This window comes from Paenibacillus polysaccharolyticus, from assembly GCF_023714295.1.
Lineage (GTDB): Bacteria > Bacillota > Bacilli > Paenibacillales > Paenibacillaceae > Paenibacillus > Paenibacillus polysaccharolyticus_A.
On record NZ_JAMAUN010000011.1, the window covers coordinates 57,672 to 243,541 of the forward strand.

Here is a 185,870-nt window from a genome sequence, read left to right on the forward strand (position 1 = left end):
TCCTCCATTCATGGCGGCATTGAAACGATCAACGAGCGCCTGCATGAAGTGTCCGCAGCTTCTGAACAGCTGTCGGCAAGCTCAGAGGAAGTGTCGGCATCCATTGAAAACATGGAACACATCTCGCGAGAATCCTCATCCAGCATCCAGAAGGTATCTCAGGCTGCTGAAACGCAGCTACAATCCATGGGTGAGATCAGTGCCTCCGCCGAGTCGCTGCGTGTTTTATCCAGCGAGCTGAATGGCCTGATCAACCGCTTTAAAATCTAGAACAAAAAGCCGCATGGCAGTAATCCACATCATCGGGGTTCTCCCCGATCATCGGAACACAGCCTGCGGCTTTCTTTAGCTCGTACCTTTCTACCGATTCGTATCGTTGATGTGTATCGTAGAAAGGTCTTTTTATCTTACATGAAGGTCAGCCCTACGGCTGCCGATCATTAGTAACGCTGCGGAGCAGCTTTTTTACCCAAATCAGTCATGTATGTGAAAAATGCTTCCGGATCTGTATCATACACCAGTTGTACCGGACGTCCGTCCGCCTGCTCCACCGTGCGGCCTTGGCTCGGGCCATCTGGGATGACGATGCAATTCACGGTTTTTTTCTTCACGATGTCCTCGCGACCTACGGAAGCCGTAGTCAGCACATCCCACAGATAATACGTGGAGTTGGTCTCACTGTACACCAGTGGCGGACATCCTGCATAACAGTTCCCCAGGAAATCCACACCTTCGAAGCGGCGTTCTGCTGCCCAGCGGTTACGGACTGCCGGTGTAAGAGGTACTTTGTTTGTGCTTTCGAGTGCGACCAGATCAATCTGGATGCCGCTCTGCCATACGCGATAAGCCGCTTCCGGGTCCCAGAATACGTTCCATTCCGCCGTACCGTCATGCTCCGGCTCTTCTACGTTTCCGCGTTCGAATGTACCGCCCATCCATACCAGCTTGTCGATTTTCTCTTCGATGTCCGGTGCTTCGTCCAGCGCACGCGCGAGGTCCGTCAGCGGGCCTGTGAACAACAACAGCGTTTTGCCTTCGGTATTGCGTACTTTCTCAATCAGATGCTGATGCGCAGGAATAGCGGAGAGCGGCGCTTCCATTTTGCCGGATTCATTCAGCACAGGCAGTGCATCTACATAGAATGAGTGCAGTCTCCATGCAGCTGGAAACGGGTTTTTGCCTCTGGAATTGGATTTAGCCACTTCAATAGAATACGTCCCGAAACGATCGATAATTTTACGGCTCGCATCGGTTGCCGGCTCCAAATATCCGTCTGCCGGAATAACCGATACACCGGTTACGTTTACATTGTCCATTTGCAGAAGCATAAACAGCGATACGAGATCATCCACGCCGCCGTCATGATTGAAATACACATTCAGTTTGTTCGTCATGCTTGCTTTCATCCTTCCTCTGGTTACCCCATTGATGTGAACTTGTCCGTCTGCTCAAGGCCGACGCTTCTTCTATTATGTCCCATAACCCTAAGCCGAGTAAACCTTCCACACCCAAAGAATCCCGTATCTATAGCATCCCCTGCGCATTTTTACCAGCTTATCCATTCCATCTCAGACATACATACCCAAGGCTCTCGCCTCTGGTAAAAAGAAAGATGGACCACGGGCATCAAGCCCCGCCGTCCATCTGCCCCTCCTCCTGAATTACAGGGATCGGGTTGGTTTCTTCTCTTGCTTCTCGGCAATCTCCGTATACTTGCCTGGCCAGAAAGCCCATTTGCCCAGCAACGCTGTAATCGCTGGCACCATGAACGGACGAACCAGGAACGTATCGAGCATAACACCTACCGCGGTAATAATCCCGAACTGCACCAGCACCTGAATCGGCAAGGTTGCCAGAACGGCGAACGTACCCGCCAGAATCAGACCTGCAGAGGTAATGACCGAACCCGTCTCGCCTACACCTTCTCTAATCGCCTGGCGAAGCGGCATCGTTTTGCGTTTCTGCCAGATGCTTGAGATCATGAAGATGTTATAATCCTCGCCGAGTGCTACGAGGAAGACAAAGGAATACAGCGGAATCGCTCCCTGGATCGCTTCTGCTCCCAGTCCATAATGGATGATGATCCAACCCAGACCGAGCGCAGAGAAGTACGACAGGACTACCGTTACAATCAAGTATGCTGTCGCAACGATCGAGCGCAGATAGAGCAGCAGTAGCAGTGTTATCATACCGATGACGACCGGAATAATAACCTTCGCATCGCGCTCTCCAGCAACTTCGATATCATATTGTTCGGCCGTCTGTCCATCAATCCAGACTTGTTGATCGACGTTAGTAACTCCGACATCTTTTAATGCCGCTTCGGCCGTAGCCCGCAAGTCAGGAATATGCTGCATCGCTTCGATTGAGTATGGATTAAGGTTGAACTCTACGTTATACGCCGTAATGTTGGCATTCTCCGCGCCTTGCTGCGGGTCGCCCACCTTGCTGATATAATCCAGTGATTCGAGACGTGTTTTCAGATCTGTCTCTTTGCCCCCGGCATCCACGATCACTTTAACTGGAGCGAGCTCTCCTTGGGAAAATTGCTCCCCAATGACTTTGAAGCCTTCACGGGAAGGTACATTTTCCGGGAAGGAGGATAACAAGTCGTACGTAAATTTCACTTGTGTTGAAAATGCAGCCAGTCCACCGAGCAACACTACCGTAATCGCCAAAACCGTCCAAGGTTTAGTCGTTACGATGCGTCCAATCCAGCTTTCGCGGACTTTACGCGGAGCCGGAGCCGGTTTGCCTTTTTTCTTCGCCCGCTCCACTTCCATCTCGTGAGTACGTGGAACAAATGGATAGAATGATCCCCGTCCGAAGATGGCAAGCAGCGCCGGAACCAGTGTCAGGCTTGCAATAAACATGATGAAGATGGACAGACTGAAAGGTACGGCAAAACGATGATATGCACCGTATTCAGCTAACAGCAATACAAGTAGAGCTGCGACAACCGTAAATCCACTCATCGCAATCGCGCCGGATGATCCGGTAATCGCTTGGAATATAGCTTTCTTTTTGTCCGGCTCATGATAGAGAATTTGGCGGTATCTGGAGATCATGAACAGACAGTAGTCTGTACCTGCTCCGAAGAGTAATACAGTCATGATGGAGATCGACTGGGCATCAACCGTAATCCACCCTTGATCCGCCATAAATCCGAGAATCGGACTGGTGACCATATAGGCGAAGCCTACGGCAATAATCGGAATGATCGCTAGCACCGGTGAACGGTAGATCAGCAAGAGCAACACGAGTACAAGCACGACAGTTGCGATGAGCAGAGACACATCGGCGGATGAGAACAATCCGGTTGCATCAATCGATATGCCCACAGGTCCGGTTACGCGTGCAATCAGCTTACCTTGGTCATCCATGGCCGTATCAAACGGATTCATACCGAAGATGGCTTTTGTTTTTACCTCTAACCCTTCAATGCCTGCCTTCAGTTGCTCTGCATCGGCATCTTTATTGAAAAAGAGCGGCATGACGATGGTGCTTCCGTCTTCTGAAAGCTGACCTTTGATCGCCTGTGGTGGCAGCTGATAGAGCGGTACAACCGACTGTTGCTGCTCCACCGGGTCTTGATCCAATCGCTCGGTTAACGCCTGAATCTGCTGGATCTGATCCTCTGTGAGTCCGGCAGAGTTACGCCAGACAATCAGCGCGGGTAAACCCTCGCCGCCAGGGAATTCCTTTTTCGCCAAAGCAGCGGCCTGTACAGATGGTTTCGAATCACTTAAATCTTGTGCGTTGTTGGTCTCACGCTGATTTACTGCGGGCCACACCAGACCAAGTACAACCGCAATGATAATCCATACGAGCAGTGTCACCCATTTACTTCGTTTGCCCGCTACGAAGCGGCCATAACCTGAACCTTCCTGCATGGTCTATTCATCTCCCTAGTTTTGTTGAAATCCATATAAGTTGAACAGAAAGATGGTTTGCACAGACACTTCGATGACAGAATAACCTGGAAAGTAGCTGTGCAAAGTAAATAGTTCAACTCATACGAGAAATCTTTTTATCAAAAACAGCTTTTAAATTAATGTCATGGTATGGAAATGAACCATGGGTCATAATATAATCGAGTTAATTATATATACCGGAAGGTTAATTATGCAATCCCTAATTTTTTGAAAAGTCACAATACGTTATTTTATCCGTAAATGAGGTCGAGTATGATGAACAAAAAACCAAGAAAAGAAGCAAGTGCCACGCGTGCACCAGGCAGACCCAAAGCAGGTACAGATCAAGCTTCCGCCTACAATAACATCCTATTGACGGCCTCACGGCTGTTTATGGAATACGGATACGAAGCCGTTTCCCTTCAGCAGATCGCTTCATTATGTCAGGTGACCAAAGCATCGATCTATTATCATTTTTCGAGCAAACCGGAACTGTTCACCATAGCCATTACCCGTATGATGGCGATGGGCATGCAGCAGACCACACTGCGGCTTGAAGAACCTGGCACGTTGTACGAACGGCTGGTCAACGTGGCGGCTGCCAAGATGCAACAGTCTCATGTGGATACGGAAACGATGATGCGTGAAGCCGAAACGTATCTGAATGCCGACCAGTTTGCTCAGATTCGGGATGCAGAACATCGTATCTTCGAAGTTCTCTCTACACATTTCCAGCGTGAGATGGACAACGGGTATTTGAGAGAAGCCAACCCCTTGTTGCTTGCTCAGGCCTTCACGTCCCTGTTGATGTTAGCCAACCGTGAAGATGTACGCCATATGCACGATACGATTGCCGAACTGGCCGAGGAACTCGTCGGACTCTTTTTGGACGGAGCAGTTAAACATCCATAGGATGATTAGACGTGTAAACACAACTTACCCATGTGCGCATCTGGAGAACATTTAGTAAGGTTTCAATGATCGTTAAATCGGCCGAATTTGGCTATAGTAACCTTGACTTAAATCAACAGATAGTCTCCCATACACGCGCCAGCGCGGCGATGCCTGGCTCGATGTTCTCTGCTTCAATGCCGGCAAATCCGATGATAAACTCTCTTTTGCCGTCAGCAGGAGCACTTCCGTCTGCCCACAGATACTCCGCCGAGGCCACACGTGTACCCATCTCTAACGCCTTAGCCACCATATTGTCGGCTGGATTCGGGTTAATCAGCCTTAAGACCAGATGGAATCCGGCGTTTTCGCCCTTAATCTCCATTCCCGGTTGATCGCCAAAAGGCCGATGAATAGCTTCAGATTATAATTCAGGCGGGTCATCACGTCTTTCCTTATGCATGTGCTCACTACAAAGGGAAGCAGGAAAGTAAAGTTGAACTCGCTGCGCAGCTTCTTGCCAACGTTCCTGTGTCGGATACGCCAGTCTACGTGCTCATGGATTTTTGGTAAACTTCGGCTTATTTGATGGAAACCCGTTTGGGCCAAGACTTACATGTAATGAGTGCTTTGAACACCAACCGAACTCTATTTAATCAGCCACTGCCATTCCTTCAGAATCCGTAATACAGCCAATTGTCTATCTTCATTTTGATGTTGGTAGAAACTTTATCGTATCCGTATTCTTCGTATTTGTTCTCGTGATTTGGAACGTAATAACCTATTAAAAAAAGTAAGTCGAAGAATATGTAATCTAGTTTTTTATGTAAATAAAAGGTTAATCAAATTGATATAAGGAATTTATTGTGATATTATGTAAATTATATATCATCAAAGATACATACATATAGACTTCCTACTTATCTGCAATACATTCCCATCACTTACAAGAGTGTGGCGCCACACATTAAAATTTGTAAGAAAATAAAAGATTGGAGAGTGGTTATTCTGAAAAAGAGGTTTTCTTCTTTATTGTTGGCTTTCATGATGTTTGCAGTGTTCTGTGTACCTGCTTTTGCAAGTGAGGAGACAGGTACTACAAACGAAATGGCTTCTTTTGATCTAAGCAAGAAAGTTGCTCAAGAAACCATTGTAACAACTGCCGATGGAGATACTGTTGTGTACAGAGTGGAACCTGTCATTGATCCTAATGCTGTTTTACCTTTGTCAAACGATTATCCTGACGCCACTGGTCAATGGAAAATCTACTTTTACTCTGGAGTATTAAACGGGTCATATTATATTGATATCAATAGCAAGAGTAAGATCACAAGAGCCTATGATCAATGGCATTCATTCACAGGATATACTGTTGCCAATTCTGGACTTGAGTACACTAGCACAACGGCTAGAGGATGGTGGGATTTAGAGCTCCTAGGATCATCTTGGTTGTCAACAAGATGGGAACTAAGAGCCCAAATGAATGGTACAACTCTCACAACTTGGGTGAACTAGACTAATTATCATGTATGGTGTAGGGGCGCTTCAGACGCCCTTATACTGTACTTTTTTTATATATAAAATTTCACATTACTTTAAATCCTCAATTTTCATTTTATTCAGTTCTTCTTGCTGCAAATTTTTCTTTTTTACCGCTTTAGCACCATATCTAATAAAATACTTTATTATCCATATCAATCCCCAAACCGCTAAAGGAACAGCAACAATTAACATTAAAGTGACCATATTACTTCTCTCCTTTATTTCCAGACTTTTTAAATTCGCTCACAAGCAACTTGGCTGTTTCAAAGTCAATTTGATCGTTCAAAGCTAAGCGTTTAATAAGAGAAATAAAGTTATCCTGATCAGCATGATCATTAATATTTATTTTCTGAATTAGTCTATCTAACCGAAGACGGACTGTAGGATAAGACACTTCATAAATAGTTGCAATTTGTTTCAGTGATCCGGATTGCAGAATAAAGTTTTTTATAAAAGATACATCTTCATCATCAAGATTGAGCATCCATTCTGGAACACTCTTCATTACCATAAAACAACCACCTCACGGAGTTACTTTTCATAATATTAAAGTAACATTTAATTTCATTGAGGTCAATGTTTATTTTTCATTTATTTTTATGCATAATAACTTCTATGATAAAATGATCGCACTAATCTTCTCTCTCAATAATTTCATACAATTCTTTAAGATGCTTCAACTCCATAACAGAAGTACAACCTTTCCTGAACCGGAAACCCTGATCGATTCAATACCTGTTCAAATGCTTCTACACTGAAATTATTCGTTCATCAATATATTCTTCCTTAATTTTCAACAACGCCCACTGCTTCGGAAATACGATAACTCCATCAATAACTTTCACCAGCAATGCGATTATCCATATCTGTAGTAACTCGTATCTCCACACAAATGCTCTTTATGTTCTTTTACATACTCATATACGTCATGCGGGCGTTTCTAATGGATCAGCAGGGAAATAGCCTCCTCCACGATCTAAAAATCGGTATGCCTTAAACATGCCCCTAAAATCGCACCGCCAAACTCATGCAGACTGAACGCATTTACCTGCGCCCATTCGATATCACCGATGTCGATGCTTATTATCCAAGCCTGTTTGAGCCCGAAATGCGTAAACAAACAGGAACTCAAGCGAGCTTTACCCGTTCTCAGGTTGAAAAGTATGTAGAGAGTTTAGCTCAAGACGACTCACGCCTGAACCTGCTTATTGCATTACAAAACACAGACGAAATCATCGGCGATGTCGCCCTGATGGACATGCATGCCAAAAATCGCAGTGCACATATTCGCATCGCCATTGATCAGCCAGCTCACCAAGGCAAGGGATATGGTAGTGAAGCCTTGCTACTTATGCTGGACTACGGCTTCGGCATTGCCAATCTGCATCGGATCGAACTGGATGTCTTTGCGTTTAACGAACGCGCCATTCATACGTATGAGAAGCTCGGCTTCCAGCGTGAAGGCGTGAAGCGGGACATGTTGTACTACAATCACCAGTATCATGATGCCATTCTGATGAGCATTCTTGAGCATGAATTCCGGGAGAAACATCTGAAAATAGACAAATGATAGAGTTCACGCAAAAAATACAAAAACCGGGGAGGTTACTCCTCCGCCCCGGTCAGGAAAAGCAGATGACCCGCCAGCACCGACAGCTCGGCGGGTGTCTCCATGTACAATTCGCCATCCGTATCGGCTGGCATCGGTACATCTGTTTTTATTTTCAACGTCGACGCCTTGAAGTAGGAAATATTCTCATTCCGGGGTTGCCATTCTCCCTCTGGCTTATGTGAAAGCACCTCACGCAGAAGTGGAATGCCTGTCTCATGAATAATAAGCACATCCAGCTTGCCATCCTGCAACGCATCCGGAGCAAAAGGTAACGCATTGGTGCCCAGAAAACGCCCATTCGCCGCATAGATCATTACTGCTTCGCCTGTCGTCCGCTCTCCATCGATCTCTAGCTCATACTGAAATGGCTCGGAACGGGTTATCGTCTGGAGTGTGCTGATGAAATAACTGACTTTGCCGAGCGCCCCTTTTAAATTCTCGTTAATGTTCTGTGAAGCCTCACTGATGAGCCCTATTCCGAAAAAGTTCGTAAACACCCGATCATTTGCTCGTCCCACATCCACCGAGACAACTCGACCTGACAGCATCTCTTGTGCTGCTGTCTCCGCATCTGGGGAAATCCCAAGTGATCTTGCAAAATCATTACATGTACCGCCTGGAAGTACGCCGATCTGTGGAGGATTTTGCAAGGATGCCAGCCCGTTTACACACTCATGCACCGTACCATCGCCGCCTAGAATAAACACCACATCGAACTCTTCCCCGCGCTTCCGGCACAGCTTCTCTCCTTCACCCGGTTCATCCGTACGAACCACGACCAATTCATGAATAGCTGGAGCAAGTACGCCTGTGACCAGACCTAATGTATTCTCCCGATTGGCTTTCCCTGCATGAAGATGATGTATTAACAAGGCTTTATTCCATTCCATGCTGCTTTCCTCCATTCCAATGCTTGTTTCCCTTTACCCAAAAAGGTTGAAGTGATAAACAAAACCATGGCTCAGCGCATGATCGTGACATGCGAACCGTGGTTGTGAAGGTTAAACTTCATATGAAGAAGCGACAGACGGAATATGCATCGTTTTTGTTGTTCGTGCGTAATACCAGATAGCTGTACAGGACAAGCTACTTTCATTCATTTTTGGCAACGTGAGATGTATGTTATTATTCTATAAAAATAAAGCTTCTGTTCTGTCTGAAGCCACATGATTACCATCATTTATTATCATGGTCTCGCATCTCCGGTCTTATAGCCATTACCTGCTTTAACCGGATGTATGCATGAGAAAAAAGGTTCCTCCGCAACCTATGAGATATAAGCAACAACTTCGCGGGAGCAACCCATTCACTTCGCTTCAAAACGGTTATATGTACACTATACACGAATGGAGGAATTCCCTATGATTCCAGCTACAATGGAGCAATTAGATCAAGTGCGCAAGGAATGCCGTACGATGGTTCGCAAAAGAGCAACCGCTTCTGCTGGCTCCACACTCGTACCTCTTCCCGGTACAGATGTCATCGCTGATGTGGGCATGCTGATGCAGCTATTACCTGCCATTAACAATAAATTCGGATTATCTCAAAAACAGCTCGACGGCATGGACCCTGAGACGAAGTCCATGATTTACGGATTTGTGATGTCGATCGGGAGTAAAATCATCGGCCATATGGTCACGAAGGAATTGGTCGTTCAGGTGCTCAAACGGGTGGGTGTACGAGTAGCGACGAAATCGGTCGCCAAGTTTGTTCCGTTTGCGGGGCAAGGTCTCGCCGCAGCTCTCAGCTTCACTGCCATGCGGTATGTGGGCAACAAACATATCGACGACTGTTATGAAGTGGTAAAACGTATGATTGAACAGCGTGAAAACACTGATGATCATTCGAATTGCTCTAGTGAACAGTTCCTCTGAAAAGAGTTCGTGAGCTGTTCTTCCACTTAGGCATTCTCTGCAGAATCCATGAAAAGAGTTCACTGGTTAAACTAACCTAGAAGAAATTCCTGAGATGCAGTTGTATTTACTGATTCATATTGCTATTAGCAGCAACTCGAATGAACTACACTAATCCGGCAATAAGCCTTCTATTTATCTAGTTCCGGCATGTGCATACTTCATATTACATTCCGTCTGGAAAGCTAGTCTTTGCTTAATGTATCTAATATATCATTTAGCTCTTTATTCTGAACTTTATATCGATAAGTATCTTTTCCAATCTCGGTGAGAAACGTGTCGTTTGAAGTGAATTGAACTCTGATTTCCGATTGATTCTGAAGTTTAAAAACAATTCCAAGTTTCACGCTTCCCTCAGTATTGTTTACATTAGTTACATCACCATTGGTAAGAGAATTCAGATGTTTTATAATTTCTGTTTTAGTACTTTCATCCAGATTTATTTGCTCCGATCCAATGTTAACTTGCTTATCTGTTCTCGTGTAAGTCGATTTAGTAGCTTGAGTACTAATGATATCTTTTTGTACAATGTTTAATGGCAAGCCTTTGTTTTTTGAATCAGACTGCTGTGTGAATGTTGCAATGTATATTATAAAGCATAAAATAATCAAGGCAAAAATAGGGACCATTTTTCTAATTTTCAAAATGTAGACCTCCTTTAGAATACGAATTATTCAATCCACATTTTAACATCCATTCACTACATTTTCTATTATTTTCTTTTTTATCAGACTATATATTGAGAAAATAAAGGAGATAGCTGCCTTTTTAAGCAGCTATCTCTAGCGTAAAATGAGAAGTGTATTGGGTATTTTACAGTGGATTAGTTTCCTCTACAGACCATTTGTAAATCTTACGGAATTAGTTGGACGATAAATTGTACTTCCTACTTTTACATCGGCTGAGTCACTGTAAAGTAATGATGTTATTTTACCACGTTGCACATCATCCCGGTTGATCTGAGTTGTTTGATGTTCTGCACCTAATACTGTGACACCTGATGTTGAATCTGAACTCCAAGATGCCGTTGAAGAAGTTCTTGTTGGAGTTACGGAATAACTCGGTGGCCATCCAATTGTCAATGTACTTGAAGCATTGCTGACATTAACAGTCACACTTTGAAGCAACTTTATATACGAGGGATTGTTTGAACCAGTCCAGCTTGCACTTTGCCCACCCCAAGTTTTGTCATAAACGTTGCTATTGTTTGCAAAACCCTTACCTGCATTATATTTTGCCCAAGTGTAGCCCATAGCGCTTCGATTTGCACTACTATAACCATATTCATTACCATAAAAATCATAACCTGTTTTGTTAACAGTAACCGTAGCTTGTTGCACCGTACCTTTTTCCATATAATTATTTAAAATTTCGAATGCTCGTCTTTTTTCATCAGGAGTTTTAGCACCCTTGACTTCATAAATTTTCTTACCATTCTCTTCAAATACAGACAATTCAGCTTGTTGAGAATCAGATAATGTAGCAGTTCTTTGATGATCATTTAAAGAAATCTGAATTGTGGTAATGAGCCTCTTCTCCTTGTTAACATTACTCCCTTCAGCAGCGGACGCACTCCCTGTGAAAATGGATAATAGTAATCCTACGGATAAAAAAACAGATGCTGTTTTCTTCAAATAGATCATTCCTTTCAGATTTTTTCACTTCCCACTTTAGCTATTAAAAACTGAAAATGTTATTCTACTTTCTAATAACATTTTCAAATACCCACACCCCATAAAAGGTAGATCTCAGATCAATGTTTCCTTTATCAGACGCATAGCTAAATAATCCATTTCCAACAAAACATGATATATAAGTATTTGAAATGAGACTGTAAAGTTTTTCGTCTTCTATAATTTCATTAAATTGATCAGGATTTATTTCACGAATAGCCCTAAGGGTAAAATATAAAAACTCTAATTCATCCTGTTCAAGATTTCCAAGGTTATTGAGACTACTGGTCAAAGATTGAACTGCTTTATTAAGATCTTTACTTCCTTCTTCTCCTAACTTACTCAGTATTAGAGATCCATAGCTTTCAATTTGGACACTTGAATAATTTGCATCTTCTTTTAACGCCTTCTTCACGCTGTTTTCTACATTCTTTTTTATTTTTTGTTTTAAATCCATGTTGATTTCTACCTTAGAATCAATAAGTATCTCAAGATACGAGTATATTTCTATTAAAGTATTGATATCACTCTCATCAGTGTATGAACTAACAACTGCATTCAACAAATACTTAATATGTTTAAAATCTTGAGGACTTAAACTAGTTCTATCATTCTTAAATTTTAAAACCCAATAGTAGGGGTGGTCTCTTTCATTTGAATCTTTAAGATATTTATCAATATTTTTCAAAGTGTCAAAATTCAACATGTCAGATATCTCGGATATATAATAAGTGGACACTATGTCACTATTTATCGTATCAATTGGTATGAAATATCCACTCTCCAATTCAAAACGTTTAAGAAATGACTCTATTTCTAATAGTTCATCCTTCAAAGTGTCTTTTAACTCGTGTTTAAGTATCGAAGCAGCAAGATAAGTAGAGAGAGCATTAGACTTCTCCCCAATATAAAGACTGTAGCCACCATCTTCATTTTTATATCTATTTAATATCTGTTTGACTTTTTCTGAGGATAATCCCGTTTTTTCATCTATCTCTTTAGATAAAAACACCAAAGTTGATAAATTCAATAATGGTAAGGTATCTGAATTAGAAGTTATATCTTGTTTCATTAGCTTTAACATTCCTTTTATCTTTCCTTTTAAAGCATCTTCTATTTCAAAATTAAATAGCTTCGATATCTCAGCTAAATTTTTTATATTCTCCATTTTATCAATTGTATATGATCCTGAATCCACTTCTTTGCGAAATGAATTCTTATACCAAGACTCAACATAATTCAAATCGTATGATGATTTTATTTTCTGTAAAGAATATAGAGCCATATAGGTTGCAAGATAATCGACATTATTTTTATTGTTTTCGAGATCCCCTTTATCCTGCGAGAAAGTGCCATCTGACTTTCTCAATTCCAAAATCTGATTCTCAATCTTTTTGGAAAACTCCTCATTTTTGTTTAGATCTCCAACTAGCGAACAATAATAAAACATATCTGATAAGGAAGCATTGTCTACATTGAAGAGATTCAGATCTAAACTTTTTTCATCTAAAATCCCCTTATTTTGATACATAAGCACTTCAAATGTTTTATCGGCGTAATATGTACTATACAAATCAACTAAATTTTTAGCTTCTTCTGTTAAATAACCATAACCTCCATCTTCAGTTTCCATTAATTTAATCTTTTCCTCTAATCCTCCAAACTCTAGTTCTTCCTTATCCATTTTAATGTGTTCTAACTTAACTGTATTTTTCTGCTTATCTTGATTATTATCAAGTTTCGTATTCATCCAAACTATATAGAAGATACTGATAACAACAACTATGCCAGTTACAAATAAATATTTTCCTTTTTTTAGTTTCAAAAGAGTTCACCCTCACTTTCAATCTCTAGAAACAAATACTTTCCTTCCACTTGCTTTTGTGCTTCCCATAACAAGTTCTACGATCTCTTTATTATCTAATTCAGGATATTTTTCAATTAAAAGTGTTATTTGACCTGTCAGAATCGCAGCTGCGAAAGACGTACCACTAACAACAACATAATCATCATTGCTCTTAGAACTTGTCGTGATAACTCGTTCACCAGGGACATAAAAATCTGGTTTTCTAGATCCTATTCCATTAATTTTGGTACTTGAAAACAACGAAATATTTGATTCTGTAATTCCATAGGGACTATTTGGAGTATAATTCAGACTGCCTGCAGTCAATACTTCATCATACCTTCCTGGAATAGTGATTTCGCTGTCAGTTTCACCTCTATTTCCAGCGGAACCTACCAAAATAATCTCTTCTAAAAATAACCGATTTATCAATTCCTCTAATACGAAATTATGAAAAGAATAATCTTCAAAACCAAATGACATGTTAACCACTCTTATTTGATATTTCTCTTTATTTTCAACAATCCAATTCACAGCTTTCGTTAACGCTACCAAATCTAGTTCACCATAGTGGTTAAACACTTTTAACATACAGATTTGTGTAGATGGATTCACACCCAAATAATTGCCATTAGACTTATAACCGTTCCCAGCTATTATCCCGCTCACTTCAGTTCCATGACCATAATCATCATATTTCTCGTCCAAGTCATTTACAAAATCTTTAAAAATGGTTATTGAGTCTGAAAGGTCTTTATGATCTGTAACACCAGTATCTAGAACAACTACCGTAAAATCTCTATTATAGCCACTAATATCCTTCAAACCGCTGTATTTTGATAACTCGTTTGCAGAATAACCCACCAATTCAGTTTTGAAGAGTTCACCTTGAGAGAAAACAATAGATACCATAAGTAGAATAGCAATTGTAGTTTTTTTTATAAAACCCATTTAATCACCATAATTTCATTATATACCCAATAAATATAACAGCATATAGTACTTTTTTTATCAATTAAACATACATTATTGTCGTTTTTTGTAATTTTAAAAGGTTATATTATATCCTTTTCCTTTCTCCTATTAAGCTCATGGGCTCAAGACACAAAAAAGAGGAGCATAATATGCCCCTCCAAAACTAAACTGCTCTAGATCGCCTGTGCTTGTTGCTCCGTAAACTGACTGTTGTACAAGTCAGCATAGAAGCCCTGTTTCGCCATCAGTTCCTCATGATTGCCCTGCTCAATCACATTACCGTGATCCATGACCAGAATGAGATCGGCACCACGAATGGTAGACAAACGGTGAGCGATAACAAAACTTGTACGGTCTTGCATCAGCTCATTCATCGCTTTCTGGATAAAGACCTCGGTACGGGTATCGACGCTACTAGTTGCTTCATCCAAAATCAGGATAGATGGGTTCGCCAGAATCGCTCTCGCAATCGTCAACAGTTGTTTCTGACCTTGAGAGATATTGGACGCCTCTTCATTCAAAATCGTATCGTAACCGTCCGGGAGTGTGCGAATGAAATGATCAGCATGGGCAGCTACAGCGGCTTTAACCACTTCCTCTTCCGTTGCGCCTTCCCGTCCATACGCAATATTATCCCGGATTGTACCATTAAACAGCCACGTATCCTGAAGCACCATACCGAACAGACCGCGCAGATTACCACGAGACATGTCTTTAATGTTAATGCCATCAATGGTAATCCGGCCACTCTGGAGTTCATAGAACCGCATAAGCAAGTTAATCAGTGTTGTTTTCCCGGCACCTGTTGGTCCAACAATAGCTACAGTCTGACCTGGTGCAACATTAATATTCATATTGCGAATGAGCAGTTCATCTTCTTTATAGCCAAAATCCACTGCCTCAAAAGCTACAGCCCCTGTCGGGTAACGCAACGTTGCAGGTTGTTTCGACTCAGGAACTTCCTCTTCCTCATCCAGCAGTTCAAACACACGCTCTGCCGAAGCGATCGTCGATTGAATAATGTTGGAGATGTTGGCAATTTGGTTAATCGGCTGTGTGAATTGCCGCGAGTATTGCGTAAAGGCCAGAATATCCCCGATGGAGATCGAACCCCGTGTAACAAAAATCCCGCCGACCACACAGATCAGTACATATCCCAGGTTCCCGACAAAGTTCATCAAGGGCATAATAATCCCTGAAATAAACTGAGCTTTCCAACCCGATGCATACAGTTCTTCATTCACTTTCTCAAATTGCTGTACAGATTGTTCCTCACGTCCAAAGGCTTTGACTACCTTGTGTCCGGTATACATTTCTTCTACATGACCATTCAGTTCACCGAGCGATTTCTGCTGTCCCGCAAAATGTTTCTGCGAACGGGAGGCCACCAGCATAACGACCACGACACTAAGCGGTAAAGTCAAAATCGTAATCAGCGTCATCCATGGACTGATCGTCAGCATCATAATGATGACACCCACAATCGTCACCACGGACGTAATAAACTGGGCCAAACTTTGTTGCAGCGTGTTACTGATATTGTCCACGTCGTTGGTTGCACGGCTAAGCGTCTCACCATGTGTACGGGAATCGAAATATTTCAGTGGCAAACGTCCAACCTTGGCACTGATCTGCTCGCGCATATCATAGACGACTCGCTGAGCTACACCCGCCATCAGATATTGCTGTACATACGCAAAAGCAGCACTGAGCAAATACAGTCCAAGTAGCAGGTACAATACTCGCATCAGGGCTGGGAAATCAATCCCGGCTCCCTGCACACCCTGCATAATCGCAATGGCTCCTTGGGCAAGAATATCTGTACCCTCAGCCATGATCTTCGGACTAATAATGCCAAACACGGTACTTAGAATGGCAGCGATCAGAACACCGATCAGACGAGAGCTGTGTGGCCGGAGATACTGAACCAATCGGCGCAGTGTGCCTTTGAAATCCTTCGCTTTCTCGGCTGGAGGCCGCATCCCCATTCCGCCGCCAGGATGACCCGGTCCGGGTCCGCGTGGAGCACTGGATGCTTTGTGCTGTGCTGTACGTTCACTCATGCGATCTCCTCCTCAGTCAGCTGGGAGGATACAATCTCACGATAGACTTCATTGTTCTCCAGCAGCTCTTTATGTGTTCCCGAACCGACAATTTTGCCCTCATCCATGACGAGAATACGGTCTGCATCCATTACCGTGCTTACCCGCTGAGCTACGATCAGCACAGCCGCTTCCGTCGTTTCCGATTTGAGCGCAGCACGAAGTTTGGCATCCGTTTTAAAATCCAGGGCCGAGAAACTGTCATCGAAAATATAAATTTCAGGACGGCGAACGAGTGCGCGTGCAATGGACAAACGTTGTTTCTGTCCACCTGACACATTATTCCCGCCTTGTGCAATCAGGCTGTCATACCCTTCCTTCATCTCGGAGATGAAGTTTTCGGCTTGGGCCGTACGTGCCGCATGAATCACTTCATCCATACTCGCATCATCCTTACCTTGCCGAATGTTATCTGCAACCGTACCGGTAAAAAGGACAGCTTTTTGCGGGACAAATCCGATTTTGGATCGAAGTTCTTCTTGTTTAAGCTCCCGCACATCGGTTCCATTCACACGCACAGTACCTTCGGTCACATCATAGAAACGCGGAATGAGGCTGAGCAATGTGGTTTTACCCGAACCCGTTCCACCGATAATCGCTGTCGTTTCACCGGAACGAGCCGTAAACGAGATATCGGACAATGCTGCATTTTCTGCACCCGGATAACGGAAAGTGACACGGTCGAACTCAATCGTTCCTTGCATCGATTTCATGGTGCGAGGCTGTGCAGGATCAGACAGATCAGGCTGCATATCCAGCACTTCGTTAATCCGTTCTGCGGAAGCTGATGCTCTTGGAATCATGACAAAAATCATGGATACCATAATCAGTGAGAACATAATCTGCATCGCATATTGTACAAAGGCAATCAGGGAACCAATGTTCATATGACCGCCATCAATACGCAGACCACCAAAGTACAGAATCGCAATCATCGAAAAGTTCATGACCAGCATCATCACCGGCATAACTGTCGCCATCAGGACATTGACCTTAATCGACGCATCTCTTAATTCCGTATTTGCCCCATTGAAACGAACACGCTCATGCTCGCCACGGTTAAAAGAACGAACAACCCGGATACCTGTCAGCTGTTCACGCAGAACCAGATTAAGCCGGTCCAGCTTTTTCTGGATTTGCTTGAATAACGGAAATCCTTTGGAACCGATTAAGGCGATCGCTCCTGCAAGTACAGGCAGAACAACCAGGAAGATGGTGGATAGCTTCGCGTCCTGAGAAACGGCCATGAAAATCCCCCCGATACACATCATCGGAGCCATAATCATCATGCGCAGCATCATCGTTAATACGTTCTGTACCTGTGTAATATCATTGGTTGTACGCGTAATCAGTGAAGCTGTGCCAAGCTTGTCGAATTCCTGCAGCGAGAAATTCTCAACATGCCGGAACACTCGGCTGCGTAGCTGTTTGGCAAATCCGCCTGCTGTGCGCGAAGACAGATAACTCGCGATAATGGAACATGTGGTTCCGCCAATGGCAATCAGCAGCATGAAACCGCCAATTTTCCAGATATAAGGTACATCACCTTTGACGATACCCAGGTTGACGATATCAGCCATTAACGTAGGCAGGTACAGCTCCGCCATCGTTTGCAGAAAGATGAGCGCCAAAATAAAAATAATCGGAATACGATAGGGCTTTAACATGCGAAATAACTTCATCATGGCGTATCATCTCCTTGTTCGGATACTCTGGATTGAGATGCTCTTGATTTGGATACTTCATTAACTTCTTCAGTTGCTTCATCTCGATGTTCTGTTGATTCATTCTGCCCGGAAACCTGTGCATCAAAATAGGTGTACACCTTGCTAAGCAATTCAGTCAGCTGCAGGCTGTCCTCCTCGCCCAAGTGTTCAACCAGCCTATTAAATGTTCGCATACGCTCTTCATGAGCTGCACGAATAATCGCACGACCCGCGTCCGTAATCGTAATCCGCACCGCCCGCCGATCCTCGGGGTCCATCGTCCGCTCAACCAGCCCTTCGTCTTCCAGACCGCGAATAACCGGTGTAATGGTTGGTGATTTTACACGCATTAATGCACTGATCTCGGATACCTTTAGTCCCGGATGATCCTGTTTAAAATGACCATCAAAGTCTGGCGGATTATCCCGCCAATCCATACGCTCCCCCGGATGATATCCATGAAGTAGACAAGCCAGCACCATAATTTCATTGTGATTACGCCCATGTGGTTTATGTTGTCTCCATTTGCCTTTATTAAACTGCATAATGGAATATAAAAGCTTCTCGGCCACCGGATCCATGCCAGTCATCACATCATCCTCCTTCTTCGGAACATCATGTTCCATAAAATAATCATCGCCTGTTTATTAGATAGGACTTGTATTTAATAGCCTACCGATATAATAGATGACCAATTTAATAGTTAATCAATTAATTAGGTTACCTAATTATATTCTCAGCTTATGTATATGTCAATCATTTCATTCATATCAAAATCATCCAACATCAGAGAGCATTCCAATGCTATCTGAACACCCATATAATCACTTGTGCTTCTACATGACAGCATGTTTACTCCTAGCCATCCACATGACAAAAAGCCCCCACCCCCTCAGTTTGATTAAGACCAAACGAAGGGAGTAGAGAGCTTTTTTAAAATAGAATTTTCTAAATAGATTTTTTTTAAATTAGACCTGTTGAATCGATATTTATTTTGAAGCAGATACACTCTTCGGCACAGCAGCAAACGGGAAATAGTCTTTAGCATTATTATAGGATATGCCTTGCACGATCTGACCGAGCAGCTCCATATCGTTTGGTGCTTCACCTTGTTCTGCCCATTCACCAATCAGATTACAGAGCAGGCGGCGGAAATATTCATGTCTCGTATACGAGAGGAAGCTTCGGGAATCGGTCAACATGCCGACAAAACGGCTGAGCAATCCCACATTCGCGAGTGCCTTCATCTGAGCGAGCATGCCATCCTTCGTATCATTGAACCACCATGCCGCGCCAAGCTGAATTTTACCTGGTACGCCTCCACCTTGGAAGCTACCAATAATGGCTGCCAGCACTTCATTATCCCTTGGATTAAGGGAGTAGAGGATTGTCTTTGGCAAAGCATCCTGCTGCTCCAACGTATCCAGCAATCCAATAACAGCCGCCGATAATGGCGTATCATTCACAGCATCGTACCCTGTGTCAGGCCCGAGCTTCTTGAACATTTTCGTATTGTTGTTACGAGCTGCATTGATGTGGAACTGCATAACCCAGCCGCGCTCTGCATACAGCTTGCCAAGGAATGTCAGTGTAACCGTCTTGTATCCGTCCTCTTCCGCGCGCGAAACTTTCTCCCCCGCAAGTGCTCTGGCAAAAGCAGCCGCCGCTTCCTCGCGAGTTGCATCAGCATACGGCACGTAATCCAGTGCGTGATCAGAGACACGACCACCTACGGAATGGAAGAATTCCACACGGGATTCAAGCGCAGCCAGGAATGAGTCATAATCCGTAATGGCTGTGCCCGCAACCTGTGAAAGCTTGCCTACCCACTCGATGAAAGTATCCCGGTTCAATTCCAGTCCTTTGTCCGGACGGAAAGACGGCAGAACTGCTGTATCGAAACCTTCAATCTCCTGAATTTTGAGGTGATATTCCAGAGAATCCGTTGGATCATCGGTGGTGCACACCACGGTGACATTGGATTTGGTAATCAGATCACGCGCACCGAAGCCTTCGCCGGTTAGTCGGGCATTTACTTTTTCCCAGATCGCTGGAGCGCTTGTCTCATTAAGCACTTCATGTACATCGAAATAACGTTGTAATTCCAAGTGAGACCATGCATACAGCGGGTTGCCGATCATCATCGGAACTGTTCTGGCATACGCAAGGAAACGGTCATAATCCGTCACCCCTTCACCGCCCGTCACATACTTCTCTTCAACACCGTTAGCCCGCATCAGACGCCATTTGTAATGGTCGCCATACAACCAGGCCTCTGTCAGATTGCCAAATGTTTTGTTTTCGTAAATTTCCTGAGGACTGAGGTGACAGTGATAATCCATAATCGGCATGTCTTTTGCATACTGCTCGTACAGCTTGACCGCCGTTTCATTGTGAAGTAAAAATTGTTCATCCAGAAAAGATTTCATTCGCCTTGCACGCTCCCTTTAGGTGAGTTTACGTTCATTTAGGTTCACTTTCCATCTTTAAGCTACACCGTTTGGCGCCAAAGTTCAATATAAAATGATAGCGTTCTCAAAAAAGGTTGGTTTAGGCACACTCTTGGAAACACAGTATACTGGATTTAACGTCAATGATACCGATTTAAAGATCGATGCTGATGTTACTAATATCAATATTGATATACTAAGATAGAATCAGTACAGGTTATTGCAATGGAAGCTTGACCCTACAGCGATCTTACATTTGCCAAACAAGGAGATGAAATGCGATGAAAATCACTTTTCTAGGCACAGGAGATATGTTTAGTGTGGAACAGCATCACAACAGTATGCTTGCTGAATTTGGCGATACACATCTGGTCATTGATTTTCCAGAGTCCAATGCCAAAGCGCTCAAGGAATACGGATTCGCGATGACAGGCATTCATAATGTGTTTATTACCCATCTGCATGAGGATCATATTAATGGGGTTCAGATGCTCGGCTATTATGCACAGATTGTCGGTGATCGCAAACCACGCCTGTTCATTCACGAAGAGTTGGTTGATCCACTGTGGAACATCCTCTCTCCAGGGATGCGGTATACAACGGACGGCGAGCGTACGATGAGTGACTATTATGATGTGATTCCGCTGCCGGATGGCGGAAGCTTTGAGCTTGGCGGGGTATTGTTTGAGACATTTCGCACACAACATGTTCCCGGCATGGTCAGCAACGGGCTGATGGCGAAGCCCTATTTTTATTATAGTGCAGACAGCACACTGGATCGTGAGCGGGTGGAAGAGGTCGCCCCCGATGTGCAGTTAATTTTCCATGAATGCCATATGCATGATCTGGTGATCAAATCCCATACGTCACTGAAGGATCTGGAGCAACTGCCCGCTGAAGTGAGACGGAAAACGGTACTGATGCATTATCATGATGAATATGCCGATGCGGACAAACGTGCAGCATTCAACCGTGCGTACGCGGACGATCTGCGCATGGCTGGCACGCTGGAGTCCTTTGAGTTGGGGGCATATTAGTAAACGGGCTATGGCCTACAAAATAGAACAGATCATCGGCATGGGAATGAGAGATTAGGGGGCAGGACGATCCCTGGCCCTCCGTTCCCCCGTTATTCTCATCACTCCCAAAACTTCATATATTCAATCATTCTTGAAGATGGCTTGGCTTGAAGGTGAATATAATCCTCTTCCCGCTGATCTTCTGGTCCATATGAGATTTTGACATACACATCAGTATAGTTCTGAAGATATTCTGCGCTAATTTCGGATTTGGGTCTCAGAACATAACTTCTGGATAAGCCTAATCCCAGCGGCTCTTTATCCGGCCGCAACGTAATTTCATATGTATTGCCCACATTCGAATGGAATAGTTCAGCTGCATCAATAACTTGAAACATATCGGGATCGAGAGTGAAGGTTTGAATGACATTCATCATCGGCATGCGAACTTCATCAATCATAACCTCATAGGTGATCCCATCCACTCCAGATTCTCGGTCAGGGTTTACATCCACCGTTGCAGCCAGATGATACTCTCCTGGCAAGGCTCCTTTGAAACTCTCCTGATCCTTTGTTACCCGCTGGGTTATATCCCTGCGTTCTGTGTTAAATGTATAGTTGTCCGCGCGCTTAACTTGTCCATTTGGCCCTTCTTCCACGCCAAAATTGCACGCCGTTAAACTTATTGCTATCACAAGCAGATAGAGGACAAGCCATAAGGGAGACGTTCTTGCTCTAACTTTTGTAGTTCTGGTTCTTGTAGTTCTGGTTCTTGTAGTTCTTGTTATTGCACGTGTTGTCCTTGTTTTTGTATTGGTTTTAGTTCTACGATGCATACCAGTGCTAACTCCCTTCTCTCTTTCATATATTCCATTCTCGAAACTTATCGCCCATCCATATGAACAACATATCCGGTATGATACTTAATACGTTAATAAAAGTGTCCAACATCATTGATATTATCTTGTAAACTCGAGAGACTACCTAACTAGTCTAGATTCCAAATGAACTTTTCCCTATATTTGGAATATTGTAGCATATATTCTAATATTAATCTCACATAATCTCTGTCATGTGTGTGACGTAAGTAGTGAATATGTTGGTTGGTTGGTTGTTGTAGTTAAGTATAAGTGGGATGTGCGTAGAGTAGATCGAGAGTAGATAAGTCGTTAGGAAGTAGCTAGAGTAGAGGCCTGACTATATAAATGCGGGGAAATTCCATCAGTGTACACTCTGTTTTAAGTTTCCATTGTACGTTAACGATCACCAGAAACCTTATTTTACGTATATTGAAGGGTTTTACATTCTAACGATCACCAGAAGCGTTATTTGGATGAATTCGCTGTAAATGATAGCATTTTGACCGAATTTCAGCAAAATAAGCTCCACTCGGATCATTAGAATTCCAAGGACCCTGTTTGGGGGCAAATAAGGCTTCCTGAGATCGTTAGAGTTCCAGAGCTGCTTCCAAACTATAAGTTACTAAAATGGGAAAACCACCTGAACTATCAGCACGCAGCAACGCGTCTGTTTGAACGTCCTCCACTCGTTGGATACTATTGGACGAGTGAAGATACCGTTCAGTTTCAGGTGGTTTATTTATTAGTTGCAGTGCTGTATCATATCGACCTTTTTTACTTGTTACGTATCACTTATGCAGAGACATTGTCCTACAAATATTCACAAACAATTACTTTGGCTATTCTCAACATCTAGTTTGAGCCATCTACAGTGTCTTCACCGCAGTCCTCATTCTGCTCAGGTAGTGCCCAGACGGACACCCCTCCGCCACAGACGTGGAACGTAGCCCAGCCATCTTCCTCAACGGTGATTGCATCTTCACAACTACCGGTCAGGTCTTCCCAGACTTCCCCTGCGCGATGCTCTCCGACAAACATTCTCTTCTCACCGTCATCCCCGTTCGAGATGACCACCGCGCAACCCGAGCCTTCCATCTCTTCCACGCCGAGGCGAACCCAACCAATGGTGTTGGGATGATCGAAATAGTCTTCCTGCTCTCCATAGGCTTTGTTGCAGCGAGCTGACAACAGAATGTCCAAAATCTCTTTTTTGCCCTCCACCGGTTCAGGTCCACCAATCCCGTAATAATCGCCATAAAAGATGACGGGATATCCGTCACGACGCAGTAGCGTCAGCGCATACGCGCTCGGCTTGAACCAATCGCCAACCCAGGATTCCAACGCCTCGTGGGGCTGCGAATCGTGGTTATCCACAAAAGTCACCGCATGGGTTGGATGGGTCTGAACCAAGGTGTCATCAAAAATTTTGGAAAGATCGAAATCGCGTCCAGCCAATGAGGCCTCGTGAAATTTATAGTGAAGCGATACGTCAAACAAGTCAATTTGATAATCCACTGTATCTAAAAAGGTACGACAAGCATCCAGGTTGGAATTCCAGAACTCACCGACGATGTAAAAATCTTGCCCCCGTTTGCGGATTATCTCCGCAGCAAATTCCTTGATAAACTCATGGTTAATATGTTTGATCGCGTCCAGTCGGAACCCGCCACATTGTAGCGTATCGATCAACCATTTGCCCCACTCGATCATTTCATGCCGTACATCCGGGTGGTTATAATCTATATTCGCAAACATCAGATAATCATAGTTGCCAAACTCATCATCGACATTTTCATTCCAGGTTTTGTTCTCGCCGGCAATGCGGAACACACCCGTACGTTCTTCTTTTGCATCAAAATCGGTGCCGTTGAAGTGTTCGGATGTCCATTTGAAGGAAGAATATTCGTTGCCCCGGCCTGGGAATGTGAACTTCGTCCAGCCTTCGATCTCGAATGGCTCGGAAATCTCCTTCGTTCGATCATTGGGATCAACCTCGATCACTTTAAAGACTTCCTTCTCATCTGCTCCGGCCTTATGATTCATTACAAGATCCACATAAACGGCAATGCCGCTCTTCTGACATTCTGCGATGGCTTCCACCAGTTCCTGCTTGGTGCCATATTTCGTGCGTACCGTACCCTTTTGATCAAATTCACCCAGATCGTACAGATCATATACGCCATAACCTGTATCCTCTGCTGACACTGCTTTTGTTACAGGAGGCACCCATACGGAGTCTATGCCTTTTGCTTTCAGTTCCGGGGCCATGTCAGCAAGTCGCTTCCAATGATTTCCGTCTGCAGCCAAATGCCATTCAAAAAACTGCATCATGGTATGATTTTTCTTCATCACAAACCGACCTCCTTGATTTGCATGCGAAGCGGACCTCGGAACGGATAGGGTATCGCCGTTGTTCGTTCGTGCTAACCAAGTTATAACCCGATTGCCCTATGTTTCAATCATGAAAATGAAAGAATGTTAAGAAATTCAAAGAAAATTTTTCGTAAAACACTGAAAATAGAACGATAAGTACGTAAAAAACGTAAACCTCATCAAATCCGTTTATAACCCATCCACTCGTCAGGTAACAAAGAACGATACGGTTCCTGCATGAAACGGTCATCAACTAGCACGAGTACACCCTTATCTTCTTCGGTTCGAATGAGCCTGCCTCCAGCCTGAAGCACTTTGTTCATACCCGGAAATACATAGGCGTAGTTAAAGCCGTTGCGGCCTGACTTGTCAAAGTAATCCTTGAGCACGTTGTTCTCCAGACCAATTTGCGGCAACCCTGCTCCTACAACGACAACGCCATTCAGACGGTCTCCCGGCAGGTCGACCCCCTCCGAAAACACGCCGCCCATCACAGCAAAAACAAGACGTGTACGCTCGGGATGCGGCTGGAAAGCCGCCAGGAACTGCTCTCTCTCCTGTTCGTTCATGCCTTGCTCCTGCATCACCGTATCCGCATCGCTGGCCCCCGGAAGCTGTGTATATGCTTGATAGATTTCACGCATGTACGGATAGGAAGGGAAAAAGACCAGCAGGTTGCTGCGCGGCCACTCGGATACGAGCTGCTGTAACATCTCGGCAATCGGGCGTTTGGATCGCTCCCGGTCTTTATAACGCACAGACAGAGGCATGAGCCGAACATCCAGCTGTTCCCGGTTGAACGGCGAAGGAATCTGCAACGTGTAGTCCTCTTCCTCTGCCCCCAGCATATCGCGGTAATAACGAAGAGGCGACAAGGTTGCCGAGAAATGAATGATCGAACGGAAGCCCTTCGCTGTCTGCCGCAGTAGCAAAGATGGGTCGAGACAGAACAATTTCACCCGTACCTCGCTTCGGACACACTCTGCATAGGTGATAAAACGCTCGTCGTATAGCCTGGCAATTCTTACGAAGTTCTGTGCTGTAAAATAGGCATCAAGCAGTAGCTGATCCATCTCAGCATTGCCAGATCCACCCTCGGCCAGACATTGCTCCGCCACCATGACAAAAGGCTCAAGCCGTTCAATCAGCTCCTCTGGCGCTTCTTGCTGTATAATCTTGCCCTCTTCTCCGCCGTTCTTACGAAGGGTGATCAGATACTTGTCGATGGCTCCGGTATAGTCCACAATCGCTTTGGCGGCAGGCACACTGCTGCCCAGCGTCTGGAACTCTCTTTTGACATCGAGAAATACGGCTTTTTCCAGCTCTGCCGAGAACATCATACGCCCACGATCCACCAGATTATGTGCCTCATCCACTAGCAGCACCGTCTTGCGCTTCTGCTCCTCCAGCATACGTTTGAGTGAGATACGCGGATCAAAAATATAGTTATAATCGCAGATCACCGCATCGGCCGCATATGCCGCATCCAGCGAGAACTCGAACGGACACACCCGATGTTTGCGTGCATACCGCTCAATGACGGGCCGTGTCATCAATGTTTCGTGTTCAAGCATGTCCAGCACAGCACCATTAATTCGGTCATAATACCCTTCACACATACCGCATTGCCCTGTATCGCAGGCTTCCTCGTCCTTGAAGCAAATTTTGTCCTTCGCCGTCAGGCTAATGACATGCATGTTCAGCCCTTCCGCCTGCATCCGGGCAAAAGCTTCCTCCGCCGCCACTCTCGTTGTCGTTCTCGCGGTCAGGTAGAACAAACGACTGGCCTCACCTTCTCCGATGGCTTTCACCGTAGGAAAGAGCACGGACATGGTTTTGCCGATGCCTGTAGGTGCTTTGGCCATAAGCCCCTGTCCTTCACGTATCGTTTTGTACACTGCACCTGCCAGCTTACGCTGTCCTTCCCGATATTTGCGAAAAGGAAACGGCAACCCGCGCACACTAACGTCCCGCTCCGCTTCGTAAGTAGCAATCATCTCCGCATACGGTGCATATCCGGCGATAACTTCTCCTGCAAACTGCTCGAGCTCCTGCCGCTCCGCCATGCGCCGAAACCGCCGCTCTTCACCCGTCACCGAATGCACATACGTCAACTGCACCTGCATCCGCGGCTCATTATGCTGCACGGCATACATATAGGCATACATCTTCGCCTGGGCCCAATGCACGTCGAGGCCGCCTTCCAGCTCGTCCAGGTTACCCGCCGTGGATTTGATCTCATCCACCGTTAATTGCCCCTCCAGACGAATCAAGCCGTCGCAACGGCCTTCAATAACGTAGGTCAAATCCCCATGTTGAAGCTCGGCTTCGAGTACAACTTCTTTTAAATCCTCTTCGGTATATGCTTTCTGTACACGTTGATGGATTCTCGTTCCCTCCTGCATCGATGCATTGCTACGGAATCCCGGACGGATGCTGCCGCTCCGATAAACATACTCGACCAACGGCCTGACTGATATCCGAATTGTTGTTTTCATACGATCACCCGTTCTACTTGTAGTGGTTCTACTTTATCACGAAACGATCTACTCTAACCAGATTTTTGGCAAATTGGACTCATCCGTTCCCATATGCTATGTTGAGTTGTATAAGTTAAACTAGATCGCGTTCGCGTGTAAAAGTATATTCAAACTTATTTCGAATTTACGTATAAAGAGGAGGCAAACTTCCTATGTATATTTATTTGATCCCATCCCCGCTACCGGATGCACTTGCATCATACCCACATCTGACACTACGCGCTGAAGATCGGGCACTTATTGCCATTGAAACCACTGATCGTCTGCTGAATATTGAATCAGATGAGCAAGTGGCTGCTTTTGAAGCATTTGACGATGCCGGGTCTTGGACCGGCGGTGGATTTGCTGTGCTGAATAACATTCCTGTTACCGAAGATGGCCGGAATGATTTTGAGGAACGTTTTAAAAACCGTGCCCGCAAAGTTGAAGATGAGCCTGGATTTGTCGGTATTCGTGTGCTCCGCCCACTGAAGGGTGATACGTATGTCGTACTGACACTGTGGCAAACCGAAGAACATTTCAAAGGCTGGCAACAGTCGCAAGCGTACAACCATGCTCACCGCAATCGCAGCACAAGTGAAGGGCTGACCGCGCAGAAACCAACCATGTTCCCGCGGCCATCATTTGTGACCACGTATACGATTGAGTAGACAGAGTAGAGCGGAGTTTGCCGAGTTAAGCTTCATTGAAGCTGCTGGAGCTAGGATTTCTGCCCCCTAGTTGCGTACTCGTACAGCCGAGGATTCGGCATGAATGAAGGGGTGCTCCAACGCCTAAATAAGGCTTTCTGAGATTGTTAGCACATCTCTTCACCCTATACTCAGCTTTATCCAGGAAAGCCTCAGTTGCCCTCCATGGAAAAATAAGTACCCGTAATTCAGAACGGAAACAGACTGAATTACGGGTACTTATTTTTAAACTTTAGTTATGCTTATGCCACGCTACTGTGCAACAACTTACAACGGACGCAATGCCACGGATTGACGCGTGTTCAACTGTTCCACCATAGCCAGCCATTCCTGCGGTTTGTTTGGAAGAACAGCATAGTACCGATTCAGGAAATCAGACACCAGACTGGCTGGCAGTTCCGCAAGAGACTCATCGCCCGGCATAAAGCACAGGTCCAATCCTCCCACAGCTTCCCCGTCACCTTGCCAGGATGGATGAACATAAGGGAAATCCAGACGCTGATACCCTAGATGGGACAGCACTTCGCGGCGTACATAAGGGTCCATCGGTTTGATGCCACCAAATGCGTGATCCTGAGTTAAATATGGATTGTAGATTTCGGCAAACATGCCGAACAACGATTTGCCATTGGCAGCGGCGAGTTGCTGCAGGTCAAGCTTGCGATGATTGGCCAAGAATGCGCCGATTCCCAAGCCTTCGCATCCGATAATCGTAAAATCAGTCATGGCCACGTTCCAGTCCTCATAGTAACGGTACTCCGTTGCACCAACCACTTGGCCTTCATGTACAGCGACAAACACCCGAATGCCCGGGTCTTCCAGCGGTTCAGCCCATAACGGGAAGTCCAGCACTTCCTCTGGCGGGAAAATTTCCTGCATCAACTTATGCATTTGGGCGAACAACGGGTCCTGAATGGATGTAATACGTGTAAATTCCATAGATAAAAACCTCCCTGTTTAGATATGTATTGATTTAAACGGATTACGCCACTCCATCAGAGCCGCGTAATGACAAGATTCCTCGTCATCCAAATAATTGGCAGCCACACCCACAGGCATACGCCCGCATCGTAGCAGAAAAGAAATAACCGGGTCATGCCTTTCTCCAGCGGCAACCTGATCCAGATATTGTTGCGCTGACATCTGCTCAGCCACCCGATGATATCCCGGCATCCGTCCTGCCCCAAGCAAACGATCCATCCCCTGTGCAATCACAAGATGATACATCGCCTGCATCATGAGCTGAGCCAGCCCCCACTTCCGATATTTCGGGCGGACGCAGAGGTCGACGATGTATAACGTGTTACCATCCGGCTGGTGATGACGGATATATCCGTCATCAGTGACCTCTGCCCACGTATGGCTGGATGGGTGCGCAGCATCCCACTGCATTCGCAGTGAAGTCATTGAGCCAGCCAGTTCCCCATCCACCTCGATGCAGATGGCTCCCTCCGGATAATGCTGAATGTGGCTACTGAGCTGTTCACGGTTCCAGAGCAGTTCCTCCGGGTATGGTGGTGGAAAACTCTCCGCCTGGATACGAATAAGCTCTTCAAAGTCATGGGCTGCATAATTACGGATGACCGCTGTAGCTCTACCATGTTTACCACTTCCACCGGGTGCCGTTATCAGCATTTCTTTGACATACATCCCGCTTAACCCCTCCTTCTTCTAGCTCTACTCAGCTTCCAAAAACAGATCTATTCCCAGTCCGTGTACAGATCTGTACGGCGGTCCCGCCAAGTTGTTACCGAGCCACGCTCTCGTACCTCGTACAGCAAATCCAGGTCCAGATCAGCGGTTACAATCATATCGTTGTTAATCTCACCTTCAGCCAGAATACCACGCGGAGGGAATGGCACATCATTCGGGGTAATAATCGCAGCTTGTCCATAATTGGCACGCATGAAATCCACTGTCGGCAGATGGCCTACCGTTCCGGTTAAAACAACGTAAATCTGATTCTCCACCGCACGAGCATGACTCGTATACCGTACCCGGTAAAATCCGTGGCGGTCGTCCGTACAAGAAGGACAGAAGATCACATCTGCTCCTTTGGCTTTCGCCATACGTACAATTTCGGGAAATTCGATATCGTAACAGGTCAGCATCGCGATGCGGCCTTTGTCCGTATCAAACACTTCCAGTCCGTCACCCGCAGCCATGTTCCATTCGGTCACCTCGGTAGGCGTAATATGAATTTTGGCCTGGCGTGCAATTCTTCCATCTGGATAGAACATATGCGCCGTATTGTACAGCTTGCCTTCCTTCCGAATAACGTGAGTGCCTCCGATTAGATGCATATTATATTTGGCAGCAAGAGAGACGAACAACTGCTCATATTGTCCTGTAAAATCAGGCAAATCTTCAATCGTTAATGCATTTCCTTGTGCGTCTCCAATGGACATTAATTGGGTTGTGAAAAATTCAGGAAACAGCACAAATTCCGTTCCGAATTCATCAGCTGTCCGTATGTAATGCTCAGCCTGAGCGGCAAATTCCTCAAATGAGCGGATTGTCTGCAATTGATATTGCACAGCGGATACCCGCAGTTTCATAAGTCCACACCCCCACTAGTATTTGTGTTTTATTGTATCAATGTTCCGGCATCATTTCATCTGTTTCCCCATCATCGACTGAGTAAATCCGATCCATTCCCGGGTGGCAAAAGAAAGATATCGATCCTTCCGCCAGATCATACCAAGCTGCCAAGGAATGACCGGATCAATAACCGGAATGATCCTTACACGCATGTGGTCAACTTCACGGCAGATCGTCTCCGGCAGGAGGGCCACACCCAGATTCGCCGCAACCATCGCACTCAACAGATCCCACTGGGAACTTTCATACACGACTCGGGGCTGGAAACCGGCCTGCTGGCAAGCTGCAATAATGCGGTCATGCAGCGCAAAATCCTCCCGGAACAATACAAAGGCATCCTGCTCCAATTCACGGAGCGCAACCGACTCTTTTCCAGCAAGCGGATGCGAAGGATGTACAAGCAGATTCAGCTTTTCCTGAACAAACACAAAATGATCGAGCAGTTCATCTACCGTGGGCAGCACGGCCACACCGATATCCAATGCACCGCTAATGACATCAGCCTCCACTTTTTTGGCTCCATCTTCGAACAGTTGGATGCTCACTTGAGGATACGCTTTGTGGAATTCACCAATGATCATCGGAAAGAAACTCGAGCCCACCATCGGTGGCAGACCGATGCGCAGATGGCCCTTCTTCAGATTCATCAGATCGTCCAGTTCAGACGAAAGACTGCGAAACGATTTTTCAATCTCCAGTGCCTGCCGAAAAAAGACATGTCCCGCATCCGTTAACTGCACCTGTTTACCGTATCGATCCAGTAGGGTTATACCCAGCTCATCCTCCAGGCTTTTCACGGTCTTACTAATTGTAGGCTGGGTGATATACAACACCTCGGCGGCCTTTGTAAAGCTCTGCTGCCGGGCAACTTCGAGAAAATATTGCAAATGACGAATATCCATCGTTTCCTCCCCCTCCTGTCCTTCAGGCCACAACGATTGCAAGTATAGCTAAATGGAATAGAAAACATTCTTAATATGCATTTTACTCATGAAAGAATGCGATGTAAAATTTGTGATACGAAGCAAAATTTCCACTCATTTTCATGAATATTCGAAGCCAAACTCATTAAACACAAGTTGATATATAAGGAGGGATTCGCGTGAAAAAATGGGGCATCGGGATTGCGCAAATTGCGTTACTAATGGTTTTTTCACTGCTGATGGACCTGCTGGCCCGTACTCTCCACCTGCCTGTACCCGGCTCCATTCTCGGAATGGTCGCGCTATTCATCTTGCTACAAACTGGCGTGGTGAAACTGCGCTGGATCGAAATCGGTGCGGCATGGCTGCTCGGTGAACTGCTGTTATTCTTCATCCCGTCGGCGGTTGGCATCATGAACTACATGCCTATGCTGGAGCATGACGGATTGCAGATTGTATTTATCGTGCTGCTAAGCACGTTTTTGGTTATGGCCTGTACGGGCCTCGTTGCTACACGTATAGCCAAACGAAAGGAGCGTCACACCGGATGATTGGATTTTTATGTTTGCTATTAACGGTAGGAATCTATATGGTTGCTAAGAAAATGTATCGCAGTCTGCCCAAAGTATATCTCTCACCGCTACTTATTACGCCGCTACTGGTTGTGGGCATACTTCTAGTGACTGGAACGGATTATGCCACATATAGTAGCGGAGGCAAATGGCTTAGCCTTCTGCTGCAACCTGCTACGGTCGCTTTTGCGGTACCGCTCTACACCTTTTTCCATGTACTCAAAAAACATATTTCCGAGATTGTGGTCAGTGTCATGACCGGCTCGGTTGTGGCTGTACTCTCTTCTGCTATGCTTGCAAAATGGCTGCATCTCGACTCCGGCTTGATTCATAGTTTGATTCCGCGCTCGATCACAACGCCCATTGCGATGAATGTATCGGCTTCCATCGGAGGCATCCCGGCAGTGACGGCCGTATTCGTCATTATGACGGGGCTACTTGGGGCTATTATGGGGCCTTCTATCGTTAAAATGCTACGTATCGATGGCGAGATTGCTCGCGGTACACTTCTCGGAACAGGTGCTCATGGCACGGGAACATCCAAAGCCTTTGAGCTGAGTTCATTGACGGGAACGATCTCCAGTATCTCCATGGTTTTGGCTGCGCTCTTCACTTTAGCCGTCGCTCCCGCGCTCTCCAAACTTATTTTCCCATAATAGTTGGAATAATCCCTTTTTTTTGAAATATTATTGTTGTATTAAAGCCCTTTCTTCCTTACAATAAGGACAGGTTTTAATGTTAATATTGCGGGGGAGATGCGATGAAAAGAACCGGAATGAAGAGATCTCTGGACCGTCTCGGACGAATTGTCCTTCCCAAAGAGATGCGGGATACAATGGAAATCCATATCGGCGATCCGCTTGAATTTTTCATTGAAGGGAAAGAGTTGATTTTAAGAAAGTACAAATCAACATTGTGTATTTTTTGCGGTGACGTGGATACGGAAATGTATTTCAAAGAGCAATTCATCTGCCGGACTTGTGCGATTCAATTAAAACACCCAGATGACACTCCCGACTGGTTCGTACCTGAAAACAAACAGGTTTCTGCACCCAAAGAACGTCCTGTTGCTAAACCCGCTGCAGCCTCAGCTTCCTCTTGGGAAGAAGGAGATGCTGCTGCGAGCAACGACTACCCCGACCTGCGGCCAAAGACGGCGCGCATGCTGCAACAGATGAAAGAGATTATCGAACAGCATCCTGGACTCGCTCAACAGCAAATTGCGGAGAAACTTGGCATTAGCCAGGGACGCGTCTCTCAACTAAAAAAGTTATTATAGCTGGAATTTTGATACTCATGAATATACGGTATACTTCCAAGCAGGAAGTTACACTGAAAAAGAACCCTTTGTTCCATCGGGTTCTTCTTTTTTGTCACTATTACTTTACGCCTGTACGATATCCATATCCATATTGCTTTCCTCTTCTTCCAATCTGTGCAGACTAACCAGTAACACGGCGATATTGGCTACAAGTAATCCTGCCGGGAGCGGTATAGCCGCGTATTGTGCATAGATTAGGTGGCTTCCTACAGCTCCGATCAGAATGAATGTTAGTATCCCTGAAGCCAGAATACGGGTACGCGGAATGAGCAACCCAACCGCACTAAGCAGTTCCAACGCACCGATCAAGTACATTGTCCAAGTAGGGTAAGAGAAACTCTCGAAGGTGTCAATCATCATCTCCGCTCCCGTAACTTTCGTATATCCCGTCATGACGAAAACACCCGCCAGCACCACCAAAAAAACATATCCCAACACTCTTTTCATATCTTCCATCTCCCATTCATCCAAGTATTGTTTTGAGAATCTTTAACTTATCGCTAATCTTTTCTGCACAAAATCAGCAAAATACAGTATGTATTGAAGCACTCATCTATGTAAAAGTTCCCTAGAAGAAACTGTGGTTTACTCAGGTTCCTCTGGAACTTGGATAAGGTTCTAATTTCCGAGGGTTTATCCACTGTTATGGTCTCATGTGTAACAACTCACCCGCGGAAATGGTATGTACATTTATAATACGCATTATTACTCACAAACTTACTTTTATGAAGTTAGTATATAATAATAAGATAATTTCTTCAAGTAATTTTTCGTGAAATGATGTATAATACATACAAAAGGTATGTTACAGTATATTTTGTAGTGACCACCTTTCACTTGAAGGTGCTTTTATTTTTCAGAGCGGCAGAAACTTTTGTCCTTTTATATAGGTTATATTGCACATTTGCCATGAATCGAGGTGAAACACGTTGAAGCTGAGAAAAGTAAAATCCCCAAGCCCTTGTCTGATTACACAAGCAATGGACATCATCGGGAAAAAGTGGGTACTGCTGATTATGTATCAGCTGCTGTCCGGACCAAAACGGTTCACGGAACTGGAAGCCGAGATGGCAATTAGCGGACGGCTGTTATCGGAGCGTCTGAAAGAGATGGAGACGGAAGGCATCGTAACCCGGCATATGTATCCCGAGATTCCGCCCCGTGTGGAGTATGAACTTACCCCTAAAGGTAGAGCGATTGAACCTGTCATTAACCAAATCTACAGCTGGTCTTCGGACTGGTTAAAAGAACAGCAACAATTGAAGTAAGATACAAACTACAACAAGAGGTCTTATTTTACCCTAAGTTTTACACGAAAAACGCCTGCACCCGGAACCACAGAAAACATGGTTCGGGGTCGCAGGCGTTTTTGTGCGCTAACGATCTGTTTAAGCTTTGATCTTTACAGGCAGACCGGAGTCCACGGATTCCTGTGCAGCGACAGTAATTGCCTGTGTACGACAGGCATCTGCATAATCGGACAAAATGCGGGAACGATCTCCCGTACGAAGTGCATGAATAAATGCTTCATTCTCTCGTTCATAGGGATTCTGTCCAGCTGAAACCTCAAGTCCTGCCATCGGATGCGAAGCCGCACTCGGTAACAGAAGACGGTCGGGCGTCCAGTCCCATACACCGGCATCCGTGTAGAATTGCAACCCTGCTCCACCCTCGCCGTCAGGCAGTAAACACGTATTCGCAATGCTTGCAATCGCACCACTTTCCAGCTTCAGCGTCACGTTAGCGACATCATCAACCGTCACATGCTCATGTTTCTCATGCATGCTACGTTGGGCTGCTACGGCATAAACTTCCGTCACTTCGCCTGCACAGAAACGCAGTAGATCTACAATATGGGTCGTCTGCTCCACAAACTGACCTCCCGATCCGTCTTGACGGCGCCACCAACTAACGCCAGGCATACCGCCCATCCAGCGCCCCAGAGCCATGCCCACCTTCTGCTCCTGCATGGCTTGTCTCATGACCTGCGCAGCACCCTGATAACGGAAATGATATCCTACAGAGGTTAATAAAGAAGACTGTTGCACTTGCTCCAATATGCGGAGTGGTACGTCCATTCCTGTGCTCAATGGTTTTTCCACCAGGAACGGAATGCCCCGTTTGATCAACTCTGACTCGATGAATCCGTGGGACATGGGAGGTACGCAGATGTATACGGCATCCAGTTTCTCACCGTCCAACATATGCTCAAGATTATCGTAACCCGCTGCATCATATACAGAGGCCATCGCTTCTGCCTTTTCGAGTGTTGTTCCACATACACTTGCGACACGGACACCTTCCATGCGTGTGAGAATATCTGCGTGCACTTTACTAAACCAGCCTGTTCCTATGATTCCGATCTGCAATGTCATGGATGTAATCCCCTCTCTGTTACGCGCTTACATGTTCCATTCGACCTAGCTCCGCAAATTCCTGCTCCTTTAGCTCTTGCCGGATGCTTCCAGCAACAGTTGATCCAATTCCTTAGCGTAGTTTGCTACCTGCTGTTCTGACCAGCCAAGCTGTTCTGCCATATACGTGCTGACTGCTGACTTATACCGGCGTACCTCATCGATGCGGAAAAATAAATTCCCCGTTCGGCGTACCCAGAAATCGGCTGGCGTTGCCGCCATCTCTTCCTCTATCGCGTAACGAAGCATCAACAAAAGCTCCTGTGGCATGCCGTGAAGCTCTGCCTTGGCTCGCGGGTCAGGCATGCGCTCATACAGCGCATCCACGTTGGAGCCATACGTACGGGCAAGCCGCTCCGCCGCTTGCCGGTCCAGACCTAGCGCAACGCCATCCTTGATCTTGCGTTCGGTGTACGTGACGTATCCGGCCGAACCGCCAACATCTCCCCCGGAGATCGGCATCTTTTTGGTTACACAAGGTCCCGGGGTGTAACCAAACTCTTGCTGCATCTGGCGTGCAACCAGATCCACGACCATCTCGGCCATTTTGCGATACCCCGTCAATTTACCTCCGGCAATGGTAATCAGGCCGGAATCCGATACCCAGACTTCATCCTTACGCGAAATCTCTGAAGGGCCTTTGCCCTCCTCATGGATCAGTGGACGCACGCCTGCCCAGCCTGACTCCACATCCTCTGCGCGAATCTGGACATCCGGGAACATGCCGTTCACTGCATCAATGACATAATCACGGTCTGATTCCGAAATTAACGGATGAGCCGGGTCATCACGGAATACGGTATCGGTCGTACCTACATAGGTTTTGCCATCCCGCGGCACCGCAAAGACCATACGTCCGTCTGGCGTATCAAAATAAACCGCTTGCCGTAGCGGGAATCGCACGCCGTCAAATACCAGATGAATGCCTTTCGTCATCTGTAGCGTTTTGCCCTGGCGTGAGCCATCCACTTCACGGAGGGTATCCACCCATGGTCCTGAAGCATTGATTACTTTTTTCGCCATAAGCTTATAACTATTCCCGTTTAGTTGATCCATCACATGGATGCCTGTAATCGTTCCATTCTCCTTCTGAAAAGAAGTCGCTTTCATATAATTAACAGCCAGCGCCCCGTGCCGCACTGCTTCCTTCATGACTTCAATCGTAAGTCTTGCATCATCCGTCCGGTACTCCACATAACGTCCGCCTCCCAGCAGTCCCTGCTTCCGTAGCAGAGGCTCACTTGCAGATGTATCACTGGCATTCAGCATCTGGCGACGTTCACTGCGCTTCACTCCAGCAAGTCGGTCGTACACCATCAGACCCATAGATGTACTGAAACGGCCAAACGTGCCTCCCGTGTATATGGGCAATAACATTGGTTCCGGTGTCGTCACATGTGGCCCATTCTCGTAAACCACCGCCCGTTCTCTTCCAACCTCGGCTACCATCTTCACTTCAAACTGCTTCAGGTAGCGTAAGCCGCCATGGACCAGTTTTGTGGAACGACTCGATGTGCCTGCCGCGAAATCCTGCATCTCCACCAGTGCCGTCTTCAATCCACGAGATGCCGCATCCAGTGCAATGCCGGCACCTGTAATGCCCCCACCAATCACCAATACGTCAAAATGTGCATTCGACATTTGTTCCATGTATTCGGTTCGTTTTGCCGCCGAGAACGTTGCTGTCATGTACGACCCCTCCATAATTTCCCTTATTTTTCTCTAAAAAACAACAAAAAAAGGACCACGTCATTCGTTCAGCAATTGCTGAACGCACGTGGTCCCTCCCGATCTCCAGACATCATTTTTAACTTGTGACTTAATCCTATCACAGATTTCCGGTGGCGTGAAGGCCTGATTTGACACATTATTCAAAAAAAATTCAAAAACTTTTTCTGTGCAAGGATGGATTTTCAAAGCAATCCACTAACTCTACAATTTTCCTAATTATGGACAATACTTTCCCTCCATCCAGGAAGATAATCCCTGTAAATTAAGCATCATTTACCACCAGTAAATATCATTTATAACATATGTTTATCCAAAAAGTACAAATGACCATTTTTATAATTTAGTAAGGCATATGTTCGTTTTCTGTTTTATTTAAAAGCCATGGCCGCCTTGATCGCTCGTTGCCAACCGGAATACAACTGCTCCCGCTCGTCCTTGACCATCACCGACTCAAAGATTCGCTCCGTATGATCATGTTGATTCAGTTCTTCTGTATCTGACCAGAACCCCACGGCTAGGCCCGCAAGATAGGCTGCACCGAGAGCTGTCGTTTCATTTACGGATGGACGCTCCACAGGAATGCCCAGAATATCACTCTGGAATTGCATCAGGAAATCATTCGCTGCCGCGCCCCCATCAACACGTAGCGTATGTACAGGGTAGCCAGAATCGGTTACCATGGCCTCCAGTACATCCTTGGTCTGATAAGCCAGTGCCTCAAGTGTCGCGCGTATAAAATGTTCCTTCGTGGTGCCGCGTGTTAGGCCAAATACGGCTCCTTTCACATCGCTGTCCCAATAGGGGCTCCCGAGTCCCACAAAGGCAGGTACCAAATATACCCCATCCGTCGAAGGTACTCGCTTCGCGTAGTCCTCACTGTCTTTGGACGAACGAAGCATGCGGAGCCCATCTCTCAGCCATTGCACAGCTGAACCTGCTACGAAAATGCTACCTTCCAGTGCATATTGAACTTGACCATCCACACCCCAGGCGATCGTTGTAATCAACCCGTGATCCGATTGCACAGGATTCTCACCTGTATTCATGAGCATGAAACATCCGGTACCGTATGTATTTTTCATGCTGCCCTGGGCATAACATCTCTGACCAAACAAGGCGGCCTGCTGATCCCCTGCCGCACCCGCAATCGGAACCCGGTGACCGAAGAAATGGTAATCTGTCGTGTGCGCATATATCTCGGAAGAGCCCCGAACTTCAGGCAGCATCGCCTTAGGGATATCCAGAATATCCAACAATTCGTCATCCCACTGCAACTCATAGATGTTATACATCAGGGTGCGCGAAGCATTCGAAACGTCCGTAACATGGGTACCACCGCTCAGTTTCCAGATCAACCAACTGTCGATGGTACCAAACAGTAATTCCCCTTTCTCTGCCCGTTCACGTGCACCAGGGACATGATCCAGAATCCATTTTACTTTCGTGCCTGAGAAGTAAGGGTTAATGAGCAAGCCTGTTTTATGATGAAACAGGTCGTCCAGCCCTTGCGTTTTCAACTCATCACAGATGGATGCGGTCTGTATCGACTGCCACACCACTGCGTTGTAGATCGGTCTGCCGGTTTGCTTATCCCACACCACCGCGGTTTCCCGTTGATTCGTGATGCCGATACCTGCAATCTGCGCAGGTTTGATGCCACTCTCCGCCAGACAGGATGCCATTACGGCGAGGATGGAACTCCAGACTTCGTTGGCATTTTGCTCTACCCAGCCCGGTTTGGGAAAATACTGCGGGAACTCCTGCTGTGCCATGTGTACAATCTCGCCGCTATGATTAAACAGAATTGCCCGGGAGCTCGTTGTGCCCTGGTCCAGAGCCAGAATAAATTTTTCCATACCCTATGCCTCCAGTGAGTAATTATATTGTAAGCGATTTCTTAAAAACCTTGATCAAATCATCATTGGATGTCGTTACAGCCGCCGCTCCCACACCGAGCGCAAGTTCCACTTCTTCAGATGTGCGAATCAGCCCCCCTGCGATGATGGGGATCCCTGTCCGTTCAGACACCTCCGCAATAATATGCGGAATGACACCCGGCAATACCTCGATATAGTCGGGCTGTGTTTTGGCAACCAGTTGGTAACTTTTCTCCAGCGCATGGGTATCCAGCAGGAACACCCGCTGAATCGCCGTAATGCCTTTTTGTTTCGCTTTGTGGATGATGCTGGCCCTTGTGGAGATCAGTCCAGCCGGACGAATATGCTGGCACAGATACTCTGCGGCGTACTCGTCGTTTTTCAGTCCTTGCACCAGATCGGCATGCAGCAAAATTTTCTTCTCATACCGCCGGGCCTGGTCCATCATGCTTTGCAGTTGTGCAATATGCGTCTCCAACATGACCCCGTAAGTATATGGGCCTTCGATGATTGCTTCAAACTGCTTCATACTCTTCGCCGCTGGCAAAATACGTTGTCCCTCAAATGCCACCATTGTTCCTCCTGCATTCATCAGATGCCTATATTGTATAATTCGTCACACACCAACGGCAAGTAATTCGGGGGAAGTCACCAAATTCAAGAACTTAGGCGACATACCGCATATTCCTCCCGGCCAAGTATCTTACGCCGCAAAAAAGACTGCTACTGCACTTTTCAATGAAAAGCACCGTAACAGCCCATCTGCACTACAACCTACGTATGATGACTATAAATTACCATCTTATTCCAAATTGTTATATCCAAATTATTATTCTTACTCAATCAAGCCTGTGCATGCGGAACACGTGCCTCTGTTCCCGCACCTGTCCAGCTATCGCTTTCCGCCAGGTGACCTGAACGGTTTACTTTCGTTTGCAGATACTTCTCATTAAATGCCGACCGATCTCCCCATAGCGGAACGCGTCCGCCCACATTGAGTCCTGCTTCCTGCAAAGCAGCCAGTTTACGTGGATTATTCGTGATCAACGTAACCGGGGCCAAGCGAAGTGCACGCAATACAGCAATCGCATCGTCATAATTACGTGCATCATCCGTGAAGCCGAGTTGTAGGTTCGCATCTACCGTATCCAGACCTTCTTCCTGCAAAATGTAAGCCATTGCTTTGCTGAACAGGCCAATGCCCCGTCCTTCATGATTCGCAAGATAAAAGAGCGCACCTGCGCCGTGTGCCGCAATCATCTTCATGGACTGCTCCAGCTGGAAACCGCAGTCACAGCGTTTGCTGCCAAAAATATCGCCCGTGTGACAGATACTATGCATACGAATCAACGCATCCTGCGCCTCGGCAAAATCGCCATACACCAGCACGCTGGATTGCTGACGCTCTGCCAGTTCGGCACCCGCAAGAGAGGCAATCAGTTCGCCGCTTTCCATCGCTTTATCCGTTTTCAACCAACTGTACCATTGAAATGTTCTCGTTTCCCCATCCAGATTGACAGGCAGTTTAATAGGTCCCACCAAATGTATGAATTCTTTTCCACTCGGAAAAGTCTGGATTTTAGGGGCAAGCAGTTGAATAATATGTGAATTAATCATCGTTCGTTCCTCCTGTTAAGCATCTTCATCTCGAAATGGTTCATAATATTATGCATTCGCAGCTACTTTGATTTTGGATCACTTACTGACGTAATAAATTCATAAGCATCTTTATTATCAAGCTCTGCTCACAGCGAAATATTACGTATCTATATAATCCTCACTATAATTAGTTACTTAATGTAAGTTAGTTTAGAATAAAAATTATATTGTGTCAAGTAACTTTTATTTTTAAAGTAACTACTAAATTTATGTTACGCAATGGACACAACCCACGTGTTTCACTTAAGGAAAATTGGGTATGAGTTTAGAAACTACTCATACACTATTGGTGTAGTCCATGAAGCCCAGCCTTAGTCCTTAATACTTCTTGCGTCGAACCTAATGATGAGGGGGTTAGCTTATGAACCGCCGTAGAAGAACCTGTTGGATAGCCATCGTCATGGCCTGTGTCCTGCTAATCAGCGGATGCTCCATCTGGCCGGGACAGGATGATTCAGCATCCAGTAAAAAGGTAGCGCTTACATTATGGTATTGGAATCGATCCATTGACGACAAACTCATTGCCAAGGCCAAAGAGAAATTCCCGAATATCGAACTGACTGCCCAGAAGATCGGTGGGGATTTCAAAGCCAAGCTCAAAACCACCCTCGCTGCACGCTCAGGTGAGCCAGATATCGTCGCACTTAACGACTGGATCATGGAGTTATTTCCGAGCGAGGATCGCTTTTATAACCTGTATGATCTAGGTGCAGGAGAGGTTGAAGACCAGTATTTGCCGTGGAAATGGAAGCAAGGTGTGACACCAAATGGACAGATGATCGGCTTTCCGATGGATACGGGGCCAACAGCACTTTTCTATCGTGCAGACTTGTTCAAGGAAGCAGGGCTACCTTCCGAACCGGAGCAGGTTGCAAGCCAGATCGATAATTGGGATGCCTATGCTGCTGCCGGAGAGCAGATTTTTGAGAAGTTTGGCGGAAAGGTTTTTCTGACCGATAATATCGGAAGCGTTTACAATCAGGTGCTTTCTCAAGCTGCAGAACGGTATTTCCGTCCAGACGGGTCGTTTATCGGCATGGATTCTCCTGCTGTACGCAAAAGCTGGGACACAGCCGTTGCTTTTAAGGAAAAAGGACTGCTTGCTAACGCTGACGGCTGGACACCTACCTGGAATGCAGCAATGAATAACGGCGAGATTGCCTCGTTCGTTGGTGCAGTCTGGATGAAGCAGGTGCTTCAGGAGGCCGCACCAGATACTTCGGGTAAATGGCGTGTTGCCCGAGCTCCTGGGGGAGATGGCAATAACGGTGGCTCCTTTCTCTCCATTTTAAAATCAAGCAAACATCCGAAAGAAGCCTTTGAATTGATTCGCTGGCTGCAAAGTCCAGAGAACCAACTGGAGCAGTATCAGACGCTCAACCTGTTCCCGTCAACTCCAGGTGTGTTTGATAAACCAGCCATGAAAGAAAAGGAACCTTTCTTCGGCGGGCAAGCAACAGGCCCGGTATTCGCTGAATCCGCACAGCATGTGCCTGATGCTTTTTTTGGTGAACGATACCCTTCGGTACACAATATCATCACCCGTCGGCTGAACGATATTGCCAAACAGAACGCTGATCCACAGCAAGTCTGGTCGGATACGGTGCACCGCGTTGAGCGGGAGTTACAGCGTTAAGATGGACCTCTCATTCCAAGCTGATATCACTTGATTTTTTGGCCTCACAGGATCGCGTTTGATGTGGTTTCGTTATCCCGCAAAGGAGGAGTTGTTATGGCTGTCACCGAACCTCGCACATCCCCTGATTCCGGTCCGTTCCAGCCCGATCTGGACCGGCAAAAATCACTTTGGGCCCGTATATGGGAGCATCGTGCGCTCTATGTTGCCATCTCGCCTTTTTACATTCTGTTCGCCGTGTTTGGACTGTTCCCAATAGCATTCTCGCTGTATCTTGCCTTTCATAAATGGGATGGAATCGGTGTGATGACGTATAACGGCTTGAACAATTTTAAATATATGCTCACCGATGCCGAGTTCTGGCAAGCGGTTGGCAACACGTTGATGATCTGGATCTATTCGACCATTCCGATGCTTTTCTTCGCTCTTATTATTGCGTTTCTACTACATGCGCCTTTCATCAAGTTCCGTACCTTGTTCCGGGTCGGTTACTTTCTGCCCAACGTCACATCCATTGTGGCGGTAGCCATCATCTTCGGGGCATTGTTCGCAAACAATTATGGCTTCCTTAACTATCTTCTGCAGTCGGTCGGCCTCCCGGTCGTCGAGTGGCTGAATGCTCCCTGGGGCATCAAAATCGCTATCTCCTCCATGGTGGTCTGGCGCTGGACCGGTTATAACGCCATTATCTATCTGGCCGGACTTCAGAGCATCCCGCAGACGCTGTATGAAGCGGCCAGAATCGACGGGGCATCCGCTGTGCAATCCTTCTTCCGTATTACCATTCCGATGCTGCGTCCGGTCATTCTGTTCACGGTCATTACATCTACGATTGGCGGCATGCAACTGTTCACCGAACCGCAGGTGCTGGTGGGCAATGACGGAGGTGCCGGAGCAGCTGGTATGACCATCGTACTTTACTTGTATCGTGAATCCTTTATCAACAATTATTTTGGATACGGTGCTGCTGTTGGCTGGGGCATGTTCCTGATTATCGCCCTGTTCTCCATCGTGAACTGGAAGCTTGTTCAAGGCAAATCATCCTGATGTGACAAGGGGGGAGCGCTCATGGCGTCCAAACATCTCAAGTCGCTGGTGCTGTATACCGGCCTGATCGGTGGCATGCTTATATCCATGTTCCCGTTCTATTGGCTCATTGTTATGTCCACCCGAACAACGTCCGACATTTACAAGTTTCCGCCCCAGCTCTGGTTCGGCGGTGAACTGTGGAACAATATTACACGGGTTTTGCAGCAGATTGATTTTTGGGGAGCCTTTCTGAATACCTTGTTTGTATCAGGTGTAGTAACCATTCTGGTGTTATTTTTTGATTCACTGGCGGGATTTGCGTTTGCGAAGTTTGAGTTTCCGGGCAAAAAATGGCTTTTCGTCCTGCTACTCGCCACCATGATGGTGCCTTCCCAGCTGTCGCTGGTGCCTTCCTTCGTGCTGATGGCCACGTTCGGGTGGGTAGGTTCCTTCAAAGCCCTCATTATTCCGGGCATGGTCAATGCCTTCGGCATCTTCTGGATCCGTCAGTATGCGACGGAATCCATCCCGAACGATCTGCTGGATGCAGGACGGATCGACGGATGTAATTTCTTTCGCTTGTATTGGAACGTTGCATTGCCGATTCTACGGCCAGCATTTGCCTTTCTCGGTGCATTCACCTTTATCGGCGTGTGGAATGACTATCTGTGGCCGCTAATTGTACTGACAGATGCACGCAAGTACACACTTCAGATTGCATTATCTCAATTAAACGGACTCTATAACACAGACTATGCGATGGTCATTGCAGGTACACTGCTTGCCGTTCTTCCGCTCATCATCATGTTCCTGTTCATCAGCCGCCAGTTTATCTCGGATATTGCTGCTGGAGCGGTGAAGGATTAACTGAGGTAAGGTAGGGATGAAAGATATCCAGAGCACTGGGAGCAAAGTACCGATATGAAGCCATTTTGATCCTTCCTTCAAGTCTGATATTCTTATTCTATAGATGAGATACCAGACGTTATATAAGCTTGGATATTGAAATGGAAGAGGGATGATCACCATGGCGGCTTCACCTTATATGATCGGCGTAGATATCGGCACAACCTCAACCAAGGCTGTGTTGTTCAAGCAAGACGGTAGCATAGTTGCACAAGGTGGTGCAGATTATCCGCTCCACACACCAACACCCGCGATTGCAGAGCAGGACGCAGAGGATATTTTCCAAGCCGTTATTTCCTCCGTGCAGCAAGCTACCTCTAAAGCCGGGGTTAAGCCGGACGATATTCTGTTTGTTTCGTTCAGCTCGGCCATGCACAGCGTTCTGCCTGTAGATGCACAAGGCAAACCGTTGATGCGAGCAATGACATGGGCAGATAATCGCAGTGCCGAGTGGACAGAAGCACTCAAATCGGAGATGAACGGGCATGAAATCTATCTGCGAACGGGCACACCCATTCACCCGATGTCTCCACTAACTAAAATGATGTGGCTCACCCGAGAAGAACCGGACTTGTTCAGACAGACACATAAATTGATCTCCATGAAGGAATATGTTTTCTACAAGCTATTCTCTGAATTTGTTATTGATCATTCGATGGCCTCTGCCACCGGACTTATGAATCTGGAAAAACTCGAATGGGATGCAGAAGCATTACATGTTGCTGGCATTACGCCGGAGCATCTGTCCAGCCTTGTACCCACAACTTATGTATTAAAAGAGGGGCTTAACCCCGAATATGCCAAAGCGATGGGTATCGCGGAAACGACTCCGTTTGTGATTGGTGCAAGCGACGGCGTGCTCTCGAATCTGGGCGTGAATGCCATTGATCCAGGGGTTGTTGCTGTGACGATCGGCACCAGCGGGGCAATTCGTACGGTCGTAGACAAACCAGTGACCGATCCAAAAGGACGTTTCTTCTGTTATGCGCTTACGGAGGATCAATGGGTGATTGGCGGGCCTGTGAACAATGGCGGCGTAATTTTCCGCTGGATTCGGGATGAGTTTGCGGCCTCCGAGGTGGAAACGGCAAAACGGCTCGGGATCGATCCGTATGAAGTCCTGACACGTGTCGCTGAAAATGTACCGCCAGGTTCAGACGGACTGTTGTTTCACCCCTATATGACCGGGGAGCGCGCACCTCTCTGGAACCCGAACGCACGCGGATCGTTTTTCGGCCTGACGTTGCATCACAAGAAGGAGCATATGATCCGTGCCGCGCTGGAAGGTGTGCTGTTTAACCTGTACACGGTTATGCTCGCGATTGAGGAGAAGATTGGTCGTCCGAAAAAGATTCAGGCCACCGGCGGCTTCGCCCGCTCCGAGCTGTGGCGGCAGATGATGGCCGATATTTTCGATCAGGATGTTATCATTCCCGAAAGCATCGAGAGTTCCTGCCTTGGTGCCGCTGTGCTTGGGCTGTATGCCACAGGCCGCATCAATTCCCTAAGCGCCGTTTCGGGCATGATCGGTTCAACTCACCGCCATCAGCCACACCCGGAACGTGTGCGTGTGTATCGCGAACTATTGCCGATCTTCATCCGCATCTCACGCAAATTTGAAGAGGAATATGCCGATATCGCGGCGTTCCAGAATCGAATGATGCAGTAAATAGAGGCTCTTCCCTATTCTAGAGAGGGGAAGGGCCTGTTTCATTCCATTTTTTTTTTAAAAAAATATGTCCATGATACGGTGTACACACTCTCCAAGATACAAATAAACCCCACAGCTTAAAGCCGTGAGGTTTATAACACACCTACGAATTATATTTGCTGAACGCATTCTCGTCCGCCTGTACATTTTCCAAGTATACAATCTGGCCTGCATCATTCACGCGCGCAATATCCACGCCCGTCTTCGCATACACCGATCCATCCGCTGCTTGTCCGCACACAGCCCAATTGGTTTGATAACTACCGTCCGGCTGGGGCACCCAGGCATCCCACATATGTTTAATGTCTTGGTTATAGTCATAAAAAGCTTTCATAAACCCCTCAAACCCGGCATGACTGGTGCCATTCAACACAATCTCGGCATCTGGCGTAAACAGGGATAACAAGTCCTGCATAGCCTGTTTATCCGTTCGTGAAGCATCAAATAATCGGAAATAGTTATTCAACATCGTAATGCTCGCTGCTGTATTCATCAATGGTTAGCCTCCTGTTGTCTCTTGCTGTCTCGAATGAAATATTTCATACCGTATGCTCAGCACATGCTATCAATTCGAATAATTTCGAACTAATTATTACGATAAGAACTGTATCACACTAGCTTACCGAATCGCAATACATATTTCGAAATTTTTCGAACATTGAAAGAAATAGCCAACTATGCTAACGTCTATCTTATGAGAACTATAACGATACCTACCGCTTCGGAGATGAGCCTGACCACAGTCTGCAATGCACTCGGTGACCCTATCCGCATGAAGATTGCATACTGTCTAGCCAGCTCGGGCGAGAAAAATTGTTCCGCTTTTGAAGTTGACCATATCTCCAAATCCACGTTGTCCCACCATATCAAAATCTTGCGAGAAGCTGGCATTATTCAGCCACGCATTGACGGTAAACACCACTTTTATTCCCTTAGAAAGGACGAACTCATTGCACGTTTTCCAGGACTCGTCGCTATGATTCTACAAACAGGAGGCTCAGATTAATGGATAAAAAGGCAACCAAGATTCTAATGAATACATTCTGGGGCGGTGGCGGTTGGAAATCACCCCATGCCCCTTTTTCGGGTGATGATTTCGAATATGCCAAAAGCAAGGGCGTCATGTTCGACCCGCTCACGATCAGCCATGACGAGATCGTAGAGCGCCTGCATCACATGCATCAGAACCCTGCGCTTAAGGAGCGCGTCATTACAGCCTTTCTTCACAGTCTATCCACCAAAAAAGTGTACCTGCGCAGCACATTATCCAGCTGGGCTTTGACAAGAAACATGCCTCTGCATACCTACGGTGAACGCCCGGCTTTACATGCCAATACAAGCGCCTGCGGGGACTGTAACTTCCTTCGTTTACAATCGGATAAACAATATGTGGATGCAGATTTAAACGTGCTCAATTTTGAACGAATCAAATGGAGTGGGGTACGGCACGGTTGGTTGCTCTACTGCCTGATGGATCTGGAGTTACTGCTTCAGGACTACAACGATAATAGTAGTAACAGCACGGAGAGCAATCACATTCCCCCTTACGAAGTGACTGAGGAAGACCGAACGATTCTTGCCAAACTGCTGGAAACCGCACAGACCGGAGATCCAACGGACAGCGCACGCTCTCTGGAGAAAAAGTGGAAGGAATGTGTACCGTCCAGTAAACAAGAACGGGATTCTCTGTTAGAAATCTGGGCGGCGGCAGGCATTCTGGTTCCCGGAGATACGCCAAGGAAACGTAAAGGTGGCTCAGGCGACTTTATCTTTGTCGCTACTTGGCAGGGCGATGATGGGTATCATGCCGAAAACGTACTTGATTACTTCGGCCCTTATCTGCCTCAAAGTAACCTCTAGATTGGTTTCATCTATTACATCTGATTCGCATGACCATCCATACTCCAGGTTACAATACTGATATCGACAGATTTCGGGTTGAACTCGTATAATAAGAGGAAATGAGGATGATGGGAGTGAACCAAGCGAGTTTATGATGTACATACTGGCTTTCATATTGTCTTTTGCTGTCGTGGTTCTGCTGATTCCGCCGCTGGGCCGACTGGCGCACAAGCTGGATTTTGTGGACAAGCCCCGGGAAGATGTGGAGCGTAAGCTACACAGACAACCGATACCACTGACCGCTAGCTACGCGATATTTACTGGATTTTTCCTGACATACATTGCTCTTACTAAAGAATTGACCTGGGAGACAGCCGCATTGGTTGCGGGCGGCATGCTTCTCCTGACGATCGGTACGATTGATGACTGGTACAAAACCAAAGGAAAAGACTTTCCTGCGCTACCTAAAATGATTATTCAAGTCTCCGCTGCAGTGCTCGTTTTTGCTTCTGGTATTGCGTTTACCGGATTCGTGAATCCGTTCAATGCAGAGTATGTGCTCCTGCCGATCTGGTTGCAATTCATTCTGACGATCCTGTGGATTTTCGGAGTTACGACGGTGATTAACTTCTCGGATGGTATGGATGGACTGGCTGGTGGTTTGTCCGCGATCTCAGCAATCACGCTGTTTATTGTAGCGATCACGAAGGGCCAGAGCGATTCAGCACTGATGTCCATTACTTTAGTTGGGGTAACGCTTGGTTATCTCAAATATAACAAGGCTCCAGCCAAAGTGTTTATGGGCGATGCCGGCGCTACGTTCCTAGGCTTCATTCTAGCGGTCATCGCACTTGACGGTGCATTCAAACAAGCAACGATGCTGTCCATTTTCATTCCGATTCTGGCGCTGGGCGTACCGATTTTCGATAATATTTTTGTCGTGATCAAACGTTTCCTGCAAGGCAAAGCGATCTATCAAGCCGATGCAAGTCAGGCTCACTATCGCCTGCTCCGTGCCGGTTTGAACCACAAACAGGTGGTTGCCGTGCTCTATCTGGTCAGCACTTGTCTGTGTCTGTCCTCCATTATTTTATTGTTAGTGGATATGTAAAAAAATCGTTGGATCACCCAATGCAAGCTATGCCAATGAATGATTCAATAGAAATACAAGAAGCCACCCCCATGTCGAATGAGGGTGGCTTTTTTTGTTATTGAATAACTTGTTACATGAGTATCAACTCAACAAGAACACATCAAGATTAGCCGTTTTTTTCTTATTCGTAAAAAAACCTATGATTTAACCGCACCCGCCATTGCACCGCCAACGATAAAACGCTGCAACGCAACGTACAGCACAACCAGTGGCAACGTCACGATCAGAATACCACACGCTAGTAGCGGCCAGTTATTCATATACTGCCCATAGAAGGTAAACAAACCTTTGGTAACCGGCTGATAATTCGGATCAGACAGATAAATGGTCGGCCCAATAATATCATTCCATACCCCGATGGCTGTGAGAATAATGCCTGTTGCCAGAATCGGCTTCATTAGCGGAACAAGGATGGTAAACAGATAACGGGTGTATCCGCATCCGTCCATGGCAGCCGCCTCATCCAGCTCGCGGGATACCGATTTGATATAACCGACAAACATCAGAAACGCAATGCCTGTGCCCGTCGTTTTCAGCAAAATGTAACCCGTTTGCGTATTATACAGCCCCAGTTGATTGATCAAAGAGAACTGAGGAATCAACGGGTTCGGCAAATACATGGAGATCAAAAAGAAAATATAAATCAACGTACTGAATTTCACGTATCTGCGAGCAAGCGGGAAAGCTGCAAATATGGACAAAATTAAGGTCAGCAATGTGGACATGCCCGTGTAAAGCACACTGTTCCACATGTACTGCGAGAAACTGCCCTTCGTCCATGCTTCGGCAAAGTTCTCCAGCCGAATGCCTTCCGTAAGTGCTACGGGATTCAGTAAATACTCCGTCTGTGTTTTCATGGACACATTAAACAGATAGAACAGAGGGAAGACGTATAGCGCAAGCATCAGCAGCACAATAATGTAGCTGATTGTTCTTGATGTTCTGCTCTGCTTCATTATACTTCCACCTCTCTTTTGCGAAGATAGAACAACGCGATCATTGAGATCGTAAACACAAACAGGAACTGAATCATCGCTACCGCAGAAGCCAGACCATAATCGGCTGAGCCGCTGCCAAACGCTGTTGCATACACGTCAAATGCCAGTGTCGTTGTATTGAATTTACCGCCTGTGAGGACGTAGATAATGTCAAAGGTTTGCAGTGCGCCGATGATGGACAACAGCATATTCACGGTAAAAGAAGGAGCAATCATCGGGAACGTGATGTTAGTGAATGCTTTCCATCCCGATGCACCATCCATATAAGCTGCCTCGTACAGATCACTCGGAATGGTCTGCAGCCCCGCAAGGAAGATGGTCATGGAATACCCCATGTACATCCAGATTTGCACGAAAATAATCAGCTCGAAGGCAATATTATAATCCCCGAAAAAGTTCGAACTGGTGCCAAAGAAATTCAGAATCGACTGTGCCGGCCCGCCAAGCGGATTCGCCACGAGCTGCCAGATCAATCCGGACACCGTTACACCTAGCACCACGGGCAAAAAGAATACCGCACGATACAGCTTGTCGCCTCGAAGCTTTTTGTTAATCAGAATGGCCATGAACAGACCCACTGCGTTTTGGATGATGACTACAGCAAACGCAAAATATAAGGATCGCCCGATCGCGTCCAGCCGGTCACCTGCATTAGATGCGCCAAAGAAGGTTTTATAATTTTCGAAACCGACAAAGCTCCACTCTTGTCCTCTCACTCCAGTCGCATCGGTAAACGAAAACAGCACCGTCACCAGCGATGGACCAAAACCAAACACGACATAAAGCAGTAGTGGAATGCTTAAATACAGATAAGGAATCAGCCGTGCCTTCCCTTTTCCAAACGGATACATCGTCCTCACACCTTTCATCGGGTAAAACCAAAAAACCGGAATAACAGCTTGACTTGGTACGGGCTGGCCTGAAGGCTCTTACCCCAAGCGCTATTCCGGTGGTTACTCTGTATTGAATCTTAGATCGATACTCGAACTATCTTTAGTACACGAGTCCAATCATTTGTTTATTTCGGTGCTGCCGCATCCCAGTCTGCTTGCGATTTGCTCGCAAGTTCCTCTGGTGTAGCAATTGGCCCAGCCGGTTTAAGCATCTCTGCATGAACACTAGACTCAGCAATGTACTGTCCTACGTTCTGACGATTAATGAACAGCTGATCCCAGGAAAGCTTGAAGTTCTCCAGGTATGGTTGAATGTCTTTGATAAACTCGCTCTTGATTTCTACATCAGGCTGTGTCGGAAGGAATCCGGCTGCATTAACAAAATCCGTATAGTTCCCTTTCTCCGACAGCATTTCAAGCCACTTCAGCGCATAATCCTTGTTTGGTGACTTATCTACTACCATCCAGGTCATATCGTATTTACCAGCCAAGTCTTTGTTCTTCGCTGCATCGTTACTGCCCGGAATCGGGAAATATCCAAACTTCAGATCAGGGTTAGCTGCTTGAATCGTCGTTGCATCCCACGTACCGTCCGCAATCATAGCCACCTTACCTGTAGCAAACAGACTTGGCAGTGTGCCGTAGTCAATCCCCATGAAACCAGGCATTGCACTGTTCATCAGCGTTTGAGCCTTTTGCAATACTTCAATCTGTACCGGATCAGTCAGCTTGGTTTGACCTGTCCACAGACCTTTGATGTAGCTCAGTTGATCATCATGAATGGAGGCTTGAAGACCTTGCACCGCAAGGCCAATCGGCCAAACATCTTTACCTGCGAAGCCGAGTGCTTCTACGCCGTTATCTTTGAATACTTTGATGACGTTTTGCAGTTCATCCCATGTTGTCGGCACTTGCAGATTGTATTTGGCAAAAAGGTCTTTGTTGTAGAACAGGCCTGTGAATGCCACTTTACCCATATTGACACCGTACACCTTGTCGTTGTACGTCATCGCGTTCTGCACGTCAACTTCGTTATAATTTTTGATAAAAGCCTGACCAGACAAGTCACTGATCAGCCCTGCGTCGATCCACTGCTTCCACATCGGATCAGCCGCACCCTTGGACCAGTCTTGCGGAGCACCAACGAAGCTGGACTTGAGCGGAATGATATCTACATCGCCCGTGTTACCTGCGTTCATCCGTGTTTGCATCAATTGATCGTATGTTGCATCTGCCGGAACCGTTGTGTACTCCACTTTCACGTCCGGGTACTTCTCTTCAAATTTTTTATTAAATTCTTTGATGTAATTGTTGATATTCTCTTGCTGCCAGTGAATGATCTTTAACGTCACTTTTTTGTTTCCATCCGTAGACGCCTTCCCATCCGAATCGGTCGAACCGTTACCACATGCTGCAAGCACAAACATTAAAGCGGTTACAAGTGTAATAGATAAAATCTTTCTCTTCATATCACTTTCCCCCAACCATTCAAGATTAATTTACAATTCAACAAATTTACGAAATCAGTTTCGTTAATTACACCCTCATTATGACTTCACCTGATAAATTTGTAAATAGTTTATTTGAATTTTTACAAATTATGTGATGTAAACTGCGTCAAATCTGGGGTTTTTCCGTATTTTTCAAGGTGAGTCTATATTTCATTTTACGAAAATCATCTTCGTTCACTATCTTTCTCCGAATCTATTTTTCCTGTTAATCTAGTTAAATCAGGTCTGCATTTAACTGAAGAATGGGTTATTTCTTACTAAAATAGCTTAATGTTTTCGTTAGATTTGAGAGCATATATTAAAAAATATCCATACATATCATAATCACCGCGAGTATAGCCCTTTATTTTATTGACTCTATAGATGTTGTAGCATAGAATGTTGGCAAGAAAGCGTAAAAAAAGACACAGCCACAATCTACGAAACTAGTTTAGAATTTGAGGGATGTATATGAATATCAAAACGATAGCTCGTTTGGCCGGCGTGTCTGTTGCAACGGTGTCCAAAATTATTAACAACTATCCTGACATTGGTGAAGAGACACGCCAACGCGTACTTAAAATTATGGAGGAAACGGGTTATCGCCCCTCATCTTCCGCCAAAACACTGGCAACTAAAAAGTCCAACCTGGTCGGTGTTGTATTCGCAGGGAAACTGAACGTCGATTTTAGTCATCCTTTCTTTGTGGAGGTCATTAATGCCTTTAAGAAACAGATCGGCCTATTAGGGTATGATCTGCTTTTCTTTTCGAATGAAAAGTTTCTGGATCAGGGCGAGGACTACCTGGCACGTTCCAAATATTTTCAAGTGGATGGTTGTATTATTATCGCGGGGGATGAGGTGGAGAGCAGCGTATCCGACCTTGATGCCAGCCCCATTCCATGTATCGGGATAGATATCGAACTGACGGGACAGAACTCTTGTTACATCATGTCGGATAACGAAAAAATCTCGACCAAAGTGGTGGAGCAATTTTATATGAATGGGTATCGGGATCTCGGATTTATCGGACTCCAGCGTGCCTCCCTCGTGATGCAGCAGAGAGAAAAAGCCTTTAAACATTCCCTAAAGCAGTTTAGCCTCGAAGAGAACCCTGAATGGGTGGTATATAGCAAAGATTATGCTGCAACCGATGGATATGAGGCAGCCAAACAGCTGTTAAAAGCAGATATCTTGCCGCGAGCTGTATTCGCCGCCACGGACTTGCTTGCATTCGGAGCAGTACGAGCCTTTAAAGAGGCGGGATTACGCGTTCCCGAGGACATTGCTGTTGCAGGATGTGATGACATCGAAGCCTGTCGTTACAGTGATCCGCCACTCACAACCGTTAAGCAGGATACAGACAAAATCGGACGTCTCGCGGCGATGATCCTGTTCGATCTGATGAACAAACAAATGGATAACCGTTGCATTAAAGTAGAGCCGGAACTGGTACTGCGCCAATCCTGCGGCACGTTGCAGACATATCAGTAAATAACGATCACTGGCGACTTCGGGCGATGAATCACAAAAAAGACGAAGCAGGACTGTGCCTGCTTCGTCTTTTCTCATATCCTCATTATACCATTTTCCCGCATTGCACCTGTGCTGAGGCGACATCCACTCACAGATGAGCAGAATCTCCTAATGCGGTCAGTTACTTGAAAGCAGCGGTGGGAGGCAACGGGGATTTGCGCTGCCGATCCAACCATCCGGGCCGATCCAGTTCAAGGAGTCGGCGATATCGTTCTTCCCGAGCCAGCAGTTGTTCGTGAGAACCCTGCATGACGATGTTTCCATTTTCCATAAACACAATCTCGTCCATCTTCTCCGCACCAATTAGGTGGTGGGTGACCCAAATTAATGTTTTGCCTTGTAGGCTATCCAGCATGGTGCGCATCAGTTCGCGTTCTGTCACAGGGTCTAACCCTACAGTCGGCTCATCAAAAATAACAACGGGCGTCTTCCTCAGCAAAACCCTGGCTAATGCAATCCGCTGACGCTCTCCGCCAGAGAAGCGCAGTCCTGTCTCCAGCATCGGCGTCTGATACCCCTGTGGCAGAGATTCGATCAGTTCAGACAGACCAACCTGTGCGGCAACCTGACGAATCTCTTCGTCCGTTGCATCCAGACGGCCAATCCGCAGATTGCCCGCAACCGTCGTATTAAAGAGATGCGGGCTCTGATTAAGCACTGCTATTACTTCGGTTACACTCTCGCCAAGCATCTCTACGGGCAGATCATTGATTAAGACCTTACCGGATGAGGCAGACAAAGCACCTTGGATCAGCTTCAACAACGTTGATTTACCGCCACCGCTACGTCCAAGAATAGCCATACGTTTGCCCTGAGGCAGATGCAGAGAGATATCCCGGACGACGTACTCCATCTCCGCCTCGTATCGATAGCTCACATGCTCAATAGCAATATCCGCGCGCAACTTCGGTGGAATTCGCAGACGGATACGTCCATCTGTAGTCGTTCCCTTATTCGCTACGAATACTTCATCGGTTGATTGCCCGGCAACTGAAGTAGATTGATGTCTGTTATGCGCCCCTAACGCTGAAGACTTCCTTTCCTGATCTTCGCAATTCTGACGTCCCTGCTCCTCTGAGCCTTCCAACTTGCTTAATCGATCTAGCGATTCACGGTAATCCGGAATATGCCCGAGTGCATCGTCAACAGGTAGCATTGATTCCGTTAACGGGAACAGGACGAGCACAAACGCTGCGATCATCACCGCGGGCAACTGAGCAGTAGATGCTGCTTGTCCCGCCCACAGGGTCACCGATACTACCATCAGCCCAATAACACACTGGGCTAAGAAGTCCCGCCAGCGATTCCAGCTCCGCAACCTGCGCCGAATATGATCAGCATGCTCTTCGTCTTCTTCCTGCCACTGTACAAAAGCTGCAGCTCTGCCACTGGCAATCCAGTCACCAAGTCCAAGCACACCGTCGGTCAGACGTGTGTACAGCTTACTGTTTTCTCTTTTGAGCTGCACACGCCATCTCAAGGTTATTTTCAAAGAAATTGCAGGAAGCACCGCAACAATAAACAACATATACAGTGCCATACACAGTGCAAACATCGGATCTACACTGCCAAATGCCAGTACGGCAGCTCCGTAGATCACAAGTGCTGTAACGGCGGGGAACACGGTGCGCAGATATATATCCTGCAGACGTTCTACATCATCGGCCAGTGCGCCGAGCACGTCGCCGGTTTGCATTCGCGAACGCAGAAACAGAGCCTGCGGCTCCAAAATGCGATACAGCTTCACCCGCTGATCTGCGAGCACACGCAAAACAGCATCATGTCCTGCGAGTCGTTCGACATAACGGAACACCGCCCGGAAGATCCCAAAGGCACGTACACCTACAATCGGAACATACACCATCAAAATATTCTCAGGACGCAGCGCAGACTTGGAGATCAGATATCCGGAGGTGAAAAGCAACATCACCGCACAGAGAGCCGCGCATGTGCCCAGTGCAATCGCACCGATGAATCGCCAGCGGTACTGTGCCGCGTATGGAGTAATCCAGCTATTTTTTCCACTTTGTCTGCCCCGTTCGGTCTCTGTCCCTGGGTGTCCGGATCTCATCTCATATCGCCTCCATCTGCGCTTCAATCATGTGATAATATACCCCTTTTCGTGCAAGCAGTTCCTGATGTGTGCCTGTCTCCGCTACCGTACCGCCATCCATGACAATAATGCGATCCATATGCGGCATCCAGTGCAGACGATGCGTTGCCAGAAAGACAAGTTTACCTTCGAACAAGGGCAGCATCGTCTGCTTCAATTCATATTCGGTCTCCACATCCAGATGTGCCGTAGGTTCGTCAAGCAACAGAACACTGCGTTCACTCAGCAGCGCTCTGGCCAGCGCCACACGTTGCTCTTGACCTCCACTGAGCTGTCTGCCCCCTGCACCAATCGGTTCATGTAGCCCACTTGCCAGAGATGACAATAGCTTTGTCAGCCCCGCTACCTGTGCTGCTTGAGCTACTTCCGCATCGGATGCCTCCGGCATGTAAAAACGAATATTATCCGCAATGGAACCACTGAAAATATACGGATGCTGCGGAATCGCCGCCGTCTGGCTACGCCAGGCTTTGAGCAGTTCCGGGGTCAGTTGCTGCCCGTTGACCAGCATTTGTCCTGCTGTGGGCATCTGGAAACCTGCAAGAACATCGATGAGCGTCGATTTTCCCGCTCCACTGGCACCGATAATTCCGATCTTACCAAGACCCTTCAGCTGAAAGGTCACATCTTGAAGAGAAAATACTCCGTCCGCTTCATGCTGAACCTGAATATCCTTCAGCGCTAACCGGCTATGCTCTCCCCAAGATGATGAGATTGCCGCATTATGCATCCCATGTTTATCCCGGTTAAATACTATGCGTAGTTGTGAAGATGAGACCGAACCGTTTTCATTTTCATCCAGCACCTTCACTTGATCCACTGCACTTGCATAAACCTCTGTCTGACGTTGCTCTGCGACCTTGCCTCGTTCAATCACTTGATTAATTGCTTCTCCAGCTTCCTTGCCATCCAGAGTTGCGTGGTAATCTGCACCCAACATACGTACGGGCAGGAAATACTCAGGTGCTAGAATTAATACCGTTAGAGCAGGAAACAGTGACATATGTCCTTCCGTAAGCCGGAGTCCGAGACCTACTGCAACGGACGCAACCGACAACATGGTGAAGAAATCCAAGGCAAAAGAGGACAAAAAGGCCATGCGTAGTGTGGACATCGTTGCTTTTCGGTATCGCTGGCTTACTCTCATGATGGAGCCTTCGTGTGTTTTGCTTTGCCCCAGCGTTTTCAACGTTTCCAGTCCACGCAGTGTATCCACAAAATGATTCGCCAGCGCTTTGTAGGACTTGAATTGTCCATCGATCTTACGCTGAGTCGCCAGACCAATGAGGATCATAAATACGATCAGAATCGGTAGCGTCAGCATTAATATCACACCGGACATCGTATCCAGTTTGAATACATAAAGCAGAAGGACAACAGGTATAAACCCCATGCCCAACATACGCGGGATAAACAGCTCCAGATACGTTTTATATTGGGAAACCCCTTCACGTGCCAGTGTCACCAGATGTCCCGTACCTTCTGTCTTGGCATAACGTGGCCCGAGTCTAAACCATTGTTCCGTCATCTGTTTACGCAGATCGGTTCCGGTTCTCTCCGCATACCGCGTAGTGACAAGCTGTAACCAGAATGACAAGGCATAGCGGGCGGCAAAAGCAGCCAGAAACAGCAGTAGCACCGGATACTGTGACGAAACCGTGGCACCTTCGAACAACGCCGTAATCGCCTGTGCCAGCCATTTGGCCTGCATAATAATCGTCATCGCCTGCAAGAGCACCAGCGCAGATGCCAGTGCGAGTACCGGCCGGATGCCAGGCAGCTTCATTAGCCCGCGTCCCATGTCAGTACTCCAGGTGATGCTGTTCGTTCAGACGTTTGCGGAAAATATAATAACTCCAGATCTGATATCCAAGTACAAACGGCAACAAGGTGCACGCAACAATAGTCATCACTTTTAATGAATAAGCACCCGATGCTGCGTTATATACAGTCAGATCAAATGCCGAATTGATGGAACTCACCATAACTCGTGGGAACAATCCGATAAATACGGAGGCAAAAGCAATGGCAATAACCGCACCTGTCATCCCGAAAGCCCAACCTTCACGCTGCTGACGAATGAAGTAAGCCGCAAGAGCCAGTGCCGTGGCACCAAGCAGAACCATAATCCAGAGCGCCCAGCCACGAACAGCAAACACATCGGTCATCAGATAGGTCAATAATGCATATATCGCAAGCACTGCAACCAGCGGTATCATCAACTTTTTCGCCAGGTGAAGTGCACGTTCTCTCAATTCACCTACGGTACGCAGGGAGGCAAATAACAGCCCGTGAACCAGACATAATAGCGTTACACTCAAACCACCTACAACGGTGTACGGATTCACAATATCCAGGAAACCGGCATGCATCTGCATGTTCTCATCAATGGGCAGACCTTTCATCAACGTTGCAAAAACAACCCCAAACAGGAATGGCAGTAAGGTACTTGCCACTACGATAATAATGTCCCATGTTTTACGCCAGCGCTGCTGTTTCATTTTACTGCGGAACTCAAAGGCGACGCCGCGTCCAATCAACAACAGCAACACAACCACCAGTGGCAGATAGAATCCGCTGAACAGTGTTGCATACCAGTGCGGGAAAGCAGCAAACATGGCACCGCCTGCGGTCAGCAACCAGACCTCGTTTCCATCCCAGAATGGCCCAATCGAATTGATTAATGTACGACGTTCACGATCTGTTTTGGCAATCAGACCTGTAGACATCCCTACCCCGAAGTCGAATCCTTCGAGAAAGAAAAAACCGATAAACAATACGGCAATCAGCACGAACCACAGCTCACTTAGTAACAACGGAATACCCCCCATCTACGCCAAACGGATCAGCCGGCTCATCATGCTCTTCGGACTTATCGACGGCATACGGCCCTGCTTTGATTTTGCGGACAAACAGGAACACCATCACGATGCCAAGAACCGTATACGCCGCAGTAAAGGCAATCGTGGAGAACAAAATCATTCCTGCGGAAACATTAGGTGACACACCTGCTTCGGTCGTCATATACCCGAACACCGTCCATGGCTGTCTTCCGACTTCAGTCATAATCCATCCTGCTGAATTCGCAATAAACGGCAGGGAGATCGCAAAGACCATCAGACGCATAAACCAGGGTTTCGCCACTTCCAGCTTCTTGCGCCAAGCCAGATATGTACCATACATCGCAAGCAGAATCATCAAGCCACCTGCAGCAATCATGACACGGAAGCTCCAGAATGTGGTTCGCACTGGTGGAATGTAATCTCCGGGTCCATACGTTTGCTGGTACTCGGCATTCAGTTCTTTCATGCCTTTGACACTACCTGAGAATTTACTATAGGAGAGATAACTGAGTAATCCAGGGATTTTGATCTCACCCGAGTTCTCCTGTTTATCCGGGTCAATGGAGGCAATAACCGTCCACGGGGCCGGGTCTTCTGTTGTTGTCCATGTACCTTCACTTGCAGCCATCTTCATCGGCTGTGTTTCCACCAGATATTGAGCCTGGAAGTGCCCCGAGAAAGCTACACCTAGCGAGGATACGAGACCGATAATAACCGCGATGTTAAAGGATCTGCGGAATACTTCGACATCCTTCTTTTCCATTAACTTATAAGCACTAATGCCCGTCACGACAAAGGCTCCCGTCATTAACGCACCAAAAATCGTATGCGGGAACTCAACGAGAAACTGCCCATTGGTAATGAGTGCAAAGAAGTCATTCATCTCCGCCCGGCCATTATTGATGGCGAATCCAACGGGATGTTGCATAAACGAGTTCGCTGCCAGAATCCACACCGCTGACAGGAATGTGCCGACAAATACAAGCCAGATACAGGCCAGATGTACTTTTTTGGACAAACGACCCCAGCCGAATATCCATAAACCGATAAATGTGGACTCCATAAAAAATGCCAGCAAAGCCTCGATCGCCAGCGGCGCACCGAAGACATCACCAACAAAGCGGGAATACTCCGACCAGTTCATACCGAACTGGAACTCTTGCAAAATACCGGTGACCACACCGACGGCAAAGTTAATCAGGAACAACTTGCCCCAGAACTTGGCCATCGTTTTGTAAATCTCTTTTCCCTTCGCAACATACAACGTCTCCATAATGGCTACCAGCAGCACGAGGCCAATGGATAGCGGTACGAAGAAAAAGTGGAAAATCGTTGTAAGTGCATACTGGATACGCGATAGCATAATCGGATCCATACCTTTACCCCTTCTTTCTGTTCGCTTTTGCAAGATACGTAAATGGCTTTGAAGCGGGCTTCTTCGCTGTCTGTCCTCCAAATACGTTGATGAACGTATTGTGCCAGATTACCTAATTTTCACATGTGATAATTATCACTAACTCGTCCCTCTTACGTAAAAAAAGTGACCTCGGTCACACAATAGATAAAATTAAGCCTATTTATCAGGCTTGTTCGTTGCCTGATTGGTCTTGACTGATGCACGTATTCATGGAAGTTGTTCATGTTTGGAGACAAATGCCCATATGTTAGTGTCAGACGGAGATATGTGAAGTGCTACAGCGGCTTTTTACATACCAAAAATCCCTTATCAAGGTGTGGTGAGTTACAAATGGAACATGCTGAACCGTTAACAGATGCGGATCCAAAGCCAAAACAGAGGCAGGAAGAGGATATAAAACAGGCAACAATGGACCTGTCTGTGTCCACAGATCTTGCCGTTCAATATGTGATTTTCCCGCGAAAAGGAGGTTGGTTATCCTTCCCCTACCCGGACATCGTTGCTTTATTTGCAGCTCAAGAAGGCACGATCTTATATGTCAGTAGCCGTACGGCTGAGGAAGAAGAATTACCAAAATCCATTCAGGTGATCTCTCTTTCGGAAGCGGAGAAACGATTACAGGAACCACATACAGTTGCAATCGTCGCACACCCATACTGGCTTATAGCGGTAGCTTCACTACAACCTGAATTATGTATTGCACTATTGCCTGAACCCGTAGGAGATGAAGCTGCATCTCCACTCTGGGAGAGCAATATCTCCAGACTTGTCGGCATTGCCGATCTAGTGGCCACATCCTCGGAAACCCGGTATATGAAGCTGCTCTTTCAAGGTACCCGTGCCATCTGGCTAGGGGGAGAAGACACTTCACCAGCCGGTTACATTCATTATGATGGTACACGTATTCCACTGCGCGATTATGAGATATTTTTTATGCATGCACTTCAGCAGGTACTGACTGGTAAACCAGACCGCGTTACCACGCTTCAATGTCGTGTGCGAGCTGACTACTACAGACAGCTCCGAGCCAAAACAGGTGCTCATGAAACCATCTCGTTTCTTCTGTCCGCATATGAGTATTTACTGGAAGATTCACGTGCCGCCGCCTCACTCAAGGAAGCATTCACTCATGCTGTCATCAACGGAAGGCAAGATTGTGTGGTGTCTCATTACCGGTTCCTCTCCGCCATCTATGCGAGATCAGGTCAGATTGAAGAAGCTTTACAGGTGTTTGGCATCAGTGCAAATAACGAGCAGGAACGTCATCATTATGAGCAATTGTGCCGCTGGCTTGAAGCCGGAGAGGAACAGTTGGTTCGAGCAGAACTGCTGCGCATCAATGATGATTATGGCAGTGCTCTGCGCGTCCTGGATGAGCTTGGCGGGGAAACGGCAAGGCACTGGAAGTTTCGTATCTATCAGGAAACAGAGTGTGTGGAGGATGCGCTCGCGCTCGTTCATGCCAGTGATATTCAGGATGCGACCAGCCTTCTGCAATATCGACAACTATCCGGGACGGCACTGGCTCTTCGAGGGGAACGTCACGGTGCGGTAAGGCTGTTTCTGGAGACAGCTGTGGAGGATGAAGAGGCCTTAGCTCGGATTATGGAACTGGAGCTGCTCGATCAAGCTGTACAGCAGTTGCTTGGGGAGGTGCCTTAATGATAGACCCGAAGAAGCGCAGAACCCCTGGAAGTAGGCCCGTTATGCATGATTCGCTTCAATCGTCTTCGAGTTCCGAAGCCCAAAGCCAAAACTTCTCAAGTCAAGTTCATCGCATCATTAACTCACGGATCGAAGAGGAAACGAATTCTTCCGCGAGCCGTGATGTAGAGGTAGACGCATACGAACAAAACTCTCCCGTACGTCGGGTGCGCAAAAATAAAAACAACAAGCTGACTGCCATGCTTCAGGTACGTAATGAGCAAGGACGGTATCTGGAAGAAGTGTTGCAAAATCTGAGTGAATTCGTGGATGAAATCGTCATTGTGGATGATGCCAGTACAGATGGAACACCGGAAATATGCAGAGCTTTCCCAAAAGTAGTTCGTCTTGATGTGTTAGAGAAGCCACTGTTTGCCGAAGAATGGCGCCTTCGCAACACGTTATGGCAAGCTGCAGTCAGTACAGATCCAGACTGGCTTCTCTCGGTAGATGCCGATGAACTATACAGCGCTGAAGCCAAAAAGGCAATGCGCAAACTCATTGATCAGGACTACGCAGACTGGTTTGCCTTCCGATTCTACGATATGTGGGGTTGCCGAACACATTATCGGGAGGATGAGCTGTGGTCCATGCACAAACGTCACACTGCCTCCCTTGTCCGTTATATGCCGGGCTATCCTTATTTTTACCCGCAACAGAATCACCATGTTCCTCGACTCCCCGCGTCCTGTACCGTGTTACCAGGGGTATGCACTGAACTGAAAGTTCAGCATCTCGGCTGGGCTGGAAGTTTGGAGGATCGGGTACGCAAATATTTACGTTACAAACGTATTGATCCGCATGGGGAATGGGGCAACCCAGCGCAGTATGAGTCCATTCTGGACCCTGAACCGCGCCTGCTCCCTTGGAAGGAGGAGTCGTAATATGGGTGTGGTCAGCATACTGACCCATAGTTTTACCGATGGTTACAACCGGGAGTTTGGCCGGGTATTTGGCGGCGGGCTGGAACGTTATATTCTCGATCTATGCAGTGTCATCCGCGGGCTCGGACATATTCCCGAGGTACACCAGCTGTCCTATTTCGAAGCATTCCAGACCCGAACCGAACAGATCGACGTCTATGGTTACGATTACGACATGGAAAATGTACCGGAAGCCTTTGACCGGATGGCCGCAGCAGCCCGCGGTCCAATCATCTATGCCAGCTGCCTGTGGCAGCCCATCACCTATAAACCTGGAAGTCTCGGAATATGCCATGGAATTAATTGGGATCGCCCCCGTCTGCCGCTTGAGACGAAACGCCAGGTTGCCGATCACATTCAGCTCGCGCTGGACGGACTGGTTCGCATCGTTTCGGTAGACTCCCATTTCCAGACTTTCTGCCGGGCAGCTTGTATGTATACCGATTCAGAACAAATTGTGCTGATTCCCAACGCAGTGGACACCTCTTATTTCATCCCGGCTCCGCCAAGCAGGATGCTCACACCGCAGCATGAAGAGGAATGGATGACGGCATGGAAAAGAGACACCGCACTTCAGGCTGAACACGAAGACACCCTTGTTCATGAATACAAAGAGGATGCAGCAGATCATCATACAGCAGGCCTTAATGATTCAGAGTTATATCGCAGTTCAGGGGAAAAAGCCAGAACGAAGAGTTTTAAACGAGAGGAAAGTGAACACCCCGGCGCCGGTGCTGTTCCCTTCGAAAACGGGTTTTCCGAAACCACTTCTCATCAAGGTCAGTGTCATATGAACAACATCGTACCTGTACCAGCCCCACGTCCAATCCGTATTCTGTATCCACGCCGCATCAGTAGCGAGCGCGGTATTATTCCTATGATGCTGGCGGCAGATAAGCTGCTCGGGGCTTTTCCAGATGTGGAGGTTGAATTTGCCGGAGAACTGGTCGAAGGCAGTACGGTGGGCAGAGCCTTTCGCTATTGGCAGCGTACACATCCGCATACGGCCCGCATCTACCAGCATACGTACGATTTCAAAGATATTCGTGACGCTTACCATCAGGCAGATATCGTTGTCATTCCTACCCTATTCTCGGAGGGAACCTCCTACGCATGCCTGGAAGCGATGAGCTGCGGTCTTCCGGTGATCGCTTCCAATGTCGGCGGACTCAATGATCTCATTCAGGATGGGTTCAACGGATTGCTCGTACCTCCGGGTGAGCAGGCACTGACTGCCGCGCTCATCAGGCTCGTTCAAGATCGCTCTGAGCGGGAGCGGCTTGGCATCTATGCGCGCGAAACGGCGCTGTCTTATGATCTGTCCATATGGCGCAGCCGATGGAGCAGGGTACTGGAATCTTTTTTAGCTGAAACAGGATTGAAGGAGGCGATTCAAACATGATGGACACACCCGACACCACGGCAATGATGGAATCAAGGTACATCCGGCAAAGTGATCCGAAGACAGATACGCTCGTTTTTCCGCTTCATCCCGCATGGTGGAGCCGTCCTTATGAGTATGAGTGGGCGCGGCAGTTTGCACGTTCAAGCGACGTGGTACTGGATGCAGCGTGCGGCATTTCGCACCCGTTCAAATTTTGGCTCACGGAACATTGCCGCGAAGTTCACGCGTGTGATTGGGATGAACGCATTTTGTCGGAAGAGGCGATTCGTCTTGATATCGCGGCTGATTTTGGCGAACAGGCAGCTCTCCATCTGCCCGAACATTACCTCACCCGGCTTCACCGCGCTCAGGCCAATCTGGCCCAGCTTCCATATAGCACCGAGCAGTTTGACCGCGTATTCTGCATCTCTGTTCTGGAGCATCTGGACACGGGCACGATGCTACGGGCTTTTCGCGAATTCGCTCGGGTGTTGAAGCCACGCGGACAGTTAATTGCCACTTTTGATGTGCCCGAGATGCGACCGGATTTACTGGAAACGATCATGGCTGTCACAGGACTGACGATTGAAGATAAGTTAACCGTGGAAGAGCCGGCGGATGCCATCTCCTCGGAGATGTACGGCGCACCTATTCGCTGTTTCAGGGCTGTGATATGCAAGACGGGAAAGGGATAGTGACGTTAGTGAGGCACAACATTTTAATGCACCTATCTTTACACACGTTATACAGTACTTCATCTGATCTATATAATTTGAACTAAAGATTTTACATAGTCCACTCCGATGACAGAAGAACCTGGAGAGTAGCGGTTATCCCCAGATTTTTTGGATTCCCTTTTCCAAAGGGAAAAATCCGGTGATAAGCATATGCTTCCGATGTAGCTTTCTTACAGAAAGCTTTTAGGCGAGCGCTTCGCTTTTCCAGGTTTTTTCTGTCCTCTCGTTATTGTGTAAAAGAATAGTTCAACTTATATAGCATCTAAATAAGCACTCTCATAGAGGCTTTTGATAAGAAAACGATCGGGTATCCAAACGTAATATGAGGAAACGGTAGTGTTACGGATTGCATAACGAATTGCATAGTTATATGTTTATCCGTTTGAAACAGCAGGCCAAACTTGTGGTAAATGCAGTGTGTGCCGGGATACCCCGGCTTTTTTGCTGTGCTGTGAAGTCGGGACATCCCGGGAGCATCCGGCGCTATGGGTACGCCGGATTACAGGTATACCAGCAGCATGTTGCACTGCTGCTGGAAGGTTGGGGCATGGGCTGCGCCAGAGGCCGTCAGGCGCAGCAGGGTCTGTAGGCCCGGCGGCGGGGTCTTTGCCGGGCGGCCTTGGGCGGCAGCATGCCGTGCCGTGATCCGGGCCGCGCAATCGGCCCAATCACGCGCCAGGCTCTGCCGCCTGGCGAGCAGCGCGAGCGTGCCCGCCAGGATCGCATGCGCTGCGAGCGCCGGGGCGGGCACTTCGTCCGCGCAGGGCCGCGCCGCGCCGCTAGGCGTGCCGCATAGCGCAAGCAGCCCTGCGCGGACGTGAGCGGGCGCGCGCAGCAACCCGCAGCGGGCCGCAGGCGGGAGCGCTGCAAGCAGCGCCAGCGCGCCGCCTGGCGGCAGGGCCTGCAGCAGGCGCAGCCAGGCGGGCCAGGCGCCCACGGCGGCGAGCGCCTGTGCGGGTAGCGCCATGCTGCTCGCGTAAGCGCCGCACGTTGCTGCGCCCTCGCCTTGCAGCAGCGCCTCGGCTGCACGCGCCACCTCCGGCACGGCTACACGCTGGCGCGTTGCCGCCGCACGCCCGGGCACGCCGCGCTCACGCTGCTTGTGGCCCAGCGCCCACAGGGCCAGCGCAGCCTCGGGCCCATGCTGCGCATGCGCTGCCCACAGCCGCAGTGCCGCCCTCGCGGCTGCATCCTCGCCGATTTGGGCCAGCGCCAGCCCCTCGGCAAGTGGCTGCTCGCGCTGCACCGGGCCCAGCGTCCATGCATGGTGCAGCAGCCATTCCGGCCGATGCGCCGCCAGCGCAACAGAGACCAGTGCTTGCCACGACGCTAGCGGCAAGCTCCCCCACTCGGCTACGCCAGCAATGGCCTGCGGCCGTCCCGTAGCTGCCCCAAGCAGCAACATTCGCTGCCATGCCGTCCCGTTGCCGGGCTGTATGCCTAGCGCTGCCGTATAAGCTGCTTCCGCTTCCGGCCATCTTCCAGCCTGCTCATGTGCCATGCCTTCCAACGTTAGGCTGCGGTAGCTTCCGGCACCGGACACCGAGGTATATCTCCCTGCTGTCGATGCGGCGGATTTCGCCTGCTTTAACCATTCTAATGCACGATCTGCACGGTTCTGATCCAGTTCCAACACAGCGGCAAGTTCAAGCAGGTCCGGGAAATCATCATATACCGTTACCCAGTTCTCCACCACAGAGAGCGCCAGCTCAATCTGCCCCAACTCTCTCCACGTATATGCTGTTTTTAGTACCACATCCGAATGATATCCACACGTCGGATCAAGCTTTGCCAGCAGCGGCAGAAGTAATCGAATTGCTTCATCATACTTCGCTTGCTGAAACCACTCTGCAGCCAGCGCATAGAGCAGTTCCTGCTGATCTGGTGTCTGTTGCAGAGCCAGCCGAATCAATGTCATGTTACGCACATCTTTTCGTTTAGTAGCAATCACTTTATCCAAATAACCGTAATGGACAACCTCGAAGTCCGAATGACGAATCCCTTGCGGCATCACCGCAAAAATAGAAGAAGCGACTTCCTCATGGATTCTTCCATGAAAAGCAATTCGGGGGTCATTTCGAAATAAACGGCACACCTCGTCCGTTACACGTTCTTCGCCTGAATTACCCAGCAGACTCGTCACCTTAACCCAATACCCCCAGACCTCTTCACTCCCCGCTTCGAGCCATTCCAGCAATTCTGACTTTGTCCATAACGTATGCTTCCACATTTCATCGGCGTCCAGCACCAGAATCCATGCAAAACTTGCGGCAGCAAGTGAAAGATTACGCGCCTGGCTAAAGTCTCCGTTCCACTCTGTACTAATGATGGTTGCATCATATCGCTGAGCAATAGCTACGGAATCATCCGCCGAACCTGTATCCACGATAATGATCTCGTCTATGATTTCACGTACTGAAGCCAGACAACGTTCCAGAAACTCGCTTTCATCCCTCACGATCATACATAAGCTAATACCTTCCTTCACCCGTACCCTGCCCTCCTTCCGTCAAAACTCTCCCTGAATATCCTTCGCCTTCCATGTATTGTCCGCCGCTCTTCCGACTTAGCCCTCGAATCCGTCTGCTCCAGGCAACTCCAGCCGAATATGCTGAATGACAGGCCAGTGTGCAAGACGCTGCCTTTTCCCAGGCTCCACCTGTTCCTTATCAGATGTCAGTTGCGCCAGATGGTGATCTGCTGCACGAATTAGTCCTTTAACTAGCCAGCTCGTTCCGCTAAGCGTATCCGAAGCTCCTGTAAACGGTTCTCGAATCAACTTTTCGGCATCGATTATCTCCCGTTCAACTTGTTCTCCCTGACTTCTCTCCTTCGCCAGTCTTTTTTCAGTTGCATCATGCACCTCATCCAGCAGTTGCCTCCCCCGTTGAATCAATCCATGCAGCGCCTGCCATCTTCCAGACTGAACACAGCCTTCCAGCATCAGCCCGAGAGCTTGCCATCCGTCGTACAACTCTGCATGATCTGCCTCCGCCACACCCTTAAGTGTAGCTGCATTCTCCATGTTCGATCTGTTCCCCGTCTCTACTGCGGCCTTTCCCCATCCTGTAGACCCTGACCCTTCCTCAGATGCACTCTCCCTGCCCTCGCCTACCTCTGAGCCGTTCATCAGCCAACGGGTGAAGGCATCCTGGAATTTCATTTCCTGCCCCTCTTTCCCACTCAGCCATTGCAAACGTTCAAGCCAACGGGCAGCCATAGGTGCAAATGAGCCCTTTTTTCGCTTCACCGTTTCGAGTTTCAAACGCGCGCTACTCCAGTCCCCTCGCTGTACATGCAGAACAGCCTCAGCTATAGAACGTTTCTCCCGTTGCTCGCCGGAAGAAGCAGACGGTAACTCCCCGAGCAGTTCAAGCGCCGCATCGTAACAATGGCACTGTTCCAGAATACCTAGTACTTTAGATAAAGCTTCCTCTGAGCTCATGGCAAAACGCGACTCCATCACCGCTGGAATCTGCCCCTCCCGCCCGGATACCCGCATGATTCGAAATAGGCGATACAGTGGCGGTACCAAGCTGGATTTTGCCCGCACCGTTTCCACATAAGCATCGACCGCTCCCTCAAGATCGGCCTTACCTTCCAGCAAGCGGCCCAGCGTGTACCATGTCTGGTATGTGCCCATGCCTTCCTCTGTGTGAAAAATCGCTGGCGGTGGCCCCTGCTGAACGGCTTTACGAAGCCAAATCTCAGCAGCATCCGTATCCCCCACAGCATCCGCACATATCGCCCGATGATGCATCAGGTCTGTGTATTCTGGAAAAAGTTCCAGCGCCGCGTCCACACATTCCAATGCCTCCTGCCAGCGCTCTAAATGCTCCAGACAGCGGACTTCGTATTTCAGCAGCAGATGAGCATAACTGGTCACTGCAGGATCAATCATCTTTCGAGCTTTAACAAACGATTCGAGTGCCTTCTCCGCTTCACCCACACGCAAATACTCCACGCCCAAGTTATAGTGATGGAACGGTTGATCTGGCTCTTCTTCCACCGCCTGTTGTAGCAAACGCACGTTGCGATTCACCTTGTCCTTGCGTTCCACAACCACTGTCTGATACCCGTAATGGTGAATCACCATGTCTGTGATATGAAACGCGGCCTCCGGATTTCGCTCACAGATCGCCGCCGCAATCTGCTCATGGATGCGACCTTTGAACCGATGCTCAGGATGACTGCGAAACAAACGTAGCACCGGATTGACCGTTGCGCCCTGTTGGCCCGAACCCGTATAGTTATGAATGTTTAGAAACAATCCGTCGCATCCGCTGACTTCCGTCCAGCTCCTGATCTGCTCCCGAGCTGTCGCTTCCAGCGCCTCGTCCGCATCAAGAAAGAGAATCCAGTCGCCGGAAGCCTGCTCCAGGCCAGCATTTCGCGCGGCGGCAAAATCATCGCACCACGCAAACTCAACCACCGACGCGCCATACTCCCGCGCAATGGCCACACTGCGATCAGATGATCCAGTATCTACTACAATGATCTCATCCACCACATCCCGCACACTTTCAAGGCAACGTGGCAACATCTCTTCCTCATCCTTGACGATCATGCACAGAGAGATCCGCTCGGCCTGACTCCGCTGTCTCTGATGCTGATGTGCCTGCATGATGATTCCTCCTTTCTTTTGCATGATATACTGTCCGCCAAGGTATCCCCTCCGCTGTTCGCAACTGTTGTTCCAAAGCCAGTTGCTGATCCGCAAGCACTCTAACCTCGGAAGAACGATTCCGTTCCTGACGAATTAAACCAAGGGCCATCTGCAAGTAACAGATAGCCGCTCCAGCACGGGCTTTACTGAAATCCGGTTTTTGCTCCAGTGCCTGTTCCAAGAGCGACAGTGCTTGATCCAAATGTCCTTTGGAGTACAGCGTTTCGCCCAGACAGAACAGCCCTTCCGCATCCAGTTCTCCTTCCGTCATACACTGAATCAGCATCTCGGCGGCAATCATCGTGTATCCATGCCGGTGCAACAGACCCGCATAATTCCGCCGAATTTCTGTTTCTGTCCTCTCAGGATCTGACATGATACGAACCAGTCGCTCATGCAACTGCTGTGCGATGACCAAATGCCCGCTCTGAATCGCACGAGCCACTAACTGCCTTGCGATCATTTGCACAGGTTCACTCCATTGCAGAAGCTGCCCATCCGATACAGCAGGTACAGGAGCGGTAGAAGAACTGGCTGATAGAGCTGCAGGCTTATACTCAAACAGTAATCGGTCCGCTACCTTCCACATTCCCCTCTCCAGAGGAGATACTTTAGCGAAGAAAGATGCAGGCAAACGCCTGCCACTCGCCCAACACGCTAGCGCCCAATCACTTCGCTCATCCGATTGAAGGTTCATATCAGCAGCATCCTCCACTCCTGACGTAATGACAGACGAGAAAGAGGTCCGTTTATGATCCTCTCTATCCGCTTCTCCCCAGCTACTCTGAGCGAGATTCCATGCATCGGTAACTTGGTCTGCACACAACATCCAGTGAAGTTGATCACCTACTTGAATATGAATATGGGATGCCTCACCACCCAGAAGAAGTAGTGCTTGTTTATACGCTCCACAATTAGTGAGGGCATAGAGCATATGCATCAGCACAATCTCCGTTTCCTTTCCCAAATAGGGATGTGGCCGGTTCATTTGATCTGCATGATCTGTCGTTACATGGATCTGATGTAATCGATGAGCTAGATGAAGCAACCGATCTGCAATGGATTCGTCCGAAACTCCCTGTTGTTGCAGTGCATCCGCCAGCCCCATCCAAGCCGGTCTGTAGGTAGATAGATGCTCCAGGGCAAGCTCATATAGCCGAACCGCTTCATGCCCGAATCCCCGTTGCTGTGCCAGCCGAGCCATCGATGTATATGCCCGGTAACTGCAAGAGCCTGCTTCTGTCACGTAAAAAGCTTTGACCACGGCTTCACCGCCGCCAGACCTTCCGTGATCATTCGGACTGGAGCCACAGGTGCTCGCCCGTGCATAGGCACGATAAGCCCGTTCCTGCAAGCCTTGTCGCTCCAACACTTCACCGTATATCAAATGCAGATCAGCGTATGCAGGGTAACGTTGAGTTTCTTCGGAAAGCAACAGATGTGCTTCTTCGTAACGCTCCAGTTCTACCAGCACTTTGGCCAAATCTCTCACAAGGGTGGAGCGATAGGGAGCTTGCCATTTGGCCCGTTTCAGTGACTCACGAAATGCCTCCACCGCCTGTTCCAAATCACCCAACTGGCAGCGTGTTACGCCCAGATTATACAGGTGAAAAGGATCTGCAGGATGATCGGCAAGCTCCCGCTCGATCAGGCGCAAATTACGCTTGCTCTTATCCCCTTTGGCGATTACGGTAGCAAGATAACCATCATGCCCCAGACGCAAAGGAGCAAGCGGCTCTTCTTCGACTTCTACATCTATTTCTACTTCAACAGCTGCTGAATGATCTACTGTACTTATTTCCAGTGAATCTAAGTGTATATCGCTCTTACTTATGGACTTATTTGGTGTAACGGCATCGCTCTGATAATCCGTATTTTGGCGAAACAACTGCTCATGAATGCGCCCTGTGTACTGGTAACCTTGCTGAGCACGGAACAGCCGTACAGGATGGGACAGGATCTTGTCCTCTATCCCTTCGCCGTATTGATTTTCGATTGTGATGCGTAATCGGGTGATGCTCTTATGGACGTTTGGCAAAACATTCATCAATTGATCCAGACCTTCGATGACATACTCATCGGCATCCAGACAGAGAATCCATTCGGTCGTTGCCAGGGGCAGGCTAATATTTCGGGCTTTAGCAAAATCATCTTCCCAATTGGCGTGCAGTACTGTCGCACCATATGTTCTGGCCATATCAGGTGTCCGATCGGACGAACCTGTATCCGTAATGAACCATTCCGAACCCGCTTGCTTCAAGCTGTCCAGACAGCGGGGCAGGTGATGCTCTTCATTTTGCACAATCATATGAATGCCGAGTAACCGGTTCTGCATCCGCAGTGACCTCCAATACAAAAAAATACATGAAGCCCACTAAAGTGAACTCCATGTACCTATATGACAGCAGAGCAGGTTATGTGCCTTGTCCATTGAAGAACACATCAATCGTGCTTGGTGCACCGATCAAGCTTGAGCGATAAGAAAGACGTGTGTATTTCAGGAAACGTTGCGGTACCAGAACATCTACAGAACCGGATAGAATCCCTGTTACCGTAGTCACATCGGTGTACCAGTTGGTTCCGTTCGCACTGATCTCCACTTGGGCATCCACCCTGTTCACACCTGGTCCCCTGTTATACACGAAAAAGGAGTATGTGCCGAATACACTCGTGGTCACAGCAGGTAGTGGTGTAAATGTGTTAGCAGTCGGTGTGCCGACAAGTTGGTTCTCCTGAAAACTTTTTTGCGAGATGGAGGTTACGCTGCTCAGTGTACCGGCCGTAATCGTTGCGCCAAGCACGCTGGTAATGGTCCCGTTCAACAAGTTGGTTAACGTTCCGGCTGTGATCGTGGCACCGAGAACACTTGTGAGGGTACCATTCAGCAAGTTCGTCAATGTGCCAGCCGTCACAGTGGCACCGAGCACGCTGGTGATCGTTCCGTTTAACAGGTTCGTCAGCGTTCCGGCCGTGATTGTTGCTCCAAGCACACTCGTAATTGTACCTGCGGTAATCGTTGCGCCGAGGACATTCGTAATCGTTCCGTTCAACAAGTTCGTTAACGTACCTGCGGTAATGGTCGCGCCCAGTACACTGGTGAGCGTACCATTTAACAGGTTCGTTAAGGTACCTGCCGTCAACGTTGCTCCGAGCACACTGGTAATCGTTCCGGCGGTAATCGTAGCACCTAATACACTCGTGATGGTTCCCGCCGTGATCGTTGCTCCAAGCACATTGGTTATCGTACCGTTCAGCAAGTTCGTCAGGGTACCCGCAGTCACCGTTGCTCCAAGTACACTCGTGATTGTCCCAGCTGTAATCGTCGCGCCGAGCACGTTCGTGATCGTACCATTCAGCAAGTTGGTCAGCGTTCCAGCCGTGATGGTTGCACCGAGTACGCTGTTAATTGTTCCTGCGGTGATCGTTGCTCCGAGCACACTGGTAATTGTACCGTTCAACAGATTCGTTAATGTTCCGGCAGTGATTGTTGCACCGAGGACACTTGTGATGGTACCGTTTAGCAAGTTGGTCAGGGTCCCCGCTGTTACTGTGGCACCCAGCACACTTGTGATCGTTCCAGCTGTAATCGTCGCGCCGAGTACGTTCGTGATGGTACCGTTCAGAATGTTGGTGATTGTACCCGCGTTAATGGTAACCGTGGTCAGACCTGAAATGTTGCTGATCGTCCCGTCTAGAATGATACCTACCACATTCCCGCTTGTATCCGTTCTGACGGGCTGAGCCGTACCTGTACTATCCTGACCAAAAATCAATGTTCTCAAGTTATCCGGATTCGTATTAAACGTTGTAAAGTTAGGCATGAGCCTCGTCCTCCTCCCTGGACAATCTGGGTAATTAAACTACCTTACGAGCATACGCTGTGCCTGAAAATATACATCAAGCCGAGTAGGCTGAGCCGGATCTACAGGCAGGAGCACAAGCCGGGTATAGTGTAGAAATCGCAAGGGAACAAGCGCCTTTGTCTGTCCCCCCTCAATGACTTCCTGACTATCCACTGCATAATCTACGGCATTCGGACTGACCTGAACTTGAACGATAGCTGGATGTTTTCCGCGATTCACCACGCCATAACTGTACATGCTCAGAGATGAGGTATCCTGCGGCGGGAGGGCATGTTCACCTTGACCTGTCTCTGCTCCAGTGTAGGTATGCTCTGTAAAACAGTGAGTAGCACCAGGGAGTTTCGTGCGTGAGAAAGCACCCTGTTTGAACCTAGGACGGGTAATCCGGGAACAAGGGGGCTTCAGCAGTTTGGCGCGGCGAGAACAACGGGATGGGCGGCGGCTGACATATTTAGTTTTTGGTTTCATTGTCTGCTTGGCTGAAGGTTTCGTTCTCTTCCTGCTTCGCTTGGCTGTTCGACTCATCTCGATTTCCCCTTAAAAAATGTGCTTACGCATCGTATGCCCGGAAGGAAAATACGGGCACGGCATCCGCCGTTATTTGGGAATTCGGATGTAATCCCCAAACGCTTTCTCTTGCTTCTACATATCATGCTAGTAATGAGGACAGGCGAAAAAACGCAGGCTATAGGCTTTTTTCCATCTATTCCATGGTTCAGAGGAGGTCAAGCGGGATGACCAATACGAATGTGTTCAACCAGTCCAATGGCCCTTTATTTACACAGTTGACCAACACATTTGCGGCCCCGGGAATCGGAGCAGCTCCAGACACCGGTGCGGCTGCGGCAGGCAGCTTTTTCGCCCTGACCACGAACAATACATTGATCCCCTCCAACCAAAATCTACTTCTGCAAATTTTGAACGCAGCAGGTAGCGGCAGAACGATACGCATTGCGAGCCTCTCAGGGGGCACAACAGCAGCAGCTACACTTGTGGTCTATTCCGGTGGAACCGTGACTGTCGGCAGCACCCCCGTACCCGTCAATACATTGCTTGGCAATGCCAATACCAGCATCGTAACAACAAGGCAGAACACAGGCACACTTGGCGGAACCTTCACAAGCCTGCTCAGTATCCCGCTCACTGCAGGCATATATGCTTTGGATTTGAATGGTTCTATTGTTGTTCCCCCAGGACAATCGTTATCCATTAGTTTGGGCATTGGTAATCAGACCGGAGCGATAAACCTGTTTTGGTGGGAATTCTAACCGGATTTCAGATCAAAGGTGGTGCACAACGTGCCAAATAATAATGTGTTTAATCCATTAAATCGCCCCGTCTATACGTCGAATACAAACACATATATCTCGCCAGGTATTGTTGCCCCACCCGAGAATAGTGCGGGCAGCACAGGTAACCTGTACAATGCAGGTTCCACTAACTCCACCACACTGGGTTTGCTTGGAGGGAGCGTAACGGCCACTTTGCAACTCGCCAATCCCACCGGAAGCGGCAGAACATTGTATGTTTCCCGTTTGTCTGGTGGAATTACTGTTGCGCTCAATCTGCTGTCTTCGTTCAGCGGCACGTTGACCCTAACCGCAAACGGTACACTCTCATCGCCAAGTACACTTACAGCCGTAAACAGCAATCTGTCCAGCAGTAACACAAGTGTTGCTCTTGTTCGATTTTCTACAGCAGCCCCATCCGGTGCTACCGCTATCATGTCCATGCCTCTGCAAGTTGGTCCATTTCAATCCAACGAGTTCGGTAAATACGTGATCCCTCCGGGTCAGGCCATAAACCTGTCCGTAACCGGATCACTCACTGTTGCCGGCTTGTTAGCCTCCACAACGTATTTCACTTGGTGGGAAGTGTGATAATCTGTAGCCGTGCCTCTGTGCAGGCCAAAGAGCAGAAATAGCCACATTCGGATGAGTGCCGAATGCGGCTATTTCGTATGTTAGGATATGGAATGATCCAAACAAGCAATTTAGGAGACGCCTTGCTGTGCAGATCCCACCTTTTCACTCGAAGTGGATCTTCTGTTAAGCGACCACAACATACGCTGGAACAGGATGCCTGTCAGACCAATAGCTAGCGTAGCCAGACCGATCATTTGAAAAGTCGGACTTGGTCCCGCCGAGCGGATAATCGCACCGCCTGCCAGCGGGGCAGCGACCAGCACAACGCTGTATAACGAGTTTTGAATGCCGAATACACGTCCTACATAGTCAGGAGAGGTTTCTTTTTGCAGCAAATAATTCATCGTGACCATAAACAGTCCATTCCCCAGACCTGTACACAGGCCCAACATAATAATCCATGCCGTCGACGTATCCGGACCAACCCAGCCGAGTCCCGCAATTCCGGCCCCAATGAGAAAGTAGCCGCCGCCAAGCCCCCACCCGTACCCTAATCTCGGCAATCGGTTTAACAGCAAAATGATAAACACTGCTCCCGCACCTACGGATGAACCGAGCCAGCCGAGCATAGATTCATTACCTGGCTTGATTTCCCGAAACAGGGTCGTAAATTGATATTCGACCATTAGAATAGACATGAGGCCAAGACAGCCAAACACGATGGTGTTCCTGACTGTGTGGGTGTGGCGTAAATACTTCCAGCCCTGTTGCCACTGCTTGAAGAAAGTCTCGGGTTCCTTCTGATTCTCTTCGTTATACTCACCCGTTACTACAGCTTCTTTCTTCTCTACCAAACGTCGCAAAGGCCATAATACAGCGCCAGATAACAGCCGAGCACTCGCATTGATCAGAATGCAGATTTGTGGAGAGAAAAAGGCCAATACAACTGCACCCAGAAGGGGGCCTGCTATCTTGGCACACTGATTCACAAACCCGTTCAGGGACGAGGCTTGGAACAGCTGCTCCTCTGCCACGATCTGTCGTGTCAATGCCTGCTGGGCAGGAACGTGAAACACACTCATCATCGCACGCAGAGCCAGAAGTGGCAGTAGCCATGCCGGGCTTGGTGCGAATAAAATGCCCACCGTTAGCGCAATGGTAATGCCATCACAGAGAATCATAATTCTCACTTTATGCAGTCGATCAGCGAGAGCACCAGCTACCGACCCAAATAAGATACCTGGTACAGCCATACAGACAGGGATCAGCGCGATAATCAACGGATCGGCTCCCCATCGGTAAGCCACCATGATTTGAATTGCGAGCGCATCGAACCAATCGCCAAAGGTAGCGAGTGCGTAAGCAATAAACAGACGCACAAACTTAAGATTAGTCCAGAGGCTTTTTGAGCTTTTGGTAGCAGATTCACCAGATGAATTACCTGCTTTAGACGAATCGGATGTGTCGTTTCTTGATGAGTTAGCTGTCATACATGTACTTCCTCCCTTGATTACAGCGGTTTTGCGAACATGATGTCCTTGGCTGTAATCTTAGAGGCGTTATGTCAGAGGAAGATCAGAGGATAAGGAATCAGCGGATAAAAAGTGACGGATCGTCTTCACGATCTGCTGCCCATATACAGGAACACCATACGACTTACCGATCTCTGTATATATCTGCTGATATTTATTGCGAAGTCTTCCCTCGATTCGGTGATGATCCATAAACAGGAGAATTTGATACGCTGAATTAAGATAAAGCGGTGCATGGAGTGACATTTTCAATACTTCCAGTCCGTCATCCATTCGCAGTTCAGCTTCTCGCACGCGTCCCTGTCGCAGCAGCCATAAGCCCTCCATCACCTGGAAACGGCCGATTTCTCGCAGATAAGGAGCGTCTTTTAATTGCGTGCGCAGAACGGCCAACTGTTCCTCAACGGCCTCACCGCTCCCACCCCATAGTTCAACAGACAATGCGGCAATACTGACGGGTAACTTGAAATAGATCAACTGATTTGCTTCCATCACCCGATATGTTTCTTCCAACTGCTTCTTGGCTTCCTGATACTGACCCGTCTCGGCATAGATATCAATGATATTAAGAATCCTTAATTCCTGGCGGTGCTCGGCAGGCAAAACAGATAAATGAATCGCTTGTTTGTACAACGTCAGACTTTCCGTAGGTTCAACGAGAGCATGGACATAAATCAGTAGCCAATACAGACGCTCCTCCAAAGGAAACTCCGCTGCGTTCATTAGCCAATCCAGATCTCCCTGTATGAAATGCAGGTACAACTGATAGTACGGTTCTATTCGTACGCCGAGTGCCTCTTGTTGACGAACCAGCATCTGGATTGAATTTCCCTGACCGAACAGATGATATTTGCGAAGCAGTCCATGAATCACTTCCTGCATCTCTGGATCATGAACCGAAGGATTAGAGGGCAACATCGATTTGTTCTCCCGTAAAGCAAGCCGATATCCATAACCACGAACCGTATCCAGACTGACTTCATCCCAGCGCTTCAACTTCTTACGGAGACGATAGATGTGATCATCTACGGTGCGCTCCACCGGATATTCTAGCGGCCATACCCGATCCAGCAGTTGACTGCGTGTGAAGGCCTTATCTTTGTTTTCGTACAGAAAATGCAAAAGCGCAAACTCCTTCGCCAGCAAGCGAATCGAATCCATTTGCTGAGATACCGTATAGGTTCCCTCATCAAATTGAAGAGACATTCTCGTTCCTCCCTTGTATGCCCTCATATATGCCATACGCAGATCAGCAATCTGCTTTATCTTTTTTTCTAATGTATCTATGTATCTCTCAAGTATTTTCCAACTCACACCTCTTCAAGATACCATAAAAAAAGCCCCTTGCGATAACGCAAAGGGCCCTGTTTCTCAAGCGATAGTTGTGGATGTGACTTCACATGAATTCAACCTTATCCCAATACGACGCGGTCATCCGCCATTTTTTTGCCGCTGATCCGCTCAAATTCACCGAGCAGTTCCGGCACCGTGAGCGTACGCTTACGCTCTTCACTGACATCGAGAATGATTCGTCCTTTGTCCATCATGATCAGGCGGTTACCAAGGCGAATGGCCTGTTCCATATTGTGCGTTACCATCAGCGTGGTGAGTCTCATCTCGCGGACAAGGGTCTCTGTCAGTTCGGTAATCAGCTCTGCGCGAGATGGGTCAAGCGCAGCTGTGTGTTCATCCAACAGCAGAATCTGCGGCTGAGTGAAGGTTGCCATCAACAAGCTGAGCGCCTGGCGCTCACCGCCCGACAGAAGACCCACCTTCGCATTCGGGCGTTTCTCCAGCCCGATTCCCAGCTTCTCCAGCTGCGCGTTAAAGATTTCACGTCTCGCACGGGTCACACCAAAACCAAGTCCGCGTCCCTTGCCGCGTTTGTACGCCATTGCCATATTCTCTTCAATGGACATATGCGGGGCGGTTCCAGCCATCGGGTCCTGAAAGACACGACCGATCCAACTGCTACGTTTATGCTCCGGCAAGTTTCTGATTGAACGGTCGTTGATGAGCACGTCGCCCATATCGGGTTTCATCACACCTGAGATAATGTTCATCAAGGTTGATTTCCCGGCGCCGTTACTGCCAATAACCGTTACAAAATCACCCGGATTCATAATCAGATTCACACCAACCAGAGCTGTTTTCTCATCCGTTGTGCCCGGGTTGAACAGTTTGGTGACTTGTGTAATCTCTAACATGCTACATGCCCCCCTTTGCCTGTTGGCCGCCAGAACGCATCAGCTCTTCGGTCCGTTTGCGAGCGAGGCTACGCTGTTTCATGGAACGCTGCATTGTCGGGAAGACGAGTGCAATAATAACGATAACGGCAGTGATCAGCTTCAGATCAGATGTATCGAACCATTCCACCTGCAAGGCAAGTGCAACCACAATCCGATAGATAATGGAACCAACGACAGCTGCCAGCGTCGCCCAGAACACCGTTCTGGCACCCAGGATCGCTTCGCCAATAATGACGGAGGCCAGACCAATGACAATCATGCCAATGCCCATTGTAATATCAGCAAACCCGGATTGCTGGGCAATAAACGCACCAGATAAGGCTACCAACCCATTAGACAGACTGACACCAATAATGGTCGTTACATCCGTATTCGCACCAAAGCTGCGAATCATGCGTTTGTTATCCCCTGTAGCGCGAAGCGCGAGTCCGATATCTGTTTTCATGAACAGATCAAGCATGATTTTAAATACCAGCACAACAATAATGATAATGATCATGACATGTTCGCCTGAAAATGGCGTTTCCACGCCCATAATCGATTTATTCGGTGCGCCAAGAATACGCATGTTGATCGAATACAGGGCAATCATCATCAGAATCCCGGACAGTAGTCCGTTAATTTTGCCTTTCGTATGCAGCAGACCCGTTAGGGCTCCAGCGATCATGCCGCCAGCCATAGCTGCCAAGCAGGCCAGCCAAGGGGAGTAATCATTGGAGATCATGACCGCCGCAATAGCGCCTCCTGTAGTAAAACTTCCGTCTACGGTAAGATCGGGGAAATCCAAAATGCGAAACGTTATATACACACCAAGTGCCATCAGTGCATATAACAGTCCCAGTTCAATGGCCCCTTCAATGGAATTCCAACTTATACTCACACTGCTTCCTCCCTGTCTATCTCTACCGGAAAAGAATGAGGCGAACCCACCTGCTCGTTCGCCTCGCCTCCGTCTGCCGAAGTAATGTCAACCTTTCAGCTAATCAATAAATGAATCCGGCCATTGGTTCTTATTGGATAATATTGTTTGCCTGATCTTTCACTTCGGCCTTCATCTCATCCGTTACCGTGATGCCTTGAGCTTCAGCTGCCTTCAGGTTCAGGATCAGATCCAGCTTGTCCGGAACAGTCACCTTCATATCGCCCGGTTTGGTTCCATTTTTCAAGATGTCCGCAGCCATCTCACCGACTTGGTAACCGTGGTCATAATATTTAAATCCTACGGTTGCAAAAGCACCCTTCTCTACCGTATCCCGATCACTGGAGAAGAACGGAATTTTGTTGCTATTTGCCGTCTGAATGATGGTATCCACAGCACTTACTACAGAGTTGTCGAGTGTAATGTAGAATGCGTCGACTTTACCAACCAGCGAGTCTGTCGCTTGTTTAACTTCCGATGTATTGGTTACTGGCGCTTTAACCAGCTTGATGTTATGTGTTGCCAAAGCCTTCTCGGCATTATTCGCCATGACAACTGCATTCGGCTCACCTTCGTTAATGACCAGTCCTACTGTTTTTACATCTGGCAGGTTTTTAGCGATAAAATCAGCCAATTGCACAATCGCCTCTGGATTCGTATCCGATGCACCGGTTACATTGCCGCCCGGTTTGTCCATGTCACTCACGAGCTTCGCACCCAGTGGGTCCGTCACAGCGGCAAACAAGAGTGGCTTGTCCTTTACTTGTTGCGCGAGGGCTAATGCAGATGGAGTCGCAATCCCGAGCACGAGGTCGTTTTTGGAATCACCCGCGATTTTTTGTGCAATGGACAGGTTATTCGTGGAATCACCCTGTGCATTGTTATAATCAATCTTAAGGTTTTTGTTCTCTTCAATGCCTGCATCCTTCAGGGCAGCGATGAATCCTTCGCGTGTAGCATCCAGCGAGGGATGTTCCACAATCTGGGAGATGGCAATCTGGTAGGATTTCTCTGCGCTTCCGCCCCCTGTTGTGCTGTCTGAACCTTTGGACTCCGAGCCTGCACCACTGTTATTTCCGCAACCTGCCGCTACGATCATCGAAGCAGCCATCATCAATGACATCCAAAACTTCTTTTTCATCTGTAAGAACCCCTCTCCAAATGTTAAAATGTGGTCTTCCGGTTACACTCCATCTTGTATCCCCTCAGGTACGATAGAGCGGAACAAAACAAACGCTTCAACGCATTGTTGCTTTGATCGACAAAAGCAGACAAATCTAGACTTTTGGCATGCGACTGAAGTCCATGCCGTGTTGCTCTTTTATTGTTTTCCTAATATTAAAGGGCATCCCGGCTTCCGTCAATGGTTGAACCGCTTCCATTTTTGTTTCACTCAGATTCGTGATAGAAAACTTTACATTATCAAAAAAAGACAACCCTAAATAATGGATTGCCTCATTTTTTATATCTACTTTAATCCATAAGCATCGATCTAATACGTTATATCGATCTACAATTTAAATTTCTCAATCTGTGACCGCAGTTGCTCTGACATATTAGCAAGTTCCGCTGATGAGGAAGCGACTTCCTCCATAGAAGCCATTTGTTGCTGTGCCGCTGCGGAGACATTTTCAGTCTCTGCTGCTGTCTCGCTAGCCGAATCAGCAATGAGGCGAATAGAGCCCACCAGGCTTCCCGTTCCAGAGACAATCTCCTCTGCCGCCGCTGTCACACTACGGATACTGTCAGCGACCTGTTCCACGGACGAGCGAATATTCGTAAACAGCTCACTTGCCACTTCGCCCGCCTGTTTGCCTTGAGCAGCCTGCTCAACGGTCTGTTCTGAAGCACGAAGTGTACGCTCAATCTCCACCTGAATGCGCCCAATAAATCCAGCAATCTGCTCTGCGGATGCAATCGACTGTCCGGCAAGATTACGAACTTCATCGGCCACGACGGCAAATCCCCGGCCAGCCTCACCAGAACGTGATGCTTCAATTGCCGCATTCAGAGAGAGGATATTCGTTTGCCGGGCAATGTTGCTAATTACTCCTACAACCTCACCAATAGAGGTAGACAAACTGCTGAGGTTCTGGATCGTACCGGACAACTCACGAATGCCATACTCCATCTCATCCATCTTCCTACCCAGATCATGCATCGCTGTAGATCCATCCGTCGCGAGTACATTCGCTTCCGAAGCAACGGTAGATACATGAGAGCTATGTTCTGCGACACCATTAATCTGCATCGCAATATTTTCAGCTACATTGCTGCCATCTTGTACACTTGACGTTTGACGCTCCGAGCCCTCGGCAACCACCATAATAGCCTCCGTAATGCTCTGTGATGCATTGGAACCTTGCTCAGCACCTACGGCTAGCTGTTTGGCAGAATCGGTTAATTGTCCGGATAGATCCGAAACATTCGTCATCAACTGATGTAGTTGCTCACTAGATCTATTAAATGAATGCAGGGCTGCGCTAATATCCGTTTTCCCTTTTACAGGAATGCGATACGTCAGATCGCCTTGTGCCAGTAGATCAATCCCGTGTGTGAGTTGACGAATGGGCTTTACAATTTTTGTCGCGATTAAAATACTGAGTAACAATGCTGCCGCAACGATGATGATTCCTACAGTTAGTACAAGTACGAGCAGGTCATTAACCGGTTTTGAAAATTCACTCTCATCCATATATGTAACAACAACCCAGTTCAGTTCTGTTTGAGTCATGTATCCCAATCTTTTAACACCATCTATTTGAAAATCAAATGCAAGATAATTGCCTTTTACCGCTTCAGCAAATGCTTCATTCATATGGGTGTTACCCATATCCGTAATATTACTATTCATAATCTTCGTCTCATCCGGAGAATAGATAAAGATTCCACTCGCTGTCGTCAACACTGCTTGTCCCGTGTTGCCGTGCTTAAATGCAATTACATCTTCGACCAACTCATTAATCTGATATCCAGCTGTATAGAAACCAACCGGTTGACCATCTTTCATAATCGGCGACCCAATGGCAACGCCAAGTTTATTATCTACTACAGAAATCAACGGTTCAGAGACATACGGACGACCCGCCTGAATTTCTTTTACATAAGGCCGGCTCGATAAGTCATATTCTTTACCTGTCGCGTCCATCGCAAACTGTCCTGATACATCCGGTGAATAGAGAACCGTAGTAAACTCCGGATGTTGTTCTTTTAAACTGGAGAGAAATTGCATCTGTTGCTCTTTATTGTCCCCAATTGACGCACCTTGCTCGGCAATCATTCTAACGATGGTTTGTTGCTCTTTCATTTTGATATCCATTTCTTTGGCCAGCAATTTCGTATCTAATACGAGCTGTTTCGTTGAATAGCTTTTGACCTGATTCGATGTAGGAACATAGAAGGTAACCGAAAGGACCGCAACACAGACAATAACGATGATCAGTGAAGACAGCATGATTTGTCCTGCCGTTTGCCTTAAAGAACAAAATTTGAGTATTGAACGAAGAAAACCTGATTTTTTCCGAGCCATGACCTATCCCCTTTTTTTTAGAAGCTATAATTTTTATATGATATATATCGGTATAATCACGAGTGTTTTTAATCCGAAAAATACCGCTTCTTAAAAAAGTTTTGGATCAGAATTCATATAACAAGTAATTTAACTCTCATATGTTCATAATGAGATATGGGTGTGTTTATTCATATCAAAGCGAATAAACGTGTATAAAAATTACGTACAAATGTTTTTTAGATAAAAAAAGACTGCTTCGACATTTCGAAACAATCTTATAGATGACCCGCTATGATGACTTCCCCGATACCTCACGAATCTGGTACTTACACTTCTTGCCGCCATCAGCATAACATTCAGTGCGCTCGACGTCCGCTTGCAATAGGGATCGAAATAGCTCCAGCTCACAACGACAAGCCTGCTTGTACACACTCGCAACCTGCACGATTGGACAGTTCAGCTCGGTAATGACATAGGTACCATCTTCTTCTATGGACGCATCAGCCATATACCCGTTGGCATTCTGGATTCGTGCCAGTTCCTCGACACGTCCGGCAAGGTCATGACCCTCCATATGGGACAAGCCGCTGCGAAGCAACTTGTCACGGCGACCTTCAAAAAGGGCATCCACGACTCCACTGCCTGCCGTATCAGACAGTTCATCAAGCAGTTCCAGCGTTAGAGAAGAGTACGACTTCGGGAAATAATTATCTCCGCGATCCGTCAGATGATATACCGAGGAGGGACGCCCTGCTGTTGCACGAGCCTCACGCACCTCGATCCATCCTTCCTGCTCCAGTGCTGTCAGATGGCGACGAATCGCCATTCCGGTCAGCCCTAGCTCCGCCGTGATTTCACGAGCCGTCATCGTTCCTTGCTGCTTCAGCATGAACAGAATCCGTTCACGCGTTGTACGTTCTTCTTCACGCTTCATGTTCAGCACCTGCTCTCCTGCTTATGCCTGTACGGGCGCTGCCTCCCGGCAAGCATCCGAGCAAAAGCGGTTATGCGTCTCTTCGCAATCCTCACAGCAGACATGCTGCAGGTTGCAGGTCGGACAATTAATATATCGGTCATGTGTCGTACCACAGTGATAACAGCTGGCGATAACAATATCCTCATCGGTACGGTTGATCGGTACGGAAATCCTCTCGTCAAATACATAACATTTTCCATCAAACAGGCGCCCCTGCACCTCAGGGTCTTTCCCGTAAGTTACAATTCCGCCTTCCAGTTGGGCAACATCCTGGAAACCTTCTTTGATCATAAACCCGGTCAGCTTCTCACAGCGGATACCGCCTGTGCAGTACGTAATGATTGTTTTGTCCTTCATATCACCGAGATTCTCGCGAATCCACTCGGGGAATTCACGGAATGATTCGACATCCGGGCGGATAGCGCCGCGGAAATGGCCGATCTCATACTCATAATCATTGCGTCCATCAATGACGATAACGTCATCCCGTTGCAAATGCTCGTGAAATTCCTTCGGTGAGAGGCGTTTACCGCTAATCTCATTCGGATCAAGTTCATCGTCTACGCGGAAAGTCACCAGTTCTGCTTTGTGACGCACAAAGATTTTTTTGAACGCATGCTCTTCCACATCATCAATTTTAAACACCATATCCTTGAACAGCGGATTGGCATGCATGTCCTTCATATATTGCTCTGTCTGCTCTGGCGTTCCTGATACTGTGCCGTTGATGCCTTCGGAAGCAATCAGAATACGGCCTTTCACCCCTAGGTCCTTGCAGTATTGCAGATGCTCCTGCGTTAACGTCTCGGGGTCTTCGATCTTCACGAACTTATAATATAAAAGCACGCGATACGCGCTGTTACACATGTATATCACCTGTTCCTCTTCCATGTTGTTGGCCGGTTCCTCCGGCGAGCCACCTACATTGCACCCTGACTTGCAGAAAAAGAAAAGAAACAGCCGCCCGAAACATCGTCTCGAACTGCTGTCTAACCATTCGACTTTATATTCCTGCATACTAGTTTATCGGAAGCGCAAGGACTTAGTCAATATAAATGTATAGAAAGGCATGAAAGATATGGAACACGCCCTCCATACCGCCACTATCCTTTGATTGGGCAACTATTCCGAAATCGTAATTATCGAGGTCACAAAGTGATATTTTTCATTCTCCATCACGGATTGTGACAGCAAAATTTTGTTCCCCTGCGGGCTCCAGGCCAACGCATCAGCCACATTGTCCATCTCTGCGGAAATCTGGAATTGCTCTGCCGATTCGGTGTTGGAAACAAACAATCCTTTTTCGTTATCCTTATCGGAATTAATCGTGTACGCGATCTTGGAGTCGTCACCCGACCAGCTTGTGCCAAAAATCTGCGTGCCTCTGGCGAGTGTGGCCTTCTCATTGCCTTCCAGATCGGTGAGCACCAGCGCCCGTTTGGTATCCGCTGTTCTTTTTACAATCGCAAGCCTTGTTCCGTCGTTCGAAGGGATAACCCACTCCACGCTTTTGAGCACCTGTTTGGCTTCGCCCGTCTTCACATCATAGGTATTCAGTTGACCGTCTTCTCCGGTAATGTAATAGATCATGTTGCCCGACACCTTGATGCTGCGCACGTTAAAGTTACCTGTCTCTACCAATACTTTAGTGGTGCCGTCCAGTGCAGCCGAGATCAGATCTCCTTTCATATTGGAAAAAACAACATGTTCATTATCGAGCCAGGCACCTTCCTGAACAAATCCATCCTCTTTACCCGCAGCAACCGCTTCTCCGCTCTTCAGGTTCAGAATGAAAGGCCAGCCTGTCGCTTCCTCTGTCTGCCAGTAGAACAGATGCTGCCCATCCGGCGATACCTGCGGTGCTCCCAGGTTAACCTCGCTCTCTATAAGCGGTGTATCTGTGCCTTTCGTCAGATCATACATGTACAGGTTGTGCGGATAACGTTCCTCTCCCTCTACACTAACAGGTTTCATGGACGTGTTTTCTTTATCTGTCACAATCGAACTCTCGCTCAACCAAGCGATTCCGCGCATATTAGGCAGTTTATCTATTTTCTCAAGTTTGAAATTCTGGTAAACGGACGTGTTCGTGTTATCTTTTACAGTAATGTCTGTGCCTGTTTTTGCACCTTGTGTATTGCCAGACGGCTCTGTGGTGCTTCCACAGGCAACAGTGGTCAATAACGCAGCTGCCCCCAGTGCTCCAAACGTGACTTTCATCCATCTCATCATGTCGTGATCCCCCTCGGTTACTTATGCTATACACCCATCATAAAGCTGGCATACTTCCAAAGTTATTCAGACTTGTTTCCAACTTGTAAACTTGTATCTATGTCTTGATCTACAAGCGGGAATACAAGTTGAAATGTCACGCCTTCTTGATACGCTGGATCACTTGGTAGTAACGTAATCGTTCCGCCCTGTTTCTCAACAAACTGTTTTACGAGGGATAGACCGAGTCCGGTTCCGCCTGTTTTGCGAGCTCTGTCCTTATTGACGGTGTAAAAAGGTTCAAAGATCTTCTCGCGTGCCTCTTCAGGGATCGGCATACCTGAGTTATAGATGCGAATAACCGCCTGATGTTCCTCTGTACGCCGCTCATTCTCCACTCGAATGATGCCTCCAGGAACGTTATATTTGATCGCATTGTCCAGCAGATTGATGAAAATGTGCATCAGACTCTCCCGGTCACTGTGAATAATAGCGGGCTCCAGATCGAGTTCCATGTTCAGTGCAAACTTTTCAACCTTACCTCGCATTCGTCCGCAAGCGTCCTCCAGTAATGCACCGATCTCCACATCCTCCGCCTGATTCTCGAAATCATACTTTTCGAGCGCAGACAGATGCAACACCTTCTCCACCATTTCATATAATCGTTCGGTTTCTTTCCCGATATTATTCGTCGCATCGTCCAGCAGTTGTGGATCATCCTTGTACATATTTAAGAGCTCCACGTATGCCTTGATGGACGTCAGTGGTGTCTTGAACTCATGACTGATGTTGCCGATATATTGTTTCTGTTGTTGCTCCAATGCTTGCAGCTTCTCAATCGCCAGTTGCAGTTTCTGCTGCTCTGCATGCATGGCTGCAATATTTTGCTGAATAGACGTGCTCATATAATAAATCCCTTGTCCCAGCTCGCCTAGTTCATCCTTACGTTTGACCGGGGATTCGGTAATATAGTTCCCTTCTTGAATGGAGGCTGCTGATTTCTTCAATCGGGTAATCGCTACAGCAAAACGGTTGTAGAACAGATAACCTAGAATGAAACTAAGCGCAACCACCGTGATGCCTGCCCATAAGAACAATTGAAGAATCCGGGCATAGAAATCCTGATAACTCTGCACGGAATATTGAATCCAGATGGCACCAATCTGTCCCTCCGGGCCGTCCAGCGGAGCGGCATAAAGCAATGTCTCTCCCTGCTCGTGATAGGCAATTTTATTCTTCAATGCGTAATTCAGAGTCTCCTGAACGAGTTCATTCTCACTTGGCGCAAAAGAAGCTCCCACTTGTTTGCCACTCATGTCATATAGTGCAATTGGCAGGCCTGTTGAGTCAGAGAGAGCTTGCGCCAATCTACGTCCATTTTGCTGCAGGAACTGTTCCGGCTCCTGACGAATGGCCTCCGTATAATACGCCTGGCGCACATTCAGATTAATGAGACGCGTCTGTTGCGCGAGAGTACGCTCTACCTGTGATTGCTGATTAAGCTCAATGCCTCGGAGTACGAGGGAACTGAGCACAACCACCGTGAGGATGAGCAATGCGGCCAGAAACACGCTGAATTTTAGCTTGATGCTGACTCTCATACCGTTCCGCCTGTTTCAGGAGCAGTTGCCTTGTACCCAATACCGTATACCGTTTGCAGCATTTGCTGATCGGTATCCCCGATTTTTTTGCGCAAACGCTGGATGTGAATATCTACCGTCCGTGTCCCCCCTGCGTACTCCATGCCCCACACTCGATCCAGCAAATCATCCCGTGTGTACACCCGTTCCGGATTGGACATCAGAATGGTCAGCAGGTCGAACTCCTTGGGCGTTAAATCCAGCTTCTCTTCACCCACCGTCACAGTGCGATGAGCAACATGAATACGCAGGGTTCCATTGACAATTGCTTGGCTCTTGGAGTCGTCCTGCGGTGGGGTACTGCTTTTCTCTACCCGACGCATCAGTGCCTTCACGCGGGCGAGCAATTCGCGGATTTCGAACGGTTTGGTCATATAATCGTCTGCGCCCATTTCAAGACCGACAATTTTATCCACCAGTTCGTTCTTGACAGTGAGCAAAATAATGCCGATATCCTCCCGATCTTCCAGCCTGCGGCAGACGCCATATCCGTCCAGTTTGGGCATCATCACATCCAGAATCATGACTTGAGGATGGAACAAAGCCACCTTCTCCAAGGCCTCTTCGCCATCATTCGCTGTCTCTACTTCATATCCTTCACGCCGCAGTGCGTACGCAATGGCACTGACGATGCTGGATTCATCATCCACAACAAGCACTTTTCTATTCATCGGATTCATCCTCTTTATCTGTGTCATTGGTTTATGCGTTTATGTTATCAAGATCGCGTTCATTACGCCATGAAACTTTGGTCGTTTTCATTACCCTATGGATATCTCGCAGCAGGTACGTTGCTCTTCTTCTTTTATACCCCAAAGACGGCAAAAAGAGCCGTTCCACCGATGGATTGGCTCAAAATTTCTCTAATACATGTGGACTGTAACGATGTGAAATTGACTGATAATATTTAAACTCTAATCATCTTTGTTGGTACCTATTGCTAAGGTAGCAACTTTCGGATTTCCTCTTCGGAAAGACCCGAGGCCTTCACGATAGTGGACATGTCCACACCGAGCCCCAACAACTCACGAGCCATCTCTTGTTTGCCCTCCCGTAAGCCTTCTGCCCGCGCCCCCTCAATCATCGACTTTTCATCACTCAGGGCCTTCATACGGGCATCATACGCCATACGGGTAGCGGCATCATGACTCAGAAATTCCAGCGTATCCATCGCTTTCTTCAACATCGGTTCATTCATGGCCAGCACCTCCGTATGTTTCTTATGGGAGCAACTTACGGATTTTCTCTTCGGAAAGACCCGAGGCCTTCACAATAGCCGACATGTCCACACCGAGTGCTAACAGCTCGCGAGCCATCTCTTGTTTGCCTTCTCGTAAGCCTTCCCGTAAGCCTTCTGCCCGCGCCCCCTCAATCATCGACTTTTCATCACTCAGAGCCTTCATACGGGCATCATACGCCATACGGGTAGCGGCATCATGACTCAGAAATTCCAGCGTATCCATCGCTTTCTTCAACATCGGTTCATTCATCGCCAGCACCTCCCAATTTGATGTGTCGATCCCTCTCAGGAATAACAGCCAATTCACAAGTCCGCCCTTCTCCAGCGGAATAGGGTGTTGTCCAGCTTCGTTAACTCCATCACATGGATTTCAATGTCATCCGTCAGGCTAATCCCTGTGTGGTCTTCCCGCAAATGAAACACATTGTGGTAACGTTCATTATCCAAACAGGAGTAGTTCAAAATGTTAATAGTCACACACTTTTTAAGCAGATTATAGTTCTCACCCTTTTTAATCTGGTGGAAGTACATCTCACTCCAATAGAACAGCGTACGCTTCTCCATATGGTACGGGTTGAACAGCTGCATCTCAATATTAATGAGCTTGCCTTCGACCGTCTTCGCCTTAATATCCAGAATGGACTGCTTATCCTCTGGACTATCTTTATCCGTGTACGTGTTAATAACCGTAATCTCCGTTAAGGGAGCCTCGCCAGTTTCAATAAACGTGCTGTTCAGAAAAGCCAACAAAACATCTTTATTTTGCTCACTTCCAAAAATGCGTTTGAACACAAAATCTACCCGTGGATCAAGCAGTTCTGCCACACATCATCAGCTCCATTCTTCACCAGCATTATACCATAATTCCCATCCCTCCTTCTGTTTAAAAATAATGAACTAAAGTATTTACACAATCCACTCCGATGACAGAACAACCTTCCAATGTTATCCCCAGATTTTTTCGATTCCCTTCTCCAAAGGGGAAAATCCGGGGAACAGCGTATGCTTCCGATGTAGCTTTCTTGCAGAAAGCTTTCAGGCGACCGCTCCGCTTTTTCAGTTTTTTTCTGTCCTCTCCGTTAACGTGTAAATGAACAGCTCAACTTATATAGCATCATTTGATTATTCATTCCTCAAACGACAGATTTAACGGCTCGTCCGACATCTCATACTCCGTTTCCATATGCGTCACAGGTGTGTTTAGATCCACCTCTTCGAAGCGGAAGCTGTCCACCCAGACCTTTCCTTTTCCGTTCAGAATCACCCCAAATGAAATAACTGCACTCTCTGCTGGTACATCCAGTACAATGCTGTACTGATTCCATGGCTGTGTACCTGAGATCGGCCGGTCATGCATATTATCAAACTGCAGTACATCCTGCACCTGATTATCCACACGCATCCATAGTCCGCAGAATGCTTCTACACGATCCGTTTTAACAAATCCCGTCAACTTCATTCGTTTACCTACATACTTGTCTGCCTTGAACTGTTGCATCATCGTAGCAAATTCATTTGGTTCCATCGGTGTAACGGCCTTCAAATATCCTGAGGCCTTGCCTTGATGTACCTCGGCAGGATCAAGTCCCATCTCATAGTTTTGCGGGTGACTCCCTGTTAACATCCAACCTTTGATTGCCGTTGTAGTATTCATCTCTATTTCTCCTCCTCTGGTTTTCCCAGTGAATAGTTTAAGATCAAATAATTTGCGAAACCGCCCAGGTGGCATCCCATACATTTTGCGAAAAGCCCGAGTAAATGCTTCCTGACTTTCGAATCCGCAGGCCAGCGATATGTAGAGAATCCCTGCATCCGTAGAACGCAGCGCGGTGGATGCCAGACTCATCCGCCGATGGCGAATGTAATCAACCACCGTCATGCCCACCTCATCCCGGAATACCCGATGATAATGATATGGCGATAATGCCGCCTTGGAAGCCACGTCTTCCAGCCCAATCTCTTCATGCAGATGGTTCTCGATGTAGAACAAGCTGTCCTGAATCATCTCCTGATATCGACTCAATTGAAGATGTCCCCCTTCCATATCTTTACTATACGTGTTCACGAAGGAGCCGTTTTGATCATTTTTGCGGAAAATAAAAAAAGAAGAGCCTGATCAGGGACAACCATGTCCCTAACCGACTCTTCTTAACTCTCATTTAAATGTGCTTCTCGGCCAAGTACAGCCTGATCAGACTGCTGGAACCGGCTGTACACCAGTCTCTTCTTCTTCATGCTCTACCAGCTCGTGTTTCTCCCAAGCACGGCTCTTCCAGCGGAAGTACATAATAACCGCACGTGTCCATTCATCCGCAGCAATGGCAAGCCACACACCTGCCAGCCCCATGTTCAACTGGAATACCAGCAGATAGCCAAGAGGCAGACTCATGCATACCATAGAGATCAGGCCCATGTATACCGGGAACTTCGCATCCCCCGCAGCACGCAGGGAACCAATGATAACGATATTACACGTACGCCCGGTTTCAAGCACCAGACTGAGCAGCAATACCTGTGCTCCCAGCCTGATAATTTCTGGATTTTCCGTAAAGATGCTCATCAGTGGCACGCGGAAAATGATAATGATCACGTCAATCGCAACGGTAGCCAGAAGCGCCCATTTTACACTGTCGAATACACGTTTGTACGCATCATCCTTGCGCCGAGCACCGACAAGCCGGCCAACGATGATAGATGTCCCCATGCCGATTGCCATACTGAACAGATAAATGTAGCTCGAAATGTTACCTGCATATTGTTTGGTTGCCATCGCTTCCGCACCCAAATAAGTCACGTACAGCGTGAATACGAGCTGGCAGGAGTGATACACCATCGATTCCATCGCAGAAGGAATACCGATGCGCAGAATTTTGCCAATAAAATTTTTGGACAATTTAATGTAATATTCAAAATCGACACGAACCTCGCTTACACGATACAAGAGCCAGAAAAAGATCAGCAAGCAGACGAAACGGCTACCTACCGTCGAGATCGCTGCCCCTTCCACGCCCAGCTTCGGCAAGCCGAAATGTCCAAAGATCAGAGCATAGTTACCAATCACGTGGATGACGTTCATAAACACGGACACATACATCGTTTCCTTGGTATAACCATGTGTACGAATCGTTGCCGCCAGTGCATTAATGAGGGCCTGCAAGAAAATTCCGCCCCCGACAATACTTATATAGGAACGAGCATAATCGTAAATTTCACCTTGTATATTTAAAAGTGACAGCAGATGTCCACCAAACACCAGGAAGATCACACTCAGAATCAATCCAACCGCTAGATTAAGCGTGATGGCATTACCTGTAACCTGAGCTGCTTCAGTCAGCTTTTTCGAACCGATATATTGGGCTACAACAATCGCAGCGCCATGTCCAATAACTTCGAGTACAAGAATCGCAATGGAAATAATCTGGTTGGCTGCACCCACCCCGGAGACGGCATTATCCGATACCGAGCTAAGCATGAGCGTATCCACGCTCCCCATCAACATAAACAAAAAGAGTTCCAGGAATATAGGCCAAGTTAACCGAATCAGCTTCAGATCCTGGGCATCTGAACGGAGAGACTCTTTGGTCGAGGATATTGCTGTCATTTTCTCACCTTTCCAACGTTTGCTTCAATTCATAGGGTATGTTAGCACAGGTGGTTTGAAAATGCAGTAGTTTTGCGAAAATAATTGAAAGTTTTTTGAAATTCCAGAAATAGGAATTATACCGTTTTCATAAAACACGTCTGGCTACTCCTTTCGAGTGGCGCTCGATGATGCCCCCAGGACATAACAAAACCCTCCCAGCACGCGTATTAAGCGATTAGTGGGAGGGCTATATTCTCTTACGTTTATAATCAGTGGAAGCACTGGCAAGCAATTAGCCTTTGACCGAACCAGCCGCAATCCCTTCGACAATTCGTTCACTCAGCACCAGGAACGCAATCAGAATCGGCAAGATGCTGATCATCAACGTTGCACCAATGGCACCCCAATCGGTAGTGTACTGTCCAATAAAGTTCTGAACTCCGACGGTCAGCGTTTTGTACGCATCCGAACTAATGAAAGTATTTACAAAAATAAATTCATTCCAGTCATAGATCATGTTAATGATCGCGGTTGTTGCAATGACCGAAGCCGTCATAGGCAGTACAATGCGGAAGAAGATGCGGTTCACCGAGCAGCCATCCATCACAGCGGCCTCTTCTACCTCTCTCGGAAGCGCATAATAGAATCCGAGCAGAATCATAATCGTAATCGGCATATTAAATGCAATGTAAGAGAGAATGACCGATAACGGATGATCGGTGAGATTCAACTTCAGAAACAGACTGAACAGCGGAATCAGCGTGGAATGTACCGGGATCATCAGACCCACCATGAACAGTCCCAGCACCAGTGAACGTCCCTTCCAGCGCATGCGTGTGATCGCAAAGGTGACGAGACTTGCAAACAGCACCGTGAACACCACTGAAACGACCGTAATCCATACACTGTTGAAAAAATATAAGCTGATATTGCCTTCCGTCCACACCTTGACATAGTTCTCCCAACGCGGCGTAGCCGGGAGCGCAAAAGGAGCCATGTCGAATACTTCCTGATTATTTTTCAGTGAAAATAACAGCAACCACACTAAAGGCAAAATCTGAAGCAAAGCCACCAGAGACAGAAGCACATATAACAGGACGTATCCAAGCCTTCTCGCCCATACCGGGCTATGACCTGTCTCCGGGCCAACGGGTAACCGAACAGCCGGTTCCATCTTCAACGGGATGACCTCCTTTCATTGTAAGTAAGCGTCAGGAATATTGAATTGTATCTTTGGATGCGGTTGCCTTACGCAGTAACCATGTCACAACCAGACAGATGAGAAGCAGGAAGAAACCTACCGCACTGCCGTATCCAAAGTCAAAACTGCGAAACGCCTGACGATACATGTAGGAGGCCATGACTTCACTGGAGCCATTCGGACCGCCGTCTGTCATGACATAGATGAGGTCAAAATATTTCAGTGAGCCAACCACGGCGAGCACCACGGTCACTTTAATCACTTCCGTAATGAGCGGCAGCTTAATCCGGAAAGCAATCTGCCACGGGTTTGCACCATCAATACGCGCAGCCTCGATGAGTGATTCAGGGATATTTTTGAGTGCCGCATAATAGATCAAAATATAGAAGCCTGCATACTGCCACAGAATCGGAACGAACAATGCATACAGCACCAGTGATGGCTCCGCCAGCCAGGCTGGCGGATTGCTAAATCCGATGGCTTCCAGAAAGCTATTTAACACACCGTTACTGGGGTGGTAGATCTTCAGCCATAACTGGGCAATCGCAACGGATGACAGCAACATTGGAATCAGATATATTTTGCGAAAAAAGTTTGCACCCTTGATCTTGCCTGACAGCACGAGTGCAATCATCAGATAACCGATGAGACTCAGCGCAGAGAACAAGGCTAATAAAAAGGTATGATTCGCACTCTGCCAGAACGTACTGTCCTGAAGCAATCTGGCGTAGTTATCCAAACCTATAAACGTCATTGCCCCAATTCCATCCCACTGCATCAAACCGTAATAGCCCGTAAGTACAATGGGGATGTAGACCAGAACCAGGAGCAGAAGCAGCGCAGGAAGCACGTACAGCGCAGCCACCAGGCGGTTCGACATGACTTTGTCCAAGACGTATTCCTCCCTTCAAGCATTCAAACATTCATATGGTGTACGTGTCGGTGAGGTCTACATCAGTTGCCTTTGTCGATCGCAGCCTGATGATTCTTCACAAAGTCTTCCGGTGTTACTGCTTTACCAAACAGTGCCTGAATCATATCGAGATGCGCCTGAGCAGCAGCAGGTTTCATCTGCACATCTGCAAAGAGGGTCAGGCTGCTCGCCTGATTCAGCTCGTTCAGCAGATCGATGTATAGTTGTGGCAGCTGTACAGCAGCCGTATCCACTTTAGTCGCAGGAATGACTCCGGCTTCGGTCACCGAGCTTTCGCCCCATTTTTCCACAAAGTATTGAATGAATTTCTGCGCTTCGTCCTTCACTTTCGAGTTCTGAGCCGCAAACAATCCTACACCTGGTCCGCCTACCCAGCTGTTAATGTCGCCTTTGCCGCCGTCAATCGTCGGGAATTTGAAAAATCCAACCTTATCCTTGAAGTCCTGCGGAATGTCCGGGTTCGTTGTAAAGTTTGGCAATTCCCACGTTCCCATCAGATACATAGCCGCTTTTTCATTCATGAATTCGGATTTGCCCTCATCGTTGGACAAGCCGTTAAAACCTTTGTTGAATGCGTTCATATCCACCAGCTTCTGCACTTCAGCCGCAGCCTGTGTCAGTGCCGGATCATCAAACTTACCGGAGCCGTTAATGGCTTTCTCCAATGCATCCCCGCCTACACGATTCGCCAGGTACATGTACCAGAGTGACCCCGTCCAGCGGTCCTTGTTCCCCAGTGCAATCGGCACTTCACCGTTATCGGTCAGCGTCTTCACCACGTTCAGGAATTCATCATAGGTGGCTGGTGTCTGCAAATTATATTTTTCAAATATCGCTTTGTTGTAATAAATAGGAGAGATATTCAGCTCAATCGGCAGCGCATACGTTTTACCGTCTACCGCGTAAGCCTCGGTCGTTCCGGCGATAAACTTCTCGCCCAGATCCCCTTTAAGCAAATCATCGAGTGGTGCAAACAGGTTACCCTTCACATAAGGCTCCAGGAATCCCGCAGCCCAGGTTACGCCCACATCGGGAAGTTCATTGGAAGCAGACAGAATTTTCAGTTTGTTTTTGTATTGTTCATTCTCCAGCACTTCCTGCTTGATCGTCACATTTGGGTTATCGGTCTGATACTGCTGGATAATATCGTTGACCAGCTTGTTCTGTTGTGCGGAGCTGCCTGCAGGCCATAGATGCATGAATTTCAGAGTAACCTTGCCATCTCCGCCACTGTCACCGCCGCCTGCATTACTACCGGAATCCTTGCCCGCCCCGGAACCTGCATTGTTGCATCCAGACAAAATGACAGCCAGAATCAGCGTCCATGACAGGATCATAGCCAGTGTCTTTCTTTTCATATTTCCAACCCCCAATAGTGGAATTTCGGTTTTTGTAACCGCTTTAACAAAAGTGTAGCATGGGCATCATCCGCCTATAAGGGTAGAATGATTTGGAAAAACTCCACTATTTTGAGTATTCATTCCCTTTTTGTTGAAAGAGTGAACTCTGCTTAATTCCATCTGTTAATCCTTTTCGTTCACAGAGTGACGATATTTACTCGGACTGATATTCTCCAGGCTTTTGAATACTTTGATAAAATATTTATCGGTCTGATAGCCTACTCTCTCCGCAATTTCGGAGATGGGCAGGTTCGTCTGCACTAACAACTCCTTTGCTCGCTGTACCCGTTTGCGCATGAGATATTCGCTGAAATTCAGCCCGACCTGTTCTTTGAACAGCACACTGAAATAACTGGAATTCAGGTGCAGGGAATCGGCAAGCTCACGCATCGTCATCGGTTCACCCAGATGTGTCTCAATGTATGCCAAAGCTTCTCCAATCGGTGTATTATCCTGTTGCTCTCTCCGTTCCCGGATGTCTACCAGCTTCGGGTCAACGATGTCTTGCATCGCTTGGATACGTCGTTGCTGCTCATGAAGAAAAAGTGCTTTCTGTACCGTCTGAAGCAGCTGCTCTTTATCAATCGGCTTGAGCAAGTAATCCACCACACCCAGCTTAATCGCTTGCTGCGCATAATTGAAGTCTGCGTATCCTGACATGATCAGCACCGCTGGTTTGCCAGGAAAATGTTGAATAGCTTCCACCAGAGACAAGCCAGACAACTCTGGCATGCGTACATCGGTAATCAGCAGGTCAGCCGGTTGGCTTGCAAGCCACTCTCTGGCCTCCACGCCACTCGCCACTGTCTGAATCCGGTTCTTCCCGGCAGACCATGCTTCAAGTGTTTTACGTATGCCTTCTCTTGTACGCGGTTCGTCGTCCACAATCAGGATCGTTTTTTCATGAATCATGTGTAGCCTCCGTTCCCCTCGGAATGTTGAATCGGATCACTGTTCCTGCTCCAACTTCGCTCTCGACCGTAAGTTTGGCCTGCTCAGCGAGCTGATCGCCAAAATAAAGCCCGAGACGTTGATGTACATTAACCAACCCCACACCTGCTCCTCTTCCGGGAGCTACGGGCTCACCACCGTTTAGCGCCTGTTTAATGTCCTGAAGACGTTCCTCGTTTATTCCTGGTCCATTATCGCGCACCTCCACACACACGATATCTGTTATCGATGAAGGATATACGCTGATCTTTACCATTCCAGGTTTTAACGTATTCTCGATGCCGTACAGAACGGCGTTTTCCACAAGCGGCTGAATCAGCAACTTCGGCATGGGTACGCTTCGCAACTCTTCACTCAGCCTGATCTCCCACTGCATCCTATCACCCAGCCGCATCTGCATAATGTTCAGATACCGTTCTACATGTTCAAGCTCGTCCGCCAGCGTAACCCATTCATCCTGATGGGGGCTGGAGATGATGTAGCGAAATAACCGAGACATCGCGATAACCATACGCGCCATCTCCTCCTCTCCTTTTTCCTCCAGTGACCAGTAGAACGCTTCTAATGTATTGAACAGAAAATGAGGATTAATCTGGGATTGCAAAGCCTTCATCTCAGCCCGAGACTGCATGACCTCTTTCTCATGTACCACCTGTGTCAACTCATTCTGCCTGTACACCATCTGGTTATACACGTCATTCAGTTCATTGATTTCTAAGGTAGAACTCACCATGAGGTTAGGTCTCATTGCCCCCGGTTGTGCCCCGCGCATCGCCCGCATCAGCCGAATTAGCGGACGGGTAATCATCGTGGAGAGGAAGAAGGACATGACTAAGAAAAGCATAACGCCGATAATTCCCGATACAAGCAATGCCGTTCTCAGGATTGACACTCCTTCGGTAGTCTCTCGTAGTGGTGTCAGTACAGCCAGTGTCCAGCCCGTTAACTCAGATCGTTGCTTCACCACGATATAAGATTCTTTGCCATTCTGAACCACGGACTCACTGTTCATCACCGCCTGAGGATCGAGATGCACATCCAAATTAGAGGTCACCACTTCACCGTCACCGTCCAGCAGCATGATTGAATCCTGGGAGCCGTCTGCCCCAACCGAATCATTCAGTTGAAAAAAACTGCGTTGCATACGTACAACCACGTATCCCCCGTGCTCAAAGGAACGTTCCAGCAGACTGATTCGCCGAACAGCCAGAAGAATGCTCGGATCGTCGGGATCGGAGCCAGCCCACACCAGTCGACCCTTACCCTCGTCCGCTTTGACAATCCAGTTCCGCTCCAGCCTATGACTTAAGGAACGATCATCCATCGGAAAGATACGACTATAATCCGTGGTGTATATCTCCATACTCTGTGCACCATTAATAAAGGACTGGTAACTACCTGCAATCTGCAGTAGCGCCTGCCGCTGATTAAAACTCGCCTTCTGCCCTCGCTTCTCTTCATTCAGCAGACGTTGCACGTAAGCATCATCTGCAACCTGAGCGGTCAGGGAATTCACCTGTGCAATCAGTGCATCCAACCTGCCACTGGCCTGTACCGCGGTCTGATGGATATGCTTTTCGGCATTGCTTTTCAACAAAGCCGCCACACGGTCATAGGCTGTAATGCCTGCGAGCACCAGGACTATGAGCATGACCATTACAAAACCGACAAAGATCTGATTACGAAGCGAGTTAAAATGCCTTGTTTTCCGCTGCACTATCTAGACGTCCTCCTCTTTCTGCATGTAAAAGAAACCACCATCTCACGCCCGTATGTTACATAACGGGATACACTCGATGCCGGATTCATCTACGTTATTCTGTTAAGGTTAGATTGAAGCGCTTGCAGAAATTAAAAAATGTTCTCGTGTATATTGTCTTTCCTCTGAGTGGTTCTTCTTTGTTTATTGATTAAACTAACTAGTTCAAAATATCACATATTAGTTTATGAATCAATGGATTTGGCCGTTCTCCGTAAATCAAACAGAAAAAGAGAGAGAAGCGGAGCACTTTGTTTGCTCATTTCCTCTCTCTCTTTCTAATATGCTCTTTTACACCTTTTTTTAAGGTTTGAGCTGACTCAACAATTATACCAGTGGCATACTAGTTAGCGTTGACCTTGTAGTTAACTGGAATTTTCCAGTCTAGTGTCTCTACTTTCGACCCTAGGAAACTAACATCAAATTTCCAATTAATATAGGCTGTAGTACTTTCGTTTTTTGTTTCTTGAGATCTCCAAGTAGAAACGAAAAGACCTAAATCAAGGTAGTGACTAGCATCGTATAGATATCCTGATTTATCAATTTTATAAGAGAAGCCACTTGTATTACCAATTACATTCTCATACGTATTATTACTTACATTTGTAGTGGTTGTATTATAAGAGATACTTGTAAGTACATCATATGCTGATTTTCCAGCAGCATAGTAAGGTATACTTTTTGTGAAATACCCTACAATAACTGGCCAGTTAACTTTAACTTCTGAACTAGATTTTTTGTATACCCCACCAATTAATCTGGAAGTTATTTTTGTATTCTGGCCCGCTGCGATAGTTCCAAAAGTCTGAGTTCCTCCACTTGTCACCCCGCCTATTTTATAACGTTGCTCAATACCTGTTGTTGTATTTCCATTCACTCTTACATGTTCTGCAACTGTTAGTCTGGACGTCCAGTTGGCACTAGATGATGAACCAACATCAATGATATCACCCTCAACTTTAGGACAGAAATAAAATTCTGCTACATCTAAGCCAAAAGGGACTTTGGAATAGTAAACTGTGGAACAAGATTTAATGTAGGAATGAGTTGAAAAAAGGCTAATTTCATCGTTAGTAATTTTTTGTGACTCCGCAGGCACAAGAATTTGTTCAAACCAATTGCCATCCAAAAGGCTATCTACATATGATCCATCCGTAGTGATTTTAGAAGTATCTATATTTAAATTATTTAATTTTTCTTCGAAGTACAAAATACCGCCATTTTTATCTTGAAGGTATAATTTAATATTGGCAGTGTTTCGTAATTCCGTAGAAATAAGACTTGTATCGGCTTTATCATTGGTTTTTATCTTGAAATGTAAAACTTTAAAGTTATCATTATTCTCCTTCAAATCTCCAACATAACTTTCAATTCCATCGGATTGTTCTCTACTTGAATACATTTTACCATCCAATTGAAGTGGAATAGCCCCCTCATTGTATCTAACAAGCCCATTAATATGTACAGCATCGCCATCAAGCGTTAAATTATCTATTAATAGTTTCGTCCGATGAACTAACTTCTCTTCAGCGATGTAATTTGAATATTCTTCAGATCCTATGACCCTTTGAATGTTCTCTTTCGAAACCATATATCCAGGAATAGATGTTGCGGTTTGAGGAATCTCCCCTTTTTCAATAACAGACTCACTCGAAGCGCTACTAACCCCACTAAAGGATACGACTAGTGCAATAATTAGAGACAGCAATGTTACATTCTTTAATACCGCTTTCATTTTACATCATCTCCCATTTTAACTTATTTAAGTTATAAATATATTTCAAGATACATATATTGTCAAGGAGTTGAATAAAATGGATAATGTGATTAAGATAGAGTGTATGCACAGTTGTACATCAAAAGTTATTCTAAGGAGAACCATAACTTATGAAAAAAATGAGCCAAAGAAATCTTATTATTATATTAGCTCTTGCTCTTGTAGCCTCTCTGGTTGCAAATGTTATTGGTTATAATTCAAGTAATGGAAAACTAGAAGATTATTTAAATCAACAATACAGTCAGGTATTATCAGATTACGAGAGCGGTATTCTTTCCACTTCGGATTCGATCTTGTCAACTTTGAAGAGCGCTATAGATAAAAAGATGATTAGTAAAGAGGAATTATTATTGTTATACAAGAGCTATGAGCAGTTAAATCAGAATCAGAATCAATATGCAAGCTATGTACAGATATATAACTCTCCCGATGGAAAAAAAGCTTTCTCTCTGGACATGACAGAACCTATTACTCTTAATTATGTCCCTGGTTTTATCTACTTTAATTCAAGTATAGCTATTTTTGAAAAATTTCTTTTGCAGAGCAACTCTACTCCCGAGATAGTTGTAACAGATAACCTTGAAAGAAGTTTAAACCTTGCAATTGAAATCGTTCAATTAAACACAGCTATTTATAAAAAATATATCAATGAAAATTTCGCTAAATTGTCAAACGAAGAAGCAATACTGACCAGGTTACACTTACAAAAAGAGCTGACCATCTCTTTCACAAAACTAGCTGAGCTTGACGCAGAACTATTCAAATTAAATAACTAAATCCCTTTTAAAAATTCGCAATAACAAAGAGCCGAAGCAGGACTAACCTCTGCTTCGGCTCTTTTGCAACCATACATTACAACATTCGTCACCAATCATTGCTTATATCCCTCAATGTTACCCTTTAGGCAACGCATTACGCATACGCTTCTCTCTATACCGCTGATAGGCACGAATCAGCATGCCAATGATGATCATCACTACACCAATGTTAATTGCCACATCCGCCAGGTTTAAAATGCCCCGTCCCGACGGAAACACCAGAAAGTCCGTCACACGAGCATAAACAAAGCGATCTATGGCGTTGCCGAGTGCACCGCCGACCATGAAACCTGCCCCGGCCTGCATCCAGAATCCCCGTATCTCACCTTTACGCCGATAATAGAGCATACCTACGATAAACAGCACGGCAATGACCCCGAATAAACGTGCATTCCCTTGAAACATGCTTCCGGCCATACCGCTATTTTCGTAATGTTGCAGCTGCATCCCTGAATCCCCAAGCCGCATCACTTCGCCAACCTCCATATACATCCGAACTGCAATTTTAGTACCCTGATCCACAAGCGTAACCAGCAACGCGATAAAATAAAACAACATCGTTTTCCCCCTGCCTGCCTAAGCCGCTCTTTATGTTCAATTGCAGAAAAATCATTATAACGTTCTTCTTACTCTACCACAGCGGTTATAACGTCTCCAAATGATCCGATCTTAAGTCTCTTCTAACATTCGATAAAGTGTGCAATTCACTTCGGGCAGGTAGGACCCTAATCCGCGTCGAATTTAGAGCTTCATCACACATACGAAGGAGATGTCTTTCATTTGAATCCGATTAAACCCGAAGTCACTGCAAGACTTGCACAGATGCAGCAGGAAGAACAGGAACTGGTATGGGATACATTCAACTCCGAAACAGCACTACAACTCGGCCTGTATCTAGTTCAGGAAGCGAAACGCCGCTCAAAAGCGGTGACCATTGATATTACGCTAAAGGGACATCGTCTCTTTTTGCATGCGATGGAAGGCACCAACCCCGATAACGAAAACTGGATTCGGCGCAAAAACAACGTGGTCAACCACTTCGGCTCCAGCTCCTGGCATACGGCCTTACGACTACGGAGCGAAAATAAAATATTGGAGCAAGATTACCAACTATCTGACTCCGATTATGTACTGGCTGGTGGCGCATTTCCGCTGATACTAAAAGAGGAAGGGCATGTGGGGACAATCACAATATCGGGTCTGCCTGATGAGGAAGATCATGATCTCGTCACCACAGGCATTCGCTCATTTTTAGAGAGGTAATACATACTCCGTACTCATAACTGCGTGTCCTGGAACGTTGTGCACGTGAAAACCCGCCTTATATGATTGAATAAGGCGGGTTTCGTATTTTTAACTTTTTCGATCCAGAACACAGTGAAGGAATCAGGATGGCTTTTTATTTTTCATCATGTGATATACATTGCTAAAGCTGCCGGAGAGAATGCCGACAATCGGGAAAATCGCCCAGTTAATATCCCAGCGCTGGTAGACGAAACCGGTAAAGAGGAAGAACGCCGTCGCGAGTGGCCAAACCACAGCCTCAACGGCTCGCACTGCTCGTGCCTCTTCTCTCTTGGCTGCATTCAGATGCTGATCCTCAAGCAACGTCGTATAGGAGCCCTGAATATTACCGTAATAGACAAACAAAAACACACCGATCCCCGCTGTAGCCAAGAGAGCCGATACACCGTAAGCCGCATACGTATCATTCACATAGGCCCCTGCAAAGATGAAAACAGGAGACAGGATGCACAGACACACGCCCGTAATAAGAGCCACACGATATGTGAGTGCAAAGCTTACCTTACTGCGCTGGATAGTCATCAACAGGGAACGTGAGAGCTGGAACCCTTTCTCCATATACTCGAACCGTCCCAGCTTCATACCGCTATAGATGAACATACCCACGGCAACAGCCGCCAGCACAAACATACCACTCATGCCAATTACAGAGCCAATGCCGAACGTACCTTGATCTGATGAAGATCCTAAGCTCTCGAACAGCGTATCCATTAATATGAGAAAAGCTATTCCCGCCGAGGACAGCCACACGCCCAGCCCCGTCCAGAAGCCTGCACTTCGCTTAGCCGCGAGATAGGCCTGAACCTCTTCTTCGGTCAGCACTGGATAGGTTTCCGAAGCATCCTCAGTCTGAATACCGAGCTCTTCCATCAATTCTTCGATGTTGCCAAACTCAGAGATCACAATGCCAACGGCCTCATTCTCTGATCTGCCCTCCTGTTTTAACTCCAGATACTTATCTTCCATACCCGAAAGAAGCTCCTGTTTCATGCGCTCCACCTCAGGACTTCTCGGCAATCCCGCAAACATATTGTCCAGATACACCATTATTGTCTCCATGTCCGATCACAGCTCCCTGATAAACAGATTAACGACCTCTTGCGTAACCTTCCATTCCTCGCATTTTTCTCTGTAGTAGTCCAGGCCAGCTGGCGTGATCCGGTAATACGTGCGGCGTTTGCCCAGACTTTCATCCTGATAAAAAGACTCAATATATCCGTTTTTCTCCAAGCGGGTAAAGGCCGAATAGAGGGTGGTCTCCTTCATGACATACTTTTCATCGGTCAGTTGCCTGATGTTCTTGGAAATCTCGTATCCGTACGATTCTCCTTCAAGCAACATGTAGAGGATCAGCGTATCATTATACCCCCGTATTACGTCACTGCTAATCACAAAAGGTATTCCCCCTCATTACTTCATCTGTCGTAGTAGTTTGAGTATAGCACAGTTACTACGACAGATGAAGTAGTTTAGTTAAAAATAGGCAAAATAAAAATCCGCACCTGATTAGAGGTACGGATTTAAGAGCTGTAACCTTAGTCTATGCATGTTCAGTCAACCATTTAACAAACGGTTCTCCTGCTCTGCGTTTAACGATGCGGTTACTGAATGGCAGTCAGCACATCCAGCAGCATGGACTTGAACTTCGGACGATCAATTGCTTCACAGACACGTACATTTGGCGCTTTACCAAAACGTCCGTTGATATCCACCACGCTGTATCCTCGTGTCAATTCTCCTGCCGCTTCAACATCGACATAGTAATGACCAGACTTCGTCATGAGTGACTCTTCTGCGGCTACCGCCATTAACAGGGTATCAGGATGCGTTGTTCCGTTCAATTTATGTACCGACTTGTTGAATTGCATGACCACTTTATTGATCGCAATGAAAAAATCGGAGCCCGAGGTACGGAGTGCTGCAATCTCTGCATGATCGTTATCATCCATAACGGAATATTGAGTACACATCTCCCAGCCAACCATCGTAATCGGAATGCCTGCATGAAGTACAATTTTGGCTGCCTCAGGGTCTACGTAAAAGTTATACTCCGCCGCCGGCGTGATATTACCCAGTGCATTGTTCGTTCCACCCATGATATATAGATGAGCAATCTCAGGGATAATCGTTGGGTCCTTCTGAATCGCCATCGCGATGTTCGTTAGCGGCGCAATCGCCAGCAGTTCAATCTCCCCAGGATGTGCGTGAACCTTCTCGATAATAAAATCAACCGCATGCCCGCTCTCGGGACGTTGATCTGCCTTGGGGAAATGCGCGCCGCCCATACCGTCATCGCCATGCACATCTTCTACCGTACGATGCTGAGCCTGACCATAGGCCATAAGTGGACGCTCGCAGCCTTTATATACCGGAACCTTGCCGCCGTGTCCGGCAACCTGCACGGTGTACAGTGCATTTTCAACCTCTTGGTCAAACTGTACGTTCCCTCCGGTTATCGTAATGCCTTCCACCTGAAAATGATGCAATGCCGTCAGGATCGCAATCGTATCGTCTCCTGCTGTATCCGTATCAATGATGACTCTTCTCATGCTACCGCGCTCCTTCTTCTGTATAATATTCGTTCTATATCCGCCAAACGACCTTCGTTTATATCACCATACTTATTCAATGGACATATCTACGCGAAACGTCAGGGTTTATTTTACATCAAAAACGTACCAATGACGATGGAAACGCCGATGATCACGGAGCGTAACAACTGTGCTACCGCCATATTACCACGTGCAATCTCGTCACACACTCGCATTTTCGGGATCAGGAAATCAAATATAATATAGACCAGACACAGAATAAGGATACCCAGCCCCGACCACAGCAGCATATCCAGCCATGCATGCGTTGAGAACGATACCATACCCACAATAATACACAGACCCAGCAGCTTGCTGCCCATGTACATACCTGCCGCCTCGTTGCCTTTGGCAATCTCCTCACTGTCGTTATACCGGGTCAATTTGCTGAACGCAAAATATCCCACAACTAATACCACTAAAAGAATGCCGATCCCCACCGCAACATTCACGAGGTTCAATCCCAGCTTTTCCATTCCTTCTCCTCCTCATCTTTTATCGGTTCTCGCACAGCAGCGGCGCAATAATACGCCATATCTCCGGTTACCTTCTCCCCGACCCTGGGCAACATTCCGGCAAAACGTCCACCGATTACGAATACACCGGTTAGCAAATAACCGCTGTATTCGCCATCCTCTGTCTGGATTACAGCCTGTTCCATCGGCATGAGCTGCTGATATATTTTGGGCTGATTCTCGTAATAGGCGGCAACCTCTTCGTCCTCGTCATCATCCTTATTCAAGACTGCAGGGATGTCCCCTCTGATGTCTGACTCCAGTTGTCTATTCAATAAAGAAAGGGAATCTGCTTGTGTGTTCGCTGCCGAATCTTGAACTGCTCTATGATCCAGCAAAAGTGTCCCCCGGCCCTCGCGCCCCCAATAGCTCTTGGCTACGTAAGGTGCATCGCTCTGCTCAAACGGCTCCGCGGTGAAGTAGGTCGGCAGCAAATACCGTGAAATCACGTCCAACTCTGCCTCGTCAAAAAGCGTAAATCCACAGTACTCTGGCGTCTGCTCATTCCGCTCGTACAGCGACCAGATCGCAGCCATAAAACCTTTGCTTTGCATCAGCACATGCTGGACAGGATTCATCAGGCCAAGCTGTGCTTCTCGTACCAGTTCAATCAAAGCTGCGCCAATGTCCACACCGGTCGTTTCGTCCCGATCCCCAATCAGGTATTCCAGCGGATACAACCGATATAACAATTGAATCTCGCGGCCCTGATGATACAGCGCTTCTCCAGGCACAATCTCAAGCTCCTCCAGCGGAGCATATAACACCTCATATCCAGCCTCACGACAGCGTTCCATCAGGTAGGTGGTATTCGTACGATCCTCGACATGCTCACCGTAAGAGGTGAATGTGACTGGCCCCTGCAACCCTTGCTCAGCATAAAAGGATAACCACGATCGGAAGCAATCTCGGATACGTGCATCCATATGCACAGAGGGTGCAGTCCATGCCTGGTCTTCTGTCCGTCCGATCAAAATGTGTTCAAGTGCCGCCGATTCAGGAATACCTGTGGGCGTGTCGGTGTTATTTTCAATACATTTCAAACCAGCTTCGCCAATAATCCAGTCTTGACGAGTGATTCCGCCTGTAACAGCCTCCATACGCGCTGCCGGAATCAGCCCCGGATGTATGCCAAGTGCATTCTCCAGAAACGAATCTGGCATATATCGCTGAATAAAACGCATCACTTTGCCGTAAATCGCATCCACTGCTTCCACCGCAGTGTGTAGCTCCTTCAGTTCTTCCGGTGTATAAACCGTCAATGCGGGCACACAATACTGTTTGCCGTACATGCGATGATATGGAATTTGCTCACCAGCTTCGCCCGCGAAAACCTCCTCATGACTGAACGGCAATGAGTACATTTCCCTCATTCCACCGACCTCCCCCGGATGATGCGGAGAATATTTGCCTGCTTCATGATGTCATTAACCTCCCGAACTTCGGAAAAAGCTGCCAAAGCCGCTCGATTTGGATTTGGTTGAGCTTTTATAAGAGCTACTGCCGTCTTTGCTTCCGCGATAAGAAGATCCGCCGTAATAGTAATGACCGCTGCTGGAGTCGTACTCACAGCCTGTATCATATTCGGGATCACATTCGTCATTGCTACTGCCACATCCCGCAAGCACCGCAGGCACAGCCAGCATGAGCGAGAATGCAACCAGCTTCGCTTTGGAGCCTGGTTTGGCGCTTGGAGTAGAGTGTGGTTTAAAGCCTATTTCAGAGCCTAAAATAGATGATGATTCTGATTCTAATACGTTGCTAGATGCTACTACAGTCTCAGAACCAGGCTCTAACGTGAATGCAATTTCATCCCCGATGACGTTTCTGGACACTTGCCCGGATACAGGTTTTCGCACCTCTTCTTCCTTCATTACAGATCCACCTCTTTCATGAAAAACAGTACTTTCTTCCGATCCGCATCGAGCACGGAGTACAAAAACTCGTACGTCTTGCCTTCGCGTACCATGTAATGATCCAGCAGCTGCTCGGCCAGTTCCATGGTGTAACCCGAGGATTCCGCAAGCTCCAGTTCCTCAAAGGAACGTCCATTCCACAGCATATATTCCGGGCTGTACATGGAAGACATTTTACACATGCCCAGCGCTGCATCCGCAATAGCAGCACCATGCCCTTCCGGCATCTGCTGGTCATACGCAGTCACATAAATGGCGTGATCCCGCCGATCCTGACACTCATTGGACAGATGGGCCCATAGTTTGTTTTTCATCAGGGTAGCATCCACCAGCTTACGCATAAACAGTTCATCCCGCGTCACTGAAGCCTGCTCAAGCACGCCCGTTTCTGCCTGTTTATCCTCCGACCAACTGCGATACATCAATGAATAATAGATGGTGATTCCCTCCCAATCTGCAAGCTCGTAGGTGAGCCGATTCAATATACACAAACGTATTAAACGCATGAGGAGGAAAAAAGTTACACTATTCGCCGAGACATGTAAAAAGAAACACAGACATTTATATGATTCTCTCTATCATTGTACTCCACCCTGCGTACTTGCTAGCCTATATGCCCGGCGTAGTTACCTGTTTTCCTACCCATTTCCCCCCTGCTCATGCGCTAACGATCACCACAGAGCTTATTTGGTGGAAAAACAACCTTTCCAAATTCTAACGATCAGGAGAAACGTTATTTCGGAGAAAAACCAGTGAAATCGGCTAAAAGCTCCACATTTTTAGTAAATAACGTTCCTTGTGATCGTTAGAATTTGGAATCGCTAAAAATCAGCCAAATAGCCTCTCCTCCGATCGTTAGAATATATTCTGATTCACAACCACACAGCAAAGGGCTGCCCCATGTCAGTCAATGCACACCAAATGCATCAACCGTGAGATAGCCCTTTACGTCCTTTGTACTCTAGTCAGTTTCTTTGTGCTCTATTCAGTTTCCTTGCACTCCAGTTAGTTCCCTACAGTTATAGCTATTTACCTTCAACAATCAGCCTAGTATTTACCCCATGGTACGAGTCTTAGATGTTTTACTTGCATCATATCCGGTCCACTATCCCATCTCAGCCCATTGAGCCAATAACTCATCATATGCTGCCGATAACTGCTCCCGCTCGTTCCAGGCTTGCTCCAGAGCAACCGAATCATTGGCTAATGCTTCAAGTCGCTGATCAAGTTCCCGAATTTGAACCTCCATACGAGCCATCGCCTGCTCCAGTTGCTGAGCAGACCCGTGATTCCCACGATTGCCACCACTTCGGCTTTGATTGTTACTGTGGTCACTATTCCCATTACTGCTATCACTTCGACTTCGGCTTTGACTGCTACTGTAATCACCATTCCCACTTGCAACATTCATATTCACCCGTCCAGCATCGAGCTCAGTATGAGCTTGCTCCAACATGACCTCTCCGCTTGCAGATGCAGCATCATGTCCGACGCCTCCGGCTTTTAGTCGGGCACCTTTGCTCTCTCCCGTCTCTGCTGACTTCCCATTGAGCCCCGTCCCGGTTCCCTTTTCTGCTGCTCTTTTTCCAGTTTTCGATCCGTTTCCAGCACTACCTGCTCCAAGGTCTTGTGAAACTTCTTTCGCTGCACGAGCCTGCAAATCCAGCTTCTTCTCCCGATATGCTTCGTAATCCCCAAGGTATGTCGTTAACTGCCCATTTTCCAGTTCCCAGACACGGGAAGCCAGACGGTTCACAAAGTATCGGTCATGTGAGATAGCCAGTACGGTTCCTTCAAAATCAGCGAGCGAATCCTCCAGCGCCTCTCTTGATGCAATATCCAGATGGTTCGTCGGCTCATCCAACAGAAGTACATTCGGTTTGCGCTGTACCAGCAACGCCAGTCTAAGACGCGTCCACTCTCCACCGGACAGCTGTCCTACCGAACGAAAAACATCTGCACCATAGAACAGATATCGCGCCAAAATGCCACGAGCTTCCCCTTCCTCCACGCCTGCTTCCAGACGGAAGTACTCCAGCACGTTCAGCTTGGGATTCACAGGTTCCTCCTGCTGAGCCAGGTATCCCACATCAACGCGTGCGCCCCATTCCAGCTTGCCTGCATCCGGCTGTTCTTCACCGAGCAGTAGCTTGAACAGTGTTGTTTTACCGGAGCCATTGCGACCGATCAAAGCCGTTTTATCTCCATATTCCAGCAGAGCAGATACACCACGTAAAATATCCCGGTCACCGTATCGTTTTTCCACGTCTTCCAGCACCGCTACACGTTTACCAGTCCGATCCGTCGGAAGCACATCAAAATCCGCATGACGACGTTCCAGCACAGGACGTTTCACCTGCTCCATCCGCTCCAGCGCTTTGCGCATGGAGGCTGCACGACGGAAAAACTTTTCGTTACCGCCGACGCGGCCCCATTCTTCCAGCTGGCGGATCGTTTCCTTCATTTTTTTCATAACCTTCTGCTGCTCTTTGAACTCCTCAAACTGCTTCAGCAACCGCTGTTCCTTCACCTTCATATATTCGGTGTATCCGCCCGTAGCGATTTCGGCCTCTCCGTCCTCCAGCTCCAGCGTACGTGTCACGACCCGATCCAGAAAATAGCGGTCATGTGAGATCAGAATGACGGTACCCGAATAATCTCGTAAAAATCCTTCCAGCCACTCCACCCGCTCCAGATCCAAATGGTTCGTCGGCTCATCCAGCAATAACAGATCCGGACTGACGATAAGCTGTGAAGCCAGCACAACACGCGTCTGCTCGCCGCCTGAAAGAGAACCGAACCGCCAGCCGTAATGTGCCTTCGCAATATCCAGCCCGTCTGCGACTTGGTCAATCCGTGCATCCATTTCGTATCCACCTTCGCGTTCGAACCGCTCCTGCAGTGCTGCGTACCGCTTCAACAGACGCTCCAGTTGCTCTGGATCTGCCGCACAGGCGGGATCGGACATCTGCTGCTCCAATTCGGTCATCTGGGTGCGGCAAGCAATAAGTTCCCGAAAACCAAGGCCCAGTACATCCAGCACCGTGTGGTCATCCATTCCTTCGGGTACTTGGGCGACATAACCGACCCGTGTATCTTTTTTTAGCATCAGTTGGCCTTCATCCGGTTGGCTTATCCGGGCCATCAGACGCATCAAGGTGGTTTTGCCGCTTCCGTTGCGGCCGATCAGGGCCACCTTGTCGCCTTCCATAATTTCAAATGTAATGCCGTCCAGCACCAGATGTGCTCCGTGATATTGTTTCAACTGTTGCGCGCTAATAATCATCATAATAAGGTTCCTCCTATGGTGTGGAAGAGCCCGACCGCAACACAAAAAGAGCCGCAGGAGGTTAGCTCCGCGGCCCTTCAGAATTCAAGCAAATATGCTTATCGTCCGAATGAGGTCAAGGCAGGCGTCTTCTCGTACATGTTAACTTCCGTATATTCAAAATTGGACAGACTTCTCCCGTTGTTCGAAAAAGTGTGAACAATGCCAGCCATAGCAATCGGCAGCTGGCTAATACGGTTGTTAAGCATCTCGTGATTCACCTGTCTTCACCTCCCTTGTCATAAGTAATGTCAATATATCACAATCGATTGTATCTCTGCAACCATCTCATGCAGCTAGCTCCCTGTCATGTGTCTGTGACATTGTTATGTGGGTGCACCTACCGTTTTCATACAGCTATCCTCTATCAGCCTTTTTCATCCCTCGACTACTCGTACTGACTCCTACGACCTTTTAAGACTCTTTTTTCTATTTTCTACGGCTCTTCTTCCGATTTCTACCGCTCTTCTACCCGGAAGGCAAATTACCCCAGATAAGTCATCCGAATATCCACTACATTGTGCAAATTGATCTCCACGCGCAGTTCCTCATGCTCATTGATCGCAATTAAGGTATTACCGTTGACACTTAACGTTTTGATCGGGTTGGTATCCTCAAAAAAAATCCCCCACACCAAACGACCTTCTGCATCAATACAAGCAATAAAGCCTTCATTCCCCATTTGCCCGTCTCCGCCAACGATTTCTCCACCCTGATAATCCACATTTGTCCATGCATCAACCATCGTCCAGCAATACGGATTGTACTTCACAATACTATCAACCGTCGTATCACACAGCGGAGAAACAGACAGAGTACGCTCATTGTTGTTAGGGTCGAAATATGTGCGGATATCTAAAATGGTGACCGTTCCATCTGCAAAAGCGACGCAATTCATACCTGGCATCTCTCGCTGTTCGGCAGACCAATGTTCCATGATTAAATTGTTCATTATAAGTTCCTTTCCTTCTTCCAAGCAGCCGTAACTTCCCCTCGTGAAGTTGCCAGTATGCCATTTTGCTGAATCAAGCTCCTGAAACGATACGCTAATATCCCCCTGATTAATGCCTACCACGACGCCGAAGCACCAGAGCTGTAATCGCGACTGTGATCAGCGTTAGCAATCCTGATGTACCTAGTGCCGCCCCAAGCAACGCATACCCGAGACCGTTCCATCCACCAATATTGATACTGATCATGATCACAACTGCCCCGCCAAGTAACGTGAGACACGGCAAAATGGACTGAATCCACGTCATCTGACGCCCCTGCGCCCGATACACAATCCATTCGATCAGCAGCTGCACCACCCACATCCCAAGCGTCCACAGAATGAGTACTTCCATAATATCCTCCTTCTCACAACTGGAAAGTCCATAACGGGTCAATACAAAGCTGTTTTTTTAAATTTTAATCTTACGGACAGCACCCGTCGAAACTGATCTATACTACAATCTCTTACTTCAACCAGTCTGCAAAAAAGTTTCGATACCCTTCCTTCATCATGGTTCGTGAAAAGGCACCAAATGCATACTCGCGATTGTCCTCTGATACACTTCGCGGCGCAGCCGCGGCCATGTTCACCAGTTCAAACCAATTATCCTCGTTGCCGGCAAAGGCATGTGTGGACCTGATATGTCCGTAGCAGGCATGCTCGGGTTTCACGACCATTTTCCCCATCGCCATCGCTTCCGTCAGTGGCATCGCAAACGTATCAAACGCTGAACAACTCCAGTACACCTTGGCCGAGTTCATCAGCGTAAATATCTCATCCTGAGTAAGTGCAAACTTTAGCTTCACGTTACTTGGGATATCGTATTTCTTCATGCTCTCCTGGTAGCGCACACCGCCAAACACCATGTACACTTCTTTGTCCGGGTTCTGCCGGGCATATTCCAACACAAGGTCGGGACGGCGGTTCGCCTCATCCCGCCCGATCCAGAGCACGCGATTATGCACGACCTGACTCGGGTTATAATGGCGGTGCGCCAGCTCTTCGTTGAAGCCAATCGGAATGACGCTCACGTCATGCACGCCGAAATTGCGCCCCAGCTCTCTTTTCAAAAACTCGGTCTGCACAATCGCTTTATCCACCATCGTATAGAATGGCTTCATCATCTCATACCCGGTTAGTGCCGGGTCAGGGAAACTGTGCGGAAACAGAACACTTTTCGGCAAAAACATTTTCAGAAATGTAAATCCCGATACCGTATAGATCACATGCTCAATATTTTGGCTATGAATCTGATCCAGCACGATATCATAGTTCACCAGGTCACCCTTCTCATGCTCGTACCCCGGTAGCCAGTCGTATCCGCTCACATGACGCTCCGGCGAGATGAACACAACGTCCACGCCCAGCTCCAGCCCGATCTGCTTCAGTCGATCCGCGAACACCCGCGGCCCCTGAGCCTCCGTGAATTGAATTTTACGCATAACCAGTCCGACTTTACGCAAACTTTTCACCCCTTATTTCCATATTGCACTTCAACCGTCTAATCTTTTATCTTACCTCGTTCAGATGATTCATGCATTGCTCCAGCGTCGTAGCCGTCTCATGCCATTGATTGCGCAGCTGTTCCTGCGGCCACACACAGTCCGGATTCCGTAAATCGCCGTCGATCAGACGTAACATCCAGAGCGAGAATACAATCGCATAAGCATTGTACCATTGGGCAAAAGAACCCCGTTCAACCTGCACGCCAAGGCTCTTCAGCTTGTCCAGATACACCTTCATCACACGCGCCCGAAGCCCCGGCGTCATCGTACGTGGAAAGAGCGGATGCGACAAGTCCAGCAGATGATATACGTCCCACAATGGCGTATTCAGGTGAGCATGCTCCCAGTCGAGAATGACCAATCTACCCTCCACCTCGGCTACGTTGCCGGGGTGCAGATCACCATGGCACAGCACCAGCGGCAGCTCGTCCTCTGCTGTGAGGATCAACATGGTGAGTCTGTCCCAGTCCGCTGCAGACAACGTCAGATGCAGTTCGCGTAGCAGTTTATCCGTTGCTGACGGGTACTGCAGCAGTTCATGCAGCATATCCCGAATGGGCGGCTTATGCCCGACTAGCGGCAGGTCTTGCCACGTTGCAACGGGCAGTGCATGCCAAGTCGCCATATGTGCGGCAGCATTCAACATCGTCGATTCGCACAAGTGATGCTCCAGCTGTCCCACGTCCTCGTAGATCATCCAGCTCTGCTCCGGAGTCGCCGCCTGGTCCGAAGCCGCAATGAGCTGCGGATATACGGGTGGCAATTGTGCCATCACATGCTCGTACATCCAGCGTTCTCGTCCATGCTGTGCAGGATTCGTCAGCGGTTTGAAAATATAAGTCTGGCCAGATTGAACAGTAAATCGTTCCACACACCTGCCGTTCATCCCCTTATAGAGAATCTGCCGCTCTGTAATCTGCTTCTCATCTAGTATCCCTTCGGATGTCACCCAGCGCTCTGGATGTGTGTTGCGCTCCATAAGATTCATCTTCTGCATGTCTCGAAAGTTATCCATGTTCTCCACGTCCTCAAAATTCTCCGAGCCTTCTATGTTCTCCGTGTTCTCCATGCTCTTCATAAACTCACCCTCCTTTCTGCTTAACCGTTCCGTACAGGATTTCTATTCATCATACGTTGCAGATGAACGGCCTGCAAGGGGGTGGGCTTACTGGAAGCAGAGGCGCATCAGAAGTGCGTCATCCCATGCCTGCACTATGACCGCAATTTTTCTACCCGTGCAATTCGTTCCTTTCCGATTCCTCTGGAGACAATGATATAATGGAAGGACAGATTCTAAGGGTGCTTGAACATTTACATAGGAGGAGCGACATGAGCATTGTACTGATACCTGAAAAAGTAGATTTCCGCATTTCCACAACCGATCTGAAGGCCATCTACACCGAATCGGGCGGTGTAACTTTACGTATAGATGTGCAAACGCGTGGGGATGTACCTCTAGATCATTATCGAGAAATCGAACTCACTTTCGACACCGTTGCTGAACTGCGCTGCATCACGGTTAATTTCTTCGAGCTACATGCAGGTCAGGTTCAAGGGATCAGCCAGCAAGACGATGTGCTCGCCTTCTGGGAGACTAACGGCTATCATCCCGATCCCGGCTTTTATCAGGTCGTAGATTCAATCATTCTAAACGAGAAAAGAACGCTATTTGATCCCCGAAACCGGCTTGATCTGAAGCATTACCTTGTCCCCGGATATGACAGTTATGTTGAGGTTATTGCCTCATCTTATCAGTTTGCGGTGAAGGGTTAGAACGGTTTCCAGAGAATAAAATACTGAGCGCCAGCCGAATCCAATGCATACAAAAAAAAAGAACCAGGCCGATCATTCGACTTGGTTCTTTTGGTAACTCAAATTGGTTTTGGTTTCTCACACCTATTCAAACACAATTCTCCCTGACGGATGCTCAGGCAAAATCGACGACACCAACTGCTGGACAGCAGGCTGATCCGACTCCAAGATGGAATCCGTGGCATCCCCGGTATAGACCAGCCTTCCCTGATCCATCACGGCGATGCTGTCGCAGATCGTCAGTGCGGCGCGGATGTCATGCGTGATAAACAGATAGGACAGCCCATACGTTGCTCGCAGATCTGCCAGTAAAGACAGAATTTGTGTCTGATGCACCATATCCAGACTGCTGATCGATTCATCCAGCACGATTAACTTCGGCTTAAGGGCAATGGCTCTAGCGATATTGACCCGTTGCAATTGCCCTCCGCTGAACTGATGTGGAAGCTTGCTCGCGTCCTGCGGTGTAAGCCCAACCTGCACGAGCAGCTGTTCAATCATGCGCTGCTGTTCCTTGGCAGACAGGCGCTCGTAATTGTCCAGCGGCTCTCCAATAATCTGCGCGGCCGTCATCATCGGATTTACAGCAGAGTAACAGTCTTGGAAAACGACCTGTAGATCACGCCGCAACCCTTTAAGCACCGTTTTATCCGCTCGATAGATGTCCTTGCCTTGAAATAACACCTGACCTTGGCTGGGTCTCTCCAGCCCAAGAATAACTTTGCCCAAGGTGCTTTTACCTGCTCCACTCGTTCCAAGCAGCCCTAAACACATGCCTTCTTCAATCGTAAGTGAAACATCTTCGAGAACAGAAGGGCGCAATCCCGAACGCTGGAGCCAGCTCCGCTTGCCATAGCTATGACTTACTTCATGTACTTGTAACATCCGGTTCTCCGCCCCCTTCCTTCTTTTCAATAGTACGTATCCAGACAGTTCCGCACTACTCCACATCTTCTCACCTTTAGCGACCGATGGACAGTTTCGGCCGAGCACTCAATAACATCCGAGTATACTCATGCTGGGGATGATCGAACAATTGGTATACATCGGCCTGTTCGATGATTCGTCCCTTCTGCATAACGGCCACTTCATCTGCCATCTGTGAGATGACACCCAGATCGTGTGAGATCAGCAAAATGGATGTACCGTGCTCCTTGCGAAGCCGATCCAATTCACGTAGCACATTCAACTGATTCACGACATCCAGCGCAGTTGTAGGCTCATCGGCAATCACCAGAGCTGGCCGCAGACACATGGAAACGGCAATCATCACTCGCTGCAACATACCTCCGCTGAGTTGGAACGGATATCGTTTCATCAACTTTGCCGGGTCTGGAAGTTTCATATCAGCCAGCGCGGCAATGGCCTGTTCCCGCGCCTCTGCTTTGGACATCTTCGTATGGGTTCGTAATGTTTCAATGAATTGAGAGCCGATCGTATATACGGGGGTAAAAGCATTCATCGGATTCTGCATAATAAATCCGATATCCCTCCCTCGTATGCGCCGCATCTCTTCTTCAGATAAGTTGCTAAGCTCCCGTCCGTTCAGACGAACACTGCCTGACGCTTCCATTCTGCGGGGATGAAGAAGGCGCATCAGCGCGTTACACGTGATCGTCTTGCCGCAGCCACTCTCACCAACAAGGCCGAAGACCTGACCCTTTTTCAAAGTCAACTGAACAGGTTCCAGTAACGGGACGGCTCCCTTCGCTGTCTTGATCTTAACCTCTAGATCACGCACTTCAAGTACAATCTCCGCCTTGTCCATCGTCACATTCCCCCCTGTCCAGTTTATTTTCACCATTACTTTTTGGAAATGCCGTAACGATCAGATAAAGCTTCTCCCAAAATGTTAAACGTCATCACCACCAGCAGAATGGCTACACCCGGATAGATCATCAGCTCCGGATGACTGCGAATATACCCTGTGCCTTCATGAATCATGGCTCCCCACTCCGCATTAGGCGGCTGAATGCCAAGCCCCAGGAAGGACAGCGCCGAGATATCCATAATCGCCCAGCCCATCTCCAGTGTGCCCATGACCACGATGGGACGTTGCACATTGGGAATGATATGTTTACGAATGATCGTCCAGGTGGAGGAACCAATAATTCGAGCGGCTGCGATAAAGTTCCGTTCCTTCAAGCTAACCACCATGTTTCGGCATATCCGCGCATAATGCACCCACTGCACCATCATGAGCGCCAGCAGAATCTGCATCAGACCTGGACCGAAGATCCCGACGATGCCCAGCACCAGTACCAGCTGTGGAAATGCCAATATGCCTTCACATAAACGCATCAGCACATTGTCAATCCAGCCACCGAGATAACCGGAGATCGATCCAACAATAAGCCCGATAATCAAAGACGACAGGAAGATCATCGTTGCAAATCCAATCGAAACCCGCGCTCCGTAGAGAAGTCTGGAGAGATTGTCCCTGCCCAGATGATCTGTGCCGAGCCAGTGTTCGGCAGATGGGTCCTTTAACTTCTGCAACAGGTTAACTTTGACCGGATCATGTGGTGCGATCCATGGGGCCAATAATGCCAGGATGAAGAAAAGCAGCACGATCGTAGCGCAAATCCAAATGATTTTTTTTCCTCGAAATATCGTTCGCCATCGGTTCATCAATGCTCTGCCCGTCCTTTCGCCGAAATCCGCGGGTCCATATACAGCTGCACCAGATCAACGATTAGATTACACACGATGAACAGACAAGCCGAAATAAAGACATAACATTGGATCACGGGAATATCTCGGTTGAAGATGGCTTCGACAAAATAACGCCCGAAACCCGGCCATGAGAAGACCTGCTCTACAATTATTGTTCCTGTTAACAGCCTGCCCATGGTCATGCCCATTCCTGTAATAAACGGGGTAATGGCAATCTTGAGCACATGTTTCAGCATGATAACCCGTTCACGTAAGCCGCGGGTTCTGGCGTATTGCACATATGCTTCCTGTAATTGTTCGAGTACACTGGTACGCAACATACGGGTGTATAACGCAATCATCACCATAGAAAGCGTAAGCGTAGGCAATACCAGGTTCTCCCAAGAGCCTCGCCCTTCGACGGGAAGCCAGTCCAGTTTCACGGCAAAAAAGAAAATGAGCAGATAACCGAGCCAGAACTGCGCAATGGAAGCACCAAAATAAGAGATTGCCCGGCTGACCATATCAATCCAGCTATTTTTGTATACCGCCGCCAAAATTCCGAGAGGAATACTCACCAGTGCAGAGAACAGAATGCTCCACAAGGCCAGTTCTGCTGTAGCCGGGAACTTATCCTTGACCTCATCGATCACCGGTTTATTCGTGAGATACGAGGTACCAAAATCCAGCTGGGCCATCCTCTTCAACGTATCCACATACTGAGTGAGCAAAGGCCGATCCAGACCGAATTCATGTCGCTTCTCCGCCAGCAGCTCTGGTGTTGGATAAATATGTGCAGCGGTCAGATACGCTTCGGCTGGATCAACCGGTGAAATATGGATTAGCCCAAACGTGACAAGTGTAGCGATAAAAACGATAGGAATGATCGCGATCATTCGTTTACCTATATAGCCGATCACCAAACTTTCCTCCCCTTTTACCATGCCACACAAGCTCTTGTTGCCTGATGTGTTACGTGTTCATTACTACATTTTTGACGCTCATCAACTATGATTATGGATTGCTCAACTGCATTCCCACAAACGGATTTTCATCCCGATTGGCCGGGAAGACAAATTTAGCAATCTTCTTCTGATATACGGCTGTTTTCTTCACATAAGAGATCGGTACAATTGCCGATTGCTCCTGCAAAGTCGTCAGGATGGATGTATACAGTTCCTGACGTTTCTTCTCGTCTGTAGAAGACAGTGCTGCATGCACCTGCTCGTCCAGTTCCTTTTTCATCGGCAAAGCAGTTAGTGTCTCGGAGATTCCGAATCCCGGGCTTGCTACGACGTTAATGAAGGAATGTGGATCGTATGGTGCCCCGTAATTGTACCAGAAGTACAGATCGAAATCATTGGCTTTCAGACGTTTAATCTGTACCGTTAGTTCAAGTCCGGTAAGGTTTACTTTAACCCCCAGCTCGCTCCATTCGGCCTGAATGGTTTCACCCATCGCTTTCTGAATCGGATCGGTTTTATCAAAAATCAATTCGAATTCCAGCTTCTGTCCATCCTTCTCACGTACGGTTCCGCCTGCCGGCAGCTTCCAGCCTGCCTCATCCAGCAACGCTTTGGATTGCTCCACGTTGTATTCGATCGGTTTCAGATCCACATTGGTATATGGGTAGTTTTTGGACAGTGCTGTATCAGCCGGTTCTTCCAGACCCGACGTAACGCCTTCCACCATCGCTTTTTTGTTGAAGCCCTGTTGGAGTGCCTTCCGCACTCTCACATCAGACAACTTCGGATTCGAAGAGTTAAGCAACAGGTCACGAGTACCTACAGGGTCAGACAGTTCGCTTACATATTTATCGTTCTCACGAAGTTGCTGGAACGCATCCAGACTGATCACGCCTTCACCGTAAATCAGATCCAGGTCGCCCTTTTCAAAAGCAAGCACACGTGTCTCTGCATCAGGGATGATTTTGACCGTAATCTGATCGAACGCCGGTGCAGTACCCCAGTAATTCGGGTTGCGTTTGAAGACCGCATACTCATCCTGCTTATAATCAGCGAGCATCCACGGGCCCGTACCTACCGGCTCTTTAATGCCTTTGGACGTATCCCCATCATCCGGGAATCCAGCCGCACCCAGGAAACGGAACGGACGAACAACGGACAGATCCTGAAGTACAGGATAATACGGCTCGGTAAGAGTCATACGGAACGTATGGTCATCCACGACCTCTGTCTTGTCCAGCACACTGACGATGCCAAGCCAGCTATGTGTTTTTTTATTTTTCATGATGGAGTCAAAATTCTTTTTCACAATTTCAGCATTAAAAGGCGTGCCATCAGAAAATTTCACCCCTTGGCGCAACTTGAAAGTATATACTTTGCCATCATCAGAGATGGTCCATGACTCAGCAAGTGCCGGTTCCAGTTTACCATCCTTCTGGTAACTCACCAGTGGTTCATAGATCATGGATTGTGCAAACAATTGGGACGGATTGTACGTATGTGGATTCATTGTACCGATATCCCGTGGCCAGGACATCGTAATCGACTTCGCCGAAGCCGCCTGATCTCCCGAAGCAGAAGAAGTTTCTTTGTCACTTCCTGTATTACTGCAACCCACGATAAATAACAGCAACAACAGTGTTGTTGCCATCATAAGAGTAGTCAAACGTTTCCGTCGTTGTCCTGACATAGAAATAAACCCCTTTTCTCTCTTCTCTCATTCTTTACCTGATCATTACCGTGATAATGATTCTCATATTCATTAAGAATATGAACTAGCCTCCCTTTTGTCAACAAAAATCGACATAATATGTATGCCCATTAAATAGCTAAAAAAGCCCTTCCTATAGGAGGAGGGCTTCTTAGGTTCACATAAGTAGATTTGCTGCATATTCCCTGTACATTTCCTCTCACTTCATAATCTATACTCCATTTATCTAGTCATTTCTGGATGTGCAAAAACCCACTATAGTTTGCCTTCCTCGCGGTCGCCAGCGATCACTTCATCCGTTTCTTTGACATAGTCCACGATCTCTTGGACCGTTGTGTAGGCCACACCGACATAGGTATCGGCTGCGCCGTAATAGATGGCAATTCGTCCGGTATCCGCATCATGCAGGGTTGCGCATGGGAAGACAACATTATCAACGAAGCCCTGCTCCTCATACCATTTCTCTGGTGTCAGCACGAAGTTGGAGGAACGATATTTTACTTTGGACGGCTCATCCAGATCAAGAATAACCGCACCCATACTGTACACAAAACCGTTGCACGTTCCGGTTACGCCATGGTAGAACATCAGCCAACCCTCAGACGTCTCGATCGGAGCGGGGCCACCGCCAATTTTTACGGATTGCCACCAGCCCTGACCGCCTTTGCTCATGACATGACGATGTTTGCCCCAGTACACCAGATCCGGGCTTTCGCTCAGGAAAATGTCTCCGAACGGGGTATGTCCGCTATCGCTTGGTCTGGACAGCATCACATAATTGTCGTTGATTTTACGCGGAAACAATACACCATTGCGATTGAATGGCAGCATCGGATTCTCAAGACGGACAAACGTTTTGAAGTCCTCCGTCTTGGCGAGACCCAGGGCCGCACCGTAAAAATCGGTACACCAGATGATGTAATAGGTATCTTCCACTTTGACCAGACGCGGGTCGTATGCATAGTTTGGCATAAACGGTTCGCCTTGTTCGTCCACAAAAGCGATACGCTCTTCTTCAATGGTCCAAGATAACCCATCTTCACTCGAACCCATGTGCAGGTGTGGACGGCCATTGACCGTCTCGGCACGGAATACACCGATGAATTTCCCCTCATAAGGAACGACTGCGCTGTTAAAAATACGGGCAACTCCCTTCACCGGATTACGTGGTACCACCGGATTAGCCGAGTGTCTCCACACCGGGCCTTCCGTTCCTTCCGGCTTATCCTCCCAAGGCATATTTGGCAAAGCATCCCCAACCATGTGTACCTTTTTCGTTTCAGTGACTGTCATATCTCATTTCTCCTTCTAATTGAATGATTTCAAAAAAGGTTTCACGCAATCATTTCACGGAACCTTGCGCAAAACCGTTGTAGATGTATTTCTGAAGCAACAGGAATATAATCATCGTTGGAATAATGGCAATCATAATCCCGGCACTGATGACCTCCCACTGTGATCCGAAGGGGCCCTTGAACTTGAACAGGGCGGTGGATATTACCTGTAGATCGGTTTTTGGCATGTACAGGAATGGCGTGTAGAAATCGTTGTAAATGTTGACACCTTTGACGATAATGACCGTGACAATCGCCGGTTTCAACAAAGGCAATATAATTCTCCAATAGATCGTGAAGTATGAAGCACCGTCCAGCATAGCCGATTCATCCAGCGCGCTGGAGATCGAGCCGAGAAATTGCAGGAAGATGTACACCGCGATAATATCGGTTCCCAGATACATGACAATAGCTGCCCACCGTGTGTTGAACAGGTCGAGGGCGTTAATAATCTGGAAGGTGGCAACTTGTGTCGTTACACTCGGGATGAGGGTAGCCAGCAGAAATGCAGCAACCATGATTTTTTTGCCTTTGAACTTGAAGCGATCCAGAACATACGCAATCATGGAACCTGTCAACGTTGCACCCACGATGGATATGATTAGAATAATGATTGTATTTTTGAAGCCGACAAGCATGTTGCCATCCACAAATGCCTTGGCATAATTCGCAAAGTTAAGCCAGTTGGCGGGCGGGGCCAGTGGACTGCTATTGGCATACTCGGCATTGGTCTTCAGGGACGCAAACAGGATCACTATGATAGGCAAAAGTGCAATGAACGCCGCCAGAATCAGAGAAACGTATTTGATTATGCTGGCGATGGTATATTTGAATTGATTCACGTTCATTCCTCTCCTTTCATGCTGACACGCTGCACCAGCGTTACAAGAATAACAATCAGGAGCAGCACGACAGCCATCGCTGATGCGAGTCCCAATTTGCCGTATTTAAATGCCAAGTGAACGGTCTGAATAACAAAGGTCATACTGCCGTTGGAACCGTCGGTCATAATATATGGAATATCGAACGCACTGATTGCGCCGCTTATGGCCAAGATCAGGTTAAGTTGCAGAATGCGGGTAATACTCGGCAAAATGATATGGCGAAATTGTTGCCAGCGGTTCGCACCGTCAATATCGGAGGCCTCATACACATCCTTCGGAATCGAAGAAATCGCACCCAGGAAGATGATGAAGTTGAAGCCCATGTATCTCCAGACCGATGCACCCGCAAGCGATACGTTAATGATATTCGGGTTACCAAGCCAAAGCTGGGTGTACTGGCCCAGTCCAATCGCCTGCATCAGCGTATCGAGTGTTCCATCCGGTTTGAAGAAAAAGAGGAAGATAAACCCGATGGCCACGCCATTCAACAGGTAAGGAAAGAACAGGATTCCCTTAAAGAAATTTTTGCCCCGGATTTTGAAGCTGAGGATCGTGGCAAAATAGAGGGCCAGACCCATCTGTACAAAGGTTGCCACAAAATAATACAAACTGACGATAAACACTTTAAAGTATTCAGGATCGCTAAAAATCCGTGTGTAATTATCAAATCCGACATAGTCGAACCTTTTACTGTATCCATTCCAATCGGTAAAGCTGTATTTGAACATGTTAATGACAGGCAAATAAGCAAACGTAAATAGCAGTGCCAGCGGAATAATCGAGAAGGCACAGATAATAAATATGCGTTGCGCTGAGTAACTCCAGTTTGAAATTCTCCAGTACTTCATGCTCCCCACACCTCCCAGCGGTTCAGCCGCCTTGGTCATAAACGCTCCGTATCGCTTCGCGGATGTAACCGCAGGGTGGGCCAAGTGAATACACTCTTTATAATTCATCACCTCAGTCAATTCACTGATGGTTTTCCCCGTGTAAAAACCTGGCCCAAAAATCCCATAACTACCGGCACCGCAATACATCTGCTTACATCAGCTACTTACTTCTTTCTCCCGGATGATCACTCGTTTTTCCTATTATTTCGTAACCTCTGCGCGGGCTTTTACCCATTTATCATTCAGGTCTTTCATGATGTCATCATACGATTCGCTTCGGTTACCGATAGCTGCTTCAATAATTCGTTTCTTGAAGTCAGGTTGCCAGAGGCCAATCTCGCCTTCGTTATCGATTTTGTCCATCAATCCCTCTTGCCCCTCTTTAGCCGGAGTTAAAGTAGAGAATTTTACATCTTTATACTGATCCAGAATCGGCGGAAGCTCTGCGCTCTTGTCCGCACTCATGCCTCCTCCTTGCTCAACCGCATAGTTGGATTTCGCCAGGAACCAGTCGATCCATGCTTTTGCCGCAGGTTTGTTCTCGCTGTTCACATTCATGCCGATGTTGTAATCCGCGGACAGCGGTACGATTACATCGCTAGCATTAGTCGGGAAGGGTAAGAAACCAATATTTTCTGGTTTATCTGTCATGCCTTGAATCTGTGTAATCGCCCATGATCCAAGAGCCATCGTTGCAATTTTGCCATTAGCCAGATCTGCCTTGGAACTCTCCCAGTCTGTTGTTGTTGGATCTTTCTCGATCAGGCCGTTCTTCGCTGCATCATAAAGCACTTTATATAGCTCGTAATGTGGTTTCCCTGGCACGAAATTCTCATCCGTGTTTGGTTGATCCACGTTGACATAATCTACACTGCCCGCAACCGTCGGCAGGTCGGCCTCCCATTGGGTAAGTGCCCAACCGGATGCATAGTTTGTATAGAGCGGGATCGCATCCGTGTTGTCTTTTACCTTCTGAAGTGCTGCCTGGAATTGCTCTGGTGTCTTCGGAAGCTCGGTGATGCCCGCGTCTTTGAAGACTTGTTTGTTATAAATGATACCGGAGAACGTAATAACGGTTGGAATGCCGTATACCTGACCATCCACCATCCGCTCTTCAATAGCGGTATATTTGCCTTTCAGTTCATCATATGTGCCAAGCGGTTCGAAAAAATCAGGGATATCGGCAATCGGAACACTGGTCGGAATCATAAGTACATCGCCGTAATCTTTGGTGCTCATCCGAATCTTCACCTGTCCCTCGTAATCAGCCAAAGCCTGGAAATTCACTTTCACATCCGGATACTCCTTAGTGAATTCGGCCGCATAGTCCTTGAATACGGTATCCACAATATCTGTACGTTGCGTCAAAACGGTAATTTCGCCCTTAATATCTGCCGGATCTGTGCTGATCTCTTCTCCCGACTGCGTACCCCCTCCTGTTGAACACGCTGCAAGTAGCGAAGTGATAAGTATCATTGTGAGCAGCGATACCCAGCCTTTATTTTTCCTCATTTGTTCCGACCCCTTCCTTAATTAAATTAAGTTATCGTTAAGGTTACAAAATAGATTCTATTATGGTAGCGTTTACCTGTCAATTGAATTATTTATTACTTCAACAAAAAATGAAAGTTATATTTCGTTGACAAGGTAATTTTATGGAACTAATATTACTTTATAAAGTTACCGATAACTTAATTTAATTGAATATGATTTTGTATGGAAGAAGGGACGCTCTGGATGACTCATAAGATGAAGCAGCTTCAAACAGAAATTGCGGAGCATTGGAAGACGAAGATTATGCCGTTCTGGTCTAAGTTAAAAGATGAAGATCATGGTGGATTCTACGGCTGGGTTGGCAACGATCTGCAGATCAATCGTCAGGCACCAAAAGGCGGGATCGCTACAGCACGGCAGCTCTGGTCTTTTACCGCGGCCTATCGGATAACCCGTGAGGACATCTGGCGGGAGCACGCTGAACACGCCTATCGTTTTCTCACTGGACACCTGATAGACAGAGAGCACGGAGGGATGTACTGGATGGTCGATGCCACTGGTGAAACGCTGGATACAAGTAAACATGTGTATACCCAGTCCTTTGGCGTATATGCGCTCAGCGAATACTATCGTGCAACCCATGATGCTTCTGCGCTGGACTTAGCGAAAACGCTTTATATGCTGATTGAGAGCAAAGGGTTCAACACAGAATCATCTGCTTACAAAGAGCAGTTTGACCGATGTTGGAATGAACAGCCGAATGAAATGTTGAGTGAAAACGGGGTCATTGCGGATTACACGATGAATACGCACATTCATGTGCTGGAAGCCTACACCACCCTATACAGGGTGTGGCCGGACCCACAAGTAAAAGCATCTCTTGAGCGACTGCTCGGAATTCTGTATGAACGGGTATATGACAAGAACACCAGGTTCCTCGGGGTATTTTTCAACAAAAGGTGGGAATCCATCATTGATCTGAGGTCATTTGGACATGACATCGAGGCCAGCTGGCTGATTGACGAAGCACTCAAGGTACTGGGACTTGAACATCATCCGCAGTATGCCGCCATGGTTACGGATATCGCATACAACATTATGAATGTAGCTGTACAGTCGGATGGTTCACTTATGAATGAACAGGAAGGCAAGCATGTAGATACCACACGCATCTGGTGGGTTCAAGCGGAAGCGATGGTTGGTTTCTATAACGCCTATCATCGCACTGGGGATTCTAAATTTCTGGAAACGGTCGAACAGTTGTGGAATTATACGCAGACGCACATCGTGGATTCCCGGCCAGGCGGTGAATGGTACTGGGCTGTGGACGAAAATGGCACACCTGATCAGCACGAAGTAGCCGGACCGTGGAAATGCCCTTACCATAACAGCCGATTTTGCATTGAACTAATGGAGAGGATGGGATAAGCATGATACACCCAAAATACAAATTGTTACTGGAACAGCAGGAGCAGCTTTTGTCACGTCAAAATGAGGTGGATTCTTCCTTCTACAATGGCGTTTACCAGCGTTATCGGTATCCGGTCATTACACGCCATCATGTGCCACTGCACTGGAGATTTGATCTAAACGAAACAACGAATCCGTATTTCATGGAACGTCTGGGCATTAACGCAACACTCAACCCGGGAGCAATCTATCACAACGGAAAATACATTATGGTCGTACGCACGGAAGGACTGGATCGGAAATCGATCTTTGCCCTTGCAGAGAGCGACAACGGCGTAGACGGATTCCGCTTCACCCGCAAATCGCTTGTCTGGGACGATATCGATGCAGCGGAAACCAATCAATATGACATGCGTCTGGTTCAGCATGAAGACGGCTGGATCTACGGCATCTATTGCTCGGAACGCAAAGACCCGGATGCGCCTGCCTTCGATACCTCCAGCGCTGTTGCACAGGCGGGTCTGGTTCGCACACGTGACCTGACCCGTTGGGAACGCCTTCCGAATATTACGACGAACTCCCCGCAGCAAAGGAATGTGGTGCTGCATCCCGAGTTTGTCGATGGTAAATATGCTTTCTACACACGTCCGCAGGATGGATTTATCTCCACAGGCAGCGGTGGCGGTATTGCCTTCGGTCTGTGCGAGGATATCCTGAATCCGGTTATTCACGAAGAGATCATTATAGATGAACGGAAATACCATACGGTGTATGAGGTGAAAAATGGTCAAGGCCCTGCCCCGATCAAAACAGACCGCGGCTGGATTCATATTGCCCACGGCGTACGGAACACCGCAGCAGGTCTTAGGTACGTACTGTACACCTTCGCCACCGATCTGCATGATCCGGCACGCATCATCGCCAAACCGGGCGGGCACTTCATTGCCCCTTATGATGACGAGCGCGTAGGCGATGTATCCAATGTTATTTTTTGCAACGGTGCCGTGGTTAATGAGAAGGGTGAAGTCTTTATCTATTATGCATCCAGTGATACGCGCTGTCATGTTGCCACAACCACGCTGGAGCAATTGATGGATTACACGTTTAATACTCCTGCTGACCCTTATCGTTCCCTGGACTGTTCCAGCCAGCGTGGAAACCTGATTGAGCAGAACGAACGTTTATTGCAAGAACAGTAACATGAACAATGCACAATCTAACCCCGCTGGCTTCCGTAATTGCGAAAATAGCCCTGCAACGCCTGGAATCGCTTTATTCCAGTTGGGTTAAGATGTATACTGAAATGGATTGTGATTATGTTGAAGAAGCGGTCAGCATAATGACATCACATTGTATTTAAACCGGCTTGAAGGAGGCGACCAAAGCTGAAGAACAATATCACCATGCGGGATATCGCCGACAGGCTCGGGGTCAGCAGTGTGACCGTCTCGAAAGCGTTGAATGACAAAGAAGGCGTCAGTGGCGAATTAAAGGAAAAGATTAAACAACTTGCCGTCCAGATGGGTTATCGGTATAACGCCACAGCCCGTTCAATGAAGGAAGGCTTAACTCATAATGTTGGTGTAATTATCCCGGAGCGGTTTACCGGTCCTACGCAATCGTTCTATGTACGCGTGTTCCAACGCATTACCAAACATCTGGAGGATCAGGGGTATTACGGTATTCTTCACATTTTGAACAGTGAGGATGAAGAGGAGCTATCCCTGCCCAAACTGTACAGTGACAGCAAGGTTGACGGCTTCATTGTGCTGGGTCAGGTCAGCAAGGAGTATATTGAATTGGTGCAGTCGATGGACGTACCTAAGATGTTCCTCGATTTCTACGATGAACATTCCGATATCGATTCCGTTGTGACGGACAACTTCTATGCCGCGTATGAAATGACAAACTATCTGATCCAGCAGGGACACCGCAGTATTGCTTATGTAGGTAATCTGTATTCGACTAGCAGCATTCAGGATCGTTTTCTAGGTTATTATAAATCTTTGCTTGAGCACCGGATGCCCATGAACCCGGATTTGGTGCTTAATGATCGGGATGAACGAGGTACGTTTATCGAGATCGATCTACCAGAACAGCTTCCCACCGCATTTGTCTGCAACTGTGATCAGGTTGCTCATCTGCTCGTGCAGAAGCTGACTTCACTGGGTATTCAAGTGCCGGCCCAATGCTCTGTCGTTGGGTTCGACAATGATATCTACGCCATGCTGTCTGAACCTAAACTCACCACAGTTGAAGTAGATATCGAACAGATGGCACGGACGGCTGTTCAATCCATGCTCAAAAAGATCGACAACCCGAACCGTAGCTTCGGTCGCGTTCATGTAAAGGGCAATATCATCTATCGTGAATCAGTAAGTGTTGCACCAGAGACTCAACCTCAAGTGACAACAACGACACAATAATAATGAAGCAGGAGACCACTGAACATAAAGCCTTTAAGCCATGAACAGTAAATTGAAGGCATTTGGAGCTGAGGCAAGTAACATGGACAAGTAACATGGACAAGTAACATGGACAAGTAACATTAAAAACAAGCGCCCCCGCAACAACTGCAGGATCGCTTGTTTTTTTTACTTATTTTTAATCGTTAGATTGTACGGAGCACTTCACTCAATAGCTTGTCTTCAGCCAGTTGTCTTTAGACCAAGTTAACTTTCCTGCTCCTGCACCGTTGGAAGCAGTGAGACGTGCATTCAGTGTAGATGGATCATCTGTCTGGTAGCTGTATGGAAGGGAACCAAAACCATTCCACGAGAACGGTTTGATGACAGCCGGAACAGGTGCAAGTGGACTACCTGCTGTGTCACTATTACCACGGAAGGAACTTCCATCTAGAGAGTAAATCGTATCGAGCACACTGATTTTTCCGGTGTATGTGGCGTTGGTCGGATCTGTCTGATTGTTGCGTACAGGATACTGCACATCCTTGATTACTGATTTTTCAACTAACACTGCGCCACTTTCGGTGGAGATAGCCCCATTGCTGGTAATACCGAATTTGTAGCCTTTAGATGCAATGGCTGTGGCCATAGCGTTAGTAATGCGCGCTTGAGCTGAACGGGCATCTGTAGCATCCATGATGATGTTATAGGCGTGGGCATTACCGCCACGCAGACGAGGCATGCGATCCTGAATGTCTTTATACAGGTTATGATGCAGAGTAATCGACAGGTTAGCGTTAGCCGACTCTAGACTGGTTGCACCGACGAGATGCCCTTTTTTCTGCGGCCCGGCGATAGCGATGATATCTTCTTTGCTTAAACCGACCGCACTGCTACGCAGATGGTTATACATTGGATAGGAAGATTTATTGGCTTCCAATTCGTTAATCTGACGGGTAACCCAGCTGTTCGCGCTGCCGTCATCCCCTTTGAAGGTGGACCAGGAGATAGTTACACCGCTTGTTCCCTTTTTCGAATCGACGAGTCCATCATAGGCTTTGTTAAACGTGCAGTGATCGATCCACACACCGCTACTGTCCTCCAGAGTAATGTAATCCCAATCGTTTTTGTCATAATCCCCTTTGGTCGATTCATCCCATTCCCAGAGCTCATCGAATTCCAGGTTACGAATAATCACGTTGGAGCTTCGTTTCACCGTGATGGCAGCGTGTTTGATCTTGGAACCATTGGCCGAGAAAATGGTTAGGCCGTTGAAGCCGTCCACCGTAATTTTGCTGACACCCGTCTGCTTCAATACCGGATGTGTCAGTGCATCGTTATGCTTCGCGAAAGGCGAAGTCTGTGCGGCGCTAGGAATCTCGTTCCATCCCAAGTTGAGGTCGTTCATAATTTCAACGACTTTGACACCGGAGTTCTTTTTCAGAGCCAGCGCCAGATCGGTGGCATTATACACTTTTTTATACGTAGACGTGCTCGACTCACTGATGATTCCGCCGCCTGTGTTCCCTTGGGAGAAACCGGTCAGATTGTAATCCGCGTTGCCCGCTGCCTGCACACTCGCAGGTCCGGATAATAAGGTGAACCCTAGCGTAAGGGCCAGAGCCGTGCTACATAAACTTCGTACTGTTTTTTTCATCGAATTGATTCCTCCCGATAGTATGATGATGAATGATGAGTTGTCCTGCCTGTCTCTCTGCGGCATGTCATGTCGCAAGTGACATATTCACAATGTAAATGTTGGAATCGATTACAACAATAATCCTGATTTCACATCCCTTTGAGAACAGCCGACAGGAGGCAAATGGTACCCGAAACAACCTGGCATCGTATCAAGTTAACTTGTATAACGGGGTTTGATGTAGGAATGGGAAATCCGTGAAGAGAATAACACGTGTGCAGATAAATGAAATAAAAAAGACAGGACCGCATCTAGTGCAGACCTGCCCGATTTTACTTTTTGATGGAACGTGTCCAGAAGCCGCCATGGAACTGTTTGGGCTCAACGGTGATGACAAAAGCTTTGGGATCGAGAGCCAGAATGGTCTGGTAGAGCAGTTTCTGGTTTTTGCGTTTCGCCAAAATTTCCATAACCAGCCGATCTCCGTCTCGTCCGCTACCAACCCATGAGGTTACACCATACCCTTTATCGCGCAAAGCATTTGCAAGCCCTCCGTCCATCTGGTTGCAAATCACTTTTACGGTAACGTAACCAAGCGCAATTTTTTCCTCAATCCATGCTCCGAGCAGTACTCCAAGCCCGTATCCCACGGCGTATACAATCAGCGCAGACGGCTGGGTCAAATAGCTAAGTACCAGATTCAAGCCCAGTACATAGATTACAATCTCACCCATACTGATCAGGGCAGCGATGTATTTCTGTCCTTTGAGCGTTAAAATCATGCGAAGGGTATAGGCCGATACATATACAATCTGAATCAAAAAGATAAATAACAAAATTTTAAGCAATGACGATCCCTCTTTCCTAGACCTTTTCAATGAATCAGGGCCTTTGTTACGTGTTGCATGGCGAACATTTCCATCTTATTGGAGATGCGTTTAACAACCCAGGCTCATGTAGTCCATCATATTCCTCTATCTCCATCATTGGACGTTATGCCCTCTTCCTAAACGGTTTGATGTAAATTTCCGGGCATCTATCCGGTCCGGCTATGCCGGAACTGCCATTATAAAACCGTTTGTGTCGATGTTCAACCCGGCGATAGTCCCAGGGGCGTAATAACCGTAGCGCGAATATGATGTATAAATCACACTGGATTTAGGGTGATCCCTTATCTTTCGAGCCATGCAAGAGAAATATTCGAGCCAAAATACAGACGGGATGCACGTTCTATAAGGAAATCCGTTGCCTTTATTGAGTACAGGACGAATGAACTTCAAAGGAGGAGTGTTCCATGGAAATATGGCGGGAGATGGAGCAGGAAGGTATGGAAAAGCTTGTTTTTTGCCACGATTCCTCCAGCGGACTTCAAGCAATCATTGCCATTCATAACACAACTCTTGGTCCAGCTCTGGGTGGATGCCGCTACTGGGCCTATACATCCAAAGAAGAAGCAATCCGGGATGCGATAATGCTGGCCAAAGGCATGACCTACAAAAATGCCATGGCGGGTTTGCCCTATGGCGGAGGTAAGGCTGTTGTCTGGGATGTGACCGGTGCTTCGGAGCAGATGACGACGGGGGAACGGGTCGGCGGAGAGCAGGCGGACTCCGTGAAGAGCGATACGCTTGATGGGGCGATGCTCGACTCGAATAAAGGCGATATGTTTGGTGGGACGCTGATTGAATCGGTTAATGGAGACGCGTTTGGTGAAGGGCTAGTGAACTTATCAAAGAATAATACACTGGGCAAGATGCTGGCAAACTCAGGAATGGACGAAGCAGGCGAAGCGAACAACGGGATCATAGCGGAGAATTCGGAAGACGAAACACAAACACAAGCACAAGACAAAGTGTGGATGGACACAACGAAAGATGGCTCTTTTAGCAGGACGCAAGCAGACTCGTCAGTAGATGGTACGTTTGGCCAAGGTCTGGCAGATCCAGCGAAGAATAAAGAAATTCGCGCATCGCAGTTTCGGGCTCTCGGGCGATTTCTGGAGCGATTACAAGGTCGCTTCGTGACAGGTCTGGATCTGGGCACAACGGCGGCAGACATGGACCAGATCCGGGTGGAGACGGCATATGTGACGGATACCACGGGTTCCCTTGGCGCACAGGATGACTTCACTGCCGACATGACCGCCTACGGCGTGTACATCGGCATTGTCACCTCTCTGCGCCACCAGGGCGTAGCCGATCTGCAGGGCATTCCCGTTGCCGTCCAGGGACTGGGCAAGGTCGGGCATGCCCTGTGCCGTTACCTGCATGCAGCCGGGGCACGGCTGATCGTGGCAGACGTTGTACTGGAACGGGTACAACGTGCCCTTGTGCAGTTCAGCGGCGCCATTTCGGCCGATCCGGCCCGTATTCACGCCGCTGACTGCAAGGTGTTCGCCCCCTGTGCCCTAGGGGGTGTGGTCACCCCGGCGACCGTGGAGGAGCTTCGCTGCTCCATTGTCGCCGGGGCGGCCAACAACCAGCTGAGTGAACGACAGCTGGTTGCTGGCCGCATGCAGGCGCGCGGCATTCTGTACGCGCCTGACTACGTGCTGAGCGCAGGCGGCATTATCAGCACCGCCTGCGAACTGCAGGGAGCTGGGCCTGACCTGATCCGCCAGAAAGTGGCGGGGATTGCGGGCACGCTCAGCAAGGTATACGCAGAGGCTGCGCGATCTGGAATCTTCACAGCAGATGCAGCCGATCGTCTGGCCGAGACCATTCTCGAATCAGGCCAGACCGACTAGGCCCAATAATTCACACCTAAAATGTCTTTGTCTTTCATGGATAAGGCGAGTACTGATTAGCATTTTTATTCGGAGCCAGGTAGAACTCTTTATTCTAAAAAATGTTTCCCTCCTGTTCTCACGCTTGCATTTACATTTACACTTTCACTTACATCTACACCTGCACCTGGTTTTGCATCTAAAACTGTATCTGTATCTGCATTTACACTAACATCTGCCCACCAGTTAGTTGTCGCCACACTCTAACGATCACAGGAGACGTTATTTGGCCCATTTTGCATGTTGTACCAGGCTAACGATCTCCAGACACGCTATTTTGCAAAAGTCCCCTCTTTTTCGGGCTAAAACCCCTCTTTTGCAGAAATAAGCTTCCGGGTGATCGTTAGAATTCCTGAGATCCACTTTTCGCCCAAATAAGCTCATCTGAGATCGTTAGAATCACAACTCACGTTCGCCTCTACTGAACTTAGGGTTACTTGATTGAGTTACTTATTTAATCTACTGCACATCCGCTCAGTTGTTTGGGCTACTCATCCAATCTATTGCACGTTCACTTACTTGTTTAGGTTACTTGTCCATCTATTGCAATTTGAGTTACTCACTATACCTAATTCAGTCACTATTTACGCTTTGTTTGCAATGTTTGCTTTGTTTATTTCGTTTACTTTTTGTTTGCTAATTCTCTTCATTTCTTCATTCCTTTCATACACTTTATTTTAAGCTCCCCTACTCCATCCCCTCACTTCTTCCCTTGATTAACCAACCTCGTTATGTAATAGAGCCCCGCGTGCGGGTAGTTGCAAGATGCTCACGGGGCGAAAATAAATACTCACTTCCATCAATCATGCTTAGACCCACTACTTAAAATTACACGGCTTAAGCCAGCGACCAGTTCAATCAGGCTAACAACTCTGAAAGATACATCGGTGGACTCCAGCTCAAACGACCACAGACGACTTGACCACTGGTTTCTTCACACGATACAACAGCGTCCACAGCAGCACATTCGCCAAAATCAAGATCATACCGTACATCCAAACGCCTCCGGAAAAGGAGCGAAAAAGGACATGAGCACCCCACAGTAAAGCGAACACAGGCAAAGCAGCGAAAATATACCAGCCGTCACTTTGCTGGGCCACACTGAACGATTGGGAGAACGGCGGCTTTTGCAGCATAAATTTCCCGGATACCGGGATTAGCGCCGTAGCTGTGAGCAGAATAATCGCAATGTCCGGCAAAATCCGAAGTCCAAATGTCCATGTGAAAACAACCGCATTCAACAGAAATACCGGTATAAATATGTTGCTTAGAAAAGCCTTCAGGGCGCCTCGATATAATACATTTTCATTCACTATTGGCGCCACGCGAAAGATCCATGATGCCTTGTACTGGCCAGAATATTTCAGCATGATTACGGTGGTTACCAAAAGAACCAGCATAATGTATAAGGTGTACATAAATGAACTTTGCCTGAATGCTTCCCAGGTCGATGACTGTAAAGCCGTATACCAGAAAATATAAGGCATCACTAACGAAAAACCTAGCGAAGGGTATACTTTAAGCTTGAATTCCCGTTCATTGCGCATCATGCTGGCTGACAGACGAAAGCAGGCTTGTTCTTCGGTAGAGCGACTGAACAGCTTGGCAAGCATGCGGTCCCACGTTCCTCGGCGGCGACTCGATGTCTGGCCGGAATGAGCCATTTTTTCTAAATACAGCTCAAAGGATGGCATAAGCTTCACATATACGATCAGGCATATCAACGGAACAACAACAGTCAGCGCTGTTAACGTATAGATCCACACCCCGCCACGACCTGCGAACAACCAATCGTATGCAGCAGCATACCATAGCGGAGGTAACAGCAGTTGCCACCATTCCGGCGTAAAAGCTACTTTAAAATCAATAATATCGAAGGAACGAACGACAAACTGATATCCAATCGCAATCCCCACGGAAAGCAAAATCTGCACCATATTAATCATGTCTTTCAGCTTCTCCCCATCCAGAAACCTCATCATGAACAGATAGATAAGAGATGTGCTCACCAGAATCAGGATGCTGATCAGAATAATCTGTAATAGAAAGAGTAGAAAGAAACCAATCCCGTGCGTAACAAGCCCGGCGATCAGCGGCGCAGCCGTCACTGAACCTGTCAGCAGCACCAGATAGACTCCGGCATGAATGGCTCTCGCCATACCCACCGTTCGCGCATTAACAGGTTTGGTCAAAATAATATTTCTATCCCGGATGTCGAGAAGTACGGATGAAAAATCCGAAATCATCGACGTCATAATCATAAACATAAGCACGCCAAACAGAATGCCCATCTGAAGCATGAATTGTCCTGTATCCCAGACGACAAAGGGAACCATGATTGCTCCCATCAAGGCATACAGCCAGAGAGAGCGAACATACTGGTTACCTTCTTTGTTCTCCTTGCTCTTTGACCTTCCAGCCATAATCGTAGGCACTCTGCGCTGATCCATCTGGAACTTCACCCGTAAAATAAGGCGTAGCACATCATAATCAGCACCCGTCTTGGTAATGATTGGCCGAAAACGATCCAGAACTTGGAGCGTACGAAAATCGGAGGGTTTCGCCATATTAGTTCACCTCCTGCACAATCGACACAAAGCGCTCAGCAATCGCCTTATGTTCATTAAAGCCTGTCAATTGATTAAACACTTCCTCCAGTGACCCTTCCATCGATTGTTGCTGGAGTTGCTTGAACGTGCCATCTGCCACGACACGGCCCTCGGCTATCAAGACAATCCGGCTACTGATCTTCTCCACCACATCCATAATGTGTGACGAATAGAAGATCGTTGTGCCTTTTGCGGACAGCTGTGACAAAATCTCTTTCACCACCATTACACTGTTGGCGTCCAGCCCGCTCAGCGGTTCATCCAGAAACAGCAGATCAGGATCATGTAACAGAGCCGAGATTAACAGCACTTTCTGACGCATCCCTTTGGAGAAGGAGGCAATGCGGGAATGATATGATTTTTCCAGTCCAAAACAATCCATCAGCAGCTTTGCTTTATAATCTGCATCTTCATAGGACAAGCCATACAACTCTCCCGTAAACGTCAAATACTCGGCCGGAGTCAATTGTTCATACAGTTCTGCCACTTCCGGCACATACCCGATTTTACGCTTATATTCCACACCGCCGTCTGCGATATCCTGTCCAAAAATCCGAACGTTCCCCACATACCCTTCCACTAATCCAAGCAATATTTTCACTGTTGTACTCTTGCCAGCTCCATTCGGACCGATGTATCCGATCATCTCTCCCCGATTCACTTCCAGGTCGATGCCGTTCAACACATAACGCCCGTTATACCGCATACGTAAGCCTTCAATTGACAGTACTTGTTCTCTAGTCGTTTCCGATCTCATTTGTTCACCAGCCACTTCGTTATCCAGCTCCTTGTCTATACTATTTCTACAATTCTACTAGTTTACCACAGTTTGGATTATAGGATCTATGAACTCTATAGAGTACGAAAAAAAGACGCTTCATTCGAAGCGTCTTTCCGCTGATACGATCGGTCTAAGCTGTATATACCGCAAACAGTGATCAGAGTCGAAAATCAATTCCATACTTCGCTGCAATTTATCAATTAATCCTCGTCATCAAAATCCTGATCAAACGACAACACCTTACCTGTGTTTGCGTCGATATCAACGTCTGCCTCACCTTGAGCTGTTCTCAGTTCAATCTCATAGACATAACGACCGTTATCACGGTCCAGTTCAACCTTGGTGACTTTGCCACCAGTCACTTGTTTCAGTGCAATGTTGGAAGCTTGTGCAACCGTCAATTTAACCTGATTGGAAGCAGACGCACTCGAAGAGTTACTTGTTCCATTATCACGATAATCATCATCGTCATCGTAGTCATCATCATTAACAACGGCTAAAACCTTACCCGTATAGGCATCCAACCTAACCGTCACATCCGGTTGACCTTTTCTGTCGATCTCGACTTCATAGAACGTTTGACCGTTTTTACGCTCCAAATCCACATCATCCACTTTACCTTCCACTGCTTTCAGCGCTATGGATTTAGCTTGGGATACGGTCAGCAGTTTACCTGTGTTGTTCTGGTTCGCACTCGTGGATTGTGTCACTGAGGCTGGTGCGGATTGTGTTGTTTCAGATTGTACTTTTGGCACCGGTTGCCCGTTCATATTGCCGCTAGCTGCAACAGCTGATCCACCAAGCAGCACCGCTGCGGACAAGCTGCCGATCCAAAGTTTATGTTTGTTCATCATCATCATTCATCTCCTCGTTATTGTTCTCATTCTCGTCTACATATTTAAAATAACCTAGGCGAATGAGAGATTAGCGAGAGAAAGATTAGAATTTGATGAGAAAATGAGGAGAGTATGCTTACACCTTTTTAGAGAACGGTAGAGTTGGATCTAAAGATGTTCACGTAGTTGAGCATCTCCTAATCGTCGTCCTTATCCCAAGTTACCGAACGTATGGCACCCGAAATCGCATTTACCTGCACCGTCGCCTCCCGGCCATCTTCCAGATCGATCTCAACCAAGTAATACGGATTGCCACTGTTCGTGCCACGTAGCTCCACATCATCCACTTCGCCAGGAACTCTCGCAAGTGCTTTCTGCTCCGCCTGCTTCTCACTTAGAAACTGTGGCTCTTTCTCCGTTGTTCCCCCGGCTTCTGATGAAGGAGTTGACTTGATTGCTTTGGAGGAGATAACCTCTCCTGTATAGGGATCAATCGTCAATTCTTGGCGGCTGTTATCCTTGCCTTTCACCACTGCGGTGTACACAGGACTGCCCTGCTGTTCAACCAATTCCAGCGATACAAGCTGCTCTCCGGCTCTTTGCTTCAACAATTCTGATTTCATCTGCTCACGACTCCACAACGTCTTCTCCTCAGACTGCGGATTCGCCTCCAGACGTTTGATCGATTGAACAGCCGCCGTAAATGCATCAACCTGCACATCGTATAAACCCGTCTCCGAGCGGAGCTGCATCAAATACGTACCGTCCTTCAGAGTAGTATGAATAATCTCCCCTGGATATTGATTCAGCACAGATTGTGCGACTGCATCAGCAGATAACTGCTCACGGGCTGGTTCCCACGGTTTCCACCACACCAGAGCTACAACAAGTGCGACAGCCAATGTTCCGGCCCCTAACCACAGTAACTTTCGAGTTCCTTTACCTGCATGATTTCTATTTATATTTTCCCCTCCACGCCTATGCTCATGTTCACTACGTGTCATTTCAGGCCGCTTTCCCTGCTCTGTCATGCGCACTCCCTCCTCACATTCTTCCATATCTTATCTGAGTATCCACATTGACACGTTATAAGTAGCTTTGTATGTCATCAGTATAGAAGAGAAGAATGAGAATTTCATGAGAGTGAGTTGCCCGGGCTGTCCGATTTGGCTCGCGGAACAATAATGCATGCTTCCGTGCCAACACCTTCGGTACTTATTAGCTCAATCTGTGCTCCCACAGCGCCTGCCAGCTCCTTGGCAAGCGACAGTCCGAGCCCAGATCCGCTAGTACTCCCGTTTCGGGTTCTGGAGACATCGACCTGGTAGAAACGGTCAAACACTTTCGCCAGATCCTCCTGCCGCATACCTATACCTGTATCCACGATCCATATCCGGCAGTTTTCTCCTTGGCTCTCCACCTTGACTTCAATGGCATCTTCACTATACTTCCGTGCATTATCCAGCAAAATAAATAGCAGCTGCTTGAGCTTGCTCTCATCACTGATCGCCCAGATGGGTCCGTAAGCGTCACAGCGCACTTCTCGGTGATATGCTTCGCGGAATGCACGCGTAGAATCCCCAGTTAGCTTCACAATATCTACGCGCTCCAGCTGTACATTCCATTGCTCCGGCTGCTTGGCCAGGAGCAGCAACTGCTCCGTCAACTCACGCATACGTACCGACTCCGACAGAATTGCTTCCACCGCTTCATCAAACACTTCAGGACGCTCCTTCCCCCGGCGCTTGAGCAAACTGGCATAACTCTCAATGATCGTCAGCGGTGTTTTTAGCTCATGTGATGCATCCGAGACAAAACGTTCCTGCCGTTCGAAATTCGACTCCAGCAGATCCATCATGCGATTAAACGTTTGTCCCATCGTGTTCAGTTCGTCCTTTGATTTTGCCTCCAGCGGAAGTCGCTTGAACTGCCCACTCGCTTGAATATCACTCATTGTACGTGTCATTTGCTGGATCGGTCTTGTCATGCGATTCGCCAAAATTCGGCTGGAGATCACGGCAGGAATCAGGGCAACAATAGTCACGATGACTAGTACTGTACGCAGGGTAGCAAGTCCACTCTCTGTTTCAGCTACACTCTGAGTTACCTGCAGATTTACCACTTCGCCATCCGGCCAGATTAATGGCATCGATACCCACACATATCCGACCTGATCCACCTGGGTATACTCTGCCTTCTTCTCATTCTCATATTGATAAGACAACTTGCTGAGTTGTTCGGATGCTCCCGTTGTGGTCACAGGTGAACTGCTGCCGTCTTCATGTACAATGCGTAGCATGCCATTCACGGGCGCATAAGCCCGGAGCAGATCGTCTGGCGGAATCGAGCCAGCGGACTGACGTACTCCTGCGACGATCGATTCGGCTTCTGCTTCGACTCGGCGAATCTCATTATTAATGGATACTCGCTCAAATACAAGGTAGACAGACAGATTCACTGCAATTAACAGCACGGCAAATAGAACCGACGAGTATCCGTAGATTTTACTGCGCAGGCTCATGTTTGCTCCTTCAGGACGTATCCTACGCCCCTTACGGTATGTATTAGAGGTGGCGTGAATCCGTTGTCCACCTTCTTGCGCACATAACGGATATACACGTCCACCACATTGGTATCGCCATAATAATCGTATCCCCACACGGATTGTACGATCTGATCCCGACTGAGCACCTGACGCTGATTGCGTAGCAGATACACCAGCAGATCAAACTCGCGAGGGGTAAGCTCTATAGATTGTCCCTTTCGGAAAACCTCGCGCGTCCCTTCATGCAGTTTTAAATCAGCAGCAGTTAACCACGCTGTGTCTGCTTCCTGCTGCTGACCTACTGACTCCTGCAAGGCTCCCTGCTCTGAGGTAGGATTCAAGGTCCTTGCAGAAGAGGCCGCGGCAAGTCGTAGCGCTGCACGAACTCGGGCCAGCAACTCTTCAATCTGAAAAGGCTTCGTGATATAGTCGTTGGCTCCAAGATCCAGACCCGACACTTTATCCTCTACTGAATCCTTCGCTGTCAGCATGAGGATTGGAATAGCTGCATCTCTGGCTCGAATTCGTCTCAAAACCTCGATGCCACTCAGACCAGGCAACATGATATCCAGTAAAATTAAATCCCATTGCCCCTCGCTATACTTTTCCAACCCTTCTGTTCCACTGTCTGCCTTCGTGACCTGATACCCTTCATACTGCAACTCCAGTTCAAGCAGTCGTGCAATTTTGGGCTCATCTTCAATGACCAGCACAGCTTCATTCATGCTGATTCCCCCTCACCCGTCATATCCTTCTCCCGTTAGTTTACAACATCTGTTTACAATTTGCCTAAAGCGTCCGATACTGAATGATCTCCGGCTATCAGATCAAAGGCCCTCCGATAGGTCTTCTCTTCCTGCAAGGAGGCTGCAATGACACGTGCCACATCTTCACGAGCAACGCTACCTGGTTTCAGGTCAGTACCCACAGCCACTTTGCCGGTTCCCGGTTCATTTTTCAGGCCTCCGGGACGGATGATGGTATAGTTCAGATCACTGGCGAACAATGCACGATCCGCAAAATGCTTGGCCACATAATACGGTTTGATCTCTTCCGGCCATTTACTCCGCTGATCGGCACCATAGGCGCTGACCAAAATATATCTGGAAATGCCCTGTTTTTCTGCGGCCTCCATCGTTTTCACTGCACCATCCAGGTCGATTAACAATGTTTTGTCCGGACCCGTTGAACCGCCTGAACCAGCCGTAAACACGATGGCATTCTGATCTTTCATCGCTTCGGCAAGCTCATCCACAGTACCCTCCAGATCGCCCATGACAACCTGTGCTCCAAGTTCCTTCAGTGCGTCTACCTGCTCCGGCTTGCGAATCATAGCCGTAACCTGATGTTTGCCTTCCTGTGCCAGCTGTTCCACCAAGTGTTTACCAATCTGTCCATTTGCTCCAATCACCAGTACGTTCATTGTTCATTCTCCTCTCAGGTTGCTCAAGAGAGCAATATCATTGCTCCCTGCCTGCTATATTGATGATTATCTTATAGACTTCTAATAAAGGCCTCATCCTATCTTTTAAACGAAAGCACCTGCTTTTAAGCGCTGGCTAAGTCGCTAAATCCTGCACACCTTAGGTCCTTACCGCATGGCCCCGTATCGCATCCTACCTCTGCAGACCATAAAGCCAACTTATATTGCGGCTCTGTGATACGTATCGTACTCAGGCATGGTCTCTTTACAGTCAATTCTGTTTTCTTCTCTTTCGGACTTCTGTCGGTTTCTATCGTTCCATTTAATATCTGTATAAAGCCCTTTGTTCATACCCGTGAGTATCTCCGCACATAGTCAATTCAAGAATGTTACATGAGATTGAGCTGTTCACTTTTCTATATGAATTAAACAGGTATCACCATCTGCATGAACAACTCTCTCCTTTTATCTATTTAGATTCATATCAAGCAAGTTCATGTCCAGAAGTGCATACCAAAAAAGGACGCCCAATGGGCGCCCTTTAACGTTTGTGCTATAGATTAATAAGCCAGTGCGAACAAGCCATGGATGTGGGACAGGTAACGGATGTTACTTGCTTCTTTCATCATGGTTGCAGGCAGACCTTTCAGACGAGTTTGGTTGCCACCGATCATGCCGACAGCATCTTTACGACCCAAACTTCCGAGTGTACCGGAGAAGATTGGCGAGAAGGATTCCATTGCGCCACCCTTGAACATTACGCCCAGGTTGTGACCAATAGTTTCACCCATTTGCCAAGCCAGTTGTGCCGTTGGAGGGTATGGACGAGCGCCTTCGCTAGGGAAAACTACTGCGCTGTCACCAGCAACAAACACATCTTTGTGGGATGTGGATTGCAGTACTTCCGTTACTTTTGCACGGCCGCGATCCACTTCAATTCCACTATTCGCAACAACGGCATTACCTTGTACGCCACCTGTCCATACGAGTGTGTTCGTAGGGATCGAGCTGCCGTCTTTCAGCAATACTTCGTTTTCTTTCATCTCAGTAATCGCTACGCCAACGATGAAGTTAACGCCGCGTTTTTCGAGACTGGATTTTGCACGATCAACCAATTCTGGTGGGAATCCAGCCAGAATGGATGGGCCTGCTTCTACCGTGTAGAGGGAGATATCGTTGAAATCGATACCTTTCTGTTGACATACGCCTGGCAGAAGGTCAGCGAATTCACCAACAAGCTCGATACCTGTCAAACCGCCGCCACCAATAACAAACGTTGCGTCTGCTTTGTTGCCCGATTGTTTGTAAGCATCCAGACGTGCTTCAACGTGTGCACGAATACGGTTTGCATCGCTAACCGATTTGAGCGTGAAGCTGTACTCCTGCAGTCCCGGAATTCCGAAGAATGCTGTTTCGCTGCCCAGGGCAACGACGAGTGCATCGTAAGAGTATGTGGAGCCGCTAGTCATTAGAACTTTTTTCTCGTCCGGCTTGATTGTATCCACCGTATCGATTTTCAGGTTCACATCTTTACCACGCAGCAATTTTTCAAGCGGGAGAGCAACAGCTTGCTCAGCAATGCTTCCTGCAGCAAGACGGTGCAGTTCCGTAATAATTTGGTGTGTAGGGTAACGGTTCACAACTGTAATTGTCGCTTCTTCCGGAGTCAAGTATTGACGCGCAGTCAGCGCAGTCAACAGACCGCCGTATCCTCCACCCAAGATCAAAATTTGCTTCGACATATCCATCCTCCGTTCTTTCTAAGTCTTAACGTTTCGGTTGTTGACGCTCGTTCAGGATGCTCAAGAAAGATTGAGCAAAACGAAGCGTTTGTTGTACGTTTGGATCTTTAAGCATTTTGAGCATAGCGAACAGGCCAACCGAAGATTGTTCGGTTTGCGCACGGTCATTTGCCTCGATGGCAGCAGAAGCTACACCTTTAGCTTTGTCTACAACAGGTTTAGCAAACTCACCCATTGCACTCATTGTGTCGCTGATCAGAACTTTGTCTGTAGCGATACCTTGTGCGAAGTCGTAAGCTTTCGTCATTGCTGTAACCATTTCAGCCAATTTAGGCAGGTTCTCCACCAATACAGTTAGAGACTCCTGTACCTCAGGCTTCATCAGTTGATCCAGTACGTCCAGGGACTGGCGCTCGGCACCTTCTGTTACTGGCACCTCTTGTTGAGTAGGCGATTGTGACATAAGAGAAAGTCCTCCTTTACTTTGGGATAGAAGTCCGCGACTTTCATGGTGCCTGTCAAGCTGAGCCGAACCACAAATACATCAATACACTAAATGTACCAAATTTCACACATTAGGATAAGAGTATCCAAAAAGACTACTCTCCGCATGCATGGTATGTTGGGTCTGTTGCGCACAACACATGTTCACGCACAAAACGACAAGCAGGCCGAAATCGAACTCTATACCCTTATATTACACCTCTTACACATGAACATGAAAAAGAAATTTTTTACACTTGTGAAGATATTGTGAACATTGTAACAAAATCGATTTTTTTGTCAAGGCGTGTTAGCTTATCACGACGGGTCATTTTTCCTTTCCAAAGGTCACAAGCTACCAGATGTAGTATTAAGACATGATCACAACAAACCATATGTACGAAAAGCACATATGAAAGTGCATATTGAACGTTTTTTCAGGAATGGATTTCCAAAAATCTACCGTTCATGCAACGAATTTGGTCACTTCGGTTATTATGCAGCGCCAGCCCCAGCCTTATTCTTTTCGTTCAAACATCTTACTTAAATAAGTATGGACCTTCTCGAATGGGAATGCAAAAATTCCACACTAACATTACAGCACCCCTTCTCCAATCTCTTCCTAGCGTAAACGTTTAAATTATCCTCAGCCCGGTTAATAAGGACTACACCAGACAACGAAGGAGATGTTCGATATGAGTAATTCAACTGGCGATAAAATCAAAGCAGGCATTAACAAGGCCAAAGGCGAAGTGAAGGATCAGATCGGTAACGCAACAAACAATAAGTCCCTTCAAGCTGAGGGTAAAATGGATAAGGCCAAAGGCGCCGTTCAAGATAAAGTGGCCGATGTGAAAAAACATCACGAATAATATAATCAGGTTCGCGTACTCGGCGGTATTCTACGCATCTTGCGTGAAGATCCCTAAAGAGTATTGAACTAGCCTAGCTGTCGAATTTTGAGGTTCGGATGGATTCTGAACATCTAAATGAACCAAAGACGGGGGCGCAAAAAAAGCCAAGGAAGGTGTTGGACAAATACCCTTCCCTGGCTTTTTTTGTTTTTATATCGCTGGTACGGAATACCTTGCCATATCAATGATAAAGCCGCGGCTTGTACGCGTTGTATGATACTCTCGGTTGAATAGCCTAACCCAGTCAGCATTCTCCTGGTACCAGCGGAATGTTTTCTCCAGGCCCTCCTCCAGTGTAGTCTGAGGATACCAGCCAAACGCTGCACGCAGCTTCCCGGAGTGAACAACCAAACTGGAACCTCTGGATTGTGTAGGCTCCAGTTCCCTGATCTCCTTCGCTGTTGCCGATCGATCGAGAGGCTCGATCAGCATCCCGATCTCTTGCATTGTCGTTCCTATACCGGTAGAGATGTTATAGATTTGTCCATCTTGGCCATGGATCATAATCTGCTCGATCGCTCGCAGCGCATCATCGATATACAGGAAATCACGTACAGCTGATCCCTGAATATCCAGTGGCAACCCGTCAAGCATGCGCCCAAAGTTACGCGGAATAATGCGGTCAGGAAGTTGCCATGGTCCGTACAGATTGGTCAGACGGAATGTTTTCACCCGAAGTTGATAACATTGGGCATAGGATTGGGCTAGTGTCTCGCAGGCGACTTTCGAGGCTGAATAAGGGGAGACAGGTGCATAAGGGTCTGATTCATTGTAGACTCTGCCCCATTTTCCACCGTACACTTCAACAGACGAAGCGAGTAAAAGCGGAATATCGTACTCTGAAGCATATTGCAGGATAGCTTGCGTGCTAAGGGTATTATTGCGGAACACCTCTGCGGGCTGATGATACGAATAGTCGACGTGAGGCATCGCAGCAAGATGAATGATGTAATCTGTGTTCAGGGGCAAATGAATATTATCTTTAGCAAGGTTACACTTGATGAAAGGCATGTCGTGCAGTGCAGAGCGGTGAATAAGTCTCTGACAATAATCATCCTGGTCGAGCAAGGTAACCTGATGTCCCTTTTGCGCCAAAAACTGTGAAAGATTAAATCCAACAAATCCTGAAGCTCCTGTAACCACAATGTTCATGCATTTTCCCCCTACTCATTTTTTCATCGAGCACTTTAAAGAGAATGTATGTATCGAGTATAGCCTGATAATGATACATTTTGTATCATATTGCTAAATATTTTTTGTTCCTTTATTTCCTGAAAGGTTAATACATGGAAAGAGGTGAAGCAAAATGAGAGATTCAGGGCAAGATCATAGCGATATCCAGTCCATGAATTTTCAGGACGATGGAGTCATTCCGAATCATCCGTACCTACCCGTGCTTCTATACAAAGGAGTCTGGTGTACTGAACCGACCCGTGCCGAATCCAACTTGAACCGGAACGGCTGGGGCAATAGCTGGATCAACGGTGTATACGACTATCATCATTATCACAGCAATGCACACGAAGCGCTTGCGGTAATAAGCGGATTTGTGCGGTTGATTATAGGCGGTGAGAACGGAAAGAAGGTATATCTGGAGAGTGGTGACGTCGTTGTATTGCCTGCCGGAACCGGTCATAAACGTCTGGAAGCAAGTCCTGATTTTCAGGTCGCGGGAGCTTATCCTGGAGGTATGCGTTACAACACTCGTACAGGCAAACCCGGGGAGCGGCCTGAGGTATTGCAAGAGATTCTAGAGGTTCCTGTACCGGGCACAGACCCGGTGTATGGGGAAGGCGGGCCTTTAACCTGGCTTTGGATCAATCGTAGAGTTTGAGTTGTATTTCGTGTTTTACATTTTCATAAACAGGGGGAGATTTCCCGAGTAGAGCTACATAAGGAAATCTCCCCCTGCTATTTAAACACGAACGTATGGCACGCGGGTTCCCCCATATCTAGCTTACCTTGAAGTACAAGTTGACGTACCCGGTATTTCAATAACGAGGTCTCCAACATCCTGTTTACTTCGCTCGGCTAAGTTTATGAGGAAATTGATTTTTCTGAAGCCTGATGCACTGAATGTCGTTCATCCCGATCGGGGTTGAACCGGGTGAAGTGACGTTCCAATTTCCGGCTCGCCCACAGGGATACTGCAATGAATAACACGACGCCGATCCAGCGTACCGGATGCTCCAGAAACTGTTCTACGTTTGAACCAATGTACGTTACAGAAAAAATCATAATCCCTTTACCGAGTCCCACCGCAAGCAGGAAGGATGACAATCGCATACGAGCGATACCTGCGGCCACATTAATAATGACAAACGGACCCACTGGAAAAATGCTAAGCAGGAACACATAACTGAATGCATTTCTACGAATCCATACCATGCTGCGCTTTACACGCGGTTTGCGGGACCACTTTTCCACAAAGGCAGACTTTCCGATCTCTCGTACGATCAGGAATGTCACGGTACAGCCAAGCACCATACCGATCCAGGAGTACAAAAATCCTGCCCACAACCCGTACACCGCTCCATTCACACCTACAATCAATAATGTTGGGAGCGGAGGTACAAATGACTTCATAAACGTAAGCAAAATGCCCGGCAGTGGACCGAGAGAACGAAACTTCTCCAGCCAGAACCGAATATTTTCCTCCGTGATGTATGACATAATATCAAGTGCTGCTGGTGTCATCCACATCCATCCAATCTATTCGATCTATTTCATTCGTAAAACTACGGGTAGCATTGGTCATCAAAAATAGTACGTTTTTAAAATAATTCGACTGCCACCCTCCAAGTATAACGTACATTAGGATATAGCATCATTGTCAATTTGAAGAAATATTTGAAGAAGAGAGCAAACCAAAAAAGCACATCCTGATCGTTCATCTGGATGTGCTTTACATATGAGAGCGCCTAAAAACTTCTATTTTCAGGAGCATGGCTTGTCTATCGCTTATTCCAATCCCGTTTCCTGTATCCCCAGTGCGAGTAGTTCTGCCTGATGGGATGCATTCCATTCCGGAATGCCCGAACGAATAAATTCATCCGCGTCCATCGCCGCTTTGGATTGATTACACAGATTGCAGGCACATACACAATTGAACGGTGTCGTATGTCCCCCTTTGGCCCGTGGAAGGAGATGATCAATGGTATCTCCGTAGGAGCCACAGAAGTAACAGGTATACTTGTCACGGTCCAGAATAAACCGCTTGAAATCCTTGTTGCTGAACAATCGGCGAATAGTATACCGATTGACCACAACGGCAGCTTTTTCTTTCACTAGTGTAACGGCAAGTTCCATGTCCACTTCCTGATGCCAGCGGCGTCCTTTGTCGGTTTTGCCGCGCATGCGCACCATGCCTTGACGGTTGGTCCGAAGCGAAGCCGGATCTTCCGGATCAATTGCTGCCGGCGGCGCGTGATGACGCCGCGGACGGCCATCCATGCCAGCCCCGTGACTGCGGCTGGCATGCGATGGCTCGCGCCCTGCGGCGGCTGGCTTTGCCTGGGCCGCCGCAGAAGTCTTGCCCGTGCTGGCATCGCCACGGGCAAGGCCTGGCTCCGGCGCAGGGGCCTCAGCAGCTCCGCTGCGGGCCTGCCCTGCGACGGGCGCGAGCGCGGCAGCTCGCTTGCGGCGCCGCTTGCGTTTGCGCCGGGCCGCGGGCGGTTCGTCCGCAGCCACAGGCGCTGGCCCTGCTTCCGGGCCTTGCGGCGTAGCCGGCAGCAGGGCTTGGGCCGCCGACGCGGGCTCGGCGGCCGGAACTGCAGCGGCAGCTCGCTTGCGCGCCCGCTGTGCACTGCCCTTGCCATTCGCAGCGGCTATGCCTGGCGAATGCACATCGCCGGACGGATGCTCCCCGCCCGGCAGCCCCCCATCCGCCGCATGGAAATCGGTGGACACCTCACCCTCGCTCTCTGCCTGAACAGAGGCATAAGTGTTTATCATCTCTGACGGCTTCTTTTTTCGCCGTCTTCGTCGTTTTTTTCGCTGGTTGGGTGTAGCACTAGTCGAAGCAAACGCTGCATCCTGCTCCACCTGGCCGATCAGCACAGCCCCAGCGTCAGCATGTGAATTTACGTGTTGGCCCAGATCACGGCCCCGTTCATTGCCTGTATCCAACCCCAGCGACGCGATGTGCTCGTTCCGTTCCCGTTCGTTCTTCACCGCAGATGAAGTCATATCTCCCCGAAGGTTGTTGTCCAACCCATCTTGACCACGATGTTCCGGCTTTACAGATGGGGAATTTGGGGCCACTCTCATATCAGAGTTACGATGTTCTCGTACACCGAGTTGACGACAACGGCGACAGGCTCCGCGTCTGGCTCCGGAACTCGCACGCCTTCCCGTTCTACGCCGAAACTCCGACGCAGGCCGTCGCTCTCCGCAATACATACATGTCTTGGTTTGTCGCGTTTCGTGTTCTGTCTTCCCTTCGCGGAAAGGGGCTGATCCTGTCTCCATGGTTGTCACCTCGGTTCCGAATGAATCCGGTTTCTTTCTATTGTATCACAACTGCTCGCGAACACCCTCATAGCTATAAGACTTGTATTCTTCCGACTTAAATTCAGTTGCCTGCTCACTGCATTCGTGGAGAATGTGCTCCACATATTCCAATATATCTTGCATCGGTTTCCCGCATTGTTCACATCTTGTCATGTATGATCACCTTGATCCTGTTCTCGAAGTTTTCTATAAGTTGAACTAAAGCTGTCTAAACTGAACACTACGACGACAGAATAACCTTCCCATCGCTGTTATCCCCGGATTTTTCTGTCCTCTCCGTTTCTGTGTAAATAAGTAGTTCAACTTATATAGTAGTTATTATCTTTCCGCCTTATGATTACCCTTGTATTCTGAAAAAGAAACATTCGTTCCCACGATAAACACCCATAGTATCTGCAAAACCCCGGAATCACTTCAGCACAACAAAAAGCCATTCTCGAACTCAACCTAAGGCTGAACCGGAAAATGGCTTTTAATCAGGTATGATCTGACTTCAAAATCAAACATCCACTTGCCCCGAATGTTGTTGCGGTACAAGACGCGGCTTCGGTTTGGGCAAATTACCAAAGATAATCCAGGCATGTGGCAGGAATCGTGCCGCCAGCCCAACCACAATCCATGAAGCGATCAGTGCAATACCAAATCCGGCGGCGTACCACAGATGAATCAACCAGGATACCCCCGTTTGGGGTGGATGCTCACGATAAAACAAAAGGAAAAACGGATGAATCAGATAAATGCCGAAGGATAATGCACCCAGTCGATTTAGCGGTTTGACGATTAGTGCAGGACCTTTGCGGTAGAGCAAGTATGCAATCTGAATAATGACCAGTGCACAGGCAAAGGTATGCACATTCCAGAAAAGCTCATACCATAACGTGTTATAGGTCGCAATTTTCAACCGTAGCAAATAATAAATATATACGTGAGCAAGTCCCGCCGTGATCCACACAACCCACAGCACAATCCATGAAACTACGCGCATTTTAGTTGCATTCGCCCGGCTGATCACAAACCATTGTTTGATCTGTGGGAAATATACGCCCATAAAAGCTCCAAGCATGAAATAGGAGAAATAAGAGAAAGCCCAGCTTCCTTTGTTGGGCACCTGGAACCCGTATTTATTACTGACGATGAAGACCCATTGAATAAAAAGCCCGATCGGGATAGACCACTTTACAACAGAAGGATGTTTCTTCAATAGCCATAGCACGAGTGGAAAGATGAGATAAAATTGCATATTAATAAAAACAAAGTATAGATGCGTGTAGGCTTTGCCTGTAAACAGCCTTTCAATAAAAGTAATCAACGACTCATTAAACGGGCGTCCCTGGTAATACAGGTAATGCAGCACAACAAAATACATAATCGAAAACAGGAAGTAAGGCAACAAAATGTAGACAAAGCGCTTCTTGTAAAAATTCGTGACTAATCTCTTGTCTAGCGGACGGGTATAATAATTATAGAACAACACAAAGCTGCTCAAAAAAATAAAGGTTGGTGTACCATATTTCATGAAAATATTAACAAAGTTGTACAACCAATAGTAACTGGAATTGGTCATTTCCAGCGTAGCATTGGAGGTGGAATGTACAAATAGCACACCGATAATCGCCACAGCCCGTACGAGATTTAACTCCGGGATTCGTTCTCTTTTCAGTGTTTGACTCATGGTTTAGAGGTTCTCCTTTATGTATTCGTCAATATGTTAAATATGACTTAGTCCATTAAGCTCTCTATCTATTAAAAGGCATATCGCTTAACATGTGTAGTCCAATTCCTTAATTTTTCTTTAATTTCCAAGAAGTTTTCAGATCATTCACATCATCAGACATGTCAAAAAGACCGCTGTGACGCGGCCTGAGACTTGTTGTGTCGTTACTCTAACTTTTTTTATTTACCGGTACAAAAATGTTGAATTCAGGTTCATGATCATTGGAATCCTGCTTCATAGGGTACACTTCATAATGCGTAAGCGGTTCATTCGATAGACAAAGTCCCTGTTCTTCAATCCATGCATAGATTAAATGATAAGAAGATTCAATGGATTCTCCTTTGATATGGGTGTATTTCACATAATCATGTGCCGGAACTTCAAATTGAACCATTCCCTCCGGGACATTCGGAGATGCCACGTCATCTACCTGGACGGCAACATAGTGGACAAACCCGGTTTCTGTCATATGATACGACAAACCCAATAGCTCATCCGGGCGCATCATATTCTTGATTTCATGCAGGCGACGCTTGAATTCGGTCTGCACCTTGCGAATACCTCCAGCCCCTGCCTCAGCGAACGTCCCCTCCCATTTCAGACCAATCATTGTTGCGGCCTCTTTACCGATCAACTCTGCAGATTGTATTTGTTTCATACACCTCATCCCTTCGTTCAACAATAAAATCGACAATGCCATGTTTTCCTGTTCTAACTCTATCTTATACTAAAACAGTATCAAATTCTGTAATTAAATACCATATTTAATTTCATTTCGCACATGTCCTAATTTATATAACAAAAGGCAAGGAGTTTCCTCCCTGCCTTCATCATCATTCAAAATTCAGTTTTTCTCCCGACTCGCCAGAATCTGCTTGTACACGTCAATGGCTGCCTGTCTGGAAACTTTCAGATCTACGATCGCATCCTTGCGTGGTTGGTGAATCTCCTTGCTATGCAAATCCTTCAACTCGGGTAGCCACTTGCGAATATAGTCGCCCTGAGCATCATACTTCTCAGACTGCGTAACCGGATTATTTACACGGAAATATGGCGCAGCATTTTCACCCAGCGAGGCGCACCACAGCCAGTTCCCCCGATTCTGGATGTTATCATAATCTTTCAGCTTCCTTCTGAAGTATGCTTCTCCCAGCGTGAACGGGCACTGAAGGTTTTTCGTCAAAAACATTGCTGTCAGAATGCGGAGCCGATTAGGCATATGCCCAGTCTCGTTCAGTTCTGTCATGGCTGCATCAATAATCGGAATGCCCGTTTCCGCTCTGCACCAACGTTCGAAATGAGTATCTTGAAGAACAGAGAGATCATACACTTTTTCATACGTAAAATAATCTTGCTCATAGACTGCCCTGTACAAGTAGAAATCGCGGAAACAGAGCTGTCTGATCCACTCCCCAGCTCCGGATATACGCTGTGCAGCATCAAACATCTTGCGAATAGATACCGCCCCCACAGCTACATAAGAGCTGAGATGGCTTGGCTCATAGGCCTCGAACTCATCCCGATGATCCCCGTAATCTGCTACTCGTTCGGACAGAAAACGATCCAGCAACATATGTGGATTCTCTTCATCTCCTGCCTCATCCGAATTCTCCAACAAAGCATGAGGAACCTTCATAGCCTCCGGCCAATCCACAATTCGTTCAGTGACGTCCACGTCTGCAATCGTAGTTGCCGATGGTGGATTAGGATGTTCATTCATGAATTCAACCCAGCGTCGATGGAAGGCAGCAAAAACTTTATAGGGTTCTGATTTGTCTGTGAAACTGGCGAAGGCCTTCAGATCAATCAGCAAATGATCCGTCAGTTGGGTGAATGTGATCCCATAGGATTCACAGACTTTACGTATCTCTCGATCCCGTTCCATCGCATATGGCGTCATGTCCCGATGGACGACAATCTCACTGATCTTGTCCTCCATGTGGCTCAGTAACCAATCCACCACTTCGGCGGGTTTGCCATAAGCTAATTGCAGCTGCCGTTTCGCTTTCTTATACATTCTGCCCAGTGTTGCAGCATGACGGAGGAAGTTTGCACCGCTATGCTCCTTCTCACGGCCTTGCCGGAGCAGGAATGGATCATAGATCAATACATGCAGGCTCTCTTCTTCCTGCTCACGCAAATAATCCAAAGCGCTTAGATCATCTGTGCGCAGATCTTTGCGGTGTATGAATAATTTCATGCGCTACACCCCTTCTGCCTAGGGCGTGTCTTGAAACCTATTGAAGTGCATCTTTCACCGCCTTTTCCCCCCTGCTGCGTCAGTTTCCCTTGACGTGCCCCAGCACGCCTGCAGAAAACTTCCTTGCTTGGAACGAAAATTCAGCAAAACCTGCCTTCTTCAGAGTTTTCAGACACGCCCTAAATATCTATTGTCTATTGTTTGGTCAGACTTTCGTATAGTTTGCTCGTTTCAGGTTCGGGCTGATGACCCAAATCCTCTTTCAAGGTCAATGTAAAGGAATGATACAGTCGCAATATGCCTTGTTGATCATCCATGGAAGCATAGATCTCCATCATTAACCGGCAGATTTCTTCTGAATAAGGCTCACGTTCCTGCAATTCCATTAATAGCTCAATCGCCTGCTCGCCCCGCTTGTGGGACATCTCCCAATGAGCGATATCCATGACAAGTCCCATATACTTACGACGGAGCTCCCTGCTCTTGGATCTGGCCCAATCATAGTCATGCTCTTCCAGATAATCGCCGCGATACAGCAGGGCGACCTGTCTCAGCTCGTTCACATTATCCGAAGTAACAGCTTCATAGGACAAGGCCTGCTCAAATTGTTCAATATCGCTCACCAAGTTACCTGTCAGCAGACGATAACGGTTCATATTGTACTCCAGCTTGCCTGTCATGTTCCATTCCTTCAATAATTTGCGAATCTGATAGACAGAAGTATGTAGCAGTGTCAGCCCTTTATCCTGAGATACATCGGCCCAAAGCTTATCAAGCAGAACCTCCTTGCTTACCCACTCTTCCCGGTGATGAAACAAAAATGCAAATAACTCCTGAGATTTGGTGGTGCGCCATTTATGCTTCTCGGCGCTATGATCCATACTTCTGAATATATCCAGATGTTTAAAAGTCAACAAACCAGGTGCTTTAAATTCCAACTCCTCGGCCTGGGCTTCAGGTTCCGATTCTTGCACCTCCATCGTCGCTGCTGTCTGAGCGTGATAAGACATCGTACCTGCAATACGATCGATGGTCTTGCTAAGTCTGGCAGAACTGACCGGTTTTAATACATAATCCAGAGCATGCAACTCGAATGCCTCCACCGCATGGTCCGCATACGCGGTTACAAATATGATTCGAATGCTTGAATCGAGTTGCTGTATATATTCAGCCGCTTCCAGACCATTAACCTCTGGCATACCAATATCCAGAAATACAACATCCACACGATCGATGGTCAAATAATGAATACCTTCGCGTGCTGTTGAAAAACATTGAACAGGATTAATTCTTCCATCTGACTGCAGCAGGCGCTGCAGATGAAGCTGCGCCGGCTTCTCATCATCAATGACTATGGCTCTCAACGTTCCCCAACCTCCTGCCATGAGAGATTTAATATGGATAGCCGCTATATCGGCTTTAGCTTATTCATGTTAACCATACTTACCCAATCCATGAACTCAAAGTCTCATGTAAAATGATTAACCTGGTTCAGCGGAATATGAAATTGAATTTGTGTACCGCTTCCTACATGACTCTGAATATTCAGTCCCTGTCCATAGAGCGACATAAGACGGCGATTGATATTTTGAAGCCCAACACCTCCGGGACCTTCTGTTCGACCTGACTTCACCTGAGCCATACGTTCAGGAGGTATACCCACACCGTCATCCTGTACACGAACGATGACATCGTCACCTTCCTGGAAAATATGAAGCCGCACCGTACCGCCTGCAGCCCTCTCCATAACCCCATGACGAATCGCATTCTCTACAAGCGGTTGAATGGTGAGCGGTGGTAAAAACAACCTTAAATCCGGCTGTACTTCATATTTAACGACAAGCCTGTCTTCAAACCTCGCCTGTTCCAGATGAACGTAGGACTCTACCAATTCGAGCTCTTTGTACAACGGAACCAGTTGATCCCTGTTCTGAAAATCAAAGCTACCTCGCAAATAATGACTCAATTCGATAAGCAGGTCCGTTGCCTTATCGGGATCTACAGCACAAGTTGCAATAATTACATTCAGCGCATTGTAGAGAAAATGAGGTTTGATCTGCGCCTGAAGAAAGGCCATCTCCGCCCGAATCGTATCCTGTACAGAGGTACGCAGGTCGATCAGCGTTCGAACCCGCGCCCGTAATTCACCCGCATCGACAGGTTTACTCAGAAAATCATTTGCCCCCGCCTGAAAGCCATGCCGAATATCCTCGGGTAATCCACGAGCAGTCAGCATCAGAATAGGCAACTCGGACAACGAACGATGCTCCCGAAGCTTGCGACAAAGCTCCGGACCGGACATTTTGGGCATCATCCAGTCGGTAATAACCAGATCTATGGATGGGTGTTGCTCATACAGCTCGATTGCTTTAAAACCGCTGTCTGCTGCAATGACCCGGTAATGCTCCGTAGAGAGCAAGTTCAGAAGCACATGTCGATTTACAGGATCATCATCCACAATCAGAATCGTAGGTTCCCCAACATGATTCCCATCCTGTTCCTGCATTGGACTGGAGTCATTCAAATCCCTGGCAACATAGTCCTTCGCCTTTTTCCCTTGTGTTGTCACATAACGAGCCGGCACGGGGTTGATCTGTTCTTGTAGTAACGGTAATTGTACAATGGGTAACGTAAAATGAAACGTCGATCCGACTCCCGGTTCTGATTCGACCCATATTTCGCCTTCACCCAACTCAACAAGTTTTTTCGTGATGCTGAGACCCAGCCCGGTCCCCTCATAAGCCCGTTCCATCGTTCCATTGCTTTGCTCGTAAGATTGGAAAATATCATGCAGCCTTTCGGATGCAATCCCCACGCCAGTATCCGCAACAGATACTCTGACCTTGTCCCCTTCCACAGAGGCATACAGCCGGATCACGCCATGCTCCGTAAACTTGTAAGCATTGCCAAGAAGGTTATAGAGAATCTGCCGCAACCGATGCTCGTCTGCTTCCACCAACGGTAATGCATCAGGCCATTGCTGAATCAGCACAATGGGCTTGTCATCGAACGTAAACCCCGAAACCTCAACCACTGTTCGAGCGACCGACTCCAGATCAACAGGGACGCGATTTAACTCGATTTCACTGTTTTTTAGTTTGGAGAAGTCCAAAATATCATTGACTAGCAGAGATAATCTTTTCCCGGTAGCAGTAATCATGGACAGATTTTTGGCTTGTTTTGGCGTAACAGCTCCTGCCGCTCCTTCCAGCATAGACTCCGCAATGTTAATAATGCCATGTAGCGGTGTCCTCAGCTCATGCGACGTATTCGCCATGAATTCATCCTTGAGGCTGTCAATCACCAGCAAACGCTCCGACAAAGCTTCCACTTCAAGGAATGACTGCGCAAAACGAATAGCTGTAACAAACATCTGAATCAGAACAAATAACAGAAGTTCAAGCAATGCTAGAAAGGCGGTATCAATGGCCACAAATGCCCCGATCGTGAACAACACAACAACCATGATAATACTCATTAGGCCGACCAACGCAAAGTGGCTGTCGTTTGTCCTCTTACGCGACCAAAAGATCATGGTTCGTATCGCATAGAATAACACCGAGAACGAAATAAGCAGCATCGGTGCTTCAAAGGCCGAGAATAGTGTGGTGGGAAAAGTAAGACCTATCAGAGACTGAGCAACAAGCAGAATAAAGCCCAAACGCACAAACCAACCATGGACGGCCCCCGGCACTAATGCAGCCAAATATCGAAGCAAAAAATAATACGAGAATGCTCCGCTGAGAAGTTGAAGTCGAAGCATCGCATCGTGCGTCAGTAAAGGTATAAATGTGGCCAGCAGCTTCTCACCATGCGTGAGGGCATACAATGCACCCGAGAGGCTGAACAGTCCTAGAAATTGGAGCTCTTTCTCACTGCGGCGCAGCCTGAACAACACGAGAAAAAAAACAGCGGGCAGAATAAATCCAAACAAGGTCATCAGATCCTTGAGCCCGTCCAACTGCTGGCTTCGGAAAATACTAGCCTCATCCCCGAATAAAACAGATGCAACTATACCTCCAGAGGCATAGCTATAATTGGATACCTGAATAATAATGTCAGCTGTATCTCCCTCTATGGAAGTAAAGCCTGTAAAGGGTAGATTCTTTTGACGGTCTGAATCTTTGGTTACCCCAGGAGAACCCATACCCCCTATGAGATTTCCATTAATAAAAATGCGATGTGACATGCGTATATTCTGTGTATGAATCCCATAACGTTTTTGTAAGTGGCTAGGGGTGAGTTGCACTTGCAAGTGATATGTTCCATAACCTTGTCCTTTTCCAAGTGCTGCATTCCATTTGGACGGAACCCGAACATCCATAGGAGCGGACAAGGGTCTGCGGCCTGACATATCCGCTTCAAAATCTTCCGGACCGAGCAGCTTGTCAGGATAGTAGTTCCAGATGCCATTTAACCGAGCGGCACCTTCCTGGCTGAAATCCCATTGACGTAAATCTATACGCCCCTTTATAACCTGAGGATTGTCCCGCTCGCTGATCCATACCTGGGCGATCCATCCCAGTGGAAGCAGAACAACACAAATGAAACTTAGCGTCAACATGATCCAGTGTTTTCTCATCTATGTATTCCTTCCACCCTCATCACAGCGACAGATATCACTTTTTGTCGATTTTTTTCTATAGATCCATGTTACACGTTTCCGGTGCTCACGGAAATAGTTCATGAACAGTTTTAGCTCATTTCATAGCAAAAAAATACTTTTGAGGCTTTCTTATGGGAAAAGGCAGGCCAAAAAGCCCCGAACTATTCTCTCCAGATGGAAACCAGGAAGAAGCCGGGGCTTAGGGATGCTCTTAGGGTAGGGTACGTAGGCACGTAGGATACGCAACGCACATCACACATTTCGTGATATTTGTGTTGGCTGGTTTAAGCTTTACTTGACGGCCTCTGCTAGCTTCTGCACAAGACCGGCCCAACCCTGAGCCATACGTTCACGGATCACCGCATGAGCCTGTCCAAATTCAGTCAGTTTATCCGCATCCCAGCCGCTGTGAATCAATGTAAAATGGGTGCCTTCCGCTTGTTCTGCAAGTTCGAATGTTAACGTCCAATCTTTTCCCCAGCGAAAGCTCAGCTTCTGTTGCGGTTGCACTTCAATTACTTGGCAAGGGGATTGTCCAAAAGGCCCTGCTTCCAGTGTGAATTCATGTCCTTCGACTGGCTCCAAATCGCTGGGCATAAACCACAAACCCAGGCCTTCTGCTGTCGAGACCTTAGGCCATACTTTTTCAACAGATGCCCTCAATACAAGTTCTTCCTTAATATCCGGTAATGCCGTTGGTGATGATTCCATTCCTGGGTTACCTCCTTGACGCTTTTTTCTAACTCAACCTATAATGGGTTTATCTTACATATAAGGTGTGTGATTCCTATGATAGTCTGCTCTGAAAAATCCATTTCCAAACACGGTTGCCGGAAGGGATAGTTCCGCAAGAATTTACCTTCCACACTTCTGTTTTAAACATACTTACTAGTGGAGGTATTATACAATGTCATTCAGTTATTACGGCCCTTTATGCACCAAGGTATACGATATTACCAAGCCTATCGGACACTCCTTGGGAGGCGATATCGAATTTTACAGCAACCTGCTGCAGCATTGCAACGGACGCATCCTTGAAGCAATGTCAGGTTCTGGCCGAATGCTCATTCCATTACTCGAAGCAGGGTTGAAAGTTGATGGAGTCGATTATTCAGAAGCTATGGTTCAGTCCTGCCGTTCCCGTTGCACCGAACGTAATCTACCTATGCCTGAGCTGTTTGTAGCCGATCTTGAAAATTTGCAGCTTCCCTATCGTTACGAAGCCATTATTATTCCAAGTGGCTCACTGATGCTTATTCAGGATCGTCGTTCTTCTATTCGAATCCTGCAGAATCTGTATGATCACTTAGAGGCAGGGGGCAGGTTAATCTTTGATCTCTTTTTGCCTGACGTGACGAAGCCCGCTTCCATTGATACATCTACTGTCCGCTTACTAGGTGGTGACACGATTACCATTGAAGTGAGAACGACCGAAATCAATCTGTTGCACCAGTATAAAACAAACCTGATTCGCTATGAACAATGGCGCCAAGGTAAACTTGTAGGCACGGAGATGCAGGAACTCACCTTAAGATGGTATGGTGTGGAGGAGTTACGTCTTGTGCTGGAGAAGATTGGATTCACCGATATCGAAGTCTATGCAGACTTTGATCCCGAGCAAGCCCCCACACAATCCAGTCAAAAGTTCGTCTATGAAGCAAGACGCAAGAAATAGTTATATGAGTTTGGTGCACAATTTGAACTACCCATAAGACTGCACCAAATAACGATGGTTCATTAAATTGGCCACCACGAACGCCTTACCAACGATACACTAACGATTCAAGAAAATAGGATGCAGAAATTCTAACGATCACCACGGGCCTTATTTGCCCCTAAACGAGGCTTTCCAAATTCTAACGATCTCCAGTGAGCTTATTTCATCGAAAAACCTGAAAAACAGTTCCCATTGAAGAAAAATAAGCCAAATAACGTCTCTGGTGATCGTTAGAAAATAGGAATGGCTGAAATCACCTAAATAAGGTTTCTCCTGATCGTTAGCGCTCTCCACGGCCGCTAAGCACTATAGCATGGCTTTCCTAGTACCCGGTGCCCCGCTTCCTGATAGGAGGCGTCAGCCACCACACCATCAATATCCCCGAGAATATTGCTCGGCAATCGCCGCCTGTTCTTTGCTGACACCCAGTTCAAGAGCAGCATGATTGGCCCAGTACGGGTCACGCAGCATGCCTCTGCCAATGGCAACCAAATCAGCATCTCCGTTGCCGATTACGGCCTGTGCCAGTGCCGCTTCCTCCAACATGCCTACAGCGATTACAGGTGCCTTCAACTCGTCCCGAAAACGACGGGCAAAAGGAACCTGATACCCCGGATAGTTCCCTGGTTTACGCTGACCAGATGGCCCTTCACCGCCCGAGCTGATGTGGAACATGTCCACGCCTGCTTCCTGATAGGCACGGCCAATCTCGATGGTATGATCAAGATCATACCCGCCGTCCGCATACTCCACCGCAGAAATTCGCATAATGAGTGGCATGTCAGCAGGCATTTCTTTTTTTACCGCGCGAATCACTTCTACGCCAAAACGAGACAGATCTTGTCCATACACATCCTCCCGATGATTCATCAGCGGAGAATGGAATTGGTGAATCAGATAACCATGCGCACCATGCAGCTCGATTGCATCCACGCCAGCTTGAACCGCACGACGCACCCCGTCTGCGAACTTCTGCACCATCGCTTCCACTTCTTCGGCGGTCAACGCACGTGGCTCTTTATATTTTTCTCCCGGAAACGTTACCACTGAGGGAGCAACCGGCTGCGGGGCATCCTCGGCTTTACGTCCTGCATGTGCGATTTGAATTGCTACTTTGGAGCCATAGGCATGCATTCCGTCCACGAGCTTGGTAAAAGCGGGGACATGTTCATCTGACCAGATCCCAAGGTCATTGTCCGTAATGCGTCCATCCGGATCAACGTCCGTCATTTCAATAATAATGAGTCCTGTTCCACCAACAGCGCGGCTCACATAGTGAACCTGATGCCATTCATTCGGGATGCCGTCCTTGGCCGTCACCGAATATTGGCACATGGGCGCCATAACGACACGGTTCTGTAACTCTAGGCTTTTGAATTGATAAGGTGAGAATAATTGCTCTGTCATTATTAAGTACAACTCCTATCCTTGGTCTATATTTTGTAGTTTTGCCAGGTGATCATGTATTAGCCTGATTCGTGGTGATCGTTAGCAGTCGCCATATCTTGACTTCATCAGTTTGGTTCCAGATCAGAGAACATTTTCCCGTTTTTGCCGTAGTTATCTTTCTCCAAATCCTCTATGAAAATAAAAACCTTACTTGCTTCCACACCCAGCGTATCGCAAGCAACCTCGGTCATTCGTTCAATCAACTGGCGCTTCTGCTCCTTCGTTTTGCCTTCCAGCATCTTCACCGTAATAAATGGCATGATCTACACACATCCTTTCTTCATAGCTATTATGAACCTGAGGTTCAAAAATTCAAGTACGCACTTTTTGGTGCCATTCCATCCCATTAGCAGAATACCCTTCTCGAAATCAGGTCAAAACATGGTATGATATCGTTACAAACTCACCAAAAGGGATATCCTACCAACAGGATTCCATTTTGAAAGGCTGAAGGAGATGTCACCATCCCGCAAAGCACAAAGACATTCTGGACTGCCTGATATCCTGAATGTGATGTGATCCAATGATAACGTTACACTTGTACAGTCTGGCAGATCATATTCAACCTATATATTACCCATAAAGGAGCGATTTCACTTGAAAGATATATTGATTCAGAGACTTAGCACATACGTACAGATGGATACCCAATCCGATGAAAATAGTGACACCTGTCCATCCACGCCCGGACAACTGGCGCTGGGCAAGCTTCTTATCGAAGAATGTACCTCCATCGGACTGCAAGAAGTCACGATGGATGAGAATGGCTATGTCATGGCAACACTTCCGTCCAATACGAACAAGGATGTGCCTGTCATTGGATTCCTCGCCCATCTCGACACTGCTACCGACTTTACCGGTAAAAATGTAAAACCACAGGTTGTCGAGAACTATGATGGCTCTGATCTCGTGCTGAACCGGGAGCTGGACGTTATTTTGTCCACTAAGGACTTCCCTGAACTCCATGAGTACAAAGGACATACGCTGATTACCACCGATGGTACAACGTTGCTCGGTGCAGATAATAAAGCAGGGATTGCCGAGATCATGACGGCGATGGCATACCTGATCGAGCACCCGGAAGTGAAACACGGCAAGATTCGGGTTGCTTTTACTCCCGATGAAGAGATCGGCCGCGGTCCACACAAGTTTGATGTCGCTGCCTTTGGTGCTAAATACGCCTACACTGTAGACGGCGGGCCACTGGGGGAACTGGAGTATGAGAGTTTTAACGCGGCAGCAGCCAAGATTACGGTACGCGGTACGAATGTGCATCCCGGTACGGCAAAAGGCAAAATGGTGAATTCACTGAAAATTGCGATGGAATTAAACAGCAAGCTACCTGTAGAGGAAGCACCTGAATCCACCGAAGGTTACGAAGGCTTCTACCACCTGCTGGCGATGGAAGGTGATGTAGAGCTGACGAAGATGCACTATATTATTCGTGATTTTGATCGGGAGAAGTTTGAAGCACGCAAAACCAACCTGTTAAACATCACAGGGGAACTGAAAGCGAAGTACGGAGATAAAAGCGTTATGGTAGAGATGAACGACCAGTACTACAATATGCGTGAAAAAATTGAGCCGGTTCGCCAGATCGTTGATATCGCGCACGAAGCCATGACAAAGCTGGGTATCGAGCCAATTATTCGTCCAATTCGGGGAGGAACAGACGGCTCCCAGCTCTCCTACATGGGCATGCCAACACCGAATATCTTCACAGGTGGGGAAAACTATCACGGCAAGTTCGAATATGTATCGGTAGATAATATGGTCAAGGCCACACAGGTTATTGTGGAGATTGCACAATTATTTGAGCAACACGGGAATGTCTGATCGAAGCAGACGGGATCAAGGTTGCTTCATACAGATAGACAGAACGCAAAAGAGCACCTTCTTCGTTGAAGGGTGCTCTTTGTAGTATCACTTCACTCGTACACATTCCCTCCTGCAATCTCTCGTAGTTCTTCCACGTTCTGAATGACTATTTTACGCCCTACTTTGCAAATAATATCTCGTCTGCACAAGTCCTGAATAACCCGATTGAGATGCCTGTAGCTGGTACCCAGCAAATCAGCAAGTTCCGTCAATTTGGATGTCTGAATCTCCTCTGATGCAGCTGTATCCTGATCAGCCGTAGATAACATATAGCTGGCAAATCTGCTTTCAACAGGATAGAGCATGTTCAGGCTCGACAGATTCGAGAACGTGTACAGCTTGTGTGTCACCTGACTCAGCATAAAATGGAGGAATTTCGGATTCTCCGCATACGTGTTCTGAATGACACGGTAGCTGATGGCGAGTAACAAACTGCGATTCACAGACTGCACGATATTGTTCGCTTCTTTTCCATTCACAAGCTCCAAATCACCCACAAGGGCGAGTGGTGTACTGAATCTGAGCAACAGTGACTTGCCATTCGGCAGTGTTGTGAAGATTTTGAGCTTACCTTCAACGAGAAAATATAAACGTTCAGGACGTTCTCCTTTTTCACAAATAATCTCGCCCTTCTCCGCCTCAAGCAAACGCAGCTCGGCAATTAACGTTTCGTCCAACACCTGATCCAATCCATGCTCCCGGACAAGTTGTCGCATAAGCTCAAAGTTCAACACTTCCTTCATCCAACCCACCTCCAACGTGATCTGTCTGATAAGCAAAATAAGTGGACACATGTCCTATATTTCAATCAAATTAGCAACGAATAATTGGCATAAAAACAGTTACAACTAGAACTAATATCCAAGAAAACGCACCACATGGGAAAAAGTTGGAATATCATTTGGAAAATAGTTCGATTTTCATGCAATCAAGCATTCAGGATATCCGATTTTTGTCCGATGAACAATAGAGGTTCTGCAAATTTTCCAATTCACTTTACATTTAAATATTGAGAGGATGATTGAGTTCCATGAGTAACATAAACATTGTTGACGCACTGTTAAAATCCTTGCCTTACATTAGCCTGATCCTGCGGGAGCCAGCAAGCTTGACCGTGTATGACCACGAGAAAGTATTAGATGTGATTATGACAGAGAAGTTCAATCTTGGATTTGAAAAAGGCATGAAACTTATCGATTCCTATCAAAACTTCGCTGTTCTGAAAAATGGTCGGGAAGCCACACTCTCTACATTGCCCAAAGAAGTGTTTGGAGTAGAACTGGATACGCTGAACGTTCCCATCTTTGATGATAATAACAACGTTGTGGCTGTATTCTGTGTATCCTATGACCAATCCAATCAGAACCAACTGGAGGACATCATCCAGGAGAATCAAGACATCAATGCAAACCTGGTTGACATGGTGCAGCATGTCGCAGCTCATGCCGAAGAATTGCAGGCTACCAGTGAGCAGATTTTGGAGAACACACGACTGGCTGTCCAGAACTCGTCCCAGATTAACAAGGTTGCTGGTTTCATTCGTGAAATTTCCGAACAAACGAACTTGCTCGGCCTGAATGCAGCAATTGAAGCTGCCCGTGTAGGTGAAGCTGGTGCAGGATTTGGTGTCGTGGCATCCGAAGTACGTAAACTCTCCGTTGATGCGAAACAAGCAACGACCGATATTGATGCCAGCTTGAAAGACGTACAGCAAGTGATTCAGCAGATGGAGGTTGAAGTATCTCAGATTGCCGCTTCTTCGCAAGAACAGGCCAATCTGGTTGCATCCTTCACCGATGTCATCGAGAAGCTCAATGATACAGGTGCACGCATGAAAGCTCTATCCGAACAACTGATCAGCTATTCCGTCCAAAAGTAACATAAGAAACAAGAGCAAATCATACACGAACGATCCGCATAAAAACCTTACTGATAGATTGAGGTATGTAATAAACAGGACTTGGAATGCCATCATGGTAGTCCAAGTCCTGTTTTATAGTGCGTTATAACAAGCTTTATTCGTTTGTTGACACTTTGGACGCGCCAGGAATGACATCCATAAGAATAAACCATAATGTTATGTTATGTTATGTTATCTTATTGCATTCTGCCTTTTGCGCCTGTTACTTCTTCTTCCGACTCCCAACATTCAACCTCGCCCGGAATATGAATCAGATTACGAGTGAATACAGGATCACGTCCCTCTGCTTTCTGCCGCTTGTAATCCTTCAAGGCTTCGAAGGTGACTTTGGACAACATCAAGATGGCAATCAAGTTCACGACAACCATCAGACCCATGAACAGGTCAGCCAAATCCCACACTAGTTGCACCTTCGCTACCGCCCCGAAAAGCACCATGCCAATCACAGCAACACGGTAAACCCAGAGCCATATTTTGTTAGACTTGATGAATTCAATGTTCGTTTCACCGTAATAATAATTACCAATCAACGTGCTGAAGGCAAACAAGAATACCATCACCGCCAGGAAGCCTGAAGCCCACGAACCGATGTGTACACTGAACGCAGCTTGAGTAAGTTCAATTCCACCCAGATTCGAGCCTTGATATACTCCCGATAACAAAATTACCATAGCTGTACTTGTACAGATGATCAGTGTATCTGTCAGTACGCCCAATGCCTGAATCAGACCTTGTTTGACCGGATGAGATGTATCTGCTGTCGCAGCAGCATTGGGTGCACTACCCATTCCGGCTTCATTCGAGAATAGTCCCCGCTTCACGCCATTCATCAGCGCAGCGCCAAGCGTACCGCCAGCCATCTGTTCGAAGCCAAAAGCATTTTTCACAATCAATGCAATGATTCCCGGAAGTTCTGTAATATTTAACAGCATGATAAAGGCAGCTACTCCAATGTAAATCACAGCAAGCACAACAACAATATACTCGGATGCTTTCGCAATCCGTCTGACCCCGCCCATTATAATACCGGCAAAAACAACTGCCATAATAATGCCAACCGTTAAGCGATCCGTGCCAAAGGAGTTTTGAAATGCCACTGTAATGGTGTTGGACTGTACAGCGTTAAAGACAAGACCGAACGAAAGGATAATCAGAATGGCAAACAGCACCCCCATCCACCTTTTCCGAAGTCCTCGCTCCATATAATAAGCAGGCCCCCCACGGAATCCACCCTTGTCCTTGATTTTGTAGATCTGAGCCAGTGTGCTCTCCACAAAGCTTGAAGCTGATCCAATCATGGCAATAATCCACATCCAAAATACAGCTCCGGGCCCTCCCAGAGCTATTGCCAGTGCAATCCCGGTAATGTTTCCCGTACCCACGCGTGCGGCCATACTGATACAGAAGGCCTGAAATGGTGAAACTTTACCCGGTTCCTTGCTCTTTGGCTCTCTGAGCACCTTGACCATATCAACGATCATACGGAATTGCATGAATTTCGTTTTTGTCGTGAAATAGACTCCGCAGACGACCAGCAGAATGATTAACAGTTTAGACCAGAGAAAATCATTGAAAAGAACGACAACATCTTGTATTGTTTGCTCCATCGATACGCCCCTTATTATGATGTATTATTAAAAAAGACTACTGCATTCGTTTCTTATCCCAGCCCTGTGTCTGACCGAGTGCCGTGCTTGAAACAACTGAAAATTTGCAACATTTTACACAACGACAGGTTCAGACTGATGCATGTTACTTATACTACAAGTGCATCTACCGAAATAGACAAATACCTACATGATTTCTGGACATTTTTTTTGAAAATGCACCTCTCTCATCCAGTCATTGTCATCTAACCTTACATGTGAGCTTCTATGCAGATTTGCGTTTGGGAAGTATGATAGGAGAGGTGTCTCAGGATACGGAGATTAGCATGATGTAAATAAAACAGGATTTTATGGCGAGACAAACGGCCGTTTAAATAAAGCTTTTTTAGGGAAATACCGTGATAATTGGAAAGGACGTGAACAATTTGCGTTATTTTATCGTGGATGATGATCCAAGCGTGCGTTCCATGCTAATGGACATTATTGAAGATGAAGGATTGGGTGACATTGCCGGGGAAGCCGAGGATGGAGCCCATATTCATGCCGAATTGCTGGAACTACATAAGGTAGATGTCCTGCTGATCGATCTGCTGATGCCGCATCAAGACGGGATACAGACCGTACGTGCACTTGAAGGAAAGTTCAAAGGCAAGATCGTGATGATCTCCCAGATTGAGTCCAAAAATATGATTGGAGAAGCCTATTCCTTAGGCATTGAGTATTATATTACGAAACCGATTAACCGGCTGGAGATTCTATCCGTGCTTCGCCTTGTGGAAGAGAGATTGCGGATGCAGCAGTCTATAGCGGATATTCAGCGTACACTGCAAGGACTGACGGGTCTACAGACAGGTGAGCGCAAGCAGGTGCAAGCTCCGGACAAAACCATTACTACCACAGGTCATTTTCTGTTGTCCGAGATGGGCATGATCGGGGAGGCTGGCAGCCGAGATCTACTGGACATGCTGGAATATCTCGAACAACTGGAGACGGAGGAACATAAGCTATCACCTTACACCTTCCCTTCGCTCAAAGACATCTTCCAGCAAGTAGCTCAGCGTAAATTAGGAGAGATTGCATCGGCTGCAGACATTACCAAAGAGGTGAAAGCATCGGAACAGCGGGTGCGCAGAGCCATTTTTCAGACACTAAGTCATGTGGTGTCTCTTGGATTGACAGACTATACCCATCCAAAATTCGAGAACTACGCCTCCAAATTTTTTGATTTTACCGAGATTCGCAAAAAAATGCTCGAACTGCAAAACAACGTGGAGCCCTCGCTGTCCCAAACCCGCATCAATACGAAAAAATTCGTGCAGGTGTTGTACCTGGAAGCCAAGCGCATGCTTCATTAAACCAAAAAGGGCATGAACGATCCACCTCCAAAGCTCCCTCACGGTAATGTGAGGTTAGCCCTGACGGCGATCTTCATGCCCTTCCTTGATTGGGGTTGATGTGTTACTCTGTTCGCCCAAACCATACAAGTTCATATCATGATACATTGTTGCAATATATAGTTGCATTCCCGTTCTGTTAACTTTCACGTGCGTGTCTGATTCCGGGATACTCGATTATACTCATTAATCAATTCATCTAGTGCCATCGACTGCCGAATGACTTCAGGATGTCCAAGCCTTCCCTTATTATGCTCCACCAGTTTATGAAGGTTATGCCTGGCTTTTTCTATTTTGTTTTTCAAATCCAAACTCATAACCATGGCCCCTGATACCTCCTTCATTTGTGTTCCATTGTAGTGTTTCCTGTCAATCTATAGTTGGATTAACATATGGCATAGGAGACATGGATGTTTTGTATGCTTCTCCAAAATTTGAAAGGGCTAATTTCATTCTAATAGAGATTGGTGAAAAATACCAGATGTAACGCCATGTTGTCACATTCTTCCCACTCTATACGCAGCCTTTGTTTATACTCTTCAAGCCCGAAAAGGCTTTGTGTCATAATTGTGTATTTTATAAAAATAAACCAAAATGCACCCCTCCAATCTCGAACCCCATGGTTGGTGTCCTTCTGAGAATGGAGAGATGCTCTCGGTTATCTCTTATTCATGTCGGATGAAGCTGTCCTGTCTGTTAAGCTGACGTATATTTATACATTGGATATCTGTTATTAAATTTGGAATATTAGTTCGTAACTTTCACTTGTATTGTTTCACTTGTTGTCTTCCCATGATCATTGACCCATTCCACTACATATTCATAATCACCGACGGTACGATCTTTGATCTCAACCTTGGCTGTCTGCGCATGAGGAGAAGATGCCGTCAACGGCTGGCTGTCAATCTCCGTACCATTCTCATACAATCGGTATGATGTGGCATTCGTGCCCCACCACATATTCATTGTGATTGTATAGTTTCCATCTCCATCCCAATTGTCGTGAGACAGCTCTGGCTGAGATGGTTCAGCATTGCGAACGGTTATCGTGAGCGGTTGACATTCCGTTTTACCTTTAGCGTTCGTTAGCTCACACGTATATATATAGGTACCATTGGCCCGACCTTGAATGGAAGTGGATGCCTTCTGCGCTGCAGGGGTAGATGCAGATAACTTCTGACGATCTAGCAGTTCTCCGTTCTCATACAGCTTATACTCCGTACCATTGTTCCCCCACCACATGTTCATCGTCACCGTGTAGGTTCCATCACTAAGCCCGTTTCCGTGACCGTTATTGTCAGATAGAACAGGCACTCCAGGTGCACCAGTAACCTGATCCCCAGCCACCACCGTTATTTCAACGGTTGCCTCAGCAATCAGTCCCGCACCATTCTCCGCACGAGCTGTAAAGATATGCTTACCAACAAGCCCAGCCAGCACAATGTCATCCCCTGACTGCACAGTCTCGCCATCCCAAGTCAGCTCCAGATGTGTAATACCCGATTCAGGGTCTTCAGCCTTCACCTTCACTTGAAGCACATCATCCTCGCTCATCTGCTCCGCTGGCATGCCTGTAATGACTGGAGGTGTGGTGTCTTCCGGCTCTTGCGGGCCACCCACATAGCGAATATTCGGAGCCTTCGGCTGTTCCATGCCTGCGCCGAGATAAAAGCTTGTGTGTGGAGGCTGGTTATAAGCAACATTTTGCCATGCTACGCCAAGACGATAGACTGGATCATGCATCAACGTACGAAGACGAACATCGGTCTCATCGGTTGTGGTATAGATCCGCAGCTCGGAGCTGTCTTGACTGCGCCAAATCACTTCCTCACGCCAGTCGCCAAATAAATCAGCTTGTAAGCTTGGATTGGCTTTGGTTCCATTGTTGGAAGCAGCTCCTGTTGCTGTCAGCAGGTTAACCGTAGTCTGATTCTCGTAGTCCCACTTGTCGATTCGAATACCATCCTGCAGTTCACGCAACAGATCGCCGTCCCACCAAATTCCAAAGTTTGTGGAGGAAGGAATCTTCGTTGTGATCAATTCTCCCTTGGCACTGTACAATCCCGTAATGGGAATATGCTGTTCATTCGTAATCGTAGCAGCCCATACCTCGGCTCCCGGATAGTTTGGATCGATATCAGCTGCCATGCCGCGTCCCGTGTCCATACCCGTGAACACACCCCACAATACCTCACCTGTGGCTGCATCTCTCATCTCCATGCCATATTTCGAGCTTCGATCTTCATGCACCCCGAATACCTCCATCCCCGGACGGGTTGGATCAAGGTCACTCAGATGCATCGCATCTCCATGTCCCAGTCTTGTGTTGTAAAGTGGCTTACCGTCGTCATCAATGGCCATTGCTCCGAATGTAATTTCATCTTTGCCATCACCGTCCACATCACCTACGGATAGGTTGTGATTCCCCTGACCTGCATAGGAACCGTAACCCTCATCGTTCGAGTCAAAACGCCACACCTGACTGAGCTTACCATCCTGAAAATTGTAAGAGGCAAGTACTGTACGCGTGTAATACCCGCGGCTAAACATCGCACTCGGATGCTCTCCGTCCAGATAGGCAACAGCCGCAAGGAAGCGGTCTACACGGTTTCCGTATCCATCCCCCCATGCAGCAACGTCTCCGCGTGGCGGATCATACTTCACTGTATCCAGTGCCTCCCCGGTCTCTCCATCAAATACGGTTAGAAACTCATCACCCAGAAGTACATAACCGGAGCTGTTACGATGATCTGCATTCGCATCCCCGATGACTTTCCCTTGTCCGTCAACGGTTCCGTCTGCGGTCTTCATCATCAGTTCAGCCCGGCCATCTCCATCAAAATCATAGACCAGAAACGGTGAGTAATGTGCCCCCGCCCGAATATTCGGCCCCATATTGATCCGCCAGAGACGGGTTCCGTCCAGCTTGTAGGCATCCATATATACAATGCCGGTAATTCCGGCCTGAGAATTATCCTTACCGTTATTCGGCGACCACATGAGCACGATCTCGTACTCGCCATCCCCATCGACATCCCCGACACTGACATCTCCTGCATAGTAGGAATACGGCTGCCCGTCTTTGGTATACGCATCGGCAGGTTTCTGCAGCGGCACAGACAGGTATTGCTCCTGCCATACACCGAACTCTTTCGTCGCCGGCTTCTCCATTCCATTCTCTACCGTCGTAACACGGTATTTAGAACTGTCCGTACCTTCGGCATCCGTATAGTTCGTGCTTCCTGTCAGAGGCTCTGCGTTCAGCTTCACACCATCACGATACAGATTGAAAGCAATCGAATCCGTATCCAGCCCCAGCATGCGCCAGCCAATGTAGTTGCCTTGCCCCGTTTTCACCGCAACCGGTGCACGGTCCAAATACTCCATTGCCCGGTTCAGCGTTGTAGCTACCGGAGTTTCAAGCACGCTGGACAGCTCGGATACGCCGCCTGCATTCACCGAGGCCACTTTATAGTAATAAGGAACCGTACTGAGAATGGTGGAATCCTTATATGAAGTCTCCTTGGTTCGGTCAATCATCTCATAAGGCCCATTCTGGCTTTTGGAACGGTAAATTTGGTAGAATCGTGCACCAGCAGCTTCATTCCATGTGAAAGAAACATCGTTTTTCCGGATCTCTTGTAACGCCAGCCCGGTAGGTGCTTCTGCCTTCGTTATACTTGGATCAATCGTAGATACATTCAGCGCATTGGACGCGAGCGATTCCGTTCCCGTCTGATCCACCGCTGTTACCGTGTATACATAATCCATGCCAAGTTCGATCTGATTATCCGTATAGGCTGGCTCATCAACTGTGGCGAGCAATTCTGGTTTAGTTGCTCCCGCAGATTGCCGATAGACCTTGTACTGTACATCTCCAGCAGCCGCCTCCCACGACAACACTGCACGGATCGGATCGCTGTTCAGATCGAGTTCATCCAGTTGAAGCCCGGATGGAGACATAAAGGTTGGTGTGATCTCCAATCCATTGAGATGTGCGGTCTGTCCACTGAACACCAGATTCATCTGGCCGTCCTGCACTTGAACATCGTTGATAACCTTCTCAGCGATATTTTGGGCACCCGAGGATACGGTCCCGTAGTCCTTGCCCTCGATATTGATATTCGTTCGTGCGGAGCCAATCCAGTCTCCAATGTAAGCCTTAACCGAATAACTGCCGTTAGGTAAATCCACCTTGAATTCATAATTGCCGCCAAAATAAATGACAAAATCGCGGCGCAGTGCATCCGTGGCATTGCCACGATCCCGATCCGCCATATTCGCCGAAGAGGTCAGGCCATAGCCGCGCTGCGGCGTGTATAAGGTATTCCGAGTCACTTCGTTATACCCTTCCGCGACTGGAGCGCCAACGGGGCCAAAATCGTATCGATATGCAGCCGACTTCGTTGTGAAGCTTACCTCGTCCGAAGGCTCGGATTCGCCGCGGCCATTCACGGCGGTCACACGCACCGTATAGGTTTCGCCTTCGGTAAGGCCAGATAAGTTCATGGTTGGAACCGTTGCTGTTCCGGCTAGCGTATACGCAGATGCTGGCTCGGAAGACAGCTTGCGATAGATTTTGTAGATATCTGCTGCATCATCTGCTGTCCATTTCAATACAGCACCGGCATTACTGATGCTGCCAGCTTTCAGACCGCTTGGCTTCACTGGAACCTCGGCAGGCACTTCAGCATCTTTCACGGCATCGGCCAGTGGAATATCAAGTTCACGCACCGCACCCGCAACCATTCTTGCGATCTGAATGGCACCGTACTCCTGAAAATGCGTATTGTCAGCAACTCCGTTAGGGAACGCCTGATAAATACCCGGTGCAACATGCAGGAACACCGACAGTGTAGCCTCAGGCCCAATCGAGTCATAATATTCGATGCTGAGTTTGCTCAGATCAATTAGTAACACATTGTTTTCGGACGCTACTTCTTTGGCTGCCTGAACATATTCAGGGAAGGAAACATTGAATTTACCCGTACTTGCATTGAAGTCCCTGCGCCCCATCGGGGTTACCAGAATCGGCGTTGCCCCCCGTTGCCGCACACCGTCTATGTAAGTTTTTAGATAAATTTTGTAATCGGCCGGGGAAGCATAGCGGTCAGGCACACTGATGGTCGCATCATTATGTCCAAACTGCACAAACAGATAGTCTCCTGGACGGATTACTCTCAGAATTTCATCCAGCCGCCCTTGGAAAATAAACGATTTAGAGCTGCGTCCACCAATGGAATGATTTTTGATCTCCACGGTATCGTTAAAAAAGGAAGGGAACATCTGCCCCCAGCCCGCTTGCGGCTCCCAATACGGATTGTAGGTCTGCATCGTGGAATCTCCAGCCAAATACAGAACAGGTTTGCTTCCCGCATCACGCTCAGCTTGCTTGGTAATAACCAATGCATTCAGATTCGCAGCGGTACCGGAAAATACCAGATTCATCTGACCATCCACCAACGCGATGTCAAAGTTCATCTCCAGATACTCGCCTGCCGCCTTGCTGTTCAGTTGCACCTTGTTCATGCTTTCTACATCGATGGCAATCTCTGTAGCTCCGGCTGAATCCCCGGCAACAAGCGAGACCGTATAGTCACCGTTCGGCAAATCCACATTGAATTGTCCACCTGTAGCAAATGTTGCAAAATCAGACTTGATTGGATCACTCGTTCCACGATCCTGCACCGTCACCTTGGATGCATCCGCAAAACCATATCCCCGTTCCGAGGTATAAACGGCATCCGCTCCCACACCCGTATACCCCTCCGCCACGACTCCTGATCCAAAATCATATCGATAAACGGTTGTTTCCCCAGTATCAACAGCTGAATCCGTTGCTGCCGCACTCACTGTTGTCGTACCATAGAATGCACCCCATCCCAAGCTGGAAATCGTAAATATGAATATCAGCACAATTAAACCGAGTTGCCGCGTCCGTTTTGCAATCATCTACACCCACCCTTTCGTTTCTTCAACATGTTTTTCTGCTGAATTAAATAAAGTAAGCGCTTGCATTTTGTTGATGTACAACCCTCCTACGATTCTTACAACTCTCCCTGTTCCTCTCTGACTCACGTCCACCTCCCCCTTTCCCACCGCAGTTTATGCCACCGCTTCCAGGCTCACATCGAACTGCAGATTTGATTCCCCCTCGATACTAACGTTAATGTCCTGGAAATAACATGTAATTATCCGTCTTTTTTCACCACAAACCCGATATATTATCCCCCCATTCAACTGACTGTCACATAAGCAACCGTTTTCCGATGTTTCAGGTAATAATATCCCTTTCCATAACCGGGTCATTCGGTTACAATAGGGCGATATGTGTGTCCGGGTCCGGCGGATGCCAACATGCAGTTTCGAGAATGGCCTACGCAGGCCTATGATTCAGATTTGATATTAATTGGAGGCTTATCAACACCATGCAAACCGATTCACAGACTAAAGTCAAAATCATAAATGCCGATCCCAGCGCGATGGGATTATTTGGGCTTGCGATCGTAACCCTGGTCGCTTCTTCCCAAAAACTCGGCATTACCGACGGCCTTAGCTATGCTATTCCGTGGGCGATCTTCCTGGGTGCTTTCGCCCAGCTATTCGCATGTATTCAGGATTCCAAACGCAATAACACTTTTGGCACCACTGCTTTCGGTGCTTATGCCTTCTTCTGGTTCGCCATGGGGGCCAACTGGATGATTAAAATGGGTGTGTTTGGCTCTACTCTCGCTGAGCAGACTGATGGCAAGCAGCTTGGATTTGCTTTTGCCGGATACCTGATCTTCACCTTGTTCATGACGATTGGCGCTGTTGAAGCCAATAAAGTATTGCTTATCATTTTCATCCTGATCGACTTCTTGTTCCTTGGTCTGACCTTTGACGCTTTCGGCGTAGCACCACATATCTTCCATACGATTGCTGCATACGCTGAGATGGCGATCGGCATTGTGTCCCTGTATGGAACAGGCGCTTCGGTTCTGAATGCTCACTTCGGTTATGCCTTCCTGCCGATCGGCAAACCGTCGGGTATTTTCAGACCTAAGGCTTAATATACAGATTGAAGTTCCACCGCCTGCGTGCCGGTCCGCGCCTGGCGGTTTTTTCGTATTACCTCGTCTCGCACCCCTACAATTGAATATGATCCTGACCGACACCTATACTAAGGGGAAAACCTTTTGAACAAAGAAGAGCCCACAAGAAATGCTGCATTTAGAAATACAATCATAACAGCCATACTGTAAGGAGGAAGAAACATGAGAGAGATACCGAAACCAACGGAGATGGATCAAACGGAGAGAAAGTATGTACGTGAAACGCGCTGCTTCAAAACGGCACGGGTATTCCCGACAGATGTCAACAATCATAACACCTTGTTTGGCGGCAAGTTGATGTCTTACATTGACGATATCGCCTCCATCGCTGCCTCCAAGTTGTGCCGGGTAAATACCGTTACCGCCTCAACCGACTCTGTCGATTTTCTATACCCGATTAATCCTACGGACTCTGTAACACTTGAATCGTTCGCTACGTGGACTGGCCGCAGTTCCATGGAAATATTCGTGAAGGTCATTCGTGAGGATCTGAAGACGGGGGAGAAAAGAATTGCAGCAACGGCTTTCCTCACCTTTGTGGCCCTGGATGAGAATAACCGTAAACTGATCGTGCCGCGAATTATTCCGGAGACCGAAGAAGAGAAGAAGCTGTATGAGACTGCACCTGATCGGGCAGCCATGCGGAAGCAACGGCGGGAAGAGAGCAAAAAGTTCGCTGACTTCCTGACCGTAACATATCCTTGGGAATAAGCACAGAACAGTTTAACCAGATGATGCCGGATAGATCGATACCGTTCTGCTATCCGGCAACTCTCCACCCATAGAAACACACCACTGTTGATAGAGACGGAATGCCGCTCCATTTTCTATAAGCTGCTTACAGGTATATATCCCTTGCTCAATGGAAGGGACGCGCCCTGCAACATATAGACGAAAGCCCGCATTCAACAACACCTGATTCACAAATGTGAGATGACCATCACCACGCAGTACACTCTCCGCCACTTCAACCTGCTTCGCCGCGGTCCAGATCATATCCGGCACGGGCATATCCAAATCGTAGATTGAAGGATCTACGATTTCAAGTTTCGTTTCACCACCCTCCACAGCATACACACGTGTAGGACGATCAATGTACAGATCCTCCGATCCTTCCATACCCTGAACAACATAAGCACGTTGATACTGAAAACGAGTAAGAAGCTTGGCTATTCGATCCAGAAACGTATTATGAAACACTCCAAAAACAAGATAAGGCGAATGAGTATAATCAATCAGCTTCTCGGCTGTATTCAGTACCGTTCGAAAACCTAGTTCTTCCCGTAATGGGCGAAGTCTGCGTAACGGATCACACCAGTCTTCAGCGGAAACATACATGACACCTGTGTGGAGAGCAGCACTCCGGGCATTTTCCCGGTCCATCTTCCGTGTATCAATCCCTGCCTCTCTCAATACAACAGACAGCGTAACTCCCCATTTAGGCGGTAAAGGTTCACTACCGTGTAGCGTAACCGGTAAACCCGCTGCCGCCAGTACAAATGCCACAGGGTATGTCGCCATAAATGACTTGGTTCGTCCGTCGTAAGGACCCGCACAATCCAAGCTATCCTGAAATACGGAGAAACGCTCCGCACTGTTCCGGCACGCATGGACAAAGGCTTCCATTTCCTCGACATTCTCCATTTTCATCCGCTCAGCCATAAGAAATGCAGCCGTCTGGGCAGGAGAAACTTGCTGTTTCAATATATTCTCGGCAACGGTCAGTGCCTCTGCATAATCCAGATCACGCGAACCTCGTTTTCCGCGCCCGACCTCTCTGAGGATCTGAGACATATCCATAGAGCATCCTCCTTCCAATTATGACTGGAGCAGTTGATGTGCTTTCACAATCGCTGTAGCTACATCGACCATCCGTTTGCGTTCATCCATCGCTTTTTTGCGTAACAGATCATAGGCTTCCGATTCGGAGATCTGCTTTAAATCACACAAGATCGCCTTCGCCATATCAATCCATTTCCGATCTTCCAATCTGGACTGCAGTTGCTTTCGCTCTTGCTCCCATTGCTTGCGTTCCATATAACGCCGCGCAGCAAAGTGCAGCGTCCAATGAATCTCCGGCCCAGCCATAGACGGTGTAAGAATGCCATCAAACGAGGTATCAACCTCGCAGTCTTCTACAGAGGAAGATGCTGTATCCGGAGCACACCACCAGAGAAGCGGAGTATCCGACTTCTCCTCACCCAGCCGCTTTACCCAATAAGCCACGTCCGCAAGAGACAAATGCAGGATGGAGGCATCGACTTCACGAGCAAGCTTCATCACCTCATCCTCCCTGTCCGAGACCTTAACATGATAGCCAACTGCTCCCAGCAGCTTCTCCGGTGTTAGAGGGATTGCTTCGGACGAGCCGGCCTGAATGGGATGTACACGGATGACCAATATGGATCGCATGATGGATCAATCCCTCCTTATATTGATATACAGTACCCACGCTCACTTTTAATACATTACCACATGAAAGCGTTATAATGTCATGTTACCTAACAAAAATCAAGGAATAAACATCTATATTTCAAAATTCCAGGTGCTCTGAAGTATTCGTAAGTAGCATCATGAGATGCATTCTGATCCTCGGTCTGATCCTAATGAATTAAAATGGAACAAATAATGGGTTAATCATGAGTACTATGGCACATTTCCTACATTATATGGCGTTTACGAAGTGATACATGGATTTATTTTCTTATTTTTTGTAATTTAAAGCATATTTTACGTAGCCGATTCAGCTTTTCTTTAAACTCATGTAAACATAATTAACTTCAAATTTCAAATACTTTTTTATGTTAACTATATTGACATGAACAAATCATTCTTTTATAGTTAACCCATAAGAACTCCATAACTGAAGGATCACTCACAGTTACAACGACGTAGCTGGTTGAAACGGCAATGAAGCCTGTTTTGCAAATTCGGAGATAAGGGATGCGTATGTATATGCGCAGTCCTCCGAGGCATGACAGGCTTTTTCGATTTTTAGGAACAGACGAAGGTAGCGTAGTAAACAGAATACAGAAATGGATCTGAGGGGGCTAACCACAATGAGTACAACGAAAAAACTGGTGCTGGTCGGCAATGGTATGGCGGGAATTCGTACAATTGAGCATATTCTGAAACTCGCACCACATGCATATGACATTACCGTCTTTGGCGCAGAGCCGCATCCAAACTACAACCGAATCATGCTATCTTCCGTTCTCGCAGGCGGAACATCCATTGAAGATATCGTGATTAATGATTGGAGCTGGTACGAAGATAACGGTGTCCATGTCTATCCGGGTGACCCTGTCGTGCAGATCGATACGGTACGCAAGGAAGTTGTATCTCAGAATGGGGTCCACGCATCCTATGACGAGCTGATTATGGCGACAGGTTCACAGGCTTTCATCCTGCCTCTTCCAGGCGCGAATAAAGAAGGGGTCATCGGCTTCCGTGACATTAAAGACTGTGAAACGATGATGGCGGCTTCCCAAAAGTACCGCAAGGCGGCTGTCATCGGCGGTGGACTACTCGGTCTGGAAGCTGCCCGCGGACTATTGAATCTGGGTATGGACGTAACCGTCATTCATATTAATGGACACTTGATGGATCGAAATCTGGATCTGCCTGCTGGATTAATGCTTCAGCGAGAGCTTGAGGAGCAGGGCATGAAGTTCCTTTTGAACAAACATACCGAAGAGATTACAGGCAAAGGCCGGGTTAAAGCACTTCGCTTCACCGATCAAACGGTGCTTGAGGCAGACCTCGTTGTGATGGCGGTCGGTATTCGCCCGCAGATTGAACTGGCTCGAAACAGCGGTCTGGACGTTAATCGCGGGGTCATCGTCGATGACTATATGCATACCAATATCCCTGGAATCTCTGCTGTCGGAGAATGCGCGGAGCATCGCGGTATTGCCTATGGACTCGTAGCTCCGTTATATGAACAAGGTATGGTTCTTGCCAAACGGCTCGCCGGTGCAGCAACCGAAGGATACGCAGGGTCGGTCACTTCAACCAAGCTGAAGGTCTCGGGAGTCGACGTATTCTCTGCCGGACAATTCAAGGACTCGCCAGACACACGCAGCATTCGCATTCAGGATGATGTAGACGGTGTTTACAAAAAGATGGTGATCAAGGACGGCAAGCTAGTCGGTGCAGTGTTGTTTGGTGATACGACCGATGGCGCATCCCTCTTTTCCTTAATTAAAAGCGGTGAGGACATCAGCGGTCGTGAAAAAGAAATTTTGCTCGGCGTGCCTTCTGGCGGTTCCGGTTCCGGCCCGTCTGTAGCCGAGCGCATGGCTGCCATGCCAGATGATGAGATCATCTGTGGCTGTAACGGTGTAACGAAAGCTGCCATCGGCGATGCTGTTCTCAATAAAGGATGTAACACTGTCGGTGCTATCAAATCCTGCACGAAAGCTTCCGCTTCCTGTGGAGGATGTAAACCAATCGTGGAATCACTGCTCACCTATTATGCAGGGGACAACGTGGGCGAGCAAACCAAAGAAGGTATCTGCGGCTGTACTTCGTATGACCGGGATGAAATTGTGGCACAAATCAAGGAGATGGGCCTGAAAACCGTCAAAGAAGTCATGAACGTGCTTGGCTGGGATGAGCCAGAAGGTTGCTCCAAATGCCGCCCTTCCCTTAACTACTACCTTGGTATGATCTGGCCTACAGAATATGAGGATGAGCGGGTATCCAAATTCACGAACGAACGTTACCATGCCAATATCCAGAAAGACGGCACGTATTCCGTTATTCCGCGAATTTACGGTGGTGTAACGTCCCCTGCAGAACTGATCAAGATCGCAACAGTTGCAGAGAAATACGACGTACCGATGGTCAAATTTACGGGCGGACAACGACTCGATCTACTTGGAGTACAGAAGGAAAACCTGCCGAAGATATGGGAAGAACTCGACATGCCTTCCGGCTTCGGTTACGGCAAAGCTTTACGGACAGTAAAAACATGTGTAGGTAATACGTTCTGCCGCTTCGGTACACAGGATTCCATAGAAATGGGCATTCGTCTGGAGAAGAAACTCGACAAGATGGTCGCTCCAGCCAAAGTAAAATTGGCCGTCTCCGGATGTCCTCGGAACTGTGCCGAAGCCACCATCAAGGATCTCGGTGTCGTAGCCATTGATGGAGCCTGGGAGCTTCATGTCGGCGGCAATGGCGGTGTGAAGGTTCGAGCAGCCGAACTGTTATGTACGGTGAAAACCGATGCTGAAGTCGAAGAGTGGACTTATGCTTACCTGCAATACTATAGAGAGAACGCAAGATGGAATGAGAGAACAGCGGCCTGGATTGAACGGGTAGGTCTGGATCATGTGAAGGAGGCTCTGGCAGATCGAGATGTACGTCTCGCACTGGTTGAACGTCTGGAAGTGACACTGGGTCACACGGTAGATCCTTGGAAAGAGATTATTGAAGATGAGAAACTGCGTAAAAACTTCACCCCACTGTCCGGTGCAGAACCGGTAGCTCACTAGAAGAGGAGGATCAGCGATGAGTAGATTTCGCATTGGGCATCTGGCCGATATTGATGAAAAAGGGGCTCGTACCTTTCTGGTCGAGGATACCGAAATTGCCGTTTTCAAACTGAGCGACGGCAGCCTGCATGCCGTAGAAAACCGCTGCCCTCACAAGGGCGGCAAGCTATCGGAGGGCATGGTCTGCGGCACAGCCGTTCACTGTCCATTACATGACTGGAAGATTGATCTGCGAAGCGGCAAGGTCCATGAACCGGACGATGGTTGCTTGAACACGTACAAAACAGAAGTGGACGGAGATAGCGGGGATATCTATATTACGATTGCAGGTTAACCAAGTGATTGGTGTTACAAGACAATGCTGACAGAAGGAGGGGTGCACGATGGATTTTGTTAAACCTGCAGAAGTATTGCAAGCCATGGTTGACATTGGTGAACATAAAGCCAAAATGAATCGGGTACAGATGTTGATCCGTGGTTTCTTGGCGGGGGCCATCCTTGCCTTTGCCACTACACTGGCGTATACTGCCGTGTCTCAAACTTCGCTTGGTTTGGCGGGTGCACTCATCTTCCCGGCAGGATTCGCCATCATTATTCTGCTCGGTCTTGAACTGGTGACAGGAAACTTCGCCATGATTCCACTCGCAGTGATGAAGCGCAGGGTCAGACTTATCGATATGTTTCGTAACTACTTGTGGGTAATTATCGGTCACCTGATCGGATGTGCATTTTACGCACTATTATACGGCCTGACGATAACCAAAATGGGCACAGATATGAGTAACCCACTCGTTCAAACGCTGATTCAAACCAGCGAAACGAAAACACTGGGGTATCAGCATCTGGGCGGGGCAGGCATCGTGCTTGTCATCATAAAAGCCATTCTATGTAACTGGATGGTTGCGCTCGGAGCCGTGATGGCGATGACCTCTACATCTACACTGGGGAAAATCGTGGCGATGTGGCTGCCCATTACGATCTTTTTTGCCCAAGGCTTTGAACACGCCGTTGTGAACATGTTTGTGATCCCGGCTGGCATGATGCTTGGCGCTCATGTCACGATTACAGACTGGTTGCTGTGGAATCAGATTCCGGTGCTGGCAGGTAACTTTTTGGGCGGCGCTGTATTTACAGGTCTTGGTCTGTATTTTGCGCATCACTGGGGAAGCTCGCTTAAGCTATCATCTCCGCTAGCGACCATTCAAGGTGGCAGATCAGGGCTAACAGCTCCCAATACGACTTCGAAATGGGGGACACGGTCATGAGCAGAGGGTTGGTAAGTATCATCGGTGCTGGTCCTGGTGATCCCGAACTGATTACAGTCAAAGCCCTGAAACGGATTCAGTCTGCTGATGTTATTATGTACGATCGACTTGTCACGGATGAATTACTTGCTGAGGCGCGGGATGGCGCTCTCCGTATTTACTGTGGCAAAGCTCCCGGGCTTCACTCTATGAGCCAGGAGATGATCGGACGTATGCTGGCTTCTCATGCAGCAGAAGGCAAACACGTTGTCAGGCTTAAAGGCGGTGACCCGTTCATCTTCGGCCGTGGAGGTGAAGAAGCGCTGGTGCTGGCGGATTCTGGTATCCCGTACGAGATTATCCCCGGCATCACTTCGGCTGTGGGTACTTCCGCTTCTTCGCTCATTCCACTAACCCATCGCGGGGTCGCTTCTTCTTTTGCCTGCGTAACGGGAACCGGCAGCGACGGAAGTGTATCCTCTGTTCGCTGGGACCTGCTTGCGCATAGCGTAGATACGCTTGTGATTTACATGGGGATAAGCCAGTTATCACAGATACAGCAAGAGTTGCTTCGTCATGGCAAAGCCGGGCATACACCAGCCGCATTAATTGAACGAGGAACAACAAGTGAAGAACGAATTGTCACAGGCACACTTGCCGAACTGCAGACATTAGCTACTATGCATCACATCTGTAATCCAGCTTTAATTATGGTTGGAGAGTCCGTACTCATCCGCGAACAATTGCTCCAGATGCAGCATGCTGCATCTGCTTCAATGACGGGTTAACCTTCAGTTGTACGCAGATCCCGCAGCGGGACGCATTCACATCGTATAATAAGCATGTATTTGCATGTATTTAGTCCGAAAACATACGCTCATTCATCATCCGACCCTTCTGCCCTGGTTCAATCAGCAGACGGGTCGGTTTGATGTTAATTAGAGCTGTCAGCTGTTCCCCCATATAATGTGCGGAATATTTGAATCCCACCTCTGCCCAATGCATAATAACCCCCACGGTTGCGGATACGAGATAACTTAACATGATGTCATAATTGATCACTTGCTCACTATCTTCAGTTACCAAAATGAAGTCCTGAGTAAGGTAATCCCGGAACACATTGTTGATCCTGAGCGCCATATCCCCATGCATTGTCATGAGCGCCTTGAATTGATCCTGATGATTCTCAATATATTCAAACACAGGCATAGTTGACGGTAACAGTCCGGTCATATCTACTTCTGTAAGGTTAGCATACGGTGAGGCGTAAGCCTGTCCTAATCCTTGCAGGAAGTCTTCCAGAAGAAATTGCAGTAGCTCCGGTTTGCCGGGAAAATGCAAATAAAAGGTCCCCCGATTATAGTCGGCTCGTTCCGTAATATCCCGGATGGTCAGGGCGTCAGCCCCCTTTTCCAATATTAAAGAAACCGCCGCAGCGATGATCGCATCCTGCGTTCTTCGTGCTCTCCGATCCTGAGGGTGTTCAATAATCAACACTTCCGCCTCCTTTGTCCATTATTGTAACCTAAATGAACAACGCTTACATCTGTGTTCAGTAGCTGACATTTGCGCTGTCAATGATTATTGTCACATATTTATGTATATCTTAACATTAAGACAGGAACTAAAGACGACAGGTTTTCACCCACTGAATTTATTATTTAATTCCTATGGAGATTACCTGCCCATTATATATTATAAGGAGACGATTCAATCATGAGTACATCCTACACACAAACCGCTGTCATTACAGGAGCTGCCGGAGGAATTGGTAAAGAGCTTGCACGTCGCTTGGCTGAACGTAAAATCAATCTGGTCTTGGTTGATTTGAACGAAGAAGCAATTGCCAAAACGATTGCTGAATTGAATCTCGATCAAAAGCATGTCATTGCGGTCAAAGCCAACGTATCCGATGAAGCAGATGTTAAAAATTATGTACAAAAAGCACTGGATGCATTTGGACGCATCGATTATTTTGCGAATAATGCCGGTATTGAAGGGCCAACGGGTCTAATTGAAGACCTGAGTGTCGAAGCACTTGATACAGTATACAACGTAAATATTCGCGGGGTATTCCTTGGTCTGCAAAACGTCATTCCTGTGATGAAAAAACAAAAATCCGGTGCGATTCTGAATACCTCTTCCCTTGCTGGTCTGATGGGCGCTCCGGCGGTATCTCCATATATTATGTCCAAACATGCCGTTGTTGGTCTCACACGTACCGCTGCTAACGAGCTGGCACCTTTCAACATTCGTGTTAACGCCGTATTGCCAGGTACAATCAACACACGTATGATGCGTCAGATCGAAGCTAACTCCGGCAACGTGGAAGATTACCAATCCGCTACAGTATCTGCTATCCCAATGGGCCGTTACGGTGAACCGGAAGAAGTCGCAGCCGTGATGAACTTCCTGTTGTCCGAAGACGCCTCTTACGTTACCGCATCCCTCTACACTGTAGACGGCGGTATGATGGGTCAGTAATAGGTAATTGTAGTTGTAACACCAACATTATTGGCACACGGACGGGCGTATAGTAGAACCTAAGGGCGTGTACTCTATGCGATTTCCTCAGGCGAGATGCCGTGTAGCGTGTAGCGAAATTTCACTGACATCCGGCCAAGTTGCAAGAGTTTTTTACTTCCACACACATCGCTTATTTGATGCCAAAAGACCTCGACACCACCATTAAGGGAATTCCCTTTATTGTGAAGTTGAGGTCTTTTTATTTTATTCCATAGCTGCGCATTCATCCGGCACTAATCCACTACGCTAACGATCACCACGAACCTTATTTCGGTCATTTCAGCACATTTCTAAATCTAACGATCACCATGGAACTAGAATAAAAAGTGGACACCCATTAACGGACAGAAGGATAATAAGGCTAACGGAGGTGTGTCCACATGGGAGAACAACGGCAACGATACAATGAAGAATTCAAGAAAC

General features: G+C 47.5%; 158 protein-coding genes and 3 pseudogenes (1 of these 161 only partly in view). 46 read left to right on the top strand and 115 right to left on the bottom strand.

The genetic code is table 11. From position 1 onward, the window contains the following. Positions 1-270, top strand: partial view of a methyl-accepting chemotaxis protein gene (locus M3629_RS22215; RefSeq protein WP_251510375.1) — the 3' portion only. It extends 1,452 nt beyond the left edge of the window; the window shows 270 of its 1,722 coding nt (coding positions 1,453-1,722); its start codon lies beyond the left edge, outside the window; its stop codon occupies positions 268-270. 170 nt (positions 271-440) lie between these two features. Here M3629_RS22215 and M3629_RS22220 read toward each other — a convergent pair whose 3' ends face one another. Both M3629_RS22220 and M3629_RS22225 read right to left on the bottom strand, forming a co-directional pair. Continuing rightward, positions 441-1,394, bottom strand: a complete 954-nt coding sequence (locus M3629_RS22220) for a nucleoside hydrolase (protein ID WP_090924098.1) — start codon at positions 1,392-1,394, stop codon at positions 441-443. Between the two features lie 267 nt (positions 1,395-1,661). Continuing rightward, positions 1,662-3,893 carry an MMPL family transporter gene (locus M3629_RS22225; RefSeq protein WP_251510376.1) on the bottom strand — a complete coding sequence of 744 codons (2,232 nt, stop codon included), beginning with the start codon at positions 3,891-3,893 and terminating at the stop codon, positions 1,662-1,664. A gap of 294 nt (positions 3,894-4,187) precedes the next feature. On the opposite strand from M3629_RS22225, the gene M3629_RS22230 reads away from it, so the two are divergent. Next, complete coding sequence (locus tag M3629_RS22230) at positions 4,188-4,826, top strand: TetR/AcrR family transcriptional regulator (protein ID WP_251510377.1); 639 nt, start codon at positions 4,188-4,190, stop codon at positions 4,824-4,826. 112 nt (positions 4,827-4,938) lie between these two features. On the opposite strand, the gene M3629_RS22235 is transcribed toward M3629_RS22230, so the two are convergent. Next, entirely contained in the window at positions 4,939-5,190 is a 252-nt protein-coding gene (locus M3629_RS22235; protein WP_251510378.1) for a hypothetical protein, read from the bottom strand. Between the two features lie 614 nt (positions 5,191-5,804). Here M3629_RS22235 and M3629_RS22240 point away from each other — a divergent pair. Beyond that, positions 5,805-6,320 carry a DUF5626 family protein gene (locus tag M3629_RS22240; protein ID WP_251510380.1) on the top strand — a complete coding sequence of 172 codons (516 nt, stop codon included), beginning with the start codon at positions 5,805-5,807 and terminating at the stop codon, positions 6,318-6,320. A gap of 75 nt (positions 6,321-6,395) precedes the next feature. Here the strand turns inward: M3629_RS22240 and M3629_RS22245 are convergent, their stop codons facing one another. Then, positions 6,396-6,551, bottom strand: coding sequence for a hypothetical protein (locus tag M3629_RS22245; RefSeq protein ID WP_251510382.1), 156 nt, complete (start codon positions 6,549-6,551; stop codon positions 6,396-6,398). Position 6,552: 1 nt separating this feature from the next. Beyond that, a complete protein-coding gene (locus M3629_RS22250; protein WP_251510384.1) occupies positions 6,553-6,858 on the bottom strand; it encodes a DUF2089 family protein in 306 nt (101 codons plus the stop codon). 516 nt (positions 6,859-7,374) lie between these two features. Here M3629_RS22250 and M3629_RS22255 point away from each other — a divergent pair. Then, positions 7,375-7,917, top strand: a complete 543-nt coding sequence (locus M3629_RS22255; protein ID WP_251510386.1) for a GNAT family N-acetyltransferase — start codon at positions 7,375-7,377, stop codon at positions 7,915-7,917. Positions 7,918-7,952: 35 nt separating this feature from the next. Here M3629_RS22255 and M3629_RS22260 read toward each other — a convergent pair whose 3' ends face one another. Beyond that, on the bottom strand, positions 7,953-8,849 hold the full coding sequence (locus tag M3629_RS22260; protein WP_251510388.1) for a diacylglycerol/lipid kinase family protein: 897 nt from the start codon (positions 8,847-8,849) through the stop codon (positions 7,953-7,955). A gap of 471 nt (positions 8,850-9,320) precedes the next feature. Here M3629_RS22260 and M3629_RS22265 point away from each other — a divergent pair, with 471 nt between their 5' ends. After that, the gene (locus M3629_RS22265; protein WP_251510390.1) at positions 9,321-9,833 is read left to right on the top strand and encodes a hypothetical protein; all 513 of its coding nucleotides are present in this window, start codon (positions 9,321-9,323) and stop codon (positions 9,831-9,833) included. Between the two features lie 224 nt (positions 9,834-10,057). On the opposite strand, the gene M3629_RS22270 is transcribed toward M3629_RS22265, so the two are convergent. From M3629_RS22270 to uxaC, 8 genes are all read right to left on the bottom strand, one after another. Beyond that, the gene (locus M3629_RS22270; RefSeq protein ID WP_251510392.1) at positions 10,058-10,516 is read right to left on the bottom strand and encodes a hypothetical protein; all 459 of its coding nucleotides are present in this window, start codon (positions 10,514-10,516) and stop codon (positions 10,058-10,060) included. A gap of 189 nt (positions 10,517-10,705) precedes the next feature. Next, positions 10,706-11,506, bottom strand: a complete 801-nt coding sequence (locus M3629_RS22275; RefSeq protein ID WP_251510408.1) for a hypothetical protein — start codon at positions 11,504-11,506, stop codon at positions 10,706-10,708. 64 nt (positions 11,507-11,570) lie between these two features. Further along, positions 11,571-13,370, bottom strand: coding sequence for a prenyltransferase/squalene oxidase repeat-containing protein (locus M3629_RS22280; protein WP_251510417.1), 1,800 nt, complete (start codon positions 13,368-13,370; stop codon positions 11,571-11,573). Positions 13,371-13,388: 18 nt separating this feature from the next. Next, on the bottom strand, positions 13,389-14,342 hold the full coding sequence (locus M3629_RS22285; protein ID WP_251510444.1) for a S8 family serine peptidase: 954 nt from the start codon (positions 14,340-14,342) through the stop codon (positions 13,389-13,391). Positions 14,343-14,539: 197 nt separating this feature from the next. After that, on the bottom strand, positions 14,540-16,429 hold the full coding sequence (locus M3629_RS22290) for an ABC transporter ATP-binding protein (protein ID WP_251510445.1): 1,890 nt from the start codon (positions 16,427-16,429) through the stop codon (positions 14,540-14,542). Further along, complete coding sequence (locus M3629_RS22295; RefSeq protein ID WP_154959463.1) at positions 16,426-18,153, bottom strand: ABC transporter ATP-binding protein; 1,728 nt, start codon at positions 18,151-18,153, stop codon at positions 16,426-16,428. The genes M3629_RS22290 and M3629_RS22295 overlap by 4 nt, the downstream gene beginning before the upstream one ends. Continuing rightward, a complete protein-coding gene (locus M3629_RS22300) occupies positions 18,150-18,764 on the bottom strand; it encodes a MarR family winged helix-turn-helix transcriptional regulator (RefSeq protein ID WP_251510446.1) in 615 nt (204 codons plus the stop codon). The genes M3629_RS22295 and M3629_RS22300 overlap by 4 nt, the downstream gene beginning before the upstream one ends. A 399-nt stretch (positions 18,765-19,163) precedes the next feature. Further along, complete coding sequence (gene uxaC, locus M3629_RS22305; RefSeq protein WP_251510447.1) at positions 19,164-20,603, bottom strand: glucuronate isomerase; 1,440 nt, start codon at positions 20,601-20,603, stop codon at positions 19,164-19,166. Positions 20,604-20,905: 302 nt separating this feature from the next. On the opposite strand from uxaC, the gene M3629_RS22310 reads away from it, so the two are divergent. Further along, positions 20,906-21,661: an MBL fold metallo-hydrolase gene (locus M3629_RS22310; RefSeq protein WP_251510448.1), complete on the top strand. Its 756-nt coding sequence runs from the start codon at positions 20,906-20,908 to the stop codon at positions 21,659-21,661. A 101-nt stretch (positions 21,662-21,762) separates the two neighbouring features. On the opposite strand, the gene M3629_RS22315 is transcribed toward M3629_RS22310, so the two are convergent. The 3 genes from M3629_RS22315 to M3629_RS22325 form a co-directional block, all read right to left on the bottom strand. Beyond that, a complete protein-coding gene (locus tag M3629_RS22315; protein ID WP_251510449.1) occupies positions 21,763-22,302 on the bottom strand; it encodes a hypothetical protein in 540 nt (179 codons plus the stop codon). Positions 22,303-23,355: 1,053 nt separating this feature from the next. Beyond that, on the bottom strand, positions 23,356-24,852 hold the full coding sequence (locus tag M3629_RS22320) for an alpha-amylase (RefSeq protein ID WP_251510450.1): 1,497 nt from the start codon (positions 24,850-24,852) through the stop codon (positions 23,356-23,358). Between the two features lie 203 nt (positions 24,853-25,055). After that, on the bottom strand, positions 25,056-27,374 hold the full coding sequence (locus M3629_RS22325) for a helicase C-terminal domain-containing protein (RefSeq protein WP_251510451.1): 2,319 nt from the start codon (positions 27,372-27,374) through the stop codon (positions 25,056-25,058). Between the two features lie 194 nt (positions 27,375-27,568). Between M3629_RS22325 and M3629_RS28485 the strand changes: the two genes are divergently transcribed. After that, positions 27,569-28,066, top strand: a complete 498-nt coding sequence (locus M3629_RS28485; protein WP_285888971.1) for an antibiotic biosynthesis monooxygenase family protein — start codon at positions 27,569-27,571, stop codon at positions 28,064-28,066. 306 nt (positions 28,067-28,372) lie between these two features. On the opposite strand, the gene M3629_RS22335 is transcribed toward M3629_RS28485, so the two are convergent. The 4 genes from M3629_RS22335 to cidR form a co-directional block, all read right to left on the bottom strand. Further along, the gene (locus tag M3629_RS22335; RefSeq protein ID WP_251510453.1) at positions 28,373-29,044 is read right to left on the bottom strand and encodes a GNAT family N-acetyltransferase; all 672 of its coding nucleotides are present in this window, start codon (positions 29,042-29,044) and stop codon (positions 28,373-28,375) included. Positions 29,045-29,062: 18 nt separating this feature from the next. Continuing rightward, the gene (locus M3629_RS22340; RefSeq protein WP_251510655.1) at positions 29,063-29,740 is read right to left on the bottom strand and encodes a GNAT family N-acetyltransferase; all 678 of its coding nucleotides are present in this window, start codon (positions 29,738-29,740) and stop codon (positions 29,063-29,065) included. Between the two features lie 65 nt (positions 29,741-29,805). Then, entirely contained in the window at positions 29,806-30,663 is an 858-nt protein-coding gene (locus M3629_RS22345; protein ID WP_145414001.1) for a carbon-nitrogen hydrolase family protein, read from the bottom strand. 51 nt (positions 30,664-30,714) lie between these two features. Continuing rightward, positions 30,715-31,608 (bottom strand): cidABC operon transcriptional activator CidR, encoded by an 894-nt coding sequence (gene cidR / locus M3629_RS22350; protein ID WP_251510454.1) that lies wholly within the window; start codon positions 31,606-31,608, stop codon positions 30,715-30,717. Between the two features lie 200 nt (positions 31,609-31,808). Between cidR and M3629_RS22355 the strand changes: the two genes are divergently transcribed. The 3 genes from M3629_RS22355 to M3629_RS22365 all read left to right on the top strand — a co-directional run bounded on the left by M3629_RS22355 (position 31,809) and on the right by M3629_RS22365 (position 33,480). After that, a complete protein-coding gene (locus M3629_RS22355) occupies positions 31,809-32,180 on the top strand; it encodes a CidA/LrgA family protein (RefSeq protein WP_251510456.1) in 372 nt (123 codons plus the stop codon). Next, the gene (locus M3629_RS22360; RefSeq protein ID WP_251510458.1) at positions 32,177-32,857 is read left to right on the top strand and encodes a CidB/LrgB family autolysis modulator; all 681 of its coding nucleotides are present in this window, start codon (positions 32,177-32,179) and stop codon (positions 32,855-32,857) included. The genes M3629_RS22355 and M3629_RS22360 overlap by 4 nt, the downstream gene beginning before the upstream one ends. A 104-nt stretch (positions 32,858-32,961) precedes the next feature. Next, positions 32,962-33,480, top strand: a complete 519-nt coding sequence (locus M3629_RS22365; protein WP_251510460.1) for an AbrB/MazE/SpoVT family DNA-binding domain-containing protein — start codon at positions 32,962-32,964, stop codon at positions 33,478-33,480. Positions 33,481-33,585: 105 nt separating this feature from the next. On the opposite strand, the gene M3629_RS22370 is transcribed toward M3629_RS22365, so the two are convergent. Next, positions 33,586-33,969, bottom strand: a complete 384-nt coding sequence (locus tag M3629_RS22370; protein ID WP_251510461.1) for a DoxX family protein — start codon at positions 33,967-33,969, stop codon at positions 33,586-33,588. A 533-nt stretch (positions 33,970-34,502) separates the two neighbouring features. On the opposite strand from M3629_RS22370, the gene M3629_RS22375 reads away from it, so the two are divergent. After that, entirely contained in the window at positions 34,503-34,790 is a 288-nt protein-coding gene (locus M3629_RS22375) for a winged helix-turn-helix transcriptional regulator (RefSeq protein ID WP_090921779.1), read from the top strand. Positions 34,791-34,910: 120 nt separating this feature from the next. On the opposite strand, the gene M3629_RS22380 is transcribed toward M3629_RS22375, so the two are convergent. The 5 genes from M3629_RS22380 to M3629_RS22400 all read right to left on the bottom strand — a co-directional run bounded on the left by M3629_RS22380 (position 34,911) and on the right by M3629_RS22400 (position 41,161). Continuing rightward, positions 34,911-35,897, bottom strand: coding sequence for a Gfo/Idh/MocA family protein (locus M3629_RS22380; RefSeq protein WP_221789630.1), 987 nt, complete (start codon positions 35,895-35,897; stop codon positions 34,911-34,913). A gap of 69 nt (positions 35,898-35,966) precedes the next feature. Continuing rightward, on the bottom strand, positions 35,967-37,625 hold the full coding sequence (locus M3629_RS22385; protein ID WP_285888972.1) for a glycerol-3-phosphate dehydrogenase/oxidase: 1,659 nt from the start codon (positions 37,623-37,625) through the stop codon (positions 35,967-35,969). A 410-nt stretch (positions 37,626-38,035) separates the two neighbouring features. Further along, entirely contained in the window at positions 38,036-39,523 is a 1,488-nt protein-coding gene (gene glpK / locus M3629_RS22390) for a glycerol kinase GlpK (protein ID WP_251510463.1), read from the bottom strand. 22 nt (positions 39,524-39,545) lie between these two features. Continuing rightward, a complete protein-coding gene (locus M3629_RS22395; protein WP_353056770.1) occupies positions 39,546-40,115 on the bottom strand; it encodes a glycerol-3-phosphate responsive antiterminator in 570 nt (189 codons plus the stop codon). A gap of 272 nt (positions 40,116-40,387) precedes the next feature. Next, the gene (locus M3629_RS22400; RefSeq protein ID WP_251510467.1) at positions 40,388-41,161 is read right to left on the bottom strand and encodes a GTP cyclohydrolase II; all 774 of its coding nucleotides are present in this window, start codon (positions 41,159-41,161) and stop codon (positions 40,388-40,390) included. Positions 41,162-41,564: 403 nt separating this feature from the next. Between M3629_RS22400 and M3629_RS22405 the strand changes: the two genes are divergently transcribed. From M3629_RS22405 to gntK, 4 genes are all read left to right on the top strand, one after another. Continuing rightward, the gene (locus M3629_RS22405) at positions 41,565-42,839 is read left to right on the top strand and encodes an ABC transporter substrate-binding protein (RefSeq protein ID WP_251510468.1); all 1,275 of its coding nucleotides are present in this window, start codon (positions 41,565-41,567) and stop codon (positions 42,837-42,839) included. A 96-nt stretch (positions 42,840-42,935) separates the two neighbouring features. Continuing rightward, positions 42,936-43,886: a carbohydrate ABC transporter permease gene (locus M3629_RS22410; RefSeq protein ID WP_251510470.1), complete on the top strand. Its 951-nt coding sequence runs from the start codon at positions 42,936-42,938 to the stop codon at positions 43,884-43,886. A gap of 21 nt (positions 43,887-43,907) precedes the next feature. Then, entirely contained in the window at positions 43,908-44,735 is an 828-nt protein-coding gene (locus M3629_RS22415) for a carbohydrate ABC transporter permease (protein ID WP_090921699.1), read from the top strand. Between the two features lie 160 nt (positions 44,736-44,895). Further along, the gene (gene gntK / locus M3629_RS22420) at positions 44,896-46,443 is read left to right on the top strand and encodes a gluconokinase (RefSeq protein WP_251510478.1); all 1,548 of its coding nucleotides are present in this window, start codon (positions 44,896-44,898) and stop codon (positions 46,441-46,443) included. A 145-nt stretch (positions 46,444-46,588) separates the two neighbouring features. Here gntK and M3629_RS22425 read toward each other — a convergent pair whose 3' ends face one another. Beyond that, positions 46,589-46,978: a nuclear transport factor 2 family protein gene (locus tag M3629_RS22425; protein WP_251510479.1), complete on the bottom strand. Its 390-nt coding sequence runs from the start codon at positions 46,976-46,978 to the stop codon at positions 46,589-46,591. A 201-nt stretch (positions 46,979-47,179) separates the two neighbouring features. Here M3629_RS22425 and M3629_RS22430 point away from each other — a divergent pair, with 201 nt between their 5' ends. The 3 genes from M3629_RS22430 (at position 47,180) to M3629_RS22440 (ending at position 49,438) form a co-directional block, all read left to right on the top strand. Beyond that, entirely contained in the window at positions 47,180-47,491 is a 312-nt protein-coding gene (locus M3629_RS22430) for an ArsR/SmtB family transcription factor (protein ID WP_154890154.1), read from the top strand. Continuing rightward, positions 47,491-48,345 (top strand): hypothetical protein, encoded by an 855-nt coding sequence (locus M3629_RS22435; RefSeq protein ID WP_251510480.1) that lies wholly within the window; start codon positions 47,491-47,493, stop codon positions 48,343-48,345. The genes M3629_RS22430 and M3629_RS22435 overlap by 1 nt, the downstream gene beginning before the upstream one ends. A 133-nt stretch (positions 48,346-48,478) precedes the next feature. Beyond that, complete coding sequence (locus M3629_RS22440) at positions 48,479-49,438, top strand: MraY family glycosyltransferase (RefSeq protein ID WP_090921690.1); 960 nt, start codon at positions 48,479-48,481, stop codon at positions 49,436-49,438. 179 nt (positions 49,439-49,617) lie between these two features. Here M3629_RS22440 and M3629_RS22445 read toward each other — a convergent pair whose 3' ends face one another. From M3629_RS22445 to M3629_RS22455, 3 genes are all read right to left on the bottom strand, one after another. Beyond that, positions 49,618-50,436 (bottom strand): carbohydrate ABC transporter permease, encoded by an 819-nt coding sequence (locus tag M3629_RS22445; RefSeq protein WP_090921688.1) that lies wholly within the window; start codon positions 50,434-50,436, stop codon positions 49,618-49,620. Continuing rightward, positions 50,436-51,329 (bottom strand): carbohydrate ABC transporter permease, encoded by an 894-nt coding sequence (locus M3629_RS22450; protein ID WP_251510481.1) that lies wholly within the window; start codon positions 51,327-51,329, stop codon positions 50,436-50,438. The genes M3629_RS22445 and M3629_RS22450 overlap by 1 nt, the downstream gene beginning before the upstream one ends. 167 nt (positions 51,330-51,496) lie before the next feature. After that, on the bottom strand, positions 51,497-52,840 hold the full coding sequence (locus tag M3629_RS22455) for an ABC transporter substrate-binding protein (protein WP_090921683.1): 1,344 nt from the start codon (positions 52,838-52,840) through the stop codon (positions 51,497-51,499). Positions 52,841-53,332: 492 nt separating this feature from the next. Between M3629_RS22455 and M3629_RS22460 the strand changes: the two genes are divergently transcribed. Beyond that, positions 53,333-54,355 carry a LacI family DNA-binding transcriptional regulator gene (locus tag M3629_RS22460; protein WP_251510483.1) on the top strand — a complete coding sequence of 341 codons (1,023 nt, stop codon included), beginning with the start codon at positions 53,333-53,335 and terminating at the stop codon, positions 54,353-54,355. A gap of 163 nt (positions 54,356-54,518) precedes the next feature. Here the strand turns inward: M3629_RS22460 and cydC are convergent, their stop codons facing one another. Genes cydC through M3629_RS22480 form a run of 4 tightly spaced genes read right to left on the bottom strand, consistent with a single transcriptional unit; the run spans position 54,519 to position 60,728 of the window. Continuing rightward, positions 54,519-56,468, bottom strand: a complete 1,950-nt coding sequence (cydC, locus tag M3629_RS22465) for a thiol reductant ABC exporter subunit CydC (protein WP_251510485.1) — start codon at positions 56,466-56,468, stop codon at positions 54,519-54,521. Between the two features lies 1 nt (position 56,469). Then, positions 56,470-58,311: a thiol reductant ABC exporter subunit CydD gene (gene cydD, locus M3629_RS22470; protein WP_251510487.1), complete on the bottom strand. Its 1,842-nt coding sequence runs from the start codon at positions 58,309-58,311 to the stop codon at positions 56,470-56,472. 1 nt (position 58,312) lies between these two features. Then, positions 58,313-59,326: a cytochrome d ubiquinol oxidase subunit II gene (gene cydB, locus M3629_RS22475; protein ID WP_251510489.1), complete on the bottom strand. Its 1,014-nt coding sequence runs from the start codon at positions 59,324-59,326 to the stop codon at positions 58,313-58,315. Then, positions 59,313-60,728, bottom strand: a complete 1,416-nt coding sequence (locus M3629_RS22480) for a cytochrome ubiquinol oxidase subunit I (RefSeq protein ID WP_251510492.1) — start codon at positions 60,726-60,728, stop codon at positions 59,313-59,315. Before M3629_RS22480 ends, cydB begins: the two co-directional genes overlap by 14 nt. Positions 60,729-61,100: 372 nt before the next feature. Between M3629_RS22480 and M3629_RS22485 the strand changes: the two genes are divergently transcribed. Genes M3629_RS22485 through M3629_RS22500 form a run of 4 tightly spaced genes read left to right on the top strand, consistent with a single transcriptional unit; the run spans position 61,101 to position 65,476 of the window. Further along, positions 61,101-62,432, top strand: coding sequence for a hypothetical protein (locus M3629_RS22485; protein WP_251510495.1), 1,332 nt, complete (start codon positions 61,101-61,103; stop codon positions 62,430-62,432). Further along, positions 62,432-63,358 (top strand): glycosyltransferase, encoded by a 927-nt coding sequence (locus M3629_RS22490; RefSeq protein ID WP_221786647.1) that lies wholly within the window; start codon positions 62,432-62,434, stop codon positions 63,356-63,358. Before M3629_RS22485 ends, M3629_RS22490 begins: the two co-directional genes overlap by 1 nt. 1 nt (position 63,359) lies before the next feature. Next, positions 63,360-64,799 carry a glycosyltransferase family 4 protein gene (locus M3629_RS22495; RefSeq protein WP_251510498.1) on the top strand — a complete coding sequence of 480 codons (1,440 nt, stop codon included), beginning with the start codon at positions 63,360-63,362 and terminating at the stop codon, positions 64,797-64,799. After that, positions 64,796-65,476 carry a class I SAM-dependent methyltransferase gene (locus tag M3629_RS22500; protein WP_251510500.1) on the top strand — a complete coding sequence of 227 codons (681 nt, stop codon included), beginning with the start codon at positions 64,796-64,798 and terminating at the stop codon, positions 65,474-65,476. The genes M3629_RS22495 and M3629_RS22500 overlap by 4 nt, the downstream gene beginning before the upstream one ends. Before the next feature lie 541 nt (positions 65,477-66,017). On the opposite strand, the gene M3629_RS22505 is transcribed toward M3629_RS22500, so the two are convergent. The 5 genes from M3629_RS22505 to M3629_RS22525 all read right to left on the bottom strand — a co-directional run bounded on the left by M3629_RS22505 (position 66,018) and on the right by M3629_RS22525 (position 74,572). After that, the gene (locus tag M3629_RS22505; protein ID WP_251510502.1) at positions 66,018-68,006 is read right to left on the bottom strand and encodes a glycosyltransferase; all 1,989 of its coding nucleotides are present in this window, start codon (positions 68,004-68,006) and stop codon (positions 66,018-66,020) included. 78 nt (positions 68,007-68,084) lie between these two features. Further along, positions 68,085-70,142, bottom strand: coding sequence for a tetratricopeptide repeat-containing glycosyltransferase family 2 protein (locus tag M3629_RS22510; RefSeq protein ID WP_251510504.1), 2,058 nt, complete (start codon positions 70,140-70,142; stop codon positions 68,085-68,087). Next, the gene (locus M3629_RS22515; protein ID WP_251510506.1) at positions 70,069-72,519 is read right to left on the bottom strand and encodes a tetratricopeptide repeat protein; all 2,451 of its coding nucleotides are present in this window, start codon (positions 72,517-72,519) and stop codon (positions 70,069-70,071) included. The genes M3629_RS22510 and M3629_RS22515 overlap by 74 nt, the downstream gene beginning before the upstream one ends. A gap of 79 nt (positions 72,520-72,598) precedes the next feature. Next, positions 72,599-74,005 carry a DUF6385 domain-containing protein gene (locus tag M3629_RS22520; protein ID WP_251510507.1) on the bottom strand — a complete coding sequence of 469 codons (1,407 nt, stop codon included), beginning with the start codon at positions 74,003-74,005 and terminating at the stop codon, positions 72,599-72,601. A gap of 39 nt (positions 74,006-74,044) precedes the next feature. After that, positions 74,045-74,572 (bottom strand): DUF6385 domain-containing protein, encoded by a 528-nt coding sequence (locus M3629_RS22525; RefSeq protein WP_090921661.1) that lies wholly within the window; start codon positions 74,570-74,572, stop codon positions 74,045-74,047. A 209-nt stretch (positions 74,573-74,781) separates the two neighbouring features. Between M3629_RS22525 and M3629_RS22530 the strand changes: the two genes are divergently transcribed. Both M3629_RS22530 and M3629_RS22535 read left to right on the top strand, forming a co-directional pair. After that, positions 74,782-75,315, top strand: coding sequence for a hypothetical protein (locus tag M3629_RS22530; RefSeq protein ID WP_251510510.1), 534 nt, complete (start codon positions 74,782-74,784; stop codon positions 75,313-75,315). Between the two features lie 30 nt (positions 75,316-75,345). Beyond that, positions 75,346-75,927, top strand: coding sequence for a hypothetical protein (locus tag M3629_RS22535; RefSeq protein ID WP_090921658.1), 582 nt, complete (start codon positions 75,346-75,348; stop codon positions 75,925-75,927). Positions 75,928-76,040: 113 nt separating this feature from the next. Here the strand turns inward: M3629_RS22535 and M3629_RS22540 are convergent, their stop codons facing one another. The 21 genes and pseudogenes from M3629_RS22540 to M3629_RS22640 all read right to left on the bottom strand — a co-directional run bounded on the left by M3629_RS22540 (position 76,041) and on the right by M3629_RS22640 (position 101,753). Continuing rightward, on the bottom strand, positions 76,041-77,402 hold the full coding sequence (locus M3629_RS22540) for an MFS transporter (RefSeq protein ID WP_251510512.1): 1,362 nt from the start codon (positions 77,400-77,402) through the stop codon (positions 76,041-76,043). 69 nt (positions 77,403-77,471) lie between these two features. Next, positions 77,472-78,650, bottom strand: coding sequence for a winged helix-turn-helix domain-containing protein (locus M3629_RS22545; RefSeq protein ID WP_251510515.1), 1,179 nt, complete (start codon positions 78,648-78,650; stop codon positions 77,472-77,474). A gap of 206 nt (positions 78,651-78,856) precedes the next feature. After that, entirely contained in the window at positions 78,857-79,651 is a 795-nt protein-coding gene (locus tag M3629_RS22550; RefSeq protein ID WP_090921652.1) for an ABC transporter ATP-binding protein, read from the bottom strand. Position 79,652: 1 nt separating this feature from the next. Further along, complete coding sequence (locus tag M3629_RS22555; protein ID WP_240036800.1) at positions 79,653-80,513, bottom strand: ABC transporter permease; 861 nt, start codon at positions 80,511-80,513, stop codon at positions 79,653-79,655. A gap of 190 nt (positions 80,514-80,703) precedes the next feature. Continuing rightward, positions 80,704-81,753 carry an ABC transporter substrate-binding protein gene (locus M3629_RS22560; RefSeq protein ID WP_154890118.1) on the bottom strand — a complete coding sequence of 350 codons (1,050 nt, stop codon included), beginning with the start codon at positions 81,751-81,753 and terminating at the stop codon, positions 80,704-80,706. Between the two features lie 369 nt (positions 81,754-82,122). Next, complete coding sequence (locus tag M3629_RS22565; protein ID WP_251510518.1) at positions 82,123-84,141, bottom strand: methyl-accepting chemotaxis protein; 2,019 nt, start codon at positions 84,139-84,141, stop codon at positions 82,123-82,125. Positions 84,142-84,412: 271 nt separating this feature from the next. Beyond that, positions 84,413-85,057, bottom strand: coding sequence for a helix-turn-helix transcriptional regulator (locus M3629_RS22570; RefSeq protein ID WP_251510520.1), 645 nt, complete (start codon positions 85,055-85,057; stop codon positions 84,413-84,415). Between the two features lie 21 nt (positions 85,058-85,078). Beyond that, on the bottom strand, positions 85,079-85,966 hold the full coding sequence (locus M3629_RS22575; RefSeq protein WP_154960536.1) for a rhodanese-related sulfurtransferase: 888 nt from the start codon (positions 85,964-85,966) through the stop codon (positions 85,079-85,081). A gap of 255 nt (positions 85,967-86,221) precedes the next feature. Beyond that, entirely contained in the window at positions 86,222-87,331 is a 1,110-nt protein-coding gene (locus tag M3629_RS22580) for a TolB family protein (protein ID WP_251510522.1), read from the bottom strand. 62 nt (positions 87,332-87,393) lie between these two features. Beyond that, on the bottom strand, positions 87,394-88,911 hold the full coding sequence (locus tag M3629_RS22585) for a sensor histidine kinase (RefSeq protein WP_251510524.1): 1,518 nt from the start codon (positions 88,909-88,911) through the stop codon (positions 87,394-87,396). After that, positions 88,908-89,621 (bottom strand): response regulator transcription factor, encoded by a 714-nt coding sequence (locus M3629_RS22590; protein WP_154960523.1) that lies wholly within the window; start codon positions 89,619-89,621, stop codon positions 88,908-88,910. Before M3629_RS22590 ends, M3629_RS22585 begins: the two co-directional genes overlap by 4 nt. Positions 89,622-89,890: 269 nt before the next feature. Then, on the bottom strand, positions 89,891-90,148 hold the full coding sequence (locus M3629_RS22595) for a hypothetical protein (RefSeq protein ID WP_353056768.1): 258 nt from the start codon (positions 90,146-90,148) through the stop codon (positions 89,891-89,893). A gap of 22 nt (positions 90,149-90,170) precedes the next feature. Further along, a pseudogene (locus M3629_RS22600) lies at positions 90,171-91,015 on the bottom strand (Rpn family recombination-promoting nuclease/putative transposase). A 301-nt stretch (positions 91,016-91,316) separates the two neighbouring features. Then, entirely contained in the window at positions 91,317-92,234 is a 918-nt protein-coding gene (locus M3629_RS22605; RefSeq protein WP_251510657.1) for a helix-turn-helix transcriptional regulator, read from the bottom strand. A gap of 147 nt (positions 92,235-92,381) precedes the next feature. Further along, entirely contained in the window at positions 92,382-93,791 is a 1,410-nt protein-coding gene (locus M3629_RS22610; protein WP_090921633.1) for an MATE family efflux transporter, read from the bottom strand. A 274-nt stretch (positions 93,792-94,065) separates the two neighbouring features. After that, positions 94,066-94,947: a carbohydrate ABC transporter permease gene (locus tag M3629_RS22615; protein WP_090921765.1), complete on the bottom strand. Its 882-nt coding sequence runs from the start codon at positions 94,945-94,947 to the stop codon at positions 94,066-94,068. Between the two features lie 37 nt (positions 94,948-94,984). After that, on the bottom strand, positions 94,985-95,866 hold the full coding sequence (locus M3629_RS22620) for a carbohydrate ABC transporter permease (protein ID WP_090921632.1): 882 nt from the start codon (positions 95,864-95,866) through the stop codon (positions 94,985-94,987). A gap of 62 nt (positions 95,867-95,928) precedes the next feature. Then, a complete protein-coding gene (locus M3629_RS22625) occupies positions 95,929-97,266 on the bottom strand; it encodes an extracellular solute-binding protein (protein WP_221786690.1) in 1,338 nt (445 codons plus the stop codon). A 165-nt stretch (positions 97,267-97,431) separates the two neighbouring features. After that, positions 97,432-98,220, bottom strand: coding sequence for a response regulator (locus M3629_RS22630; RefSeq protein WP_251510527.1), 789 nt, complete (start codon positions 98,218-98,220; stop codon positions 97,432-97,434). After that, the gene (locus M3629_RS22635) at positions 98,210-99,976 is read right to left on the bottom strand and encodes a cache domain-containing sensor histidine kinase (protein ID WP_251510529.1); all 1,767 of its coding nucleotides are present in this window, start codon (positions 99,974-99,976) and stop codon (positions 98,210-98,212) included. Before M3629_RS22635 ends, M3629_RS22630 begins: the two co-directional genes overlap by 11 nt. Positions 99,977-100,361: 385 nt before the next feature. Next, on the bottom strand, positions 100,362-101,753 hold the full coding sequence (locus M3629_RS22640) for a hypothetical protein (protein ID WP_251510531.1): 1,392 nt from the start codon (positions 101,751-101,753) through the stop codon (positions 100,362-100,364). A gap of 152 nt (positions 101,754-101,905) precedes the next feature. On the opposite strand from M3629_RS22640, the gene M3629_RS22645 reads away from it, so the two are divergent. Next, the gene (locus tag M3629_RS22645) at positions 101,906-102,571 is read left to right on the top strand and encodes a hypothetical protein (protein ID WP_251510533.1); all 666 of its coding nucleotides are present in this window, start codon (positions 101,906-101,908) and stop codon (positions 102,569-102,571) included. Between the two features lie 117 nt (positions 102,572-102,688). Here M3629_RS22645 and lspA read toward each other — a convergent pair whose 3' ends face one another. Continuing rightward, positions 102,689-103,171, bottom strand: a complete 483-nt coding sequence (gene lspA / locus M3629_RS22650) for a signal peptidase II (protein ID WP_251510536.1) — start codon at positions 103,169-103,171, stop codon at positions 102,689-102,691. A 222-nt stretch (positions 103,172-103,393) separates the two neighbouring features. Here lspA and M3629_RS22655 point away from each other — a divergent pair, with 222 nt between their 5' ends. Next, positions 103,394-103,876 carry a heme-degrading domain-containing protein gene (locus M3629_RS22655; protein WP_251510538.1) on the top strand — a complete coding sequence of 161 codons (483 nt, stop codon included), beginning with the start codon at positions 103,394-103,396 and terminating at the stop codon, positions 103,874-103,876. 123 nt (positions 103,877-103,999) lie between these two features. Here the strand turns inward: M3629_RS22655 and M3629_RS22660 are convergent, their stop codons facing one another. The 13 genes from M3629_RS22660 to M3629_RS22720 all read right to left on the bottom strand — a co-directional run bounded on the left by M3629_RS22660 (position 104,000) and on the right by M3629_RS22720 (position 115,845). Then, positions 104,000-104,977, bottom strand: coding sequence for a permease prefix domain 1-containing protein (locus M3629_RS22660; protein WP_251510539.1), 978 nt, complete (start codon positions 104,975-104,977; stop codon positions 104,000-104,002). A gap of 6 nt (positions 104,978-104,983) precedes the next feature. After that, positions 104,984-105,310, bottom strand: a complete 327-nt coding sequence (locus tag M3629_RS22665) for a PadR family transcriptional regulator (protein ID WP_090921618.1) — start codon at positions 105,308-105,310, stop codon at positions 104,984-104,986. Between the two features lie 209 nt (positions 105,311-105,519). Then, positions 105,520-106,467: a nucleoside hydrolase gene (locus M3629_RS22670; RefSeq protein WP_154890084.1), complete on the bottom strand. Its 948-nt coding sequence runs from the start codon at positions 106,465-106,467 to the stop codon at positions 105,520-105,522. 113 nt (positions 106,468-106,580) lie between these two features. Then, positions 106,581-106,985, bottom strand: coding sequence for a DUF350 domain-containing protein (locus M3629_RS22675; protein ID WP_251510541.1), 405 nt, complete (start codon positions 106,983-106,985; stop codon positions 106,581-106,583). Next, positions 106,967-108,397: a glutathionylspermidine synthase family protein gene (locus tag M3629_RS22680; RefSeq protein ID WP_251510542.1), complete on the bottom strand. Its 1,431-nt coding sequence runs from the start codon at positions 108,395-108,397 to the stop codon at positions 106,967-106,969. Before M3629_RS22680 ends, M3629_RS22675 begins: the two co-directional genes overlap by 19 nt. 54 nt (positions 108,398-108,451) lie before the next feature. Further along, positions 108,452-108,898, bottom strand: coding sequence for a hypothetical protein (locus M3629_RS28725; RefSeq protein ID WP_353056769.1), 447 nt, complete (start codon positions 108,896-108,898; stop codon positions 108,452-108,454). Beyond that, on the bottom strand, positions 108,898-109,422 hold the full coding sequence (locus M3629_RS22690) for a hypothetical protein (protein ID WP_251510543.1): 525 nt from the start codon (positions 109,420-109,422) through the stop codon (positions 108,898-108,900). The genes M3629_RS28725 and M3629_RS22690 overlap by 1 nt, the downstream gene beginning before the upstream one ends. Positions 109,423-110,045: 623 nt before the next feature. Continuing rightward, positions 110,046-112,229 carry a ribosomal protection-like ABC-F family protein gene (gene abc-f, locus M3629_RS22695; protein ID WP_251510545.1) on the bottom strand — a complete coding sequence of 728 codons (2,184 nt, stop codon included), beginning with the start codon at positions 112,227-112,229 and terminating at the stop codon, positions 110,046-110,048. Between the two features lie 98 nt (positions 112,230-112,327). Next, on the bottom strand, positions 112,328-112,489 hold the full coding sequence (locus M3629_RS22700) for a hypothetical protein (protein ID WP_251510546.1): 162 nt from the start codon (positions 112,487-112,489) through the stop codon (positions 112,328-112,330). 263 nt (positions 112,490-112,752) lie between these two features. Continuing rightward, on the bottom strand, positions 112,753-113,220 hold the full coding sequence (locus M3629_RS22705) for a hypothetical protein (protein WP_251510549.1): 468 nt from the start codon (positions 113,218-113,220) through the stop codon (positions 112,753-112,755). A gap of 109 nt (positions 113,221-113,329) precedes the next feature. Beyond that, on the bottom strand, positions 113,330-113,614 hold the full coding sequence (locus M3629_RS22710) for a YesK family protein (RefSeq protein WP_251510552.1): 285 nt from the start codon (positions 113,612-113,614) through the stop codon (positions 113,330-113,332). Positions 113,615-113,726: 112 nt separating this feature from the next. Continuing rightward, a complete protein-coding gene (locus tag M3629_RS22715) occupies positions 113,727-114,725 on the bottom strand; it encodes a glycosyltransferase (protein ID WP_251510555.1) in 999 nt (332 codons plus the stop codon). 46 nt (positions 114,726-114,771) lie between these two features. Next, positions 114,772-115,845 (bottom strand): phosphotransferase family protein, encoded by a 1,074-nt coding sequence (locus M3629_RS22720; RefSeq protein WP_251510557.1) that lies wholly within the window; start codon positions 115,843-115,845, stop codon positions 114,772-114,774. A gap of 251 nt (positions 115,846-116,096) precedes the next feature. Here M3629_RS22720 and M3629_RS22725 point away from each other — a divergent pair, with 251 nt between their 5' ends. Then, positions 116,097-116,540, top strand: coding sequence for a hypothetical protein (locus tag M3629_RS22725; RefSeq protein ID WP_251510560.1), 444 nt, complete (start codon positions 116,097-116,099; stop codon positions 116,538-116,540). Between the two features lie 123 nt (positions 116,541-116,663). Here M3629_RS22725 and nikE read toward each other — a convergent pair whose 3' ends face one another. The 9 genes from nikE to M3629_RS22770 all read right to left on the bottom strand — a co-directional run bounded on the left by nikE (position 116,664) and on the right by M3629_RS22770 (position 126,530). Continuing rightward, entirely contained in the window at positions 116,664-117,464 is an 801-nt protein-coding gene (gene nikE, locus M3629_RS22730; RefSeq protein WP_251510563.1) for a nickel import ATP-binding protein NikE, read from the bottom strand. Positions 117,465-117,540: 76 nt separating this feature from the next. Beyond that, positions 117,541-118,347 carry a nickel import ATP-binding protein NikD gene (nikD, locus tag M3629_RS22735; RefSeq protein ID WP_251510565.1) on the bottom strand — a complete coding sequence of 269 codons (807 nt, stop codon included), beginning with the start codon at positions 118,345-118,347 and terminating at the stop codon, positions 117,541-117,543. A gap of 35 nt (positions 118,348-118,382) precedes the next feature. Next, positions 118,383-119,210, bottom strand: coding sequence for a nickel ABC transporter permease subunit NikC (gene nikC / locus M3629_RS22740; RefSeq protein WP_435368260.1), 828 nt, complete (start codon positions 119,208-119,210; stop codon positions 118,383-118,385). Beyond that, entirely contained in the window at positions 119,210-120,154 is a 945-nt protein-coding gene (gene nikB, locus M3629_RS22745; RefSeq protein ID WP_251510569.1) for a nickel ABC transporter permease subunit NikB, read from the bottom strand. The genes nikC and nikB overlap by 1 nt, the downstream gene beginning before the upstream one ends. A gap of 94 nt (positions 120,155-120,248) precedes the next feature. Further along, positions 120,249-121,889 carry a nickel ABC transporter substrate-binding protein gene (gene nikA / locus M3629_RS22750; protein ID WP_251510570.1) on the bottom strand — a complete coding sequence of 547 codons (1,641 nt, stop codon included), beginning with the start codon at positions 121,887-121,889 and terminating at the stop codon, positions 120,249-120,251. A gap of 276 nt (positions 121,890-122,165) precedes the next feature. Continuing rightward, positions 122,166-123,203, bottom strand: coding sequence for a glycoside hydrolase family 130 protein (locus M3629_RS22755; RefSeq protein ID WP_251510571.1), 1,038 nt, complete (start codon positions 123,201-123,203; stop codon positions 122,166-122,168). Positions 123,204-123,252: 49 nt separating this feature from the next. Continuing rightward, a complete protein-coding gene (locus M3629_RS22760) occupies positions 123,253-124,092 on the bottom strand; it encodes a carbohydrate ABC transporter permease (protein ID WP_435368258.1) in 840 nt (279 codons plus the stop codon). Further along, complete coding sequence (locus tag M3629_RS22765) at positions 124,089-124,976, bottom strand: carbohydrate ABC transporter permease (protein WP_154890059.1); 888 nt, start codon at positions 124,974-124,976, stop codon at positions 124,089-124,091. The genes M3629_RS22760 and M3629_RS22765 overlap by 4 nt, the downstream gene beginning before the upstream one ends. Before the next feature lie 243 nt (positions 124,977-125,219). Further along, positions 125,220-126,530 carry an ABC transporter substrate-binding protein gene (locus tag M3629_RS22770; RefSeq protein ID WP_251510574.1) on the bottom strand — a complete coding sequence of 437 codons (1,311 nt, stop codon included), beginning with the start codon at positions 126,528-126,530 and terminating at the stop codon, positions 125,220-125,222. Positions 126,531-126,767: 237 nt separating this feature from the next. Here M3629_RS22770 and M3629_RS22775 point away from each other — a divergent pair, with 237 nt between their 5' ends. From M3629_RS22775 to M3629_RS22785, 3 genes are all read left to right on the top strand, one after another. Then, entirely contained in the window at positions 126,768-127,940 is a 1,173-nt protein-coding gene (locus M3629_RS22775) for an AGE family epimerase/isomerase (protein ID WP_251510576.1), read from the top strand. A gap of 2 nt (positions 127,941-127,942) precedes the next feature. Further along, complete coding sequence (locus M3629_RS22780; RefSeq protein WP_251510579.1) at positions 127,943-129,121, top strand: glycoside hydrolase family 130 protein; 1,179 nt, start codon at positions 127,943-127,945, stop codon at positions 129,119-129,121. Between the two features lie 204 nt (positions 129,122-129,325). After that, a complete protein-coding gene (locus M3629_RS22785; RefSeq protein ID WP_251510581.1) occupies positions 129,326-130,348 on the top strand; it encodes a LacI family DNA-binding transcriptional regulator in 1,023 nt (340 codons plus the stop codon). Positions 130,349-130,556: 208 nt separating this feature from the next. Here M3629_RS22785 and M3629_RS22790 read toward each other — a convergent pair whose 3' ends face one another. Beyond that, on the bottom strand, positions 130,557-131,984 hold the full coding sequence (locus M3629_RS22790) for a hypothetical protein (RefSeq protein ID WP_251510584.1): 1,428 nt from the start codon (positions 131,982-131,984) through the stop codon (positions 130,557-130,559). A 314-nt stretch (positions 131,985-132,298) separates the two neighbouring features. After that, the gene (locus M3629_RS22795; RefSeq protein ID WP_090921575.1) at positions 132,299-132,814 is read right to left on the bottom strand and encodes a DUF2179 domain-containing protein; all 516 of its coding nucleotides are present in this window, start codon (positions 132,812-132,814) and stop codon (positions 132,299-132,301) included. Between the two features lie 446 nt (positions 132,815-133,260). Here M3629_RS22795 and M3629_RS22800 point away from each other — a divergent pair. Further along, a pseudogene (locus M3629_RS22800) lies at positions 133,261-133,512 on the top strand (Glu/Leu/Phe/Val dehydrogenase dimerization domain-containing protein); the annotation flags it as partial. A 225-nt stretch (positions 133,513-133,737) separates the two neighbouring features. Beyond that, entirely contained in the window at positions 133,738-134,712 is a 975-nt protein-coding gene (locus M3629_RS28730; RefSeq protein WP_353056771.1) for a Glu/Leu/Phe/Val dehydrogenase family protein, read from the top strand. Positions 134,713-135,650: 938 nt separating this feature from the next. Here the strand turns inward: M3629_RS28730 and M3629_RS22810 are convergent. From M3629_RS22810 to M3629_RS22850, 9 genes are all read right to left on the bottom strand, one after another. After that, positions 135,651-137,318 carry a hypothetical protein gene (locus M3629_RS22810; RefSeq protein WP_251510586.1) on the bottom strand — a complete coding sequence of 556 codons (1,668 nt, stop codon included), beginning with the start codon at positions 137,316-137,318 and terminating at the stop codon, positions 135,651-135,653. A 1-nt stretch (position 137,319) separates the two neighbouring features. Next, on the bottom strand, positions 137,320-138,117 hold the full coding sequence (locus M3629_RS22815) for an ABC transporter ATP-binding protein (RefSeq protein WP_251510660.1): 798 nt from the start codon (positions 138,115-138,117) through the stop codon (positions 137,320-137,322). A 224-nt stretch (positions 138,118-138,341) separates the two neighbouring features. Continuing rightward, entirely contained in the window at positions 138,342-139,001 is a 660-nt protein-coding gene (locus M3629_RS22820) for a PepSY domain-containing protein (RefSeq protein WP_251510588.1), read from the bottom strand. A 173-nt stretch (positions 139,002-139,174) separates the two neighbouring features. Beyond that, on the bottom strand, positions 139,175-140,008 hold the full coding sequence (locus tag M3629_RS22825) for a PepSY domain-containing protein (RefSeq protein WP_251510590.1): 834 nt from the start codon (positions 140,006-140,008) through the stop codon (positions 139,175-139,177). 104 nt (positions 140,009-140,112) lie between these two features. Further along, positions 140,113-141,498, bottom strand: coding sequence for a sensor histidine kinase (locus M3629_RS22830; protein WP_251510592.1), 1,386 nt, complete (start codon positions 141,496-141,498; stop codon positions 140,113-140,115). Beyond that, positions 141,495-142,247, bottom strand: a complete 753-nt coding sequence (locus tag M3629_RS22835) for a response regulator transcription factor (RefSeq protein ID WP_251510594.1) — start codon at positions 142,245-142,247, stop codon at positions 141,495-141,497. The genes M3629_RS22830 and M3629_RS22835 overlap by 4 nt, the downstream gene beginning before the upstream one ends. 53 nt (positions 142,248-142,300) lie before the next feature. After that, positions 142,301-142,945: an SDR family oxidoreductase gene (locus tag M3629_RS22840; RefSeq protein WP_251510596.1), complete on the bottom strand. Its 645-nt coding sequence runs from the start codon at positions 142,943-142,945 to the stop codon at positions 142,301-142,303. A 560-nt stretch (positions 142,946-143,505) separates the two neighbouring features. Further along, on the bottom strand, positions 143,506-144,687 hold the full coding sequence (locus M3629_RS22845; protein WP_123064009.1) for an NAD(P)/FAD-dependent oxidoreductase: 1,182 nt from the start codon (positions 144,685-144,687) through the stop codon (positions 143,506-143,508). Between the two features lie 25 nt (positions 144,688-144,712). Beyond that, the gene (locus M3629_RS22850; RefSeq protein WP_251510598.1) at positions 144,713-145,150 is read right to left on the bottom strand and encodes a DUF1641 domain-containing protein; all 438 of its coding nucleotides are present in this window, start codon (positions 145,148-145,150) and stop codon (positions 144,713-144,715) included. Between the two features lie 715 nt (positions 145,151-145,865). Between M3629_RS22850 and M3629_RS22855 the strand changes: the two genes are divergently transcribed. Beyond that, the gene (locus tag M3629_RS22855) at positions 145,866-146,042 is read left to right on the top strand and encodes a CsbD family protein (RefSeq protein ID WP_090921556.1); all 177 of its coding nucleotides are present in this window, start codon (positions 145,866-145,868) and stop codon (positions 146,040-146,042) included. Positions 146,043-146,234: 192 nt separating this feature from the next. On the opposite strand, the gene M3629_RS22860 is transcribed toward M3629_RS22855, so the two are convergent. After that, complete coding sequence (locus tag M3629_RS22860; RefSeq protein ID WP_251510601.1) at positions 146,235-147,236, bottom strand: NAD-dependent epimerase/dehydratase family protein; 1,002 nt, start codon at positions 147,234-147,236, stop codon at positions 146,235-146,237. Between the two features lie 154 nt (positions 147,237-147,390). Here M3629_RS22860 and M3629_RS22865 point away from each other — a divergent pair, with 154 nt between their 5' ends. Further along, positions 147,391-147,918 (top strand): cupin domain-containing protein, encoded by a 528-nt coding sequence (locus M3629_RS22865; protein ID WP_251510604.1) that lies wholly within the window; start codon positions 147,391-147,393, stop codon positions 147,916-147,918. Positions 147,919-148,121: 203 nt separating this feature from the next. Here the strand turns inward: M3629_RS22865 and M3629_RS22870 are convergent, their stop codons facing one another. The 9 genes and pseudogenes from M3629_RS22870 to M3629_RS22910 all read right to left on the bottom strand — a co-directional run bounded on the left by M3629_RS22870 (position 148,122) and on the right by M3629_RS22910 (position 159,827). Then, positions 148,122-148,781 (bottom strand): TVP38/TMEM64 family protein, encoded by a 660-nt coding sequence (locus M3629_RS22870; RefSeq protein WP_251510606.1) that lies wholly within the window; start codon positions 148,779-148,781, stop codon positions 148,122-148,124. A gap of 264 nt (positions 148,782-149,045) precedes the next feature. Next, positions 149,046-149,483 (bottom strand): annotated as a pseudogene (locus M3629_RS22875) (HNH endonuclease); the annotation flags it as partial. 1,116 nt (positions 149,484-150,599) lie between these two features. Beyond that, on the bottom strand, positions 150,600-150,749 hold the full coding sequence (locus M3629_RS22880; protein ID WP_186809694.1) for a hypothetical protein: 150 nt from the start codon (positions 150,747-150,749) through the stop codon (positions 150,600-150,602). 346 nt (positions 150,750-151,095) lie between these two features. Continuing rightward, the gene (locus tag M3629_RS22885) at positions 151,096-152,268 is read right to left on the bottom strand and encodes an acyltransferase (RefSeq protein ID WP_251510609.1); all 1,173 of its coding nucleotides are present in this window, start codon (positions 152,266-152,268) and stop codon (positions 151,096-151,098) included. 211 nt (positions 152,269-152,479) lie between these two features. Next, on the bottom strand, positions 152,480-152,968 hold the full coding sequence (locus M3629_RS22890) for a GyrI-like domain-containing protein (RefSeq protein ID WP_251510612.1): 489 nt from the start codon (positions 152,966-152,968) through the stop codon (positions 152,480-152,482). A 186-nt stretch (positions 152,969-153,154) separates the two neighbouring features. Continuing rightward, positions 153,155-154,510, bottom strand: a complete 1,356-nt coding sequence (locus M3629_RS22895) for a cryptochrome/photolyase family protein (RefSeq protein ID WP_251510613.1) — start codon at positions 154,508-154,510, stop codon at positions 153,155-153,157. A 194-nt stretch (positions 154,511-154,704) separates the two neighbouring features. Further along, the gene (locus M3629_RS22900; RefSeq protein WP_221786742.1) at positions 154,705-155,874 is read right to left on the bottom strand and encodes a response regulator; all 1,170 of its coding nucleotides are present in this window, start codon (positions 155,872-155,874) and stop codon (positions 154,705-154,707) included. A gap of 104 nt (positions 155,875-155,978) precedes the next feature. Beyond that, positions 155,979-159,092 (bottom strand): hybrid sensor histidine kinase/response regulator, encoded by a 3,114-nt coding sequence (locus tag M3629_RS22905; RefSeq protein WP_251510614.1) that lies wholly within the window; start codon positions 159,090-159,092, stop codon positions 155,979-155,981. A gap of 315 nt (positions 159,093-159,407) precedes the next feature. After that, entirely contained in the window at positions 159,408-159,827 is a 420-nt protein-coding gene (locus M3629_RS22910; protein ID WP_251510616.1) for an SRPBCC family protein, read from the bottom strand. A gap of 196 nt (positions 159,828-160,023) precedes the next feature. On the opposite strand from M3629_RS22910, the gene M3629_RS22915 reads away from it, so the two are divergent. Next, complete coding sequence (locus tag M3629_RS22915; protein ID WP_251510618.1) at positions 160,024-160,791, top strand: class I SAM-dependent methyltransferase; 768 nt, start codon at positions 160,024-160,026, stop codon at positions 160,789-160,791. 414 nt (positions 160,792-161,205) lie between these two features. Here the strand turns inward: M3629_RS22915 and M3629_RS22920 are convergent, their stop codons facing one another. After that, complete coding sequence (locus M3629_RS22920; RefSeq protein ID WP_251510631.1) at positions 161,206-162,240, bottom strand: NADH:flavin oxidoreductase/NADH oxidase; 1,035 nt, start codon at positions 162,238-162,240, stop codon at positions 161,206-161,208. Between the two features lie 107 nt (positions 162,241-162,347). Beyond that, on the bottom strand, positions 162,348-162,542 hold the full coding sequence (locus M3629_RS22925) for a 2-hydroxymuconate tautomerase (protein ID WP_251510634.1): 195 nt from the start codon (positions 162,540-162,542) through the stop codon (positions 162,348-162,350). 337 nt (positions 162,543-162,879) lie between these two features. Between M3629_RS22925 and pepT the strand changes: the two genes are divergently transcribed. After that, a complete protein-coding gene (gene pepT / locus M3629_RS22930; protein ID WP_251510637.1) occupies positions 162,880-164,118 on the top strand; it encodes a peptidase T in 1,239 nt (412 codons plus the stop codon). A gap of 92 nt (positions 164,119-164,210) precedes the next feature. Here pepT and M3629_RS22935 read toward each other — a convergent pair whose 3' ends face one another. Further along, positions 164,211-164,903: a Crp/Fnr family transcriptional regulator gene (locus M3629_RS22935; RefSeq protein WP_251510638.1), complete on the bottom strand. Its 693-nt coding sequence runs from the start codon at positions 164,901-164,903 to the stop codon at positions 164,211-164,213. Positions 164,904-165,199: 296 nt separating this feature from the next. Between M3629_RS22935 and M3629_RS22940 the strand changes: the two genes are divergently transcribed. After that, positions 165,200-166,039 carry a methyl-accepting chemotaxis protein gene (locus M3629_RS22940; RefSeq protein WP_423246149.1) on the top strand — a complete coding sequence of 280 codons (840 nt, stop codon included), beginning with the start codon at positions 165,200-165,202 and terminating at the stop codon, positions 166,037-166,039. Between the two features lie 218 nt (positions 166,040-166,257). On the opposite strand, the gene M3629_RS22945 is transcribed toward M3629_RS22940, so the two are convergent. Then, positions 166,258-167,688 (bottom strand): alanine/glycine:cation symporter family protein, encoded by a 1,431-nt coding sequence (locus M3629_RS22945; RefSeq protein ID WP_251510640.1) that lies wholly within the window; start codon positions 167,686-167,688, stop codon positions 166,258-166,260. A gap of 425 nt (positions 167,689-168,113) precedes the next feature. Between M3629_RS22945 and M3629_RS22950 the strand changes: the two genes are divergently transcribed. Further along, a complete protein-coding gene (locus M3629_RS22950) occupies positions 168,114-169,043 on the top strand; it encodes a response regulator (RefSeq protein ID WP_251510642.1) in 930 nt (309 codons plus the stop codon). Positions 169,044-169,228: 185 nt separating this feature from the next. On the opposite strand, the gene M3629_RS22955 is transcribed toward M3629_RS22950, so the two are convergent. The 3 genes from M3629_RS22955 to M3629_RS28495 form a co-directional block, all read right to left on the bottom strand. Next, on the bottom strand, positions 169,229-169,405 hold the full coding sequence (locus tag M3629_RS22955) for an aspartyl-phosphate phosphatase Spo0E family protein (RefSeq protein ID WP_090921523.1): 177 nt from the start codon (positions 169,403-169,405) through the stop codon (positions 169,229-169,231). Between the two features lie 424 nt (positions 169,406-169,829). Beyond that, positions 169,830-175,034: a fibronectin type III domain-containing protein gene (locus tag M3629_RS28490; RefSeq protein WP_285888974.1), complete on the bottom strand. Its 5,205-nt coding sequence runs from the start codon at positions 175,032-175,034 to the stop codon at positions 169,830-169,832. Then, positions 175,035-175,160 (bottom strand): hypothetical protein, encoded by a 126-nt coding sequence (locus tag M3629_RS28495; protein ID WP_285888975.1) that lies wholly within the window; start codon positions 175,158-175,160, stop codon positions 175,035-175,037. 350 nt (positions 175,161-175,510) lie between these two features. On the opposite strand from M3629_RS28495, the gene M3629_RS22970 reads away from it, so the two are divergent. Both M3629_RS22970 and M3629_RS22975 read left to right on the top strand, forming a co-directional pair. Then, on the top strand, positions 175,511-176,134 hold the full coding sequence (locus M3629_RS22970; protein WP_251510643.1) for an acetate uptake transporter: 624 nt from the start codon (positions 175,511-175,513) through the stop codon (positions 176,132-176,134). 204 nt (positions 176,135-176,338) lie between these two features. Further along, on the top strand, positions 176,339-176,887 hold the full coding sequence (locus M3629_RS22975) for an acyl-CoA thioesterase (protein ID WP_251510644.1): 549 nt from the start codon (positions 176,339-176,341) through the stop codon (positions 176,885-176,887). A 12-nt stretch (positions 176,888-176,899) separates the two neighbouring features. Here the strand turns inward: M3629_RS22975 and M3629_RS22980 are convergent, their stop codons facing one another. Then, entirely contained in the window at positions 176,900-177,976 is a 1,077-nt protein-coding gene (locus tag M3629_RS22980) for an anthranilate phosphoribosyltransferase (RefSeq protein ID WP_251510645.1), read from the bottom strand. Positions 177,977-177,994: 18 nt separating this feature from the next. Beyond that, positions 177,995-178,588: an ANTAR domain-containing response regulator gene (locus tag M3629_RS22985; RefSeq protein ID WP_154890004.1), complete on the bottom strand. Its 594-nt coding sequence runs from the start codon at positions 178,586-178,588 to the stop codon at positions 177,995-177,997. A 647-nt stretch (positions 178,589-179,235) separates the two neighbouring features. Here M3629_RS22985 and nirB point away from each other — a divergent pair. Genes nirB through cobA form a run of 4 tightly spaced genes read left to right on the top strand, consistent with a single transcriptional unit; the run spans position 179,236 to position 183,709 of the window. Next, entirely contained in the window at positions 179,236-181,677 is a 2,442-nt protein-coding gene (gene nirB / locus M3629_RS22990; protein ID WP_090921513.1) for a nitrite reductase large subunit NirB, read from the top strand. 16 nt (positions 181,678-181,693) lie between these two features. Continuing rightward, positions 181,694-182,011: a nitrite reductase small subunit NirD gene (gene nirD / locus M3629_RS22995; protein WP_251510646.1), complete on the top strand. Its 318-nt coding sequence runs from the start codon at positions 181,694-181,696 to the stop codon at positions 182,009-182,011. 49 nt (positions 182,012-182,060) lie between these two features. Further along, on the top strand, positions 182,061-182,942 hold the full coding sequence (locus M3629_RS23000) for a formate/nitrite transporter family protein (RefSeq protein WP_251510652.1): 882 nt from the start codon (positions 182,061-182,063) through the stop codon (positions 182,940-182,942). Further along, positions 182,939-183,709 carry a uroporphyrinogen-III C-methyltransferase gene (cobA, locus tag M3629_RS23005; RefSeq protein ID WP_251510653.1) on the top strand — a complete coding sequence of 257 codons (771 nt, stop codon included), beginning with the start codon at positions 182,939-182,941 and terminating at the stop codon, positions 183,707-183,709. Before M3629_RS23000 ends, cobA begins: the two co-directional genes overlap by 4 nt. Positions 183,710-183,779: 70 nt before the next feature. Here cobA and M3629_RS23010 read toward each other — a convergent pair whose 3' ends face one another. Next, positions 183,780-184,415, bottom strand: coding sequence for a TetR/AcrR family transcriptional regulator (locus tag M3629_RS23010; RefSeq protein WP_167375745.1), 636 nt, complete (start codon positions 184,413-184,415; stop codon positions 183,780-183,782). A gap of 222 nt (positions 184,416-184,637) precedes the next feature. Between M3629_RS23010 and M3629_RS23015 the strand changes: the two genes are divergently transcribed. Next, the gene (locus M3629_RS23015; protein WP_251510654.1) at positions 184,638-185,405 is read left to right on the top strand and encodes an SDR family NAD(P)-dependent oxidoreductase; all 768 of its coding nucleotides are present in this window, start codon (positions 184,638-184,640) and stop codon (positions 185,403-185,405) included. Positions 185,406-185,870: the final 465 nt, after the last annotated feature.

Excerpts from the sequence above, each read along its gene's own strand:
- M3629_RS22870 (WP_251510606.1), bottom strand. The coding sequence starts at position 148,781 with ATGACACCAGCAGCACTTGATATTATGTCATACATCACGGAGGAAAAT.
- M3629_RS22680 (WP_251510542.1), bottom strand. The coding sequence starts at position 108,397 with ATGAGGGAAATGTACTCATTGCCGTTCAGTCATGAGGAGGTTTTCGCG.
- M3629_RS22250 (WP_251510384.1), bottom strand. The coding sequence starts at position 6,858 with ATGGTAATGAAGAGTGTTCCAGAATGGATGCTCAATCTTGATGATGAA.
- M3629_RS22935 (WP_251510638.1), bottom strand. The coding sequence starts at position 164,903 with ATGAAGGAAGTGTTGAACTTTGAGCTTATGCGACAACTTGTCCGGGAG.
- M3629_RS22415 (WP_090921699.1), top strand. The coding sequence starts at position 43,908 with ATGGCGTCCAAACATCTCAAGTCGCTGGTGCTGTATACCGGCCTGATC.
- M3629_RS22890 (WP_251510612.1), bottom strand. The coding sequence starts at position 152,968 with ATGAAACAAATACAATCTGCAGAGTTGATCGGTAAAGAGGCCGCAACA.
- M3629_RS28485 (WP_285888971.1), top strand. The coding sequence starts at position 27,569 with ATGTATATTTATTTGATCCCATCCCCGCTACCGGATGCACTTGCATCA.
- M3629_RS22865 (WP_251510604.1), top strand. The coding sequence starts at position 147,391 with ATGAGAGATTCAGGGCAAGATCATAGCGATATCCAGTCCATGAATTTT.
- M3629_RS28725 (WP_353056769.1), bottom strand. The coding sequence starts at position 108,898 with ATGAAGGAAGAAGAGGTGCGAAAACCTGTATCCGGGCAAGTGTCCAGA.
- glpK (WP_251510463.1), bottom strand. The coding sequence starts at position 39,523 with ATGGAAAAATTTATTCTGGCTCTGGACCAGGGCACAACGAGCTCCCGG.
- M3629_RS22915 (WP_251510618.1), top strand. The coding sequence starts at position 160,024 with ATGTCATTCAGTTATTACGGCCCTTTATGCACCAAGGTATACGATATT.
- M3629_RS22920 (WP_251510631.1), bottom strand. The coding sequence starts at position 162,240 with ATGACAGAGCAATTATTCTCACCTTATCAATTCAAAAGCCTAGAGTTA.
- M3629_RS22610 (WP_090921633.1), bottom strand. The coding sequence starts at position 93,791 with ATGACAGCAATATCCTCGACCAAAGAGTCTCTCCGTTCAGATGCCCAG.
- M3629_RS22410 (WP_251510470.1), top strand. The coding sequence starts at position 42,936 with ATGGCTGTCACCGAACCTCGCACATCCCCTGATTCCGGTCCGTTCCAG.
- lspA (WP_251510536.1), bottom strand. The coding sequence starts at position 103,171 with ATGTTGTTTTATTTTATCGCGTTGCTGGTTACGCTTGTGGATCAGGGT.
- M3629_RS22310 (WP_251510448.1), top strand. The coding sequence starts at position 20,906 with ATGAAAATCACTTTTCTAGGCACAGGAGATATGTTTAGTGTGGAACAG.
- M3629_RS22335 (WP_251510453.1), bottom strand. The coding sequence starts at position 29,044 with ATGGAATTTACACGTATTACATCCATTCAGGACCCGTTGTTCGCCCAA.
- M3629_RS22985 (WP_154890004.1), bottom strand. The coding sequence starts at position 178,588 with ATGCGATCCATATTGGTCATCCGTGTACATCCCATTCAGGCCGGCTCG.
- M3629_RS22555 (WP_240036800.1), bottom strand. The coding sequence starts at position 80,513 with ATGGCACTTGGTGTGTATATAACGTTTCGCATTTTGGATTTCCCCGAT.
- M3629_RS22955 (WP_090921523.1), bottom strand. The coding sequence starts at position 169,405 with ATGGTTATGAGTTTGGATTTGAAAAACAAAATAGAAAAAGCCAGGCAT.
- nirD (WP_251510646.1), top strand. The coding sequence starts at position 181,694 with ATGAGTAGATTTCGCATTGGGCATCTGGCCGATATTGATGAAAAAGGG.
- M3629_RS22235 (WP_251510378.1), bottom strand. The coding sequence starts at position 5,190 with ATGGAGATTAAGGGCGAAAACGCCGGATTCCATCTGGTCTTAAGGCTG.
- M3629_RS22545 (WP_251510515.1), bottom strand. The coding sequence starts at position 78,650 with ATGTCTCTTCAATTTGATGAGGGAACCTATACGGTATCTCAGCAAATG.
- nikD (WP_251510565.1), bottom strand. The coding sequence starts at position 118,347 with ATGGACAAGGCGGAGATTGTACTTGAAGTGCGTGATCTAGAGGTTAAG.
- M3629_RS28490 (WP_285888974.1), bottom strand. The coding sequence starts at position 175,034 with ATGATTGCAAAACGGACGCGGCAACTCGGTTTAATTGTGCTGATATTC.
- M3629_RS22910 (WP_251510616.1), bottom strand. The coding sequence starts at position 159,827 with ATGGAATCATCACCAACGGCATTACCGGATATTAAGGAAGAACTTGTA.
- cidR (WP_251510454.1), bottom strand. The coding sequence starts at position 31,608 with ATGGATATTCGTCATTTGCAATATTTTCTCGAAGTTGCCCGGCAGCAG.
- M3629_RS22370 (WP_251510461.1), bottom strand. The coding sequence starts at position 33,969 with ATGAAAAGAGTGTTGGGATATGTTTTTTTGGTGGTGCTGGCGGGTGTT.
- M3629_RS22260 (WP_251510388.1), bottom strand. The coding sequence starts at position 8,849 with ATGGAATGGAATAAAGCCTTGTTAATACATCATCTTCATGCAGGGAAA.
- M3629_RS22445 (WP_090921688.1), bottom strand. The coding sequence starts at position 50,436 with ATGAAGCAGAGCAGAACATCAAGAACAATCAGCTACATTATTGTGCTG.
- M3629_RS22605 (WP_251510657.1), bottom strand. The coding sequence starts at position 92,234 with ATGGAAGGGGGACATCTTCAATTGAGTCGATATCAGGAGATGATTCAG.
- M3629_RS22675 (WP_251510541.1), bottom strand. The coding sequence starts at position 106,985 with ATGGAAAAGCTGGGATTGAACCTCGTGAATGTTGCGGTGGGGATCGGC.
- uxaC (WP_251510447.1), bottom strand. The coding sequence starts at position 20,603 with ATGAAATCTTTTCTGGATGAACAATTTTTACTTCACAATGAAACGGCG.
- M3629_RS22320 (WP_251510450.1), bottom strand. The coding sequence starts at position 24,852 with ATGAAGAAAAATCATACCATGATGCAGTTTTTTGAATGGCATTTGGCT.
- M3629_RS22405 (WP_251510468.1), top strand. The coding sequence starts at position 41,565 with ATGAACCGCCGTAGAAGAACCTGTTGGATAGCCATCGTCATGGCCTGT.
- nikC (WP_435368260.1), bottom strand. The coding sequence starts at position 119,210 with ATGAACCGATGGCGAACGATATTTCGAGGAAAAAAAATCATTTGGATT.
- M3629_RS22495 (WP_251510498.1), top strand. The coding sequence starts at position 63,360 with ATGGGTGTGGTCAGCATACTGACCCATAGTTTTACCGATGGTTACAAC.
- M3629_RS22640 (WP_251510531.1), bottom strand. The coding sequence starts at position 101,753 with ATGAAAGCGGTATTAAAGAATGTAACATTGCTGTCTCTAATTATTGCA.
- M3629_RS22290 (WP_251510445.1), bottom strand. The coding sequence starts at position 16,429 with ATGAGTGAACGTACAGCACAGCACAAAGCATCCAGTGCTCCACGCGGA.
- M3629_RS22440 (WP_090921690.1), top strand. The coding sequence starts at position 48,479 with ATGATGTACATACTGGCTTTCATATTGTCTTTTGCTGTCGTGGTTCTG.
- M3629_RS22450 (WP_251510481.1), bottom strand. The coding sequence starts at position 51,329 with ATGTATCCGTTTGGAAAAGGGAAGGCACGGCTGATTCCTTATCTGTAT.
- M3629_RS22825 (WP_251510590.1), bottom strand. The coding sequence starts at position 140,008 with ATGACAGAGCAGGGAAAGCGGCCTGAAATGACACGTAGTGAACATGAG.
- M3629_RS22490 (WP_221786647.1), top strand. The coding sequence starts at position 62,432 with ATGATAGACCCGAAGAAGCGCAGAACCCCTGGAAGTAGGCCCGTTATG.
- M3629_RS22725 (WP_251510560.1), top strand. The coding sequence starts at position 116,097 with ATGAGCATTGTACTGATACCTGAAAAAGTAGATTTCCGCATTTCCACA.
- M3629_RS22345 (WP_145414001.1), bottom strand. The coding sequence starts at position 30,663 with ATGAAACTGCGGGTATCCGCTGTGCAATATCAATTGCAGACAATCCGC.
- gntK (WP_251510478.1), top strand. The coding sequence starts at position 44,896 with ATGGCGGCTTCACCTTATATGATCGGCGTAGATATCGGCACAACCTCA.
- M3629_RS22435 (WP_251510480.1), top strand. The coding sequence starts at position 47,491 with ATGGATAAAAAGGCAACCAAGATTCTAATGAATACATTCTGGGGCGGT.
- M3629_RS22625 (WP_221786690.1), bottom strand. The coding sequence starts at position 97,266 with ATGAAAAGAAAGACACTGGCTATGATCCTGTCATGGACGCTGATTCTG.
- M3629_RS22585 (WP_251510524.1), bottom strand. The coding sequence starts at position 88,911 with ATGAGAGTCAGCATCAAGCTAAAATTCAGCGTGTTTCTGGCCGCATTG.
- M3629_RS22705 (WP_251510549.1), bottom strand. The coding sequence starts at position 113,220 with ATGAACAATTTAATCATGGAACATTGGTCTGCCGAACAGCGAGAGATG.
- M3629_RS22360 (WP_251510458.1), top strand. The coding sequence starts at position 32,177 with ATGATTGGATTTTTATGTTTGCTATTAACGGTAGGAATCTATATGGTT.
- M3629_RS22670 (WP_154890084.1), bottom strand. The coding sequence starts at position 106,467 with ATGAGAAGAGTCATCATTGATACGGATACAGCAGGAGACGATACGATT.
- M3629_RS22790 (WP_251510584.1), bottom strand. The coding sequence starts at position 131,984 with ATGAAAAAAACAGTACGAAGTTTATGTAGCACGGCTCTGGCCCTTACG.
- M3629_RS22595 (WP_353056768.1), bottom strand. The coding sequence starts at position 90,148 with ATGAATGAACCGATGTTGAAGAAAGCGATGGATACGCTGGAATTTCTG.
- M3629_RS22540 (WP_251510512.1), bottom strand. The coding sequence starts at position 77,402 with ATGACAGCTAACTCATCAAGAAACGACACATCCGATTCGTCTAAAGCA.
- M3629_RS22815 (WP_251510660.1), bottom strand. The coding sequence starts at position 138,117 with ATGAGATCGGAAACGACTAGAGAACAAGTACTGTCAATTGAAGGCTTA.
- M3629_RS22300 (WP_251510446.1), bottom strand. The coding sequence starts at position 18,764 with ATGACTGGCATGGATCCGGTGGCCGAGAAGCTTTTATATTCCATTATG.
- cydC (WP_251510485.1), bottom strand. The coding sequence starts at position 56,468 with ATGAGATCCGGACACCCAGGGACAGAGACCGAACGGGGCAGACAAAGT.
- M3629_RS22380 (WP_221789630.1), bottom strand. The coding sequence starts at position 35,897 with ATGACATTGCAGATCGGAATCATAGGAACAGGCTGGTTTAGTAAAGTG.
- M3629_RS22785 (WP_251510581.1), top strand. The coding sequence starts at position 129,326 with ATGCGGGATATCGCCGACAGGCTCGGGGTCAGCAGTGTGACCGTCTCG.
- M3629_RS22855 (WP_090921556.1), top strand. The coding sequence starts at position 145,866 with ATGAGTAATTCAACTGGCGATAAAATCAAAGCAGGCATTAACAAGGCC.
- M3629_RS22630 (WP_251510527.1), bottom strand. The coding sequence starts at position 98,220 with ATGATTCATGAAAAAACGATCCTGATTGTGGACGACGAACCGCGTACA.
- M3629_RS22570 (WP_251510520.1), bottom strand. The coding sequence starts at position 85,057 with ATGAAGCGTGAAGAAGAACGTACAACGCGTGAACGGATTCTGTTCATG.
- M3629_RS22245 (WP_251510382.1), bottom strand. The coding sequence starts at position 6,551 with ATGGTCACTTTAATGTTAATTGTTGCTGTTCCTTTAGCGGTTTGGGGA.
- M3629_RS22525 (WP_090921661.1), bottom strand. The coding sequence starts at position 74,572 with ATGAGTCGAACAGCCAAGCGAAGCAGGAAGAGAACGAAACCTTCAGCC.
- M3629_RS22835 (WP_251510594.1), bottom strand. The coding sequence starts at position 142,247 with ATGAATGAAGCTGTGCTGGTCATTGAAGATGAGCCCAAAATTGCACGA.
- M3629_RS22385 (WP_285888972.1), bottom strand. The coding sequence starts at position 37,625 with ATGACAGCAACGTTCTCGGCGGCAAAACGAACCGAATACATGGAACAA.
- M3629_RS22565 (WP_251510518.1), bottom strand. The coding sequence starts at position 84,141 with ATGGCTCGGAAAAAATCAGGTTTTCTTCGTTCAATACTCAAATTTTGT.
- M3629_RS22885 (WP_251510609.1), bottom strand. The coding sequence starts at position 152,268 with ATGAGTCAAACACTGAAAAGAGAACGAATCCCGGAGTTAAATCTCGTA.
- M3629_RS22980 (WP_251510645.1), bottom strand. The coding sequence starts at position 177,976 with ATGGATATGTCTCAGATCCTCAGAGAGGTCGGGCGCGGAAAACGAGGT.
- M3629_RS22840 (WP_251510596.1), bottom strand. The coding sequence starts at position 142,945 with ATGAACGTACTGGTGATTGGAGCAAATGGACAGATTGGTAAACACTTG.
- M3629_RS22230 (WP_251510377.1), top strand. The coding sequence starts at position 4,188 with ATGATGAACAAAAAACCAAGAAAAGAAGCAAGTGCCACGCGTGCACCA.
- M3629_RS23015 (WP_251510654.1), top strand. The coding sequence starts at position 184,638 with ATGAGTACATCCTACACACAAACCGCTGTCATTACAGGAGCTGCCGGA.
- M3629_RS22590 (WP_154960523.1), bottom strand. The coding sequence starts at position 89,621 with ATGAATAGAAAAGTGCTTGTTGTGGATGATGAATCCAGCATCGTCAGT.
- abc-f (WP_251510545.1), bottom strand. The coding sequence starts at position 112,229 with ATGATGATTATTAGCGCGCAACAGTTGAAACAATATCACGGAGCACAT.
- M3629_RS22295 (WP_154959463.1), bottom strand. The coding sequence starts at position 18,153 with ATGATGAAGTTATTTCGCATGTTAAAGCCCTATCGTATTCCGATTATT.
- M3629_RS22645 (WP_251510533.1), top strand. The coding sequence starts at position 101,906 with ATGAAAAAAATGAGCCAAAGAAATCTTATTATTATATTAGCTCTTGCT.
- M3629_RS22500 (WP_251510500.1), top strand. The coding sequence starts at position 64,796 with ATGATGGACACACCCGACACCACGGCAATGATGGAATCAAGGTACATC.
- M3629_RS22265 (WP_251510390.1), top strand. The coding sequence starts at position 9,321 with ATGATTCCAGCTACAATGGAGCAATTAGATCAAGTGCGCAAGGAATGC.
- M3629_RS22455 (WP_090921683.1), bottom strand. The coding sequence starts at position 52,840 with ATGAAGAGAAAGATTTTATCTATTACACTTGTAACCGCTTTAATGTTT.
- M3629_RS22460 (WP_251510483.1), top strand. The coding sequence starts at position 53,333 with ATGAATATCAAAACGATAGCTCGTTTGGCCGGCGTGTCTGTTGCAACG.
- M3629_RS22905 (WP_251510614.1), bottom strand. The coding sequence starts at position 159,092 with ATGAGAAAACACTGGATCATGTTGACGCTAAGTTTCATTTGTGTTGTT.
- M3629_RS22365 (WP_251510460.1), top strand. The coding sequence starts at position 32,962 with ATGAAAAGAACCGGAATGAAGAGATCTCTGGACCGTCTCGGACGAATT.
- M3629_RS22770 (WP_251510574.1), bottom strand. The coding sequence starts at position 126,530 with ATGAGGAAAAATAAAGGCTGGGTATCGCTGCTCACAATGATACTTATC.
- M3629_RS22575 (WP_154960536.1), bottom strand. The coding sequence starts at position 85,966 with ATGTGTAACAGCGCGTATCGCGTGCTTTTATATTATAAGTTCGTGAAG.
- M3629_RS22530 (WP_251510510.1), top strand. The coding sequence starts at position 74,782 with ATGACCAATACGAATGTGTTCAACCAGTCCAATGGCCCTTTATTTACA.
- M3629_RS22375 (WP_090921779.1), top strand. The coding sequence starts at position 34,503 with ATGGACATCATCGGGAAAAAGTGGGTACTGCTGATTATGTATCAGCTG.
- M3629_RS22830 (WP_251510592.1), bottom strand. The coding sequence starts at position 141,498 with ATGAGCCTGCGCAGTAAAATCTACGGATACTCGTCGGTTCTATTTGCC.
- M3629_RS22710 (WP_251510552.1), bottom strand. The coding sequence starts at position 113,614 with ATGGAAGTACTCATTCTGTGGACGCTTGGGATGTGGGTGGTGCAGCTG.
- M3629_RS22485 (WP_251510495.1), top strand. The coding sequence starts at position 61,101 with ATGGAACATGCTGAACCGTTAACAGATGCGGATCCAAAGCCAAAACAG.
- M3629_RS22860 (WP_251510601.1), bottom strand. The coding sequence starts at position 147,236 with ATGAACATTGTGGTTACAGGAGCTTCAGGATTTGTTGGATTTAATCTT.
- M3629_RS22430 (WP_154890154.1), top strand. The coding sequence starts at position 47,180 with ATGAGAACTATAACGATACCTACCGCTTCGGAGATGAGCCTGACCACA.
- M3629_RS22660 (WP_251510539.1), bottom strand. The coding sequence starts at position 104,977 with ATGGAGACAATAATGGTGTATCTGGACAATATGTTTGCGGGATTGCCG.
- M3629_RS22480 (WP_251510492.1), bottom strand. The coding sequence starts at position 60,728 with ATGGATCCGATTATGCTATCGCGTATCCAGTATGCACTTACAACGATT.
- M3629_RS22810 (WP_251510586.1), bottom strand. The coding sequence starts at position 137,318 with ATGGCGAAACCCTCCGATTTTCGTACGCTCCAAGTTCTGGATCGTTTT.
- nirB (WP_090921513.1), top strand. The coding sequence starts at position 179,236 with ATGAGTACAACGAAAAAACTGGTGCTGGTCGGCAATGGTATGGCGGGA.
- M3629_RS22720 (WP_251510557.1), bottom strand. The coding sequence starts at position 115,845 with ATGAAGAGCATGGAGAACACGGAGAACATAGAAGGCTCGGAGAATTTT.
- M3629_RS22975 (WP_251510644.1), top strand. The coding sequence starts at position 176,339 with ATGAGAGAGATACCGAAACCAACGGAGATGGATCAAACGGAGAGAAAG.
- M3629_RS22510 (WP_251510504.1), bottom strand. The coding sequence starts at position 70,142 with ATGCAGGCACATCAGCATCAGAGACAGCGGAGTCAGGCCGAGCGGATC.
- M3629_RS22560 (WP_154890118.1), bottom strand. The coding sequence starts at position 81,753 with ATGAAAAAGAAGTTTTGGATGTCATTGATGATGGCTGCTTCGATGATC.
- M3629_RS22425 (WP_251510479.1), bottom strand. The coding sequence starts at position 46,978 with ATGAATACAGCAGCGAGCATTACGATGTTGAATAACTATTTCCGATTA.
- M3629_RS22820 (WP_251510588.1), bottom strand. The coding sequence starts at position 139,001 with ATGATGATGATGAACAAACATAAACTTTGGATCGGCAGCTTGTCCGCA.
- M3629_RS22895 (WP_251510613.1), bottom strand. The coding sequence starts at position 154,510 with ATGAAATTATTCATACACCGCAAAGATCTGCGCACAGATGATCTAAGC.
- M3629_RS22515 (WP_251510506.1), bottom strand. The coding sequence starts at position 72,519 with ATGCAGAACCGGTTACTCGGCATTCATATGATTGTGCAAAATGAAGAG.
- M3629_RS22615 (WP_090921765.1), bottom strand. The coding sequence starts at position 94,947 with ATGGAACCGGCTGTTCGGTTACCCGTTGGCCCGGAGACAGGTCATAGC.
- M3629_RS22845 (WP_123064009.1), bottom strand. The coding sequence starts at position 144,687 with ATGTCGAAGCAAATTTTGATCTTGGGTGGAGGATACGGCGGTCTGTTG.
- M3629_RS22755 (WP_251510571.1), bottom strand. The coding sequence starts at position 123,203 with ATGACAGTCACTGAAACGAAAAAGGTACACATGGTTGGGGATGCTTTG.
- cobA (WP_251510653.1), top strand. The coding sequence starts at position 182,939 with ATGAGCAGAGGGTTGGTAAGTATCATCGGTGCTGGTCCTGGTGATCCC.
- M3629_RS22760 (WP_435368258.1), bottom strand. The coding sequence starts at position 124,092 with ATGAACGTGAATCAATTCAAATATACCATCGCCAGCATAATCAAATAC.
- M3629_RS22340 (WP_251510655.1), bottom strand. The coding sequence starts at position 29,740 with ATGCTGATAACGGCACCCGGTGGAAGTGGTAAACATGGTAGAGCTACA.
- M3629_RS22850 (WP_251510598.1), bottom strand. The coding sequence starts at position 145,150 with ATGTCACAATCGCCTACTCAACAAGAGGTGCCAGTAACAGAAGGTGCC.
- nikA (WP_251510570.1), bottom strand. The coding sequence starts at position 121,889 with ATGTCAGGACAACGACGGAAACGTTTGACTACTCTTATGATGGCAACA.
- M3629_RS22925 (WP_251510634.1), bottom strand. The coding sequence starts at position 162,542 with ATGCCATTTATTACGGTGAAGATGCTGGAAGGCAAAACGAAGGAGCAG.
- nikE (WP_251510563.1), bottom strand. The coding sequence starts at position 117,464 with ATGTTACAAGTACATGAAGTAAGTCATAGCTATGGCAAGCGGAGCTGG.
- M3629_RS22220 (WP_090924098.1), bottom strand. The coding sequence starts at position 1,394 with ATGACGAACAAACTGAATGTGTATTTCAATCATGACGGCGGCGTGGAT.
- M3629_RS22765 (WP_154890059.1), bottom strand. The coding sequence starts at position 124,976 with ATGAAGTACTGGAGAATTTCAAACTGGAGTTACTCAGCGCAACGCATA.
- M3629_RS22255 (WP_251510386.1), top strand. The coding sequence starts at position 7,375 with ATGCAGACTGAACGCATTTACCTGCGCCCATTCGATATCACCGATGTC.
- M3629_RS22880 (WP_186809694.1), bottom strand. The coding sequence starts at position 150,749 with ATGACAAGATGTGAACAATGCGGGAAACCGATGCAAGATATATTGGAA.
- M3629_RS22945 (WP_251510640.1), bottom strand. The coding sequence starts at position 167,688 with ATGGAGCAAACAATACAAGATGTTGTCGTTCTTTTCAATGATTTTCTC.
- M3629_RS22325 (WP_251510451.1), bottom strand. The coding sequence starts at position 27,374 with ATGAAAACAACAATTCGGATATCAGTCAGGCCGTTGGTCGAGTATGTT.
- M3629_RS22285 (WP_251510444.1), bottom strand. The coding sequence starts at position 14,342 with ATGGGTTTTATAAAAAAAACTACAATTGCTATTCTACTTATGGTATCT.
- M3629_RS22780 (WP_251510579.1), top strand. The coding sequence starts at position 127,943 with ATGATACACCCAAAATACAAATTGTTACTGGAACAGCAGGAGCAGCTT.
- M3629_RS22225 (WP_251510376.1), bottom strand. The coding sequence starts at position 3,893 with ATGCAGGAAGGTTCAGGTTATGGCCGCTTCGTAGCGGGCAAACGAAGT.
- M3629_RS28730 (WP_353056771.1), top strand. The coding sequence starts at position 133,738 with ATGGACGAAGCAGGCGAAGCGAACAACGGGATCATAGCGGAGAATTCG.
- M3629_RS22970 (WP_251510643.1), top strand. The coding sequence starts at position 175,511 with ATGCAAACCGATTCACAGACTAAAGTCAAAATCATAAATGCCGATCCC.
- M3629_RS22775 (WP_251510576.1), top strand. The coding sequence starts at position 126,768 with ATGAAGCAGCTTCAAACAGAAATTGCGGAGCATTGGAAGACGAAGATT.
- M3629_RS22550 (WP_090921652.1), bottom strand. The coding sequence starts at position 79,651 with ATGTTAGAGATTACACAAGTCACCAAACTGTTCAACCCGGGCACAACG.
- M3629_RS22400 (WP_251510467.1), bottom strand. The coding sequence starts at position 41,161 with ATGATTAATTCACATATTATTCAACTGCTTGCCCCTAAAATCCAGACT.
- M3629_RS22580 (WP_251510522.1), bottom strand. The coding sequence starts at position 87,331 with ATGATGAGATGGATGAAAGTCACGTTTGGAGCACTGGGGGCAGCTGCG.
- M3629_RS23000 (WP_251510652.1), top strand. The coding sequence starts at position 182,061 with ATGGATTTTGTTAAACCTGCAGAAGTATTGCAAGCCATGGTTGACATT.
- cydD (WP_251510487.1), bottom strand. The coding sequence starts at position 58,311 with ATGGGACGCGGGCTAATGAAGCTGCCTGGCATCCGGCCGGTACTCGCA.
- M3629_RS22520 (WP_251510507.1), bottom strand. The coding sequence starts at position 74,005 with ATGCCTAACTTTACAACGTTTAATACGAATCCGGATAACTTGAGAACA.